This window comes from Pseudoalteromonas sp. NSLLW24, from assembly GCF_015864725.1.
GTDB lineage: Bacteria > Pseudomonadota > Gammaproteobacteria > Enterobacterales > Alteromonadaceae > Pseudoalteromonas > Pseudoalteromonas arctica.
In genome coordinates, this window is the sequence record NZ_JADYWQ010000004.1 from 115,343 (window position 1) to 346,028 (window position 230,686).

Consider the following 230,686-nt stretch of genomic DNA (forward strand, 5'->3'; position numbering starts at 1 on the left):
GGTACTTAAACATAACGATGACATTATTAACGATTCAAACGCTATTTTAATGTACTTAGCACAAAAGTTTGATGCTAATAGAACCTGGTACCCTGAAGATGTAACTGTTCAAGCACACATTCAGCGCTGGTTGAGCGTTGCTGCAGGGCTTGTAGCTTCAGGTCCGTGTTCGGCGCGTTTGGTCACTGTATTTGGCGCAAAGCTTGATCATCAAAACGCGATAAACATTGCCCACACATTATTTAAAACAATGGATGCGTACTTACAAAATCGCGAGTACTTAGTAAGCACTCAGCCAACTATTGCCGACATTGCCAACTTTTCGTACATAGCACACGCACCAGAGGGCGGCGTATCGCTTGAACAATACCCAAATATTTTAAGATGGCTAAACAACATTCGTAAACTTGATGGTTTTATAGCAATGCCTGAAACAAAAGCGGGTTTACTCGCTTAGTTTTAAGTTTTTAATACTGTTTTAAAAGAGGCTATTAAGCCTCTTTTTTTGTGTTCGTTTAAGTGGTACTTGAGATTCAGTGATAATATTTATAATTGGCAATAGGTTACGCTATTTGCTATTAATACATCTTCACAATATAGGGACATTTTCAGGTGGAAATTAAAGAAATGTCCTCTGATAAATAGTTAAGCTTTATGATGGGTAACATAATGGTTGGTAAAATTTACGAAGGTGACTTTAAGTATAAGTACATGGAATATGGCGATGGGGCAAAGTTTCTTATCAAAGATGCCACCATGAAGTTTACAAACCCAAACGAATTTAATGACCCATTTGACTGTTTGCCATCATATGCATTAGAAAATGTAGAAGCTTTAATATTAAAGGATAAAGAAACGTTTAAGAAAGCAGGTGATGCCTTAGGCTACTCGCCATCAAAAAGAATCATGAATAAAGGAAAGATGATTGCAAATTTAAAACAATCAGTTACTAAAGGGGCTTGGCAAAATTCGATTAAAAATGATATTGGCGTATGTTCGTTAACGTCTAAAGCATGTAATTTATTAATGTGGGCACATTATGGTAATAATCACAAAGGAATTGTTGCAGAGTTTAAAAATGAGATGCCTGAAAACCCAGATCATAGTGAAGAATTATTATGTTCTTTTCATGTTGAATATCATAAAGATAAACCAATAAAAGAACTAAAAGACACTGATTTTGTTCACGATTTACTTGTTAAAGGTATTGACTGGAAATATGAAGATGAAATCAGGTGCTTAGATATGCACAGGCGTGCTGGTGTACATAGATATCGTAGAGATTTACTTGAATCAATAATACTTGGTGTTAAATTTGATGAAAAAAAGATTAATGAAATTAAGATTTTAATTGATAATGTTAACAAGCAGTATAATTTAGATATAAAACTATACAAAGCTCAAATAGTTAAAGATACATTCAAAATTTATATTCCCGAACATCCTATATATGGTGATCCTTCATGGGTATAGATCATACAGGCAGCTTAGACAGAACAATACTGTTGACTACATTTTTCACTATACAATTTATAGTCAAAAAAATTTCCGTTAATGTACTCTATTATTAAGGGTAGTTGTAATGAATAAAAAAGTTGAAGCTTACGGCGTTTCAGCGGTTGATAGACCTAAGATAAAAGCAACTAAAATTTTAGATTTATCTGGTGAAGCAGGTAAGAAAATTGTAATATCTGAAGCTAAATTAGCTTTAAAAACACATAAAAAAACATTTACTAAATTAGCTCATATGTAATGGAAATAAGAAGCTAATGTATCAGTTAATAATGTGCTGAAAACTAAAATACCTAATGGGTATATTGCAGCAAGCAAATTACAGTTAAGCAATTCATATAAAAAACAAGTCGTAAAGAATTTCTAATAACTTGTAACTTTGACCACGGTATTTCTATCTATTAACCAAAATCTTCTCAAGCTTTACAGCTCTAAATCAAGCTCCTCGATGCCTTTAGCAGGTACGGCGCAGCAAATAAGCGCCTGCCCCGGCTCTATCGGGTAACTTACGTTATTGCGATAAACCACAGCGCCTGCGTTTATTTTTACGGCGCAACTGCCGCAGCTGCCGTTTCGACAGCTAAATTCAGGCTCTAAACCATGGGATTCGGCTACATTTAGTAATGTATTGTCACCTTTGTTCCACCGCTGTTCAAAGCCCGATTTACTAAATTTAATTACGGTGTTGTCGGCTTCTTCTACGCTCATTTCTTTGCTTTTATTAGGCGCTTCGCTTGTGTTAAGCACTTTTCGCTTAATAATGGAGGGCCCAAATGCTTCAGCAAATATGTTTTTGTCCTGCACACCTAGCAATAACAGCTCGTTATATACGTGTTGCATAAATGCTTTAGGTCCGCATAAAAAGAACTCGTAATCATCAAGTGGTAAATAATACCTAAACACATCCGCATTTATGCGACCTTTTAAATCAAAGCTCTTATCTTTTACGTTAAAGCCATTGTCTTGCTTTTCATCAAGCTCAGGTTGAGATAAAAGTGAGTAGTAATCAATTGCGCCGCCACTCGTATCTGCAAGTGTTTTTAGCTCGTTATAAAACGCTTGCTGTTGGGTGTTTTTAGCACTGTGAAAAATATGCAAAGGGCGTGTATAGCGGGTTCTTAGCCCTTCATTGGCAATGTGTTTAGCCATTGAGATCATAGGTGTAATACCTATTCCGCCACCAATTAGCACCGCTGGTTTGGCGCTAGTTGGGTCAATAAAAAACTGCCCTTGTGGGTATTTAGCTAAAATAACGTCGCCTACTTTCACGTTATTATGAAAGTAGTTAGACACCTCGCCACCGAGCTCTTTTTTAATCGATAACCGATAAAATAGTTCATGAGGACTCGATGAAACCGTGTAGGTTCTAATAACAGGTTTGCTATTACTGTTATTGCTATTACCACGACTTTTACTTGGTATTTGCACAGTTAAATGCTGCCCTGCTTTAAACGGTAACAAGGTTGTATTGTTATGCCCTTCTAAATAAAAGGAGGTAATTATATTACTTTCTTTTATTATTTTAGTTACTTTTAAAGGCTGCCAAGTATGTTTGAGCTTTTCGGCTTGTTTGTTTTTATCAGCCTCAAGCCACGTGCCCGTCATTTTAGTGTTAGGGGAATAAGCATCAAATTTAGCACTAAACGGGAGTAAGTTTTTAAGCCACATTCCTTTAGTGAGGGTAAATTTCCAGCCTCGGTCTGCGCCAATAAAGCCTTCAAGTTCTGGGTGCCCATCCCATAAAATTTCAACGCTGCCGGTAAGCATTAATACATTGCCGGTGTCAAAATCAGGAAATAACAAACCTGCTTTTGGGTTTAATAAAAAGTTACCCAAGGTATTAAAAAAATTGTTACCTGCGTAATCAGGAATCGTTAATGTGTTGCCTTCGCGCTTTACAAAGCCCGGCAACCCACCACGGTGAGAAACATCAACACCTTCAATTTTTGGATTGTTCTTAGCGGTTATAAAGCTTGAAACAAAAAACGTATCGGTGGTGTCAATTAACGTACTGGCTGCGTTATCAAGTGTATTAAATTCAACTTTTTGTACTGCACTACTTTTAACTAAAGGATCTCTATTAAACGTTAAGTCGCGCGTTTGAATATACTGCGGGCAATTACCAAAGGATTGATCAACATTAAAACTCACTTTATTATTACTAATTGCCTCACCTACGCGCACATTTAAACGGTTACGCCTACGCGTGCCTAGCTCAATGCCTAATAAACCAATTGGCGAGCCGACAATATTTAACGTGCCATGTAAGGGATCGTTTTTATCAACCGCGTGGGTCATTAATAACGACGTGGGTGTGGGGGAGTTTAAAAAACCTGGCTGCCCTGAAACAATAGATACCCACACATCGGCGTTTTCATCAACACTGCCTGCAACCACAAATGGTAACTGCTCAAAAAAGGCTTGATGCTGCTTTGGCATAAATGAGCGCACGGCACGTTTGCCAAATGTTGCCATTATTTCTCGTTTACCGAGTTTGTCTTGTATTGCCAGCTCGCCTTCGTGAAAAGGTGAAGCATCTATTGAGTTTGTGTTAGTCATTTTGCTCGTAATTCGTGTGCGTATTTCATGGGGTAAATTTAACTCAATACACACTCAATGATAATGGGTGTTTTATTGACTGATAATGCACAAAACAATGACAATACTTGCACCCTCTTAGTGCCATGCGCGCACCAACATATAACAAAATAGGTTTTATTCTCACTCTATAAATACATTAAATACTATTTAAACAATAACTTAAAAAATTGGCTGTATTTTTGCAAACATTCTATTAACAAGCCCGTTTTACTTACGGCAAAAATTTAGGTTGTGAGCACAATAGCTATTAGCAACCATCGGCAAAGAAGCCCGCACACAGTTATGCATATTGCGTATTTGTGGCGGGCTTTTTTGTTAATTGTATTTAAACCGTCACTTTAAGGAATGCCCTATGCAAACCTCGCAAAAAATACTCATTATTGGTAATGGTATGGTCGGACACCACTTTGTTGAGCAAATGCGCCAAAGCGATGCCAACGCAGACATTACTGTACTTTGCGGAGAAGCAAATCTTGCATACGATCGCGTGTACTTATCAAGTGTATTTGATGGCAAAACAGCCGCCGATTTAGCACTTACAACTCACGACAACTATAAACAACTCAATATTAATGTGCATACCAGCCAGTGGGTTGAAGGCATTGATAGATCAGCAAAAATAGTGACCACATTAACCGGTGAGCAATACCCGTACGACAAACTGATACTCGCTACAGGTTCGTTTCCGTTTGTGCCGCCTATAAAAGGTAACGACCAACCCCATTGTTTGGTGTATCGCACATTAGAAGATTTAGAACAAATAAAAGCCAGTGCCGCTGTAAGTAAAAGCGGTGTTGTTATTGGCGGAGGTTTGTTGGGGCTTGAAGCCGCAAATGCCATCAAGCAACTAGGGCTTGATACCCACGTAGTTGAATTTGCACCACAACTTATGGCTGTTCAACTTGATGGACAAGGCGGTACGCTACTAAAAAATAAAATAGAAGAACTTGGCGTAACAGTACACACATCAAAAGCAACCAGCGAAATAGTAAAAGGCGAAACGAGTCGCTTTAGATTAAATTTTTCGGATGAGTCATTTTTAGAAACAGATCTGATTTTGTTCTCTGCTGGTATTCGCCCGTACGATCAGCTTGGCAAAATTGCTGATTTAGAGCTCGGTGAGCGCGGCGGTATTATTATTAATAACCAATGCCAAACATCAGATCCGGATATTTTAGCCATCGGCGAATGTGCTTTGTGGGACAAAAAACTATTTGGTTTAGTTGCACCGGGTTACAACATGGCGCGCGTTGCAGCGAGCCAATTAAGTGGCGGCGAGCTTGAGTTTTTAGGTGCTGATATGAGCACAAAACTTAAGCTGTTAGGCGTAGAAGTAGGCTCAATTGGCGACGCTCATGCAAAAACGCCAGACTGTAAAGAACTTATATACCAAGACGCTATTCGCGGCTGTTATAAAAAAATCATACTAAGTGAAAAAGGCGACAAATTACTGGGCGCTGTACTTGTTGGCGATACCAGCGACTACGATACTTTATTACAGTACATGCTTAACGACATGGACTTACCAGAAAACCCTGAGTGTTTAATTTTACCAGATAGCGGCGGCGCGCCGTCGTTATCGGGCAGTGCCCTACCCGACACAGCCACTATTTGTTCGTGTCACAATGTGAGTAAAGGCGACATTGTAGGTGCGATTGATGGCGGCTCATGCGATTTAGCATCGGTGAAATCATGCACTAAAGCAGCAAGCGGCTGTGGTGGTTGTGCCGCGTTATTAAAATCAGTTGTCGATAACGAATTAGCAAGCCGCGGTGTTGAAGTTAACAACCATGTATGTGAGCACTTTGCGTATTCACGCCAAGAACTACTGCACATGGTAAAAGTAGAAAGCATTAAAAGCTTTGATGGCTTACTAGCTAAACACGGCAGCGGTCATGGCTGTGAAATATGTAAACCTGCCATTGGCTCTATTTTAGCCTCAACATGGAACGACTTTATTTTAGAACCCGCTCATGTTGGCTTACAAGACACTAACGATACGTACCTAGCAAACATGCAAAAAGATGGTTCGTACTCTGTGGTACCGCGTATTGCTGGCGGCGAAATAACCCCCGACAAACTCATTGTAATTGGACAAGTAGCAAAAGACTTTAACCTGTACTGCAAAGTCACTGGCGGTCAGCGTATTGATTTATTTGGTGCACGCTTAGAAGAGCTTCCTGTTATTTGGGAGCGACTTATCGAAGCTGGATTTGAGACAGGTCATGCCTATGGTAAGTCTCTTAGAACAGTTAAATCGTGTGTAGGTAGTACGTGGTGTCGTTATGGTGTGCAAGACAGCGTTGGACACGCAATAGAAATAGAAAACCGCTATAAAGGACTGCGTGCACCGCATAAATTTAAAATGGCGGTATCGGGCTGTACCCGCGAATGCGCCGAAGCACAAAGTAAAGATATTGGCATTATAGCTACCGAAAACGGCTGGAACTTATACGTGTGTGGTAATGGCGGTATGCGCCCTCGCCATGCTGATTTATTTGCGACCGATTTAGACACGCCAACACTGATTAAATACATTGACCGCGTGATTATGTTTTACATTAAAACAGCTGACAAATTACAACGTACGTCGGTATGGATGGAAAATCTTGAAGGCGGTTTAGACTACCTTAAAAGTGTCGTAATTGACGACAGCTTAGGCATTTGCGACGAACTAGAAGCGCAAATGGAATTAATTACGCAAACCTATGCGTGTGAGTGGAAAAAAGCGATTGAAAGCCCAGATGCTGCCAAACGATTCCGCCAGTTTGTTAATAGCCCCGAAACCGACGACAACATTTTGTTTGTGCAAGAGCGTAACCAAATTCGCCCTGCTACAGAAGCCGAAAAACGTGAGCAACGTAATACACAAAACCGTATTCCAGTAATGGAAGTTGAAGAGGAGCAAGCTGATGTCTTGGCATAATATTGGAACAATCGACAACCTAGTGGCTAATAGCGGCGTATGCGCATTAGTTAATAATCAGCAAGTGGCTATTTTTTACATTCCACAAAATCCAACGGCTGTGTTTGCCATTAGCAACTACGACCCGATTGGCAAAGCCAATGTATTATCGCGTGGCATTATTGGCTCAATCGACAATAAATTAGTTGTCGCATCGCCTTTATATAAGCAACACTTTTGCCTAGAAACAGGCGAATGTTTAGAAGCAGAAGCAATACACTTACCGGTTTTTAATGCAAAAATTGAAGACGGCAGTGTATTTATAAGCTCTGAACCAAAAGTTACAACAGCTGTGGCTTAGGGGAATAGTATGAGTGTACTGTCTTATTTTTCGGGTATTGAAAACGTGTGGCTAAATAAGCTTGTTACTAAGCTAACAAGCTCAAATGATCGCAGTGCTAAAAGCGGCAACGTTTATATAATTGGTGCGGGCCCAGGAGACGCAGAGCTAATTACGGTAAAAGCGCAGCGTTTAATTAATACCGCCGATGTTGTTTTATACGATTGGTTAGTAAGCGATGATTTATTAAAAACGCTTCCTAAAAAAGCACAGCGAGTATTTGTAGGTAAACGTGCGGGTAAGCACTCAATGACCCAAGCTAACATTTGCGAACTACTGGTTAAATACGCGCAACAAGGCTTAAACGTAGTGCGTTTAAAAGGCGGTGATCCGAGTATCTTTGCACGTATTAACGAAGAAGCCGATGCACTTACCAAGCATAATATTAATTTTGCTATTATTCCGGGTGTCACAACGGCTTGTGCTACTTCTGCTTATACGGGTATTCCGCTCACTGCACGCGATGTAGCGCGTAGTGTTACATTTTTAACGGCGCAGTTTGCCGACCCTAACAAGCAACCTCATTGGCAAAATTACGCGTTTATGCCTGCAAACAACAACCCCACTTTAGTGGTTTATATGGGGCTTTCTCGCTTACAAACGCTAAGCAACGGTTTGCAATCAGTGGGCTGGCCAAGTAATACACCCATTGCACTAATAGAGAATGCCACTACCACTAAGCAAAAAGTAATTACTAGTACGCTTGAACTGATAGTAAATGAGCATGCTAAACACAACCTTCAAGGTCCTACCCTTATTATGATTGGTGAAGTAATAAATCATAAAATGGCAATTAGCCCTGAGTTATTAAACAGTATAAATGTTAACGCATGATACAAAATGAATAATGCACTTTTCGCGCTTACTACCTCCCCAGGAGTAGGCGCTTTTTTTGTTTTTAATTTGGGTTCAAGTTGTGTGCAATAACATGTTTAAATGCACCAAATAAGTTAAAAGTAATGGTAATTTAAATTATAGAAAAACAGTGACAAACAAAAACAACACTTTAAGCAATTGTATTAGCTTGATTTTAAATTCAATGATGAAATTTATTAATGATTGGAACAGTGGTTGCACTTTAAAAACAAAAAAGTGTGGAATAATACCAATGGCGACAAGCAATCCTCTCACAAAACAGTTTTTATTAGCAGCAAAGTATCAAGAAATACACGCGCTAAAGCAATTACAAAACAGTTGTGCCTCGCTTACTAAATTAGGCGATTTTGTACATCAGTTACAAAAAGAACGCGCAATGAGTAATATATTTTTGGCCTCAAATCGAGAGCGATTTAAAACCCAATTACAAGAACAAATCCCTTTAAGCGACAGCGCACAAACTGCATTTTATGATTCTCTTAAACAAACATTTATAAACGACAACGCCGATACTGGCCATACTCGGTTATTTAATTTAATTACCTACAGCTTACAAGCACTCGATGCATTACCGGTATTGCGCAAGCAAATAGCACAACAAAACATTAGTGCGGTACATGCTACGCAGTCATTCACTCAGTTAATTGCTAGTTTGCTCAATATTATTTTAGAGGCAGCTGATGGCGCAAGCGATCCCAAAATAACGCGCTTATTAGTCGCATTTTTTAATTTTATGCAAGGTAAAGAATACGCAGGACAAGAGCGAGCATGTGGTGCTCAAGCATTTGCAGCGAGTAAATTTACCACAGAGCAAAAACAACAACTCGCGCATTTTGTACAAGAGCAAAACCACAGTTTTGACTTTTTTAATGAATACGCCGATGCGCACCTTTTAAAATGTTTTGGCACACTAACAACACATCAGGTTAATAATCAGGTAGAGCAACTGAGAAGTTTACTGCAAAAGCTCGATGACGAGAACGCTCAACCGCTCTCACAACTGAGCGAAGTATGGTACGAGGTAACCACTACGCGCATAGATATAATGCATAAAATTGAACAAAATATAGCAGATCAGTTAATTGATACCGCAGCAATGCAAATAGCCTGTGCTCAACGTAGCTTAAATACAAATAAGCAGGTACTTAACAATATGGCAGAGCAACACATAGCCCCTACTTTTGGGCAATTAGCTATTAAGCAACCAGAGCCAGAAGTAAGCCAAAACATTGCGGCCGATAAGCTCAATAGTAATAAAAGTATGTACGATTTAATTATCGAGCAAAGCCAACATATTAAACAAATAAACCAAGCGTTACTTGATGCCAAAAAAGTTATTAGTGAGCAAAAAGTTATTCATCAAGCCAAGTACATACTTATTGAGCAATTAAAACTCACTGAAGAGCAAGCCCATAAACAGCTACAAAAACAAGCGATGGATACGCATAAAACCTTATTTAGCGTAGCGCAAACAATTATACAAATGAGCGATTAAATATGCTCTTTTTATTAGGGCGTGTTGATCTTTAGTAAGAACACTATCCTACAGAATACTTATTTGTCCAGTTACAGACTCCACGCCCAGACTGAGTTTTGCCTTATTTAAATATAGATTTATAACCTACTAACTATAATAAGGTAAGGCTTTAATTTGGCGTTAATTTTTAAAGTATAATTATTCAACACATTCAAAATAATCAACTACAATAAGTTAATCATTTGTTGCATCTCATTTTAATGAGGCATATTTATTTAATACTGTTGTAGGAGTTTGAATGCCCAATGTAGAGAGTTATATAGAAGGTGTATCATTAATAGATGAGCAGCAATTAACTACCTCTCTTGATAATGACATTCAAACAAGCTTAGAAAGTATTGCTGAGCTTGTTTTAAACATTTTTGATACTACCGCACTCTCTATTGTTGCTAACCTGCCTCAACGTATCATTGAGCTATATAAATTCGGTTCAAAAATAACAGTAGCTAAAGAACAACTACCTAATGACGTTTTTAGTGAATCGATTATCGAGTCTAACCCTAAAATATTCAGAGTTATATCGCCTATCATTTTGCCCTCAGGCCTTAAGTTTGGATGGTTTATATTTGACCGAGCAAGTGATTCACTACTTACAGAAAAAGAGCAATCAATCTTAAATAGTTTACAAAAAAGCTTTGTAAACCAGTTAGTCCAACGTAAAAAACAATTAGAAAAAATAAACAGTTCTAAGTTTCACTTAACAATTTTTGAGCAAAACAAAGAAGACGAAATTGAAAAAGATCACCTACTCAAAAAATTACAAAAAGTGAGTGATGAACTTGATGAATTTACCAGTATTGCTTCTCACGATCTAAAGTCACCATTAAATGCTATAAAGCGTTTATTAGAGTGGATTTATGATGACTGTAAAGATTTACTCCCTCAAGAGCACCTCGAAAACTTTCAGCTTGTGCTCAGCCGGGCTAATAGAATGCAAGTACTACTAGAGGATTTACTAAGCTACTCAAGAATAAATAGCTGTGATTCAACGCGTGCAAACATATCTTTAGAAAGTATTTACCAAGATGTAGAACAAACTTTAGAAGTTCCACAGACTGTCACTGTTGATATACATGCCAACAACGAAGTACTCGATATACCGCTAATCCCTTTTAAAACTGTTTTTCAAAATCTTATTAGTAATGCAATAAAGCATAACAATAAAGAGCACCCGGTTATCGACATTTCACTTATCCCCTCTAATCAATATTACATTATTGAAATAAAAGATAATGGCCCTGGAATTGACCCTAAATATTTTTCACTCATATTTAAGTTATTTCAAACATTACAATCTCGAGATGACGTTGAAGGGAGCGGCATTGGACTCTGCATTGCCAATAAGCTCATTATTAATTACAGGGGAAAAATTGAAGTAGCCTCCGATGGGAAACTTGGCAGTACATTCACTATTTTTTGGCCCAAAGTTTAACTATGAAATTATCAATTATAAACGAGCATCATGTAGATGCTGCTCTTAGAAGGAACTTATGAATATTTTAATTGTTGATGATGACTTAGTTGATCGCAAATTAATTAAAAAAATGCTTATTTCTGATGGCTCTCATCATCATGACATTACCGAAGTAACGTGCGTATCCGAGGGCTTGAAAGCCATTGAAGACACGCACTTTGATATAATACTACTCGATTATAATATGCCTAAAGAAGATGGCATTGAAATGCTAATTGAAATGCGTGCAAAGCCTAAACTCGGTAACACCGCAATTATCATGATTAGCTCCTCAGAGAACTCAGCTTTGGCTATTGAGTGTATAGAAGCCGGCGCTCAAGACTTTTTACCAAAAGGTGATATAACGAGGGATAGTTTAAATAAAGCGCTTATATATGCCAAAAAACGCTTCGAAGCAGAACAACGTATGCACAACAGTTATCTTGCTGTAAAGCATATGGCAGAACGGGATCAGCTTACTGGTTTGTCTAATCGATATCATTTTGAAGAAATACTAAAAGTAATGATAGCTAACAATAAACGTGCTAAAAACTGCGTGGCGTTACTTGCTTTAGATTTAGATAACTTCAAAAATATTAATGATACGCTTGGGCATAGTGTCGGTGACGAAATTTTAATACAAACAGTAGAAAGGATTCATAGTTGCCTGAGGCAAAATGAAGGATTTGCACGCTTAGGAGGCGATGAATTTGCAGTTATAATAGGTGGAATTTGCAATATTAATCAAATAGGTATGATAGCAAATAGAATTTTAGCTGAAGTTTCTAAACCCTTTTTGCATGAAGGCAGAACTTTAAATTGCAGTGTTAGCATTGGAAGCGCCATATACCCAAATGATGCTACTGAATCTCATGAACTGCTTAAATGTGCTGATATTGCAATGTATCGCTCAAAGCAAAGTGGTAAAAGTAGAATAAGCTTTTACAAAGAGCAATATCAATATGAATTTAGTCGTCGGGTAGATATTCAAAATAGTATAAAAGAGCATATAGAGGAAAAAAACTTTAGGCTATTTTATCAACCTGTTTATTGTTCAAAAACACAAATAATGACAGGTGTCGAAGCCCTGATCCGTTGGCCAGATATAACCGTTAATTATACCCCCGATGAGTTTATTCCTATTGCTGAAGAGTGTCGATTAATAGCCCCCCTTGGAAAATGGATAATTGCGAGCGCTTTAAAGCAGTTATCTTTGTGGCAGAAAGACTATCAAACGCCGTTAACTCTATCTATTAATATTTCACCGATACAGCTGCAAAGAGAAGTTTTACAAACGTATCTATTAGAGATGGTCGAAAAATACAATTTAAAAACCAGTAGTATTATTCTGGAAATAACAGAAACAGCTTTTATGGAAAATAGTAAAGAAGTGATTGAGATATTAACTTCTTTGTCTAATAAAGGATTTAGGATTGCTTTGGACGATTTTGGTATGGGTTATTCATCCATATCTCACCTTATTTCCTACCCTATTGATATAGTAAAATTAGACAAAAGCATGCAATCGTTAGGTGGAGAAAATAATAAGCGATTAAAAATAATCGAGAGCTTATCTTTAATGCTGAAGAAACTAGATTTTTCTGTGGTAGCTGAAGGAATCGAAACTGAAACCCAGCATCAGCTGTGTAAAAAATTAAATATAGACTACTTGCAAGGTTTTCTCTTTTCAAAGCCTATGCCTGTAAACGAAATTAATTTGCTGCTCGATGACTATTGTAAAAAAATAAGCCTTTAATAAATAGGTTATTTTGAGCCTTTGTAAAATTGAAGCTTAAATCAAACACCTGTGTAACCTTAAGCTAAAAACCTTTGGTTTGTGCCACATACTCAAACTAAAGGCTCTCCAATTGGCACAGCCTAGCGGGTTAAAACCTAAAACACATGCAAATCAGCTGTGTTTTTCCAAATGCTGACCGATGACAGCCAATACTTTTTCTTTTAACTCTGCTGCCTGAAAACTTCCTTTTACAAGGTAACCTTTAACAAAATCGTGTGACATTATAATCTTTTTTTCTTCTTCTCTTTCTGATGAGCTAAACATCATAACCACACACGAGCTGATTTCTATCATCTTCCTCAGTTTAGAAAACTCTTCTAAAAACTGAATACCATTGACTCTTGGCATATTGATGTCCAAAAATATGAGTATTGGAGGAAATCCATCAGGGTACTCTTTTCTGTTAGCTTCATAATTTTCTAGAAATTCTAATGCTTCCTGGCCATCTTTTTTTTCAAAAATTGTAAGATCTAATTCAGCCTCTTTAATTAATCTTTTAAGAATATACCGGTCAACTTCATTGTCATCGACAATTAATATAGGGGGTTTAATTTTTGTCATGTTAGCTTATCCATTGGTATTATTATTTTAAACGTCGTACCTTCATCAGAGCTTTGCAGTGATACTTCACCATTTAAATACTCAATATGTTTTTTAACCAGCGCCATCCCTAAACCAGAGCCTGTGCTCGTCTGTGCATGAAATCGCTTAAACATATCAAACACTTCACTTTGATGCTTTTGTGGTATTCCCATTCCGTTATCTGTAACAGTAATAAAAAACGTCTCTTGCTCATTAAAAATGTCACAGCGGACATAAGGCGAGTCTTTATTTCTGTCGTAATACTTCAACCCATTTGATATCAAATTTTCAATAATTTGAGCAAAACGCGCTTTTTCCGACCTTATAGGTACTGATAGATTAATTGTTGTTTCGAGCGTACAAGGATTATCTTTCATGAGCCAAGACAGTCGTTCTTTCATATCAATAATTAACTGATTAAAGTCAATTAAATCTTTATCCTCATTACCAATTTCAGCTTTGGCTAACAATAAAATATCAACAACAAGTGTTTCTAACTTTTCCATTTGTTGATAAATAACCAGTGCATTTCGGCTTGCCTCCTCTGTGTCTCCCGCTTTTATATCTTCGATAACAAAATGCGCTAGGGATTTAGCCCCTGACAGCGGTGACTTCAGGTCATGGGAAGCCCGATAAGCAAACTGGGCAAGCTCATCATTTGCTTGCTGCAGGGAAGCTGTCTGGCTGTTTATAATCTCTTTGAGTTCAATACTGTTTTCAATATTTAAAAGATCATTTTTAATTCGCTGTCTGGCCGCGATAACGAGTGCTTTTAATTCACCCGACGTTTTTATATCAAGTTCATCGTCTAGATTAATATTGCTTTCGGGCTTACTTGATAAAAGTAGAGTTAGATTTCGAATAGAGCTCGATATTGTGCGAGAAAGATAACTTATAAAAAGAATATTAAAAAAAGATATGATTATAACAAGTGGAATTAACGTCATTAGTATAAACGATACTGTTTTTCTAATTGGTTCCTCAAACAGCTCCGTGTTTTTATTAAAGCCACTTAGCGAAGTATTAAGATTTAGTAAAAAAGCGTCTCTACTAAGTTCCCCCTTTTTATACTGATTAACTGACAATAAGGCTTTATCAGCAATTTCAATATCGTTTTCACAGATTGTTAATGTATGATCTGTGTTAATAACTTTCATAACAGCATAATTTAACGGGTTTATTTGTTCAACACATTCAATAGGTTGCTGCCTAATTAACAATATATCCGACTCAATGGCATTTATATCTATGGGGATATCATTTTCTATTTTTTTAACTGACTTGGTAAGTTGATGTGTATACTTTAAATGAAGAAAGTTAAGTTGATGAAACTTAGCCCCTTTAGCTATTTCAAAAGCTGAGTAGACAGTAATACTTATCTCTGCTGCAGTTAATATTACAATAAGCATCAGTTTTCTTGAGATATTCATATACGACACCTATTTTAGCTACTAACCCAAAAATCTTTAAATAACACTATAATAATTATAGTATTTATAACCTTAGGTATAGCAGATTTTATCTTTTTTACTAGCTCCTCTATGAATAACAGTTGATATTTAGCTTTATTCACTTTTAATAAAAAGATCCTTTATTAGTTTTTTGCCACTATAAAGCAAACTTGGGTAATATTACGCCTCTAAAAGTGCTGGTGCATTGGCAAATACACCAGTAGCTAAATACAAAACTTTGTTAAGTCATCCCATATTTAAAAAGTGTATTAACATGCAGCATTTTTTGAATGAAAAATATAGGCTCGTGTGTGGTCGTACACTAGGTTAAAAGTAAAAGCGTAAAGGGTTATAAAAAAAGTTACGCCGATATCCATTATTAATGCTTCCCATAAGCCTACGTTTAAAATGCTCGCCATTACGGGAATAGTAAAAACAAGTAACCCGCCTTGAAATAAAATCACGTGAAAAATACGGAATAATACAGAACGTTGCTCTTTTGCACCGGTAGCTACTTTGTCAAAAAACCAATTAAAAACAAAATTCCAACACATCGCAATCGTTGCAATTATAATCATAGTGCCTGATAAAGCCGATATTGCATGCTCTGTAAATACAGCCAAACCAATAATCGACAGCGTTACCGCTAATACTTCAAACAAAACAGCCTGAAACATCCTCTCTAGCGACCCCATTTTTGCATCCATAATTAACCCCTTTTACGCCAAATAATTAAAGAAAATAATAGTGACATAATTTAATTATTTGCAAAGTTAGTAGCCATCACCTTTAGTGATAAGATGAGCAAATAAGTACTCACCTTTAAGTTGAATGATATGTATAGTTTTGAGCAACTAAAAATTTTTGTAACCGTGGTAGAAACAGGATCTTTTTCGGCAACAGCCCGAAAGCTTAACCGTGCACAATCGGGAATTAGCCAAGCTATTTCTAATCTTGAAATAGCGATTAATCAAACATTGTTTACGCGTAATAAAAATATACCCAGCTTAACGATCAGTGGTAAGGCATTGTTACCTGTCGCATACTCTATACTTCATCAGCAAAAGTATTTTGACCAAAAAGTGGATGCATTAGCAAAAAATTATGAGCATGAGGTAATTATAGCTATTGATGAAAGCCTAAATAATCAAGATATTTTAAAAGTGATTGCCCCACTTGCTGATCAGTTCCCGATTACTAATTTCGAAATAATATCGACAACAACTGACGATGTAGAAAACTTAGTAAAAATAGGAAAAGCACAAGTAGGTATCATTTATAGTGATGGGGAACTAAAAGTTGATATGGATTTTTTTCTATTAGGTCAAGCTCGATTTTTAACGATTTCATCACCAGAACACCCGCTTGCAAAGCTAAAGGCTGTAACAAGCAATGATTTAAAAGCCCATAGGCAATGTGTTCATCGCAGCCTTAGCCAAAAAGAGTTATGGTTTAGCTACGCAATTAGCTCTAGAATTTGGTACGCAAATACACATCAAACCCTTATCGACTTAGTAGTTCAGGGTATTGGTTGGGCGCTTGTACCCGAGTTTGCTATTAAGCGGTATATAAACCAAGCTGAAGTGGTAACGCTACCCGTTACTCATGAACAAGGCGGTTGGCTTACTCCTGTGGGATGCGTTGTTTCAAGAAGCCAATCAACAGGACCTGTTCTTCAAAGTTTAATAAATAGGTTGCAGCAACACTTTTTAAAGAGTGATAGCGCGGGAATAAAACAGTTTTAAACTGCTTTATTCACTTTTAATAGCAAGCTTCTTCTTTAGCTTTTCTTGCCACTCTACAGCAAGCTCTGGCAAAGTTAATGCTTCTAAAAGTATGTCTTCATAACCTACGTATTTTTTATCAAAAAATGCCTGAAACAGTTTTTTAACTGATATGTCGTGCGAGGCTTTATTCTCGATAACAACACTATCACCCGTTTTTGCAACGCCTTGCTCTAGTACCCTAAAATACACGCCAGTGCAGTAATGCTGCGTAAACAGTTTAAGGCTGTTTGTATTATTAAGCGCGATAGCGAGTTTAAAACAGGGTACACGAGGCTGGCTTACTTCAAGCAGTGCAGTACCAATTCGAATATGGTCACCTATGTGTATATTCGCTTCATTAAGGTCAGAAATCGTGAAGTTTTCGCCAAAGGCACCTACTGCTAAATCATCATTCTCGAGGGTTTGTTTCCAATACTCATAATGATTGTGCGAAAAAGCATATACCGCTTTATCTACCCCGCCGTGATTAACTAAATCAGCTTGCTCGTCACCTATAATGTTTAGCTTTTCAATCACTACAGGCTCGTTAGTTGGTATTTTGAATATTCCTGTTTTCACCTCTTTACCATTATGAATAAGAGTTTTAATTTTAGAAATATTAGTCGAGATGATTTTCATTGCGATACCAACGGATGAGGAAGTAAAAATTAATTATGCAGGTTTTAAAATTATTAGAAATAAATTTAAGCAAAAAAATGACCGCTCAAGACTAGGGCGTGTTTATCTTTGTGGATTGAAATTTATTCAATCTAGGGGCGATTAAATCGCGGCGCGAGGTTTGTAACCTAGTGGGCTAAGTAAAAACCGAGCAACAAAGAGTTAATCGTCCCTAGAAAGAACCCAGAGGGCAGCGCATGTTTGGTATTTATGCTGCGTTATCGCCCATTAATGGGGAATAACCACACTACATAGGCTCTGCCTTGCCTAAAAACCAAACATACTGCTGTAAATTCAACCACCAAAGTTCAACACGCCCTAAGCAGTCATTTCACAATATACAGCTTTTATTATTCTGCTTGCTTTAAAAAATACGTCTCGGCTAGTCCGTTATGTATTCCAGCTAAGTCTATTTGTATTTCATCGATAAAGTCATGCAACAGACCATTTTTAAGTACTCGTACGTCTTTATTTTCTAACTCAACAATTGCATTATCAATTGATTTAATAATTTCTGTTGAGTTTGGCAAAGGTAAAACCAATGCTTTTAATTCATTCATACAAAATAAAATAGATCGTGGGAATACTTTGCTGTGCATCACAAATTCTATTACATCTGCACGCTGTACTCTAACGCCCATTTCTTGGCGATACATTTGATAAGCACTTAATGAGCGCAATAAGCTGATCCACTGAATATTATCAAACGGCTTCACTTCTTCTTCATTAGTAATTAACGTAGCAGAGCGAATATCTAAAATTCGCGATGTCATGTCTGCGCGCTCTATAATCGAACCAAAGCGGATAAAAACATAGCCCTGATCATGATTAATTGTGGCATCTAACGCCCCAAATATTTGATGGGCTGAATCTATAATCTTTTTTAAATAATCAAAACGTCCGCGCTTTGTTATCCCTTCTTTTTGATTATCTTTTACATAATAATAAAGAGAGTTAATTTCTTCCCATACATCTCGAGGTATTACATCGCGGATTGTACGCGCGCTTTCTCGTGCCGAAGTAATAGAGTTTAAAATTGACGAGCTGTTATCACTACCAACAAGTAAATACCTTAATGCTTTTTGTTCAGTAAAATCAGTATGGTTTTCTGAATACGCTTTACGCACACCAATAATATCAATTAATGGCTCCCAGCCGGTACATACGCCTTTGGGTAAGTCCATCATCAGTAAATTGTTAACGTTGATTAAACGAGCTACATTTTCCGCACGCTCAATGTATCGAGATACCCAATATAAAGTTTCGCCTACTCTTGATAACATATTATTTAGCCTCTTCGTCAACAATCCAAGTATCTTTACTGCCACCACCTTGTGATGAATTAACCACCAAAGAGCCTTTAACCATAGCAACACGCGTTAATCCGCCAGTGGTAACTTGCGTATCTTTACCTGATGATAAAATAAACGGTCTTAAATCGGTATGTCGACCATCTGGTTTATTACCATCAAATGTTGGTACTGTTGATAAATCTAATGTTGGTTGAGCTACCCAGTTTCGTGGGTCCGCTTTAATTTGAGCAATACACGCTTCTTGTTCTTTTTTAGTCGATTTAGGTCCAATTAATAATCCATATCCACCAGATTCATTTGCTGGTTTAACAACAAGCTTATCGATATTTTTAATCACATGGTCGCATTCTTTCGGGTCTAAACATTTGAACGTTGGGACATTAGCAAGCTTAGCTTCCTCGCCTAAGTAGTACTTAATCATCTCAGGTACGTAAGCGTAAACTACTTTGTCATCAGCAACGCCTGCGCCTGGTGCATTAACCAAAGCAACATTACCTTTAGACCAAGCACGCATTAATCCAGGAACGCCAAGTTGGGATTCTGGTAAAAAGGCTTCTGGGTCTAAAAACAAATCATCTATACGACGATAAATAACATCAACTCGTTGTAGCCCTGTGATTGTTCTCATGTATACACAGTCATCTTTTTCAACAACTAAATCGCGCCCTTCTACCAGTTCGCAACCCATTTCTTGGGCAAGGTAACAATGCTCAAAATAAGCGGAGTTAAACACACCAGGAGTAAGTACCACGACTTCTGGTTTATCTTGTGGACGAGGCGACATTGCCGCTAGCATATCAAATAATTGTGAAGGGTAATCATCAACAGGTAAAATCGACACTTGCTCAAATAATTCAGGGAATACACGCTTCATTACAGAGCGATTTTCAAGCATATAAGATACACCAGAAGGAACACGCAGGTTATCCTCAAGCACATACATTGTACCGCTACCATCGCGTACTAAATCTGAGCCACAAATATGCGCCCATATCTTATTTGGCGGGTTTATTCCCACGCATTGCTGGCGAAAGTTAACTGATTTTTCTAGTAACCCTTTTGGAAAAACACCATCTTTTATTATTTTTTGGTCGTGGTATAAATCATCTATAAAAAGGTTAAGCGCTTCAACACGTTGCTTTAAACCAACCTCTACGCTTTGCCATTCTTTTTTACCAATTGTACGAGGAATAATATCAAACGGCCAGGCTCTATCTATCATATTACCTTCGTTGTAAACCGTGAAAGTAATACCCATTTCTTTAATTGCTAAATCAGCAACCGCTCTGGCTTTTACTAATTCTTCTGCTGATAAATTAGCAAAAAATTGTGCTAATTGTGTTCCATGCGATCTAACGTTTCCTTGTGCATCAATTAATTCATCAAAGAAACCTTTTGTTTGGTACGCTTTCCAATCAATTTTCATACACTCTTTCACCTTATCCATCATCATATATGACGTAGTTAAACTGCTATTCCATTCGAATCATATCAACCGCTACATCAAGCAATTGACTACCGCCACCAAATACCACTCCTTTTAAAGGAGTTACGTCAGAAAAGTCTCGCCCTACGGCTAGAGTAATATGCTGATCGCGTGGTAAAACATTATTTGTTGGATCAAAATCAACCCAACCAAAGTTTGGCACAAATACCGCAAACCATGCATGAGTTGCATCTGCACCTTCTAGCTTTTCTTCGCCTTCTGGCGGCATGGTTTCTATGTACCCACTTACGTATCGACCTGCTAACCCCACGCTGCGTAAGCATGCAAGCGCAAAGTGTGCAAAGTCTTGGCAAACGCCCCTTTTTTGTGCAAAAACAGTACTCAAAGGCGTACTAATTGTTGTAAAACCAGGATCATAATGAAATTCATGAAAAATCCGTGCCATTAAATCTTTGCATGCAGAAATTATATTTTTGTGTGCATCAAACGAAATTAATGCGTATTCCTTAATTCCTTTATCTATTGGAATAAGCTGTGAAGGTAGTACAAATTCAGACGTTTTTAATAATTCCGCTGTATTTGGTTTAACCAATAAATCACGTACTTTTCGCCAAGCAATATCAACGCTCTCTAAATTACTATTAGCGCCGACTAACAGTTCTACCTCGCTGATCATCGTTACTTTAAGTTTTTTATGCTGTATTGCTATTTCAAACGCTGTTACCTGATTATTAAAATAATCAGTAAATGTTTGTAAGTAAGTCGGTGTAGGTTCAATTTCTACACGACTACTGTGGCATATTTGCCCGCGATTCGTTTTTGGCGTTAATCGCGCTTGGTTTTGACACAAACTAACAAAGTCTGAATAGTTGTATGTAGTCGAGTGCTTTATTTTATATTTCACGATTGAGCTTGCTCAATATTAGTCCAGTTCAATTTATTTGCCGTTTGAGTATGAGAAAAATACTGTAGTAATAATACATCACAAAATGTATCTAAGTTCATACGCGTATTATGGTTAAATTCGATTAACTGGTTACGTTGTCCATTTTCACTTTTTTGTAGGTAATCTTTCTCAGTTACATAACAACTTGTTTTAGACAGTAAAATTGCTTTTTCGTGTGCCGCAATTACGCCTTGTCTGCGTTTTGTGGGTAAATGCTTACACAACTTATTAATTTCCTCTAACTGAAATAATAAAGAACGTGGGTATTCAGCATCTAAAAGTAATAACTCAAGCCCTGTACCAATGGTTTGATACATTCTGTATCGGCGCTTATGCGTAACTAAACTAACTTGGCAACTTAGCACGGCTTCAAGTAAGCCAAGCTCTTCGGGCTCGTCTAACTCTTTGGTTAATAAAGCCGCACTTAGTGATGTAATTTGTAAGCTACGCTCTACTCTTCTACCCATTTCGAGTAAAAACCAGCCGTTACTATTTGGCATACAATCTGTAATCGAGCCATTAAAAGCCATAATTGAGCCTATAACTCTATCTAGGCTGCTTTGCATTGCACGCGTTGGAATATTAATATTTACATTTTTAAATATCTTAATTTGCTCACTAATATCATCAATTATTCGGCGACTATCATAGGACAGTAATTCTTGAATTTGCACCGACGCATTCGCAATATATTTTAATGTATTAATAATACTGCCAGCGCATTGCTCGTCTGCAAGCAGTTGAAAAGCGGTTTCTTTCGACAGGTTTACATCAATGCCATCTAGTTTTAAATCAGGTTCTACATATGGATAAACAATATATTGCGACTTAATAGCATTTGAAAGCCGTGCAACTATACTTTTTCGTATTGAATCTGGGTAAACAGAAAACTCGGTGTACTTGTCTATAAAAATACGCAAAATACGTATGGTGTTTTCGCAGCGCTCTAAGTATCGACCTAACCAAAAAAGGTGCTCAGCCGTGCGGCTCGAAATAACCCCTTCGAGTAGCGTCACATCCATTCTTTTTCTAATGGGTACTGGTGGATTATGCTCGCCTAAATCAACTCTATCGGCTGTATTTATCCATGTATCTTTGATCCAACCAGATACTCTTGGGTTGTTACTTTTTTCGTTTGAAAAACACAGTGCTGAAGGAAGTACTTCTACACCATTTTCTGTGGTTAATGCATAACACCTAAACACCACTGGCTTGGAGATTAATTGCCCGTCATGCCAAAATGGTGCACTGCTAAAAGAAGGCTTTTCTTGGAAAAAGTAATTATCGGGTTCTTTGCTAATAAGTAGCTTTATTTCTTGCTCGTCCAACACTCCATCTAACTTGAGTGTAGGGTCTATAGCTGATAGTAGTTCGAGGTTATTCCAATCAACGGCTTGCGCTTCTTTTACATTTAAGTAATTTGGCTCACCCAACAACAGCGGCTGTTTTAAAATTTGCTGCGATAACTTTTCTAAGTTGCACTTTATTGAAGGTGACGAGAGCACACCACTACCAAACGGGTTTAAAACCTTAACAGACCCTTGTCGTACCGATTGTAATAAGCCCGGAATACCATGAAGTGAATATTCAGTTTGCTCTAAAGAATCAATACAACGATCAGAAACCCAGCGTAAAATGACATTAATCTTACCCAAGCCTTGTAACGATTTTAAACAAACGTCACCACCACGTACGGTTAAGTCGGCGCTTTGTACTAATGTATAGCCAAAGTAGGTAGATAGAAATGCATGCTCGTTGTAGTTAGGATCATCAATTCCTTGGGTTAGAATTACAATTCGTGGGTCATCCATATAATGGGTATATTCATTAATACCCTCTTGGAATAGATTTAGAAATTCTTTAATTTGCTGAACATTACATTCTGCAAATTCTTCAGCCATTACACGCCTTGCAATAATACGGCTTTTAATTAATAGCCCTAAGCCTAAAGGGCACTGACAATGATCGCTTAATACTTTAAATTCGCCTGTAGGCGTGCGGTAAACATCTAATGCAGTAAAAAAAAGTGTTAATTCGTTACTAGGTAAACTAAAACCTTCGCGTAAGTAATTAGGGTCTTGAAAAAGCTGCTTTGCAGGAATGTGACCATCAACTAAAAGAGTTTGATCACCGTAAATATCTTGCTGAATTTTATTTAATAAAAGGGTTCTTTGCTTTATTCCCTCTTCAAGCAACGTCCAATCAGCTTTTGATAACATAAAAGGCAACGGGTCGAAGTGCCATTGCTTATTACTTTCATTTTTAATATTGCCATTTTGTAGTAATTGGCTAATTTCTGTAGCGCGGCTACTAACATCGTCTGCTGTTAGGCTAGCTAAACGCTTAAATAAAGTATCCCAATGTTCTGGGTTTAAACCACTGTGGTTTGCTAATTCATCATGTCCATGTGATTTATCAAGGTATAAAGACAACCACTCAGGCAATTCCGGCATCGCGTTATTGTTAATATACAAGCTGAAAGTGCTCCAATTTATAGTAAATAGCCGTGTTCATAATGATGCTTTAAAAATATTTAGTCATTCCACTTTAAATAATTTCAAAGTGGAATGACACAACTATCAATTATTATTTAAAGTTAGGCTGCCTGCGTAAATCCAAGGTATTTGGATAATCAGGATTACTACTTTCTTCATCAGGTACCACGTATTCACTTGCACTTTGCGCCGATTGAAAACTATGCGTAACCGCCGATGGGCTCCAGCTTGGTTCTGCTGATGCAAGTAACGATGGTGTATGCCCATGCTCCCAAAATCTTGCAACTCTGCGCCCTTCAGCTTCAAATGCATTAACCGGTAGCGTTTCAGGATTACGACCCCCAGCATGGCTCACATGATATACAAAGCCTCCAACTGAACGACCTTCCCACGTATCGATTAAATCAAAAACTAATGGAGCATGTACGCCAATAGTTGGGTGAAGCGCTGTAGGTGGTTGCCAAGCTCTGTATCGTATACCCGCGACCATTTCATCTTTTGCTTTACCTTTAACCGGTTTAAGCGGCACTCTTCGACCATTACACGTTACAACATAGCGATCGCTCATTGTTCCTTGTACTTTTATTTGCACTCTTTCTAATGACGAATCTACATAGCGCGCCGTACCCGACGCACTTGCCTCTTCGCCTAGTACATGCCAAGGCTCGATTGCGGTTCTAAGCTCAAGTGTAACGTTATCAAGTTCTCGCGTTCCACATACCGGAAACCTAAATTCAAAAAATGGATTTAACCAACTTAACTGAAATTGAAAACCTGCTTGTTGTAAATCGCGGCTTACTTCAGCTAAATCGTTTTCTACATATTGTGGTAATAAAAACTTGTCGTGTAACTCTGTACCCCAACGTATTAATGGCTTGTGGTAAGGTTTTTTCCAAAACCAAGCAAGTAAAGTACGCAACAGTAGCATTTGCACTAAGCTCATTTGTGAATGTGGAGGCATTTCAAAGCCTCTAAATTCTACAATCCCTAAACGACCTGTGGCTGAGTCGGGTGAATAGAGCTTATCTATACAAAATTCTGCTCTGTGTGTATTACCCGTTAAATCCACCAATAAATTACGAAGTAACCTATCAACTAACCAAGGTTCAGGCACCTCACCTTCGGGCATATGCGAAAAGGCAATTTCTAACTCGTATAAAACTTCATCACGGGCTTCATCCACTCGCGGCGCTTGGCTTGTAGGACCAATAAAAAGCCCCGAAAATAAATACGACAAACCAGGATGATGCTGCCAATAGGTAATAAAACTTCTTAAAATATCAGGTCTGCGTAAAAATGGGCTTTGCTCAGGTGTTTCGCCACCAAGCGTTACGTGGTTACCACCACCAGTACCAGTATGGCGACCATCTGCCATAAACTTATCAGTACCTAATCGGCATTCTTTTGCTAAACCGTATAACGTTGTAGTTCGACTGACTAATTGATCCCACGATGTTGAAGGATGAATGTTTACTTCAATAACACCTGGATCTGGCGTTACAGCGTATTTTTCTACGCGGCTATCTTTAGGTGGGCTATAGCCTTCAATAACAAGCGGCATTTTAAGTTCTTTTGCTACACTCTCTATACTACTTATTAAACCCATGTAATGTTCAAAATGACTTGTTGGTGGCATAAATATATATAAACGCCCCTCTCTCACTTCCATTACAAGCGCAGTTTTAACCATTTCTTTACCAATAAAGCCCTTTTTAAGCTTTTTAGCTTTGGTAAAATTTTCTGGAATATCAAACGGGTCGCGGTCAATAATATTGCCGCTCCACTCAAGGCTGTCTAAAGGTAGGCGATAACCAAGTGGTGATTCACCCGGTAATAAAAAACAATGACCCCGTTTAAACTCCCACGTACACGACTGCCAACAGTTTTTACTATCGTTCCATTTTAAAGGTAGAACATAGCCAACAGGCTTTTCTATGCCTTTATCCATTTTAGCTAAAAAGCCTTTTCGGCTCATTGCATGAAGAAGTTCTGGTTGATCAGGCTTTATTTCGGTAGGTAATGAAGCTTCTTGCCACATGTGATATAAAATATCTTCATAAGCCGTAGTAAGTGCCTTGGTTTCAAGACCAAGTGAGTCACACAGTTTATCAGCAAACTTTTTAGTATCGGTATGATCAAATTTATAATCTTTATTAGGATCGGCTAATAGTGCAGCATCTTGCCATAAAGGCTCACCATCTTTGCGCCAATAGCACGCATATTGCCAACGTGGTAATGGCTCACCCGGATACCATTTACCTTGTCCGTAATGAGTAAAGCCACCTTTTGTGTATACTTTATTCATTTCTACAAATAAATTTTGAGCTAATATTCTTTTTTCTTTACCATCGGCATCAGTGTTCCACTGAGGATGTTCCATATCGTCAATAGAAATAAACGTAGGTTCGCCGCCCATGGTTAAATGGATGTTTTCTTCATTGTAAACATTATCAACGTGCTGACCTAAGCGGTTAATTGCCGCCCACTGCGCCTCAGAATACGGCTTAGTAACACGTGGGTCTTCGTGTACACGCGTTACTTTATTATAAAAGCTAAACTCAGATTTACAGTCGTCTATACCGCCTGTTACCGGCGCTGCCGAGCTTGGCTCTGGCGTACACGCCAATGGAATATGACCTTCACCAGCAAATAAACCCGAGGTAGGATCAAGCCCTATCCAACCTGCACCCGGAATATACACCTCGGTCCATGCATGCAAATCGGTAAAGTCTTCTTCTGGACCGCTTGGGCCATCTAGTGATTTTTGATCTGAGGTTAGCTGTACTAGGTAACCCGATACAAATCGAGATGCCAACCCTAAATGACGAAACAATTGTACTAACAACCAAGCAGAATCACGACACGAACCTGTTTTTTTACTTATTGTTTCGTTTGCCGTTTGCACACCGGGTTCTAAACGAATGCCATAACCTACTAATTCATAAATAGCTTGATTAACAGCCACTAAAAAATCAACGCTTCTAAGCGGCTCTTTAGGATTTAAAGATTCAATTAATTCTTTAAATTTTGGACTGGCTTTACGTTTTTTTAAATAAGGAGTGAGTTCTGATTTTGAAATAGCATCGTAAACAAACGGGAAGTTTTCGGCGTAATCTTCTAAAAAGAAATCAAAAGGATTAATAACCGTTAGTTCGGCGACCAAATCAACTGTAAAACTAAATTCGGTAGTTGGCTTGTTAAACACCACCCTCGCTTGGTAATTACCAAAAGGGTCTTGTTGCCAATTTATATAATGATCTTCTGGAACTATTTTTAAAGAATAACTTTTAATTTTTGTACGGCTATGTGGCGCTGGACGTAATCGGAATATATGCGGCCCCATATTAACTGACCGATCGTATTTATACTGAGTATGGTGCGAAATCCCAACTGTAATTGTCATCTATTAATTCCCCTTTAATAATGTATGGCCACAATATAACGCTGAAAATATTATTTGGACTAATTCACTTGTGCAATTTTTATACCAAAAGACTTGCTTAAGTAGTACTGTTCATCCACTCGCGGCTCTTGCACAAAGCAACGTTATGCATAAAGGTTTTGACCTAATTAATAGGAAAAACACACCAATTCAATAAATAGTAAACTTAGTGTAATTTAAACCATCAATTTTAGATTTTTAATGGTGCAGAAAATGCACCAAAATAGTGCTTTAAAATAACTTACAATTAAAGCTAATTAATTTAAAATATTGAAATAAAACAAATAAAGTTAATTTTTCAAAATACTTACTCCGTTATTTATAACGCTAAACGGTTATAATTAAAAGTATTTATTTAGAGTTTAAAAATCATTAAAAATAATCATTAAATAGTAAGAAATAGTTCACAATAAAGCTGCTGTTAAAGTAAGTAACGGTGCTATACTAGATCGATTTTTAACCGCTTACGTTACAGTAAAACTAACAATCTCGATGAGATAAAACAAGCAACTTTTAATACATAGATGCTTACTTTAAAGATTAGTTTTGCAGTGGTGTGTTTTAATTTCAAACAAAACAGAACACGTCCAATTTGAAAAACCAGCACACCTCACTAACCTGTTAATTTTTCATTATCATCAATGCTAAAGGTAATGCAGCACTAGGGCGTGTTGTTCTTTGGTGGTTGAATTTGCAGCAGTGTGTTTGGTATTTAAGCAAGGCAGAGTCTATGATGTGTGGTTGTTCCCCATACATAGGCGATAACGCAGCATAAATGCCAAACATGCGCTGCCCCTGGGTTCTTTCTAGGGACGATTGACTCTTTGTTGCTCGGTTTTTACTTAGCCCACTAGGTTACAAACCTCGCGCCGCGATTAAATCGCCCCTAGATTGAACAAATTTCAATCCCAAAAATCAACACGGCCTAGCATATTTTCAGATTTTTTAAATCAACCCAATCTACCTAATAGGATATTTTCTTATGCAAAAGCTAACAGATGTCGGTGAAAACTTAGTTAATGGTATAGCATCTCGTTATAACCTCAGTCACGATGCAGTAATTCACATGTTAGTTAGCGTTAATAACGGCGGTTGCTCAATGGCACAGTTTAATTGCCCAGAACTTGGTGGTTCTGGTCAATGGATGCGTGGCGGAATGACAATGGTTGGCGACATGTTTAACAACGGCTTAAAATCAACCGTTGATAACTTGTGCAACGAACTTGCTAATATATTGAGCAATAACCAAATATTCCCGGTTATTCCTGCAGGAACGCCTGGCAGCAATCAATGGTGGCCAGGTAATCTAGGCAGCCCATTTAGCAGTGGTGCGCAAAATAATATTCGCTACGCTATATTCCCTAATCGCTTAGCCGTTGAATTAAATGGACAAGTGAGCGTATACGACACGTTAGATCATAATATTGGTGGTGTAAGCCAACAGCAAGGCAATAATACCTCTCTTACATTTAACAGTCAGTGGGGGACAATTAATGTAAATACCCTGCCATTAATTTCAGGGCAAACGCCAACGCCTCCAGAACCACAAAAAGACTTTACGCAGCAAGTAACGCAGCCGAATTTTGCATCGTTAACACCAAACCAAGTTGAAGCACCGGCTAATAATACTGTGGGGCAATACTCGGTAGACGAAACGCTTCAAATAATTGAAAAGTTAGCACAACTTCGCGACTCTAATGCGTTGAGTGATGATGAATTTAATATTAAAAAGTCTGAACTTTTAAAAAGGATTTAACCACTATCCTCCAATAGCATAGCGCTAAGTAAAAGTGGTTTATACGGTCTCTTTTTTATTCGGTAACATATGAAAACATTTAAATGTAATTGCACAGATCAACTTATTTTATTTTTTGAAAGCAGCCATTGTTTGGCTTGCGGTAGAACCGTGGGTATTGATGATGAGTTCGACCAAGTTGAACCCTATGAAATTGATGAGCAATCGGGGTTATTTTACAAAGCAGAAGCGCCTGACGTTTTTTATAAAAAATGTGATAACAACGCTCAGTATCACGTATGCAATGGTATGGTTAATTTAGACACATTTATACCTGTTGCCGATAAAGACGAAGTGCTGTGTTTTTCGTGCCGCTTTAATGAAACGGTGCCCGATTTAAGTATTGTTGAACATATTCCATTATGGAAAAAAATGGAGACAGCAAAACGTCGCGCTTTGTATACATTAAAATCATTATCACTCCCTTTAAATACAACGATTCAAGAACCTGAAAGCGGATTAAGCTTCGATTTTATAGCAGACCGTAACGTAAGCGATCACTTTGTAAGCCCTATTATAGGTCAGGACGTTGTATTTACAGGACACGATTGCGGGCATATCACTATAAACCTAGCTGAAGCAGACGACGTAGCACGCTCTCAAGCTAAAATAGCAATGGGTGAGCGTTATCGGACTTTACTTGGTCATTTTCGCCATGAACTTGGTCATTATTATTTTGATCAACTAATCGCAAATTCACCAAAAAAACATACTTTATGTAAGCAATATTTTGGTGATGACGAATTAGATTACCAGCAAGCGCTCGATACTCATTACAAGCAAGGTGCGCCAGCTAACTGGCATGAAACCTTTATTAGTGAATACGCTACTATGCACCCTTATGAAGACTGGGCAGAAACATGGGCGCATTACATGCATATTATCGATACTTTAGAAACAGCCAAAAACTTTTCAATTACAGGCTCAACAACGGGTAATGAGTTTGAATTAGATGAAGCAGACGAGCTTCGATTGCCACAAAGTGCTTATTACTTTAATTCACAAACATCGATTGATGCTATTTTAGATACTTGGATGGAATTTTCGATCATTCTAAATTCACTAAATCGCAGCATGGGACTTGCCGATGCCTACCCATTTGTACTTACTCAAGCGGTGCGAACTAAGTTATCTTTCATCCATCATGCTATCCATAACAGGCTCAATTTAATGCCTGATTTGAGCATTGGAAAAGTGTAATAAAATAAGCTCAGTCCAAAAAACATTTTAATAAAGAGCCATTTATTCTTGCTATGACTTTTCATGCATAGGTAGGTGGCTTTTTTATGATGAGCAAAAGCCGTAAAAATAGTATATCCCCTACTTTCTCGCTGAAGCTTTGTTAGTTTGTCACAGCGAGGTTATTCTTAAGTCGACTTATGATTTTTTCTTGGTAAATACTAACTGTAGAAAACTTTTGTATTGAAACAAATAAGTCAGTTAGTTTTTCGTTTGATATATCAGAGATATTAATCCCTTTATATATAATAGGTGCATTATTTTGTCTGGTTAGCTTATTCGACAGTAAAATATTCAATTTTACTGTACGTGCTAACTCTTCTTGATACAGAAAAAATTCTCTTAAATGTGTGCTAACAATATTGGCTGGTTTTGATCTGTCTATCATTAAAATTTCGTCAATTAGTCGATTTAACCTGCTGCGAGACTCTATTGCTTCGTCGAGAATATCTAACCAATTAAGTTCGCTATTTGATAGTAAAGCTAAAAAATATACCGTACGTGCTTTATTGTAATTAATAAAACCAGGCCACATAACATCTTCGCTAGATACTCTAAGTGCTTTATCAAACTGCTCAGCGGCAGATTTAAGATACATACTTACTTCTTCAAGTATTGATGGCTCTATAGTATTAATATTTTTTTGAGCCAGCTCTAAACCATCAATCGACAAAATATCTACAGAGTTCATATTTAGCGACTCTCGTAACAAATGCATGCCTTTTTTGTTGTAATACAAACCTAGGTAATTATGGTAAATGGTTTTTGTCACTGGGTTACGAAGAATTGGACCTCTCACATGAAGTAAGTCTGCATGAATATTAAAATTATCATCAGCTACAAAACTTTGGTAAGACACAACAGCTTTAAATAGCTTTATTGTTTCCGTTATTTGAATTGAATTACCTTTACTCACCGAGTGCAATATTTCACAGCGCCTATCAACTTCTGACAAAATTGTATCCATACGCTTTTTATAAAGCACTTTGTTAGTTTCTGATGCATTAAAAACAGCTGGAAATAAAACAATTAGGTCAATTATATACTGAAGGGTATCGGCAAAAAGAACGGCGGTTTCTGACTCTTTTTTTAGTTTATGCTCAATAGAGTCAAAAATTTCTTTCTCTAGTGTATTTTCATCTTGGGATTTAAACTGATTAATTAACTCTGGAAGTGAGGTTACGTAATTTTCATTATCTAAAATGTTACCTTCCATTTTGCTAATATTATTTACACTATCAATTGATGTATATGTTCTAACAGTAATAAATAAAGCTAATACGGCTATACAAAAGCTTACTGTTGATATGGTAAAGCTTAGTAAATCTTTACCTTCTTTTAAATCATATACCCATACAGCAAGAAAAGCTGAAAGTAGAACAAGTAATAATATTGTAAAATATAACATTTTTGATGTGCGCATATGTCTTCCAGACTTGGGTCGAGCTAACAATCTAACATTGCTGATTTATAACACGAAAAACGCAGACTTCACACGCAAACTGAGAGCTATATAACCTCTGTAGAGCACAAGTAATGAAATATCTGCATCACTCTTCCCATTTACCCAGCGCTTGTTTGTCACTTTGTTTAAACTCAACCCAATTTGATGAGTCTTTAAAGTGCTCTTTCTTCCAAAACGTGGCGTGGTTTTTTAAATAATCCATTATAAATTGTGCGCCTTCGAACGCGGCTTGGCGATGGCGGGAAGTGACGCCAACAAACACAATTTGCTCGCCAAGGGCTAAGTAACCAACGCGGTGAATAATACATATTCGCGCTAGTTGCCAGCGCGTTTGTGCTTGCTCTGCAATAGATTGAAGAAGTTGCTCGGTCATACCAGGGTAGTGTTCAAGCTCAAGTGCAATAACGTTGTCACCACTGCTGAACTCTCTTACCAAACCTGTAAAGGTGACAACAGCGCCATCGCTTTTATTATTACTACAAAGCGTATTGTGCTCGTCACCTACATTAAAATCATCGGTTTGTACTTGAATATGTATGCTCATTAGCCACCTGTAACCGGCGGAAAAAAGGCAAGCTCATCCCCTGCTTTCACTATTTCGTCGCTTGATGACATAGTTTGGTTAAGCGCTGCAAGTAGCTCACGCTCTTCCAGCCACGGTTGCCAATGCGGATATTGGCTCACTAATCTTAATTTAAGTTCTGAAATAGTAAGCGGCCGCGTAATCTCAAGGCTTAATTTACTGCACTTCAAGCGCTCTTTTAGTTGCCCAAAAAAAAATATCTCTACATTTTGGGCACTAGATATAGCATCGTTTGGATTAATCTCGCTGCCAACTGCCATTTTTGCCCCCTGCTTTTTGAGTAACCCGCATGCCGCTAATTTCCATTAGTGGATCGGCTGCTTTACACATATCAAACAAAGTAAGGCTAGCAACAGATACCGCTGTTAACGCTTCCATTTCTACGCCAGTTTTACCGGCAAGCTTGCAGTAGCTGGTTATTTTAATTTGGCTGTTTGCTTCATCAAGTTCAAAATCAACTGCTACTTTACTAAGTGCAAGCGGATGACAAAGCGGGATTAAATCGGCGCACTTTTTAGCGCCTTGAATACCCGCAATACGTGCCACGCCTAACACATCGCCCTTTTTGTTTTGATTAAGCATTACTTGCTCAAAGGCAAGCTTACTCATGCTAATAAATGCTTCAGCTGAGGCGTCGCGCAGGGTTACGTCCTTGAGCGATACATCAACCATATTCGCTTGGCCGTTTTCGTCAACGTGGCTTAACATACTATTGCTCACGCGATTCACACTTTTTACCAATGGTAATGTGCGGTACAAAGTTACACGGTTTATGCATTGAGTTAAGTTGATCTTTTATAATGCCTGTCCATGCTGTTTTGCATGCGCCTGTCGAGCCTGGCATACAAAAAATAACGGTGTTGTTAGCAAGTCCCGCAAGTGCACGAGATTGAATAGTAGAGTTACCAATTTCACCGTACGATATATGTCTAAATAGCTCACCAAAGCCGTCTACGCTTTTATCAAACAGCGGCGCAAATGCCTCAGGTGTTGAATCACGTTCGGTAAATCCTGTACCACCAGTCACTAAAATAGCGTGAATGGTGTCATCGGCTATCCACTGCGATGCAATAGCGCGCATTTGGTAAACATCATCTTTTACAATGTCTTTATCCGCTAAGTGATGACCGGCCTCGGTTAGCGCTTTAATTAAATAATGACCAGAAGTATCGGTAATCGCATCGCGCGTGTCGCTTACTGTAAGTACGGCAATGTTTAAAGGTATTTGTGACTCGCTTGTGTGGCTCATAATGTTTTTCTCAATTGGTTAATGCTTTGGTCAAAATGCTCATTTACAGCTTTAAATTGCGCCGGTGTATTGGTGTTTATTAATGCATGCGCTTTATTACATAAAAGCGTTTGCACACCAATGCTTTGGGTAAACTGTTTTATTGATTTATGACTGCTTGCGTTTGTGAGTATGTGTTTTAAATGATTTTTTACACTGCTTGTATTACGAATATACAGCGGTAGAGGTTCATTTTCAAAGTGCCAAGCATGTATTTGTGACTGATTTAATTGATTGCTCACACTTTGTACGTTATTTGACTGAGAAGCCAGCACTATTGTGCTTAACAAACTACTCGTAAGTAGAGGCATATCTACCGCAGTAATAAGTAAATCGTGCTCGGTGGCTATTAATGTTGAGTAAATACCGCCAAGGGGTCCACTATTTGGGTATATATCTTTAACGTACTTTTCTGAGGGATAATCGCTCGGTGAATAATGGCTCGATGACTTGAGCGGATTTATAACATTGCGGCTTATTAGTATGTTTTTAGCACCTGCGTCTTTTAATAAATCACACGCATTGTGTAATAGCGTTTTATTTTTTAAAACTAAATCGGCTTTGTCTGTGCCCATTCTTGATGACTTACCACCAGCAAGCACAACGCCTGTAAAATCTCGCTTTGCTTTTACTTCCATATTAGCCGCCTAACATCGCTAAGTGAGTTGTCGAGCCTGTTAAGCGTTTATCTAGCTCATGGCTTATTTCTTTATTGCCCATAGCAGCTCGAATAGCCTTTACTGTCGCTGCAGTATCGTCCTCGTTTAGTAGCTCGCGTAAATCGATTCCTTGCTCGGAAAATAAACATAGGTGTAATTTACCCAGCGCCGATACCCTTAAGCGATTACAGCTTTTACAAAAATCTTTGCTGTAAGGCATTATTAAACCAATACGACCATCGTAATCAGGATGACAAAATTCCTCAGCGGGTCCGTTTAGTTTCCCCCTAACGACTTGTAACCAACCTTGGTCGAGTAATTGGGCTTTAACCGTTTGCCCACTTAAGTGGTTTTCTTCAAAAAAGGTTGCGCCGTCACCTGTTTCCATTAATTCTATAAAGCGAACCGTAACTTTGTGGTGTTTTACCCACGCTAAAAAATCCTTCAATTGGTTTTTATTAAACTGCTTGGCAAGCACTGCATTTATTTTTATGTCTTTTATGCCCAGCTCTACCGCGCGCTCAATCCCTTTTAAAATAAGGGTAAGTTTATCGTGCCCTGTTATGAGTTTAAACATACTCGGATTTAAACTATCAATGCTGACATTAAGCGCATCAAGCCCTGCTTCTGCAAATTCATCAATTTTATTTAATAAATTAAACCCGTTGGTAGTAATAGCTACTTTTTCTATGCCTGGCGTATTTTTACAGAGCTTTATAATATCGGTTACGTCGTTTCGTAAGCATGGTTCGCCACCTGTAATACGCACTTTTTTAGTACCTAGTTCTGCAAACGCATTTACAAGCGTGCTAATTTCGTTTTTATTTAAAAAATTACGCGGCGTATCGCACTGATACCCGTTTGGTAAACAATAACTACAACTAAAATTACATACATCGGTTATTGAGAGACGCAAATAGTTAAACTGCCGACCAAATTGATCATTAAGCATATGCTTCCTTTTTTCTTTACATTACAACCGCAACATCAATGCTGCTAGAACCTGCTTTGTAATGTTGTTTTATTAATTGGCTTAATTGTGTTTTACACGAACCGCAATTCGTTCCACATTTAAGTTCAGACCCCAATTGCTCGACTGTGTTTGCACCGTTTTTAATGGCGTTTATAATTGGCTGCTCTCTTACTTTAAAGCAGCTACACACTTGCACACCTTGGGTAAATTCTTCATCGGGGGTTGCATAAAGCAAAGACTGTAACTGTGTAAAAGTCAGTAATGGCTCTGCAAACAAATGGTTTATCCACTCAAGTGATATTTCTTTTTGTTCATTAGAAATAACACCAACAAACGCTAATTGATCGTTTTGAATACACTGCACATGCATGGCTTTTGCCGTATTCATAGCCGACCACTGCCCTTGTAAACCAGTTAAGGTTTGGCAGTAATACAGTAAATCACTTTGTGGCTCATTAAGCGCCAATTGGTAATTAAAGCAATTACTTGCATTAACTTTGAGCCAAAAATCACTGTTTATAACAAGTTCGTTTTTAGCAAACAGCTGCATATATTGCACAAAGGGTGCTTTAACTATATTAACAGCACCGTGTTTGCACTCAGCCTGACCAGATAGAGGGTCAACTACCGATTGATACAACCCACTTACTGTTGCTGATGACGCAAATTGCTTATTCCAATGAATAGGCATAAAGCATTCACCTTTGCGCACGGCATCGGTTACTTTTGCATGCGCGGTAACCTGCCCAGTTATGGCAATTGCACTTATTAAATCGTTTTGTTTAATTGCTAATTTACTGGCATCAAGCGGATTAATTTCAATATACGGGCGTGTAATATGCGATGAAAGCGCAGTGCTTTTACCCGTGCGGCTCATGGTATGCCATTGGTCGCGTATACGCCCTGAGTTCATTACAAACGGATAATCATTTGATGTTTTTTGCACCGGTAATTGCGGCGTTATAGGTATAAAACGCGCTTTTTTATCAGCGGTGCTAAATTGGTTATTTGTAAAAACCTGACCATTTTTATAAGGCTCGTTTTTAACAACAGGCCACATAATGGGTTTTAAATTATCATACTGATTTTGTGTGAGCCCAACTAAACCAGAGAGATTTAATAATCGGCTGCCGTTATTTTCAAAGTCGGTTAATTGTGCCCATTCTTCAAAAATGCCACTTGGGTCTGTAAAATCAAACCCTTCAAAGCCCATTTTTTTAGCGACTTCGCACATAATTTGCCAATCGTTTTTAGCTCCCGAATAAGGCGCTACCAACGGGCGCTGCCTTGATATTCTTCGCTCTGAGTTAGTTACTGTGCCGTTTTTTTCGCCCCATCCGGTTGATGGAAAAGCAACATCGGCAAATTTTAACGTATCACTTTTTGCAATACAGTCAGATACAACCACCAGCTCGCAGGTCTCTAATGCCTTTTTAATAGCGGCGTTATTAGGCAAACTTACCATTGGGTTTGTTGCCATTATCCACACTGCCTTTATTTTGCCTGCGGCTATTTCATCAAACATATCGATAGCATTGCTGCCTGCTTTTTTAGCAATAGTTGGCGAGAGCCAAAAACGTTGCACAAGTGATTGATGCTCTGCGTTTTCAATATCTAAATGTGCCACTAACTGATTAGCCAAACCACCTACTTCGCGCCCGCCCATCGCATTGGGTTGCCCAGTAATCGAAAACGGACCACTGCCTGGCTTAAGTAATTTACCTGAGGCTAAATGTGCATTAATAATGGCGTTGCATTTATCTACACCCGAACTTGATTGATTTATACCCATTGAATAAAAGCTAATCGCACTTGGGCTGTTAGCAAATAGCGCGTAAAACTCAGTGACTTGCTCAATTGCTATATCGCAAAAGTCGCTAACTGCCTCACAGCTCCACTTTTGTGCCTCCTGCAGTGCGCTTTCAAAACCGTTTGTGTGCTGAGCAATAAATTGCGTGTCGAGGTAGTTATGCTCATTTAAATAATTAAGTAAGCCGTTATAAAGCGCAGCGTCACTGCCTGGTTTTATATTTAAAAATGTGTCGGCAAGCTCAGCGGTGTCGGTTTTACGCGGATCAATAACCACTACTTTCATATTTGGGTTAAGCTGCTTTGCACGCTCCATTCGCTGATACAAAACCGGATGAGTCCACGCTGCATTAGAGCCAATTAAAATAAGCAGCTCAGTTTGCTCTAAATCCTCGTAAGTACACGGCACTACGTCTTCACCAAAAGCCCGTTTATAACCTGCCACAGCAGATGACATACACAGGCGCGAATTTGTATCAATATTGCCTGAGCCTATGTAGCCTTTCATTAATTTATTAGCGATGTAGTAATCTTCAGTAAGTAACTGCCCTGACACATAAAAAGCCACCGCATCGGGTCCGTGCTTTTGTATTATGTCGTTAAATTTATTGGCAACGTGGTCGGTGGCTTCATCCCACGTAACGGATTGGTTATTAATAAGGGGTGACGTTAAGCGATTATCACTGCCTGTTGTGTCGAGTAAATGCGTGCCTTTTACACATAAACGACCAAAGTTTGCGGGATGCTCTCGCATGCCTTCAAGCTTGGTTGGCACATTATTAAAAAGTGAAATATCAACACCACACCCTACACCACAGTAAGCACATGTTGTTTGTTTTAAACTCGTTTTATTTATAGTTGGTGACGTATTTGCGGTTGCCATACTGCTCTCTTTTAGTGTGCTTTAATTTATGCGGGCTGTTTAACAGGCTCATTAAGAGTAACTACGTTAATAGTGTTACTTGCTTTAGCGAGTGCGCTGTTTATTACGTTTTGAACGAGCTTTTCACAACCTCCACAGCCTGTACTGGCTTTGGTGCTTTGCTGCACACTTGCTAGGTCTATAAAGCCTTTAGCGACTGTTTGTTCAATGGTGTGTTTAGTTACTTTATGACAAGCGCAAATAATGGCGTAATCAGGCAAGTCGTCGGCGCTTAGCTCTGCTATGTCGCCAGCAAGGGGCATAATGAGCGCTTCGGGCGCAGTGATAAGTTCAATGTCGTTTAAATGATATTGCAGTAAATTATCGTAATCGCTGGTATCGCCAACAAGTACCGCGCCAATCAGCTTATTACTTTGTGAATTAGTGACTACTTTTTTATAAATACCATTGGATTGATCCTCAAAATAATAGCTTATTGCGCCTTCGCTGCGTGCATGCGCATCGCCAATAGAGCCCACTTCAACACCCATTAATTTAAGCTTAGTGCTCATATCGGCACCGCTAAATTCATCGGCTTTATTGTCTAAGCCAGTACTTTGCAAAGTACCTTGCTGGGTCTGTTGTAAAATATGCCCAACTGCAATTTTAGCCATGGCGTAACCGGGTGCCACTAAGCCAAAAATAAAATTATTCCATAGTGCACATTCACCAATTGCGTATATGTTTTTGTCGCTCGTTTGACAGTGGTTATTAATTACAATACCGCCGCGCTCACCTAACTCTAAATTAAACTCGCGGGCTAAATTATCATAAGGGCGAATACCCGCCGAAAATACAATCATGTCGGTTTCAAGGGTTTTGCCGCCTTTAAAACACATTTTGTAACGGCAACTTTCACCTTCTACTATTTCCTCAGTTGCGACCGATGTATGCACAGTAACGCCTAAATCTGTAATTTTGTTTTTTAGTAGCCGACCGCCACCCGCATCAACTTGTACGCCCATAAGTTGCGGTGCAAATTCTATTACGTGAGTCTGTAAACCCAGTTGCTTTAATGCGTTTGCAGCCTCAAGCCCCAATAAACCGCCACCAATTACCACGCCTACTTTACTACCGTGGGCTGAGTTTTTTATTGCGTGTAAATCGTTAATGGTGCGATAGACAAGGCAATGTTCACGATCTTTACCCGGTATAGGAGGTACAAATGGAAATGAACCTGTAGCAAGCACAAGCTTGTCGTATTCAAACAACTCCCCTTTAGCGGTCGTTACAGTTTGTGCATCACGATTTATATCAACCACTTTAGAATGAGTATGAAAGCATACTTGCCAATCGTCATAGGTTTTATTGCATGTAAGTGCGAGGTCGTCTGCGGTTTTGCCTTTAAAAAAAGAGGATAGTTGCACGCGGTCATACGCTAAACGGTCTTCACCGCTAAGTACCGTAATCTCAAATTGCTCATCAGCCTGATTTTGAGAAACCAGCTGCTGCACAAAATGATGCCCCACCATTCCGTTTCCTACTACTACAACACGCTGCTTGCTTAGCATTTACTCACCTTAAAATGATATCTACTTTAGTAATTGACTAAAATTGAAATCGAATGATTTGTTATAGGTTTGTTATAGCAATATGTAAGCCAAATATATAAGCATTTAAAATCAGCAAGTTGCCTACATTGGTGCAGAGGTGAAAAGCGTAAAGCCCCACAAGATGGTGCAACTGCACCATCTTGTGTCGCTATAAATTACAAGAGGATTTTAGAAGATAGTGAGGGTTAAAATTTAGCGCTCATCCATACCCATAATTTTTGAGTATCGACTTTATTAGCAGCGGTATCGCCCGCTGAGTAATCAGCGTATTTAACACCCACTGCGTACTGTTTATTAATAGGTTTAACGTATTGTACGTTTAGCTCATTGCCTAAATCGTCAATCCCATTTGATTGCTCATTAGCATCAAAACGGTGATAAGCCACCAGCCATTTTCCGTCAAACGCTTTACCATTTAAGCTAATGTAAGTGTCGTCCAAGCCTTGTGTGGGTGTATTTAAAAACGTATCTGTCCAACCATTAAATTTATGTAACGTGGCAAGTGGTGTTGCAAACCCGTAATCGCCATTGTCAGAGCCAAGTGACTCTATGCCAACTTTTAATGTTACTGTCTTATTGCCCAAACCATTTAAACCCACAGCACCTTCAAGTGCATAGTAATCGGCATCAAAATCACTCACGCTTGTTGAGGCAGACTGCGTTGCATACTCCGCTTTGTAATAAAATTTTATGTCGTTTAGAGCTTTATTACCGTTAAAAGAAACGCCATAAGTGTCTAAACTGTCGTCTTGTAGTACATCGTCACTTAATAAGTAACTGTATAAAACCACTTTACCGTAGTCTGTTTTAAAGCTTGCATTAATAAGATGATCGGACGATTTAATGTCTTTATCGTCAGCAAATATGCGGTTACGCTTATTTAAATAACTGTATTGTAAATCTATGTTATTAAATGCGTAATTAATGGTTGCTGCATCAAAGGTTTGCCTGTCTTGGCGCCAACCTACGTGCCCAACAAAACGCTGCCCATCAAGGGCTATTACTTGGCGCCCTACTTTTAGCGATAGACCATCGCGGGCATATTTAACAAAACCTTGGTCAATCTCAGTGTTTTCTGGGTCTGCAATAACAGAGTAATTAGTGTTTTTTCCCACCGTATTGTTGTAATCGTCTACGCCTAATAGGCTGCGAGTATCTTCTACTTCAATAAGGGCTGAAAAACCATTCACCTCGTCTGTTTGATGCGTTAAGCGGGTTCTAAGTGTTAAGCCGCTTGCATCTTTTAAAGCATTGTTTTGATCAACGCTTTCAAAACGCAGTCTAAAATCAAGATCAGTTTGCGCGGCAAAGCTTATTGAAGGCGCAGTGAAGCAACCCAGTATAAAAATAATAGGTAAGTTGTTCTTATAGTTAAGCATTTTGGTTCTCTACGTTTTAATTATTAATACACATACCAAAGCAATAAATAAACACAGCGAAATACATTTCCACACCATAACTGGATCGCGTTTCATTATTGAGCTTTTATTAGCGGTACTTTCTAAATAAGGATTAGGTTTGTTGATATCGTTTATAAACTCAGAAAAAGCTTGGTATCTGAGCTCTGGTTTAGGGGCAAGCGCCTTCATAAGGGCTTGATCTAACCAAAACGGAATATCGGCTCTGTATTTACGAATACTTGTGTAGTGCCAATGGCTGTAATCTTTTGGCGCTACGTGGTTAAGTGGCAGTGGTTTGTAAGGCAATTTTGAGCACAATAACTCGTATGCAATAACGCCAAGTGAAAACAAATCACTTTTAAAATCGGCGTGCATAGTAATAAGTGTTTCGGGTGCGGTGTAGTCGGCAGTGCCTTGCGGGCAATCATCCGCAATTTGTTTAACCGACTCATCCATAGCCGCAACACTTACTGTGCCGTAATCAATGAGCGTTACTTTTCCGTGTGCATCTATCATTACGTTATCGAGTTTTAAATCGCGATGTACCATATCGAGTCGTTGAAACGCCCTTAATGCATGTACTATTTGTTCAATAATACTACGTACTTGGGTTATTTCTGGGTGCGGCACGTCGTGCTTCCAATCACTAAGTGTTTGCCCGTCCATGTACTCACAAATATGATACAAAAAACGACTTTGCGATTGCGTACTCAGTACTTTCATCACGTTTAAATGGTTTATGCGTTGACCTACCCAGCCTTCTCTTATAAAGCCTTGAAGGTAGTGCACATCGTCTTCAAAATTAACCGAAGGTGCTTTTAAAACCACTGGCGGTATATCGGGCGCTTGTTGCACTAAATAAATATGCGAGCGACTACTGGCATGCAATTTACGGATAACCGTGTAGTCATCAATTTTTTGTCCAACATTAAGCGCAGGTGGAATTTTTCGTCGTGTTAGCGAATGATAAAGCTCATCTAACTTTTGCTCGGCAATATTTTCTACTTTTACAAGCAAACAACTTACGTTGTCGTCACTACCTCGCGCTAATGCAAGTTCGGTAATTGCTTTAGCTGCATTTTCTAAATTAGTGTGATCTAAATTAACGTGTTCATTAATTAGTTTAGCTATATCGCTGTTTGGGAGCACATCGTGTACGCCATCGCAGGTTAATATATAAATATCGTCTGCTTTGAGGTCAACTTCGTAAACATCTATTTCTTGATGAAGTTGTGCGCCAAGTGCACGCGTTAGCGTATCGTTTACTTTGTGATCCCGTGTTATCGCCTCTATTTTATTTCCTCGCAAGCGGGTAATACGCGTATCACCTAAGTGAAATATATAACCCGTTGCTGACTTTAAAATAAGCGCTGTAAAAGTGGTCATCCAATCGGCTTGGCGCTGACCAAGGTGATTGTAATTAACTGATTGCGAATAAAGCCACTGATTTAAACTTGCTAACACCTTCGACACTGACTTTTTAACCGCCCAACTTTCGGGGGTATTTAAATACTCATTTATAAAATGAGTAACCGAAAGTTGAGACGCTTGTTTCGCATTTTTTGCTGATGAACACCCATCGGCTAAGCAGGCAATAACGCCTTTAGACTCTTTTTCTTGCGCTTTGGTATTAAGAGCAGCAAACGCATCTTGGTTTTCTGCTTTTAACCCTTTAGCGCTGTGGCCGCCAAATGAAACATTGAGTTCATTTTCAAGCGCTTTAGCGTGGTGTGTTTCATCAAACATAGTCAATAATGCCTTAAGTCACTGAAATAAGTTCAACGGTGCCGTCTTCATTTACTTCGGTAATGTGTCCGTCTGGTTCTTTCATAAAAAACAGTGCGCCTAAGCCAAGTAATGCACTACCCGCAATAATGAAAAAGAAGGTTTGATAATCAACAAGTGATAATGCCGTTAAGTAAACTACTGCACCAACATTACCGTATGCGCCTGTCATACCTGCAATTTGCCCTGTTAAACGACGCTTAATTAGTGGTACTGCGGCAAATACAGCGCCTTCACCAGCTTGCACAAAGAACGAACATGCCATAGCAGCTACTACAGCAAGCCATAAAGGCCACGATGCATCAACCAAGCCCATTACAAAATAACCAACAGCAAGACCCATCGTAAGTACAATAAGTGTTATACGACGACCTAATTTATCTGAAATCCAACCGCCACCAGGGCGAGATGCTAAGTTCATAAATGCATAAGCAGAGGCTAAAATACCGGCATACACCATATCAAGCGCAAACACATCCATAAAAAACAGCGGCAACATAGATACAACCGCAAGCTCAGAACCAAAAGTTGTAAAATATAAAATATTTAAAACAGCCACTTGCTTAAACTCATAACGATGCGACTCAGGTACAGGCTCTTTAAAAATATGACCATTTACGTCAAAGGTTTTATACACTTCGTAAATATAAAGTAGGACTAAAAAAGCATACACAGCAAGTACAAAATTAGCAGAAATTAGGTTAGCTCCGGTTGGCGAAAGCTTCCAAGTAAGTAATGCTAATGCGCCGTACATAGGGATTTTCATAATAAGCAGTAATACAAAGTCGCCTTTACTGGTAACTTCCATTGCGCCTACTTTTTTAGGTTTAAAGTATGTACCGCCTTTTGGCGTATCGGTTACATTTAAATACCAAATAACACCAAATATAACGCTTAATACACCGGTTAAACCTACTGCATAACGCCAACCGTCTTCGCCACCAAACATTAGTGCAATAATTGGCAATAACATAGCCGCTGCTGCTGAACCAAAGTTACCCCAACCGCCATAAATACCTTCCGCTATACCCAACTCATTAGCAGGAAACCATTCACTCACCATACGAATGCCCACAACAAAGCCAGCACCAATAAAGCCTAAAGCAAAACGCGCTATTGCGGCTTGCTCAAATGTGGTTGCCATAGCAAACATAAAACATGGAATACTACAGCTAATAAGTAGTGCCGCATAAACAATACGGGGACCAAATTTATCGGTTAGCATACCCACCACAACACGCGCTGGAATAGTTAACGCTACATTTAAAATTAGTAATGTTTTAACTTGTGCCATGGTGATCCCAAGTGAACCCGCTATGGCACCTAATAAAGGAGCATGGTTAAACCATACAAAAAATGACACAAAAAAGACCATCCAACTCAGATGCAATACTTTCATTTTTCCGCTAAACGATATTAGGTTAAACCCAGAACTCGGTTGCATGTTTATTTTCCTCGTAAACGTATTATTGTTTTATTAATGCCCCACCCTTTTATATGAGTAGCAGCCCAATGTTTGTTAAATTTAAGTTAACCCGATATAGCAATTACTGAGCCACTAATTAAAAACCATAAATTTCATATGGTTACATGCAACAGTTGTTTTTATACGTTATAGTTGCACTATATGAGTGAAGGGCTCTGGGTTGTTAGAGTGCAAATAAAAAGCGTTACTACTTGCTCTTGGATTTAACAACTTGGTATTGTTCAAAAAAAGGTTGAGATTTTAAAAATGCAAAAACCACCATTAACTTACCAGCAGCAACTGCGCTATTCTCGGCACATTATGCTCCCGCAGCTTGATATAGACGGACAAGAGCGACTATGGCAATCGCATGCTTTAATTATTGGTGTGGGTGGGCTTGGGTGTGCGGTAGGTCAATACTTAGCGGCATCTGGCGTTGGGACGCTTACCTTAGTTGATAACGATGAAATAGACGTGACCAACCTGCAAAGGCAAATACTGTATAAAGAAAGTGATATTGGTAGCTCAAAATGCAGTGCTGCTAAAAAACAGCTTAACGCGCTTAATAGTGAAATAGACATAAACACCATTGAGGCATTTTTTGATGCAAGTACCTCTACAGAACAATTATTTAATAACATTGATATAGTGATTGATTGCTCAGATAACCTAGCAACGCGCAATGCACTTAATAGCGCCTGTTTTAAAGCTAAAGTTCCGCTAGTGTCAGGCTCTGCAATACGTATGGAAGGACAAGTCGCGTGTTTTACTATGAATGAAAACAGCCATTGTTATGGTTGTTTATCGCAATTTTTTAGTGAACAAACACAAAGCTGCTCTGAATCCGGCGTGCTTTCCCCTATTGTGGGGCTAATAGGCAGTATTCAAGCTACTGAAGCGCTAAAAATGCTTGCTGGTTTGCCCAGCGGCTTAGACAAACATTTATTGCTGGTGGATGGTTTAAGCATGGAGTTTAATCGTTTTAAAATAGCTAAAAACAGTCAATGTGCGGTGTGCAGCATTTAGTTATTCTAGATTACTGATTGTTGTATAAAGCACATCGCCCACTTTAAAGTCGTTTTTGTCCCACACTCGCCTTGAAGCCAAGCAATACAAAGTTTGCCCGTCTACATTAAGCGTTAACTGCCACTTATTATTAATAAGCTCAGCCTGAGTTAATACCGACCTTAAAACATTACTGTGCGTTGTTTGCTCAGGTTTTAACGCACTAAACGACATTTGCTCACTTTCTATAATTAGCTTATTACTGCTATCTACAAGTGCCGGAAGCACAAAAAGCGGCTGCTCACTTTGCTGTAATTGTAGTTGATATAGCCCATAGTCTTCATCAAATTTAACCACATTGTAATTAATTAAGCTCAGCGGTGTTTGCCTGTCGTTTGCATAAATAGCTTTTGCAACGTGTGCACTTGCACCTTGGTTTATCACCTTACCTTTATCAAGCTGAATAAGGGTATCGCAGCAAAATAGCAGCTCTTTTAATGAGTGACTTACTATTATAAATTTAATATTAAACTTAACTGCAAACTCGCTAAGTTTAGTGAGCGTTTTAAAACGCAATGACCAATCAAGCGCACTAAAAGGCTCATCAAGCATTATAAATTTTTGACCTGCTAACAGCGTACGCGCAAATACTACACGTTGGCGTTCGCCACCCGATAAGCTTTGTACATCACGGTTTAGTAAGTCTTGTAATTCAAGTGTTTTAACAACGTATTCTAGCGTTAAGCTGGTTTGCTTATTCCCGCAGTGTTTTTGTGTAAACGCTAAATTACCTGCCACATCTAAATGAGGAAACAACGGGCACGATTGCAACTGAAGCGTAATACCGCGTTTATCGCTTGGCAACTCATGCACTGGCTGATTGTTTACATAAACATTTTTTGCCGGCTCTAAACCGCTAATACAACGCAGTAATGTTGACTTACCCGAGCCAGAAGGCCCGTAAACACCGAGTACATTAAACGACTCAAGCTTAAGGTTTATATCTAAATCAAAATTATTGAGTGCTTTAAAAAGGCTTAACTTAATCATGTTATTGCTTAACCCCTACAATGCTTTTATTAAACTTAAATAACAGCACTAAACAGGCAAACGAAATAGCCAGTAAAATAAGTGAAAGCTGATGCGCCGCCGTATAATTTAACGATTCAACATGGTCATAAAGTGCAATAGACACCACCTGTGTTTGCCCCTGAATATTACCGCCAATCATTAATACCAAACCAAACTCACCCAATGTATGCGCAAAGCCTAAAGCAAATGCGCTACCAATACTGGGTTTTAAAAGCGGAATAATTAAATGTACAAAGCGTTTAAACGGGCTTAACCCAAGCGCAATGGCAGCTTCGTTATAGGTTTGATTAATATGCTTAAACCCAGCCACAAGTGGCTGCATTACAAAAGGCAGTGAGTAAAAAAGCGAGCCAATAACCACGCCCTGAAAACTAAACGCCAGCTGCGTACCCGTTAGCCAAAACCAAAACTGCCCAAAAGCGTGATCAGGCGAAAATAAAACAAGTAAGTAAAACCCTAATAACGTAGGCGGCAGCACTAAAGGCATTGCAATTAATGCCTCTAAAAATGGTTTGAATTTACCGTTATAGCCAGCGAGCTTGTAAGCCAGTGGAATACAAAAAACAAGAAGGAGTACTGCGGTTATAAAGGCAAGTTTAATAGTTAACCACAGCGCGGTTAAATCACTTTGAAGCATTGTTGTCCTTTATTCTGTAACCTAATTCAATTAACTGCTGCTGCGTAGCCTGCGTCATTAAAAATTGCATGAGTTGCTTAGCGCTAGCACGCTTTTTAGTCGAGCTAATAATAACGCCTTGTTGAATTATATCGGGATATTGATTGGTAGGCAGCACGGTGTAATCTAAATATTTTTGATCTTGCGTGTTACTGTAAGCCGCCTTTAGTGATGAAACAGCCACCAGCCCTACTCCTACATTACCGCTTTCAACAAACTGAAACGCATGCGTAATGTTATTACCGTACACATAATTTACTGGCTTTTTAAAATGGTTATTCGCGTAGTGCTCTGAGGCACGCCCGTATGGTGAAAAACGCGGATTAGCAATGGCTACTTTATCATTTACTTTTTCAGCTTTGGGTTGCCACAAGGCAAGTTCGCCTAACGCGTAAGTGATTAAGCTGCTTTGCTCGGCATAACCTTCTTTAATAAGCGATTGCGGTCGGAAATCGTCAGCCGATAAAAACACATCAAATGGCGCACCATGAACTATTTGCGAATATAAAACACCGCTAGAAGCGGCTGATATTTTCACGTCAACATTAGGTAATGGGGATTTTTTAAGCAAGGTTTGCAATACAGTTTTAAAATTACTCGCCACGGCTACGTGCAGCGTTTCTTTTGCGTTTACGCCGCACGAAAGCATGCATGCTATAAGCAAAAAATAACCCAACCATGTATTGTAAAGCTTTGACATTATAAGTATTGTTTCAAAATAAAATGATTTAAGTAAGCAATATATATGAACGATGTTTGCAATGCACCCGGTTTATTGCCAATTGAAACTGCAATACAAAATATACTTGGCTCGATAACGCCTGTTAAAGACGTTGAAACCATCACTATAATGCAAAGCGTTGATCGCGTTTTAGCAAGCGATGTTAAATCAACTATAAACGTACCAGCTCATAACAACTCTGCAATGGATGGCTATGCGCTATGTATTTCAGATAAAAGCTTAACCTATACACAAGTAGGTAGCGTGTTTGCGGGGCAAGTTTTTGAAGAAACGCTTACCCCAGGGCAATGCGTAAGAATAATGACCGGCGCCGCCATTGCACCAGGCGCTAACGGCGTTGTAATGCAAGAAAACGCCTCGGTTGATGGCGATAAAATTACGTTTACTGCGCAACCTGAGCTAAATGAAAACGTGCGTTTTGCTGGTGAAGATATTGCAATTGACGATGTTATTTTAAAAGCAGGCGATAAATTAAAAGCCGTTGATGTGGGGTTACTTGCATCTTTGGGAATTGCCAATATAGACGTAGTAAGAAACTTAAAAATAGCCGTACTTTCTACAGGCGATGAGCTAATAGAACCTGGTCAGCCGCTTAAGCAAGGCGCTATTTTTGAAAGCAACCGCGCTGTTATTATTAGTGCGCTGCAACAAAAAAATATAGACGTGCTTGATTTAGGAATTATCCCTGATGACAAAGAACTCATCACTAATGCATTTTTGAAAGCGAACGAACTTGCCGATGCCGTAATAAGCTCAGGCGGTGTATCGGTTGGTGAAGCCGACTTTACTAAAGAAGTGCTCAACGAAATTGGCGAAATACACTTTTGGAAAATAGCCATGAAACCAGGCAAACCTTTTGCCTTTGGTAAACTAGCTAACAGTTACTTTTTTGGCTTGCCAGGTAACCCTGTGTCGGCTGCTGTTACGTTTAATCAGTTAGTAGAGCCTGCACTGCAAAAGCTGTCGGGGCTTGGTGAAGTAAACCCTAAAATGCGATTTAACGCGGTTACTACATCCGTTATTAAAAAGCGCCCTGGCAGAGCTGACTTTCAACGCGGTACTGCAACAATTAACGAGCAAGGTGACTTAGTGGTTGCCCCGTTTAATAAACAGGGCTCGGGTGTACTTTCGTCGCTTAGTAAAGCTAACTGCTTAATTGTAGTGCCAGCACAAAGCGGCAATATCGAAAAAGGCGCAACAGTAAGTATTGAGTTGCTATAAAGCCTAAAATGCTACAGCTAACTGTATAATTTAGCTGTAGCGCTATGTAGGTCTTAAAATATTTTTATATTTAATGTTTGAATTAAACAATTTAACTTTTCGCTATGTCCTACAAACTCTTCTTTGCTTAATCTATTAACACACTTTAGCGCATTTTTAGTCGCAAAGTATCTATCATAACTTAGGCTTCTTTCGCATTTAACACTATACGTTGAGGGCCAAGAGCCACCGGCACCCGTTGCTATGCCAACAACGTTACATGTAGCATCTATATACTGCTCCCATGCTTTTATTTGTGCTTTAACTGCATCTACTTGGTAATCGTCATTTAGTTGTGGGTAGATTTCATCCATCATTTTACTGATTTTAGTTTTGTATCTATTGCCCTCTAAATTATAAGTATTGCCCGTGTGCATTGCACCGCCTTCTGGCCAACCATCAGCGCTTTGTGCAAATGCGCCAAATGATGAAATAGCAAAAGCAAACCCAATAATAATTTTATTCATTTTAAATCTCTTTAATACCAATCTGCTTATATATGGGGTCTATTTAACGTTAAGAAAATTACGCTAGAACTAGGCAAAAATTTTTGTATCTAGTTGTTCTAAATAAAAAATTTTTAACGACGTTATAGTGAAATTTAATTCGTTAAATTGATCAAAGATTTATGCAGGTTGGTATAATAGTTAGACCAGATACCTGTAAAAAAACGCCTATAAAAAATGCCGCTAAGCTTAACTGAGCGGCATTTTATTATTCAATAAGCTTTTAAAGAGGTCTATTTAAAAACCAAATATTTTTAAATCAAAAAACTTAGTCGCCACTGTATTTATAAATATCACAGCTAGAATGACAGGAATAAACGTTGAAAGTGAAAAGTTAACGTACTTTTCCATCAAGCTTCCCGCATAATTAGGCGAACCTAAGCTTAGCTCTTGTGTTAAGCGTGCTTTTTTCCAGCGGTACATTACAAACAAACACACCATTAAGCCATTAAGCGGTAAAATTGTGTCGTAAAATACATCAACAATAATATCAAAAAAGCTCTTATTAACGCCGCCATAACTGGTGAACGAAGTAAGGCTGTCAATCATACCAAACGACATTGTACATAAAATAGTAAGTACACCGGTTGAAAGTGTAAGGATGCCCAATGCTTTTTTACGGCTAATACCTTTACGGTCACTTAGTGTTGCTGTCGGTACTTCTACTATTGAAACAAGTGAAGTAATCGCTGCAAAAAATACTAATAAAAAGAATGAGAACGCAACAATAGACGCACCTACATAACCAATATCATTTTGCAGTGCTAATAATATTTTAGGTAGGTATACAAAAATCATTGATACAGACGAGTCAGAAAGTGCTGATGGGTCTGTGTTTGGATCAAAGCTAAATATAGCGGGCAACACCATTAGGCCCGCTACAAACGCAACGAGTGAGTCTGTAATAGCGACCATTTTAGCGCTACTTACAATGTCATCCTTTTTAGAAATGTACGACGCGTAAGTCATTAATATACCCATACCCAGCGATAGCGAGAAAAACGCTTGGCTTAATGCGCCATTAAGTACACTTGCACTCATCTTAGAAAAATCAGGAATAATGTAGTATTTAACACCGGCCATTGCGTTATCAAGCGTTAATACATAAGTAACTAAAGCAAGTAGCATGAAAAGTAAGGCTGGCATTAAAAATTTAGCGGCTTTTTCTATGCCTTGTTTAACACCCCCTAACAAAATTAAGTTAACAATAATAACCACAACGGCCATATAGCCAAACACAGTGTAACTATTAATAAAAACACCAAAGTGGCCAGGATCTGCAAGTAAATCTAAATTACCGAGGCCTGTTTGCGTTAAGTAACCAAAAATCCAAACCGTAATTACCATATAAAACACAGCAATCATAAATGGTGTAAGCACCGCTAAAAAACCTGCTAGCTTCCATTTTTTATCGTTATTAGATAATAGCTTGTACGAACCAAGTGGATCTTTTTGAGCATTACGACCCATTGCCATTTCAGCCATCATGACTGGTAAACAAATAAATACGACAAATAAAGCGTAAATTAATAAGAATGCGCCACCACCATTTTTGGTAGCAGAAACCGGAAAACCAACTAAATTGCCAATACCAACAGCCGAACCTGCCGCTGCCATTATGAATCCGAGACGGGAACTAAATCGTTCTCTATTTTCGCTCATGCATAAAACCTTTTTATTATTTTGTATATTTCAGCGACTCTACCAGTGTTACACAGAGATTTTCAAGCAATTACAGCTTAAAAATAAAATCGAAGTGTAAACCTGTGTAAATACGCTTTTAATTCACCAATTTTCAACGCTGTGGTAGTATTGCGTTAATCAAATTTAACAATTTTTATGAGATTCCTTATGTTGTACATGATTCACTCAACAGACGTTGAAAACAGCTTAGAGCTTAGAAAAGCAGCACGCCCTGCACATTTAGCACGCCTTAGTGAGCTTGATTCACAAAACCGTTTATTAACTGCGGGTCCGTTTCCGGCAGTCGATAGTGAAGATCCTCAAGAAGCAGGTTTTACCGGTTCATTAGTTGTTGCTGAGTTTGAGTCAATAGAAGCAGCTCGAGAGTGGGCAGCAGCTGACCCTTACGTTGCCGCTGGCATCTATGAAAATACAATTGTTAAACCTTTCAAAAAAGTGTTCCCTGCTTAAAAGTGTATTAAACCCTAAGAGCGTGTGTTGCACTGTAATTCAGGGTTTGTTCACAAGATTTTAATTAAAATTACTGAGATAAAAGCGAATTTAGCGTTTTTACTTGAATTTTAGTAACTTAGTTAATTAAACTAAGTGGGTCTGGTCTAGGAGTTTTCCATTATGCGCGTATTATTAAGCCTCGGTTTTATTGCTTGTGTTAGCTTAGCTAACTTTGCTCAAGCAGCGACGGCCACCCAAGCATCTCATGCTGAGGTGGACAAAAAGAAAGCCGTAATACTTGCAAAGAAAACAATAGGCGGTAAGACCTTAAAAATTACCGAAAAAACAGATTTTTATACCGTACGAATACTCAAATCTGACGGCCACGTCGTTGATTTACATATAAATAAAAAAACCGGCGAAGTGAAAAAGGATTAACAAATGCGAATTTTAGTTATTGAAGACGATTTACATTTAGCAGATAACCTACGTAATGCTTTAGAAAAAGAACGTTACAGCGTGGATTTATGTCACGATGGTGAAGCAGGTCTTTTCCACATTACAGAATACCCGCTTGATATGGCCGTAGTTGATTTAGGTTTACCTAAAATAGACGGTATTGAGCTAATCAATAAAGCACGAGCACAAGGCATTACTATCCCTATTTTAATCTTAACAGCGCGCGATCGCTGGCAGGATAAAGTAGAAGGTTTAGATGCAGGTGCAGATGACTACCTTACTAAACCATTTCATGTTGAAGAACTTATTGCACGTTGTAATGCATTAATTCGTCGCAGTGCTGGTAAAGCAAATCCAGAAATGACTGCGGGTCCAATTAAAATTCATACACGTTCACAACAGGTATGGGTTGATGATAAAGAGCTTAGCCTTACAGCTTACGAATATAAAGTACTTGAATACTTAATGGTAAATCCGCAAAAAGTAATTTCTAAATCAGAACTTACTGAGCATATTTACGACCAAGACTTCGACCTTGATTCAAACGTAATTGAAGTATTTGTACTACGTTTGCGTAAAAAGCTTGACCCTGAAGGCGTACTAAACCCAGTAGAAACACTACGTGGGCGTGGTTACAGGCTTAAAAGCCAGTGGTAATACCGCAAATATCGTTAAAAATAAGGCAAGGATTTATCCTTGTCTTTGTTTTATTAGTCGCACTCCCTATCTTATTTTATTCAATTGGCAAAGCGTATTACGCTTCGCTTGTTGATGCGACAGAAAAAACCCTCGAGGCGCAGCTCTACTCGCTAATATCTGAAGTCGACTTTACTGAGCATGGTATTATTATGCCCAGCACTATTTTAGCGCCTGAGTTAAACAGATTAAATTCAGATACCTACGCAATGATTTACCGCGATGATGACCCTGTTTGGAACTCAGAATCGGCTGTAAATTTAAACTATGTACCAGAGCAAATAGAAACCAAAGCAGGTGCCGCCGACTTCAGGCGTGTGGAGTATAATAATACCGCGTACTGGCAACTTAGCCTGACTGTAATTTTAAACAACATAGATCAATCAGAACAAGCTCGCTTTATATTAGTCAAACGTAACGACGCTCTACTTCGTATAATGGATGGCTTTAAGCAAACCCTTGTAGATTGGATGTTTATCATGGGGATTGCAATTGCAGGCCTAATGGCTATTGGTTTCATTTGGAGCGCTCGCCCACTCCAACGACTCGATAAAGAAATAAAAGCGATTGAATCGGGTGATATTCAAGAAATTAAAGGCCTCTACCCTGTAGAGCTGCAAACAATAAAAGCAGACCTAAACTTACTACTTGAGTCGCAACAGCGCCAAAAAGAGCGCTACAGAGCCTCATTAAGCGACCTTGCTCATGCACTTAAAACACCGCTTGCAGTACTAAAATCAAGTCCATTGGCAAACGATGCCGATGCACAAGAACAACTCGACCGAATTAATGTGATGATCGAGCACCAATTAAAGCGTGCTGCAACCGGTGCATCAGACACGTGGAAAAAGCAAACACCTATTAAGCCAGTACTTGATTCAATACTCAGTGCTATGGCAAAAGTATACCGTGATAAAGATATTATTTTTACCTGCACCGTAACCGAAAAAGATTACTTTTTAGGTGACCAAACAGATTTAATGGAATTACTCGGTAACTTAATTGATAACGCCTGTAAAGCGTGTCGCTCGCAAGTAGAAATACAAGTAATCCAAAGTAAAACTCTGTGTATTGGAATTAGCGATGATGGCCCTGGTGTGCCAGAGGATAAACGTGAATCTTTACTTACACGTGGTACTCGCCTCGATACATACGAAAGTGGACACGGCGTAGGCATGGCGATTGTATCTGATTTAGTTAAGTCGTATAACGGGACGCTTACCATTACCGATGCTGATAACTTAGCCGGCGCTCAATTTATCTTAGAGTTTAATTACAATGACAAAAAGTAACTATTTATTAAAACTAACTGCCATTGTGCTATTAACTACAAGCCAGTACAGCTTTGCAGATGAAGCATGTACTTTAGCCGCTAAAGCAACAACCGATGAAGCTAAGCGGTATATTCAATGCCTAGATAGCCAGATCGATAAAGCAAAGCAAGCACAAGGCAGTTGGATACAAAAGCGCAAATATGAGCTAACTAAATCACAAGAAAGCACAGGCAATACGCAAGTATTGCCGTTATTTATGCGCAGCATTAAAAATAACGAAAAGTACCTTGAGAGCGCCTGCCAATGGCGTTACTTAATAAAACTTCCTAATGCGACAACAGCGGCCATTAGCTATAAACTCTGTGAAATTGAGCTTATAAATCAATTTACAGAATCACTAAAACACCCATTTTAACGTAACTTAAGCACACTAAACTAGTTACGTTTATCTACTCGTTCCCTTTAGCCTACTTGACAATTTATTCATATCAAAACAAACTATCTACTAGTAGATTGCTAAATAGCTAATAGGTAAACAAATGACTAAACCAGTAATAATTATAGGTGGCGGACTGGCCGGCTTATACAGTGCGTATAAATTACAACTGCTTAATATTGAGTACTTATTACTGGAAGCTAAATCGCAATTAGGCGGCCGAATTTTTGCTGCGCAATCACCAATAAATAACGATGTTAGTTTTGATTTGGGTCCTACGTGGATATTTCCTCACCAACCAAAAATCCAAGCTTTAGTAAAGTCACTCCACTTAAGTATATTTGAGCAATACAACAAAGGTGATGTGTTATATCAAGCACCTAACTCCAAGCAGCCTCAACAAATTGCAGGTGCTGGAGATATGCAGTTATTTAGGCTTAAGCACGGCATGAATACCCTAATAACTGCCTTATACGAGCAACTTAATCCTGATTCAGTGTTATTAGAACACAATGTCACTGAGCTTAAAAAAGGTGATAATAACTGGCAAATTACAGTTAATCACTTAGGTAATATAAAGCACTTTACTACTGAAAAACTAATTTCAGCTATTCCTGCTCGTATGGTTACAACACACTTAACACCTGAACTATGGGCTACTCCAACGCTCATAAACCGCCTTAGTAGTGTACCTACATGGATGGCAGGACAAGCCAAATTTATAGCTACTTTTGAACATGCATTTTGGCGTGATAAAAACTTATCAGGGCAATGCTTTAGTCGCGTAGGCCCAATGGTCGAAATTCACGATGCCAGTGCTGAAGATGGCAATTACGCCGCATTATTTGGCTTTATAGGTGTGCCCTACTTATCACGAAACCAAGTAACTAAAGAGCAATTAATTCAAGCCTGTGCCCAGCAGCTTAGCTACTTTTATGGTAAAGATGCTGAAAAGGCAACGGGGTATTTTATTAAAGACTGGGCAGACGATAAGTTTGTAGCTAATAGAGACGATCAAACTCAGCCTTCGCAGCACCCAGAATTTGATTTTTCAGGCTTAGATGGGCAATTAAATAACTTGAACATTCATTTTGTAGCGAGTGAGTTTGCAAAACAAGAAGCAGGATATTTAGAAGGCGCAATAAACGCGGTGGATGACGCTATTAAATTGTTTGTTAATTAATAGCCCTGTATTTACTGATAACTTAACCATCAAGGGCTTTAATTTTACAGCCCTTGATAGTTATAGATGTTAGTTATTTTTAGCAACGTCTTCGCCACTGCCTAGTAGAGTGGCAACCCACTTACCTTCAGCACTGGCTTCTAAGCCTATTTTTACAATCATAGTTAAGGGCACAGATAAAAGCATACCCACAGTACCTAATAACCAGCCCCAAAATATTAATGATAAAAATACCACTAGCGTTGAAAGACCCAGCCCTTTGCCCAAAAACTTAGGCTCTACAATATTGCCCATCACCGTATTTATTGTTAAATAACCTGCAGCAACCAATCCCGCAATTAACGGACCTTGAGTAATAAGCGCAAGTAATACAGCCGGTACAGCCGCAATAATTGACCCAATATTAGGAATGTAATTGAACATAAATGCCAATACCCCCCACAGCACAAAGTAGTCAACGTCTAAAATCCATAAGTAAAACGCAGCAATAATACCCGTACCTAAACTTACTAGTGTTTTAATTGCCAGATATGAATTAATAGACTCTAAAAAGCGGTCAATTTGCTTCATTTTGCTATCGGGATCTTCAAGTGCCATGTGTATTTTTTTGCTCAGCATTGGCCCTTCAAACAACATAAAAACAACGGTTAAAATAATTAAAAACATGTTTGCCATTACGCCACCTAAACCGGTGAGCATATTAGTGGCTACATCAACCATTTTACCTGGGTCGAACATATTGATTAACTGTTCTTTATTAATCAGTATGTTGTATTGAGATGCTAAATCTACAAGCCATACAAATTCTTCTTTGAGTTGTGTTTTATACTCAGGAAGTTGCTGCGAAAAATCGTTTATTGATTGCCCTACAAGCCCGCCAAGGCTTACACCTAAGCCAACTATAATAAGCACTACCAACATAACAGCAATCCCTTTAGGAATTCGGTAGCGCGCAAAAAACTTGATAAGCGGATTACAAATAATGGCAATAAACGCCGCCAAAATAAACGGAATAATAATTACACTTGCCGCTTTTATCCCCGCGAGTACGACCACTAAGGAAGCAAAAACTATTAAGCTTTTATTTACTCCAGTTAAACTTGCCAATTTATTAATCCTTTTATTAATGATATGGCTTTAGTGTAAGGCAAAAGGTAATTAAATGAAATAATTACGAAGTGATCATAAAAGCCTGTTTTACGTATAAATTTGCAAAGCTGTTTGCTAGCGAGTATGTTTTTTAATCACTTGCTACTATTTTATTGTAAGGATTAATAATGCATATATTTATTACTGGCGCGACGGGATTAATTGGTAAGCACTTATGCCCTTTTTTACTTCATCATAATACTGTTACTGTGCTTAGCCGAAACCCGACTAAAGCAAACGTATTATTGGGCCATAAAGTTAAAGCCGTAAGCAATGTCAATGCAGTAGATTTTAACACTGTTGATATTGTTATTAATCTAGCTGGCGAACCTATTGTAAATAAACGCTGGAGCGACAAACAAAAGCAAATAATACGCGACAGCCGTATTGGTGTTACACAACAAATTAGTGAAGCTATTAAAGCTTGTAGCACTGCCCCGCATACTTATATATCTGGAAGCGCCGTTGGGTTTTATGGTCGACAAAATAGTAACCCTATTGATGAAACTTTTGAAAACCCACATGATGAATTTAGCCACCAGCTTTGTAAAGACTGGGAAAACGCAGCGCTACTCGCGCAATCAGAACACACCAGAGTGTGCCTTTTACGCACGGGTATTGTTTTAGCTAAAAAAGGTGGAGCATTAAGTAAAATGCTCCCTGCCTTTAAATTGTGTTTAGGCGGCCCAATTGGTAATGGCGAGCAAGGAATGTCGTGGATACACATCGACGATATGATTCAGCTAATACTTTTTATTATTAAGCATCCAGAAATATCTGGCCCTGTTAACGCAACAGCACCAAACCCTGTAAGCAATGCTCAATTTAGTAAAAGCTTAGGCGAAGCGCTCTCTCGACCTGCATTTATTCCTATGCCTACTGCAGCACTTAAACTATTAATGGGTGAAATGTCAGACTTACTAACAACGGGGCAATTTGTAGTCCCTAAAAAAGCACTCGTTCATAATTATCGTTTTCATCATCCTGATATTAAATCGGCTTTAGAGAGTTTGGTTTAGCGGGCGTTAATAATTCTTGAGGTAAAATATGAAAATTGAAAAAGCAATCCTTTTAACTGAATTGACCTTTTCTTATTAATACATAATAATTACAACAGTTAGTTAAATATATATTTCATCATTTTATAATAAAGAGAATAAATCATGTTTCATTTGCCTACTGTGATCTTCCTCTCTTTTATTCTTAACTTACTCATAAGCTTATTTTTTCTCTCAATTTATAAATATAAAAAACAAACATCTTTTTTATTATTTGGTTTAGCCTGTGCCACATTTGCATTAGCCGAAATACTGGCATGTTTGCGCTTATTCATAGACTTTCCTTTAATAACCCACTATTTAGCTAGTGTTTCAATGATTACTAGCCCACTTTTAATTATTGTTGGACTATATAAATACAAAAACGTAAAAAATATTAGCTTAATGCCTCTTTACTGCATATTTGGTTTTTCTAGCTTATTGTTATTGGCAATTTATCCTTTCGGTGCAGCAAAAATGCTAACGAGTTTAGTAATTGCCGGATTATTTATTTACACAGCGTATTTAATCAAAAGCATGAGCTTTGTTGCTAAAGCCCAGAAAAAGGCGTTAATTACCTGCTTTTTAGTGCACAGTGGAGTTATGTTTTTAAATGCTATATTTCTATCAATACCGGTACTTAGTTCGAGTATTCAAGATGTAGCAACCCCTTTGCAAATTGTGCTTATTAGTCATTTACTATTAGCCACACTGAGTGCTCTTATACTGCCATTTTTGTTATTTTCCAATAGTGAATATACGCTATCGAACCTTGCCAATACCGACTCTCTTACACAGTTATTTAATCGCAGAGGTTTCTTTAATAACGCTAAAGCAGTCCTTAAACAACCTAATAACAATGATATAAATGTATCTATAATTATTCTAGATATCGACTTTTTTAAGCATGTAAACGATAAGTACGGCCACGACACGGGCGATCAAGCAATTAAATGGATTGCGCAGCACATAAAAGAGCAATTTATTGATGAGGGTATTTGCGCCAGAATAGGCGGTGAAGAATTTGCAATATTACTACCAGACTATTCCCTACGAGCAGCTAAAGAATATGCAGAGCACTTACGTGAAAATATTTCTAAGCATCCGTTTTATTATCAAAACGCGCATATAAAACTATCTGTGAGCGCGGGAGTGAGTCACTCTGTAAATGGTAAAATGAGTGTAAAAGACTTACTGTCGTTGGCTGATAAACGCCTTTATCTTGCTAAAGAAACCGGCAGAGATAAAGTAGTTAGCTTTGACGAAAAAAACCTCTTAATGCAGTGCTAATTATTTTACAAGCTATTATAAAAAAGGTTCCTCCTATAAAAACGTGGTAACCCTTTGTATTTATAGCGACTTGTTCCTATTTAGTTATATCAATTAGCTCAAGTATTTATGCAGGTTAGTATTAATCCTCTACATAAAAAAAGCCCTTCATTCGAAGGGCTTTGGTATACACACAATAGAGTTAATAAACTACTTACAAGACAGTGTAGCTTCGCCTGCCTTATTTGGCACAAACTGAATATTAGCCACAGAAATTGATGCTTTACCATTGCTGCGTAAGCTAAATGGGCTTGTTAGGTTTGCAAAATTAACACCCTTATCAGCAAAGCAACCTAAATCGATTGATACTGACTGCCATTTATTCTCAATGGTTTTATCCACTACGTTTGCTAAATCAATGCTTGCACCACATTCGTCCGAGCAAGTCATAGCAAGTGCTATATCGCTCGTTAGTGCTTCGTTTAATTTAATATCAAAGCTAATCACACTATCGGCTTCAACGTAGGCAATGGTATCTTCTGCAAAGCTTGTTACTATTTCCGCACTGGCTTTTTCTGTACCGCTGAAGTTAAATTGGCGAGCGTCTTCTTGTACTGTTTTATCCTCAGTACGGTATTTAATTGCACCAAATTCATGGGTACTACTCGATACATCTAAAAGCTCATCGCCCGATTTTAACAATAAGCGCCATGGTGCTACAGGCGCACCAACAAGTATATCCATACTCGTAAGCCCAGAGTTATCAAGTTTAGAGTCTTCATCAAGGTCGTCAGCTAAAACGTTTTTATCGCCGTACGATAAGCCAAAACCATAAGGGAGTAATGGGTCGTAATTTTCATCACCTTTATTTACCGCAGTTTGTACCGCTGATTTAGGCCAAGAAAACGATAATTTACCTTTAAAGTTATTTTGAATGGTGCCGTCTGCCGCTTTTAATAAAACATCAGCAATACCTGCGCCTTCTGTACCTGGCAACCATGCAGCTACAAACGCGTCAGATGCGTTAAGTTCGCTGTTAACCCACATAGGTCGACCTGATATAAACACCGATACAACAGGGATACCTTGCTCTTTTAGTGAGTTTAAAAGTGCTAATGACTTTTTATTTCCGCGCTCAAACTCAAGGTTATCTTTATCGCCGTGCCCTTCTGCGTAAGGTTCTTCACCAAATACAACAATGGCAACATCAGGACGTTGTAAAAACGTGCCATCAGCACTTAAAGTAACACTTCCACCTGCTGCTGATACTTGTTCTTCAAGCCCTTTGTAAATTGACGTTGCTCCAGGGAAATCAGCATTTTTATTATTAGTCCCCTGCCACGTAATACTCCAACCACCCGACTGTTTACCTATATTATCAGCACCATCACCTGCAACAAGTACACGTTGATTAGCTGCGATAGGTAATAGGTTATTTTTATTTTTAAGTAATACAAGCGATTCGCGCACAGCTTGGCGTGCGACTTCACGATGCTCTTGCGCGCCAATAAGCTCTGTTTTTCCAGAGTAAAGACGCTTAGCCGGGCTTGGTTTATCAAATAAACCAGCGCGAAGTTTTACGCGTAATATTCTGCTCACTGCGTCATCAATACGCGACATACTAATTTCGCCTGACTTAACTTGCGCAATTGTATTGTCATAAAGAGGCTTCCATGCACCTGTTGGCACCATGAAAATATCAAGGCCAGCATTAACGGCTTGTGCACAACTTTCGTTAGTACAGCCTTCAATTTGCCCATGGCCATTCCAATCGCCTACTACGAATCCATCAAAACCCATTCGTGTTTTTAATACATCAGTAAGTAAATATTTATTGCCGTGATTTTTAACGCCATTCCAGCTATTGAACGATGCCATAACCGATTGGCTACCTGCAGACAAGCCACCTACATAACCTTGGGCATGAATATCAAATAGCGACTGTTCGCTATCTATATTATTTCCCTGATCATCCCCATCAACCGTGCCACCGTCGCCAATAAAGTGTTTAACGGTACTAATTACACGCTTATCACTTAAAAAGTCGCCATCGGCTTTACCTTGCAATCCATTTACAATCGCTGCTGAGTAATCGTGAACAATCTTTGGATCTTCAGAGTAACCTTCATACGTTCTGCCCCATCGGTCGTCTCGTACTACTGCAACGGTGGGTGCAAATACCCAATCTATTCCCGTAGCCATTACTTCTACTGCGGTAATAGACGCTATTTGCTCTATTAAATCTGGGTTATTAGCCGCGCCTAAACCAATGTTATGTGGAAAAAGCGTCGCGCCAATTACGTTATTATGACCATGTACTGCATCGGTACCCCACATAGTTGGGATACTACTACCATCAAGTGAGTCATCAACAGAAGCTTGATAAAAGCTCTCAGCTAAGGCTACCCAGTCCATTGGTGTTGCGTGTTTGTCGCCATTAGGGAATGCTCCACCGCCATTAAGATATGAACCGAAGCCATATTTACGCATGTCTTCAACGGTAATATCACGAATTTCTGGCTGAATCATTTGAGCAACCTTTTGCTCAAGTGTCATGGCTTTTAAATAGTTAACTATTTTAGCTTCAATATCGGCGTCTTTTTTAACAGCAATATTAAGTTTTGGCCAAATTTGCGCTGTTTTAGATAACGTTTCATTACTTTCAACCGATGTTATTGCGTCGTTTGAACAAGCCGATAAAGTACCTACTGATGCAATTAATGTTGCTAAGGCTATTTTATTAAGTGTAAAAGGGGTTTTCATTATAGAGTCTCCTGCGCTTGAACTGGTTTGCTACCGCTTAAACCATAGAACACGATAAATATGTAACATAAAATAGGTAAAACATACGAAAGTTGAACACCCACACTATCAGCAAGTGCACCTTGTAAAAGTGGCACTATTGCACCACCCACAATCGCCAAACACAAAATACCAGAGCCTTGAGCTGTATGTTTGCCAAGTCCATTTAACGCTAAACTAAAAATAGTGGGGAACATAATAGAATTGAATAAACCAACCAATAGTATTGACCACATTGCTAATTGACCCGACGTGCTCATGGCAATAACGACTAAAATAATAGCCATGGTTGCGTTAAAGCCAAGTACTTTACCAGCAGGTAATTTTTGCATTACAGCAGCACCAATAAAACGCCCAACCATAGCACCACCAAAATAATAAGTGATGTAATGAGCTGCAGCATGCTCTTTTAGCCCTGCTATATTTTCTTGTGCTAAAAAGCTTACTAAAAAGCTACCAATTGCCACTTCGGCGCCTACATACATAAATATACCCACAGCACCTAATACAAGATGGCGATACTGCCAAGCACTGCCTTCAATTGCCTCTGATTTTTCGGCTTCTGCTTTTTGCTCGCTCATAATGTCTGGTAATTTAAGCCATGCAAAAATACCGGCTAGTAAAATAAGCATTGCAGCTAAAAGGAGGTAAGGAAGTTGAACTGACTCTGCATTTTGTGCAGGTGTTAAAAAGGCTTCTGACGCTGAGTCCAGAATTAACAGAGCACCAAATGATGGCGCAACCGTAGTACCTAACGCGTTAAAAGCTTGAGTAAGTGTTAAACGAGACGACGCAGTTTTTGCAGAACCCAACAAGCTTACATAAGGATTTGCAGATACTTGTAATAACGTTATGCCACTGGCAAGTACAAATAAAGCAAATAAAAATACAGGATAACTATGTAAAGACGCTGCTGGGTAAAATAAGACACACCCTACTGCCGCAATTAAAAGCCCAACCACGATTCCTTTTTTATAACCAAGCTTTTTAACAATGTGTCCACTAGGGAGTGACATTAAAAAGTAAGCGCCAAAAAAGCAAAACTGCACAAGCATTGCTTGTACATACGTTAAATCGAAAACCGCTTTTAAATGCGGAATCAAAATATCATTTAAGCAGGTAATAAAACCCCACATAAAAAATAGTGAAGTTAAAGATGTAAGTGCAAAACCATAGTTTTTATCTTGGTGGTTTTGCGACTGTGTGTGTGATGTCAGTGGTGCTGAACTAGCCATGTGCTCTCCGCAATTTATTATTATAAATTGATCTTCAGTAAGTAATTAATACAAACCCCGCTAAGGCGCAGTATTTAAGAGTTGACCTGAAGATTAATTAACATTAATCTAAAAATGTAAGCGCTTTCACGGCTAATTAAATACGAACATGTTACATATTTCAACAACTTTTATTTTTAATAATGTTTTGTACCCGCTGAAAGTCAGTAAAAATAAGCGCTAAGCGTGCAATTAAGTTCTCAAAAAGGTTTGTAACCAATGACAAAAATATCATTACCATTTAATTCACCTCTATTAACAAAAGACTTTGTTTATGGTGTAGCTACAGCATCATTTCAGATAGAGGGCGGATATGAGCATCGCTTACCGTGTATTTGGGATACCTTTTGTAGTACTGCAGGTAAAATTGCTGACAATTCACATGGTCATATTGCCTGCGATCATTACAACAATTGGCAACAAGACATAGATTTAATAGAGTCTCTAGGTGTTGATGCTTACAGGCTTTCTATTTCATGGCCTCGCGTGATGACTCAAGACGGAAAGTTAAATCCCGTAGGCGTTAAGTTTTATACTGATATTTTAGATGAACTAAAACGAAAAAATATAAAAGCCTTTGTTACTTTGTACCACTGGGATTTACCGCAACACCTTGAAGATGAAGGCGGCTGGCTCAACAGAAAAACTGCTTACGCATTTGAGAAATACGTAGAACTAATTACTAACGCATTTGGAACACGAGTGTATTCTTACGCTACATTAAACGAACCCTTTTGCAGCGCGTTTTTGGGTTACGAAATTGGCATACATGCCCCGGGCTTAGTCGGCAAGCAGTATGGTAAAAAAGCAGCTCATCACTTATTACTCGCTCATGGTCTGGCCATGAACGTGCTAAATAAAACATCGCCTAATACTCAAAACGGCATTGTGCTTAACTTTACACCCGCATATCCACTTACCGATAATCAACAAGACATAGACAGTGCCAAATACGCTGATGACTACTTAAATCAGTGGTACATGAAACCAATAATGGATGGTAAATACCCCGATATAATAAACCAATTACCAAGCAATCATTTACCAGACATACACCCTGGTGATATGGAATTAATTTCTCAGCCAATTGATTACTTAGGCATCAACTTTTATACCCGCCAAGTTTATAAGGCGCATCCTACTGACATTTATGAACCCATTGCACCAACGGGTCCGTTGACTGATATGGGATGGGAAATTTATCCGCAATCGTTCACCGACTTGCTCGTATCGCTAAATAAAACATACACCCTACCGCCTATTTATATAACAGAAAATGGCGCAGCCATGCCCGATACATATAATAATGGTGAAGTTAACGACTTAGATCGTTTAAATTACTATAATGATCACTTAAATGCGGTTCATAATGCAATTGAACAAGGTGTTGTTATAGATGGCTACTTTGCTTGGAGCTTAATGGATAACTTTGAGTGGGCAGAAGGTTATTTAAAACGTTTTGGTATTGTGTATGTAGATTATAAGACGCAGCAACGCACCATTAAAAATAGTGGCTTAGCTTATAAAGAACTCATCTCTAAAAGATAAGAGTATACCCACAACTAAAAACAAGTATAAAGCGGGATAAACAATCATGGTCAGTGTAAAAGAAAAAATAGCGTATGGCTTAGGCGACACCGCCAGTAATATTATTTTTCAAACAGTTATGATGTTTTTAATGCTGTACTACACAGACGTAGTGGGTTTATCGCCTGCTGTTGTAGGTACTATGTTTTTAGCAGTGCGTATTTTTGATGCCGTAACCGACCCGTTAATGGGCAACCTTGCTGACAAAACACATACGCGCTGGGGGCACTTTCGCCCCTATTTACTGTGGCTTGCCCTTCCCTTTGCCATTATTAGTATTTTAGCGTTCACTACGCCCGATTTAGAAGGCACCGATAAAATAATTTATGCCTTTACTACTTACACTCTGCTTATGGTTGTCTACACCGCTATTAATATTCCTTATTGTGCATTAGGCGGCGTACTTACGGCTGATGTAAAAGAGCGCGTTACTATTCAGTCTTACCGATTTGTATTTGGTATGCTAGGCGGTGTAATAGTAGCGGGTTGTACTATGCCAATGGTTGAGTACTTTGGCCAAGGCGATGCTGCCAAGGGCTATCAATACACAATGACTGCAATGAGTATTTTAGGTTTTGTACTGTTTTTACTTTGTTTTTTAGGCACAAAAGAGCGTATACAACAGCCTAAAGAGCAAAACATTCCTTTTGCCCAAAGTGTTAAAGCATTAATTAAAAACGATCAATGGCGAACACTTTGCTTAGCTGCATTCTTTTTACTTACCGGGCAAGTATTAAGGCTTACGCTTGCTGTTTACTACGTAAAATACTATTTAGGTCGAGACGATTTAATCACTTTATTTATGACGCTAGGTGTTGTAGCCAGCATGGTAGGTTGTGCTTTAGCTCAACCACTTGCAAAGCGCTTTTGTAAAATAAAGGCCTATATAAGCTTACAAGTTATTGCCGCCGCTATTTGTGGTTTTAGTTACTTTATTAGTAAAGATCAATTAGTACTCGCATTTACTGCCTTTATTTTATGGAAATTCTTTTTAGATATGGCAACCCCGTTGTTGTGGGCAAAAATGGCCGACACCATAGATTACGGGCATGAAAAAACAGGTGTACGCATTACGGGTTTGGTTTATTCAGGCGTTATATTTTTTATTAAAATGGGCGTGGCTGTAGGCGGCGCAATTGCAGGCTGGTTGTTATCTTTTTACAGTTATCAGGCCGATGCAGTACAAACTCTTGATACCCAACACGGTATTTTACTGTCATTCACTGTACTACCTGCTTTTGGCTCATTATTTGTTGCCTACATAATGAAAAAATATACACTGACTAATCAGGTTGTTGAAAATATTCAATCTAAACTAACAGCTAGTTAAGATATATACTCTAAGGTATTATTTAGCCGAAGTAGTTAAGGATAAGCGAGTGAACAAATAACATGGCAACAATTTATCAAGTCTCAGAGCTTGCGGGCGTATCGTTAGCCACCGTTTCTCGCGTGATGAACAAAAATACCCGTGTAAGCGATAAAACTAAACAAAAAGTGCTTGATGCTATGGCGCAGCTTGGCTACAAGCCTAATTCAATAGCGCAATCTTTAGCCTCTAACTGTACTAACAGTGTCGGTATTTTAGTGTCTGAGTTACATGGTCCTTTCTTTGCCCAAATGATGGCAGGTATTGAATCAGAGCTTCGTGCTGCGGGTAAACACGTTATTATTACCACCGGACACAGTGAAGAAGACAAAGAACAAGAAGGCATTGAGTTTTTAATTAGCAGACGCTGCGATGCCATTATTTTGCACGTAGAAGCCGTCTCAGACGACTACCTAATAAAATTAAGCCAAGGCTCTACACCCGTTTATTTAATGAGCCGTTACGTAGAGCAACTAAAAGACAACTGTATCAGCCTAGATAATCAATTAGGTGGTTACCTAGCCACTAAATCGATATTAAATCAAGGCCATACACAAATAGCGTATATTGCAGGCCCGCAGTTTAAAGCCGATGCTTTTAACCGCTTAGAAGGTCACAAACAAGCGCTTACAGAGGCTGGTGTTAAATTTGATCCTACGCTTTATTATATTGGCGACTTTAACGAAACTGGCGGTAGTAAAGGCTTAAAACATTTTATTGATGAAAAACTTAGCTTTACTGCACTGGTATGCGCCAATGACGAAATGGCCTCCGGTGCCATGAAGTATGCACGAGAGCACGGTTATAACTTACCAATTGATTTATCGATTGTTGGATTTGATAACGTTATTTTTGCAAACTACCTATACCCTACACTCACGACCATAGATAATCCGGTCGGGAAAATGGGCGAAATGGCAGCTAAATTAGTGCTTAAAGACGTATATCAAAATAAAAACCTCGTTATAAATCGCTTTTTTGAACCTACTTTAATGCAGCGCGATTCATCAGCACCACTTATTAAATAAAAACCAAAGACTAAAAAAGAGTACTGATTTTGGTACAAAAAAAGCGGCTAAATGCCGCTTTTTGTATGTGAGCTACTTAACAATCCAAGGCGTTACTTTAATAACGTTCGATATATCGCCAAGCACTGCGCTATCATCTTCCCAGCTATCTTCAACTGCAAAATAACACACTGACTTTTCACACGTTATGCTCTTATCATCAAATTGCATTGGGCTTTTAAATGTAACTGCTACGCCCTTTTGCTCTGGTAATAAAAACCACATTAATTTACTTACAAAAAAGCCCGACAAATCAGTTAACAGCTCATCAAGTTCTTCGTTAATGGTATATAACGACTGCTTTGAAAATGCTAAACCTTCAAGTTCGTTTGCTTCTATTTGTAGCTTTAATTGGCAATCGTGTACAGGATTGAGCGGCTCTACTACAATAACCGCTTTATCGGTATCAAGCTGCTTATCGAACGGCAATAGTAATTGTGCTTTATCGGTAAAGTTAAGTGGATACTCGTTTCTTTCGGTTAAAATAGTACCGCTTTTAATTGCACATGTTTCATTAGTACCAATATCACTAATGTAAAAGTTAACTCGCGCATATTGAAAATCGCCTTTGTTAACAATTTTTAAGCGGTCGTAAAAACCGTCATACGACATCACAAATTCTCTCGCATTTACATTAAACGCACTAATGCTCAGCAGCACTAACACAATAGCGTTGGTACAATTAAAAATGTATTTATTCATCAAAGTAGGCTCTATTTTGGCTAATCATCGTGTTTAACTCTTCTATATACGCTTCACCGCGCTCAGAGTAAGACATTAAACCATGTGTAAGTTCAGTCGCTAAAATTGGTTTTTGCTCAAGACGTAAGTTTTCACGTATTGCGCGCAAATCTTTATAAGCAGGATGCGTATTTATGTTTTTAAAGTAAGAGTTTATAGCAGCTCTTACCGATTTAAACGCAGCAACTTCGTGCGCAGCCCCGGTATTACGGCGTTTTGGCACCATGCCACAACCTTTTGTGTAACACCACTGACCAAAAAAGTTAAGGCCAATACGTGCAAAACGCGAAGTGCCCCATGCAGATTCGTTTGCAGCTTGCATAAGCGCTAATTCTTTAGGAATTACATCAACACGGCGCAATGCTTGCGTAAGTATTAGCGTATCAACCGTGGTTGGTAAGTCATACGACTTTAAAATTTTAGCAATATCTTTGTTTTGCTTTTTTTCTAAAGGTAATTCGTTTTGTAACATCATGCGTGCTATTTCGAGCTTAGCGCGTTGCTGTAATATTTTTTTATTTTCGGCTTCAACGTGCGGACGAATAAAGCTAAAAAATGCATGTTTTTTTTCTTTAACATCACTAAATTCTGAAAATTTTGGCAGTTTTACATTATGTAATGGTTTTTCTTTTTTCTTCACTTTTTTTGGTTGTTCTGACGTTTGCTCGTCTAGTTCAACATCGTCACTTTGTATAAACGGGTATGCAAGCGCCCAAACAAAAAATACAGTTAGTAAAAGCTTAAAAATCGTTTTTAACATCTATTCTCTCTATTAAACTTAGTTATGCATGGTTTATACACAAGCATACGAAGGCGCATTATACCTAAGCCACTTTATAAACGCGAATAACTGGGGTTTGATGACCTTTTACGGTTGAATTTTCAGCAGTGTATTTGAATTTTAGATAAAACAGAGCCTATGTAGTGCATTTGTTCATTCGCAATTTATAAGTCCATGGGTATACTGGGCAAAGTTTAATAATATTAACTATGTGTGAGTAAGCAGTATGGATAAACAATGGCAAAGCCGAATAATAGAGCAATATAAACATCGTCCTAACGATAACCGCTCGCCGTGGCAGGTCGATCGTTCGCGTATTATTCATGCAGCTGCATTTAGGCGTTTGCAAGCTAAAACCCAAATTATGGGCATTGGCCTAAACGACTTTTACCGCACTCGCCTTACCCACTCTTTAGAAGTATCGCAAATTGGTACTGGCATATTGCGCCACTTAAAAGCGCAACATAGCGACTTTACGCACTTTCCATCAACCGGACTGCTAGAAACACTGTGTTTGGCGCACGATATTGGCCATCCGCCTTTTGGTCATGGTGGTGAAATAGCGCTAAATTACATGATGCGCGATCACGGTGGTTTTGAAGGTAACGCACAAACACTGCGCATAGTTGCAAAACTTGAGCCCTACAGTAATGGGCACGGGATGAACCTAACTCGTCGTACTTTATTAGGTTTTATAAAATACCCCGCGTTTATTAATACGCTTTGGCATACCATTCCCGACGATACAACCGGTCGTGCATTTATAAAAGCAGATGATTGGCGACCTGCCAAAGGGTTATACAACGACGATGCAGCCATATTCAATTGGATAGTAGAGCCACTGAGTCAAAACGATAAAACGTTGCTGGGTAACCATGGCGCTATTGATAAGTACCGCGCTAAAACAACATATAAATCGCTCGACAGCGCCATAATGGAACATGCCGACGATATAGCATACGCCGTACACGACTTAGAAGATGCCATTGCAACCCATGTACTTACGTTAGACGATTGGCAAACTCATGCTCTACCTCATTTAAAAGCATTAAACTTTGACTGGTTAAACACCATGCTTGAGTCACTCACCCAGCGTTTGTTTTCAAAAAATGATTATGAGCGGAAAGATGCCATAGGTGAGCTGGTTAATACCTTTATTATTCATATACATTTAGATATTCAAAACGATGCCTTTGAATGCCCTATTTTAAAGTACACCGCTAAATTAGATGCCCAATACGACAGTGTTTTGCAAATACTTAAGCATTTTGTGTTTCAACGTTTAATACGTGACCCCGAAATGCAGCAAATAGAATTCAAAGGTCAAAACTTACTAATAGAGTTATTTACCGCGTTTGCTAGCGATCCGCTGCGTTTATTGCCCGAAACAACACAAGCACAATACATAGAAGCACAAAAGCAAAACCAAGGTATGCGTATAATTTGCGATTATTTGAGCGGAATGACCGACGAATACGCTTATAAAACGTATCAACGATTGTTTTCACCTATGCAGTAGCAATACCAATAGACGTAAGTAATATAAAACTGAGCATTATTAAAAAGGCCGAGTAAATTTAATTTACTCGGCCTTTTTAGTTTTTATATTTAGTTGGAACGTTTTATAAAGATTCTACGCCCATGTTGTATAACGTAAAACCAAATATATCAGCGTACTGCTCAATTGTTTTACTCGTTGGTGTACCTGCGCCATGCCCCGCATTAGTTTCTATGCGAATAAGCGTTGGATTATTACCTGTTTGCTTTGCTTGAAGCTCAGCTGCAAACTTAAACGAATGCGAAGGGACAACACGATCATCATGATCGCCCGTTGTGATCATAGTCGCTGGATATTCAACACCTGCTTTTACATTATGAAGTGGTGAATAACCTTTAATGTATTCAAACATTTCTTTGCTTTGCTCACTGGTGCCGTAGTCGTATGCCCAGCCAGCGCCCGCAGTAAATGTATGGTAGCGCAGCATATCAAGTACACCTACAGCAGGTAGAGCCACTTGAAATAAGTCTGGGCGCTGCGTCATTACGGCGCCAACCAATAAGCCACCGTTAGAGCCACCGCGAAGTGCTAAGCGTTTTTTAGAGGTGTACTTTTTATCTTTTAAGTACTCAGCTGCGGCAATAAAGTCGTCAAACACATTTTGCTTTTGCAATTTAGTGCCTGCATTGTGCCAATCTTTACCGTATTCACCGCCACCACGAATATTAGCAACGGCGTACACACCACCTTGCTCAAGCCATACTGCATTAACTGGGCTAAAGCTTGGCGTTAAACTAATATTAAAACCACCGTAACCGTATAAAATAGTAGGGTTTGAACCATCAAGCTTAATGCCTGTTTTATAGGTAATTACCATCGGTATTTTAGTACCGTCTTTTGATGTGTAAAACACTTGCTCAGACGTGTAATCATCACTATTAAAGTCAATAGCCGACTTACGATAAACACCCGATTCACCGGTTGTTACATCAAACGTATAAGTAGTGCCTGGTGTTTTGTAGTTAGTGAATGAGTAATAAAGCGTTGTTTGATCTTTTTTACCACCAAAACCACGTGCAGTACCCACGCCTGGTAATGTAATTTCGCGAATTAGCTCGCCTTTTTTGTTGTACTGTTTTACCTGCGAAATCGCATCAACCATGTAGTTGGCAAAAAAGGTATCGCCACCTTTTGTAAGATTTAGTACGTTTTTGGTTTCAGGAATTAAATCAACCCAATTTTCAGGGCTTGGGTTACTTGCATCAACCGTCACTACTTTTTTGTTTGGCGCATTTAAATTAGTTACTAAAAACAGTTTACTGCCTTCGTTATCAATAACCGATGTATCTGAATCAGTATTTCCAACAACCGTTACAAACTCACTGTTTTGCTTTGTTAAGTCCTTTATAAACAGCTTATTGCCTGAAGTAGACGTACTTGCTGAAATAAGTAAGTAGCGGCCGTCATGGGTTACATCAGCGCCTACATAGCGATGTTTTTGCTCATCAGTTTCACCAAATACAACACGGTCAGCAGACTGAGCAGTACCTAGCTTATGGTAATACGCTTTATGCTGATCTGTTTTAGCCGAAAGCTCACTGCCTTTAGGTTTTTCGTAACTCGAATAATAAAAACCTTCGTTAGCTAACCAATCTATACCACTAAATTTAACGTCAACAAGCGCTTCTTCAACAGGTTCTTTAGTGTGTGCATCAATCACTATAATTTTGCGCCAATCGCTGCCGCCTTCAGATATTTGATACGCGAGTAATGACCCATCTTTTGAAAACGATAAACCCGACATAGACGTCGTACCATCTTCACTAAACTTGTTTGGATCTAAAAATACTTCAACGTCGCCACCATCTTTACTGCGGTACAAAACATATTGATTTTGCAGGCCATCGTTTTTATAAAAATAGGTGTAATCGCCTTCAGTAAAAGGAGCGCCTATTTTTTCGTAGTTCATTAGTTTTTCAAGGCGCTGCTTTAACTTATCGCGATAAGGTATTTGTTCTAAATAAGAAAACGTTAAATTGTTTTGCGTTTTAACCCAATCGGCAGTTTCGTCGCTCATATCATCTTCAAGCCAACGATATGGGTCGCTAACGGCTTCTTCAAAGTAGGTATCTACTACATCGCCTTTTTTTGTTTCTGGGTATATAACTGCGTTAACTTGCTTCATAGGTGCTTTTACTTCTTCTTGAGTTACCGTATTAGTTGGCTCTGAACAGCCGCTAAGCGCTACAATTACAGCACACGCTAGAGTATGTTTAAACATCCTGAGTTCCATTCTTATTTATTAATAGTGCGCCTAAGTTATTAACTTTTAGCCCTTTTGTCTATTTAGATGCGTTAAGCGCCATTTATCGCTGTAAACAAATGTAAACTTACGCTTTAATAGCACGACCCTCATTAAAATAAAAAACAATAAAAGAGCACACTATGCAAAGTACAAACCCCACGTTTAAAAGCTTTAAAGCCTTCTACCCTTATTATTTAAAAGAGCACCGCAACGTGATTTGCCGCCGCTTACATTTTATAGGAAGTACACTTGTTCTTGCTGTAATCGCAATAGCATTATTAAAACAACAATACAGTTTATTGTGGCTATTACCTGTTATTGGATATGGGTTTGCGTGGGTCGGACATTTCTTTTTTGAAAAAAACCGCCCAGCTACTTTTAAACACCCTTTTTACAGTTTGTGGGGAGATTGGGTAATGTTTAAAGATATGCTTGTTGGAAAAATTAAATTTTAACACTATTTTTAGTACTATTTTTTATACCAATTACTTATAAAAACAAAATTGCTTCATGCTTTAAAGTATAGGTTCTAATAAGTAGTACATAATTTATAGTACACCCATTAAATGTTAATTTAGTTAACATCTAATGGGTTTATTTGTATTTTAAATTTTAAAAAATATTTATAGCTCAACAGCTATTTATTACCAGCCCAATAAAAATGGTTCCCTACCCATAATTAATTTAAATCATCCACCTCATCTTACCAGTTAATTAAACGTTAAATTTAACTTTTAAATATAATTCATTATCCATCAATTACTTAGCAATTACCTTCGCTATATAACTAAAACAATGATCATTATAAAAAACAACTAAATGTAATTATAAAAACCCTTAAATTAATTGAATGTTATTCAATTGACTGACTTTGTTAATTAAGTATATGTTCAAGGTAACAAAGAGGTTTGAGCTTTTTGTACAAAACTAAAATAATTCAATGGGTATGGGGAAATACAGCATGAATAGAAAACCGTTATTTAAATTACAGCAATCGGTACCACAAATATTACTCGCAATGAGCGCGTCTGCTGCACTACTTGGTTCGCTCTCAGTAAATGCTGCAGAGCAAGACACTAAAGCAGAAGAAAACATCGAACAAATAAGCGTAATTGGCTCTCGCCGATTAGGCCGTACAGTAGAAGACAGCGCAGTACCCATCGATATAATTGGTGCAGATGCACTTAAAAATTCAGGCTTTACTGAAACGAATGCCCTGCTTAGCAGTTTATTACCCAGCTTTAACTTCCCACAAGCATCACTTACTGATGGCAGCGACCATGTACGTCCCGCTCAGCTTCGTGGCTTAGCACCCGATCACACCTTAGTGCTTGTTAATGGTAAGCGCCGCCACAGCAACGCATTACTTAACTTAAATGGCTCAACGGGTCGTGGTTCATCATCGGTTGACTTAAATGCGATACCTGCAAATGCTATTGCCCGTATTGAAGTATTACGCGATGGTGCAGCAGCGCAATATGGCTCTGATGCGATAGCTGGTGTTATTAATATTGTACTTAAAAGTGCCAGCAGCGGTGGTTCAGTTGCGGCTATATATGGTGCTAACGTAACCGAAATGGACGGTGTACCACAGCTAAAATCTGTATCTGAAGGCAGTGATGGTAATTTAGCCTTCACCGAAGGAGGCGATCGCTCTTTAACCGATGGTCAAACATTAACGCTGCAAGGTAATATGGGTTTTGAGCTTGGCGATAATGGCTTTTTAAACATTTCAACAGAATACCGCGACCGCCATTCAACTAACCGCTCAGACTACGATAACCGTGAAAACTACGCACGCATAGATGACGGTTCAGTAGATGGCGCGCTTGACCCACGTGAACTTACCGTAAATCGATATAACCATAACTTTGGTAATGGCGATGTTGAAGATTTTTCAATGTTTTATAACGCAGGTTACCAGTTAACAAACGAAGTCGACTTATATTCGTTTGGCTCTTACAGCAAACGTGAAGGCGAAGGCGGCGGGTTTTATCGCCGTGCAAGCGATAGCCGTAATATAGAAGAAGTATACCCTGATGGCTTTTTACCTGTTATTACCTCAGACATAAATGACTTTTCACTGGCACTTGGCGCTAAAGGTTTTGTAAGTGAATGGAATTACGATGTATCGGCCGTATATGGTCAAGATGCATTTGAGTTTGGTGTTATAAATAGCTTAAATACCTCATATGGCCCTACTAGCCAAACAAGCTTTGATGCAGGAACACTTACCTACGATCAACTTACTTTAAACGTTGATTTTAGCCGCGAGGTAGACGTCAGCTTTTTAGAAAGCTCTGTAAACGTAGCTGTAGGTGCTGAGTATCGCCGCGAAGGATACCAAATAGATGCAGGCGAAGAAGCATCATATGCACAAGGCACATTTGGCCCAGGAGGCGCAGTAACCGACCCAGTTGATGGCCCATTTGGCGCAGCGGGCGCACAAGTATTCCCGGGGTTTACACCCGAATCAGAGGGCGATAACAGCCGCCACAACGTGAGCTTATATATAGACCTTGAAACCTACCTAACCGACGATTGGAATTTAGCGGTTGCCGCCCGTTATGAAGATTACTCAGACTTTGGCGATACACTTAACGGTAAAATTGCGACTCGTTATTCATTAACTGAAGACTTAGCACTACGCGCCTCAGTATCTACTGGTTTTAGAGCACCTTCATTGCAGCAACAATACTTTACCTCAGTGGCCACTGTATTTGTTGATGGCGAACCAACCGAAACCGGTACCTTTGCACCAAGCAGCGATGTAGCAAAAGCACTGGGCTCACCGGGTCTTGATGCTGAAGAAGCAACAAACTACGGCGTTGGTTTTACATGGTCTACCGACTTTAATTTCAGCTTATCGGTTGATTACTACCAAATATTAATTGATGACCGCATTGTGCTATCAAACAACTTATCGGGCGATGCTATTGCCGATTTACTTCAAGGCACAGGCGCTAACCAAGGTCGTTTCTTCTTAAATGCAATTGACAGTAAAACCCGTGGTGTTGATGTAGTTGCCTCTTATAATGTAGCAACTGATGGCTATGGCGATTTAGCCTTTAACTTAGGTTATAACTACGGTAAAAATGAAGTTACCGATATAATTGACCCACCAGCAGAGCTGCAAGGTGCAGGGTTTGATCAAGACAACTTATTCTCTGGTAATGAGCTGCGTCGCTTTGAAGTAAGCACACCGCGTAATAAGTACAACTTAAGCGCAACATGGACTAACGACGACATACGTACAACGCTTAGAGCCACACGTTACGGCGAAACTCAAGACCCTTCAGATATCCCAGAACGTAACGAAGTGCTTAAGCCTAAATGGATAACCGACTTAGATATCGCCTACTCGCTTAGTGAAAACGTATCACTGAGCTTAGGTGCTAATAACATTTTTGATGTTTACCCAGATGCAACCCGCGAAAATGTTGACGATGTAACCACCTTCTCACGTTTATTTGCTTACTCTAGCTTCTCGCCGTACGGATTTAACGGACGCTACGTGTACGGTAAAATAGAAATGAAGTTCTAATAAGCACAGCTTAAAGTAACCAAACACACAAAAGCCACCGATTAGGTGGCTTTTTAATGCGAGTTGCTATTAAATCTATAATTAGATTTTAGTTAACCAGCCGTGCTTGTCTTCACTTTTACCCCATTGAATATCGTTCAATGCTTGGCGAAGGCGTGCTGTAGTAGGGCCCGGCTCGCCAGTACCTACTTTGTATTCTTTATCGTTATGAATAAACGTACCCACAGCAGTTAGTACAGCTGCAGTGCCCGAAAGCGCAGCTTCAGTGCCAGGTTTAGCCGCACGCTCTAGTAGCTCAGTAACGCTAAAGTTACGCTCGCTTACCGTCATACCTAAATCTTTTGCAATGGTTAAAATACTGTTGCGTGTAACACCGTGTAAAAAGGTGCTATCAAGCGCTTTAGTAATAATCTCGTTGCCATCAATAAGTATAAAGTTAGCAGCACCAGTTTCTTGTACGTCGCCACCTGGGCAAAACAAAATTTGATCAGCTTGATACTTTATACGTGCAGCGCTAATAGGTGCTAGTGCACTGGCGTAGTTACCACCACTTTTTACCATACCCATGTGCGGAGCGCAGCGCATGCCATCTTCTTCAAGCAGTACACGTAGTGCAGTTGCACCACCGGCAAAGTAGTCACCTACTGGCGATAGTAATGTATATAAAAGCGAGCTCATTGATGGCGCTGCGGCTTTACCAATTGCAGCCTCTGTACCAATGTGCGTTGGGCGAATATACATAGAGCCCGGCGGTAATGGCGTTTCATCTGCGTATTCACGCATAATATCGATAATCATCGTTTTTAGCATATCGCTGTCAAAACTCGGTAAGCTTAATAGCGCTGAGCTTTGTTGCATACGTGCAATGTTTGCATCCATTCTAAAAAGATAAACAGAACCATCTTCATGGCGAAAGGCTTTTAAGCCTTCAAAACATGTACTTGAATAATGAAGAACGTGCGCACCAGCATGAAGTTCAAGTTTATCGGAAGGGACAATTGAGCTTTCGCTCCATTTATTATCAGAAAAACGAGCTTGAATCATCTGCGGCATAAACACGGTACCAAATGCGGCCATTTTAATCTCTCTTGTGTGGTCTATTTTCCTCCATTGTATGACAATCACACGCTATTTAACCATAGCTAAAGTAAGGCTTTTTTAATTAACTATGAGAATTTTTTGCAAGTGCTGTTTACTAATCAACCGCATTGGGTGCTATAAACAAAAAAATCGACCTATGCTGTTACATAGATCGATTTTTTAAAACAAATAATTTATTTAAACGAGTATTTAATAATACGTTTTAATACCGACGTATACTGTCTAAAAAAGCCACCAGTGTGATAATCAATACCGTGTTTTTGCAATACAGCTTGTACTTGCGGTGCAACTTCTTGATAGCGCGAAGACGGCATATCAGGAAATAAGTGATGCTCTATTTGGCAGCTCAAATGCCCTGTTAAAACATGAAACCAATGCGACCCTTTAATATTAGACGAGCCCAGTACTTGGCGGTAATACCACTGCCCTTGGGTTTCGTTTACGCAGTCTTCTTGTTTAAAAGTTTCGGTTTCTTCAGTAAAGTGACCACAAAATATTATGGTCGACGTCCATAAATTACGGATTAAGTTTGCCATTAAATTCCCCGCCAATACCCATAAAAATAAAGGCCCTGCAAGTAACGGAAATATCACATAATCTTTAATTAACTGGCGAGCGCCTTTACTAAAAAAGCGCTGCTTTAGTGTAGAGTGTGATACAAGCCCTTCGCGGTTTTCTTTCTTTTTACCAATAAAAACACGCTCTGCAGCTAACTCGTGATACGACACGCCCCACTGAAATAGCACACTTAAATTAATATACGTAAAAAACTGCCATACATTTTTAAAACGCCACTTAAAATCATCGCTCAGGCGTAATAATCCATAACCAAAGTCTCTGTCTTTACCAATAATATTAGTATACGTATGGTGTTCAAAGTTATGAACGCGGTGCCAACTTTGCCCGTCGCACGCTATGTCCCATTCATAATGTTGTGAGTTAAGTTGCTTGTCGTTCATCCAATCGTATTGACCATGCATTACATTGTGGCCAATTTCCATATTGTCTAAAATTTTAGCAAGTGCCAATAATAAAACGCCTGCAACCCACAATAATGGCTGAATAAAACCAAGCATTAGCAAAATTCGCCCGCTCCATTCACACACTCGCTGTTTGCGTACAACAGAGCGAATATAGTCAGCATCTTGTTGGCCTACTTTACCAAGTGTATCCATTTTAATGGCATCTAGCTCGCTTGCGAGCATGTCATAGTTAATGTTTTTCATAATTGTAACTCCAAATCACTAACAGGTTGGCTTACGCAAAGTTGGATTAACTGCTCGCCGTTGTCACTCAATTCACCTGTTTTTAAATTACGTACCACGCCTGACTTTTTAATACATTGGCATTGATGGCAAATACCAATACCGCAACCGCGTTTAACGGGTAGCTTTTTTTCTTCAAACTGAGGTAGTAAAACATCGTTGCCCGATACAACATGGGCACTGGCGTTAATTTTTACATTAAATTGGCTGTCGTCGTTTAAGCTAGGCAGCGCCAAACCAAAGGCTTCTTGGTAGTAATTTAGCTTATGCGTTTTAGCAAAATCGCTCACCGTCTGCATAAATGCAGCAGGGCCACAGCAGTATATGTCTGGATTTTCCCACGGCTTAATATTGCTGGTTATATCGCTTGATTGCTCACGCGTTAATAATAAAAACGAAAAATGCTCAAACTGCGCCGCCAACTCACTTAGCTCATCAACACATTGATGCTCAGTGGCTTTTGCGTAATACACTAACGACACTTTTTGCGTAGTTTGGCTTAAGTAATCATCAAGCATAGCCAGCATAGGTGTTATACCCGACCCACCGGCAACAAAAGTAGCCGGTGTATGTGTATTTTTAAATACAAAGTCGCCGCTTGGCGCAGAAATATTGCACCACAACCCCGCTTTTAATGCACTGCTGAGTAAGCCTGTAAAGCGCCCTTGCGTATTTGTTTTGATTAGTAAACGCACCAAACCTGTATTTTTAAATTGCTTAGCGCTTGAAGCCACGGTAAAAACGCGTGTTAATAATCGCCCATTAATTTCAAGCGTTAAACTTATATGCTGCCCTGACGTATGCGCCTGCCATTGTTTGCTTGGCTTAAGCTGCACACTTAAAAAACCGCCATCAAGCACAGCGGTACTAACTACTTGCGCTCTAAACTGCCCTGCACGCCACGCAGGTTTAAACACCTGCATTATTGGCTCTATGTAGCCTGCAAAACTTTGATGGTGTAAAAACCATTTTGAAAATTGGTTTAATACTTGAGTCATCATGGTTAAATCTCTATCAAATCTTAATTATTTTGAACTTACACGTGTACGCCCAAACTTCAGCGCACAAGTGTACGCTCAAATTTTAAGTTTTCAACCCCAATAGAGTAATTATTCAATTTTTTATTAGCACTAATTGCTAAAACAATTTCCTGTGAAGAGGTAATTTTATAAATAGAAGTGTGTATTTTTCATTCAACTCAACGCTTAACAAATTTATTTATGCCATGTTAAGGTTATGTAAGATTGGATTAATTTTGGAAGCCATAATGATAAATTTAATGTCACATAACACACTCCCTAAAATAATAAGTGCAGGCTTAACCGTTGCTATGTTTGCTATTAATGCACCCGCAAATGCAAAAAGCGATTACGTAAAAAACTATAAACAGCTCGATACTTTACCGCTTAACGTTAACGCAGTAACAGCGGCAGAAGGTGTGGTTATACCTTGGGCTATTGAGCCTTTAGCTAATGGTGATTTGTTAATATCTGAGCGCAGTGGAACATTATTCTTATTCCCTAAAAATACAACTAAATTAACTAAGGTCTCTGGGCTTCCCGACATTGATGCTAATGGCCAAGGTGGATTGCTTGATTTATCACTACACACCGATAGTAAGCAAAACCAATGGCTGTACTTTAGTTACTCAAGTAGTGAGGGAAAAGGAAGCGGAAGTAACACCGCCTTAATGCGCGCCAAGCTAAGTAGCGATCATACGCAGCTATCTGATCAGCAATTGCTATACAAAGGCGAGCATAATAGTACCAAAGGCCAGCACTACGGCAGCCGTATTGTGTTTGATGATGAAGGTTATGTTTATTTTTCAATTGGCGATCGCGGCTCGCGCGACATAAACCCACAAGATCTCACGCGGGACAGCGGTAAAATTTATCGCTTACACGAAAATGGTAATATCCCAAGTGATAATCCGTTTGTTGAACAAAAAAATGCAAAACATGCAGTATGGTCTTATGGGCACCGTAACCCACAAGGCATGTGGTTTGATAATCAAAACAATATTATTTGGTCTCACGAACATGGGCCACGCGGCGGCGATGAACTTAATATTATAAAAAAAGGCGCTAACTACGGATGGCCTTTGGTCAGTTATGGCGTTAACTACAGCGGCACCAAGTTTACCGACCTTAAAGAAAAAGACGGCATGCAATCGCCCGTATTACACTGGACCCCTTCAATTGCCCCTTCCGATATGTTGTATGTAACGAGTGACAAATACCCAAAGCTTAAAGGTAAACTATTACTAGCCTCCATGAAGTTTGCTTTTATTAGCGCGCTGGAACTCTCAAAGGGTAAGGTTGTTAAGCAATATAAAATACTCGATGGAATAGGCAGAGTACGCAGCTTAGCTCAAGGCAGTGATGGTTTTATTTATTTAGGTATTGATGGCCAAGGTATTAAACGCCTAGAGCCAGAAACGTAAGCACTAGAACCAGAACTAGCACACAGTACGTTAATAACTACACCGTGTTTACTTTGCGCTTTTAAAGCGCAAAGTAAACATTTTCACCAAACAAAGAACTATTAAGCCCATTAATGCGTACACTAACTACATATAATTTAATAAATTAAGAGTATACTAATGTTTTCATTTTTAAAGCCTGACCCAATAAAAAAACTGCGTAAAGAATACGATGTAAAACTAGAGCAAGGCATGCAGGCACAAAGAAAAGGCGACATTAAAAGCTTCGCAATGTTAAGCGCCGAAGCCGAAAAGATCTGGAGTGAAATAGAAACTCTAGAGGCAAAAAAAGCTAAATAATACCAATCGTGTTAAGTTATTAGACATTTATAGCGACGGATAAATAGAGTGATAACAAGGCATAAATTTCGACATGTAGTTGTTCTACATGAGAAATTTATAACGCCGCTAACGCTTTATTTAGCACGCTAGAAAGGCTAAATATTTAAGTCGATTGGTATCAGTATATTTAACGTGTCACCCCTGTTTCAAAAGCAGGAAGACGCGTTTAGTAAATAATTCATGACCTCCTTATACAACTTCCACCATTCCTAAACCCCCTTTTATAATATGCATACACAAACAAGTGTACTTAAAGCGGCTACTTGCATTATCACCACCGTTTTTTAGTGGCTGTTAAATGATTTACAAGGTTGACATCTTACGATTTATTGGTATATCAGCGTCGGAAACAGCAATTCTTACAACAGAGCGAACGAGTTAGCGGGCGAGCCTGCTGAATAGAATCAATGAGTTAACTTGCTTAATTGCTCAGGCTAGTAGCGACTGTGCGTGATGAAAATATCATTGCTTAACAGTTAAATATTAGGTTTAATAGGAACATAATAAACGCTGAGTAACGCAGGGATAGCTTAGATACGATATACACGTCAATGAAATTGACTAGATATCGGTTAGACCATAAAAAGCCTTTCTTTATAAGTAAAGTCCATAGCATAAACAATACCAACGCGAACACACCGAGCAGGTAGTGCCTCAGTCCAACAAGCGATTATGCAACACACACTGCGTGTTGCATAAATACTAAAGTGTTATGTGTAGTATGTAGTATGTAATATGGAGTTCTGAGTGAGTAAATGTGTTGTAGAGTATGACATTAATTTAGAAAGTGATATTCAACTATCGTTTTCAATGGATAAATGTACGGTTGAAACAACTGTTGGATCGGATGATAACACCTCTCTACTAAAGGTTACTATTGTATACGACAGCAAGGCATATGAGACTTTAGCTGATGCCCCCATTTTTACTCGATCTCGTTATTTAAGCATTTTAGGAATCATTTCCTTTATTGTTGATGAACCATTTGATGTGTTTGGTTCATCTACTAGAAAAATGGTAGTAGCTGACGACTGGGAATTGTCAATAAATAATACTTTATTTAAGGGTGGAGTTGATTACTCATTTAATTTGCAAGAGCTTTTAAATAAGCTCGGCAGTTTAAGACAACACGATAAAGAACTTATGTTTTCTCTTTTAGATCGTTGGCGAAAAGCTAGGTTCTTAGAAAAAGAAACAGAAGAAAGTCTTCTATATAATGACGAAGCGACATTATCTTACTTTCATGTATTAGAACTTCTTGGAGATCTTTCATCCAAAAAATTAATAAATGAATCGAAAGCACTAATGGAAGATTTTTGTCGAAAATATAACGAAGAAATCCTTTCATTGTCAGGTGTCGCGTTAGATAGTGAAACATCTGCCAAAGCAAAATTAATGTCCTCAGTCTTGGAAAAAGATATTTCAGTGTTTGCAAAAATATCCTATTCGCTGAAAAAGTATAACCTTTTCGATGAAAAAACGTCTTATTGGACGAAAAGTTTAATCGAAGCAAGAAACTCTGTAGCTCACGGAAGACGAGTATTTTATGACAAAGCTATTTTCCCAGTACAACCATTTTTTCCTCTAGCTTCACATGATCTGTATCCACTGGAATTTTTGCGAATTTTTACTGCAAAAGTTATTTCAGCTCATTTTGGAGTTTCACTATACGACAGTGAGTGGATGCATGTGCACATGCACCTGAACTATGGAGAACAGGCTACGAAATTACTCTTAAACTCTGGAGAGTTTGAAGCTCCAGAGCAAATGTCAAATCTGAGTTCATCTATTGTGTTTGGTGGGCTTAACGATCTTATACTCTCTAAAAAAATAAAAGTAGTAACCTGCATTGACTTATACACGTTCTATTTGAATTCTGACATTGAGTGGAGTGAATTCATGCTTTCAAATGTATGTGCTCTACTGGTGTTATTAGAATCAACTCAAGAGCAAAGCTTGATTGATAGCATTACAACTGCCTTGGGTTTAATGAATGCAAATAAGGATACATCACATGTAAAGTTTAGGGACTTAATTTACTACCTTGACTTTCGTGGCTTTCAAACAGAAAAACTAGAAAACTTAGTAAGCTTAAAACTATTGCGATAGTCACATATAACAAGCGATTTAAACTTAACAAAAACAGTTGGTTAGATTCCGCTTCGCTACACATTATAACCAACAACTTTTGTCCGCTTAAGCGGGCGTTGAGGGTGTAGAATTACTCATTCTCAGGTAGTGTTCAAAAATCTTACTATCTAAATAAAGTCTTGTTCCCCTTCAGTTATAACCAATTTTAACAACCAAGTACTAAATTTACCCCAACTAGAATTTGTCTCTAGCCATTTTTCAGGGTTATCTTCATGTGAAAACACCGAAAAGCCATTACAGTCTCTTCCTCCTTTAAGATCATAAGTTAAGATAGTTAAGATGACACCCATTCTAACTTTTACGTAAATTATCAATAATAGCAGTGAGTTAAGTTTAATTCATGAAAATGAAACTACATTGACAAGATGAAAGTAGAAATAGATAGCTCGATAGAGGACAACAATTTTTATTAAGCAATGCTAAACAACTTGGCTTTACTGAGCCTGCTTTACTTTAAATAAAAAGCGGAATATTACAGTGAATAAAGGAATGAATAAATTGACCTTACGGTTACGGAGTCAAGCGAAAGTGAATGCCTTTACTTTATTGTGTGGCAACTGTATTGCCTTTCATAATATAGAAAAGCCGCAAAACACGATGCATTGATGAGGGAAAGCCCTTTTAACTTAAAATAAAGCCACTCAAACACCTATAATCCCGTCCAAAACGCCAATTGAAACAACACCAAACCAGCTTTTTATATTCTATGAAAAACACAGTAATCAATTGAACCAAAATAGGAACTCAGCTATGGTTTGTTTATCAATAAAAATAAATAAAAAACGAGTTAATCTACAGGCTCGTTATATCAATATTCAAGGAGTATTATGAACTATCAAGAAAAGCTTAAAATTAATCGGTTTAGAAAGTCATCTATTGAGGGAAGATCTTTCAATGACGAGATGGAAAGCGATCGAGGTAGATCTATAAACTCCGCTGCGGTTAGGCGTTTACAGCAAAAAACTCAAGTATTTCCACTAGAAGCAAATGCTGCGGTTAGAAGCCGATTAACACATTCATTAGAAGTGCAACAAGTCGGTCGTTATATAAGTAAACTCATTCTAAAAAAGCTTAATGAGCAAGGTATAGAAACTAATGAATATGCAGAAGGCTTTGTAAGCGCAGTTGAAGTAGCCTGTTTATTGCATGACATTGGAAACCCTCCCTTTGGGCACTTTGGTGAGGAGGCAATCAATTTATGGACAGAATCATTCCTATCTGAGGTTATTCATGATTTATATAGCGATGAAAACGACTGTGAAAAGTTAATTAAAGATCTGTGTAACTTTGAAGGTAATGCTCAGGGAATAAGGTTGCTACACCATATTCAAGAATTGAACTTGACGTATACACAGTTGGCTTGCTTAATAAAATATACGCGCTCTGCTTATGAGGATAAACCAAACGAAGATAGTCCTGAAGGTAAACTATACAAATATAGAAAAAAGAAACCTGGTTATTATTTCTCTGAAGAATGTTTATACAAAGAAATACAAGATAAATTATCTATTAGCAGTGGTTGTCGCTTCCCATTAACATATATTATGGAAGCCGCTGATGATATTTCTTACTGTATCGCAGATGTTGAGGATGCTGTTGATAAAGGTATACTGTCGATTGAAAAATTACACTCTGAAATCACAAGAATATGGAAATCTTTTCGAGGGAATGAGGGGGTCAAGGATTCCGTAGTCGATGAAGGGTACTTGCTCAAAATAGCAGATACAGCAATGGAGAAAGCTGTTAAAGAGAAATTTAATACTAATCATGTATATACATTAACTTTAAGAACAATCTTAGTTAATGATTTATCAAAATATGCGGCAGAACGCTATGTGGAAAATCATGAATCAGCTTTTAATGGAACATTAGATGAATCCCTACTAGATGGTTGTGATAAATATAACTTAGCTACGGAAACACTGAGGTACCTTTCTGTAGATAACGTTTTTAACCATAGTGAAGTAGAGAACTTAGAGCTTAAGGGTTATGCCGTTATATCTGGTTTATTAAAGATATACTCACCATTAATGAAGCTGACATATGAAAATTTTAAAGGTTTGATTGAAAAAAATAGATTGAAGAATAAGCCAATTGAAACTCGACTCTTTCATAAACTATCGAGTAAACATAAAGCAACTTACTTAGCGTCTGTTTTCACTTTGCATGATCAAAGTGAACTAACGAATACGGATAAACTTCATGAAATTTATTACCGTTCAAGACTTCTTATAGATTACATAAGTGGAATGACAGATGGTTTTGCTCTTGAAGAGTATCAAAATCTTAGTGCATCTATGTAAATTGATATAACAACACGCCCTGAGGTGGACAGCAAGCGCTAAAGCTCACTTTCCACAGCAAATTTTAACAGCGGTGATCCCTTACTTTTCAATGCAGTTAAGTAAGTTGATTCATCGTAGGGCGTATGTGTTTTCCAGCACCTAAATAGGATTAGTATCCACTTAAATGCGGACAATTAGGATGACACCCATCCTAATTATTATGAAAAAGCCAACAAAAACAGTATGAAGAGTGCATTATTATAAATAATGAATCACGCAAACTGCTCGGCTGTATTGAACCGACTTTCCTTTAAATAAAAAGCGGAACATTACAGTGAACAAAGGTATGAATAAATTGACCTTACGGGGTCAAATGAAAGTGAATGCCTTACTTCACGCTGCGGCAACTGTATTGCCTTGTTCATAATATAGAAAAGCTGCAAAACACGATGCATTAAGGAAGCGAAGCCCTTTCCTCCCCGGTAACCCCCCCTAAATAAAAGCCACTCAAACACCCGTAATGCCTTCCAAAACGCCAATTAAAACAATATCAAACACTTCTATATTCTGCGTAAAAATACAGTAATCAATTGAACCAAAATAGGAACTCAGCTATGGTTTGTTTATCAATAAAAACAAATTTAAAAACGAGTTAATCTACAGGCTCGTTATGTGTAAATGGAAGTTAAGTGTATGAATTCTAATTTTGATGAATATATTTCTAATTTAAAATCAAATAAAGAAAATTATCCAAATGAGTTATTTGAATTTGCTATTAATACTGAAAGATACGAATTAAACCATCCTCAATCTCTCCATGATTCCTGGGTTTCATCTATTACAATTGCAGAAAATAGAAATAAGGTTCGCCCATTTGAACCTTTATTATCAATTGTTTTAAACTTACTTGGGCAGCAACACGATCGTGATATTGTACTTAGCTACTCCAGTGTAAAATCATATGAAATTTTAGGCTCAGAAAATCCTTATAATTATGGTGATACTTTTCATGGTGATGTTTTAACGCATGAAATATCTACTATTGATGGTTCGTTTCATCATATTATAGAGCTTCGTTCAGGCTCTGTTTTTAAAGTGACTTTTAATAAATTCAGCTGCTTGGAGCAAGTTTACACATAACAAGAACATTATACGGAATTTGCTCTTCCCCCATTTAATAGGTATCACGATTATTTTTACCATATACATTTTCAGGGTTTATTTGCATTAGCAGCCCTGAGTTATCTATCGGTTTAAACCCGTATTGTGCATAAAGCCCGTGTGCATCAGAAGTCGCTAATAAAAAGCGCCTGAGCCCTTGCAGCTCAGGGTGCTCCACTATCGTTTTAATAAGTAACTTACTCAGCCCATTACCTTGCAAGTGCGGGGCAATAAATACATCTGCTAAATAGGCAAAGGTTGCTTTATCGGTCACTACTCGGGCAAATCCAACTTGTTCGTTATGAGCGCTGTAAACACCAAAGCACATTGAGTTATCAATAGCCGATTGCATCACGCTTTTAGGAATGCCTTTGGCCCAATAGCTATTAGCAATAAAGTTATAAATAACGTTAAAGTTAAGTTTGCTTTTGTCTGTGCTAATTGAGTAGTTACTAATGTTTGCTGTCATACGTTAGTAGTCTTTTTTATCAATGTTTTTATAAGCGTTTATATAACTTTTTCTATAAATAATCTTTAACGTTTTTTAGCTGTTTGTCGTGTACTTTTGAAAGTACTAATAGCGAGCAAATAGCCCCAAATAACGCCAGTCCCATATCTGATTGGGTATCCCACACGTAACCTTGCGTGCCTAAAAACGCTTCTGCGTTTTCGCCGCTTAACACTGCAACCCACCACTCTATTAATTCGTAAAAGGCGCTAAATGCTAAACATACCGAAATAACAAAGGTGATTAACCAGCCTCGACCATTTACTACTTTTTTGCGCAGTAAAATTTCGCGTGCTAGTAGTGCAGGTACAAAGCCTTGAAAAAAGTGTCCTACTTTATCGTAGTTATTACGCTCACTACCAAATAGGTTATCGAACAAAGGGACTTCGGCGTAGGTGTAATGCCCGCCAATCATCAGCACAATGCAATGCGCTAAAATAAATGTATATAAAATAGGAGTAAGTTTAAAGTGGCTATAGGTACTTGCTAGCAGCACTAAACCAATAATTGCGGGGATAACTTCAAGCAGCCATGTAAATTGATCTTTTGGGTTAATACCAGACCAAATTAATACAATAAAAAACAGGCTCAGCCATAAATACTTCATTTAGAATCCTTTACTAAATTGATCAAATTTACGGCATTTTACGCCTTTGAAATAAACGACGCTACCTATAGTTTGTTTTTGCGGTAATGCGATTAAACAAAGTAGGAAAAAAGCGCTTAATTGTAGGTGCCCAACCACTTAAGCCTTTACCAACAATCACTTCGTGTTTTTTATCGCTAATGGCGCGAATCATTTTTGTGGCAGCTACGCTTACATCCATCCCATTTTCTATCGACTCTTCTGGTATATTTTGCGCTATGCCTTGCTCGTTTAGTGAGTTATGCGCAATTGCTGTTTTAATAGAGCCTGGGCAAATTGTTAAACAATGAATATTATGTTGTGCTACTTCTGCACGTAGGCAATCCATAAAACCAACAACCGCATATTTAGAACCCGAATAACCTGTTCTAAATTTTGAACCTACTTTACCCGCCACACTACTAATAGACACAATTGAACCACTGCGCCTTGCCACCATAGTAGGTAATACAGCTTTAGTAAGTGCAATTAAGCCAAAGTAATTAACCTCCATTAATTGGCGATACACGTTAAAATCGTTTTCTAAAAATAAACTGCGCTGCGATACGCCGCCGTTATTAATTAAAATATCTATTGCAGGAAGATCGTTCATTTTTGCTGTTACTGTACTCAGTACATGCTCTGGCTGAGCTAAGTCCAGCGGCATAACTAAGTGCCCTTCGCCTTTAAGCGTTGCTTTTAAATCGTTTAGTTTATCTACATTGCGCGCCGATAAAATAACGCGCGCTCCAAGCTCGGCAAATTGTATAGCAAGCTCTTTACCAATACCTGACGATGCCCCGGTGATCCACACGGTTTTATTATTATATTGCATGCGTTATCTGCCCTTTTATTGTTATTTATTAGGTTTTATAAAGGTACTTAGTAAAGTATTTTACGCCTTTGTAGGACCTGCTATCGCGTTTACTTCATCTTCTAGTGTTTTGTAAAAGCCCATTAAAAATAGTAGTTCAACAGTTACGTACAAAGGGCCAATAATTAAACCAATTAGGTCATCTACAAATGCAGGTTTTTTACCTTCGTAATAGTGCCCAATAAACTGTAATATCCAGCCAAATACAAACACACCTACGCCAATACTCAACCAAGGCCAAAACGCCATTGCCGCAATAGGCTGAGCACCAACAAGGAGTAAAGTGAATATCACGGCCATAATAAAGCCAAGCGAAAAGCTCAGCATAAAATAATAAACAACCGACGCTAATACAAAAAGTTGTGCACCATCAATTACTACACTACCAAGGGGTATTTGAATGCGCGCTAGTAAACACAACGCCGCAAATACAATGAGCGGAATACCAATAAAGTGCGTTAGCACATTACGCTTAGAACGATGATATAAACCATATTTACCAAGTTGCTGTTGAAGTGTTTTCATTGTTTTGCCTTTATTTTTATATATAAAACTTACTTTAGCAAAAGTAAGCACAGCAACAATGTCAGGTATCCGACATTTTGTAAATTAAACAAATGCAGAAATTATTTTACCCGGCTCATGCTCACCTTTCATATCCGTTCGCTCGCGCCCTTTTTGATACTCTTGCTCAAGCATTTTTTGAAGTTTCTCTATTTTATCAGCAATTGCGCTAGGGTCTGCGCCCTCACTTTGCTGTTCTTTAATGAGCTCTTCTATTGTCGCTTTTAGCTCGTCTATTTTGTTTTTGTTTACACCTAAGCGCTGATAAACCAGCGCTTCTTGGGCACTTTCTAAAAATGTTGGTTCTTTAGGGGCTGAGGTAATGCCTTTAGTATCACTTGTTTTTACGTTAGGGAGGGTATTAGTTGCCGCAACTTCGCTTGGACCTGCCGCTTTATTTACTGTAGGAGAGTTATAATTACTATATTGATTTTTAAAGGTTATTGTAGTCATTAGCTCAAATCCATTGTTGCGTTACATTATCTGTAGCAATTTTGGTTCCAACTAAATAAAGCAGCCTCTATTTAAGCTTGTGTAGCACGCGCCTGTAACTTTTGTTTATCTAAAACAGTTATGCGTTGATACCCCAAACTAATAGCTTGTAAGCTAACAAGCTGTTGCAGTATTTGATTAATAGTTTGGCGCGTTAGGTAGGTCATATCAGCAAGTTGCTGCTGAGATAAAACAAGTGGTGTTAAGTGCTCTGTATGCTCGCTGAGCATTAAAAGTCGATTGCATACTTTTTGCTCAGCGCTTAGTAATGCGTGATCTTCCATTGAGGTAAACATTAGGCGTAACTTTTGTGCCAACAATAAACCAAACTCTTGCCAATATTGTGGCTGTTCGTTTAATAGCTGTTCAAGCTCGCGTTGGGGAACGTAAAAAAGCACAACATCAGTTTGTGCATATACGTCATGAGTACGCAGGCCACCATCAAACAAGGTAACTTCGCCAAACCACAGTGATGAATCAATAAAGCTCAATACGGCTTCTTTGCCTTCGTTACTTACGCCACTAATACGCACCACGCCGCTAAGCACTGCATAAATTCCATCGTGCTTATCACCTCGCAAAAATAATGATTGCTGAGCTTTTAGCGAGAGCGTTTTGCCCTGCGTTAATAAAAAGCTTTTTAAATAAGCGCTACGGTTTTTAAACCAATGCCCTTGCTCTATTACGTTTTGCTGCTGTGGAGTCATTATTTACTGCATTTGCTTATTAAATGGCTGTTTTTCGATAACCAATTTTTTAGGGAAATTTAAATCGGTTGCTATAACAAAATCATCGTAAGGATCATTACCCGAAAACAGCTCAGTTATTAATGTATCGTTTTTATAAACATTAACGGTTACACCGCTGCCCATACCGCCTGAGTTAATAATATAATAATGATATTCGCCGTTACTAAAAAATAAAATACTCTCGCCAATACGCCCTACTTGCCTGTAGTAACTACCAAATGGTGCATCTGGTGTAGCTTCTTTTTCAAGCCCTATGTCATTAACTCTACCAAATCGATAACTAAGCGATGAGTCATCTTTTGCAACACAAATAGAAAGCACTTTATCGGTAGGCTCTAACTTGTAGGCTGTACTTTCATCTGGGTTACGCACAACTTTATGCATTTTTGCGTTAATGTAGGCTGCTTCATTACTTTTACAATGTGTTGCAAGCATACCGACCACTAAAGCGGGTTCGTTTGTTTGAGCTGCTGGAGGTGTGTTTACTTTGAGATCAGTGGGTAAGTTACTTGCATTACTATTTAGCTGAGGGCTATCTTGCATTGCCATGCTTTGGTCGTCACAACCAAACAGTGCAAACAAGAAGAAAGAATAAAAGCTCGCTAAAAATTTAATGCGCATAATAAAATCCATCTATGAGAGAGCCTTTAAAATAGCGATAAAACTAGCGACCCGCAACACTCTTATGCGCAATACTTTATAAGTTTATTTTTAAACCATCTTCTGCAAAAACTACGTTACTTTTTAGTGATTTAATTAACGATTTCTTAAACAATTGCTGATTTTTTAATGACCGATTCATAAAGTGAGATAGAACCGCCGTTTTAGGTGCAGCCTCAATTAATACCTTAGTGATTTGACTTGGGGTAATGTGTAAATTTTTAGCCCCGCCTGATGCGTTTTCATCAATTGCGTTGTGCATAACCACTACATCGGCATTTTTAGCAAAGCCAGTAAATGTGCCTAACTTGTTGGTCATGTCGCCTGCAAACACAAGTTCGCATCCTGCTATACTCACTTTCCACGCTAAAGCCGGAATAGGTCCATGGTTAACTGTCATTGCATTAACAGCCAAATCACTTTGTAGTGATTGTTTAAATTCATTTTGTTTTGTTGGTGCAACAGAACGAATATCTAATTTGTAGTTTTCATTACCTTCTACGTAATCACTTAAGTATCTAAATGCGCCCTGCTTACCTAGTAACGCTTGTGCATATTCGTTAGTAGAAGCCATTACACGGTTGCCCTGGGGGCCAAATATCGCAAGTATTTTATCGCGTGATGTAAAGTAACTGCCTTTTATAAAACTAGGTAAATCGCCAGCATGATCAGTGTGTAAATGGCTTAATAATATGGCATCAACATCACTAAATTTTGCACCAGCTTTATCAAACCCAATACTGGCACCAGAGCCTACGTCAACTAACACTCTGGCTTTATTTTCGTGCCATATAAGGTAACTTGTTGATGCGCGACCATCGTCAAGCTCAGGGCCGCCCGAGCCTAAAATTTGCAAACTTACATCACTACATTGCTGCGCGCCAATACTACTAAACGACGCCATAATTAAAGCGGTTGCAGCTAACCCTTGTTTTACATTGCTCATAATTATTAATACCTATAAATAGTGTTTTCAGTTGAGTCTATGGCTGAGTGTAATAACTAATTTAAGTTTTGTCCTAGTTGAGTGACCAACGGCCTACTTATTAATTTTAGCCCTTACTAAAAGCTGATTTAAACACCTTATAAAAGTGTTTAAATAACTAAATGAATCAATAACCGGTTTTCTTATAATAAAATGTTGTTACACAACTATTTAAAACGGTTTTTTATAACCGACTGTAATTTATAATTTAAATAAAATTAAATCTAAAAAAATACATTTTAAAAACAATTTAGTCTCATTTTATTAAAACAATAGTTGACCCTATTTAAAATTTAAACTAGCATTTCTGGAAGCGCTTCCACAAAACTCAGTTGAATAAACTTTTCTGGAAGCGCTTCCATACATTTGACAATGTTTATAATTACACAATAACAGCCCCATACAGCTGTTAATAATAATGATAAAAGTGCGAGGGAAACCGAATGTCCAACCATATTGTAAGAAAAACAAAGATAGCGACCAGCCTATCTCTGATTTTAGGCGCATCAATCTCTTTACCTGTATATGCACAAGAAGCAAATACAGATGTTGAAGTAATTCAAGTTACTGGTTTTAAAAGCAGTATTAAAGAGTCGACTCGTTTAAAACGCGACGCCGCAGGTGTTGTAGATGCTATATCAGCTGAAGATATTGGTAAATTTCCTGATACCAACTTAGCCGAGTCGCTACAGCGTATTACAGGTGTGTCGATTGATCGTTCAAATGGTGAAGGCTCTAAAGTAACGGTTCGTGGTTTTGGTCCCGACTACAACATGGTAACCCTAAACGGCCGTACAATGCCGGCGGCATCTTTGCCTGCAGGCGGTGGTACACCCAGCTCTCGTGCTTTTGACTTTGCAAACTTAGCATCTGATAGCGTTAAATCGGTTGAAGTATACAAAACAGGTAAAGCAAGCATTGCATCTGGTGGTATTGGCGCAACAATTAATATTAATACGGCTCGCCCGCTCGACAATCCAGGCTTTGTTTCAAGCATTGGCGTAAAAGCATTACACGACTCAACAAACCGTGTTGGTGATGACATAACACCAGAGCTTTCAGGCTTAATTAGCTGGACCGACAGTGAAGCTAAATTTGGTGCCTCGTTAACTGCAAGCATGCAACAGCGCGATAGCTCATCAACAGGTGCGTTTGTAAATCAATGGAATACATCTGCTTTTGACGGCACAATCCCACAAGCTGCAGACGATATTGTTTTAACTAATGCACCCGCCGTTGGCCAGCTTTATTCAATGCCATCAGATTTGCGCTACACCATTGCCGACAGAGAACGCACTCGTACAAACGCGCAATTAACGCTGCAATACAGCCCAATTGACGATTTAACAGCCACGCTTGATTACACGTATTCTAAGCAAGATTTGTTCGAAGCCCGTGCTGAGCAATCAATATGGATGGATAACTACAAAAGCGCGCTAACGTTTGACGATAACACGGTAAAAACCCCTATTTACTACCGAGAAGAACGTCGCGATCAGCAAACACGCGATTTAGGTTTAGCGTTTCAAGAGCTAAACCAAGTTAACCAAAACGACTCTATTGGTTTAAACGTTGAGTACTATTTCAACTCAGAATTGAGCTTTATGTTTGATGCGCACAATTCAAAAGCCACTAGCAAACCAGATGCACCTTACGGCAGCTGGGTAAACGCAGGCTTGGGCGCAAACGTAGTTAACGCACAAGAAGTTGATTTTAGCCGCGAACTTCCATCAATGAGTATCGATTTTGATGATTGCCGCCGAGACAACCTAAATTGTAATAACACGTTAGATGCCTCTGATGTGGGTACGTCTATTTTAGATTCTAACTTTGCTCGCCAAGAGTCTGAAATTACAGAATTTAGAATCCATGGTAAATACGAAATTGAAAACGGCGCAATTGACTTTGGTATAGAGTCTCGCTCTATGGAAAGCCATTCACTGCAATCACTTACACGTAATACAATGGGTAACTGGGGTATCGAAAACCCAGGCGAACTACCTGATGGCTACCTAAACCCAACAAACTTTTTAGCTGAGTTTGACGACTACGATACATCGGGCTCGTTCAACCAAGGTTATACCGGCAGCGCATCGCAAATTGGTTACTGGGCAGGTGAAGAGTACGGCTTTAACTTTGCAGCCGATGGCGCATTTGCAACTAACCGCACCATTGAAGAAGACATAACCGCAGCGTTTGTGCAATTTACTTACAATGGTTACATTGGCGATATGCCATATAACATTGTGATTGGCGCGCGCCAAGAGTCTACTGACATTACCTCAACGGCTAATATCGATTTACCTAACGCAGTAGCATGGGAAGGTAATAACGACTTTAATGTTCGCTTTGGCTCAGATAAAGAAGATTTCACGCTTAAATCTAGCTACGATCACTTTTTACCAAGCTTTGACTTTGACATAGAAGTAATCGAAAACGTAAAAGCGCGTTTTTCTTATAGCACAACAATTGCTCGCCCAACTTACGACAACTTAAGTTCAGCAGCGACGGTTGGTGTACCAGGTGCCCCTACTCTTTTAGCGGGTTCCTCACCGGCTACTGCTTCAACGGGTAACCCTGGTTTAGTGCCGCTTGAATCAGATAATATTGATGTATCGGCTGAGTGGTACTTTGCAGAAACAAGTTATGTGTCGGTAGGTTATTACACTAAAGACATCGAAAACTTTATTGGTTTAACACCCATGACGCAAAACTACTACGGATTACGCGATGCAACAGCGGGCCCTCGCGCTCAAGCTGCCATTGCTGAGCTAGAATCTCGCGGACTTGCTCTAACCGATTCAAACTTATTTCAAATGGTTGCCGCAACAGAAAATGGCGTTGATTTTGACTCTATGACCTACGAAGAGTTTGAAGCCGCTTACGATGTAATTGCTAACAGCGATGACCCATTACTAGAATTTACAGCGCAAGTACCTACCAACAATAAAAATGCCACCATTGATGGTTTTGAAGTTGCCTTTCAGCACTTTTTTGGTGAAAGCGGTTTTGGTGTGCAAGCAAACTACACCACTGTTAATGGCGACATAGACTTTGATGTAAACGCTGACCCTACTACTACACAATTTGCACTAGTGGGTTTAAGCGATACAGCTAACTTTATTGCAATGTACGAAAACGATGATTTTCAAGCACGTATTGCTTACAACTGGCGTGATAAGTTTTTAAATAGCGCAGCTCGATACGTAAATGAGCCAGGCTTTACTGAAGAATATTATCAAATCGACTTTAATGTTGCGTACAACTACAGCGAGCAACTATCGTTTTTTGTTGAAGGCCTTAATATTACTGAACAAAACAGCCGCGAACATGGCCGTACGTCAGTTCAATTGTGGAACCTACAACAGCTAGGTGCACGTTACAATATTGGTATGCGTTACAACTTCTAAAGGTAATACAAAGTAAAGCCGTTAGTTTTTACTAGCGGCTTTTTTGTATTTAAAACAGTATTAATGCTAGTTTAATTGTTATCAACTTTAGGGTGTTAACTCATGACCAAACCAATAACAAAAATAGTCGTTTTAGGTGGTGGCACTGCCGGTTGGCTAAGCGCAGGCTTATTAGCCGCTGAACACCCGCACCTTAGTGTTACGTTAGTGGAGTCGGCAAATGTGCCTATATTGGGCGTGGGCGAAGGCACGTGGCCGTCAATGCGTAACACGCTACAACGCATTGGCATTAAAGAAATTGATTTTATAACCCAGTGCGACGCGTCATTTAAGCAAGGTTCTAAATTTATAAATTGGCGCAACCTCAGCGAGGGAGAAAACTACTACCACCCTTTTATGAATCCACAAGGCTACGAGCACACTAATTTACACGCCAGCTGGCAACGTGTTGCACCTAACCAAAAATTTGCCGACGTTGTTAATATGCAAAGCTTTGTATGCCAAGCAGCACTTGCACCAAAGCAATTACAAACACCTGAATATGCAGCGGTCACCAACTATGGTTATCATTTAGATGCGGGTAAATTTGCTGAATTTTTAAAAAATCACTGCGTTAAAAACCTAAACGTTACACATATTATTGACGATGTAACCGAGGTTATTAACGACGAGCATGGCTACATTGCCTCATTAAAAACAAATAATAATGGCGATATAACAGGTGATTTATTTATAGATTGCTCAGGCTCTCGCGCTCGTTTAATTGGCGAGCATTTTAATAGTGAGTTTATAGCGCAAGATCATATTTTATTTAATAACAGCGCTGTTGCGGCGCAAATACCTAATGCACACGCCGATCAACCAATTGCCTCTGCAACACAATCTACAGCGCAAAGTAACGGTTGGATTTGGGATATAGCCCTGCCAACGCGCCGTGGTACAGGTTATGTATTTAGTAGTAAATATCAAAGCGATAAAAGCGCAACAAGTACACTAAAAAGCTACATAGCCAAAAGCACCAGTGAGCAACAAGCTGAGCAACTTAACTACCGCGTATTAAAATTCAGCCCTGGTTACAGGCAAAAATTTTGGATTAAAAACTGTGTTGCCGTTGGTATGTCTGCTGGCTTTTTAGAGCCTCTTGAAGCGTCAGCACTTGCCATGGTTGAGCTTTCAATTAGCATGATAAGCGAGCAGCTACCGCAAAACCGCACCCACATGAGCCAGCTTGAAACGCGTTTTAATGACCGTTTTAGTACTCGTTGGCAGCGCGTTATTGAGTTTTTAAAACTTCATTATGTGCTAAGCGAGCGCGACGACACTCCCTATTGGCAAGATATTAGTAATTTAAATACCGCACCCGAGCGCCTGCAAAACTTACTTAAACTTTGGCAATTTCAACCCCCTAGCCGCTTTGATTTTATTGAAAACGAAGAAGTGTTTTCATCAAGCAGTTACCAATACGTTTTATATGGCATGGGCTTTAATACACAAACAGTATCTGCACAAAATACATTTAACGACCCACGTGCTGGGGATTACTATTATCAGCAAAATCGCGAAAAAATAGCGCAGTGTTTAAATGGACTGCCAAGTAATCGCGCGCTTTTAAATCACCTTTTATCAAATAATGGGCAGCCACATAATGACTAAAACAAACGCTGTTAAAAACGTAGTAATTGCTGGAGGCGGCACTGCAGGTTGGATGACCGCAGCGGCACTTGCTAAACTAGTTGGTAACAATATAAACATAACCCTTGTTGAATCTGACGATATTGGCACTGTAGGTGTTGGCGAAGCAACAATTCCGCCTATTCGGACATTTCATAAATTGCTGGGTATAAACGAGCAAGCATTTATGAAAGCCACTCAAGCAAGCTTTAAATTAGGTATTAGCTTTGAAAACTGGGGCGATGAAAACACGCATTATATTCACTCATTTGGCGCAACGGGCAAAGAATGTTGGGCGGGTGAATTTCATCACTTTTGGCTACAAGGTAAAACTTTAGGAATAAACAACCCATTTGGCGATTACTGCTACGAGTTGCAAGCGGCTAAAAGCGGTAAATTTGCGTTCAATCAGCAAAACCCCATTAACTATGCTTACCATATGGATGCCACACGTTACGCGCAGTTTTTACGTGAATTTTCAGAGCCATTAGGTGTAAAACGCATTGAAGGTAAAATACAAAAGGTAGTAAAAAACACTAAAACGGGCCATATAGAATCATTGATTTTAAATAATGGCGAGCACATAAACGGCGACTTTTTTATTGATTGCACCGGCTTTAGAGGCTTATTAATAGAGCAAGCATTGCATACTGGCTACGAAGACTGGTCGCATTTACTACCGTGTAACAGCGCCATTGCGGTGCAAACAAAATCAACCAGCGATACCGTATTGCCACTTACCCGCTCTATTGCCCATAAAAGCGGCTGGCAATGGCGTATACCGCTGCAAAACCGTGTAGGCAACGGATTAGTTTATTGCAGCCAATATATGGATGACGCACAAGCCAAAGCGCTATTATTAAATAACATTGAGGGCGAGGCGCTTACAGAGCCACGTATTATTAAATTTAAAACAGGGCGTCGCTTAAAAGGCTGGAACAAAAACTGTCTGGCGCTTGGCCTTGCTAGCGGTTTTGTAGAGCCACTTGAGTCCACCAGCATTCACTTAATTATGTCGGGTATTATTCGCTTTATGCGTTTATTTCCGTTTAATGGCATTACCAATCACGCCATTGACGAATACAACAAACAGCTTAAAAGCGAAATTGAAAATATTCGCGACTTTATTGTGCTGCACTACAAAGTAACTAATCGCGATGACAGTGAGTTTTGGCAGCATTGTAGTGCCATGGAAGTGCCAAAAACACTTCAGCACAAAATTGATTTGTTTAAGCAAACTGGCCGTGTATTTTTAGACGATGGCGACATTTTTAGAGTCGATTCGTGGGTGCAAGTTATGCTTGGTCAAGGTATTGAGCCTAATCAACATCATTTAATAGCCAGCATGATGAGCGATGAAGAACTCACCCGTTTTTTACACGGTATTAAGCAACAAATAGAGCAACGCGTAAGCCAATTACCACCTCATCATGAGTTTTTAAAGCAGTATTGCCCAGCATAAAAAAAGCCCTTACTAGGGCGTGTTGTCCTTTGGTGGTTGAATTTGCAGCAGCATATTTGGTTTTTAGGCAAGGCAGAGTCTATGTAGTGTGGTTATTCCCCATAAATAGGCGATAACGTAGCATAAATGCCAAACATGCGCTGCCCGTAGGGTTCTGCCTAGGGGCAATTTACTTTTTGTTGCTCGGTTTTTACTTAGCCCACTAGGTTACAAACCTCTCGCCGCGATTAAATTGCCCCTAGATTGAACAAATTTCAATCCACAAAGATCAACACGCCCTTAGGGCTTTGAGACAACACACAATAAACTTAACTTATAAGCACTCTACTACTCACACTTTATTTTTGCTGTTTCAGCGCTTTGTGGTTCAAAGCTAATATCTGCAATTGAAACGCTAAGTTCTCCTACCGTTTTAATAATAAAAGGGCTGGTTACTCTAGCAAAATCAACGCCCTTTTTAGTAAAACACGTTAAATCTATACTCATGGTTTGCCATGTATTTAAATCAGCATTTTTAAGAACATTGGTAATATCAAGCTCGCCGCCACAGCCTTGTTCGCATTTCATTGCAAGGTATGTCTGTGAGCTAGGTATTTGGTTTACTTTATAGCTAAAGCTAAGGGCCGAATTTGCTTCAATGTAGGCCACTTTGTCTTCGGTAAAGTTACTATTAATTTCGATGTAGCTGGCTGCAGTGCCATCAAAATTAAATTGCATCGCATCTTCTTGAATCGCTTTGTCTTCAGTGCGATAAGTAATGCCGCCGAGCTTTACACTGTTACTTGCTACTTGGTGCTGCTCGCTGTTTGAATTTAAAAACAAACGCCACGGCGTTTTAAAGCTGCCATTAAATATAGATAGCGGCGCAAGGTTACTAATATCAACACCTGAGTCTTCATTTAGATTATTGCTAAGCGTACTTTCATCTTTATACGTTAAGCCAAAGCCATAGGGTAATAATGGCGAGTAATCAGCATCGCCCTTATTTACTGCGGTTTGAAGTGGCGATTTAGGCCACGAGAACGACAACTTACCTTTAAAGTCGTATTGTACCTCCCCACTTGCATCCGCTAGTAAAACATCTGCAATGCCTTGTCCTTCAGTGCCAGGAAGCCATGCTGCTACAAATGCATCTGACGCGTTTAGCTCGCTGTTAACCCACATTGGTCTGCCCGATATAAACACAGATACCACCGCAATACCTTGCTGCTTTAATGTTTTTAATATTTTAAGAGAACGTTTATTGTTACGTTCAAACTCAAGGTTGTCTTTATCGCCATGCCCCTCTGCGTATGGTTCTTCACCAAATACAACAATGGCTACATCGGGTTTGGTATTAAATTCACCCGTTGGGCTTAAAATAGCGTTACCGCCAGCAGCCTCTATTTGCGTTTTTAGCCCCGCATAAATAGACGTTGCTCCGGGAAAATCTGCATTTTGATTATTAGTTCCCTGCCACGTAATACTCCAACCGCCCGATTGCTTGCCTATGTTATCGGCCGCATCGCCTGCAATCAGTATATTGCTTGATGGGTTAAGCGGTAATAAATGATTGTTGTTTTTAAGCAGTACTAACGACTCTTGTACGGCTTGGCGGGCAATATCGCGATGTGCTGGCGCACCTATTAGTTCTAATTTACCTGAATATTTTCGATTTGCGGGGCTTGGTTTATCAAATAAACCCGCGCGTAATTTAACGCGTAAAATACGTGCCACGGCGTCATCTATTCGCGCCATTGTTATTGTGCCCGCTTTTACTTGTTTAATTGTATTTTCATAAAGTGGCTTCCAAGCACCCGTTGGCACCATAAAAATATCAAGCCCGGCATTAACAGCTTGCGGGCAGCTTTCATTTGTACAGCCGGCAACTTGTCCGTGCCCGTTCCAATCTCCTACAACAAAGCCATCAAAACCCATTTTTGTTTTTAACACATCAGTAAGTAAGTATTTATTGCCGTGGTTTTTTTTACCATTCCAGCTATTAAACGATGCCATAACCGACTGACTACCTGCTGTTAAGCCACCTATATAACCTTGCGCATGAATGTTATATAACGTCTCTTCGCTATCAATGTTATCGCCTTGATCGTCGCCATCTACAGTGCCGCCATCGCCTAAAAAGTGCTTAACAGTGCTAATTACGCGTTTGTCACTTAAAAAGTCATCACCTGCTCTGCCTTGTAATCCGTTTACAATTGCGGCTGAATATTCACGTACAATTGCAGGGTCTTCTGAGTAGCCTTCGTACGTTCTGCCCCATCGGTCGTCGCGCACTACAGCAACTGTTGGTGCAAATACCCAATCTATGCCTGTTGCCATTACTTCTATTGCCGTAGCTGCTGCAATTTGCTCAATTAATACAGGATTATTTGCTGCACCTAAACCAATATTGTGCGGAAATAACGTCGCACCAATCACATTATTATGACCATGTACCGCATCAGTGCCCCACATAGTTGGAATTTTACTGCCATCAATTGAGTCATCAACCGATGCTTGATACATACTTTCAGCAAGTGTTATCCAATCGGCTGGCGTTGCATGTTTATTAGCATTCGGGAACGAGCCACCGCCATTTAAATACGAACCAAAGCCATATTTGCGCATGTCTGCAGCGGTTATATCGCGGATTTCAGGTTGGATCATCTGCGCTACTTTTTGCTCAAGCGTCATTGTTTTTAAATATTGTTCAATCGTATTTTCAATTTCAGGCGTTTTCACTACCTTACTTTTAAGCGTTGGCCAAAGTGATAAATCACCTTGCTCATGCTCAGCCTTTTTGGCTAAGGCGCCTTGGCTATTATTAGCGGTAACCTCTTGTTTATTACACGCACTTAAAACGCATAATCCTCCTATTAAGATAGGGAGCATGCGTAACCTGTTAGTGTTTAAGCTTTTTTTCATTTTTATAGCCCTGTGTTGTGTCAGTGTGTTTTTGTGAAACGCCTATTTGTTATTTAAATTTAACTATTGACCTGCTTAACAATAGCCACTAACCTAAATATGGAAGCGCTTCCTTAAAGTTATTAAATACCATCCTTAGTGATTAATCAAATTAAATATGGAAGCGCTTCCATCTATGCAATTTATAAACTATAAATAAAAGCAAAATTTACTACAAAGAAGCAGAGGTTTTCTCTTAATGAAACAATTATCTTTACCTAGTGGCTCACCACTTTTAGCCAAAAATTTTACTTATGGTGTAGCTACGGCCTCATTTCAAATTGAAGGCGGCGCAGCTGATCGCTTGCCATGTATTTGGGATACCTTTTGCAGTAAAGAAGGCAAAATAGTCGATAATTCAAATGGCGATGTAGCCTGCGAGCACTACACTCGCTGGAAAGACGATATAAACTTAATTGAGTCATTAGGTGTAGACGCTTACAGACTCTCAATTTCGTGGCCACGCGTAATGACTAAAAGCGGTCACTTAAACCCGACAGGCGTTAAGTTTTATACCGACATTTTAGATGAATTAAAACGCCGTAACATTAAAGCTTTTGTAACGCTATACCACTGGGATTTACCACAACACATTGAAGACGAAGGTGGCTGGCTAAACCGTAACACCGCTTACGAATTTGCCCATTACGCAGATTTAATTACCAAAGCATTTGGGGAACGTGTGCACTCTTACGCCACCTTAAACGAACCGTTTTGTAGCTCTTACTTAGGTTACGAAATTGGCGTACATGCGCCTGGCATTGTAGGTCGTGAATTTGGTCGTAAAGCCGCGCACCACTTATTACTAGGTCACGGTTTAGCTATGCAAGTACTTGCTAAAAATAGCCCAAATACGCTAAACGGTATTGTACTTAACTTTACGCCTTGTTACTCAGTTACCCAAAGTGAAGACGATTTAAAAGCCACTGCATTTGCTGATGACTATATAAATCAATGGTACATTCAGCCTGTAATGCAAGGTAAATACCCTGATATTATTAAGCAATTACCAAAAGCTCACCGCCCAGATATTTTAGATGGCGACATGGAAATAATGGCTCAACCGCTAGATTACCTAGGGGTTAACTTTTATACCCGCATGCATTATCAAGCAAGCGAAACCGACTTTTACCATGAGCTGCCACATAAAGCGCCAATGACCGATATTGGCTGGGAAATTTACCCTAAAGCGCTTACAGAATTACTTGTATCGTTAAACGAAAAATACACCCTACCACCTATTTATATTACCGAAAACGGTGCAGCCATGGCTGACGAATTTAAAGACGGTGAAGTGAACGATAACGACCGTATTGAATATTACCACGAACATTTAAATGCTCTACATAACGCAGCAGAGCAAGGCGTTAAAGTAGATGGTTACTTTGCGTGGAGCCTAATGGATAACTTTGAATGGGCTGAAGGATATTTAAAACGTTTTGGAATAGTACACGTAGACTACAACACACAAAAACGAACTGTTAAAGCCAGCGGTAAAGCGTACACTAAACTCATAACAAGCCGATAAATTATCGGCTTATAACAATAAGAACACACACTGTGAACAAACTCCCTTTATACGAAAAAGTCGGTTACGCCATGGGCGATGCCGGCGCTAACTTAGTGTGGCGCGGCGCGCTTGCTTATTTAGCGGTGTTTTACACCGATACATTTGGCATATCGGCGGCTGCCGCTGCCATGTTGTTTTTAGTGGTAAGGCTATCTGATGGCGTAACCGATATTATTATGGGTATGATTGCCGACAGAACGCAGTCGCGCTTTGGTAAATTTCGCCCATGGATACTCTACTCGGCACCATTTTTGGGCTTGTTTATGGTGTTGTGTTTTACTACACCCGACTTTAGCACCACCAACAAACTTATTTATGCCTACGTAACCTACATAGGTTTAACGCTTGCCTACACCGTAAGTAACGTGCCCTATTCGGCACTTATGGGCGTTATGACACCAGACGACACAGAGCGCACAAAGCTCTCTGGTTTTAGGTTTGCAGGTGCGTTTACTGGTGGTTTATTGGTTATGGGTTTTTTACCTGAGCTAGTGGCATTTTTTGGTGGCGGCGACAACGCTAAAGGCTATCAGCTTACTATGTACTTATTTGCCAGCTTACTTATTATTTTAATGATTATAACGTTTGCGACCACTAAAGAGCGTGTAACACCGCACGCCTCAAATGAAGGGAATTTAAAATCAGAGTTATTTGATTTAACCAAAAGCTTGCCATTTATAATCCTACCTTTGCTTGCTACTACCTTGTTTTTTTATTACCGCGATTTATACAGCGGCGTATTTTTTGCCCTTGTTATGGCTGCAATGACATTCGTTATTAAAAAATTACTCAATAAAGATAAGCAAAGCTTAACGGGATCACAGCGCGACATGGTTGATCTTCTGACCAACAAACCCTGGCTGGTATTACTCGGTATTGGTTTTTTAACCATGATGTTTAATGGCATAAAATACGGCGTAATTGCATATTACTTTAAATACCACGTAGCTAATGAACTCATGGCTGGGCAATACTTTATTGCCTTATTGATTGTATCTATATTAGGCGCACTTGCCACAGGTAAACTGGCCGAAATAATGGGTAAACGAAACCTCTTTATTGCATCATTAATGCTAAGCGGGTTACTCACTACTGCATTTTACTGGGTACCTAGCGATAACCTAGTTGCAGTATTTACCTTTGGTTGCGCTGCTGAATTTTTTGCCGCCATGATGCCGACATTGTTCTTTAGTATGCTTGGCGATTCAGCCGATTATTCAGAGTGGAAAAATAAACGCCGCGCAACAGGGCTTATTTATTCTGCGGGTACGTTTGTGCAAAAAACCGGTGGTGGTTTTGCAGGTGCATTAGTATTAGTGGTACTTGCAGGCTACGGTTATAACGGCATGGATGAGCTAACAATTACCCAAGCTCTACCTGGCATGCAGTTACTTATGAGTTGGATACCTGCCGCATTTGCTTTTTTAGGCGCCGCATTGATGCTTATTTATCCGCTTACCTCAGCAATGACGCAAAAAATAACAGAAGACTTAGCAATTAGACGCAGTAATGTGTAAATTAACTTTTAATGACCCTTCGCGCTTTATATTTTTATAAAGCGCGAGTAAAAACACATATAAGCTAGGACATCAATGGCGACAATTTATCAAGTATCAGAAATGGCAGGTGTGTCTTTATCAACTGTTTCAAGGGTACTTAACGACAACGACTACGTAAGCAAAAAAACTAAAAAAAAGGTATTAGAAGCAATGAAAGAGCTAGGCTATCAGCCAAGTTCTATTGCACGCTCTTTGGCATCTAGCACTACAAACAGCGTCGGTATTTTAGTTTCGGAGTTGGATGGTCCGTTTTTTGGTCAAATGATGTCAGCCATTGAAGAGCACCTTCGTATTGCGGGTAAACACGTTATTATTACCCCTGGGCACAGTGACGAAAAAAAAGAAAAAAGCGGCTTTGAGTTTTTAATAGGCCGCAATTGCGACGCTATTATTGCCCACGTAGAAGCGGTATCAAACGAGTACCTAATTGAGTTAAGTAAAGGTAAAACCCCTATTTACCTAATGAGCCGCTACGTTAAAGAAATTGAAGAAAACTGCATTAGCCTCGACAACGTAATGGGCGGCTACTTAGCCACTAAAGCCATGATCAATAAAGGCCATAAAAACATTGCGTACATAGCAGGCCCGCAGTTTAAAGAAGACGCGTCAAACCGTTTAAAAGGTCACAAACAAGCCCTAGCAGAGTACAACCTAACCTTTGACGAAAACCTATTTTACATAGGCGACTTTAAAGAAACCGGCGGCAGCGACGGCTTAAGGCATTTTATTCAAAATAAAGCGCAAATAACCGCCCTTGTATGTGCCAATGACGAAATGGCATCGGGTGCTATGAAATACGCCCGCGAACACGGTTTTAACCTACCAAAAGATTTAGCCATTATTGGGTTCGATAACGTAATTTTTACCAATTACCTCTACCCAACACTGACTACAATAGATAACCCAGTACCCGAAATGGGCCGAGCTGCGGCTAACTTAGTGCTTAAAGACATTTATAAAAAAAGCGGCATAACAGTAAAGCACGTGTTTCAGCCAAAGCTTATTTTAAGAGACTCAACACCGGATATTAATTAACTTTAAACCTAATTTAAATCTAGTTTAAATCTAAGTTATGTAATTCATTACGCACCCACTGCGTATCTAAATATTGCTCTACGTGCTGCTGCGCAAACTTTAAAAAGTTACGTGCAGCATGCGATATGTGCCTATCTGTTCGCATTACAAAATACCAATGACTCGCTAAATGAGCATCGGTTACGTTTAAAATTTTAAAACTAGTATCGTCTGTTGCAAGTACATGGCGTGATAAAACCGCAATGCCCATCCCCGATGCAACTGCAACGCGTATTGCTTCATTACTTGCCATTTGCACGCTATCGCTCAGTACTAAGCCTCGGCTTTGCAACTCGCTTTCAAATAACATACGTGTTGCTGAGCCATTTTCTCGAAGTAAAAAGCGATACTGCATTAAATCAGTTAATTTAACGGCTTTTACATGAGCTAACGGGTGGTTTAACGGCACTATAAATTCAAGTGGATTATGCAAAAAGCGCGCAGCTTGTGCGTGTTCAAGCGACGGCGGGTGGCTAAATACATAAATATCGTCCTCCCCTCGCTCAAACCTATCAAGCACCTCTGCCCTGTTACCAATCTCAAGCGGGAGCTCAACATGGGGATGTAAATTACTATAAGGGCCAAGCAGTTTCGGTAGAATATATTGCGCGGTATTAACCATGGCAATTTTACAACGGCCGCGCGATCCACCATTAAGTTCGGTTAAAAAATCTTGGTAATCTTCAAAATGCCCAAATACCTGTTGGCATGTTTTAAATAGTTCAAGCCCCGCATCGGTCACGTGTAGCTTTTGCTGTTGTATAAGGAGTAATGGCTCGCCTACTGCTTCTTGCAGCCGCTTTATTTGTAGCGATACCGTTGGCTGCGTTAGGTATAATCGCCTTGCGGTTTCGCTGATTGAACCCGTTTTAACCACGCTCATAAATACTTCAAGCAACCTAAACGATATATGTCGTAAATCCATACCTACCTCATAATTTTTATCTAATAATAGCTATTTAACAAGCAACCTATAGATAGTTATCTATAACTAACTTGTATTTATTTTATTATTTACTATACAAAGTTTTATCTACAATAACGCCACTTAATTTACCACCTAGTAAGGAAAGCCAGTGCCAGATATTGTTGTTATGTTTTTTATTTTAGGATTAGTAGCGGGTATTTTACGCTCGGACTTAGCCATTCCAAAAGCCACCTACGACACATTAAGTTTATTACTCATGTTAACCATAGGCTTAAAAGGCGGGATGGTACTGCACGGTAACTTAAGCTGGCAACTACTGCCCGAAATGGGGTCGGTAATGCTGCTTGGTGCATTTATACCCCTCATGCTTTACCCTATTTTAAAATACGTGATTAAACTCTCTGTTGCTGATAGCGCCAGTATTGCCGCGCATTACGGCTCAGTGAGTGCAGGTACATTTGCTGTTGCACTCGCCTATGCCGAGTCAGCTAAGTTGGTAGTAGGCGCAGAAGTCACCTTGTATTTAGTGATGCTAGAACTTCCTGCAATCATTGTTGGTTTATTGCTTTACCGAAAGCTTGATAAAGAAAACAGCCAAAGCAGTGAGCTATCATTAAAAGCGCTTTGGCACGAGACTCTCACGAACAAAAGTGTGATTTTACTCGTTGGCGGTGTGGTTATCGGTATGATGTACGGCACGGTGCAAGGTAGCCAAGTAACGAGTCTTTTAACAAGTAGCTTTAAGGTTGTGTTGGCATTATTTTTACTAGAAATGGGTTTAGTAGCCGCGCAAACTCTTCGCCCTATCCCTTGGAAACATTGGAAACTAGCGGTATTTGCTATTGTGACCCCGCTATTTTTAGGCACGATAGGCGTAACAGTAGGCACACTTTTAAATTTAGAATTAGGCTCAGTAGTTATATTGGGCAGTTTAGTGGCCAGCGCCTCTTACATAGCCGCGCCCGCTGCAATAAAAGCGGCAATTCCTAAAGCCGATATTGGTCTTGCTATGCTGAGCTCTCTCGGTGTAACTTTTCCATTTAATGTGATTGTTGGTATTGGTTTATATCACCACCTTGCACTAGTAATACAATAAACAAATAAGTGCTAATTTTATCACTTTAAAAAACGGTTAAACCCTATTTTACATAGGGTTTAACACTAATAAATGCTCACAAATATAAAACAATATCTACATAAAAACACTACAATAAAAAGCATAATAGATCCGATAATTTACCAAAACGATCGTTTTAAAGTTTATTTATATTGTTTAATAAAATATCACTTTACTTATTTTTAATTTGGCTCTAAATTCGCGCAAATTTTATTATTAAAGTAACCTCTCAAACTTTAAAACAGTGGTTATTTACCTTGATGAGTCGATAAACACAAATGGCCGAATCAGCCGCCACAAGCACCTCTAACAACCCTTTAGCGCCTGTTATAGGGCTGTCATTTTTTGCTATCGCATCCGGCTTTTTAATGAGCCTTATTCCGCTGTCGTTACCCGCATTTAAACTTGATGAAAACCTAGCACCTTGGCTTGCGAGCATTTTTTACTTTGGCTTACTTATTGGTGCAACCACAATAGAGCGCATTGTGGTAAAAATTGGTCATCGCTTCGCATTTATATTATTTTTAAGTTTATTAATAGTAAGTGTGCTTGCACAACTTGCACTGCCAAATACCGTTAACTGGTTAATTGCTCGGTTTGTAGCGGGCATTGCTGTTGCCGGTGTGTTTGTAGTTGTTGAGTCTTGGTTATTAATGACCAACACAGCAAAGTCGCGTGCTAAACGTTTGGGCTTATACATGACCTCACTTTATGGGGGCAGCGCCGTAGGCCAGCTTGCTATAGGGCCGCTTGGCACCGAAGGTTCAACGCCTTATTTATTTGTAGCCTCGCTATTATTTTTAGCTATTTTAGCCCCTTTATTAATAACCAAAGGTCAGCCCGAAAAACAGCACCTTGAAAAACTACCACTAAAAGAAATAAAAACACTAAGCCACCCTGCAATGCTCGGATGCTTAGCATCGGGCTTATTACTGGGCCCTATTTACGGCTTAATGCCGGTTTATATTTCAGCGCAGACTGATCAAGCTCAGTACACAGGGACACTTATGGCGGTTATTATTTTAGGCGGCATGGTCGTGCAGCCGCTTGTAAGTTACTTATCTACTCGGCTTGAAAAAAGCTTATTGATGGGTATGTTTTGTTTAGTAGGCGCAGCCGGTGCTGTGGGTATATTACAAGCAAACACTTTAGCAGGATTAATAGTGAGCTACTTAATACTAGGCGCGTGCAGCTTTGCACTTTACCCGATTGCTATAACACTTGCGTGCGACTCATTGCCAATGGCAAAAATAGTATCGGCAACTGAGGTTATGCTGCTCAGTTATAGTATTGGTTCGGTATTTGGCCCTATGCTCGCCGCAAATTTATCTGATGCACCAAACGGTATTGTGTTTTATTTAGCAGGCTGTTTAATCACTACCTGTATTTATATGTTTATTAAAAGCATTAAAAATATTCGCGCAGGTAAAACACCTGTTGCAGGCTAACCTCTAGCTTAAATACACGCTTACTTATTAACTAATTCTAGCTGTTAAATACCTTGCTTTAACAGCTAAAACTATTATTTACACAAAGGTCATTTATAAATAATGAAGTAATTATTTAGCAGTGAGTTTTTTATGTGGGCTCAAAAAAAACATCTTTTTCCACCCTTGGTTTTGCGTTGTAAAAAGCCACGGCATGGGCACTAACGATAAAATAGAATAATGTACATGAGGCTGCTTCCCTGCGGCATTTCCGGTATCGCCTAGTAACCCAATTTGACTGTTTATGCTTACAACATCACCTGCACTTACCGAGTAGTCATTTAAATGTGCAAAATAATGTATACGCCATTTAGGCCCAAGCACCGCAACCACTTTACCACCACGAGTTAATTCACCTGCAAATATAACAATCCCGTTTGTTGAGGCAACTACAGGAGTGTTCTTTATGCCAAAAATATCAATTCCTTTGTGCACACCCGATCTGCCCCAAGGCTCATACCAAAATGTATTATGGTTCCAATCTTTAGGTGTAGCACCTTGTACCGGAATCATTATTTTTTCGGGAATTAGTAAGCCTATAATTAATAAAGTAGCTATTCCAATTGCAATCCACTTAAGTACTTTCACTGCTCTATCCTTGATATTTAAATAACTTGTACTGGTAAATTATTAGCCATAGTAACTGAACTCATCATGAGTCGTATTTATGGTTTTATTTATGGAGTTTTATTTGAATGAAATACCCGACTAACATGTACTAAGCTGATCAACTTCAAAACAGGCTTTATAAGTAATTGGGCACTGCCCGCTATAAACAACCATGTGCCACTCTCTACTAAAGAGTCATTTAAAAAGAAAAAACTACCAATTAAAAACCACACGGCAATCAAAAAATCGTTAAATGCACCCAGCGCTTCATATCGACGCTGGATGGTAATATGCTCTTGCCCTAAATCTAAAATAAACTGGTTACTGCTGGAGTCCATAAGTACTGCTCACTCTTTTATTTCATAATTTTAAAAGCCGGTTTTACAAGCTAAGCCTGCCATACAATAACAAAATTTACGCAATAAAAAACGTTGGCCAATGCGATTCAGCCAACGTTTTTTATTGTTTGTACAATACTTAACTATTGTTTATTTTTTATCTTTTTCTAAACGTTTTTTAAGACTTAATGCTGCATCAGCGGCTAATAATCGCATAAATTCAGAGCCATTACTTTGCTCGCCTTGGCTCCCGCCTATTACAATTTCAGGCACTAAACGGCTATTACCTAAGCTTGTAAATAAAGCAGTTTGAATTTTAACTTCTGCTTTTAACGTTTCATCAAATACATACTTAGGATCAAGTGCCGCAGACTTAGCTCTTAAACGAGCCTCAGCTAAAACGTCCATACCTAATGCTTCTAAGCGTTGTTGCTTTAAAATCTCTTCTTGTTCTTTTGCAAGCTCGGCTTTTACAGCCACTCGTTGCTGCGCAGAAATAATGGCATTTGCCTTAATTCGTTCAGCATCAATTTGCTCTTTTATTTTTAGCTTTTCAGATTCAGCACGTTGCTTAGCAATTGCTTGTTCACCTAAAGCCACTTCAGTACGTGCTTGTTGCTCAGCTTTTTTAAGGTTTTGACGCGCTAGTGCTTCATCAGCAGCAGCTTGCTTTTGCGCTTCAAGGCGAGCATTTACTTTGCTTTCGTAGTCAATATCAATAATGCTGGCATCAACTACTGTAATACCGTAAGCGCCTAAAATAGGTGCGTTACGCAGTGTATTACCCTCATCATCCATTTTAATATTAATAGTGACGCGCTGCTGTTTACTTAAATTACCTAAGTCGTCAGATTTATCGCGTTCACCCGTACTAATAATTTGTTCAGTAACAAAAATACCGTTGGTTAATTGATCAGCAAAATCTTGACTTAATTGACCATTACCACCAGAGTAATGTTGCTCTACCGACATCATACGCGCCGACGCTTTTACATTTTCAGTGGTTGCACGCATTAATAAATTAGATATTAATGTTTCTTGTGAACCAAACTCTTCGTGTATTTTAAGTAAACCACGTAGAGCACCCGACTCTGCTGCTGGTACATTGCCTGGCAATCTAAAACGAGAAACACCGCGTGCGCCACCCGTTGTAGTATCTAAAAATCGAATTGGTATTAGCGGTACAATTGCGCTTGCTGTTGCACCGGCATCGCCCGTAAAGTTAATCGAAATTACTTTTTTATAAGCCGATGTAGTACCAAACGCTTTTAAATAAGGGCCGGCTTGATTTATTACGGTTAAGTTACCTGTAAAAGCTGATTGATGTACTAAACGCTCATCTGCTTCATTCCACGAAACAACTTGCGATGTAAGCGTTGCAATTACGGCTAATACAACAACAATTGATGAAACAACAATTACATTACGACGACCAAATCGACTCATAAATGAGTCACTTTTTACTGCTGGGACTGCTTTTTCGCTATCCATTTTTACTACTCTCCATGTTTAATTTCTTTTTAACAAAGTAAATAATTTCCTGTTCACTCAAGTGTGCGCAAAAGCTACCAGAGCGATGTAACTCAACAAATATTGCAAGGATTTCTTCTTTACCTTTAGCTGTTTTATCTTGGTTTTCTTGTGTTTGATTTTTTTCTGTTAGTTGAGTGATTAAATCATCCACTATCGTGTCTTTATCAAACAGTACGTTGTATTCCTTGGATTTTCTTACCCGACTTTTATGTACATTGCTGTAAATTACATAAAGCGCAACGCATAAAATAATAACAAGTAAACTTAACCCTATAATATAAAAAATCATAAGCTCTACTTAAATTAGTTTAAATACTTAATGAGCAATAACAATTGTAAGTATTACTTAACAAATGTTAACCCAGTAATTTTACAGTAAACCCAAGTAAAAAACAGATTAAAAATAGTGTTCATCAGGTATATAGTTATAACCGCACATAAAAGTAAGCTTTTTCAAACAAAAAAATACCAGTCAGTTATTAACTGACTGGCATTAAGTTAATATTTATTAAAGTGCTTTTTAAATTATTCGCATTGCACCCAGTCAACACCATTTTCACCGCACTCATGCAGCATTGTTCCATCTTCTCGGCGGGTATCTCTAAACCATTTCCCTTCAATCGTTTTTGTAATACGTACATTATCTGTGGTTTTATATTTACGCCAAAAGCTAGCATCAATAGATGTTTCGTCATCAAACTTATGAGGCATAGCAGGGAGTACAGTAACTAAATCTTGAGTTTCTAAATCAGCAGCTTTGTCTTTAACATTTACCCAATCAGATAATGTTTGAAAGTCGGCATTTTCCTCTCTAAAGGCAAAGTCAGTTTGGTAAAACGATCCCGACTCAGTATAGCTAATGCTAAAACCTCGCTCGAACGGTGTATCTAAATTAGCACTAACGCATTCATCTGCTGTTGGGAAGTTAACCGATGGACTTGTATTATCAACGCCATAAAGCACATTGCTTTGCTCAAAACTAACGTTCTCAATGCTAGAGCATCGGTAAGTACGATCGGCGTTAATGGAAACATCGTCTCTAACTGTTAGTTTCCCATTTAACGATTCTTCGCCCCAAGGCGTATCTGTTGAATCCAATCGAGACAAAATAACGTCAATTTTGTCGAGTTCGTCTGTATTTTGAAGCTTTACTTGCTCATAAATAAGTTCAGCGCCTGCAAAAATAACTTTATCGCGGTACCATGCATTTTCAAATCCATACTCTGCATCTTTTGCTGTGTCCTGGTAAATCACTGCTCTTACTTCTTCTGCATCAGGATACTGAGCATCTAGCTCTTGCTTGAATTTATAGGCCGCTTTTAGTCCCTTAACAATTGCTTGTGCTCTGTCGTAAGCGTCGCTGTCGTTAGTAGCGATAAAATCTGAGTAAATTTGCTCTGTCGACAAATTATAATGCGCAACCAAGTTTTGCATAACATTTGTTATTTCGCTTTGAAGGTTTGCAAGTAGCTCAGTATTTTCTTTAAGTACATCACAACTTAAATTATTGTTACCACTTTTTTGTAATTGAAGGCTCAACTGCTCCCAAATAACGGTTGTTAAAGGTGATATATTTCGAATATCTTCATCAGTCAAAGCCTCAATTGAAGGTGGAAATGACATTTGATACGCTTGTGTTACCTCTCCTAAGTCCTCGTCAATTGCACCAACCGGTACATCAACATACATAGTTGAATACGGCACACACAGCGCCTGCTCTTCGGTAAAATTAAAACTATAATTACCCGATTCTTCAGAGACTACAGAAGGTTCTGATTGCTCATCAAAAATACCATCGCCATCAATATCTAGCCATACTATTGCACCAGATACATAACCATCAATGACCTTTCCAGTGAGTGAGATAGTGTTAACTTCTACGGGGTCTACTTTTATAGGGTCAGGCTTAGCTACAACTGGCTCTACAACGACTACTTTATCATCGCCACCGCCGCCACATCCAACAAGGCCTAGCGTAAACGCTAATGAAATAGCTAACTGACTTTTTTTAAAAAACATACAAAGACTTCCTTTTTTGCACTTTAATTATTATTAAAAATCATATTGTTATAAATTAAATAAGTTACTTTAATACAAAATAAGTAATACCAATCTGCTTATATATGGGGTCTATTTAACGTTAAGAAAATTACGCTAGAACTAGGCAAAAATTTTTGTATCTAGTTGTTCTAAATAAAAAATTTTTAACGACGTTATAGTGCAATTTAATTCGTTAATTACTCAAAGATTTATGCAGCTTGGTATAAATTTAAACAACAGAAATTTATTGAATTTTTATGGGGGGATGGCAACAAGTTAACATGCTCTGTACCTATATAGTGACACGTCATGTTAAATTTTGCTCTTACATTTGTTAATTAAATATAACTAAGACCAGCTATTGTTGACTAATATGGACTACAGGTACCTAAAATAAAGGGCTTGAGTGATAGGCAGTATTTTGTAAACGAATGTGTATCATACATGGGTTGGTTTAGAGCGCTTCGATAACTATAAAACAATTATATAAGCAAACCATCAGCATTTTTGATTCGCTCTTAAAATTAAAAAGCCACCTAATTAAGGTGGCTTATGTCTATAACATCGTGTTTTTAATGTGCCTGACTATCGTTTTCTTCGCGTTTATAAATATATGTTTGTTGGGTTTTAAAGCCAAAACCAATTGGTTCAGCGCCATTTACTAGCTTAACTTTTCCACCTTCAACATTTAAATTTGGCCCAAGTATTTCAATAGCTTTTATCGGCTTATCAGAACCTTTAACCCCAGGGCCTATTAAATAAAACTGACTAACTTGCGTTACATCCGTTGCATCATCCCAATCGCACTTACCATCCGCATCATTATCTGCACACGACGGGCCTTCCCCAAAAAATAGTTTCGGTGTATCTGGTACATCATTACTTGTTGCAAATTTCACATCGTCATAAACCTTCGTTCCATAATGCAAATGAAAGGCATAAAGCGAACCACCGCCACCCGTTAACGAACATTGGTTTTGTGTTGATGATGAAGATGCAGGCGTAAAGGAAGTAAAGTAAGCAACCCCACCAACGACCGTTGCTGCAGCAAGGGACTTTTCGCCCGTCCCTAATTCATATCGCCATCCTTTAAATTCGGCTAACTTAACTTCAAGGTTAACAAATTTATCAACGTCATCAAGTGCGTTACCAAATGGGTCTTCATTCATTTTCATTAAATCATCTGGCACTATTGGGGCTGGAAATTCAGTAAATATTTTTGTTAGGGTGTTTTCATCACGGATCATATACAGCTGATCTTGCTCATTAGTAGCAAGTGGGTTTGAACGATTTCCGCTACCTATAACTATTGCGTCGTACGGGGTATCTAAACGGGTCGTAATCATTTCACCATCATAATTGGTCTTAGTGACTTTACTAAACAGCGTTCTCGCAACTAACGGTTTATAAAAAAAACGTCTGTCTTGCGACGCTAATGTACTGCCAAGCTCCGCAAGCTTAAAATGAGTAATATCACTTTCATCGTCACTAGGAATATCTACACGCCAAATATTACCGCCAGTATCGGTTGCATAAATTCGGTCAATATACCCATCGTAATCTGAGTCAAGCGTAGTTACATCCGCTGCAATACTGTGCTCACCGGTAAAACCATGTTCATCTGGAGTGAGCGCCCATACCTTTTCGCCAGTTTTAGCATTAACAATGTAAATACCTAGCCCGGTTTCATCTGTTGTTCTAATCGCATTATCTTTGTTTGTATCGTAGCCTGCGCCAAATATCAGCAATGGATCCTCACCAAACGCTTTAATATACGCAATTTGGGGCTTAGACCATGTTTGTGCTAAATATTTAAATTCTTCAGAGCCACCAACAATTGGCTTATTCCATAATTTTTTAGGTTTATCTGGGTCACTTATATCCAGGCCGTAGTAATTTTTACCGCCTCGGCGCATGCCTGTAAATGCCCAAACTTCATCGCCCTCACTTGCTTTAACAACGCCATCATTTAAACCATCAGTGTTTAAACTTTTATTATTAAAGAACACACTTATAGGCCCATCCATGCCATACACTTTTGTATTTGCGAGATTACTTCGCAAAGCCGGAATGTTTTTTAATAAGGCAGCAGGTGTAAAAGCCCACTTTTCTTCAACAGTATCGCCTTTGTCTTCAAACATATGTAAAAAGCCGGCATTGGTACCAACAAGTATATGAATACTTCCATCGCCGTAATCTATAGATACCGGTTTTGAATGCAAAGGGTCGCCAAAAATATTGATTCTCTGATCTACTGATGAGTCATCACCATCTTCATTATCAACATCAACCCCTCGTGCCCAGTTAATATCACTCTCCTGTAAAGTTAACCCGATATTAGGAATCAAATCAGGGGCAAGATCGGTAACTGTACTTGTCGCTAAATTTAAAATGGTTTGTACTTTATCAAAAGTAAAATCAATAATACTGCCCGTTTTATCTATGTAAATTTTACGGCTATCAGGGTCTAAAGTTGATAAAAGTAAATTTACGCCACCCTGAGCTACTAAATTCCCATCTGCAGGCTTATTAGTTGGCAGCCAAAAAGTTCGCGCTTTCTCATCAATTAACCCATTTTCATCAAGAGCTATTTTATCAGTTGAATCTACAATATTTGCACCAGATACTTTAAGCTTTTTTAAATTTCCGCTCCAACGTGCGCCTGTTTCAGGGTAAAACATCGCAAAGTAAATTGACTCTCGGCTACGTGTTTGGTCAACATTATTACTTGCTACCGTAGGAGATGAAAAACTATCGTTAACTTCGCGTATTTTCGATATTGTATTATTAAGCGCTTCAGAAAGTTCAGTCGATGTATCTGCATGTAAGTACTCGCCTCCTCCCAATAAAGCGGTTTTTTCTAATAGCTTTTTACCATTTGTACTCATGCCACTACCAAAACCGATAGTAAAAACGCGTCCGGTATCAGCAACCTCTGGCGTGGTCTCGTACAAGTCAACTTCAACATCTCTTGTGCCATGTATTATCTGAGCTAAAGCGGCTAAATAACTATTACTTGTAGTACTAGGATATGAACCAAAAGTAGATTTGTATAAAGCTCTTATATCATCATTTCGGGTAATATCTTGTGTCGGATCACCATCAGTCATTAATATTAAGCTAATTGAGTTATCACAACGCTCATCTGCACCAACAGCCTGTTGAAAAGGAGAAACATAACGAGGTATATCACTACCACTTTGCTCTCTCTCAATCGTAGTATCGCGTTTGTCCGTATTTTGCCCATACCAAACCGTCTGCCCCGTCATATATAGGTAAGCTTCCCATAAGGTCTCAGTGATAGGTGTATTCCCGCTAGCTGGCAGCTTTTTTATTTGACCCAATATTTTATCATGTGAGGAGCCTAGGCCAGCCATAACATAACCACCATCATTGCCATTAAAACGCATTAAACCAAAATCAATCGAGCTGTTATCATTTACTAATTGGGTCATAGCGCTTATACCAGCATCGATTTTTCTAGGTCCCCCATTAGGCAACTTAGTCTTCATACTTCCTGAAGTATCAAACACAATAAGCACGCGAGGGTTTTCATCGGTTTTAACATTATGGTTTACGTATAGCTCTATATCTTCGGCAAATACAGAAAGGCTAATACCCACCCCGAATAACAAGGCAGCTATTTTTTTTAGTTTGAATTGCATTTTTAAATCCCTTTATTTGCGCTTTTTATTTTTATTGCGCAAGTTAATAACTACTCTATTCCGTGTTTAATTATTAGTAATATTGAGGTGGGACTAAAAATTAAAACAAAGGTAATATCTAGCTATTTATCACAAAGCAGTGATTAGCATTCACGTGTAGTTAATGCTATAAAATATATATCATTTCGATTTTTAAATAAAAACAGACTAAAGTCAAAGATATTAGGCTTTATTATCAATCAAAAACAACCACTTAAATAAAACAATCCCGTTTTACTGAATAGTTAAGTCACGTTAAAAAATAATATTTTTACCTGTGCTTTTATATTTATAGATCTATGTTTTAGGTAACAAGTACTTACTACTATAAATTAGTAAAACAAAGCTTTAAAAATCACTCTTAAAAGCACTATTATTCAGTAAAGCTGCTTTATTAAAAAGAGTGTATTTAATAGGTAACTACGGTTATGCAAACATACAAAAAAGCCCATATTAGGTGCTACCTAATATGGGCTTTTATACTCTCGCTAAATTATAAGCGCTTTATGCAAGCATTCTTATAAAGATAACTCTTTTTTAGCGCGAGTTAAGTTATGTGTTACAAGTGAGTTTTTAGAAATTTGAACCGCTTCATATAAATCAGAAATACCAGCTGTATCTTTTTGAGCCTTAATACGCGCTACACCACGGTTACTTAATGCAAACGATGTAAGTTCACGTACTTTTAAACGCGGACCATGGCTTTGCTTAAGTAATGCAATTGCTTGTGTACAAATAGCTTCTGCTTCTTCGTAGTTTCTTGATTCAACATTTAAAGCACAGCTATTGAATGATTTTTCAAATGCGGGTGCTGCAGTTACAGAGTCTTCAATAACCATTAATTTATAGTCACCTTGTTTAGCCATTGCAGCAGCTGAGCAAGTTAATAATGAGCCAAGAGCGATGGTTTTTAAAAGTGTAAATTTCATGATTATATTCCTGTTATGGCAATTGTTTAAACTAGTGATCTTTTTTAGCGTCAAGTAAATAGCTTAATAACAAGGCAAAAATTATGAAATATAGTCGTTCTATATAAGTAATTTTTTAACGCCGTTAGTGAGTTATTTAATTCGCTAAAATAATCATGTTTTAATAAAATTGGTATTTGTTAGTCGTACTTGTTGCCGACAACTAAACTTTAGAGTGTTAGCGCAATTACCACAAACGATAAAAACAAACCTAATACGTGAATAAATCTAACCTATAGACTTTAGTCTAACACCCATAAAAATACTTAGTAATTACAGTTGGTTAAAATCCATAAAAACAACTAAACAATAAATAACTAAATACAGTTTTATTATTTTTCTAATAACACAATACAAAGCTAATAAGCACGAAAAAGCCGATGTTGGGGGTTTAACCCAACATCGGCTTTTTTTACTCTCGCTATTTTATATCATGCTTTAGTAAGCGCTTTATAAAACACGTTATAAAGGTTTTTTATAACGATAATTCTTCTTTAGCGCGAGTTAAGTTGTGCGATACCATCGTGCTGTTAGACAATTTTGATGCTTCGTATAAATCAGCAAGTGCAGCAGTGTCGTTATGCGCTTTTAAACGTGCAACACCACGGTTGCTTAATGCGAATGACGTAAGTTGGCGTACTTTAAATTTAGGGCCATCTGCGTCTTTTAAAAGTGCGATTGCTTTAGTACAAATTTCTTCAGCTTGCGCATAATTTTTTGACTTAACATTCAGTGCGCAGCTATTAAATGATTGCTCAAGTGGCTGTGGCGCTGTTGCAGTTTCAATAACCATTAATTTGTAATCACTTGCATCAGCTACTGCAGCAGCTGAACATGTTAATAGTGAGCTAAGAGCGATAGTTTTGATAAGTGTTTTCATGGTTATATTCCTGATTAGTTAAGCCGTGCTTGTTGCCGACAACTGAACTTTAGAGAATTAACACAAGCCCGACAAACGATTAAAACAAACCTAATAAGTGAAGAAAATTAACCTATAGACCTTAGTCTAATACGTTTAAACTTTTTCTATATATTTAAATAGCTTACGCATCATCGCACGTGCCTAAAATCGCTACTTTACGTTTTAAAATGTATATAATTATTTATGCTTTTATTTAGTCGATTTTATTTTGAGCAACTTACTTAAGCATAGCTGAGTAACATTCAAACAAATTTATACATTTAATTACATGCAATACTAAGTTATGTATTTATAATTGTAGCTCTACTAACTTCTCATCATTAACGGGTTAACTTTTTTGAAACACACACTTTCTCTTTTTATTTTATTAAGCACGCTTTTATCATTTAGCCAAAATGCAAACGCAAGGCTTTTGCTCGGTAACAACATGCCTAACACCGGTATGTTTATAAAATCAGAATTTAATGGCGATAGCAGCATTACATCTGCGGGTGTAGAAATGATGGTTAAGCAAAATTACAGTAACTTTGGTGTTGTTTTTACAAGCGCAATTGGCGCGGCAGTAATCGATAATAAACAAGGCGAGCAAGAAGAATTTATAACGTGGGACAACGGAATGAAACTTGGTTATTTCAATGACTTTTTTATATACGCCGAGCTTGGCTTAGATCTGTTCGAACTCGCCTTTAAAAACGATAGAGGCGATAACACCTACCAAATAGAAAAATCGAACAACGACATTGACGGTTACGCAGGTATAGGTGCGGGTTATCACTTTAAGCCATTTAAAATAGAAGTATTTACCCGAGCACGCCAAATAGATGGCGACTACTGGGAAGCACAAGAACATATTTACAGCGGTGTGCAGCTCAGCTTTACGTTTTAACTCCCCTTTTGTTTTATAAAAAAATAAAAAGCGTGTGAAATACAGCTATTTCACACGCTTTTTTAAAAATTACATTTAACAGGTTTAGTCTAACCAATTTATATTTAACGGATAGTTTTGGCTACTTTACCAATACTCAAACCCTGAATTAAAATAGAAAACACCACAACCGCATAAGTCAGAGCCAACAAAATATCGCGCTCGTTCCCATCAGGTAATTGCAATACCAGAGCAACCGAAATACCACCACGCAAGCCACCCCAGGTTAAAACTTTCCATGCGCCAGATGGCAACTCTAATTGCTTATTAAATGTAGTGGTTGTTATACCCACAACAATTAAACGTGCCATTAACACTATAAAAATAGTTAAGCCACCAGCAATAAATAAATTACTCGAAAATGCAATCATGACGACTTCAAGCCCTATGAGTACAAATAAAATGGCATTTAAAATTTCGTCAATTAGCTCCCAAAACAAATCAACGTAATGACGTGTTTTGTCGCTCATAGCCATACTGCGACCATGATTACCCACCATTAACCCCATCATTACCATTGCAAGTGGGCCCGACAAATGCCAATGGCTTGCAAGTGCATAACCACCAATAACGCCCGCTAAAGTAAGGAGTACTTCTTCTTGGTAACTATCAATACTTTTAAGTAAGTAATATAAAATACCACCTAATACCAAACCAAAAACAATACCGCCACCGGCTTCTACCGCCAGCGTGTGCGCTACATAATAAGTTGTAGGAATATCACCACTTGATAAAACACCCAATAAAAGCACAAAAATAACCACGCCTATACCATCGTTAAACAACGATTCACCCGCAATCACGGTTTCAATACTTTTAGGCGCACCCGCAGATTGTAAAATTCCCATTACCGCAATCGGATCGGTTGGCGAAATTAATGCGCCAAACAGTAAACACCAAATAAACGCTAAATCAAAACCAAGCAATGGAAGTACTAAATAAAGCGCGCCAGCAATAATAACCGTAGATAGCAACGTACCAACACAGGCCAAAATACCGATTGGCAATTTATAGCGCCTTAAATCGCTAACATTTACGTGCAGCGCCCCAGCAAACAGCAGCATAGAGAGCATGCCATCAAGCAAAACTTCAGTAAAATCTAACTGATCGAGCAAGCTCACTTCGTAATCTATAAGATCATCAAACCCTAAAAAGCCCAAAAATATAGCGCCGATAGATAAAAGCATCGAAATAACCATAACGCCAATGGTTGTTGGCAAGCCAATAAAGCGATGGTTTACATAGGTGAGTAACGCGGTAATTGATAAAAATATCGCACTTATTTCAAGTACGCTTAGGCTGGTTCCTGGTGCCATGGTTTAAATCTCAATATTTATTTAATGATGCCTTGCTCAAAATAAGCAAAGCAGAAGGGGTATTATTTTTTATACGGTTATCTCGCATTATATTCGCGTAGCCTAAACAAGCATACCCAAAATATTAATTATAAATACACACCCTACTCTATTAACGTATTTAAGGTATTAACTTACGCATTAAATAAAACAAAAAAGCCCATGTTAGGAATTAACCTAACATGGGCTTTTTTACTCTCGCTATTTTATAACATGCTTTTGGTAAGCACTTTATAAAGAAAGCTCTTCTTTAGCGCGAGTTAAGTTGTGCGATACCATTGTACTTGTAGACATTTGGTTTGCTTCGTATAAATCAGCAAGGCCAGCAGTGTCGTTGTTCGCTTTTAAACGTGCAACACCACGGTTACTTAATGCAAACGATGTAAGTTGGCGTACTTTAAATTTAGGGCCATCTGCGTCTTTTAAAAGCGCAATTGCTTTAGTACAAATTGCTTCAGCCTCAGCGTAATTTTTTGACTTAACATTCAGTGCACAGCTATTAAATGATTGCTCAAGTGGCTGTGGCGCTGTTGCAGTTTCAATAACCATTAATTTGTAATCACTTTGCTCAGCCATTGCAGCAGCTGAACATGTAAGTAGTGAGCTAAGAGCGATAGTTTTGATAAGAGTAAGTTTCATGGTCGTAGTCCTGTTGGTTAAGCCGTGCTTGTTGCCGACAACTGAATTTTAGAGAATTAACACAAAACCGACAAACGATTAAAACAAACCTAATAAGTGAATAAATCTAACCTATAGACTTTAGTCTAATGCCAAATTACTAATTTACGACAATTGATATTTATAAAAACAACCAACGAAACTTAAACTTATCGATTTCGTTTCAGTGACTTAACTACTTGACTTACAACTTTAGACTTAAAGCCTTTGACTACAACCTCATTTATCCACCAAACCAGCTGTTAAGGCACCAAGCGTTTAGCAAAGACTCTAAAAGCTTTCTTAAATTTATACGAGGGATTAAATAATAGGATGGTTAAAAACACTGGTTTCATTTATTGCTGACCCAATAGCCGATTCAACCGGCAGCTATGTTGAGCGTAAACGCATAGCGGCAGAAATGGCCGCTGATGTAGCACGCGCTGAAAACAGCTTTAAAATTTCCCAGTTTGAAGCCAAAGCAAGGCGCTGTATGCAAGCCGAGCAAAACGACGCCGATTACGACTTGCTGGTTTTAAAAAAAACGCGACAAAGCCATTATGGATGAAGTGATTACTTTATTCTTCTTGGGGTTGTTTGTGTGTCACTTTATCCCCGCTATGCAACCGTATATGCACAAAGGTTGGCAAGCAATGTGCTATAAAGGCGCGCCCTGGTACTTTGAATTTGTGATTCTGGGTATTGCGGTTTCAACACTTGGATTAATGCGATTGTTTAGAGCTTTTTGGGGGTCGGGAAAGGAAGTAAAGCGCTAGTTAGGAGCTAGCGCCTCAAGCTTTAATTTTGCGATTTATCAATTTTAGAAATTAATGTATCAAGCACCATTAAATCATTAGCCTTTTCCATATATTCATCGCTATCTTCATCAAGCTGTTTAAGCTCTACTGTTTCTTTTTCAACCCTGCTTTTAAGAGTACTTTTAATTAATCTAAGCTCTAATTGTGAAAACATAATTATCCTACATCTTTATTTGGTATACCGATAAAACAAGGGATAGCCATTGAGTCTAACTGATTTAATTTATCTAAGTACAGAGTCACAGGCATATCGTATAGAGGGCGAATAGTAAAATGGTTTTTACCTAGCGATCCCCCATCATCTAGTGAAACATGTAGGCCTTGCGGCATTTTAGACTTAGCTGGTAACTTCCACCACAGCGTACCGAATTTAGGGTTTCTGTAATTAAATAGTGATAAGCCACCCGATTTACTGTCAACAAAGTCAATATCATTCTTTTTGTAAACTCTTACATCCCAAGTTTGTTCTTCCTCTCTTGGTGGTGTAGTTCGGATATAGTCAAACTTAGCTTTTGTTTTACGGCCAAGTCGAAAAAGGTCAAATGGTAAAGTGACATAAAATTGAATTGGAGTATGCATAATCAAGTTCCTTATGATTTTATTTAAATAGTCGATAGCAAATTACATCAAATTAACGAGAATATCTAGGCAATAGTGTTCAGCCAAATTACCTACTCACCTCAAATGTTATTGTTTACCAACCTAGCTCTTTAATCTTCTCAATTTTTCCAGCCACAACTTCAACGCGCTTAAGCGCTCTTGTTAAATTTGGTGCTGGTAAAAAATTAAGTGTTGCTGCATTGGTTTTGATAATGTCACGAACCAACTAATCACTGAGTGCCGCTTTTATATCTCCACTGGTACTTTTACCAAACGATAAAAGTGCATCTAACCGCTCTTGGCTTTGTGAACCTTTATGTAAATATTTCATAATTTGTTTATCACTTAACTGATAATAAATTAAGGACATTTAAATATTAGGTAAATCACCAGCAATTTTATCTTTTTGCTGTCACTTCAAGTCAAACATTGTCACTTTTTGACAGTTCGATCTTTTTAAAACCTACGACAGATCCTTTTACTGGGCTAGCTGACGATTAATGGCGTGTCACTAGGGTTGTCAATTTGACACGTTTCTTGCTAGGAAGGCGAGGAGGAGTGAATTTTTCGGCTTTTTAGTTCTCAGCTATACTTAATCGCAGGCGTTCGCATCTCGACTAAATACGATGCCATGTATTTTAAAAACGAAACTAAACCGCCAATTAAGTTAATGAGTGATGAAGTAGCAAGGGATTCAGAAATTGGCAGTAAGTTACAGCTAAATTTTGATTTAGAGCCAAGTGCTTAAAGATAAAAGGCGCAAGAATTTGCGCCTTGAAGTTAAACTCAATCTAATTCTTTATGTTTACATATTTCTGAGTACAGGCTTATTATTTCCTCAATAGCAGCTTTTCTTTCCATTCCTGTAAACGAATTTATTGTTGCCCTGAACAGACCTTCATCCTCTAAAGGCTGAACTGTTCTAAATGATTCCATTAAATCATCAAACCGTTGCTTTAAAGCTTCAGGTAAATCATTTTCTGATGTTATTTGTGCTAAGTTAAATGAAACAGCATCAACCAATCTGCTAATCTGATCTCCCTCGCTCGTAAGACAATCAATTGCTAAATACAGCTTCTCCCAACCATAACTGATACTCATACTAACTCCATTTATCTAATTTTTATTACATTGAATGTTTACTTATTAAATAGTAAAACTCTTTTTGGAAAGCTTATCAACACTTTATATAATTACAGTTTATTTTATTAACGATTGGTGAATATTATGGCGCGAGTTACTTGCCCAAATTGCGAAGCTAAAGCAACAATTACATCACGCGAAAAGCTAAGCACCCATGTTGTTAATTTATATTGCTCATGTACTAACACAAAAGAATGCGGGGCTACGTTCCGTATTACCCAATCGTTTGATCACTTCTTAAATCCACCGTGTAAAACCACTGCGCAATTAGCAGCGTCACTTATTAAAAACCTACCACGTGGAGAACAATTAGAGTTAATTGGGATTTAGTACGGAGGAAATAAGTCACGTATTTATTTAAATTTTTCAGAGTAAATATCGTAACAATCTAAAAACATTAATAGTAGTACACATGAAATCATACAATGTATAACTAAACTATTAATGTTATTAGATAATAAAATACCTATTGGCATAAAAGCAAAATAAACTAAGCATACAATTTTTTTATATTAGGCATTTCATGAAAAAAATTTAATTTTAAAAATTTATTTATTTCATTTTTATTTAACGAAAGACGAAACTCTAGCGCTAATAGTAAAGGTATGAAATATATAGCTGCAGTAAACTCTTCGACATCAAGATATATGCCAAGATATATAATAAGCACACATGTAAATAATACTGTATAAACTAATTTGTGATGTAAAATGTTTTTCTTAAGATTAAAGTGTATATTTTTATCTTGAATGAAACTTTCAAAGTCTATGCAGATAAACAAAGTTATCATTAAATATATAGTGAAAGTAATAAAGTAGGATTTGCTAAATGGACTTATACATAGAAGTAAAAAAAGAAAAAAAACCTTTATAGATTTGATATTTAGCACAAGGTAAGTAGCTTTGCTGAAAGTCATGATATCAGTAACCTTTCATCATATATAGAAAAGGCCCCTAATTAAAGGAGCCTAAATAATTAGGTTAATTAACAGCCTACAACTGCCATCTCAGTCCAACTATTACATCCTCCCGATGTGCAGACAGAATACACTGTTGTACTTGTACAAAAACCGCCGCTGCCGCCGCTGCCGCCGCTGCCGCCGCCTGTGCCACCGCTGCCACCGCTGCCACTGCCGCCGCCAGTACTACCGCCAGCATCTGGGTTAGCCTCTTCACATGCTTCTAAAGCTCTACGAGAGTCAACATAACTAGCATTACAAGCTAACTTATTATCTTCATATAAAACTATTGATCCTACATACGCACTAGCAGCAGCTGCACAAATGAGTTTTGATGGATCTATAATGCACGAAGCGATAGTACCTATACCTGTGCTAACAAGAATCACACCCGAGCCTAAACTACATCTGAACAATGAGCTATGGCCGTTATATGGTGTGTTAGTATAGCGAGCTCTTTCATAACTACATGCTGAAGATGAAGAGTTAGTTTGCACATTATTTAAAAGTTCTGAAATATCAAATTTACTACTCTGATTCATTCCCAAGCCACAAGGTACTTGAATTTGACCATCAAAACATACTCCAGGAGTCAATGGCATATCAGGAGTGTTATTAAAGTTTTCAAAATAAACTCCAATATTTTTTACTTGATTAGTAACTTGCCATACAGAGCTATACAAATCTTTCAACAAAGCAGTCTCTGATCGGCCAGTCATTGCACTAAAGCGTGTCACACTGCTCTGTTTTGGTTTGATAAAAATATAGCTACCGTCTGGGTATGTTAGCTTTTGACCCTCTGTATCAATTTTTATTTCTATACTTCCTGCTGCACTATTAAATTTAAGTATTTCGCTGTTACTATCACTCGATAATGTTCCATATGTATTTTCCTTAACTATCCCTCCATAACTAGAAAAAGATAGAAGTGATACCATTAAAAATATTAGAGCTCTCATTTTATTCCTTAATTTAGTTTCCATTTAAGGTATTGATGTTGGCAAAGTATTAATAAAAAGTAAAGGGATGGTAATTATTTTTTTCATACTATTAAATCCAGTGCCCACCAATCGTTATCGCTGATTGCTGATGCGCTGCCTTGTTTTACTAAAGTAACTAGGTCCCAATCGCAAATAGTGACTAGATCGTTTTGTATATGGGTGTTATTTGGTGTGTTGCGCCCGTCAAGCTGCGCGTATTTATAAGCAAGCTCTACATACTCGCGGGCTTGTTACCAATGGGCTTCAGTTATGTGCCAGCTACCTGCTTTTTGTGAATATGTTTTAGCCAATGACTCAATAGCTAAGCGCTGATCATGCTTTATTTGCTCATCAATATTTAAAACTTGAAGTTGGCCGTCTCGTATTTGATAAATTTGGCAGTTTCGGGCGATCCTTTTTCCGCTATTTAGATCCTTTATTACTTCATCAACGTCATTTTTTGAGTATCGAGTAACAACTCAGCCCTAGACCCTGCGGCTATGGGCGTACAGTTATTACCACTAGTCCAAGATACGTCGGCTGCGCCGACGTTGGTGTTATCCTTAGTATTGAGTTTTCGGCTGTGCCTTTGGGTTGCCTTGTACATTCTACTAGGCGAGTTTTAAGACTCGTTTCGGTTGTAACGTTATAAACATTGTTAATCATCCGGTGAAGCTTTGATTCGATACTTACATTGGTAACAATGCCTTTTATGCGGCGACCTACTTCGGCGTAGTCTTTCCAATTGGCGGTGTCTGCAGCGTGACGAATAGGTTCTATGGTTTTGTCACTTATTGCTTTGCCCTTCGGTATACTGCGCAATTCACGATACACGGTAACGCTTGGTGAACCATGTAACAAAAGCGGTATTGCCAAGTGATAGTCCCCTTAGCTGATACCCTTACACTTAAACTATCTCTATGCGATAATACACAAGGTGTTTGATTTTTACCTAGCAGCTTTCTTAATTTGGCATCCCTTATCGCCATTTAATTTTTTATACACAGTTAGCAAAAAATTTATACACGAAACTATACACACAACGCGCCAATTACAAGAAACTCGAAAATACAAAAATAAACTGAGTAGCGCTAATAACCCGTAAATATAAAGGGCTAAGACATAGAATGAATAATGAAAGTTATCAAGGAAATCAAGCAACAATCTATTGGCACGACTACGAGACTTGGGGGGCGAGCCCTCAAAAGGATAAGCCGAGCCAATTTGCGGGTATTCGTACCGATCTTGATTTAAATATTATTGGCGAGCCGCTTATTGAATATTGTAAGCCGCAAGCGGATTACTTACCTCACCCTGAGGCGTGTTTAATTACGGGTATTACGCCACAAGTAGCGATGAAAAAAGGCTTAGTTGAAGCTGAGTTTATAGCAAAAATTCATGCCGAATTTAGCGTGCCAAATACCTGTGTTGCCGGTTATAACAGTATTCGGTTTGATGACGAAGTGAGTCGTTATAGCTTTTACCGTAATTTTTACGACCCATACGAGCGCGAATACAAAAATAATAATAGTCGCTGGGATATTATTGATTTAGTACGCGCTTGTTACGCGCTGCGCCCTGAAGGCATTGAATGGCCGTTAAAAGAAGACGGCAGCCCAAGCTTTAAGCTAGAACATTTAACGGTAGCTAATGGTATTGAACACGCCGCTGCGCACGATGCGCTAAGCGATGTAACCGCCACTATTGCACTGGCTAAACTAATAAAAGAAAAACAGCCAAAGCTGTATAACTTCTTTTTTGGTTTGCGTGGCAAAAAAGCACTCGCTGAATTGGTTGATGTATTTAACATGACGCCGCTGGTGCATACCACGTCGCGCATACCTGCAACACAAGGCTGCACAAGCTGGGTTGCACCAATGAGCTTTCATCCGGTAAATAAAAATGCGGTTATTTGTTTTGATTTAACTCAAAACCCGCAAGTACTCATTGATTTAAACGTAGAAGAGTTACGCAAACGTTTATACACCAAACGTGTAGATTTAGCCGAAGACGATTTACCTGTTGGCTTAAAACTAGTGCATTTAAACAAGTGCCCTATTTTAGCCCCAGCTAAAACATTATTGCCTGAAAACGCCGCCCGCCTTGGGATTGATCGCGAGCAGTGCTTAGCTAACTTAGCTATTTTAAAAGCCAATACCGACCTTCGCGATAAAGTAACGGAGGTGTTTAACGAGCAAGGCGATTACAGCGCAACCACTAACGTTGACTACTTACTTTACGATGGGTTTACAAGCCATGCTGATAAAGCTAAGTTTGCGATTATTCGTGATGCAAAACCAGATGAATTAGCAGGGTTGAAATTAGACTTTGAAGATAAAAAGTTTAATACCTTGTTGTTTAGATACCGCGCCCGTAACTGGCCTGAAACGCTAAACCAGCAAGAGCTTGACCAATGGCGCCAGTATTGCCAAAACAAGTTAATGCACGGGGAAGATCAACCATCGATTAACGCGCAAGATTTTATGATCACCCTTGAGAACCTAGCGCATGAGCATGACGACAGCGAAAAAAATCTTACAATTTTAAAGGCGCTATATAACTACGCTCAAAGCATGTAATTTTGTTTGTATAACGCATTAAAAACGCGACGCTTTAGCAATAAAGCGTCGCGTTTTTGTTTATTAATATCTGTATCACTACAAAGAAAGCAAAATTTATTTCACAAAGAGAAGCGAATGAGGAGTAAATGAGAAACATAAAAACAATAGTTTTTTAGATCTATTACTTCCTCTAAAAGCGCAGCGCCTCATAACCTCTTTGTGAATAAATTACTTTACGGGCTTTGCCCGTCACGCCAGCAAGCTTCGCGTCTACATCGACATACTCAACGTAAACGTTACTTTTTATGCAGCGCTTCAATGCGTGCTAGTAAGCTTGAGGTGTCGTATCTGCCACCGCCAAGTGCTTGTACGTCGGCGTAGTATTGATCGACCGTTGCGGTCATTGGCAGTGTTGCACCGTTGTTTTTAGCTTCATCGAGTGCAATACCTAAATCTTTACGCATCCAATCTACGGCAAAACCAAACTCATATTCACCCGCCCACATTGTTTTGTAGCGGTTTTCCATTTGCCACGAACCGGCTGCACCTTTAGAAATGGTTTCTATAACTTTTTCACCATCAAGCCCAGCTTGCTTGGCAAAATGTAAGCCTTCGGCTAAACCCTGCACTACACCAGCAATACAAATTTGATTAACCATTTTACAAAGTTGTCCCGAGCCAACGCCGCCTAGTAATTGGCTAAAACGACTAAACGCCGCCATAACTGGCTGTACTTTAGCAAATACAGCTTCACTACCACCCGCCATAACCGTTAATACGCCGTTTTCGGCGCCAGCTTGTCCGCCAGATACAGGTGCATCTATAAAATCAACATTTTGCAGAGCCGCTTTTGCTGCAACTTCGCGGGCTACTTCGGCAGAGGTTGTGGTGTGATCAACCAAAACAGTGTGCGGCAGCATGCCCGCTAACACGCCCTCGTCGCCATACACTACTGAGCGTAAATCGTCATCATTACCAACACACATAAATACGATGTCGGCATTGCTGGCAGCTTCGCGCGGGGTTGGTGCAAAACTTCCTGAATGTTCTGCAGTCCACGCTTGTGCTTTAGCTTGAGTGCGGTTATAGACGCATACGCTGTGTCCTGCTTTTGCTAAATGCCTCGCCATTGGGTAACCCATTACGCCTAAACCTATAAATGCGACTTTCATTGACATAAAAATGACCTATTAAACTGATAACTTAGAAACTAGACCTCGATTATGTCAATCGGTCGATAAAAAAGCGAATGAAAGTCTTTATAAAATTTCCTTAGCGGGAAAGGTAAGTAGGTAACCTATGGACAGTATTTATCAATTTAATGCACCACTTTACAACAGCGAAAATTTTTCTCTTAGCCAGTTACAGGGCAAAACCGTCCTTATTGTTAATACAGCGAGTAAATGTAATTTTTCGGTGCAATTAAACGCGCTCGAAAAGCTCTATCAGCAATACAAAGGCAATGGTTTTACTGTGCTTGCGTTTCCGTGTAACCAGTTTGGCCAAAATGAGCCGCTTGATAATTTAGCCATTAAAGACTTTTACCAAGAGCAATTTAATGTCTCGTTTGAGGTGTTTGGTAAGGTAATGGTAAACGGGCCAGAAACACATCCGTTGTTTAATTATTTAAAATCGCATACGCGGGGTATTTCGCAAAATCGTGCAATTAAGTGGAATTTCACTAAGTTTTTAATTAACTCACAAGGTCAACTTGTTGCACGCTATGCACCGCGAACTAAGCCCGAAACACTTATACAAGTAATAGAAAGCAACCTACTGCAAGGCGCAAAGTTAAACGCTGCTAAAGGTGGTAAAAAAGTATCGTCAAAAATACCTTTGTTTATCCCAAGTAAGGCTCCGCTTAAGGCTTAATTTAAATCAATAAAATGCGTTTTACTAAAGCACAGGTTTATAAAGTAGTTTATTGTATTAGTAATAAATAATACTCCTTAAGCGTCAAGGCTATTACCATGAACATTGCTTTTTTTAGTACTCAAAAGTACGAACTGCCTTTTTTTGAACAAAGTACACGCGATCACCGTGATATAAAAATAACGTATTTTGAGCAAGCCTTGAGCGAACAAACTGCTATTCTAGCAAGCGGGTTTGATGCCATATGCGTATTTGTAAACGACACTGTAAACGACACTGTTATTGAACAACTGGCAAGCCAAGGCACAAATACTATTTTGCTGCGTTGTGCAGGATTTAATAACGTTGATTTACCTGCAGCAAAAGCACATAAAATTAAAGTATTACGCGTACCGGCTTACAGCCCTGAGGCCGTAGCCGAGCATTGTATTGCACTTATGCTAACGCTTAGCCGTAAAACCCATAAAGCGTATAACCGCGTACGCGAAGACAATTTTGATTTAAACGGATTGCTTGGTTTTAACTTGAACAATAAAACCGTGGGTATTGTAGGTTGCGGTAAAATTGGCCTTGCGCTGTGCAACATTTTAAATGGCTTTGGCGCTAAAGTATTAGTGTGCGACCCCTACGCACAACCTGGCAATTATACAATTACCGATATAGACACCTTACTTAGCCAAAGCGATGTGATTTCTTTACATTGCCCTCTAACGGAACAAACTCATCATTTAATAAATGACGAGGCATTTAGCAAAATGAAAACCGGCGTTATGCTTATTAACACCTCTCGTGGTGCATTACTTGATAGTAGCGCATGTATTAGTGCGCTAAAAACTAAAAAATTAGGCTACTTGGGGCTCGACGTTTACGAGCAAGAGTCGGAGCTGTTTTTTAAAAACCACAGTGACGAAATAAACCAAGACGATATATTCTCGCGCTTAGTGAGCTTTAAAAATGTATTAGTAACAGGCCATCAGGGCTTTTTTACCCAAGAAGCGCTCACCGAAATAGCAAACGTAACCCTGCTTAACGCGTTTGAAGTAAGTAAAGGTAAACCTCTAACTAATGAGGTTTTATAAATACCTTAGCTGTACCTAAATAATAGGCACAAAAAAGCGAATAAGGTGAGCCCTATTCGCTTTTTTGTTTAAAAATTTACTTTAAATAGAGCTTAGCCAAACGCGACGTTTGCAAATACCAAGGTCATTAATATTGGGCAAACAAAACGAATATACTGAGCAAACCAGTAATGTACGCCTGTTGTTGCTTGATGTAATTTATTACCACGCTGCCACATCCAACCTACCGTAATAAAGTAAAACAAGCCCATAAGCGGCAATTGGTATTGAGTAAATAGCATAATAACTAAGCCAAATAACCAATCAAAATTTAATATAATCGCGCTTGCACACACAAGAACAACGGCGCTCACTGCCCATGTTGCTTTGGTGCGGCTAACGTTGTAATTTTCGACTAAAAACGCTACCGGAATTTCGGTGGTCGATATAGTTGACGTAACCGATGCGATAGACATTAATACAAAAAACAATAAACCGACTAATAAGCCAATTTCGCCCATGGTGCTAAATAGCTCAGGTAAAATAGCAAAAATAAGTTGCCCTTCGCCAATCAGTTTACCACCACTAAATACCTCTACACCGTTGTGCTGCGCCACATAAATAGCAGGAATAATAAGTAAGCCCGCTAAAAACGCGACACTGGTATCGAGTAAGGCAACACCTACTGTAAGCTTTGGTAAATTAGCATCTGGTTGTAAATACGAGCCGTAAATCATCATACAGCCTACACCTAACGAGAGCGAAAAGAACGCTTGCCCCATTGCGGCAATAATTAAATTAGGATCGAGTATTTGGCTAAAATCAGGAATTAAATACGCAGCAAAGCCTTCGCTTGCGCCATCGAGTGTTGCAATGTAGGCAATTAAACCAACAAGCAGCACAAGTAACAGTGGCATTAAACGGCGCGACCAGGTTTCGATTCCCGATTTAACACCTTTTAAAATAATACTGGCAGTTAAAATAAGCATAAGCGGCGTAAATACAAAATTACGCAGCACTGAGTCGCTATGTAAAAACTCGCTTGCGCCTGTAAACCCAAAAAAGGTTGTTATGGGTTCAATAGCGTACGAGAGCATCCACCCTGCTACTATTGAATAAAAACTTAGCATAACAACTGCGCCCGCAAGGCCTATATAACCTGCCGCAGCACCAACCTTACGGTTAGTGTTTTGCCATGCATCGCCCAATGCTTTTACCGGATTAGCTTGTGCTTTGTGACCTAAATAAAGTTCGGTATACAGCGCAGGAAGCGCAAGTAAAAATATAACAATAAAGTAAACCAGTAAAAATGCACCGCCACCATGGTTGGCCGCTTGCGTAGGAAAACCCCAAATATTACCTAAACCCACTGCTGCGCCAGCAGCGGCTAAAACAAAACCAAGTCGGCTTTGAAACCCATCACGCACTTGTGCCATACATCTACAAATCTGTTATTATTTTAATTATTGTGAATTAAACCATATTTCATGCCAGCTGAGTAATAAAATTGTACCCAGCCTTTATTAGTGGCGTTAACCGCTCACAATATCAGCGACTTCTTTTGCTTTAGGGCTTTTATGACTGAACACTATTTTAAAAACGCCTTGAGTATTACTTCAACTCAATTGGCAAATTTGTCTTTAGCGAGTAACAGCATTTTATTATTTAATGCTAAAACACTTGAGCTTAGTGACTTTAATTTGCCCGATTGCTTAAGCCCGTTTGAGTTAAACATTATAAACCGCCGTAAAAGCCCACAAGCTAAGCAAGAGTATTTAGCTACGCGGTTATTGTTAAAACACCTTATTAAAGTAACGCAGCCGCAACATACGCATGTACCCCTTAATAAAATGAGTACCGAATTTGACGAAGCAAGCTCAAAGCTGCAAATACATGTGAGTGGTGATGTTATAAATAACTGTATTTCACACTCGCATGGTTTAGTTGGGGTCGCGCTAAATTTTGATAGAAGTGAGTTTGGTTTTGATATTGAAAAAGTAAGCCTAAAGCGCCCGTTTGAAAAGCTTGCTAAGCATTTTTATCATAATGATGAAATTACACTTATCACCAAGCCCACTAATACCCAAGCCCAAGCAGATACATTTTTTAGAATTTGGACATTAAAAGAGTCACTTGCTAAAGCCACCAGCCGCCCTATTGCAAAATTACTTAGCCCTAATGTGTTTGACGAATTAAATAGTGCAAAGCTGAGTGCTTGCAGTAATCGCGTTACTGTAGTTGATAGCAGTGACAGTAATGTTTGTTTTGATGTGAGTGTGGTGCATAAAAAAAGCACCGACTGGCGATGCTTTTTATTAAATGACTTTATTAATTAATTTTGTTAAGTGATTTTACTAGGTAATTCTCCTGAATAACCGTTATTTACGCAGCAAAATCATTTTCTAATAAACGGCTATGAATAGACTGTACTACGTTATCTGACTCAGTTTGCTCTACTAAAAAGCACAGGTTGTGCTTACTAGCACCGTGACAAATTAATCGAATGTTAAAGTCTTTTAGTACACTCATTAAGTTCATTTCGTGTTGGCGTAATTGAATCTCAGAGCCAATAAGTGCCACCAATGTTAGGTTGTTTTCTACCGAAACATGGCAAAACTCTGCAAGCTTATCTAGGCATTCTTGATCAAGCTCTGGGCGCGAGGCGTTTTGCGCGTTATCAAGCGTTATAGCCACACTGATTTCTGATGTAGTTACCAAATCTACCGATATATTGTATTCACTTAATAGTGTAAATACGCGTGCTAAAAAGCCGCTTGCTAGTAGCATTTCTGGGCTTTTAAGCGTAAGCAATATTTGGTTTTTACGTTGCGTTACTGCGCGTATACCTGGTTGCTGCGATTTTTCGCGCTCAATCCACGTACCGCCACGCTCAGGCTCTCGGCTAGAACCTACAAACACGTTAATGTGGCTACGGCTTGCTGGTAAAATAGTTGCTGGGTGTAATACTTTTGCGCCAAAGGTTGCCATTTCAGCGGCTTCGTCAAAACTTAAGCGTGCAATAGGCGTCGCTTTTGCGCACAAACGCGGGTCGGTGCTAAAAATGCCCACTACGTCGGTCCAAATATGCACACTTTTAGCGTTAATTGCTTCAGCTAATAATGCAGCGCTGTAGTCTGAACCACCACGTCCTAGCGTTGTGGTGTGACCGTATTCGTCACTACCAATAAATCCCTGAGTTACAATTACTTGAGCGTCTAATAACGGAATTAAATGCTCTTTAGCAGCTTGCGCTGTGGCTGCAACATTGGGCGTTGCTTTGCCAAATTGGCTGTCGGTTTTAAGCACCTTGCGCACATCAAAGCGATCGGCATTTAAACCTTGTAAACGAAGTACCTGTGCAAACAAATACGACGACAAACGCTCACCAAAGCTAAGTAGCTCGTCGTGTTGCTGATCGGTTGTTAGTGACTCTTGAGCCAATGTTTGAAATGCTTTTAGGGTTTCGTTAAAGCCAACCGCTAAATCGGCATCTAGCGATAATTCATCTAAAATAGTTTGTTGAATAGCAAGCACGCCGTTTATGTGTTCTTGGCGCTCACTTGAAGTAATGCTTGATTTACACAGTGCAACTAAGTGATTAGTTACGCCGGCACTGGCGCTCACGGCAACAATACGTACGCTTTTATCTGCAACAATAATTTCGCTACAGCGACTCATCGCTTCAAAATTTGCAACACTGGTTCCGCCAAATTTGGCAACGATGTAATCTGATTTTGCGCTTAACTCTGTTTGAAGCACTGTTTGGGTAGTCATTTAGTCTCCTTTCGCGGTATCCAAACCGCAATAAAACAAGAAGAACTTGGCAAAGGAATGCTTGAAGATAAGTCCACTGCCAGAAGCTCTCCACCTATATTGGTGACAGTTTTGAGGATTCAGCCCCATAAACCGAAAAACAATGACGACGTACCATTATTTTCCTCGGCGAGTACTTCCCTCCTTAATGATCATCGGCTTTCGTCGCCTAACATTAAGTACCTAAGTATCGCACCTCTTCTGAATGCTTTATTAACCAGTGGCTAATAAAACAAAACCCCACTAAGTAGCGGGGCTTTGAAAGTTATCGTTTAGACGTCTAGCTGTCAAGCATTTAATAATTTATGAGTTAAATAAAACTGCCCATGTAATACGAGCCCGCATATCCAACCGTGTAACAAATTAATAAATGCAGCGATAAACGCAAGTAGCTCATAAAGGTAAGTGCTTTAACTTTGCTCATGGCAATAATGCCCGCAGCCGAACCAATAATAAGCATTGAACCGCCCACGCCCGTTGCATACGTAAACGACAACCAGTGTTGTTGGCTCATTACTATATCGGCTTTTAATAAGGCAGCGGTAAGCGGTACGTTATCGACCCCTGCTGATAATATGCCCATTAAGTAGTTTGCGTATTCTGGTGCCATTACCGTGTATAGGTCGGTAAATTTACTCAACATACCAATTTCTTTAAGTGCGCCAACAAGTAAAAGTACACCTACAAAAAACAATAATGTGTCGTATTCTATATCGCGAACAAAATCGATTATGTCTTTGTTTATGTCTTTTTTGCGCATTAAAAATTGCGCCACTAAAAACATCACTGATAAGCCAAACAAGAAGGTGAGTAAAGGCGGTACGCTGTAAACTACACTCAGCATAAGTGTGCTCACTACGGTAGATAAAAATATAACAGCAATGGTTATGTCGGTTTTTTCAATGCGGGTTTTACCTGCACTAGCAAACTCAACACGCCCTTTCATACCGATAGACAGTAACGCGGCAAGCAGCATAACGCTTGCAAGTGCTGGCGCTATAAGTAGTAATAAATGAGCAATGGTTACTTTGCCATCTAAAAATATCATTAGCGTGGTTACGTCACCTGTTATTAGCGATACCCCACCTGAGTTAACCCCAAACACAATAAGCGTGGCATATTTAATAAGCTTTTTAGGTTCAAGTTTTAACGACATAACAACCGCAAGCGATATAAGCGTGGCTGTTACGTTGTCTGAAATCGACGAAAACAAAAATGCAAAACCACCCACCAAAAACATGAGCTTTTTTTCGCTAATACTTTTTGGCATAACGCGATGGACAATATTTTCTATAAACCCCTTTGAGTTTAAATACGCTACAAAGGTCATTGCAGCCATTAAAAATAACCATAACGAGGCAATTTCTAAAATATTTTCATTTAGGAGGTGTTGAATTGTATCGGGGCTTTGCCCGTGTAGAGGGTATATAAAAAGAAGAATCCAGCAAAGCGTACCAAAAAACAGCGTGGTTTTAGCTTTATTGACATGGATTATATCTTCTATAACGATCAGTAAAAATGCAATCGCTATCAGGGTTAGAATAATCGAGGAAACCATGGTAGTTAAACAACCTTTGATATAGTTTTAAAGAACACACAAATAACATTCCATTTCATGTGCCTATTTTCGGCGCGAATTTTAGCACTGCCTCTATGCAAAAACTATTATTAAATGGTCTTAAAAACGAATACTATATACAGACAAGGTTAATTAAAAATACGTAATAATGAGTCTTCTAAAAGAACTCAATAATAAAATACTAGGATGTTGTAACCCCTTATGATCCCAGCTAAAAAGCTGCTAAACACCATAACCGAACATTGGGGTGTATTAGCGCTATTATTTAAACGTTTTAAAATGGCTGACTTTAGCCTAAAAGACGTACAAAACGCTATTAAGCAAAAGCAGCCTACGTGGTCAAACGAACGCATTTATAAAGAAACAAATCGTTTGTTAAACCAAGATATTTTAATTCCACTGGCTAAATCCTCACAGCTTGAAATAAATCGTGCCATTGCCGACTTTGCTACTTTTTTATTGCAAGAAGAGCATTTAGGCTTAGCGCAAGAAATTAGCGTATTAGTAGACGACCTAGCTCGTTTAGGAAATCGCCTAGATAAAGCTGGCGAAATAGAAGACTTTGACGATTTACGCCGCTACAGCCGTATTATGGATGATCGGGTGCGTAAAATAATGAAGCTCTATACGCACAACGAAAACGCTATTTTAAATATTGTTGAGCAAGCTAAATCAAATAATGCGGTGCAATCGCTGCAAAAGCGTTACAAAGCAGTAATAGAAGCATTTGACGAATACATAGAGCCAATGCTTGAAATGGTTGATATTCGCGGTGAATTTCATGCGTGTTTTACCCTCATTGAAGAGCAAATAAGTAAGCAAATACTGCACATTGAGCGCTCAGGTAAAGCGTACAACGACAAACGTATGCTTGAGCAATTACGTACCCGTATACTCGAAATGCATTTAGTGGGTCGAGAAAGCTTACGTAAAAGTGCCGATATGCTTATGCCGCTGCGCGAAGAGTTACGCCGTAATAACTTAATTACTCGCCAAGCAGCCAAAGTACTTGGGCTTGTGCGCAAAAATGGCGTAGACAACATGCTAAGTGCGGTGCAGCCACATTTTGTGAGCGACGCACAGCGATATTCGCTTGGTCAGCAACGCCATATTGTGGCTTACATGGCAAGCTTGGTTGAGTTTGAACACGAAGAATACCAATTGCCAGATCAACAAGACGTGCCTGCATTTGTTACGCCTAACATTCCTGACTACAACGATGTTAAAACCAGCTTTGCTAAGCGCTTTAATAAAAAACGCAAAAAGCCGCAACCCTTGCTGCAATTTTTAGACGAAAGCTACCCAGATCTCGATGCCGACGAAATGCTATTTTTGTATCAAAAATTAGTTAGCGACAGCGATATTAAAATAATTCAAAGCGATGAAAAAGCCCGCGTAAAAATTGCCGGTCAGCACTTTTCTTTATATCCATTTAATTCAGAGCCTCAGCCAGATTCAAAGGCAGGTAAATAAACCATGACACACATAAACTTAGACGAGCTAACCCATCTACAAGCCATAAATAAAAAATTAGTAGCGGGTTATCACATTTGCGAGCAAGACAACGTAATGTGGCAAGAGCTTGACCAACACATAGAAGACTACACCGCCCTATTTACCGCCCTAGGTAACGATTTAAAACGCGACAGCCGTGGCTTTTATTATTTTGGTAGCGACGAGAGCACGCCAAATATGGGCAAAATATCTCGCGCTATCGCACTCACCATTTACATTTTAATTGAGCACTACGCCAATACGGGTAAAGACCCAATGCGCGCATTGTTTGACGACGTAAACGATTTAGAGCTTATGCAAACGCTGGTGCAAATTAACAAACATCTGTTTGATCAGCTTGAGATATTTTCGGGATCGGACCTGCGCAAAGACGTATACCTGCGCATGGTGCGCTTAGGGTTAGCCCGTGAAGTAGAAGGCGGCTTTATGCTACAAGCGCCAATTCACCGCTACATAGATGCATTAATGGAAGTAAACGAAGAAACCTACTTTACAGAGGACGAGGAATGAAAAATCTATACGGACTAAGTAAACTCGCCCTACTTAACACTGCAGGCTATGCAAAGTGTGTGATCCCGCTTGATAAAAGCAGCTCTATTTGCGCGCCCAATAACACAGGTAAAAGCTCGGTTATTAACGCACTGCAGTTTCCGCTTATTAACGATTTGCGCTTAACAGAATGGGACGGACACGATTTAGATGAAACCCGTAAGTTTTATTTTTCATCCGATCAGTCTTACATTTTACTCGAAGCTAACTTGCCTCATGGCTCGGTAGTGATTGGTGTTGCAGGACTTGGTAAAATTGCCGGTTATGCGCATCAGTACTTTTGTTATCAAGGAAAGCTTGATTTAGAGCAGTACACGCAAGGTAAAACTATTATTAAATTTACCAAGCTGTTTAACCATTTAAAATCGCTTAATTACAACCCTATTGAGCTTAAAGCACAAGAGCTAAACGCGCTACTGACTGGCGGTGCAACGCCTTTTGACGGCGACATTAACTTAAAAATGATCCCGCTTAATAATGTGCAAGACTCCTCTATTTATAAAGAAATATTTAGACGTATTCTTAACTTACACAAATTAGGCGCAAGCGACGTAAAACGCTTTATGCTACGCGTGTTTGAACGCCATATGTCAAACTCTAAGGTCGACTTTTATGAAGTATGGCGTCGCTCGTTTGATAAAGTAAATCGCTCAAAACGCGAATTAAAAGCCCTTGAGTCAATGCAAGAGCCAATAGCCGCGCTTGAATCAATGCTTGAAAACCAAACCGTGCTTAAAGGTAAATTAGCCGCGTATGCGCCTAAAATTGACCAAGCACTGATTGATTTTGATACCTATCAAGAATCGCAACTTAATGAGTTGGGCATTGCGCTTGAAGATATAGAGCACGAAAAACACGAGTTTGAGCAAAAGCAAAGCCTATACGTACAGCAATCGCGCGACATAGAGCGCCGACAAACTCAAATTGAGCAGTGGTTTTTAGATTACGATGCGCTTAAAAGCGAGTTTGAACTAGTAAATAAAGCCACGCTTAAAACCAGCCTGACTCAGTTAAAACAAGATTACGAGTCGCTTTCGCACTCTATAACCAGCGCACAAGGGCAAAGCCTACATACGCTTGACTACCGCATTAGCGAAACACAAAAACAAATTAAGAGCTTAAAGCTGCAACTTAAAAACCTTGAGTTTAATTTGTTTACCCGCATGCGCGAAGACCTCTCGTTAAAAGAAGTAGAAGAAATATCGCGGATTTTAAACCCAGATATTCTCTCGTTTGCAACCACCACTAATGGCGATATAACCATTGATGACGAAGACGCGTTTGGGGAGTTTTTATCGCTATTAAGTGAAAACGTTAAAGGCGGTGTATTAACGCTACCAGGTGCGAGCATTAATCTCAAAAAGCTCTCGCCTGTGCAAATGCAAAGCGGCGAAAACAAGGAGCAATTAACCGCTCAGCTAAATGCACTTGAGCATTCACTTAAAGAGTTTAAGCAACAACGCGATGTTGCAGCAAACGTTGCCGACAAGCAAAAAGAAAAAGACGCGCTATACGATGAGCTTATGAGCGCAGAGAGCGCCCTAAAACGCTTAGAGCAGTTTGATATAATGCAACAGTCGGTTGAAGCGCAAGCCATGCTAAAAGAGCAGTTATTAGCTGAGCGCGAACAAGTTGACGACTACCTGCAAGATATTCAAAAAAATAGTGGCTCAATTGCCGATCGTCGCTCGTTAATTAAATCGAAACAAGAGCAAATTAATCGCCAAACTGAGCGCTTACGCCAAGTTAAAAGCGAGCGAATTGACCACACGCTTGATTTGTACAGCGGCAAAGTGACCCCGTACATGATTGATATTACGGTCGACTTTGATAACTTAAGCGATCTTGTTCATCACTTTAATAAAGACTGCCAAGAGCTGCGTAATTTTGACATAAACGTACGCAACACTTATTTGCATGTATATAACGCGGGTATTACTAAATTCGACAACGAAAATGACGAATACACTAAATACCAAAAGCTAATAAGCGCCTTTCATAATATTGATAACGAACGCGACGCTGTTGAACGCCAAGCACGCGTTGCGCTTACCGAAGTGGCCGCAACTATTAAAGGCTTGCGAGAAGATTTAGACCGCCTTCGCCGCGAAATGAATAGCTTTAATAAAGGCATAAGCCAGCACCGTATTTCAAACCTGCAAGCGTTTAAAATTAACGTCATACCGCGTAAAATGCTGGTTGATAGTATAGATACCATTATCAGCACGTCGCATCAGTTTGAGCAAGGTGACACACTTGATTTACTGAGCCAAGAACCGTACAGCGAAAGTGCGGTAAACGAAGCGAAAGATCACTTAATTAAACTCGCCTCAGATAAAGCGGGTTTAACGCTTACCGATTTATTTGATATTCGATTTGAAGTAGTTAACCGCGCAGGTGAAACAGAGCACTTTGAAAAAATAGATTCGGCGGGTTCAAACGGCACACGTATTACGATTAAGTTATTGTGTGGCATGTTGTTTATTCGTTACTTATTGAGTGACCAGGAACAAAACCTATACCGTATACCTATTTACATAGATGAAGCGGCCGACATTGACCCACAAAATCAAAAAGCAATCATAGAAACCGCACTAAGCTTTGGTTTTGTGCCTATATTTGCCTCCGTTAAGCCACAAATAAGTTGTGACTACATTGTGCCTATTCGCTCGGTAAAAGACGGTGCACAAAACTGGGTAGATGAAAAAGATTGGATTGAAGTTGAACATTAGCTGATGAATCGAGACTAATTAACATAGGTTAATTAGTCGTTCAGCCCTGACAATTAGACTAATATTTAGGACGTTTAAATAATACACATTTAAACTATGTGTGTTATTTTAAATTAATGCATTTTATTGGAGCAAACGTAATGAAAAATATACTTATTGTTGCAGCGCTAGCACTTCTTACAGCCTGTACACAAACCCCAGATTGGGATTACGATAAATCAGCTAACTTTAGTAATTTTAAAACATTTGCTTGGGTAGAAAACGCCAGCCTAACTAAAGACACAAATAACTATCAAATTAATGGCCTAATGGAAAAGCGTGTTCGCACTGCCGTTAATGCAGAATTGAGCCAAACACTAGGTATGAGTTTAGTTGATGCAGCGCAAGCTGATGTACTTGTTAACTATCATGCATCGGTAGATAAAGAGCTTGAAGTAGACAACTTCAATATAAACTACCGCCCGCATTGGGGTTATTGGGGTACTGGTTTTCAACGCGATACAACTGCGCGTGAATACGAAGTGGGTACACTGATTATTGATATTGTGGATCGTGAATCTAACCAGCTAGTATGGCGCGGCGCAAAAGAAGGTCGATTAAAGAAAAATCAATCGCCAGAACAACGTGAAGCATCAATTAATAAAACAGTGAGCGAAATTTTAAGTAACTTCCCGCCGCAAAAGCAGCAGTAAGTTAAAATTAGCTATAATTAAGTTTTAAAAGAGCTCACAGTACGTGAGCTTTTTTGTGGGTGTGTATTTTTGGAACTTTTAAAATGAAGTAATTACGAGCTACGCCCGTCACGTCAGCAAGCTGCACCTCTACAAAATAAACACCGGATTAAACTTTACCTGTAGGCGCTAAGCTTGCTTGCGCGAGAAGCGATAGCTTCTAATCACTTACCTTTACCTAACGCTATATTCAACCTTAAATTACGAGCTGCGCTCGTCACGTCAGCAAGCTGCACGTCTACAAAAAAAACACCGGATTAAACTTTACCTGTAGGCGCTAAGCTTGCTTGCGCGAGAAGCGATAGCTTCTAATCACTTACCTTTACCTAACGCTATATTCAACCTTAAATTACGAGCTGCGCTCGTCACGTCAGCAAGCTGCACGTCTACAAAACAAACACCGGATTAAACTTTACCTGTAGGCGCTAAGCTTGCTTGCGCGAGAAGCGATAGCTTCTAATTACTTATCTTTGTGCGCTTACACTACTCAAATTTACGATTTATACTTATGCAGTAACTCAAGCGGTATATGACAGTAATCATCAGGGTGATTAGTTAAGCGGTCTTGATGCTCAGGATCGCTTGGCACGTAGTTAGTTAGCAGCTCTACCCCTACCACAATTTTATCAGCATCACTTCGCTGGCTTATATAATTGCTAGCAACCTTTAAATGATCTTGGCTTTTGCTATAAATGGCAGTGCGATATTTAGGGCCTACGTCATCCCCTTGTTTGTTAACGCTATACGGATCAATAATCTCAAAAAAGAAGCCAAACAGCTCGTTTAAGCTAACCTCTTTTGTACTAAATATTACTTTTACACACTCAGCATAACCGTCGTATTCGCCTTGTGTATTATCGTTTTTTCCATTAGCCCGCCCTGCTTCAGTACTTATTACACCAGGTAAGTGCTTTAAAAATTCTTGCACGCCCCACAGGCAGCCACCAGCAAAGTAAATAGTATCTTGTTGTTTTATACTCATAATAAATGTGACCAAGTTTGTTAGATGCATTAACGTTGCAAATGATTATCAAATGCAGTTTTTAATGAATTAATGTACAATCGCGCCAAAATCGCAGTTGTTTAATTGAATTATTTTATCACGCCTTAAAAGTGTGTTCTGAATTTAATTGTTACCGTAATTGCATATAAAAAATGAGACACACAACATGAAATGGTCACCGCACTTTATACTCCCTGCACTGCTATGCAGCGCGAGCAGTTTTGCCTACGGCGAAGCTGTAATTGATAAAACTGAAGCATCACCGGCAATCGAAAAAATAACAGTTGAGGCATCGCCCACTGCAAACACATTACCTGTAGGTACATTTGACTCTCCAGTATCTAATTTAGAGTATGACCCACGTGTTGATTTACAATCACGTAATATGGCTGAAGCGCAAGCCGATGTAACTATACGCGGTGGTATTTTTGAAAATACCGGCTTTAGAGTTGGTAGTGCTACTTTACTTGACCCACAGTCTGGTCATTACTTTGCTGAAATTCCTATTGCACCGCAAATGCTTACCGGCCCTTATATTTTAACAGGCGCAGACAATGCACTTAATGGTGCTAATAGCTCTGTAGGCACTGTATCGTTTGGCTGGAAACCAATTAGCACGGGCGGCAGTGTATCGGTAGGTACTGGCACAAACGATTTTAACTTACAAAGCTTACATGCAGCTGTAAGTATGCCCCTTGAAGGCGCAAAGGATTGGAAGCTTGGCTTTGAAGGCGAGATTTCTCACTCACAAAGCGATGGCACTATTGATAACGGCGATCACGACTTTACGCGTGCATCGGGTCGCGTTCAATTAGCTGGCGCTGATTCTCAAACAGATTTGTTTTTTGGCTCACAAGATAAGTTTTTTGGTTGGCCAAATTTGTACACTCCATTTGGCGTTAACGAAACAGAAGAGCTAGAAACCCGCTTATTAATGCTAAACCATAAGCAAAGTTATGCGCAGGATAGTAACTTTGAAGTGTCGGCTTATTACCGCACACACGACGATCATTATATTTACTCTCGCGAAAATCCAAGCGCTTTTGAAGCTTTTCACAAAAGTGAAGTTAAGTCGTTAGCGCTATCGGGGCATCATGCTCAAAGCGATGTATTTGCTGTAAATTATTCAGCACAGTTTATTGACGACTCAATTGAATCTACCACGCTTGAAAACAACTTTACCTCTCGTAAGTATTATAAATTAAGCGTATTGCCTGAATACAAAATGGCGCTTGAGGATAATAAACAACTTACATTTCGTTTAGGTGCTGCGTTTGACGATACAAATAGAGACGACTCTGAACTGTCACTTATTGGTGATATAACGCTTAATACACAAAACAGCAAAGGTTTTGAGCGCACGTTTTATTTATCGTACGCAGAGGCAAGCCAAGTAGCAGGCTATACCGCCATTGGCGGAAGTGATTCAGGCGGGTTATTTAGAAGTAATTACACCCTTGAGCGCGAAACGACTAAAAGCCTAGAGCTAGGTTTATTAGTTGATGAGCAAACTTGGCAACTTAATTCGGCTATTTTTTATCGTAAAGATGACAACTTAACCGATTGGACGTTTAATTTTGACTCAAGCTCTGCGCGCTTTGCAAACCCTGTAGATATAAATACAACGGGCATTGAGTTCTTAGCAACTAAACACTTTGAAACAACCGAAATTGTAGCGAGTTACACCTACCTTCATAAATCAGAAAATTACGGTGCGGCAGATATTGACGCTAGTTTTTACGCATTAAACTTTCCTGATCACCGCCTAACACTCGGCGCAGTGTGGAATCCTACTGATATATTGCAGTTTAGAATAGATAACGAGTGGCGCAAACAGCACGAAAATGCGCTGCGCGGTAGTGACGACGATGCTTTATTTACCCATTTAACGTTAAAAATTACGCCGCCAATGCTAAAAAACTTATTTATTACTTTAGCAGCAGATAACTTATGGGGTGAATCGTTTGAAGAGATACCTGGTACACCAGGGCGAGGTGAGCAATATACGTTAAGCGCAACGTATAGTTGGTAGAATTGAGCTATCACATTCAAAGACCTGTTTATTTAAGACAGGTCTTTGAATAAATATTCAGCAAAAAATAAACGGCATACTAAATATTAAGAGCTTTGATTACTCAGCTTATATTGAACCAGAACGACATTGTCTTTTTCTTAGCTCATTATCAATTTGTAAAGGGCGACTAAGCTCATCTGTAAGAACCTGCGAAACAACCGTACCGGTTTCAACTTCTTGTATCCAGATTGATATTTTATCCCCTTCCCTTTTTCTATTTAGCATGTAGCTTTTATCAGAATCTAAATTAACGTTAAAATTAACAAAAGCTTCTTTTTGACTATTTAAAACATCAGGGTTTGAAACACTCGCCTTTACCCATAAATCATGATCACCACTGATATACTGCTTTGGTTCAGCCCATTGTGTAGGTTTTTTGTTAAAGCACATCAAGTGGACATATTCTAGATCTACTCCCTGCTCTCTTTTAAAGTTTTCGAGTCTAAAGTGGCCTTCTTTAATATCGGTTTTAATGGGTAAGTTTGAACAACCTAATAAAGTCACACCTAATGTAAATGCTGTAAGTAAATTTTTCATTTTTCTTTCCTTTTAAAAATTAAGATTGAACGAAATCACCTATAAATGAGATTTATAAAAAGTATCTTACAATTTCCTATATTAGCAACAAAGTTAAATATGTCTAATATTTCGCCATTAAATAAATTAACGACTGCTTTTATTAACCTTATGAAGATTTTTATTAATAATATATTGTAAATAGATGTGTATTAAAAACGAGGATTAAGTTAGCTCTTCAAGCTCTGTAATAAGTGCTAAAGCTTGTGCATTTGTTGACCCGCACACATCAAATGTGGCGCTAAAATCACTACATACTTTAGGTCGGCTTGAATCACCAAATAACTTACATAAATTACGTTCGTCCAGCTGAATACAGCGCTCTCCGGCCTTTTTACCATTTGGCATACCTGGAATAGGCGAACTAATACTTGGCGCAATGCAACATGCGCCGCAGCCTAGCCTGCAACTCATCGATTCGGTTTTCATAATATCCTCTGAATAAAACACACTTACTTTAATTCCTTTTTAGGAACGTAATTAGCCGCATGTTGAGTTGTAATGTACATATGTAATGCTTTGTTACATCTTAAAACGCCTTGTAAACACTTTATTGCGTATTATTGCTCTGTCACCACCAATTATGAAGGAATGCCTTGTGGCTACTACAAAACAAATAATACTCCCAATTGCTGTTTTAGCAGGCGGTATTGCTTTAGCTTTCGCCTTTATGGCAATGAAAAAACCACCCGAAGAAAAGCCAGAGCAAGATTTACGCCCTTTAGTTGCAACACAAAGCATACTTTTAGATTCTATAACGCTCGATGTTAAATCGTACGGCATTGTTAAACCAAAGGACCGTACCGAGCTGATAGCACAAGTTAGTGGGCAAGTTATTTCGGTATCAGATCAATTTGTTGAAGGCGCGTTTGTAAAGCAAGGCGATATTTTAGCACGAATTGATGCAAATGATTACGAGGCAGACTTTATTGAAGCGCAAGCAGGTTTAGCACAAGCAAGCTCAGCACTTGAAATAGAACGCGCACAAGCACATGTAGCAAAAGCTGAATGGGAGCGTATTAAATCGGACTCAAGCGAAGCTATTGCCTCAGAACTTTATTTACGTAAACCACAACTGGCCGAAAAACTAGCGCGTTACCGCTCTGCTCAAGCAAGTGTTAAACGTGCTAGCCGCAATCTTGAACGTACTTATATTAAAGCCCCATACGATGCCATTATTAATGAACGCACAATTAGCTTGGGTTCAGTAGTAAACCCAGGTAATAGTTTTGGTGCATTGAGTGCAACCTCAGTTGCAGAGGTACGTTTACCCGTTGCCGATCAAGAACTGCAATATTTAAAAAATGGCGGCGTAGGCTCAAATGTTACATTTAACGCAGAATACGCGGGTAAGCAAACAATGTGGCAAGCCAAAGTAATTCGCACCGAAGGTGTGGTTGATCAAACAAGCCGTATGAGCTACTTGGTTGCACAACTTGCAACACCTTATGGCGATAAAACACGCCCCCTTCGTTTTGGTTCATACATTAACGCTACCATTGAAGGTCGCCCGCTTGATAACGCAATTATTGTTGCGCACCATTTAGTTAAAGATAATAAAATTGTAATTTTAAATGACGATTTAACATTATCGTTTAAAACTCTCAATATTATACGCGAACAAAACGGCATGATTATAGCCAGCCAAGGGCTAAAAAATGGCGAGCAAATTGTTACCTCAGCGCTTGAGTATCCAACTGAAGGTATGGCAGTAAAAGTTGAAGATATTGCGCCTGATAAAACTGATGTAACTCAACTTGCGCTGAAAGAGGAATAATCATGAACACTCGTGAAACAGGGTTAATAGCATGGTTTGCCCGAAATCCCGTTGCTGCCAACCTACTAATGATATTTATATTAGTGGGCGGTATTTTAATGGCGATGACCATTCGCAAACAAATGTTCCCACAGTTTGAAAGTAACTGGATAAGCGTACAAGCGGTTTACCCAGGTGCAGCCCCGCAAGAAGTTGAAGAAGGCATAACCATAAAAGTTGAGGAAAACCTCGAAGGTATTGAAGGCATTAAACGCCTAATTACTTACTCTAACCGTGGTTTTTCACAAGCGTGGATTGAAATAGAAGAACAATACAATCCACAAGAAGTACTTGATGAAATTAAAGTACAAGTTGATTCAATAAACACCTTTCCTGCGGGGATGGAGCGCCCTGTTGTTCGCCGCGATAAATTTGAGCAAGAAGTAATGATACTCGCGCTTTATGGCGACATGAGTAACTACCAGTTAAAAGAGCTTGGCAACGATATTAAAGACGAGTTACAAGCACTGCCTCACGTAAATCTTGTTAATTTTAACGGCGGTTTAGAATACGAAATTGGTATAGAAGTTAGCCCCGATAAACTACGCGAGTACGGCTTAACATTTAGAGATATTGCAGGCGCTGTACAAAACTTTTCGGCCAATATGTCGGCGGGGCAAATACGCTCTGAAAACGGTTATATTTCGATGCGTGTTGAAAAACAAGCCTACCGTGGCTTTGAGTTTGAAAAACTCCCCCTTATTACCCTTGCTGATGGCGCACAAATTTATTTAGGCGATGTAGCAACCATTAACGACGGCTTTGAAGAAGGCCTGCAGTATTCAAAATACAATGGTAAAAACTCATTATCGTTTGAAGTTAACGCATCAAAAGATCAAGACATTACCGATGTAGCAAAAGTACTTAAAAGCTACATGGCAACTAAAGAGCCACTTTTACCTGCAGGCGTTAAGCTATCTCCTATTGTTGATTTAACTTACTACCTTGAAGGTCGACTCGATATGATGGTCGATAACATGATTTGGGGTGGCTTGTTAGTAATGATAGTGCTGGCACTATTTTTACCGTTACGCTTGGCATTTTGGGTAATGATGGGCTTACCGGTGTCTTTTCTAGGTGCCTTTTTGTTTATGCCCATTGGCTTTTTAGACGTAACAATTAACCTAGCCTCTCTTTTTGCCTTTATACTTGTGCTCGGAATTGTTGTCGATGACGCCATAGTTGTGGGCGAATCAGCCAGTGCCGAAATAGAAAAATACGGCCATACACTTGATAACGTAGTACGCGGCGTAAAACGTGTTGCGATGCCAGCAACCTTTGGTGTACTAACAACTATTGCGGCATTTTTACCACAAACACTCGCAACCGGCCCTGGTGCTGCTTTTTCTAAGGCAATTGGTGGCGTGATTATTTTATGTTTGATTTTTTCACTCATTGAATCAAAACTTATTTTACCTGCGCATATTGCAGCAATGAACCCGCGTAAACCAAATCCTAAAAACCTATTACATCGCTTACGTATGGTGATTGATAGTGGTTTAAAAGGCTTTGTGAATAACTACTACCTTCCTTTTGTTAGCCGCTGTATTCACTACCGCTATACCGTAATTGTTGGCTTTATGTGTTTGCTTATTGTAAGCGCAGGTATGTTTGCAGGTGGTTTAGTTAAGTTTGTACCAAACCCTAAAATACCGCACGACTTTCCGCGTATTGATATAGAGATGAACCTTGCTTCATCTGAGCAAGCAACGCTTGAAACTGCACGTAAAATAGAAAGCGTGTTGTTAAAGGTCGATCAGCAACTACAAGAGCAATACGGTAAACCGATGATCCGCGATTTATCGGTAAGCCTGCGCGGACGAACGCAAGCAAATATTATGGCCATTTTGGTAGAGCCTGATTTACGCCCTATCGATACCTTTGCCCTAAGTGCGTTATGGCGCGAGCAAATGCCCGCCCTACCAGGCATTAAAACCATGACCATTCAAGACAGTATAATGAATGGCGGTCGAGATGATGGCGACGTTAGCTTTAAACTTGAAGGCAAAAATGCTGACGAGCTAAAAGAAGTGGCAGGTAAATTAAAAGCCAAATTACAAACAATGGAAGGCGTTGGCGACGTAAACGATTCAATGCAAAGCGCTACCGACGAAGTACAACTTGATTTAAAACCACTGGCTTATAGCATGGGATTAACGCTTGCTGATGTCGCATCGCAAGTAAGCTTTAGTTACTACGGCTTAGAAGCGCAGCGAATATTGCGTGAAGGCGAAGAAATTAAAGTCATGATCCGCTATCCAGAAGACGAACGTAACTCAATTAGTGACATCGCAAGTGTGCGTATTATTACACCTACTGGCGCTGAAGTACCGCTAAGTGAAGTAGCCGAAGTTAAGCTTGTTGACGGTGTTAACCGTATTCGCCGCGAAAACTCTAAACGTACTGTAAACGTATGGGCTGCGGTAAATACCGACCAAGCCGAACCATTTGCGATTGCAGAAGAAATTCGTGATGAATACTTACCAACATTACTTAAAAGCTACCCTGGCGTTACAAGTGATGTAGCTGGGCGCATTCAAGAAGAAATGGATAGCGCTTCAGAGCAGCTTCGTGATTTTGGTATATCAATGATGATTATATTTGCCTTGTTAGCCATTCCGCTTCGCTCTTACTCGCAGCCACTTATTATAATGTCGGTTATTCCGTTTGGTGTAGTGGGCGCGATGTTTGGGCATATGATTTTAGGTATGACCATGAGTAGCTTATCGATGTTTGGCATTATTGCTGTAGCGGGTGTGGTCGTAAATGATTCCCTCGTTATGGTTGATTTTGTAAACAAAGCACGCGCTGAAGGTGTTGCGATTAAGGATGCTGTAATGCAAGCCGGTGCTCGTCGCTTTAGAGCGATATTACTTACCTCAATCACTACCTTTATTGGTGTAATGCCAATTATTTTTGAAACGAGTTTACAAGCTAAAATTGTTATCCCAATGGCTGTATCACTTGCTTTTGGTGTGTTATTTGCCACAGTAATTACACTGATACTTATACCGTGCCAGTATGTTGCACTAGAAGATGCTAAACGATTAGTACGTAAAATGCGTGGCAAGCCACCACTAGTAGATGCCCAACCAGCGCCTACTCACAGCTAAATTAAGTAACATCCCAACCAAAAAAGCTCGGCATATTATGCCGAGCTTTTTATTTTTAGCTTAAAAATGATATTCACCTATTTGCTAATACTGCCTCTACTACCCATTGTTTAACAAGCAGGATTTATTAACCCCCCTAATAATTGAGAGAAATATTGTTCGTTTTTTATCCCTAATACGTTATGGTATTTAAATAATAAATAGACATAATAAAGTTAAGGAACAGCCATGAATACATCTCCCTCTGATCACATTCCTCAAGAAGCCTTTGATTGGTATGACGAATACGCCCACGGTTTAATGGACCGACGTACTTTTATGAAAAAACTCGGTGGCCTTGCTGCTCTTGGCTTTTCGATGGCTGTACTTACATCAGCATTATTACCTAACTATGCACTTGCTGAACAAGTATCGTTTAATGACGATGATATTAAAGCAACATACGAAGAATTCGATTCGCCAGACGGGCACGGTAAAGGCAAAGGTTACTTAGCAACCCCTAAAAACATAGAAGGTAAGCTTCCTGTTGTTCTTGTGATACACGAAAACCGTGGATTAAACCCATACGTAAAGGATGTAGCAAGACGCTTAGCGAAGGTAGGCTTTATTGCATTTGCACCCGATGCGCTATTTCCACTGGGTGGCTACCCTGGTAATGATGATGAAGGACGCGCTATGCAAAAAACCATGGATCGCGCTAAAATTCAAAACGATTTTGTTGCCGCAGCGCACTTTTTAAAATCGCATGCTAACAGTAACGGTAAGTTAGGCGCTGTCGGTTTTTGTTTTGGTGGCTACATTGTTAATTATTTAGCAGCAGTAGATAGCAACTTACTCAGTGCCGGCGTACCTTTTTACGGCACTCCTGCCAGTGAAAGTTTACGTAAAAATATTAAAGCACCGTTAATGATTCAATTAGGCGAGCTGGATAAACGTGTAAACGCGTCGTGGCCAGAGTACGAACAAGACTTAAAAGCTAATAATGTTGAATACACTATGCATATGTATAAAGGGGCAAATCATGGATTTCATAACGACTCTACAGGTCGATATGATAAAGACAATGCCGAGCTTGCATGGCAACGTACCGTTGAGTTTTTTAATAAAAAGCTAAGTTAGCGAATAAAAAATAATGCCACCAGCTCTAAGCCGGTGGCATTATTAAAAATACTTAGTTTTTTATCAACTTTAAATTTTTTTGCTACGCATAACTAATAACGACAACAAAACGAGTAAATAAATACTCAAAGAGCCACCGCTACTAGAGCCATCTTTATTTTCGACTTTTGCAATTTTTTCTTCTTTAACACGTGTTTTAAACCTTGCTAGTTCTGCATCTAAATTAGTACTCATATCACTAACCGCTAGATTAAAACCTTCAGCCGACTTTTCAGATAACGTTTCATCAATACCTATTGCTGTTGTTCTTTTTTCAAGTTTACTTATACCTGGTGCTCTAAATAGCATTTTTCTACTTTTAATATCAAAAACAGCTGTATCCACAAAGGTTTGAATTGTATTTTCATTACCTGGAATAACGTACATACCCACTATTGTCCAATAAAGTAAGGCTGCATTATTTTCATAAGATTGCGTAACTTGATCATATGAAACCAGTGCCATTACATCTACATCGTAAAGCCTCCCGACTTGCTCGAGTGTTGCGAAGCCTTCACCCCCTTTTAAATAGGTACTTGGTATAACTTCAATGCGGTCAATGTAATCATATTGTAGAAATGACTTTTTTACTTTTTCGAGTAACTCGACTTGGTTTTGGGTCTCTAACCCGTCTGACTGCCAGTTTTTAGACGGTACAAATGCAATTCCAACAGTAACAGGGAGTTTTAAAACAGGTATTTCAGGTTTATAGGTAGAGCGACTTTGTTGATCAGGATATAAGAAATCCATTAAGCTACTAGATTGCGTATTTTTACCTGTATTGTTACTCACAAACGAACTACAAGAAGCAAGTAAGGTCGCCATAAAAATGATTATATATTTATTAAATCTCACATTTATTCCTTTTTATTTTTAATTTAATTCAGTTACGTGCCAAAGCTCACCCGATGGTCCCCATAAGTAAATAACGCTACCCCAAGGGTCTAGGGCGTGTTGACCTTTGGTGGTTGAATTTGCAGCTGTGTGTTTGGTATTTAGGCAAGGCAGAGCCTATGATATGTGGTTGTTCCCCATACATAGGCGATAACGTAGCATAAAGACCAAACATACGCTGCCCTTTGGGTTCTTTCTAGGGGCGATTGACTCTTTGTTGCTCGGTTTTTACTTAGCCCACTAGGTTACAAACCCTGCGCCGCGATTAAATCGCCCCTAGATTGAACAAATTTCAATCCATAAAGTTCAACACGCCCTCGTTTTATACCCTCAAAGCGGATATCAAAACCGTTTAAATTACTAATGAGTTCGTATGCTTCATCTATATTTAACACACAAAGTTGCAGCATTAAGTTTTCAGCAAACGTTTTATTATAATAACGCTGTAAAAATAACGTACATTCGCCAAAAGTACACACGCATAAATCATTTGAGGCATCTTCAATCTTAAATCCAAGCGCTTTATAAAAGCGCTGAGATTGCTCATAATTTTTACAGGGAATAAAAATTCTAATATCATCAACTTGCATAACTCTTCCTTAATTAGCTCAGTACGCTTTTATCAATAATTCCTTTATTGACCAACTGCTGCAAAATAGCTTGGGATTTTGCTCTGCATACATCACGTAGTAAACGCACCGCAGGGGTTATTGACTGCCTACTTGGGCAAATAAGCCAAAGTTCACCATTAACATGTTGATAATTTGGCATTACAGTAACCACCCTGTCATTGAGTAAATCATCAGCCATATCAAGAGCCGACTTTACAGCTAAGCCCTTACCCGCAACGCACCAGCGCCTGACTAAATCGCCATCGTTTGAGGCGCGCCTGCCATCCATTTTAACTTTATATTTTGATTCACCATCGGTGAATTCCCACGTATTATTTATAATATCCTGCAACTGATAAAACAAACCTTGATGCGACGCTAAATCATCAGGATGCACGGGAGTCCCGTTTTGTAAGAGGTATTCGTGAGTTGCACATAATAAGCGCGGTACGTTACAAATTTTAAAACCATAAACGCTAGCATCATTAGGCGAGCCATAACGAAGTGCTATATCAACTGAGTCACGATAAAAGTCGATATTACTATCACTTATATGGGTTCTGAGGCTTAATTTAGGATAACTATCCATGAGTTCATCAATCCATGGGATCACTAAATTGCGCCCCAAGTCAGATGAAAGTGCAACACGTAACTCCCCTTCGATTTCGTCATGTTCACCTTTAAGGTTTTGCTTTGCAAGCTCAAGTACTGCTAAAGCCTGCTCACATTGTGGTATGTAGCGCTCCCCAGCAGCCGACAATCTCAAATGACGTGTGGTACGAACAAACAGCTCGCTACCAAGCGCTAACTCCACGCGTTTAATAGCGGCGCTTGCTGTGGCTGTACGCATATCTAACTTAGCAGCTGCTAGCGTAATACTTCTAAACTCAGCTACTTTTAAAATAAGTTTTAAATCTTCTATGTTCATATTATCTATTTATATTTGATAATGATTCAACGATTATGCGGTTTATCTACATTAAAGCAAGGTCTACTATATATCCATCAGCTAGCCAAAGCATGGCTTGCACCTTATACGTAAACAAATTAGGACATTTATTATGAAAGCCATTGGTTATAAAAAATCTCTTCCTGTTTCTAATCCTGAATCGTTAATTGATGTTGAATTACCACAGCCAGTTGCAACAGGTCGCGACTTATTAATTAAAGTTAAAGCAATTGCAGTTAACCCAGCAGATTACAAAGTGCGTGCATCTATGCCCCCTGCTGAGGGTGAAGTAAAAGTTATTGGTTGGGATGCAGTTGGTGAAGTTGTTGCAATCGGCGATGCTGTAACGGCATTTAAACTCGGTGATGCGGTTTATTACGCAGGTGACATTACTCGCCCAGGTAGTAATGCAGAATTTCAATTAGTGGATGAGCGCATTGTAGGATTTAAACCGCAGAGCTTAAACGATGCTGAAGCGGCTGCATTACCCCTTACTGCAATAACAGCGTACGAATTATTATTTGAGCATTTAAACATTGTAAAACAAGCTGCTGATGCAACAACAAAATCAGAAGAGGTTATTTTAGTAACAGGTGCCGCAGGCGGCGTTGGCTCTATTTTTATTCAACTTGCTAAAGCGATTACTGGCGCAACGGTGATTGCCACTGCATCGCGCGAAAGCTCTCAAGCATGGGTTAAAAAACTAGGCGCAGATTATGTCGTTGACCATACAAAACCATTACCTGCTCAAATTGACGCGTTAAACATTGGCTCGGTAACACATGTAGCAAGCCTGCATAGTACTGATACTTACTTTGAAGCGTATACAGAGGTACTTGCACCATTTGGTAAAATTGCAATGATTGACGATCCTGAGTCATTAGATGTTAGCAAATTAAAAATGAAGAGTTTATCTCTACATTGGGAATTTATGTTTGCCCGTTCAATGTTTAATGCCAAAGATTTAATTGAGCAAAGTAAGTTATTAAATCATGTTGCCGATTTGATTGACCAAGGCTACATTCAAACCACAATTGGTAAAAACTTAGGCACTATAAATGCGGCTAACCTGCGTATTGCACACACAGAACTTGAAGAAGGTCGCTCTATTGGCAAAATAGTGTTGGAAGGTTTTTAATTCTATAAATATTACACGCCTTATTTATACCTGAATTGATTAAAGGCGCCAATGCAATTGGCGTCTCCAGCCAATATTTCGGGGTGGCTTTTGCTGTATTTATATTTATTAAAGAAACTATTACCTAATAATATTTGATAATGATTCAACCATATACCTGTTTATCATATTGTAATAATCCTCTACTATCCGCACATAGCTATATTGATAAGCCTTACGTTACGTAGATATATCGATTGTATAAAGTAAGTAGAGTGATTTAAAAGCACGATATTATTTTTGTAATAAATTTTTAAAAGGGTTTGTTTTTACTAAAACTGACTCAACATAGTAAATACTGGTAAAACACCTACTCAATGGAAAAACTAATGACTCACCCTATTATTAATGACTTAGAAAAGCGCTACACAGCAAAACGTTATGATGCAACGAAACGTGTATCTCAAGACGATTTAGCCGTTATTTACGAAGCTATGCGCCTGTCTCCTTCATCTATTAACTCGCAGCCTTGGAAATTCATCGTAATTGAATCAGATGAGGCTAAAGAGCGTATGCATAGTACATTTGCTAATAAATTTGCGTTTAACCAGCCACACATTAAAACAGCTTCGCATATAATATTATTTGCTCACAACCCTAAATATACCCGCGATGATTACGCACAAATCATTGATGCAGATATTAAAAATGGTCGTACTAAAGCAGAAAATCGCGAACAAGCTTTTGGTGCTTACGCGTTTGTTGATATGAATACTGATGAGCAAGGCAATAATGAAGAGTGGACTAAAGCACAAACTTACATTGCACTGGGTAACACTATGCATGCAGCTGCACGCTTAGGTATTGACTCTACTCCAATGGAAGGCGTAGATGCCGAGCTGATTGGCGAAGTTTTTGAAAAAGAACTTGATGGTTACGTGTGCGACGTAGCATTAGTACTTGGCTATCACGATAGCGCAGAAGACTATAATGCTAAATTACCTAAATCTCGCTTGGCAAAAGAGCAAGTTATTCAGGTTTTATAAGTAATACGTTATAAACTTAAATGATAACAATATTAAAAAACCACTTATTTAAATAAGTGGTTTTTTGCTTTAAAGCAGTTTAACTTACTTGAAGCTGCGCAGCCTGAATGTATTGCACTAAATCCTCAATAGAAACCACAGTCATATTGTGTTTATTAGCATAATCACTCACCTCAGGTAAGCGCGCCATTGAACCATCTGGATTTGTTAGTTCGCAAATTACGCCAAATGGTTTTAAGCCGGCAAGCTGCATTAAATCAACGGATGCTTCGGTATGACCACGACGAACTAATACTCCACCCGTTTGTGCTTTTAAACCAAATACATGCCCTGGGCGCGATAAATCACTTGGTTTAGCGTTATCGCCTGTCGCTGCTTTTATAGTAGTTACTCTATCAGCAGCAGACACGCCTGTTGTAACGCCATGCTTAGCTTCAATAGTGACTGTATAAGCGGTGTTATTTTGACTTGTGTTGTGGGTTACCATTTGCGGTAAGTCGAGCTGTTTAATGCGCTCCTCCCCCATGCATAAGCAAACAATACCGCTGCCTTCGCGGATCATTTCGGCCATTTGAGAAGTAGTTAAATGCTCAGCTGAAAATACAAAGTCGCCTTCATTTTCACGGTTTTCATCATCAACAACAAGTACGCCTTGCCCTTGCTGTAGTGCAGCAATTGCGCTTTGTACGCGGATATGGCTTTCGCCGAATTGAGTAAGTAGAGACTGAATCATCATTATATTCCAAATAAAAAATAATAGATTCAGGACTGTGAAAGGATCAGTAATATATCGCTTTAAATTTAAAACGATCACTACCAAAATAGCTTAAATAAAATAACAAAAAGCACGCAGCAAAAAGCAGCGCACACTGTTATACCAACGGCATTAAATTAGTGACCTATTATAACGCTAGAAAAATAGCTCACTTAACGCGATACAATGATCGTATCTTTAATAAAATTGATATTAGTATAATAAGCCATATTCTCTTTCATCCGGACTGTAACCGTCGGCTCTGGCATCTCACCAGATCTGCTTGACCTTTACTGAACCTAGTTAAAAAATAAGTTAAATAAAGCGCTCGCGGGCTCGTCTAAGTTATAAATAACATTAGACATACCGCCGGTGGGGAATTTCGCCCCGCCCTGAGAATGTACTTTTATAACTAAAGCGCTATAAAAGCGGGCTTATTATACCCTTTAACTTAATTACTTATCAAAGGTAAGTGAATAAACTTCTAACAAAGCTCGGTATTTAATGAGGCTTTGACTACTTTACCTTCATTTATGTCAGCGGTGATTGTACAAGTAGCGCCGTTTACTAAATTTAAGTTAGGTGGAGCATGACCAATATCGGCATCAATAATCACAGGAAATAAACACCCACCTAGTGCAACATCAAGCGCGTGGCGGTAATCAAAAGAAGCATCTTGACCTTGAGTGATCACGCTGCGACCAATAATAATACCGTTTATATCGTCAAATATACCTGCCAATTTTAATGAAAGTAAAAACCGTGCAACGGTTGTTGGCGTCAGCTCTGAGTTTTCTAGGTATAAAATAAGCCCTTCGGGTGCACTGTGTTTTTTAAATTCATGTAGTGCCAAAAATGGAGAGTCGAGTAATAAGCCAACTGTATCTAAACAGCCACCAAATAAGCGACCCGACATTTCAATAGTGCGTGCATCAAAGTAATTTAAACACTGCCACTGAGTAACTTCTGTGTGTTCAAACAATGCATTTGGGTTTTGTACGTAATCAGGTCTATTTTTTTGATAATGCGATGACGGTGCTTGCTCAAATTTGCTACCTGCTTCATAACTTAGTGTTTCAAATATTTGCAGGCAATAAGGACTTTTTTCGTCAGGATGTAACTGCATAAGATTAGCGCTGTGTAGTGTTGCCCATTGGCATTTTGCCGTGAGTGCGCATGCAATGGTGCTTACATCAGAGAACCCAACTAACCATTTAGGCTTTGCTTCTTTAATTGCATTAAAATCAAGTAGGGGCAGTATTTCCATTGCAAGCTCGCCACCAAATGGTGGCATAATTGCATCTATCTGGTCATCTAATAAAAAACCCATTAACTGCTGAGCATGCGCTTTAGCGTTAAGCTGTCCATGCGGTTTGCTTTGACGTAAAAACTCTCCTTCAACAACATCATACCCTCGATGTTTTAATCCATTAATAACAATGTCTAACCGTGCATGGTACTTTTCTTTAAGGCCTGATGAAAGTGAACAAATTGCTATTTTTGATCCTACTTTTAAAGGCGCTGGGTAAAGTATATTAGGCATATATTTTCCTTTTTAGAGAATACGTTAATACCAATTACATTAAATCAGCGAGTTATTTGATGCGCTAAATGCTCATGTTTTTAGTAAATTGATATAAGTACCTACTATACCAACATAGACCATATTTATAGAACATGAATACTGTACAAACGCGCCTACCATTAAAGGTTAAATTACAGACATAAAAAAACCGATGTAATTACATCGGTTTTTATTTAAAAACGTTAAAGTGAGTTATGCGTTAAAGATACTCAACTTCAATGATTTCGAACTCAACAATACCTTTTGGCGTTTGAATAGACACTGCGTCGTCCATTTGTTTACCAATTAAGCCACGTGCAATCGGTGAGTTAACAGATATTAAGTTGTTTTTAATATTTGCTTCGTCATCGCCCACAATACGGTATTTTACTTCAGCATCGGTTTCTATATTTACAATAGTTACCGTAGTGCCAAAAATAACTCTACCGGTATTTGGCATTTTAGTTACGTCGATAATTTGAACATTTGAAAGTTTAGCTTCAATTTCTTGAATACGCCCTTCACAAAAACCCTGTTGCTCACGCGCAGCGTGGTATTCAGCGTTTTCTTTTAAGTCACCATGTTCACGTGCAACCGCAATATCACTTACGATTTTAGGACGGGTAACTGTTTTTAATTCGTTAAGCTCTTTACGCAGTAAATCTGCGCCACGAACTGTCATCGGAATTGATTGCATACTTTTCTCACTTAACACCAAGGCCCTAGTTGGCCTTGGCACATTTCCTTAGTTCAATCGCAGATGTAGCTCTTGAACTGACGTCACTTTGCTGCGGTCATCTGCTTTATTAGCAGTACAGTTAGCGAATGCCGCGTTCAAGGTTGTCGTATAGTTGGTTTTATTTTGCAATGCACCACGACGTAACACCTTCGAATCTTCGATCGCTTGGCGACCTTCGGTGGTATTAACGATATAGCTGTACTCTTTATTCTTGATATAATCAAGAATATGCGGGCGGCCTTCATATACTTTGTTTACACGTCGTACTTCAATGCCAGCTTCTTCAAGAGCTTGTGCCGTGCCACCAGTTGCGTCAAGTTCAAAACCTAAGTCGGTCATGATTTTGGCTAATTCAACAATACGTGGCTTATCGCTATTACGAACAGATAATAGCGCGCGACCACCGCGTGGTAAAGTGTTGCTTGCACCTAATTGTGCTTTTGCGAATGCTTCGGCGAAAGTATCACCAACACCCATCACTTCACCTGTTGAACGCATCTCAGGACCACGGATTGGATCCACACCCTGAAACTTAGCAAATGGTAAAACAACTTCTTTAACGCTGTAGTAAGGAGGGATCACTTCTTTAGTAATACCTTGGCTCGCTAAAGACTGCCCAGCCATACAACGTGCAGCTACTTTTGCAAGCGCCACACCGGTTGCTTTTGATACAAACGGTACAGTACGTGCAGCACGCGGGTTAACTTCGATTAAGTACACTTTGTCTTCTTTTACTGCAAACTGTGTATTCATCAAGCCAACAACACCAAGTTCAAGCGCCATGTCGGTTACTTGCTTGCGCATTACATCTTGCACTTCTTGTGATAAAGAATGTGCTGGTAATGAACAGGCTGAGTCACCCGAGTGAACACCCGCTTGCTCAATGTGCTCCATGATACCGCCGATAATTACTTGCTCGCCGTCGCAAATTGCGTCAACGTCAACTTCAATCGCGTTATCTAAAAAACGGTCCAGTAATACAGGTGCTTCGTTTGATGCTTGTACAGCTTCGGTCATGTAGCGACGTAAATCATCTTCGTCGTATACAATTTCCATTGCACGACCACCTAGTACGTACGACGGGCGTACAACTAATGGGAAGCCAATTTCAACTGACTTAAGTAAGGCTTCTTCGGTTGAAGTTACTGTTGCATTTTCTGGCTGAAGTAAGTTTAAACGCTCAACAAGTTGTTGGAAACGTTCGCGGTCTTCTGCACGGTCAATCGCATCAGGTGAAGTACCAATCACTGGTACGCCATTGGCTTCAAGCTCACGCGCTAGCTTAAGTGGTGTTTGACCACCGTACTGTACGATAACGCCTTTTGGCTTTTCAACACGTACGATTTCGAGTACGTCTTCAAGCGTAATTGGTTCAAAGTATAACCTGTCAGATGTATCGTAATCGGTAGATACCGTTTCAGGGTTACAGTTAACCATAATAGTTTCGTAACCGTCTTCGCGAAGTGCAAGCGAGGCATGTACACAACAGTAATCAAACTCAATACCTTGACCGATACGGTTTGGACCACCACCAATAACCATGATTTTATCACGATCGGTTGGGTTAGCTTCACACTCTTCATCGTAGGTTGAGTACATGTAAGCAGTGTCTGAGCTAAATTCTGCAGCACACGTATCAACACGTTTGTATACTGGCACGATGTTTAATAAATGACGTTTTTTACGAATTTCAGCTTCAGATACACCTGCAATTTCTGCTATACGCGGATCTGCAAAGCCTTTGCGTTTTAGTTTACGTAGGAAGTCAGCATTTAAACCCGCCATGCCTACTTTCGCTATTTTTGCTTCGTCTTTTAAAATGTCTTCTATTTGTACTAAGAACCAGCGGTTAACTTTAGTCAGTTCGTAAACATCATCAACGCTCATACCATGGCGCATTGCATCAGCAATGTACCAAATACGCTCAGCGCCTGGCTCGCGTAGTTCACGAATTATTTTTTCTTTTGCTTTAGGATCATCAAGCGCAACTATCGGGTTAAATCCCGTTGCACCCACTTCAAGACCACGTAATGCTTTGTGTAATGATTCTTGTTGGTTACGACCAATTGCCATTACTTCGCCAACTGATTTCATTTGCGTAGTTAAACGGTCGTTTGCACCGGCAAATTTTTCAAAGTTAAAGCGAGGAATTTTTGTAACAACGTAATCGATTGAAGGCTCAAAAGACGCGGGAGTTTTGCCACCAGTAATGTCGTTTTGAAGCTCGTCAAGCGTATAACCTACTGCTAGTTTTGCTGCAATTTTAGCAATTGGGAAACCCGTTGCTTTTGATGCTAATGCAGATGAACGTGATACACGTGGGTTCATCTCAATGATAACCATACGGCCATCTTCAGGATTAATACCAAACTGCACGTTAGATCCGCCAGTTTCTACACCAATTTCACGTAATACTGCCATAGAGGCGTTACGCATAATTTGGTATTCTTTGTCGGTTAGCGTTTGCGCTGGTGCAACGGTGATTGAATCGCCAGTGTGAACACCCATAGGGTCAAAGTTTTCAATGGTACAAACAATAATACAGTTGTCGTTTTTATCACGTACAACTTCTGTTTCGTACTCTTTCCAACCAATCAGTGATTCATCAATTAGTAATTCGTTCGTTGGCGATAAATCTAAGCCTCGTTCACAAATTTCTTCAAACTCTTCTAAATTATACGCCACACCGCCGCCGGTGCCGCCCATAGTAAAAGAAGGCCTGATAATACATGGTAAACCAATGCGCGTTATGATGTCTTTGGCTTCATCCATAGAGTGAGCAATCTCAGCACGAGGACATTCAAGACCAATATTTTTCATTGCTACGTCAAAGCGTTCACGGTTTTCTGCTTTGTCGATTGCATCAGCGGTTGCACCAATGAGTTCAACGCCGTGCTTAGCCAATACGCCGTGCTTGTCTAGTTCAAGCGCACAGTTTAATGCCGTTTGACCACCCATTGTAGGCAGTACTGCATCTGGCTTTTCTTTTTCAATAATTTTTTCTACCACTTCCCAGTGAATTGGTTCGATGTATGTTGCATCAGCCATATCAGGGTCGGTCATGATAGTTGCAGGGTTTGAGTTAACTAATATAACTCTGTAGCCTTCTTCTCTAAGTGCTTTACACGCTTGAGCACCAGAGTAGTCAAATTCACAAGCTTGACCAATTACAATTGGGCCTGCGCCTAAGATAAGAATGCTTTTTATGTCGGTACGTTTTGGCATTATTACTCCAGTTAAATTAGTGTTTACGCGCTTGCATCAAATCGATGAAGTGGTCAAATAATGGGGCTGCATCGTGCGGACCAGGGCTTGCTTCAGGGTGACCCTGGAAGCTAAACGCAGGTTTATCTGTACGATGAATACCTTGAAGCGTTCCGTCAAATAACGATTTGTGCGTAGCGCGAAGCGTACTTGGCAGGCTTGACTCTTGAGCTGCAAAACCATGGTTTTGAGCTGTGATCATAACTACATCGCGGTCTAGGTCTTTAACTGGGTGGTTAGCGCCGTGGTGGCCAAATTTCATTTTTTCTGTTTTAGCACCTGAGGCAAGGGCTAATAACTGATGACCTAAACAGATACCAAAAATAGGTGTGTCGGTTTCTAAAAAGGTTTTAATTGCATCAATAGCGTAAGTACATGGCTCAGGATCGCCAGGGCCATTAGATAGGAAGATACCATCAGGGTTTAAAGCCAGTACGTCAGCGGCAGAGGTTTGCGCTGGTACTACTGTAAGTTTACAGCCACGGTCTACAAGCATACGTAAAATATTACGCTTTACACCGAAGTCGTAGGCAACAACATGAAACTTTTCATCAGCAGCATCAAGGGTTTTAAATCCTTCGCCTAATGTCCAGCTTGATTCGCGCCACTCAAAATTTTCCTTGGTTGAGACAACTTTTGCTAAATCCATACCTTTTAAACCTGGGAAGGCTTGCGCGGCTTGTAGCGCTTTATTTTCGTCTAGCTCGTCGCCAGCAATAATACACCCGTTTTGTGCGCCTTTATCACGCAAAATTCGAGTTAACTTTCTGGTGTCGATGTCCGCAATACCTAAAATATTACGTTCTTTTAAGTAATCATCTAACGATTGCTCGTTACGAAAATTACTCGCTAGCAGTGGCAAATCACGGATCACTAGGCCTTTAGCCCAAATTTGATTCGCTTCTTCGTCTTCGCTGTTGGTACCCGTATTACCGATATGTGGGTACGTCAAAGTTACGATTTGTTCCGCGTATGATGGATCAGTCAAAATTTCTTGATAACCAGTCATAGACGTATTGAATACTACTTCACCGACTGACATGCCGTCAGCGCCGATTGCAGTACCGCGAAACACTGTGCCGTCTTCTAGGACTAACAGAGCGGATTTAGTCAAGTTAAACCTCCTAACAGTAAAAAACGGGAGTAAGCAATTGCTTAACACCCCGCCAATACCCAGAGGGATCGTCAAAACCAGATTTCTGTGAGCTTAAATTGTTTTACGCAGTCTTAAATGATGCAGATGTAAAGCATTCAACCTTCAATCATTTTTTCTTGCCTAAAACTATTTTTATTCCCACTGAAACCCCGGATTTACTAGCCACTTGGGTATAATTGGAAACACGCATTTAGTAATTTTTGGCAAATTGGCTGCATATTACATTAAGTTAGCTTTTAGGTCTAATATTATTTAGTAAATTGTTACAAACAAGTCACTGTAGGCAAAATTAGACCCAAACAGTTAAAAAAGTAACTAAACTACTTCAGATCTAGTACATCTTGCATATCATAAAGTCCTACAGGTTTGTTTTTCAACCAGCTTGCAGCCCTTACAGCACCTAGAGCGAATGTCATTCTTGAACTTGCTTTATGGGTTAATTCGAGCCTTTCGCCCATTGTAGCGAAGTATGCGGTGTGTTCACCTACTATATCGCCCCCTCTTAGTACCGAATAACCAATTTCATTTTGCGATTTAGCTGTCTCCACTTGGCTGCGGTCGTATACAGCAACCTCGTCGTGGTCCCAGCCTTTAGCCTGTGCAATTGATTCGCCAATGGCTAATGCTGTGCCCGATGGCGCATCGATTTTATGACGATGATGCGCTTCAAATATTTCAATATCTAAATCGTCACCAAATTTGGTCGCTGCGGTTTGCACAAGGTTCAGTAGTACATTGACTCCTACACTGTAGTTTCGCGCAAATACAATAGGAATATGCTTAGCGGCATCGTGTAAAAGTGCCATATCGTCGCTTGTTAAGCCCGTTGTACCAATAACCATAGGAATTTTTTGTGCTACAGCGGTTTTTAAATGGTTTTTCATACCAGCGGGAAGCGTAAAGTCGATTAAAACATCTACATTATCTATTGTGGTTTCTTCGCTAAAGCTAACACTGTTATCGGCGGCGCTATTTACTTGATTTACATTAATACCTAATAACGATGAACTGCTACGAACGTATGCACCTGTAAGTTGTGTTTGCTCTTTAATTGTCGCGGCTTCTAATAAAGCTAAGCCCATTCTGCCATTAGCACCAAAAACGCCTATTCGATTTGTAGTCATTGTTTTTACCTAATTTAAATTTGGATCCGTTTTTTACTAATCTAAGTATATATCCGGTGCATTACAAATACGCGCTTAGGTATTTTTATGCAGTTGGACAAATATTAATCGCTGAAAATAGCATTACTTTGTAGATATTATCTAAAAGTCATGCAATAGTCAGGTGACCTTTTAATTTAATAATAATAACAATACCAGTTTACTTTAGCCATCTATACATTTAAACTTCTCTTTCGCGTCGATTTGGTCTTTGGCTTGCGGGCGCTGCACTCTCCTAATTTTGTTAATGATTAACATAGTAGGTAGATTTGCTAAATTCAGCTAAAAGAGGAATTTTTGGCTGTTGTAAATTAACTGGTTTCGAGGATTATGATGCAGCCATCATTTAACAAAAACAAAGCAATACTTTCTTTACTACCCCTTTTAACCTTTGTAGCACTATTTTTGGGCTCTGGTTTATATTTACAATCGCAAGGGGTTGATTACGCTTTTTATCAACTTCCTGCTCCAGTGGCTATATTACCCGCTATTATGCTTGCGTTTATATTAAATAAAGGCACAGTAAACGAATGTGTAGAGACCTTTATTAAAGGTGCCGGACACAACAATATTATTACCATGTGTTTAATCTACTTACTTGCAGGTGCGTTTTCTGCCGTTGCCAGTGCAACCGGTGGTGTAGATGCGGTAGTAAATGCTGGCTTATCACTTATTCCACCTTCGCTATTACTTCCTGGTTTATTTTTAATTGCAGCGGTTGTATCTACTGCAATGGGTACGTCTATGGGAACGATTGGTGCTATTGGGCCTATTGCCTATGCGGTATCAATTAAAACAGGTATCGATCCTGCTTTAATGGCAGGTACGATTGTATCTGGTGCTATGTTTGGCGATAACTTATCAATTATTTCAGACACGACTATTGCAGCCACACGTACACAGGGCTGTGAAATGAAAGACAAGTTTAAAGAGAATCTTAAAATTGCAGTCCCTGCTGCAATACTAACTATTGGCTTATTGTTTTATTTAACACCTGCGGCGCAAGTTGTTGAAACCAAAGATTACGATATTTGGTTAGTACTTCCTTATGCCTTTATTTTAGTGTTAGCCGTTGCTGGCTTGAACGTATTTGTAGTGTTGTTTAGCGGTATTATTTTTGCTGCATTAATGGGCTTTACAGGAAGTTATGAAGGCGCAAGCTTTGTAAAAGATATTTACAAAGGCTTTACCGATATGCAGGAAATATTTTTACTATCAATGTTTATAGGTGGCTTATCTGAATTTATTCGGATTAACGGTGGCCTTGATTACATTGCTCAAAAAATTCAAGCCATAACTAAAATCATCGCAAAATGGCACCGTAAAGTGGCCGATCAATTAGGTATTGCAGCATTGGTTATGACAAGTAATATGTGTATTGCCAATAACACCGTATCTATTATTGTTGCTGGCCCTATTGCTAAAAAGCTGGCAGATGATGGTGAAATAAGCGGTAAACGCTCTGCAAGTTTACTTGATATATTTGCTTGTGTAACGCAAGGCTCACTTCCTTATGGCGCACAAGCGCTACTGTTAGGTGCTACGTTTAAAATTAGCCCGTGGGAAGTATCAACGTCTTCTTATTACTGTTTTATTTTAGCATTTACGGCGATTACTATTATTTGTTTACGCCGTAATAAAGCGTAATACATTGAGTTATTACATGTTGCAGCTTATTAAGTAGGCTGCAACATGTGTTAAATTAGCGATCAACAAATCAATCTCTTCTGCTATAATTGCCGCTTCCGCGTGTCACTAAAATTATAGTTATTAAACAGTTATGAAATTTAAAAAATTACTCCCTTTTATTACCCTTACTTCTCTAGCTTTATCATCGTCGGCTTTTGCTGCCAATTGGAGCAGTACAGCACTACATATAAATAATGGCAGCCAAAAAAATCCATTCACTGAGCAAGAGTCAGACACTACAGTTTACTCGGTTCAACATGCATCGGGCTATGACTACGGCGATAACTTCTTTTTTATCGATTACAGTAAAGACGATATAGATGATGGTTACCAAGATGCTGATTTTTATGGTGAGTGGTATTCAACGGTAAGCTTATCTGCCATCACTGGTAAGCAAATTGGCTCTGGCGCATTATTAGATGTTGGCCTAACGGGCGGTATTAACGTTGCTGGTGATGCAAAAGTAATGAAGTATCTACCAGGTGTTAAATTAAGCTGGGATGTACCTGGGTTTAACTTTTTTCAAACGCTGTTCACAGCCTACATTGACGATAGTGAAGGTGTAGCAAAAGGCGGCGCACCTATTGAAACTAATAGCTGGATGCTTGATGTAGCTTTTGAATATCCTTTCACTATTGGCTCACAAAAGTTTAGCTTTAAAGGCCACGCTGAATACATAGCAGAGCGTGAAGATGAATTTGGTAACGATGTACAAGCTTGGATACTAGCACAGCCTATTTTAGTGTGGGATATGGGTCACGCCCTTCAAATGAAAGAAAACACACTACTGCTGGGAATGGAATTACAATACTGGCACAACAAATTAGGTACTGAAGTCACTGAATCGGTACCACAAATCCATATTGAGTGGACATTTTAAGCTTCAACAATCAGCTCTTTACTCAGTAATAATAAGCGAAGCACTATTTTAGCTTCGCTTTTTTTCGTCCACGTAAAACATTTAATTGAACAGGTTTAAATACTTAGTTATTGTTGTACTTCTTTTTAAGCCAAGCGCTCGCCTTTAATAGGAGTAACTGAATGTCGTCGATTAAAGTTATTTGTTTCTCTACTTTATTAGTACTAACAAACAATGCCTTAGCTGGCCCTTCTCAAGATACATCCGCCCTTTCTTATGATGCACTATTAAGCAATTACGAATACGATTTTAAGGTAAATTACTTTGCACTTGAGTCGCAAAAACAATCATTAAAAATGGCTTATATTTACTTAAAGCCAACTAAAGCCGATATGCCTACAGTTACACTTATGCATGGCAAAAATTTTAACGCTGACTACTGGACTACAACCGCTCAGTATCTGCAATCTTTAGGTTACGGCGTATTAATTCCTGATCAAATTGGTTTTGGCAAGTCGTCTAAGCCAACTAATTACCAGTATTCGTTTGCGACGCTTGCTCATCATACTCACGCGTTAATAGATTCACTTAATATTAAAGAGTCGATTGTACTTGGGCACTCTATGGGCGGGATGCTAGCGAGTCGTTTTGCTTTAATGTATCCAAACACTACTAAAAAGCTAATTTTAGTAAACCCTATTGGGCTTGAAAACTACTTGCAGTATGTTGATTACAAAGATACTAACTTTTTCTATAAAAATGAATTAGCAAAAACACCTGAAGGTGTAAGAAAGTATCAACAAAAAAATTACTACGATGGTAAGTGGAATACAACATATTCAGCCTTAACTGACTTTATAACAGGGCAAATACAAGGCCCAGATAAAGAAAAAATGGCGTGGGTAAATGCTAAAACATATGACATGATTTTCACTCAGCCTGTAATAACCGAATTTAAAGATTTAACTGTGCCGGTTAAATTAATTATTGGTACACGAGACAGGACCGGTCCAGGTCGCAACTGGAAAAAAGACGGTGTTGATTACGAGCTTGGTCGATACGATAAGTTAGGTAAGCATGCTGCATCACTTATCCCTAATGCTCAACTATTTGAACTGAATAATTTAGGTCATTTGCCGCAAATTGAAGATTTTGATCGTTTTAAAGACGTATTTAACAAGGCACTTAATACTAAATAACCTGAATACTAGATAATAAGTTTTTATAGTAAAAAAACAAAAACCCTGTAAGTAAACTATTTACAGGGTTTTTATTATATAAGCTAAATTACAGCTTACATTGTGGGTTTTTACCCTGCGCTTTAGCTGTACTTTGTTCGCCAAGAGCCTTGCTCATTTGCGCTTGTAAGTTTTTAATACGGTTAGTTGGCGCTGGGTGAGTTGATAAAAACTCAGGTGTTGTACCACTGCCTGCAGCACTCATATTTTGCCAAAGGGTTACTGATTCTTGTGGATTAAAGCCTGCTTCCGCCATTAAATCTAAGCCAATTTCATCAGCTTCTGACTCGTGCGAACGGCTAAATGGCAAAACAACACCATACTGTGCGCCTAAGCCTAGACCCTGCATAATTTCATTACGATATTGAATGTTACCCATTTCAAGTGCTGCACTACCAAGTTGCATACCGGTATCTAAAATAGAGCTTTGTGAAACACGTTCATTAGAATGCTCAGCAATTACGTGCCCTACTTCGTGCCCTAGCACTGTTGCTAGTTGGTCTTGATTGGTGGCTATTTTTAATAAGCCCGTATGAACCCCAATGTAACCACCAGGTAGTGCAAAAGCATTAGCAGATTCATCTTCAAATACAACTACTTCCCAATTTTGCGACGCGTATTCTTTTGGTAATACAGCCACTACTTTTTCAGCAATGCAATTTACATATGCATTTGTTTTTGCATCTTTATTAATTGGTTGGCTTTTTTTCATATCTGCAAAACTAGCAGTGCCCATTTCACTCATTTGTTGATCTGAGTAAAGCGCTATTTGAGTGCGTCCTGTTGGTGACGTTTTACAACCGACTAAAACGGCTGTCGCTAATACTGCAAGTACTAGTTTTTTCATGATAATTCTCTTAAGTAATGAATTTTTTATTGCTTGTAGAATAGCAAACACAGTACCAATTTAAAATATTTGCTTTATATACCTTTATATTAAAAAGATGCGATAAGACGATAAACTTAGCAGGCAAACTAAGTTTATCCAAATACAATGCCCTGTTACACTATAGCCCTTGTTTTTAGTGATTGTTGAGTTTACACATGGACGCCTCAGCCTCGTCTTTTAATACCCGTATTTTATTGCCTTTATTAGCCAGTATCGTGGCGATTACTCCTTTGGCTATTGATATGTATTTGCCTGCCATGCTGGTAATTGCAAGCGATTTACAAACTAATATGCCAAATGTACAAATATCGTTGAGTATTTACTTAGCGGGTTATTCATTGGGGATGTTATTTTTTGGCCCTATTGCCGATCAAATTGGCCGCCGTAAGCTCGCACGTATTGGCTTAACCCTATTTGGCGCAAGCTCACTTGCACTCGCATTTACAACCGAAATCCATGCGTTTTGGACTCTTAGAGCAGTGCAAGCATTTACGGGAGCTGCAGCTACCGTAGTCGTACCAGGTATTATTCGCCATATTTATCAGCAAAATACAGCTAAGGGAATGTCGTATGTGTCGATGATCATGATGGTAGCACCGTTAGTAGCCCCCTCTGTTGGTTCGTTTATTTTAGGATTTTCTGTTTGGTCAACCATATTTTTGGTTCTTGCTGGATATAGCTTTTTAATATTAGCGTTTGTACAAGTGTATTTAATAGATATACCTATTCATAAAAATGAGAAAAAAGGCCTCGCTCTATTTTTTGATAGCTATAAAACAGTACTGAGTAATAAAGACGCACGTGCGGATATACTCAGTTCTATGTTTGTATCGTTTGGATTTTTTTGCTTTTTGACCTCAGTACCATTTATTTATTTAGATTTATATGAAGTGTCAGAACAGTTATTTGGTGTGTTATTTGCGTTTAATGTAATGGCGCTTATGTTTGGTAACTTTTTAAATACGCGAATTGTACCAAGGCTGGGCTCTCGAAAAATGCTCTATATTGGACTTGTTTGTGGGTTTGTATCGGGGCTTGCGCTGTTAACATTTAGCTTATTGCACTTATCACTTTATTATATTGTGGCTGCTATTGCGCCATTAATGATGAGTTTAGGTGTCACTGCAAGTAATGCTGATTCGCTAATATTGGTGAAGTTTGAAAGAAACACAGGTACAGCAACGGCCGTAATTGGCACACTTCGTTTTGGTAGTGGTGCATTAGTTGGCCCGTTACTCGCCATTATGCATGCAAAAAGCGCAGTACCATTTTCAAGTTTAATGTTTAGTGCTGTGTTACTCACTATGCTCGTACAGCTAATTCACTATAAAAAAGACAAAAAAAATGCCTCAATATGAGGCATTTTATCAAAGCTAATAACCTTAAATTAATTAAGCGTCAGCAGCTTTAGAAACCATAACCATTGCAGGGCGTAATAAACGACCATTCAATGTGTAACCTTTTTGCATAACAGCAAGTACTGTATTAGGTGTTACATCGTTACTTGGTTGAATTGACATTGCTTGATGAAAATCTGGATTAAACTGCTCACCTTGTGGGTTTACAATTTCAACACCAAATTTAGAAACAGCGTCATTAAAGCTCTTAACCGTCATATCGATACCTTCAAGCAACGGCTTTAGTGTCTCATTTTCTTTATCAGAAAATTCAATAGCACGTTCAAGGTTATCAATTACAGGTAGTAATTCGTTAGCAAATTTTTCTAGTGCAAATTTATGCGCTTTTTCTACATCTTGTGCTGCACGACGACGAATATTATCTACATCTGCTGCGGCACGAACAACACCGTCTTTTTGATCAGCAATTGTTTGCTTTGCAGCTTCAAGCTCTGCATATAACATCGCAATTTCTGCTTCAGGGCTTTGTTCTTGTTCTGCATGCTGATCAGCGGCTTCTACTGCTGCTTCTACATCAGCCTGCATTTTAGAAATTTCTTCGTTTAATTCTACTTCTTGCTCAGGGTTTTGTGTCTGCTCAGACATAAAATACGTGCTCCAATTCTTTACAACTGCGGTAATTATGGGGATTGAATAAAAAGATTCAAGAGTTAGATGCCTCAATTAATTTAAATTCTTGAATTATTTCTTCAATCTGCGCTGATTTAGGACAAATGATACAAAAACGGCTTTGATATTCTTGATTTTTAAAGTACGGCACGCTTATTACAATTAATTCATCGCACTCAGTAAAAGGTAATTTTTCGCTATTAAGTACCGATACACCATTTTTAAAAGCAAGCTTATCTTCTACATAATTTAAAAACGAAACACCAATATTTAAACTTTGTTCGCAGTCTATTTGTTTGTAGAGGTAATTTTCACCAACAACAATACTATTATCTGAGCCTAATTTTTGGCTTAGTTGTCGCGTCCATTGATTAAGCGAATCATGACAATTTCGAGGCGCTGTATTTGCCATAGCTTGCATACGGTACAAACCTTCCATTAAGGTTTGTTGGCTAAATACAGTATTCAACCACGTGGCAAATTGATAACGAACAGAGTCTGACGAATCATGAGGTTTATCAATACAAATATTGTGACTCTGCCCTGCCCTATCTATTAATAAAATAAGCCAGTCGGTAGAATCAAAATCAAGCACTTCTACTCTAAACACTTGCTGTGAACTGGCTTGAGGTAAACCAACACAACAACATACTTGATATTTTTGGCTTAAACCATGCGCTAGCTCAACGAGTTGTGACTGCTGTGGTTGCCAATAATTAGCAATATCAGCAAGCACAAAAAATTCGTCAAACCAATAATCAAACCCTTCATTTGTCGGCACTCGCCCTGCGGATGTATGAGGTGAATACAATAAGCCCACTTTTTCTAAGCGAGCCATAGCATTACGAACCGTAGCCGAACACACTGCCATGCCTTTGAGCTTGGCAATTTTTGTTGATGGAACAGGCAAGCCTTCACCATTACAGTACATGTTCATAACAGCTGAAAAAATTTGCTGATCTCGTGGGTTTAGTTTCATGGTATCTACATCTTGTTGCATGAAAGAGATATCGGGGCGTTTAGTTCTTTTTCAAGTCGTGCAGCTAACTCACTACGAATAAAATTGAAGGTTTATAATATTGCTATAATCTGTATTTTCAAACACTTCTGTTTTGAGTTACTCTACTATTATTAAATCTCTTTGTGCGTACATTATGGACTCTCCTTTTAACACCATAGGCCTAATTGGCAAACCTAATCACCCGGGAGCCGCTGCTACCCTTCAGCGTTTACATACCTTTTTACTTGCGCTTGGCTTTGAGGTAATAGTAGAAAAACGCACAGGGAGTCAGTTAGACGATATTCCGCATGACAAACTTGTTAAGTTAGTCGACTTAGGTGAACAAGCCGATTTAGCCATTGTTGTAGGCGGTGACGGTAACATGCTTGGCGCAGCACGCGTACTTGCGCGCTTTAACATTGCTGTAATTGGTGTAAATAGAGGCAACCTTGGTTTTTTAACTGATTTAAACCCCGAAGGGTTTGAAGCGAGCTTGGAGCAAGTGCTCAGTGGTGAGTATCTTGAAGAAAAACGTTTTTTATTAGAAGTAGAAGTATATCGCCACAACGAATTAAAAAGTGCAAACTCAGCCGTTAACGAAGCGGTACTTCATGCCGATAAAGTAGCGCACATGATTGAATTTGAAGCTTTTATAAATAATGACTTTGTGTTTTCTCAGCGCTCCGATGGTTTAATAGTATCAACCCCGACAGGCTCTACGGCGTATTCACTTTCAGGTGGCGGTCCAATATTAACGCCAGAACTAAATGCTATATCGTTAGTACCTATGTTTCCTCATACCTTATCTAGCAGACCTTTAGTGGTAGATGCCGATAATGAAGTTCGTTTAAAGCTAAGCCTAGAGAATACAGATAGCCTACAGGTAAGCTGCGACAGCCACGTAGTGCTAGCCGTATTACCCGGCGATGAGGTAGTAATTAAAAAAGCCGATAAACAATTGCGCTTAATTCATCCAAAAAATTACTCTTACTACAACGTTTTACGTACAAAACTGAATTGGGGTAGTCGTTTGTACTAATTTTATTGCCAAATTTAGTACTATAAAGCAAAATGGCGACTTAAAATAATAACCAACTAATTTAGGAACGAGTAGCAATGACTTATGTAGTATTCTTTGCTTTACTGCTATTAATTACACTTTTATACAGTTACCTCAAAATTGAGAGTAACCGTAAAAAAGCGATAGAAGCTAGAAAAAAGCTATTTAATGAACGTGTTTCGCATGTAAATACGCGCCTTAAAGCAAAGCTTAATGATCTACTTGATGCTAAAATAATTCGCCCAAAATACGTTCCTCGCATTCAAGCTATTGTAAATAATTTTTTTGTTGTTCAATCACATACAGACGAGAACTTGCAACAGCTTGAAGATACTGCCGACCTACTAATTAATACGTTGTCCAACGAGTTAATTAAAATCAATCAAACAAATATAATTCAACCATTGATTGATAATATACAGTACTTTGTATCTGAGTTGCCCCAGCAAGGCATTTTATACAATAAGAGTTTTTATATTAATACATTACCTCCCCTCATTGCTCTGCTTAAAACCGAAGAGAGTATACAACCTACTGATATTGTTGATGATCAAATTGATGCATCTTCCCAAACTTCCGATACACAGTTTACTCAAGATGTAAGTGTTGCTTAAATAATAAAAAATTAATTTGCAAAAAACCAAAACACTGTATAAATTAACAGTTAATTGACTGGATGGATAAACAGTATGTTAATTGGTTTAGAAGTTAAAAATTTTGCAATCGTAAGTAATTTAAGCACAGAATGGCGCAGCGGTATGACTGCGATCACAGGTGAGACAGGTGCTGGTAAATCTATTGCTATTGATGCCCTATCGCTATGCTTAGGTGAGCGCGCTGAAGCATCAGCAGTTCGCCCAAGCTCTGATAAAGCAGAAGTATGTGCACAATTTGACTTAACAGATCTACCGCTTGCTCAAGCATTTTTAGAGCAACATATGCTAAGCACTTCTGACAACGAGTGCTTATTACGTCGTGTTGTTTGTAAAAATGGCCGTAGTAAGAGCTATATTAATGGTAGTGCAGTTACCGCATCACAATTAAAAGAACTTGGTCAATATTTAATATCTATTCATGGACAACATGCCCACCAATATTTATTAAAAGCTGAGCATCAGTTACAGCTTTTAGATGCCTATGCAGGGCATCACCACTTAGTAAACTCAGTAAATAAAAACTATAAACAGTTTGCTAACTTACAAAAAGAATTTAAACACTTAGAACAACAACAGCAGCAACAAGCAGCGCAAAAACAATTGTTAGAGTATCAAGTTGCTGAGCTTGATGAATTTGCATTACAAGAAAATGAGTTTGATTTAATTGAGGCTGAGCATTACAAACTAAGCAATAGCCAAACAATATTAGAATCGTGCCAACGTGAGTTACAACACTTATATGAAAGTGATGAGCAAAACGCTTGCTCATTACTACAGCACAGCGCTCAACAATTTACCGAACTGGCTCAATATGACGAAAGTTTAGCAAGCGTAGCTGCTATGCTTAGCGAAGCCGCTGTACAAGTTGAAGAAGCAAGCCGCGAAGTGCGCAATTACACTGAGCAAGCAGATTTAGACCCGGCCCGCTTAGTTGAAGTAGAAAATAGGCTAAGTGGTGCTATGGATTTAGCGCGTAAGCATCATATAAAACCACAGCAGTTAGTTGAGTTTCATCAATCGATTGCTCAAGAACTTGAGTCAATAAGTAATAATAGTAATCGTCTGGAGCAGCTTGAGTCAGAAATAGAAAGCGCGTTACTTAGTTACAAGCAAACTGCTGATGAATTAAGTAAAAGCCGCTGCGAGTATGCTAATACACTTAACACACTAATAAGTGAAAGCATGGCTAATTTATCAATGGAAAACGGTGTTTTTGAAATAGCCTTAACTCAAGAGAGTAATCGTACACCAAACAGCCTAGGCTTTGATAATGTCTCGTTTTTAGTATCAACTAATCCGGGGCAACCACTTCAGCCATTAGCTAAAGTAGCATCAGGTGGTGAGCTTTCTCGTATAAGTCTTGCTATACAGGTAATTATTGCCCAAAAAGTAACAACCCCAACGCTTATTTTTGATGAAGTTGATGTAGGTATTTCTGGCCCAACGGCATCTGCTGTAGGTAAGTTATTACGCCAATTAGGTAAATCAACTCAAGTAATTTGTGTTACTCATTTACCGCAAGTTGCCAGTAGTGCACATCAGCAATTTTTTGTAGCTAAAGAAATAGCACAAGGCGAAACGTTTACTCATATGCTGCCTTTAAATAAAGATGGCCGTATTAATGAAATAGCCCGTTTACTTGGCGGCGATAACATAAGCAAAACAGCTAAAGCAAATGCTAAAGAACTAATAATGGCTCACGCCTAATGTGTTAGTAAATAACGTCTTCAAGGATTAAATAATGCACAGTACTTTAGTTGATTTTTGTATAATTTTAAGTTGGTTGTTATTAGTACTAAGCACCTGTTTAATTATATTTAGTAAATATAAACATACTTGTTTTAAACAACGTTTATTTAAGTTTTTAAATAGCTTTTTAGTTTTTCAACTAATCGTTGTGGCCTATTACTTTACTAGCGAAAAAATAAATGGACTAAGTGATTTAGGTGTTAGTTATTGGGTTTTAATTACAATGCAGATTGCGTGTATTGTAATATGCTACATGAGCTTAAAACGCAGAAAGGCTAAAATAAGGCCATCCCTTGATTCGTTTTCAATGGATTAAAGTAAATAAACATTTAAAAAGAGCACGTTCTGTTTTTACCTTGCTCTTTTGCTTTATAAAGTAGTTCATCAGCATGCTTAATATCTAGGTCAATTGAGCGCTCAGCGTTTGCAGCTGTGATGCCAATACTTAGCGTTATATTTACACTATCTGAAAATAAGCTTACAGCTGAAGCTTTAAGGGCATTATGGATTTTTTCTGCAACGAGCTCGCCCTCATCAACGGTTACATTTGGAATCACAATTAAAAACTCCTCACCGCCCCAACGTGAAGCAATCGCATTTTGCGGAATATTATTTTCAAATGTTTTGGCTAAATGGATAAGAGCTTCATCGCCAAAATCATGGCCGAATTGATCATTAATTTTTTTAAAATTATCTACATCAGCTAATAATATTACAAACGGAATATTATTATTTTTAAGCTCATTTTTAAAAGCTATAAGCTTATTCATAGTGAAACGACGGTTTGGCAGATTAGTGAGTGGATCTATAGTTGCTAAAAATTCATTTTTTTGGCTTAAAGCAATTAATTTACTGCTGTATTTTTCTCTTGAAAATTCGTAATAACCACTCAGCGATGCAACAATTATAAAAGCGAGTATGATTCTGACTGGAAACTGCTCAGGATTGTAGTCATATATATTAAATGTATCAGCGCAATAGAAACCGAGAACAATCGCCGATAAAAATAAAACAATATCAAACGTCCCTCGTTTAAGCCCTCGAATTGAATAAGTAACAGGAGACACTATAAATATCCATATAGGCCCTGTACCTTGTGCTCCTCCTGTAAGTACAAGATAAAACATCAGTGCATACAGGTTATATAAAATTACAGTTGCAGACTTCTCTACACCTCTACCTATATTAAACGCCGATAAGTAAACAAACGAAGAAACAACCAAAGTAAATGCTAATAAATAGCTACTGTTAATAAATGCTAAGCTAGCCATCGAAAACGTTGCTATAAAGCCTATTGAGGAAAAGAACCGAACAATGAGCTTCCTTTCTAAATTGTTTGAATATTCGTACATAATTTCTATTTATTTATTAATGTATAAAAGCAAACTTATAGATATAAAGTAAGCAAACCGTAAACAGCGTGCAATAATGAACCTACTTTATATTTAAATCAACTATTAAGGTTAGTAATTAGCACTGACAATTGTGCACATATTTTTAGCCTCTTGCATTTATCTCAGGTAAGTACATTTTTACGATATTAAATTGCTTGGCACTAATACCATTTGCTAAATTATATAAGTACGCCCTTTTATTCCTGCAATAATCGAACTGACTGGTAGTCAAAAAATAATTTAAACCTGCATAGTTAAAGATGGTAGTAACTATTCTATGAATTGTGCCTGGACCGAGTAAACAACACATTAATCAATAAAAGTGCCGTTACAAAAAAATACACGCATTATACCAATCCGCGATAATACTCAATCAATTTCAAGGATTGAACTTGGCGCTAACTGCATTAAAACTTTCGAGATACGACTGCATGAATACAAAGCAATGTAGAGGTAATTGCCGAGAACACCTAAGTAGCGAAACTTTAGCCTCATTATCGACATAATTTTGTTATCTCAAAATAGATTACTTAATTAAGCGAATTGGTATTGGAGTATATAAACGACATAGAAGAAAGAAGTGTCGATAACGTTTATATATATGAAACGAGCCCTGAAAGCCGCTTAGTAGATACCCAAAGAAATCGCATTTGGCTTATAAAGAACAACCCATAATAACAAAGCAGTTTCTCTGAAAGTTACTATATAAGGTTTCTACATGAAGTTACTAACAAAAGGTGTTGTTCAAGAAAGCCATACAAAAGGTGGTATAAATATAGCCCCATTTGTCACTAATTACGTTGACATTACATTTGGATAAAACAAATAAAAAAGCAAGCCACTTGGCTTGCTTTAAATATCGTTATTTTAAAACGAAAAATTAAACTTTTAAGTAATCCATAATACCTTCTGCAGCGTTACGTCCTTCAAAAATAGCAGTTACCACTAAATCTGAACCACGTACAATGTCGCCACCAGCAAATATTTTAGGGTTAGTAGTTTGATGTGTAAACTCACCTTGTTCAGGTGCGTTAATACCGCCCCAGTTGTTTATTTCTACATCGTATTTTTCTAACCAATCCATTTTGTGAGGTTGGAAACCAAACGCCATAATAACTTGATCAGCTTCAATAACATGTTCTGAACCAGGTACTTCTTCAGCACGGCTTCTGCCTTTTGCGTCAGGTTCGCCTAATTTAGTTTTAACCATTTTAACGCCGGTCACTTTACCTTTATCGTTCAATACAATGCCTTTAGGCTGAACGTTATACGTAAATATAACGCCTTCTTCTTTCGCGTTTTTAACTTCACGTTTAGAGCCTGGCATATTTTCTTTATCACGACGATAAGCACACGTTACTTTTGCAGCATTTTGTCGAATAGACGTACGCACACAGTCCATCGCTGTATCACCACCGCCAAGTACAACTACTTTTTGATTAGCCATATCAATACACGGTTGTTTTGTCTCGTCGTAGCCCATTACACGGTTCGTGTTACCAATCAAAAACGGCAATGCATCGTGAACACCCGCTGCATCTTCATTTTCAAGACCTGCACGCATACTCTGATACGTACCAACCCCTAAAAACACAGCGTCGTAATCAGCTAAAATTTGATCAAGTGTAATATCAACACCTACTTCAACATTTAACTTAAATTCTACGCCCATTTCAGTGAAAATTTCACGGCGCTTTTGCATTACTGATTTTTCAAGTTTAAAAGAAGGAATACCAAATGTGAGTAGTCCACCTATTTCTGGGTGACGATCAAACACTACTGGTTTAACGCCATTTCGCACTAAAATATCAGCACACCCTAAACCTGCAGGGCCCGCACCAATAATGGCTACTTTTTTGTCAGTCCATGTTACATAAGACATATCAGGCTTCCAGCCCATTTTAAATGCCTCATCAGTAATGTATTTTTCAATATTACCAATTGTAACCGCACCAAACTCTTCATCGAGCGTACACGAGCCTTCACACAAGCGGTCTTGTGGGCAAACACGCCCACAAACCTCTGGTAAGCTATTTGTACGATGAGAAAGCTCAGCCGCCTCTATAATACGGCCCGTGCGTATTAACTTTAACCATTGTGGAATGTAGTTATGTACTGGACATTTCCACTCACAGTATGGGTTACCACAATCTAAACAACGGTCAGCTTGTGAGTTAACCTGATTCTCTGAAAAGGGTTCGTAAATTTCTACGAAAGATTTTTTACGTGACGAGATTGGTTTTTTGCGTGGATCTACACGCTGCACGTCTATAAATTGATATACATTTTCGCTCATACTGCCCCCTTATTGCGCCTGAACACGTAGTTCGGCACTACTGCGAGCGCGATGCCCGAGTAAACTTTTTACGTCACTTGATATTGGTTTTACTAATTTGAACATAGGTAAGTACAATTCAAAGTTAGCCAAAATACTTTCTGCTCTGCACGAACCCGTAAGCTCTAAATGCTCAGCAATTAAGCCGCGTAAATGTTCTTGATGCGACGTTAATTCGTCTAGTGTTACTATTTCGACAAGCTCTGGATTAATGCGTTTTTCAAAATCATTTCGCTCATCTAAAATATAAGCAAAACCACCTGTCATACCCGCGCCAAAGTTAACGCCTACATTGCCCAGTACACATACAACGCCGCCCGTCATGTATTCACAACAGTTGTCACCTACACCTTCAACAACCGCTTGCACACCTGAGTTACGTACTGCAAAGCGCTCGCCTGCACAACCTGCAGCAAACAGTTTGCCGCCTGTTGCACCGTATAAACATGTGTTGCCTGCAATTGTGGCTTTGTGACTTTCGAACGAAGAGCCAAGTGGTGGACGAATAACTAGCTTGCCACCCGCCATGCCTTTACCTACGTAATCGTTTGCATCGCCAACCAGTGTCATTTCAAGGCCGCCGGCATTCCACACACCAAATGATTGACCCGCAGTACCGTGTAGCTCAATTGCTACAGGATCTGCCGCCATACCTTGGTTGCCATATTTATCAGCAATATAGCCAGAAAGCATTGCACCTACCGATCTGTCCGTATTACAAATACGACTTACTAGTGAGATACCGCTTGAAGCATCAATTGCTTCTTGCGCCTTAGCAAGTAGGCTCTCATTAAGCTTTCCTAAATAATGTGAGCTATTAGGCGCACTACAATAAAGTGTTTCACCTGTTGGGTTATTAGGCTGAGCAATTACTGAAGATAAATCAATTTTCTTCTGTTTAGCTGTTTTGCCTTCAATGGCTTCAAGCAAATCTAAACGACCGATTAAATCAGTTAAGTTTACAACACCTAAGCTTGCCATGATTTCACGTGCTTCTTGCGCTATAAACTTAAAGTAGTTCATCGCCATTTCTGGTAAGCCGTGGTAATGCTTTTGACGAAGTGTTTCGTCTTGTGTTGCAACACCGGTCGCACAGTTGTTTAAATGGCAAATTCGTAAGTATTTACAACCAAGCGCAACCATTGGGCCGGTACCAAAGCCAAAGCTTTCTGCACCTAAAATTGCCGCTTTAATTATATCTAAACCTGTTTTTAAGCCACCATCAGTTTGCAAACGAATGCGATGACGCAGTCCATTTTCAACAAGGGCTTGCTGCGTTTCAGCAAGTCCTAGCTCCCATGGGCTACCTGCATATTTAACTGAAGTAAGTGGGCTTGCGCCTGTACCGCCATCGTAGCCAGAAATAGTAATTAAATCGGCATACGCTTTAGCAACACCTGTCGCAATGGTTCCTACGCCTGGTTCTGAAACCAGTTTTACAGAAATAAGTGCTTTAGGGTTTACTTGTTTTAAATCGAAAATTAGCTGCGCTAAATCTTCAATTGAGTAAATATCGTGATGTGGTGGTGGCGAAATTAACGTAACACCTGGAACAGAATAACGAAGCTTAGCAATATATGGGGTTACTTTTTCACCCGGTAATTGACCGCCTTCGCCTGGTTTTGCACCTTGCGCTACTTTAATTTGAATAACGTCAGCACTGCGTAAGTAATGCGGCGTTACGCCAAATCGACCTGAAGCGACTTGCTTAATACGCGAGTTTTTCTCGGTACCATAACGCAGCTTATCTTCACCGCCTTCACCAGAGTTTGAACAACCACCTAAGCGGTTCATTGCAATTGCTAGAGCCTCATGCGCTTCTGGCGATAATGCACCAATACTCATTGCTGCTGAATCGAAACGCTTGTATAGGTTTTCTGCAGGCTCTACATCATCGATGCTAATGCCTTGCTCTGGAATTTTAAGCGCAAGCATGTCACGTAAAGTGGCAATAGGACGCGTATTAACAAGTTTTGCATATTCACTGTAATCACTGTATTCACCAGAACGAACTGCTTTTTGCAGGGTTTGGATTACATCAGGATTATAAGCATGATACTCGCCGCCATGTACGTACTTAAACAAGCCGCCGTGGCTTAATAATTTACGCTTACTTAGAGCGAGTTTGTGTAAGCTTTGCTGATCGTCATCAAAGTCGGTAAAGCATGCGCCCTGTATGCGACTCGCCACACCTTTAAAGCACATTTGTACAATAGCGTCAGATAAACCAACCGCTTCAAACAACATTGAGCAGCGATATGACGCAACCGTACTTATGCCCATTTTAGACATGATTTTGTATAAGCCCTTGTTAATGGCTTTACGGTAAGCAAGAGTTACTTCGCAATACGACTTATTAATAATTTTGCTGTCGCTCATTGCAACTAACGATTCATACGCAAGGTATGGATAAATTGCCGTAGCACCAAAGCCTAATAACACAGCAAACTGATGCGCATCACGCACGCTACCGGTTTCAATGATAATGTTTGATTCACAGCGAAGATTGTTATCAACTAATCGTTTTTGTACCGCACCTACAGCCATAGCTGCTGGAATCGGCAAATTTGCTTCATTAAAGTTACGGTCAGTTAAAATAAGCATGATACAACCAGCGGCTGCTTTTTCTTGTGCTTGGTCACAAATACGCGTTACCGCATTTTCTAAACCTTCTTCAACTGTGTAGGTAATATCAATTTTACAGTAGCTGTAATGCGCTTCATCAGCATTTAATAGCTGCTGCATGTCTGCGTACATTAAAATTGGCGTATCAAACTGTAGGCGCTTAGCATGGCCTGTTGTTTCGTTAAATACGTTTTGCTCACTACCAATACATGTCGCAAGCGACATTACATGATTTTCACGCAGTGGATCAATAGGTGGGTTTGTTACTTGCGCAAATTTTTGGCGGAAGTAATCATACAGCGAACGATGCCCTTCACTAAGCACTGCAAATGGCGTGTCATCACCCATTGAGCCGGTTGCTTCTTGGCCGTTTTCACCCATTACACGAATAACGCTATCAAGCTCTTCGTTGGTATAACCAAACATTTTTTGATATTTAGCTAGCGTTTCGTCATCAAATGAGCGATTACCGGCGTCTTGTTCAGTAAGCTCTTCAAATGGAACTAAACGCTTAACGTTCTCCTCAAGCCATGACTTGTAAGGATGGCGAGACTTTAAATCTTGATCGATTTCATCTGAGTGCCAAATTTTACCAAGCTTAGTATCAATTACTAACAGCTCACCTGGTCCTACACGGCCTTTTTCGACTACTTCATCGGCAGTGTAATCCCAAATACCCACTTCTGATGCGAGTGTAATAAAACCATCTTGCGTAATTACATAACGCGCAGGACGAAGTCCATTACGGTCTAAGTTACATGCCGCAAAACGACCATCCGACATAACAATACCGGCGGGGCCATCCCATGGTTCCATATGCATAGAGTTAAAGTCGTAAAATGCACGTAAATCGTCGTCCATTGCACGGTTTTTCTGCCATGCAGGTGGCACGAGCATACGCATAGCGCGGAATAAATCCATGCCACCAGCTAAAAATAGCTCAAGCATATTATCTAGGCTTGATGAATCAGAACCGGTTTCGTTTACAAACGGCGCTGCGCTTTGTAAATCAGGAATAAGCGGTGACGCAAACTTGTATGAACGTGCGCGTGCCCACTGGCGGTTACCTTCAATAGTATTAATTTCACCATTGTGTGCTAAATAGCGGAAAGGTTGAGCTAAAGGCCAACGCGGCTGAGTATTAGTAGAAAAGCGCTGATGGAAAACACAAATCGCACTCGTCATACGAATATCAGCTAAATCCAGGTAAAAATTTGGTAAATCTGCAGGCATCATTAAGCCTTTATAGATAGTTACCAAACCAGATAAACTTGCGATATAGAAAGCTTCGTCATCAACAATGCGCTTTTCAGCGCGGCGGCGTGCTACATATAAGCGACGCTCTAAGTCTTTAGAACGCCAACCTTCTGGCGCGCTAACAAAAATTTGTTCAAAACCTGGTAATTGCTGTACAGCAATAGGACCCAACATAGATGGGTCAGTTGGCACAACGCGCCAACCTAAAATATTTAACGTTTCTTTTTCTAATTCTTCGCTAAGTATTTGTTTTGCAGCTTGCGCTAAAACAGGGTCTGAATTTAAAAATATCATACCCACTGCGTAGTTTTTGCCTAAGTGCCAGTTATGTTCACTAGCAATAGCACGGAAAAAGCTATCTGGTTTTTGTAATAATAAACCACAGCCATCACCTGTTTTACCATCGGCAGATATACCACCACGGTGCTGCATGCGATCAAGCCCCGTAATAGCAGTACGAATAAGCCTATGACTAGCTTGACCATTAACTTGGGCTATTAAGCCAAAGCCACAATTTTCTTTTTCTAACTTTGAGTCGTATAACATAGACCCCTCCCCTTGCTGCACTGTTAGCGTGGATGAACTGCTCGACGATTTGCTAACAGACGGACAAAACTAGCCTCTATCGTAAATAGAGTCAATAGCACTTTGAATACATATTCACATTCTTGAATATTTCTCACTTCATAGCAAGATTTCTTTTTATCATTATTTTTAACATTTAGCGTTATTTTAACCACTATTTTTTCATGACACTGGTGTCAAATTTAACATATTGTAAAAAACACGAGCCTCCAGCGCGTCAGCTTACGTAAACGTAAAGTCAACCGAAAGTGAATAAGTATTCATCAACCAAGGGGTTATTCAGTTAACATTTAGATAGTTTTATGCTATTTCATTACTTTAATGGCTTAACATCCCCGATTATTGCTGCTCATTAGTATAGTTATGAAAGTTCATGTCATTTTTTGTACGTTAATAGTGAATTTTTATTTAAAACTATGTCCGATGCGGACACATAAACTGTCCGCGGACATAAATTTCAATAACAAAAAAATAAAATCACTTAAATATCAAGGCCATAATAGTTGGCATATTAATCGTATAGCTTTATATATAATCGCTAATTGGAATTACTATGTTTACTCTAAGCTTATTTTTACTCTCTCCTATTGCCGCTATTTGCACAGCAGCTTTATTACTGCTGTGCGAAAAATACATAAAAGCAATTTAGGGGAAATTAAATGATTAAAGATACCAGCGCACAAGACGTACAAGTAAAGGCACCTATAAGCTATAAAAAATACGCGATAATCACTGCGATTGTTTTCATTGTGGTCTCTGCAATTGCTTATATTTTTTTAACGAGCCATAGCGCTAAAAGCTCTATTAGCCGCTCAAAAGTACAGATTGCAAAAGTACATGTTAAAGCGCTCATTCGAGACATTGCCGCCAGTGGTAAAATTGTTGCTGCTAATGCTCCTAAAATCTACAGTCCAGAACGTGGATTTATAGATTTAAAAGTAAAGGCCGGCGATACAGTAAAGCAAGGCAACACACTTGCCCTGCTGCAAAGCCCTGAGTTAACTAATGAATTAAAGCAACAGGAGTCTGTACTTAAAAGACTTGAAGGCGAACAGCAAAGGCAACATTTGCAAGCAAGACGCCAAACACTCACCTTAAATAAAACACTCGATATGGCACAAGTCGAGCTTAACGCCGCTGAGCGCGAAAATCGTCGCGCACAGTTATCAATACAAAAGCACTTAATTAGCCAAATTGATCTAGAAAAAGCAGTTGATGATTTATCCCGAGCTAAGCTCTCCTATAAGCATGCGCAGCAAGAGGTATTGCTTGCCAAAGACACGCTCGCTTTTGAACTACAAGCTGCTAAAAGTGATGTGACCCGCCAACAACTTATTGTTGATGACTTAATCCGAAAAGTAAGCAACCTATCTATTAAGGCTACCGTTACAGGGATCGTGGGTAACCTATTAGTGCAACAAAAAGCCGCTGTGACGCAAAGCCAACCTCTTATGACTCTCGTCGACTTAAGTAATTTTGAAGCCGAACTCCAAGTTCCTGAAAGTTACGCAAACGAATTAGGGCTCGGTATGGAAGTAGAGCTTAAGTTAGGCAATGAAACAGTGATGGGGAATTTATCCGCCATATCACCAGAAGTTAATAATCGTGAAGTAACAGCACGCGTCCGATTTAAAGCTGTTACTAACAACATCCGTCAAAACCAACGCTTAACTGCACGTATTTTACTCGACAACCGAGAAGGTGTAATGCAGGTAAAACGCGGCGCTTTTATGCAGCAAGGCGGAATTTTTGCTTACAAGGTAGAAGGCAATATTGCAAAGCGCATTCCTATTACAATAGGCGCCACCAGCATTAATGCGGTTGAGCTTTTAAGCGGTGTTAAAGAAAACGATGAAATTATTATTTCAAGCTACAGCGACTTTAAGCAAGCCAACACGATTTTATTAAATTAAACAGACGCTCTCAACCAACGCTAAAAATAATTAGGAACAACCATGTTACAAATGAACAATGTAAGTAAAGTATACCAAACAGAAATGGTACAGACCCATGCGCTTCGAGACTTTAACCTGCAAGTAAACGAAGGCGAATTTATTGCTGTTACCGGTCCTAGCGGCTCAGGAAAAACAACCTTTTTAAATATTGCAGGTATGCTCGAGCCTTTTAACGAAGGTGAGTACCTGTTAGATGGCGTTAATGTTGGCAGCCTAAACGATAACCAACGTGCTGATTTACGTAATCAAAAAATTGGCTTTATATTCCAAGGCTTTAATTTGATCCCCGATTTAAATTTATATGAAAACATAGAAGTTCCTCTTCGCTACAGAGGGATTAAAGCAAATGAGCGAAAACGTCGAATTGAACAATGCCTTGAACAAGTTGGTTTAGCATCTCGCGCTAAACACTTACCTCAACAACTCTCTGGTGGCCAGCAACAACGTGTGGCAATAGCCCGTGCGCTTGCCGGTGAACCTCGTTTTTTACTTGCCGATGAGCCAACAGGTAACCTTGACAGCTTAATGGCTCGCCAAGTTATGGAGTTACTTGAGCAAATAAATCGCGACGGTGCCACTATTGTAATGGTAACGCATGATAGCGAATTAGCCCGCCGTGCTCCGCGTAATATTCAAGTAGTTGATGGGCAACTTGCCGACTTTACACTTTATCAAGGCGCGCAAACTATAAAAACAGCATCGGGGGTTTAACTAATGTTTATTCATTATTTAGATTTAAGTTGGCGCAGCTTCAAGCGCACCCCACTGGTTAGCTTTTTAATGGTACTTGCCATTGCGATAGGTATAGGCATAACAATGACCAGCCTTAGTGTTTATCACATGATGTCGGCCGATCCTATCCCAGAAAAAAGCAGCCAACTTTACAGTGTGCAATTACAAACAATGGACGATGGTAGTACGTGGTGGACAGAAGATAACATGCCACTGCAACTGACCTATCAAGATGCTGAGAACTTATTAAACGCACCCACGTCAGAGAAAAAAGTGGCTATGATGCGTACCGGCTTTTCAGTTTATCTAGACTCCGACAAAATAAAACCTTTTATAGGTAATGCTCGCATGACAACGCCTGACTTTTTTAGCATGTTTAATTTGTCATTTTTATACGGAGGGGCTTGGAGCAAAGAGCAAGAAAACTCAGCCGCACCTGTGGTTGTTATTACCCAAGAGATAAACGATAAACTATTTGCAGGAAAAAACTCTGTCGGAGAACTGATTTACTTAGATGATGCAAGCTATCAAGTAGTTGGTGTTATTAACCATTGGCCTCTCAATATTAAATATTATGATTTAAATAACGGTGCATTTAATCAAGTAGAAGAGTTATTTATGCCCTTTAGCTTAATAAAGACAAAAGAGCTAGTAAGTTGGGGCAATAGCAATGGATGGAAACACGAAAACACACCAACCTTTGCAGATAAACTGCAATCTGAACAAGTATGGATCCAGTTTTGGGCAGAGCTAAATACGCTTGAACAAAAACAAGCCTATCAAAATTACTTATTAGCCTATATGCAAGAACAACAAAAACGTGGTCGATTTAATCGTAAAGAACTTGAGTATAAACTTCGCGATGTAAACCAATGGATGCAATACAACAACGTCGTCACCGAAGACAATAAAATTTTAGTGGGCCTGAGCTTTATGTTTTTAGGTGTCTGCTTAGCCAATATTTTAGGTTTACTTTTAGCTAAGTTTTTACGCAGAGCGCCAGAAGTAGGTGTAAGACGCGCATTAGGTGCTAGTAAAAGGCAAATATTTTTACAGCACTTAGTTGAGGTCGCCATGCTTGGCTTTATAGGTGGCATGCTAGGAATTGTACTAGCACAACTTGGCTTAATGGGCGTAGGGCAAAGCTACGACTACTATGAAAACTTAGCGACAATGGATTTAACCATGCTATTGAGCGCCCCATTGATTGCAATTACAACCTGCATTTTAGCTGGTTTGTACCCAGCTTGGTTAGTATGTAAAACCAATCCTGCTATTTATCTTAAGAGCCAATAAGGAATGTCACAATGTTAGAAATAAAACCTATATTTAACGCCTTATGCCGCTCAAAGGTGGGGGCTGTATTACTGCTAATTCAAATTGCAATCACAACGGCAATAGTCAGTAATGCTGCATTTATCATTCAAGATAGAATTAGTTATTTAAACCAAGAAACGGGCTACCCTGAGCAAGATATATTTAAGTTTAATGTAATGACCTTTGGTACTGATATTAACTTAAGCCAGCAGTTTGAGCTTGATGAAAGCATGCTTAGAAAAATGCCAGGCGTAGTTGATGCCGCATTAAGCAGTAGTATTCCGCTATCAGGGGGTGGCAGCGCTTCGAGCTTTAATTTAAAACCTGCTCCACAAGAAGGCCTAAGTGTCAGGACCGCTTATATTTTTATAGATGACCACGCAATTAATACCTACGGCGTTAACTTAATTGCAGGGCGAAACTTTACCGAAGATGAAGTGCTCGTTACAAACGAAATTACACAAAAGCGTACCAACGTCACTATAGTCACTAAAGCCTTACTTGATGAGCTCTACCCTGATGGAGATGGTTTAGGGAAAATAGTTTATTTTGGTGACCTACCACTTAAAGTTATTGGCGTGATCGGAAAAATGAAAGGCCCGTGGCTCAAAGACAGTAAACCCGATAATCTTGCGTTTATTCCTTATATTAAAGCAGCAAGTTATGCACAAGTTGCCGTTCGTACTAAGCCTGGTCAGCGAGCAGCTGTAATGAAAGAAATAGAAAATGCTATGCTCGAAAATTACAGCAAACGCGTTATTAACAACATTAAAGGGCTTGATGAATTAAAAAATGAGTATACCGCTCAAGATCGCCTTATGATGCGCATGCTCATAGTATTAATCACTATTTTAGTGCTTATAACCGCTCTCGGTATTTTTGGCTTAACCTTATTTAATATTAGCAAACGTACTAAGCAAATTGGTACACGCAGAGCACTTGGCGCAAGAAAGTCAGCTATTGTTAGCTACTTTTTAGTAGAAAATGCATTAATTTGTAGCCTAGGTTTAGCCTTAGGTGTAGTAACAGCAATAATACTTGGGAAAATGTTAATGCAGTATTTTTCTGTAGCCGCACTACCGCCAAGTTATATAGCCGTTACCGCCATTGCTGTATTTTTAATGAGTTTACTTGCAGTATTAGCGCCGGCTAAACGCGCTGCCAATATTTCGCCCAGTATCGCAACTCGCACAATTTAACCTAGAATCCGCTTAAGGTAGATTTATTATCCAGAGTTTAGGTTACTAAATCATGTAAAAATCACTATGCTACACTGATTAGTAAGGCAGTGTAGCCATCAAAAAATTATAAAAATAACCTATGACTCATAAAATACTCATTGTTGATGATAACCAAGCAGTACTCGACGCACTTTCATTGTTGCTCGAGATCCACGATTTTTCGGTTGTTACTGCAACAAATCCATTTGATGCTTTGCAAATAGTTCGCTATCAACGAATTGAGCTTGTAATTCAAGACATGAACTTTACCAGCGACACCACCTCTGGCGAAGAAGGTAAAGCGTTGTTTTATGAACTACGAGAAATAAACCCACACCTACCTATTATACTTATTACAGCCTGGACCGAACTTGCCACCGCCATTGAGCTTGTAAAAGCAGGTGCTGCTGATTACTTACCAAAACCCTGGGATGATGCAAAACTACTAGTTTGTATCGCTAACTTAATAGAGCTAGGCAGTGCTAAAAAAATAGTTGCTGCACATAATCGCCATCAACAAGAGCGTGAAGGTACATTTAAAAGCGCAGACCTTGCTGGGCTAATATTTAAAAGTACTGCGATGGAACGACTGGTCACTATGGCGCTTCAAGTGGCTAAATCTGATATATCTGCATTAATTACAGGCCCTAATGGGAGTGGTAAAGAGTGTATTGCGCATATTATTCAAAAAAACTCCCCGCTTGTATCGCAGCCTTTTATTAAGGTAAACGCAGGCGCACTACCACAAGAACTTATAGAAGCCGAACTTTTTGGCGCTGAAGCTGGCGCATACACGGGGATAACTAAACAACGTATTGGTCGATTTGAAGCAGCTGATGGCGGTACGTTATTTTTAGATGAAATTGGTAATTTACCACTTTCAGGACAAATAAAATTACTACGCGTAGTACAAACCGGCGAGTTTGAACGTTTAGGCTCAACACAAACACAAAAAGTAAATGTGCGAGTAATATCGGCTACTAACGAAAACTTACTACAAGCAATTGAACAAGGTCGATTTAGGGAAGACTTATATTATCGCCTTAATGTAATTGAACTCAATGTGCCTGCCCTTAGCGAAAGGCAAGATGATGTTTTAGCACTCATTAGCCACTTCTTACCTCACCGAGAGCTGACTATAAACACAGAGCAAGCACTTCAACATTATAAATGGCCAGGTAACGTTCGAGAGCTAGAAAATGCTTGTAAACGCGTAGCGGTACTAAAACCAACAGGTGCGCTTACAGTCGATGACTTTGCACTTTCGTCATCGGTTACTGCTCAACAAGAAGCAAAAGCAGAACCGACCAAACAGGAAATAGAACACGCAATGCGCGCTCATCAAGGTGTTATAGCCAAAGTGGCCCGTGAATTTGGTTTAAGCCGACAAGCTCTTTATCGTCGATTACAAAAAATGGGTATTGATTATTAATGCCAAACATTATTAGCCACTTTACCCTAAGCCAAAAGGTTGTGTTAATTTGCGCACTTTGTAGCGCGCTGCCTGTTTTTATTATTGCCGCACTTAGTGGTTTTGATATGTACTACACTCTGTTTTTAATATTACTAACGCTTGCATTTAGCACCTTGCTTTCAAGAGCTCTCACCAAGCCAATAAAGCTTGGCATGCAATCGCTCGAAACCGGGTTGCTTAATTTTAAAGATGGTGAGCTCTCCAGCTTACTAGCGTATAAAAGTAATGATGAACTTGGAAAACTATGCCGACTTTATAATCAAACCGCTAAACAGCTTCGCCAAGAAAAACAATGGATTTACCAGCGCGAGTTAATGCTTGATAAAGTATTGCAAAGCTCGCCGCAAGCGTTATTACTGGTCAATGATAATAATACGGTGGTATTTAGTAATTTAATTAGCCGTAGTTTATTTAATAGCGCAACCCGCCTTGAAGGTATGCAGCTAAGTAAATTGCTCGAAAATTCGCCCCTGCAATTAATAGCAGCTATAGAGCACGGTGTTGATGGCCTCTTTAATATAGAAATAGAGAATCAAGACTCGCAAACTTGGCATTTAGCCACCGGGGAGTTTTTACTCAATAACCAAAAGCATCATTTATATATATTTAAACAATTAACCCGTGAGCTTAGTCGCCAAGAAGTTGCCGTGTGGAAAAAGGTAATACGCATTATCAGCCACGAATTGAATAATTCACTCGGCCCTATGTCGTCCATGTTACACAGCGCACAATTGCTCGCAAATAAAGTTGATGAGCCCCGCCTTGCCCGTGTATTTGCAACTATTGATGAGCGAATTAGTCATTTAACTGAATTTGTACAAGGCTATGGCAAGTTTGCTAAATTACCTCAGCCACAAAAAACACGGATTAACTGGCAAAACACACTCAATAATTTAAAAAATCACTGGCAATTTAGCTACGAAATAAAAAATTCACACAATGAATTACAAGCTGATCAAGCCCAACTCGAGCAGCTGCTCATAAACTTATTAAAAAATTCACACGAGTCAGGCTCCAACGCCAATGAAATACATATTCAGGTCGAATTTGTACCCCAAGCTTGTGTTATAAATGTGAGCGACTGCGGCAAAGGAATGAGCGAGCAAGTAATGGCAAATGCTTTAGTGCCCTTTTATTCTACAAAAAGTACGGGGAGTGGTTTAGGGCTAGCCTTATGCAGAGAAATAGCAGAAGCGCACCAGGGGCATATAAGTTTACACAACAAAATAGAGGGCGGCTTAAACGTACAAGTGAGCCTTCCTTATTCGTAAATTCACAAAAATTAAAAACAACAAAGCCACTTAAAAAGTGGCTTTGTGTTTAAAGAGCTTAATAACCTGAGTTCAGGTTGAGTAATAAATTACTCTGCGTCAGCTTCTTTATATTTAGCAGCAGTTTCTGTAATTAACGGCTGTAATTCACCGCGTTGAAACATTTCGATAATAATGTCACAACCACCAACTAACTCGCCATCTACCCATAATTGCGGGAATGTTGGCCAATTTGCGTATGCTGGAAGCTCAGCACGAATGTCTGGATTAAGTAAAATATCAACGTATGCAAATGGTTCACCACATGACATTAACGCTTGCGATGCTTGTGAAGAAAAACCACAATTTGGTAATTTTGGTGACCCTTTCATGAAAAGGATTATTGGGTTTTCTGAAATTTGCTGTTTAATTTTATCAATGGTTTCCATCTACAACCTCAAAGTAACGATAGCTAAATATATTTAGGTCTTGAAAATAACTCATCGTGACCACAAATATATAACTTAAAATGGGCAAATAAAGCCGCAATTGAAATAGTCTTTCGCAATAGCATTGCTGTTTGCTTAAACTTGAGTAAAATACTCAACAATTATAGTAACACTATATTACCGCTTGGTATAGGTAACTGCTCTGTTTCAACAGGCATTACGTATTACCAAATGGACTATCAACCAAAGAAGATGGAGATAAAAAAATGGCATTTGAACTACCGTCACTACCATATGCAATCGACGCACTTGAGCCACATATTTCAAAAGAAACACTAGAGTTTCACCATGGCAAACACCACAACACTTACGTGGTTAAGCTTAATGGTTTAATCCCTGGTACTGAGTTTGAAAACAAATCTCTAGAAGAGATCGTATGTTCGTCAGAAGGCGGCGTATTTAACAACGCAGCACAAATCTGGAACCATACTTTTTACTGGAACAGCTTATCTCCAAACGGCGGCGGCGAGCCTACTGGCGCAGTTGCTGATGCAATCAACGCTAAATGGGGTTCTTTTGATGCGTTTAAAGCTGCATTAAATGACAAAGCAGTAAATAACTTTGGTTCAAGCTGGACGTGGTTAGTTAAGCTTGCTGATGGTTCACTAGACATCGTTAATACATCTAACGCTGCTACACCATTAACTGATGATGGCGTTACTCCAATCCTTACAGTGGATTTATGGGAACACGCTTACTACATTGATTACCGTAACGTTCGTCCAGATTACCTTAAAGGTTTTTGGTCGCTTGTTAACTGGGAATTCGCGAACGCTAACTTCGCTTAATTAGCCTTTAAACGCTAATGTAAAAAAGACGCTTAGGCGTCTTTTTTTGTTTCTTGTTTATCACACCTAAGTGCCTCATCATTTAATAAAGCGCTTTTAGTAACATGATCTTTTTTCACTTAAATTTTTAATTTTATTGCACAAAAATACACATTCGTGACTAGACTTTAAAAGGTAAGCACCTTTTTACAGCGGGTTTCGGAGGTTATTATGACGATTTTTGAGCATTACCAAGCACGATACGAAGCGGCACAGGAAGAAGAATACAGTATCGCTGAATTTCTTGAGATTTGTAAAACCGATAAGTCTGCCTACGCCAGCGCACCAGAACGCCTACTCATGGCAATTGGCGAACCAAACATGGTAGATACCGCAACGAATGCACGACTAAGTCGATTATTTTCAAATAGAGTAGTTGCGCGCTACCCTGCCTTTGCTGATTTTTATGGTATGGAAGACGCCATTGAGCAAATAGTCTCTTATTTAAAACACGCCGCCCAAGGGCTTGAAGAATGCAAACAAGTGCTTTATTTACTTGGACCTGTTGGTGGGGGTAAATCATCCATTGCTGAAAAACTCAAATATTTAATGCAACAAGTACCTATTTATTCAATTAAAGGCTCTCCGGTAAACGACCATCCTCTTGCATTATTTGACCCAATAGAGGACGCCGACGTACTTAAGCAGGAATATGGTATTAAACCGCGCTACATAAAAACCATTATGTCGCCTTGGGCTGGCAAACGCTTAAAAGAATTCAATGGTGATATTAGCCAGTTTAGAGTGGTTAAGCGCTACCCCTCAATTTTAAACCAAATAGGCATTGCCAAAACCGAACCTGGAGATGAAAACAACCAAGATATTTCGGCGCTAGTGGGTAAGGTCGATATTCGCCAGCTTGAGCACTTTGCTCAAAACGATCCTGATGCATACGCCTACTCGGGCTCTTTATGTTTAGCTAACCAAGGGCTGATGGAATTTGTAGAAATGTTTAAAGCGCCTATTAAAGTGCTGCATCCTTTACTTACCGCAACCCAAGAAGGTAACTATAACGGCACAGAAGGCATTAGTGCTCTGCCTTTTAATGGCATGATCCTCGCTCACTCTAATGAGTCTGAGTGGCAAACCTTTAAAAACAATAAAAACAACGAAGCATTTTTAGACCGTGTTTATATTGTAAAAGTACCTTACTGCTTACGTGTAACTGAAGAAATTAAAATTTACGACAAATTACTTGAGCACAGCGAGCTATACAACGCGCCATGCGCACCGGGTACACTTAAAACATTGGCGCAATTTACAACGCTATCACGTTTAAAAGAGCCAGAAAATTCAAGTATTTATTCTAAAATGCGGGTATACGATGGCGAAACTCTAAAAGACACCGACCCTAAAGCAAAATCGTATCAAGAGTATCGTGATTACGCAGGTGTTGATGAAGGTATGACGGGGCTCTCTACTCGCTTTGCGTTTAAAATTTTATCCCGCGTGTTTAACTTTGATACCACAGAGGTTGCTGCAAATCCGGTGCACTTATTTTATGTACTTGAGCAACAAATAGAGCGCGAACAATTTTCAAGCGAAATAGAAGAGCGTTATTTAAGCTTTTTAAAAGGCTATTTAATTCCGCAATATGTAGAGTTTATAGGTAAAGAACTGCAAACTGCCTATTTAGAATCGTATTCAGAATACGGACAAAACATTTTTGACCGTTATGTTATTTATGCAGACTTTTGGATACAAGACCAAGAATATCGCGACCCTGATACGGGACAACTATTTGACCGCGAGGCACTTAATGCCGAACTTGAAAAAATAGAAAAGCCAGCAGGTATTTCTAACCCTAAAGATTTTCGTAATGAAATAGTGAACTTTGTATTGCGTGCCCGTGCGCATAACAACGGTAAAAACCCACTATGGACAAGCTACGAAAAACTACGCACGGTTATTGAGAAAAAAATGTTCTCTAATACCGAAGATTTACTCCCTGTTATTTCGTTTAATACTAAAACGTCTGCAGAGGATCAGCAAAAGCACGAAGACTTTGTGAACCGTATGGTCGAAAAAGGCTATACACAAAAACAAGTTCGCTTGCTTTCTGAGTGGTATTTACGGGTTAGAAAATCGCAATAACCTTCATAGTCGTAGTATATAGGAGGTCAATATGGCGCATTTTATAGATAGGCGTTTAAACGGTAAAAACAAAAGTACGCTTAATCGCCAGCGCTTTATTAGGCGCTATAAAAAGCAAATTAAAGAAGCGGTTTCAGATGCGATTAACAAACGCAGCGTTACAGATTCAAGCTCTGGTGAGAGTATTTCTATTCCACAGCGCGATATCAGCGAACCCACGTTTCATCAAGGGCAAGGCGGGAATAGAGAACAAATTCACCCTGGTAACGATCAGTTTTCTACAGGTGATAAAATTGAGCGCCCTACAGGCGGACAAAACGGCGGTGCCGGTGAAGGTGACGCCAGCGATTCGGGCGAAGGGCAAGATGAGTTTGTATTTTCAATATCAAAAGATGAATACCTTGATTTACTGTTTGAAGATTTAGAACTTCCTAACTTACAAGAGAACCAGCTTGATAAGTTAGTGCAAATGAAAACCCATCGCGCAGGGTTTTGTAGTGATGGTATGCCAAGTAATATTGATATTGTCCGCTCATTACAAGGCTCGCTTGCACGGCGTGTTGCCATGAGTGCAGGTAAAAAACGCCGTTTAAAAGAGTTCAAAGAACAACTTGCTCTGCTGCTTGCTGGTCCACATAACGATAAAGCAGCAATTGCTTTATTACAAAAAGAAATTGCAGCATTAAAAGTGCAAATTAAGTCGGTTCCATTTATTGATAACTACGATTTACGTTTTCGTAATTACGAAAAGCGCCCTCACCCCACCAGCAAAGCGGTAATGTTTTGTATCATGGATGTGTCAGGCTCAATGGATCAGCCAACAAAAGACATGGCAAAACGGTTTTATATTTTGCTCTATCAATTTTTAACACGCAGCTATAAAGACATAGAAGTTGTTTATATTCGCCACCACACACAAGCAAAAGAAGTAGACGAGCAAGAGTTTTTTTATTCTCAAGAAACTGGCGGCACTATTGTTTCAAGCGCTCTTAAATTAATGAACGAAATAATAAAAGAGCGTTACCACGCAAACGAGTGGAATGTATACGCCGCACAAGCCTCTGATGGCGATAACTGGGCGGACGACACCCCGCAGTGTGGTGAAATTTTACGTAATAAGCTCTTAAGCGCAGTACGCTATTTTGCTTATATTGAAATAACCACTCGTGCTCATCAAAGCCTATGGCGCGAATATGAATCAATAACACACAGCCATAATAATTTCGCCATACAGCATATTCAAAGCGTTGAAGATATTTACCCAATTTTTAGGGAGCTATTTAAAAAAGGTCGTCAACAGCAAAACTCTGCATAGCCAAAAGCGAGGTAGCATTATGAATGATAAACGATTGAGTGATGGCCCAGATTGGACCTTTGATTTATTAGATGAGTATCAAGGTGAAATTGCCCGTGTTGCAGCTCACTACAGGTTAGACACATACCCTAATCAAATTGAAGTGATAACCGCAGAGCAAATGATGGATGCTTATTCAAGCGTTGGTATGCCTATTGGTTATAGTCATTGGTCGTACGGTAAAAAGTTCATTCAAACAGAGCAAAATTATAAGCGCGGACAAATGGGTCTCGCTTACGAAATAGTGATAAATTCAGACCCTTGTATTGCGTACTTAATGGAAGAAAATACCCTACCTATGCAAGCGCTTGTAATGGCACATGCATGTTACGGACATAACTCATTTTTTAAAGGTAACTACTTATTTAAAACCTGGACCGATGCTGGCTCAATTATTGATTACTTGGTATTTGCTAAAAACTACATAAGTCGCTGTGAAGAAAAGCACGGTATTACACAAGTAGAAGCCCTACTCGACTCATGTCATGCCTTAATGAATTACGGAGTGGATCGCTACAAACGTCCACAACAAATATCGCTATTTGAAGAGCAAAAACGCCAACAAGAGCGTGAAGACTACCTTCAATCGCAAGTAAACGAATTATGGCGAACTATTCCTGAGCAACAGCAAGAAACCAAAAAGAAAGTACGCCATTTTCCTTCTGAACCCCAAGAAAATATTTTGTATTTTATTGAAAAAAATGCCCCATTACTCGATTCTTGGCAACGTGAAGTGATACGTATTGTTCGTAAAATTTCGCAATACTTTTACCCACAAAAACAAACTCAAGTAATGAATGAAGGTTGGGCAACTTTTTGGCATTACACCATCCTTAATCACTTATATGATGAGGGAAAACTCACCGACTCGTTTATGTTAGAATTTTTACAAAGCCACACCAACGTAGTTTATCAGCCACCTTATAACAGTAAGTATTATTCAGGCATTAACCCATATGCTTTAGGCTTTAATATGATGGTTGATATTCGCAGAATATGTGAGCACCCAACTGAAGAAGATAAACGCTGGTTTCCTGAATATGCAGGCAGTAATTGGCTAGATACACTGCATTTTGCAATGGAAAACTTTAAAGATGAGAGTTTTATTAGCCAGTTTTTATCGCCTAAGTTAATTCGTGATTTTAAATTATTTACTATTATTGACCATACTAATAATCCCCATTTAGAAATTGGCGCAATACATAACGACAACGGCTATAAAGCAGTGAGAGAAGCACTCTCAGCGCAGTACAACTTGAGTAATCATGAGCCTAACATTCAAGTATATGACGTTGATATTAGAGGTGACCGTTCACTAACCCTACGCTATGTACCCCATAACAATATTCCTTTAGCAAACTCGCATGAAGAAGTGCTTAAGCATCTTTACAGATTATGGGGCTTTAAAGTAAAACTAGAGCAAGAGTCAAATTCTGGTGAGGTTTCAATGATTGGTCAATGCCCAATAGATGACTCTCGACACACAACACAATAATGAAGGGCAATAAAATTTTTATACTGATTGGGTTTGCTCAGCAGATTGTAAAAAAAACCTATTATTTAACCCTAAATTCTGAACATAAAAAATGACGCTTAAGCGTCATTTTTTATATCTTCGTAGGCTATTACTTTATTTCGCCCTGTATTTTTAGATTGGTACAGTGCTTTATCTGCAGCCTCTATCCAGCGCTCATGATTTTTAAAATCATTACTGCTACCAGCCAGCCCTATACTTACCGTCATTGTTATTTCAAAGTGTTTATACTTAACAGGGTTAGTTTCAATCAATACCCTTAAACGCTCAGCAAATACAAAAGCGCCTTCTTTATCTGTATCAAGTAATGTTACTGCAAACTCTTCACCGCCATAACGCCCTGCAACATCAGTTTCACGCAGCGTCGTACGTAGTAAGTTAGATAAATGACGAAGCGATTCATCACCACAGCTATGGCCATATTCATCATTTATTTTTTTAAAGTGGTCAATATCAAACATTAATAATGTACTACAGCCACCACTTCGCTTAACTCTTAAAAACTCTTGGCGTAGCGTACCTTCCCAGTGTCCACGATTTGCAAGCTGCGTTAAGCTATCTGTTTGACTTACTTGTTCTAATTTTTTGTTTAACTCTTCAAGCTCTTTTTTATTTACCGCGACATCTGTTACATCATACAAAATAATACAAATATGGCTAACTTCGCCCATCGTATTTGTAAGAGGGATAAATGTTGCATTTTGATACATGTAATCAGCTTTACCAGTAATAGGTCGATAATTTTTAAACCTAAAAATGTATGGCTGCTGCTCCCAAATCGTAAAAGAGCGGTTTTTTAAAACAAAAACCGATTCTGATTTACTTCTAAACCATTTTTCGTCTATTGCTGGAAATAAATCAAATAGGTCTTTATCTTTTACTGCGCTTGGTAGAAGCCCTGAATGGTTTTCCATAAAACCATTCCATACACACACCTTATAATCTCTATCAAGTACTACAAGGCCTACATCAACGGTATTAAACATATCCATAAGCCAATGGATCTCATTCATTTCTAAATCTGCAGCCATAACTTAATCTTCTAATAGGTAAGCAACTTTATACTTCAAAGTTTTAAGTGAATCTTCAGTAAATAACAGCATGAGGTCGCAATTTATATCATGGTTTTCAATACCGTAACTAATCTCTATAGCAAGGGTGCGTTGCCAACGTGACTTGTTTGATTTAACCAGCTCAGACACATCTCTGTGTTGGCCAAGTACTATTGGGTGCCCTTGGCTAAATGACATATCGAGCTGTTTTGAAAGACCCGTTAAAATAGCGCCTATCAAAATATTACTAATATCCATAAGCAGCTCAAGTTCAATTTTATCGTTTAACTCGCCGTCATAATTCATCAAAGAAGCTATTTCTTTAAAGCTTGAATCATTTAAAAGTAATAGCGCCTCGCCCGAAATGCCACCGCCAATAAAGCCCTGGCACACACCCGATGTAGCTGCATTATTATCTATAGACTGCAGCGCCATATCGAGTTCATTAACTTCCAAAATATTCACATTAGGAATTGGTAGCTCTACAAACACATTAAGAAGACGTGCAAGTAAATCCCCAGCCTGTCCCATAGCAACGTTAGTGAGTTCTTGGTATATATCCCGAACATCAGGGTCGACTTGCTCTCCAAGCGAATGAGAGAGACGCTCACGCATGGCTTTATCTTTAATCCCATGGTGTTCAATTATGCTGGCTAGTTTTTCGGGGGAACATGGTTTTTGAATGAAATCGATAGCACCAAGTTCAAGCACTCTTTGATGTGCACTTGGCTGTATATCACCAGAGACAACAACAGTGAGTATGTTTAGCCCCTGTTCTTTCATAGCGATTAATACTTCATACCCATCCATTTCAGGCATGTTTAAATCGAGAAAAAGTATTTCTGGTTCAATTAACTTTATTTGCTTTATGCAATCAACGCCGTCGAGTGCAAATTCAACTTTAATATCCCAATCTTCAGGTAATGAACGAGCTAGCTGACGCCTAGCTAATTTTGAGTCATCACATATTAGTACCGATGTTGACATATTATCTCTCTGTTTCTAAACCAGTAATGAGCATTAAAATCATTTTATGATGGTTTTTATTTTTATTATCGAAGATATATTTTGTAACTTCATGTTAATCAAAGTTTAGCACAGTTACAATTTTTATATTGCAGAACTAATCCCAACTTCATCAGAGCGGTATAATCTCTTGGTTACTATAGCGCAGTATAATACACTGACGCCCATTGCGTTAATTTAAAAGGAAATACCTTATGTTACGTTCACTTACCTTTGCTTTGAGCGCATTTTGCTCTGTGGCTATTGCAGCCGATTACCCAGAAAACACGCTAGACATAGGAAAAGTATCTGCACAAGGCAAACCAGTCACTTTATTAGGCAAAGGGATCTCTGTTGGAGATAGCGCGCCAAATTTCAAAGTAGTTGATGACAACTTCATCCCTGTAACGCTTGAGGATTACAAAGGCCAAGCTGTATTGATAAGTGTAGTGCCAAGTCTTGATACAGGTATTTGTAGCCTGCAAACTAAGCATTTTAATGAAAAAGTAGCCTCGCAATTTCCAAGTGTTGTAATGCTAACAATTAGTGCTGATTTACCATTTGCTCAAAAGCGTTTTTGCAAAGCCGAAAATATCGATAAAATCACTACGTTATCAGATTCTGTTTGGCGCGATTTTGGCCAAAAATACGGATTGATTATTAAAGATATGGGCTTATTAACGCGAACTGTATTTATTTTAGATGAAAGGCATAACGTCATTTATAAACAATTAGTTAGTAGCCTTTCAACTGAACCAGAATACAACAGCGTAATTGAGAAACTAAAAACGCTATAAAGCCGATTAAATAGCACTGATTAAGCAATGCTAAACTGCCTTAAAACAAAAAACCGCCAATTGGCGGTTTTTTAATGTGCTTTTATAATTAACCTAAAAGCTCACCAAGTTGTGAACTAACAGCTTCAACAGCTTGTGTACCATCTAGTTTGTGGTATTGAGTATTACCAGCAGCAGCTTCTGCTTGGTAGTAATCAACTAATGGCATAGTTTGCTCGTGATAAATACCTAAACGTTTACGTACTGTTTCTTCAGTATCATCAGCGCGAACAATTAAGTCTTCCCCTGTTTCGTTGTCTTTACCTTCCACTTTTGGTGGATTATAAACAACGTGGTAAACACGACCAGAACCAGGATGAACGCGACGTCCGCCCATACGTTCAACAATCACTTCGTCAGCCACGTCAAATTCAATAACGTGATCAACCACTACGCCATTTTCTTTCATCGCATCAGCTTGAGGAATTGTGCGTGGGAAGCCATCAAGTAAAAAACCTTTCTCACAATCAGCTTTAGTAATACGCTCTTTTACTAAACCAATAATAATATCGTCAGAAATTAGTTGACCAGCATCCATTACTTTTTTTGCTTCTAAGCCTAATGGCGTGCCCTCTTTAATTGCTGCACGTAACATGTCGCCAGTAGAAATTTGTGGAATACCGTATTTGTCCATTAAAAACTGAGCTTGAGTACCTTTACCTGCACCCGGCGCGCCCAAAAGAATAATGCGCATATTATTGTCCCCTAGTATGGATATTTATTTTAAAGCCTGAATTCTTCCACAAGCGCCGCCGATACTCAAGCAACTTATACTAATTGATGAGTCGTTGATGCATTTACAGCGCATTAAAAAAGGGAACATACGTTCCCTTTTATTTAAAGTATATAATTTATACTTTTATTAACTAAATAGTTAACTGACTACTTGCTTAGTTCAAGCATAAGTTTGTTTAGGCGAGTAACAAATCCTGTTGGATCTTTAAGTGTACCGCGCTCTGCAAGTAATGCTTGGTCTAATAAAACATGTGACCACTGTGAAAATTTATCTTCATCTTGTTCGTCATTCAAATGCTTAACAAGTTGATGCTCTGGGTTTAGCTCAAACACAGGTTTTGCTTCTGGTGCTGCTTGACCAACAGATTCCATTAGCTTTTGCATTTGTGAGCTCATGTCGTTGTCGTCGCTTACAACACATGCTGGAGAATCTGTTAAGCGGTGCGTAAAGCGCACTTCTTTAACGTCATCACCTAGTGCTGTTTTAATACGTTCAACAAGGCCAGCCATCTCTTTTTCAGACTCTTCTTGTGCTTTTTTAGTTTCTTCGTCGTCCAGCTTACCTAAATCTAAATCACCACGTGTGATTGACTGTAGTTGCTTATCAGCAAATTCAGTTAAGTGGCTCATCATCCACTCGTCAACACGGTCACTTAGTAACAATACTTCAATCCCTTTTTTGCGGAAAATCTCTAAATGAGGAGAATTTTTCGCAGAAGTAAATGTATCAGCTACTACATAGTAAATTTTGTCTTGGCCTTCGTTCATACGCTCAACATATTGCTCAAGCGACACATCTTGCGTTTCTGAATCAGTATGAGTAGACGAAAAACGTAGTAGCTTACATACAGCTTCTTTATTTGCCGCATCTTCAGCTGGGCCTTCTTTCATTACTTGGCCAAACTCGTTCCAAAATACTTGGTAATCGTCAGCTTTGTTTTTAGCCATACGCTCAAGCATTTTAATAATGCGCGATGTACACCCTTTACGAATAGCTTGCGTTACTTTGTTGTCTTGTAGAATTTCACGAGATACGTTTAGAGGTAAATCGTTTGAATCTAGTAAACCTTTCACAAAACGAAGGTAGCTTGGCATGAACTGCTCAGCATCATCCATTACAAATACACGTTGTACGTAAAGCTTTAAGCCACTTTGACGTTCACGGTTCCATAAATCGAAAGGTGCTTTTTTAGGGATGTATAAAAGGCTCGTGTATTCAGTTTTACCTTCAACCTTATTATGTGCCCAGCTAAGTGGATCTTCCCAGTCGTGGCTTACGTGCTTGTAAAACTCTTTGTATTCTTCATCAGAAAGCTCTGACTTATCACGCGTCCACAATGCAGTTGCACGGTTAATGCTTTCCCACTCACCTGGTACTGCTGGAATTTTTTCGCCGTCTTCGCTTTCAGACTCTGGTACTTCTGCTTTAAACATTTGTACAGGTGTTGAAATATGGTCTGAGTATTTTGTAACAATGCCACGTAAGCGGTAATCGTCAGCAAATTCTTTTTCTTCATCACGAAGATGTAAAATAATGTCGGTCCCACGGCCTTCTTTTTCAATTTCTTGAAGCGTGTATTCGCCTTCACCTTGAGATTCCCACTCGTAAGCGGTTGTTTCACCGGCTTTACGTGTACGAACAGTTACTAAATCAGCAACAATAAATGCTGAGTAAAAACCAACACCAAATTGACCAATTAATTGTGAATCTTTACTTTGATCACCCGTTAAGTTTTTGAAAAACTCAGCAGTACCCGACTTTGCAATAGTACCCAATGAGCTTATTACTTCATCACGTGTCATACCAATACCATTATCAGAAATGGTAATTGTATTTGCTTCTTTATCTGCGCTAATACGAACACGTAAATCGGCATCACCTTGGTAAAGGTCGCCTTGAGATAGCGCTAAAAAGCGTAACTTGTCTGCCGCATCTGATGCGTTTGACACAAGTTCGCGTAAAAATATTTCTTTATTAGAATAAAGAGAATGAATCATTAAGTTTAATAATTGTTTTACTTCTGTTTGAAAGCCTAATGTTTCTTTTTGTGCTGCAGTCATTTATATATCTCCAATTTGCAAAGTGTCTGCGTTATGCACTTAATATGGGGTGAGGTGTTAGAACTTCAAGGGAAAAATCAAAAAAAGGTGAAACGAAAAAATAGAATATCTCGTTTATCTAAAATGGGTGCGGACAATTAATATGAATCTTTTCACCTGTTGTTGGATGTTCAAAATATAAATCGCTGGCATGTAATTGTAAGCGTCCCGCCATGTACTCACTTTGCGCACTTTTATATAAATCACAGCCTAAAATTGGGTGCCCTATAAACTGGCTGTGTATTCGTAATTGATGGGTACGTCCGGTAACGGGCGTAAATTGCACTAAGGTTCTGCACGGTTGTTTAAGCCGCTCAAGCACACTATATTCACTCACCGCTACTTTGCCCGTCGTTTGGCAAATTTTAACTCGCGGAAAAAGCAGTTTATCTTTTGCTATTGGTGCAGTAATTTCCCCCTCATCAACAGCTAAGCTACCCTCTAACATGGCTACATAACGCTTTTGGATAGTACGCGCCTGAAACTGTTTATTAAGATGCTTTGATGCTTTGGCGTTTAATCCAACAATCATAATGCCCGATGTACCCAAATCTAACCGATGCGGTAACTTTGCCTCAGCAAATGCGGCTGTTAACTCTTTTTGACCATGTACTAAACGGTAATGTACTGAGTCCCAGTTAAGCGGATTCTTACCAGACAAACTTAATAACCCACTGGGTTTATTGATCAGTAAAATATCATCATCTTGATATAATATTTCAATAAACCCGTCGCACTTAGGCGCTACAAAGTCATCAACAATCATTTGTGACTCTACTGGTGTATCCAATATTGAGTTAGCCATTAAATTAATCAATATCTTTTGAATGAAGCGCTTTTAAAGCCAATACTTGCTCACGTAAATCGTCTGCTACTACTTTGTCAGCAGCAATCGGGGTGCCTACTGCAACCGACACCAAAGACCATTTTAATCGTGGTAGTTGCCACTTAGCTTTTCGGCTAAACATACTTCCCCACAAGCCCCCTAAATGCACAGGAATAACGGGCACAGGTGAGCGCTCAATAATGCGCTCGATTCCACGGCGAAAAATATCGATAGAGCCGTCACTGGTTAGTTTTCCTTCAGGGATAATACCAACAAGTTCGCCTTTATTAAGCGCAGCAGCCACTTCGTCAAACGCTTTTTTAAACGCTTCTGGATTGGTTTTTTCACTGTTAATGGGAATAGCTTTGGCCATTTTAAATAACCAATGTAGGGCTGGCGAATAATAAATAGGGGCAAATACCATAAATCGGATAGGCCTTGGTGATGCTGCTAAAATAAACATCCAATCGACAAAGCTCACGTGATTACACACGACAACCGCAGCGCCTGCATCAGGTATATTACTTTCACCTTTTGTACGCACTCTGTACATACAAATAGCTAAAATATATATAATAAATCGTAAAAAGAACTCTGGTACTTTGGTATAAATATAAACAGATATAAGCAAGTTTAGCCCAGCAAGTAACAGTAGCAACTCTGAAATACTCCACTGAAAAACAGACAGCGTTACAATACTTAAAACAGCACTGCCCACCATAAACAGTGCATTTAATACATTGTTAGCCGCTATAACTCGTGAGCGACTCGACTCTTCAGTACGCTGTTGAATAAGCGCATACAGCGGTACAGTATAAAAACCAGAGCCAATACCAATGCCTGCCATCCATACAAAATGCCACAACATGTCGCCTGTTTTTAATAACTGATCAAGCGTCAATAATTCAAGGTTTTGAGGTAAATAAGAGCTAATGGCTGGCTCTTGGCTCAGTAAATATAAAAACAAGGTAATTAAAATAGCGCCAAAGGGCACAATGCCCAGCTCAATACGAGAACGAGATAACTTTTCACACAATAACGAACCAATAGCAATACTTAGTGAAAACACAACAAGCGCGCTAGTTACAACCAGTTCATCGCCGCCCATTGTGTGTTTTACATAATTTGGTAGGGACGTTAAAATAATTGCGCCAATTAACCAAAACCAACTGATCCCGAGGACTGATTTACCAACCGATTCTGTTTGCGAATTAAGTGCTGAAAATACGTTTTTCGTGGATGAAAATATATTATAGGTAAATTTTAAGTTAGGCTCGTTTGCCTCACTAATGGGTATAAAGCGACTGCTCACATAACCCATAACAGCCAGTACTAATACGGCAATACTTATAAGCGTAGGCCCTACTGATTGAGTAATATAATAGGTGCCAAAAATTGTACCAATTAATATTGCTACAAACGTGCCTGATTCAACCAAGCCATTCGCTTTTGTTAATTCGTTAGGGGCTACGTGCTGCGGTAAAATAGAGTACTTTAATGGACCAAAAAACGTACTTTGTACGCCCATTAAAAATACGGTGGCTAACATCAGCCAAACATACTGCGTTAAAATAGAGACAGCCCCTACAACCATAATAGGGATTTCACATAGCTTTACGATTCTGATTAGTTTGGATTTTTCTGTTTTTTCAGCTAACTGCCCCGCTATCCCTGAAAATAAAAAGAAAGGTAGGATAAATAACCCAGCAGCAATATTTGAATAAAGTGCGCCATCAGCAAGCGTTGCAGCCTGAAATATCAATAGAATAAGCACTGATTGCTTATACACGTTATCGTTTATCGCTGAGAAAAACTGCGTAATAAAAAGCGGTAAAAAACGCTTACTACCCAGTAATGTACCTTGGTAGGGTTGATTATCTTTCATTGTATTCCTTACTAATTAGAGACATAGCCCAAAAATATATTATACCAATTCGTTTAATTAAATGATCTATTTTGAGGGCGGAAAAACGTGTTGATAGCTAGGCAAAAAATTCGCTATTTAGTTGTTCTAAATGAGAATTTTTTAACGCAGGTAGCGACACGTTTAGCCCCGCAAAATGATTAAGTATTATTGCGGATTGGTATTAGATTGCTTCTAAGCTTACCTTAAAAACAAAAAAGCCTACATAATTTAATCATGTAGGCTTTTATAATATCTTTTCAAATAGTGACTTAAAGTTAGTCTTGTGTAACTAAACGCCTGCCGCTAAAAGCATGCATAAGCGTTCTACCATCTACTAAATCAAGCTCGCCTCCCACAGGAATACCGTGAGCAATCCGCGAAGCACCTACTTTATATTTATGACAAAGCTGAGCAATATAATGAGCTGTAGTATCGCCTTCAACGGTAGGGTTAGTCGCTAAAATAACCTCATTAATACCGCCTTGAGCAAGTTTTCGCTCTAAAACGTCTAAGCCAATTTCTTTAGGGCCGATACCGTCAATTGGCGATAAATGACCCATTAAAACAAAGTATAGCCCTAAGTACTGACCCGTTTGCTCAATGGCAAGCACATCAGTAGGCGATTCAACAACACATAATATGCCGCTGTCTTGGCGTTTTGTACTTAAACAAATATCGCACTGAGCTTGTTCGCAAAAAGTACGACAAGACTGACAATGCCCTATGGCTGTCATTGCTTTAGTCAATGCATTGCCCAGCTGAGTGCCTCCCTTTCGGTCGCGCTCAAGCAAGTGAAAAGCAATACGTTGCGCTGACTTTGGACCAATGCCCGGTTGACAGCGCAGTGCTTCTATAAGCTGATTTAAACTATCTGAAAGTTGCATTATTTACTTAAAACGGCATTTTCATACCTGGTGGTAATTGCATACCGCCAGTCACTTTACCCATGCGCTCTTGTGTTTCTTCTGCAACACGGCGTACAGCATCGTTACATGCTGCTGCAAGTAAGTCTTCAATCATGTCTTTGTCGTCTTCCATCAAGCTTTCATCAAGCTGAACACGACGTACATTGTGGTTACCAAGCATGGTTACTTTAACTAAACCGGCACCGGCTTCGCCAACAACCTCTAATGTTGCTATTTCGTCTTGGGCTTTTTGCATGCGATCTTGCATTTGCTGCGCTTGCTTCATCATGTTGCCCATTCCACCTTTAAACATAACTTTCTCTCTTTCTTTTAATACATTAATTAACATGAACATAAGGGCGATTGTAAGTAATTACAATGCCTGAATACTGTTTTCGTCAATTTCGGCGCTAAATACTTGCTGAAATTGTACTATGTTTTCATCAGATGTGATCACATCGATTGCTTGTTGATGACGACCTGCATCAATTTTTTGCTGAATAAGATAAGGAGAGTCAATAACTCCCTTAGCAAAATTAATACTTAACGACACGTTATGCTCATAAATACTCGACAATGCGGCATCTAATCTTTGGCGAAGCATCGGTGTATCCAAATGCTTTTGTGATTCATCAACGTCTATATGTAAACTGTTGCCTTGCTTGGTAAATATTGAATGCAATGCAAATTGGCGCATACGACCACCCAGTCCCATACGTTTAATTAAATAAGCCCATTCATCTTGTTGATGTGCAAATCTAATTTCACTAATTGGGCTTTGAAAATCATCAGGGGCAGGAATACTTACTTCCTCTGGCACTATTTCAGGCGCTTTTTGAGGGTTTATTTGCTCAAGTAATTCTGGCGCAAGATTTTCAGTAATTGTTTGGTGCTTTGCTTTAAAATCAATCTTACTAGCTGGCTTTATGTTGGAGTGATTATGTGCCTGGGTTTGGCCCCCTGTTACTGGGAGCTCATGCTTTTTTTCACTCTCACCTTCGCTATCAGTTGCCCAAGGAGGGATATCGCCAGACGCAGTACTTGAAGGGCTATTAAGCTCACTTGCACTTGTATCTGCACTACCTTGATGAACACTTTGGGCTTGAGGCATTCTTGGATGCTGTTCTGGCTTTTTAGCAGGCGCTTGGCTTGGCTGCACTGCTACATTATTTGCAGATGTACTTGTACTCTTGCCTGATAACCTACCCGCACCCGATATATTTCTGTCACGTAAAATACGAGCAATGGCAGATTGCGCCTGCGCTTCTTGTTCAGCTATTGGCGTACTTGAATTGTGATTTGCTAAGGGCTCTGGTGAAGACTCTGAGTTTGCAGTAGGTGCAGGTTTAAAACCCTGATCTACAGCGCTACTCATTATATCATCAAACTGCGAAGCTAACGTTTGCTCAGCATCACTATGTTGCATGTAAGCTTCATCTTCACTTTGGCGCTGGGCTTGAGCATCCGAAACAACATTGGTTTGTGGTTGCTCATTAGCTGAAGCCTGTTGTTCAATAACGTTTTCACTTTGTTGAACCGGTTGCTCTACTGCAACTTGGGCAGGCTCATTATTACTTTGTACGACGTCATTATTCGATGTCTGAGCGGCAACATTTGGTAAAGGCCCTATCTCAAGGGATTTAGGCTGCTCTGTATTGCTAACTGGCTTAGTATTATTTACAGGGGCACTACTTTGGCTAGCTACAGTGTTTTGCGATGTTTTATTTTTATTTAATATATCTCGCAGTGCATTTGCGCGGCCTTGTTTATTTGGGGCCGGCTCTTCGTTTACTGTGTGTACAGTTTGTTGAGTGTCTGTAGGCTTAAATGCTAATAATCTTAGCATTATCATTTCAAAACCTAAGCGAGGTTCTGGTGCCCATTGTAAATCTTTTTTACCATTTAACAGTAACTGATAATAAATTTGAATTTGTTGTGGGCTCGTATGTTGTGCAACATGAGCAATATAATCTACATTTTTTTCATCTAGCCCTGCCGCTTCTGGCACTAACTGGGTTAGTTGGGTCAAATGCGTAAGTGCAATTAAATCATCAAGCAATGCCACATAATTAGGATTACGACTTGCCACCTGCGCAATCTCATCCATTAGCGCAGCGCCATCTTGTGCAAGTAATGCTGCAAGCAAGCTTTGGCTATAATGAGTATCCATTAAACCAAGCATTGTTTGTACTGCTTGATTATTAATATCACCATTTGTTTGTGCGATAGCTTGGTCGGTTAAGCTAAGCGCATCACGCATACTGCCATCAGCTGCTTTTGAAATAATGCTAAGTGCATCGGTATCAAAGCTAAGCTGCTCTTGAGTAAGTACGTGTTCAAGCTGTGTTTTAATCTCACTTTGCGATAACGCATTTAAGTTAAATTGTAAACAACGAGATAAAATAGTAACGGGTAGTTTTTGAGGATCGGTCGTCGCCAATAAAAATTTCACATGCTCTGGTGGCTCTTCAAGCGTTTTTAAAAGCGCATTAAAGCTGTGCTTAGAAAGCATGTGAACTTCATCGATTAGGTATACTTTATAACGTCCACGTGTTGGTGCATATTGAACGTTATCGAGTATTTCGCGGGTGTCTTCTACTTTTGTACGAGAAGCCGCATCTATTTCGAGTAAGTCAATGTAGCGCCCTGCTTCTATATCTAAACAGCTGCTACATTGGCCACACGGATTTGCAGATATACCTTCGTCGCAATTTAAGCTTTTAGCAAAAATACGCGCAATAGTCGTTTTACCTACACCGCGGGTTCCAGTGAATAAATAAGCGTGATGTAGTCTATTTTGTGTAAGCGCATTTACAAGCGCTTGCTTAACATGAGACTGCCCAACCAATTCATGAAAGGTTTGAGGACGCCATTTTCTCGCTAGAACCTGATAACTCATCGATTACTCGCCTTCGAATTCAACCAATTTTAGGATTTTAATACCCATTTTTTTGATGCGCTGCTCGCCACCAAGTTCTGGTAGTGATACAACAAATGCAGCATCTGTGGCTTCGCCACCTAGTTTTTGAACTAATTTAGCTGTGGCTTCAATTGTGCCGCCAGTTGCTAATAAGTCATCAACTAATAATACTTTATCGCCAGGTACAATTGCATCAACATGCAGCTCTAGCGTGTCTTCACCGTACTCAAGTAAGTAATCTTGACGAATAACTTCGCGTGGTAACTTACCTGGTTTACGAACTGGAATAAACGGGATGCCTAATGCGTAAGACAGTGGTGCACCAAAAATAAAGCCACGTGATTCTGTGCCAATTATTTTAGTAAAACCCTGATCTTTATATTCTGCGATAAACGCGTCAATAGTTGCTTTAAAGGCTTCTGGATTTGCCATTAAAGTGGTTACATCGCGAAACATGATGCCCGGCTTTGGATAATCAGCAATTGTAGTTATGCTGTTTTTGATAATTGCTGGTGTTACTTGAGTCATAATTTTAACTGCTCAATTGTTTATATTACAAAGCAGGTGATTATAACCTTAACTAACCTTTAATTGCGAGTTTGGCGTTACTATAAAAGAAGTATTAACTATGGGGGGTAATTAAAATAAAGTGGTTCAAGGCTGAAGTAAGCAACAGCCTTAATAAACGCTATGCATTTTAAGTTAAGCTAGTGATCCAGCCTAATATTGCATTTAAACAACCAATTCCTGCAAATACAGCTAAGAAAGCAAGAAAATAAGTAGCGTTGAACGGATCTTTAAAGTCTTTATCATCTGACATTGGTACAACCTTTTATTAAGCACGACAAATAAGGCTGCCATAATAGACGATGTAAAATCATCAATAAAGACCTTAATCTTGATTTTTTGTCACAATTACACCGCGTTCAACCATTGCATTGAGGGTAACCAATGCGCCTTGAGCAATTTGCTCTGCATTAAATTGTGGTGCATGAGCAAATACCTGTTGGCAAACGTCGTCAAATGTCGCTCCATCACTTGCCTCAATAATTGATAGTAATAAAGCAGTCATCGCATTCGTAGCCAGAAATTGAACGTCATCATCTTCATCTCTATATACAACAAAATAATTAGGCTGAGGTGATGGCTCTTTTGGTTTAAAGCGATTGCTAATATTTTGAACCGGAAATTGATAACTTAAATTTCTTGCCGTTTTCGATAAATACAAAGCAGAACTAGTAAGCGCTGTTGTTTGTAATTTTTGCTCTTGCTCATCTTCGTGTGCAATCGATACATCTAGCTCTACCCATTCATAATGTGCAAGTTCTAGCATAAACACGGGATCGTATCTTTTCATTTTATAATCACTTGATAAGTAATTAATAAACTCCCCTGCTATATCTAAAAAGTACGGCGAATGACAATCATATTCGCTAAAAAATTTGCGTACAAGGACCACCCATTGCTTGTCTGTATATAAGGTTTTTAATACCGGAAAACCTGATGATATAAAACCTTCAATGTTATTAAAAAATAGGTCGCGATAAATGGCCATACGTCTGTCTTCGATACCGCTGGGCTTTTTATTTTTTTTAGGCTCGCGAATATGCGCCATAAATTCGTTTTGTATTTCAATAAAGCTCATAACCAGGCACTCTTTTAATATTTATAAAGGCTTATATTAAGCTCGTTGTTTTGAAACCGTTGAAGTAATGTGTTTAGCTTGTAGCTCATGAATTATATCTAACTCTTTGGTTAAAATATTCATGGTAGGAATATTAAAATCGCGCTCAAGCAAGGTTGGAAATACGCCATGCACTTCATATGCTTTATCCAGTAGCTCCCACACAGGATCAATGACATCAGCACCATGTGTATCAACTATTAAGTCATCAGCCTCATTATAATGGCCAGCAACGTGCCCATAGGCAATACGATTAGAAGGCAGCCCAGTTAAAAACGATTGTGCGTTATAGCCATGATTAATCGAATTCACATAAATGTTATTCACATCCAGTAAAAGCTTGCAGTCTGATTGCTCTAAAATGGTATTTGTAAATTCCAGCTCTGACAATTGCTGTCCAGGAGCGCCATAATAGGAAACATTTTCTATCGCAATTTGCTGCTCAAGTATGTCTTGTACTTGTTTAATACGAGGGACAACATGTGCTATAGCATCTTGTGTAAACGGAATAGGCATTAAGTCATACATATGGCCTGTACCGGAGCAGTAACTTAAGTGCTCACTGTAAATTTTTATATTGTGCTCTTCAAAAAAAACTTTTAAAGACTTAACAAATTCAACATCCAGTGGTTCGGGTGAACCGATAGACAGTGATAATCCATGACACACAAAATTGTTTGCATCTGTTAATGTTCTAAATTGCTTTTTAAAGCGCCCACCTAGTTTTAACCAGTTCTCTGGCGCAACTTCCAAAAAATCTACTTGATTAGGTACGTGTTCAAGCAGTTCATCAAGCATTTCTCGTCGTAGGCCAAGGCCCACCATCCCGAAATCTGTACTCTGGATTTGTGTCATAACTACCTCTAACTTATCAAAAAAGGGCCTTAAGGCCCTTTTAGCATAACTTATTTAGAATAAGATATTAACGACCGCCACATTTACCTTCGCCGCACTTACCTTCTTTTTTAGTTTTTTTAGCATCGCCGCCGCATTTACCTTCACCACATTTACCTTCTGTTTTAGCTTTTGCATCGCCACCACATTTACCTTCACCACACTTGCCTTCTGTTTTAGCTTTTGCATCTTTTGCGTCGCCGCCACATTTACCTTCACCACACTTGCCTTCTGTTTTAGCTTTTGCATCTTTTGCATCGCCGCCACATTTACCTTCACCACATTTGCCTTCTGTTTTAGCTTTTGCATCTTTTGCATCGCCGCCACATTTACCTTCGCCGCACTTACCTTCTGTTTTAGCTTTTGCATCTTTAGCATCGCCGCCACATTTACCTTCACCACACTTACCTTCTTTAGCGTCTAGTTGGTAACCTGTTACTAATTGTTGAAACTCAAATGGGTTGGCTTGTACATCTGCAGATACAAAGCTTGCAGAGCCAACAACTACTGCACCTAAAGTTAACGCGATTGTATTTTTTTTAACTGTATTCATTTTGTGACTCTCTTTAATCAAGTATTGTAAATCTCAGCAATAAAAATGTATTTTAAATTGCTTGTATGCTTAAGTAGACCTGTACAAGAATAAAAACTTTCATTTATTTTCATAATATTTACTTTTGCGGTTTCTACATTAAATATGGTTGGTAATTACAGATTTATCAATGTGTGATTTACAGGTAAACTATGCGTCCAGTTTTTTATCAAAATTAATCACTTTATGAAACTTGTTTTAGCACCTATGGAAGGTGTCGTTGATTTTAAAATGCGCCAATTACTCACAGACATTGGTGGGTTCGATTTGTGCGTTACCGAGTTTGTAAGAGTGGTTGAAACATGCTTACCTGATAAAGTTTTTCATCGATTTTGCCCTGAACTACATAATAATGGATTTACGCGAGCAGGTACTCCTGTGCGTGTTCAATTACTCGGCCAAGAAGCAAATCCGTTAGCCGAAAATGCAGTAAGAGCAATTGCTTTAGGATCTCATGGGGTCGACCTTAACTTTGGTTGCCCAGCAAAAACCGTTAATCGTAGTCGAGGGGGTGCTGTGCTGCTTAAAGATCCTGACCACATGTATACGATTATTAAAGCAGTCCGAGATGCTGTAGATGATAAACATGAAGTAAGTGCAAAAATTCGCTTAGGCTTTGATGACGACAGTAACAGCCAAGAAATTGTTGATGCTGTGGTAAGCGCAGGCGCAAATAGTGTAGCTATACACGCCAGAACCAAACGTGATGGTTATAACCCGCCAGCTTATTGGGAAAAAATTCCACCAATAATAAAAGATAAAAATATTGCCGTTGTTGCCAATGGTGAAATTTGGCAAGTTGAGGACGCAATGCTTTGCCAAAAACGAAGTGGATGTACTGATTTGATGCTTGGTCGTGGCGCCCTTTCGCACCCTGATTTAGCAAAAAAAATTAAAGCTCATGTAAATAATGAACAATATGATGGCCTTCAATGGGAGCATATTATTTATCACTTAATCCACTCTGCTATTCATCAAGACCCTGCAAAAGATGAAAAGTATTTTGCTTCTCGTACAAAGCAATGGCTAGGTTACCTTAAACGCCAATACCCGCAAGCGATCGATTTATTTGATGAAATCAGGCGTTTAAAAAGTAAAGAAGATGTGGCAAGCGTATTAAATAAATACGCCAAAGCACCGCAACTTGATTCAAATCATAACGGCTAACCTAAAGCCTCTAGATAATATCAGTATAACGTGAAGCCAATTTAATAAGGTTGTACTGATAATGCATCATCAAAAAAGACTAAACGATGAAATAGCACAAATTAAATTAAATATATTAACTATGCTTTCTAAATCAGCCTACCCTACACATCAGCATTTAATACAAATTTTAGATAATACAGCAAACAATGAATGGTTAGACTGTGCAGCAGAGAAGCTAGGTCCTGAGTATGCGTTTTTGATCAGTCGCATGACTAAATTAGAAGCGGCGGTCAGCCAAATAGAAATTGGGCAATATGGCTACTGCTGCGACTGTGAAGAAAAAATACCAGCCAAATCACTTGAACTAGACCCCGCAACTCAACGGTGTACAAAGTGCGCACAATAAGCGCACTTTCAAATCATTATATAATTTGTTGTATAAAGCTAAATGATTGCCCTGGGTAGAGTATTATATCTTCAACTAAATATTGAGCCTCTTCTTGGGTGATTTCTAAGCGTTTCATAAGGTTTACCTTTGCCTGTGGCAAAGTCCACGCATGGTAATGAATGCCAATATCTGATTCCATCATTGCAAGCATCAATGTTTTATCTTTATCAGACATGTTCATATTGCTCGCCATTGCAGGTAAGTCTTGATAATCAGCCTGCCAATCAAGCCCTTCAATTAATTTTTCATCCGATAGATACTGCACTAAAAACGATTTTTTATGAGAAATAGACAATTTACTGTCGAATGCAACACGATCTAATACTTTTATATTTTCATTTAAAATAGTAACCCACTCTAGCGGTGAATGTACTTCGCCACTAAAGTAATTTAGTTTGCTCTGATACCACTGTGACCCATTTGGCAGGCCTCTCAGACCAACACTACCTCTAGGCTTGTAACTAGCTAAATAATCGCTAAAAGCTCTTATATGACTCTTAAGCGCTGGTTGAACGTCATTACTACCTATCGCACTCAATACATAGCTTTGTAGTAGTGTGAGCTCAATTTTATTCAGCTTTAAATTGCTTTGTTTAGCACTGTCTAGCGTATCTTGGGTTAACTTAAGCCAAGTAATAATATTATCCGGCGTACTTTTTGAACCCTCAAAAGCAAGCATGTTTTTTAATACGTCTACTTGAGCCGGCCAATTAAAATAGCGCTCAGGAAAGCGCTCTGCAATAACCAAGTAGTTTACTTGTGCAATTTGATTGAGATTAAGCTCCATACCCATTAGGTTCTGATAAATAGTATGACGTTTAACTAAATACGCATCAGAAAAGACCAATTGCTCTTTAGTAATCCTATCGATTTTTTTAGCGTCTGGTTGTACAAGTGCCATGTTTAAAGTTTTTAAAGCAACTTGTGCGTCTTCAAATGACTCATAAGGTTGAGGCTGCTTTGAACATGCAGCTAAAAATAAGCACAGTAGTAATGAAAAAGAGAGCTTTTTATACATAGTAGTTCCAATAAAAAAAGCCCCAGAGGGGCTTTTTATAAGTTGCTTTAGCTAATTAAAATTAAATTTTAACACCGTTGCGAGCGGCTTTATCTTTAATATATGTAGACCAACCTTTTGCAAACTTACGTGTGCGAGGGTCATCCATAGCTTTAGTAATTGCAGCATATGCTTGCTTATACTTACCTTGATAGTAATACGCTTCAGCTAAATCTGAATAAATAGTACCTTTTTTGTCAGAGCCAAGCTCTAATGCTTTGTTCAAACGAACAACAGCAGCACTGAATTTCTCAGATTGTAAAAGTAATGAACCAGCTTTACGGTAAAGTTCAGCGTCGTCATCAAATTTAGCAGCTTCTTCATAGTACTTAGCAGCTTTTTCTAGATCTTTAGAGCGATGATAGTTACTAGCAATCGCGTTAATATTCTGCTTTGTACGTTTTACTTTTTCACTCTTAACGGCCTTTTCTAGCGTTACAGCTGCTCTAAAAGGGATCTCGTTTAGAGAGTAAAAGTTAGATAAGACTTTATAATCAACTTCATTTTCAAAGTAACCGTTCTTGTAAGCAACTTCCATCGTTGCTAAACCTTTAGAATAATCCTCAGTTTGTAGGTAATATTTACCTAAACCAATCCAAGCTTTTTTATCATCAGGCCATACACGAACAATCTCTTCGCCAACTTTAACCATACTTGCATAATCTTTAAGTTCAAAGTATGCAGCTAGTTTTAGTTGGAAAGGGCCTTTATTTGGCTCTTTTTGAAGTTTAATTGCCTTATCTGCTGGTTCAAAAACATCACGAAACTGCTCTAACTGGAAATTAGCTTGGGCAATACGTGTGTAAACCGTAGGGTCTTCTTGGCCAGTGAAGTCCATCCAAGCTACATAAGCTTTTTTGGCTTCTTGATACTTTTCAGTACCGGCGTATAAATCGCCTAACAGTTTTAGAGTTTGTTCTTGATCAGCAAAGTTTAAAACATCAGGGGCAACTGCTTGTTTAGAGTACTTAATCGCTTCGTCATACTTTTCTTTTTGCGCGTACATGCTACCTAAGTAACGATTTACAGTCGCTTTATCAAAGTCATTCGAAGCATCAATCTCTCTAAGCAACACAATTGCTTCATCAACTTTTTCTTCATTGTACAAGTCAAATGCTTTAATTACCTTTTTACCAGTACGCTCGCCCATGATTTTAGTTTTTGCTTTTTTACGCTCTTCAATTTTTGCGTAATCTGGCGCTGCTAAAACAGATGCACTTAAAGTAGCACCAGTCACAGACATAAGAATCGCAAGAGCAGTTACTTTAGAAAAATTTCTCATTACTCGCCTCCTTAGTTGCCTTGGTTAAGTTTAAAGTCTAATTGAACTTGTAAACCTGGTTGTTTCTGTGGTTTTCCGTCAATGATCTTAGGACGGTACTTCCATTTACGCAATGCTCGTTTAGCTTCACGGTCAAAAATACGTTTCGGATCTGCGTCAATTACTTCAACGTCAATCACTCCACCTAACTCATCAATTGTGAATGAAAGTTGTACCCAACCTTCTTTGCCATCACGTGCTGCTTGCGTTGGATATTTTGGTTCTATACGAACGATAGGTGTCGCATCACCATCTCGTCCAAATGCACCAGGACCACTTAATCCACCAGCTGAACTACCTATATCGATACTACCCATATTAAATGACATAGCACCAGGATTAGGGTTATTATTTTCCGGCTGTGGCGGCTGCGGTTTAGGCGGCTGCTTTGGCGGTGGTGGAGGAGGAGGCGGTACACGCTTCCTCTCCTGCACCTTAGATTCAGGCGGATTCGTCATTATTTCGACTATGATCTGCTCTTTTTGTTCCGTATTACGGTCAGCCCCACCAGAGATGAGGAAGGCCATGAAGTAGAACAAGCCGAAAGTAACTGCCCCACCTGCAATCAGTGAAAACAGAAAACGAATCATTACTGATCTCCAGCTATTGAAATTCTAAGGTTGTCACCCGTCGCTTTAATCTGGTCCATAACTTTAACCACTGTGCCGTGTTTAGCTTCTTTATCAGCTTGTATAATCACAACTTCAGTAGGTTGTTCTGCTAATAAACTTTCGATTTTTGCTGAAATACGTTCAACATCAATTTGTTGTTTATCAACCCAGATTTCGCCGTTACTACGAATAGCAATAAAAATGTTAGCATTTTTTTGCTTAGTAGCTTGGGCAGCTTTTGGTTTATTGACCTCGATACCAGCCTCTTTAACGAACGATGTAGTTACGATAAAGAAAATAAGCATGATAAATACGATGTCAAGCATTGGCGTCATATCAACCGCTGCTTCTTCTTCTTCACGAAAACGTTGTTTACGTGCCATATTTAATTCTCTCTCTAGTGATGAGGCATACTATCAATAAGTTTGGCTTTCACCATTTTAGCTTTTGTCTCAAGACGTGAGCTAAAAAATACTCCAGATAGTGCCGCAACCATTCCAGCCATTGTTGGGATTGTTGCCATTGAAATACCTGATGCCATTAAGCGTGCATTACCCGTACCCTGGTTGGCCATGGTTTCAAAAACCGAGATCATACCAGTAACAGTACCAAGTAAGCCTATTAAAGGACAAACAGCTACTAATGTCTTAATCAACAACATACGCTGATCTAATTTTTCAGACGCTTCAGAAATCCATGCTTCACGGATTCTGTGTGCGTACCAAGACGTAGTGTCTTGGCGGGCATCCCACTTTGCTACAATTTCTTTCGCTGTGCGAGGAAACTCTGCAAGTAGAAACCAATAGCGCTCAATCATTAAAACCCACATCAGAAAGAGTGCTATCGCGACCACGTATAAAACCTGGCCGCCTGTGCCAACAAAATCCCTGATAGATTCCCATATCTCCATCAGGACTAGCATTAGGCTTTCTCCTTCTCCGCGTGAGTAGCAACGATACCCGCGCTTTGCTCATCAAGGATGTGTAATACCGACTTACTACGACCAGCTACAAGAGCATGAAGTAGAATTAGTGGTAATGCAGCAATTAGACCTAGCGCTGTAGTTACAAGTGCTAGAGAGATGTTACCTGCCATGATCTTCGGATCACCCGTACCGAACAATGTGATTGTTTGGAACGTTAAGATCATACCGATTACTGTACCTAGTAGACCTAGTAATGGTGCGATTGCAGCAAGAATCTTAATTATGTTGATACCAGCTTCGATGCGTGGCGTTTCACGTAGAATCGCTTCATCAAGTTTAAGCTCAAGGTTTTCAACATCTTGGTTCTTGTTGTCATGGTACACTTTAAGAATACGACCCAGTGGGTTATTTGTATTCGGTGTAGCAACATTTTTAAGCTGGCTCTTAATCTTACTAGTAGTAAGTGTAAGGTCAACAAAGCGAATTAGAGTAATTAGCATACCTAAAGCTAGTAAAGCTGTAATGATATAACCAACTACGCCACCTTGATGGAAGTATTCCATAAGTGTCGCTTTTTGAGTGTTGATACGTAAGATAGCACCACGAGTCGGATCGATATAAACACCAGCGTAGTTATCTGGTGATGTATTTTCAAGATCAGTGATACCGTCTAAAATATAGCTATCAGGCTGTTTACCTAGAGGCTGAATAGACTTAGTTTCTGGTGAATAAATTAAGTAACCATCGTCTGTAACTAAGTTAAAGTTACCGATACGCGTTACTTTCTTCATTGACGGGTTACCGTCAAGACCAGCAACTTCAGTTTCAAAAGTTGAAACTTTAGCTGATTCAGTCATTTCTGTTTGAAGTGAAATCCAAAGTTCTTCAAGTTCGCGAACTGTAGGAAGTTCTTTAGCAGCAGCTAATGAACGTAAGATTTCAGCACGGCCAGGTTTCTCAGCACTAACTAGTGATGCTTCGATAGAACCGATAGCGTCTTGAGCTGCACGACGTACAACACCAAACATCTCACCCAAAGTACCTTGAGCACTTTGAAGAGCCGCTTCTTTTTCAGCTAACGTGTTTTCATTTTGTGCATATTGCTTAGTTAAGCTTTCACCACGAGACTTCTCAGAAGCAAGTTGGCTTTTAGCTTTATTAAGTAAAGATTGCTTGTCAGCACGATCTGATAAGAACTCTTGTTCACGTTTCTTATCGATTTTACCTTCAGAGATACGCTCTTGCTTTACTTGCTCAAGTATTTTATCTAGAGCTCCAGTATTTGCATGTGCATTTAACGCGGTACCTGCAGAAACAGTTAGTACTGCGGCAACAGCAAAACCTTTAAATAGTTTCTTCATTATTGATTACTCCGCGCCAAAGATAGGTAGTTTAACAAGTTCTAATGTCGCTTGCTTACGCGCCATACGAATAACTTCTTTAACAGGTTTTAGGTATTCTTCACCTAATTTTTTCCACTGTTTAGTGTTGTTATCCCACACCCAAGCATGTTTCAAGTCAAAAGACTGAGCAACGTAAGTAATACGACCTAACTGACCGATATCAACGTTAATACTTTTGCCATCAACTTCTAGTGTACCTTGTGAAGCAGATACAAGTGAGCTGTATGCTGTTTCAATAGTGTAAGCTTCAAGTACTTGACGGAATTTTTCAGACGTCGTTACAGACGCAGAAACCATGATTTCACGTAGTCTTTCAACACGTCCTAAACGCGTCTCTAGATTAAATGGAACGTCCGCTTTGATGAATTGCTCAAGCGTATCGATCATGCGATACATCAAAGGCACAACGTTTTGTTTCGTGTTATCAATCGTAGCGATTTGACGATCAAACGATTCAATAGACGCGTTTTGGCTATCAACCAAGCGCGACACGTGATCGTTATACACTTTCATAAGTTCAGTCTCATCAACAACGCTACGGTACTCAGCGATTAGCTCCTGAGTTTGACCATATACATTGTCAATTTTAGTTTGAGACTTAACCGCAGCCTTTTGAATTTGTTGACCTGCTTTTTGCACGTCATTCAAAGGATCTGCAATCACATTGCTGCTTGCAAATGCAAATGCGCCAACCAACGCAGTTGCTACAAGACTCTTTCTGATTTTAACAGACATAGTTCCCAACCAATTAAGTAATGTTACTTTTATAATTTAATTATCCTCCGAAGAGAACAACCCTGATATCTTTTAATAGATATCAACCTTCCAATAATGCTAAATGCAATTAGCGCTGTCAACTTGATGTTTACTAATCTCTGCAAATAAATAGCTAAGTTAATGCTTAAACAAAAGTACTAGCACACAACTGTTAACATTATTGCAACTAAGCTTTTGCTTAATATTTCGATTAAAGCCTTTTGAGGGGTGTATTTATTCGCATTGTACTGACATAAAACAACATTATTGCAACATTTAGCCGAAGCTGAATTCGCACTGAAAAAAAACAAAAAAAAATATAGATAGATATAACAAAAGTTATTTTTTAAACGATTTCAGCACATTTTATCTCCCCAATAACACTTCATCTGAAAAAACAAACCATTTGTCGCACAAAAAAACAACACTGGATAATCTACAATACCGCCCACCTTGCTTTATGCACGCAATGCCTAAAGCCATTTATAAAACGTGTTTCCCATAAATAGTAATAATAAGTTTCTTTTAGCAAGGCCTGAAATAGCCAAATAGCTTTCGATAATTAGACGAGTTACATTTACCGCTTTAGAGTGCTCATTAATACTATTTGACAGTTAAATTTATTTAGTAACAAAGTTAATCACAAAAAGCTGCTCAACTTTAATAATAATGGACTATAAATGATGCCTAACGCTTCCGTAATAAGCTATCAGAGGCCTATAGAGGTTCCCTTGCCCATTTATAGTTAAAGTACAAAACTTCAACCTGATTGCACTAGCAAGACTTACACTAAAATTTACACAGATTGTTATTTGGCATCATTTTTATGTATATAAGTATCAGATCAGTTGGATAAATTGTAAGGGATGTTTTAAATGCGATAGAAAGTGGTTCGATTGTATAAGTTATTCAGATAATTGAATTTTGGGTTTGTATTAAAATAGAGGATTTAAGAATATATGAAATTTGTGTTCAAGGATTTAAAAAGAAGGATTTTATTAATTATGTACATAGAGAGGAATTATGGTGAAACAGAGACCTGCTTCACCAAGATGAACTAGAGTTCACATAATAAATTATGCTGCTTCTACGTTCTCAGCTTCAGGGCCTTTTTGACCTTGTTTGATGCTGAATGTCACTGCTTGACCTTCGCTAAGAGTGCGAAAACCAGAACCAGTGATTGCGCTGAAATGTACAAACACGTCAGGACCATTTTCTTGTTCAATGAAACCAAAGCCTTTAGCTTCGTTGAAAAACTTTACTTTACCAGTAACCGACATACTAAATTTTCCTGTAAGTCAATAATTAAAATTCAGCCATATTATTATGGCAATATCCTCCCTGAGTCAATGCTCAAAAATATGGAGGTACAGTACAGGAACAAGTAATAACCTAACCGGTAACCTTAAACGCAGCACAATATCCGTAAATTCAATACATAAAAACTCAAAGCAAGGTAAGATTAACACATTATATTTTTTTTCGCTCTATTAATTGGGAATTATTTATTAAAAATATAAATTTGTTTCAAATCGCCTTTAACTGACTAATTTCCAAGCGAAAACTATAAAGTATTATTGTAATATATATTGCTATAAACGCGTATAAAAGCCCTCTACAACAGCAATACTGTCAAATAACGCTTCAATAACATCAAAAATACAAACAAAAAAGCCGCTTTAAAAATTAAGCGGCTTTTGGTTTAAATATAAAATATTAACTATTTAACAGACCAATCAATAGTATCTTCTGCTTTTATAGGCACAACTTCAGAGTCGCCTAGGGTATAACTTGCAGGTACGTCCCATGGTTTTCTTTGTAATGTTATTGTATCGGCATTACGCGGCAACTCATAAAAGTCAGGACCAAAGTGGCTTGCAAATCCTTCAAGCATGTCCAAAGCTCCCGCTTCTTCGAATGCTTCAGCGTATAACTCAATAGCGGCATGCGCCGTATATGCACCAGCACAACCACAAGCAGCTTCTTTTTTATCTTTATAATGTGGTGCCGAATCAGTTCCTAAGAAAAACTTTTTATTTCCACTTATAGCTGCGGCCATTAATGCTTGCTGGTGAATGTTACGTTTGAGGATTGGCAAACAGTAATAATGTGGGCGAATTCCACCCGCTAACATATGATTACGATTATAAAGTAAATGATGTGCTGTAATTGTTGCTGCTACATTGCTAGGTGCATTAACTACAAACTCTACTGCATCTTTAGTTGTAATATGCTCTAGTACAATTTTAAGTTCAGGAAAGCCATTTACCACATCCCCTAAAATCGTATCTAAAAATACTTTTTCACGGTCAAAAATATCAATTGATGAATCAGTAACTTCTCCGTGTACTAACAGCAACATACCTACTTCTTGCATTGCTTTTAAAACCGGGTAAATATTTTTGACTGATGTAACACCCGAATCAGAATTGGTTGTAGCGCCCGCAGGATACAGCTTTGCAGCTACTATTTTGCCCGTTACTTTTGCTTTCTTTATTTCATCTGGTGTCGTTTTATCAGTAAGGTAAAGTACCATTAAAGGCTCAAAGGCACCTTGTGGGCCTGCTGCCATAATACGTTCTCGATAAGAAAGAGCGGTATCAGTACATGTTGCCGGCGGAACAAGGTTTGGCATAATAATAGCGCGACCCATGTATCTGCTAATGTCTCGTACAGTATCCTTTAGCTGGTCGCCATCACGTAAATGTACATGCCAGTCATCTGGGCGAGTGATAGTAAGGGTTGTTACAGAGTTTGTATTATTGCTTGTCATTACTTTGTTCCAAGGCTGAATTTATCCGATCATAGGCATATGATGTTTTCGAGTAAAGATTTTATTAAAAATAATGCATATGTTGATGACATTACCGAGTTGTGTGATTAAAGCTTAATACTCCAATTCAATTGGGGTTAGCCATTGTTATTACTTACAATTAATTAAAGTCATTCGTCACAATAATTTACAGCCAATTAAAACCACTCATCGCTTTATTTTGTACAAAATCTAAGATTAGGTTAACTTAGCTACGTATTTAAAAATAAAAAGAATAATATAAATTGCCTATGTCTTACAAAAACAATGCCTCAAGAGCACTTGAGATAAAAACTGATCAACTGAGTATTATTAATCAATTTTCATCAAGCTTATTGCAACTAGACACACTAGACGAGCTATTTGAGTATGTTACAACGCACGTTGTTAACCGTTTAGGATTTGTTGATTGCGTTATTTACCTTGCCGATAACAATGCTTATACATTAAATCAAGTTGCATCGATGGGTATTGCTCACGCCCGTGATAAATATCAAGCCGAACGTAAAGTAATACGTTTTAGTGAAGGAATTACTGGGGCTGTAGCCACAACTGGTAAAGCCGTAGTTATCGATGATGTAACAAAAGATAGCCGTTATATCGCAGATGAGCGCCCTGCCCAATCAGAACTATGCGTCCCTCTTATATATAAAGAACAAGTTTTAGGTGTTATTGATTGTGAGCACCCTATTAAAGGCTACTTTACAAACGCACATCTTGAAATTCTTACAACAGTTGCCCACTTACTCAGTGCTAAAATCAACCAGGTAAATACGGTAAATAACTTACAAAAAACAGTTGAGCAACTTAACAACGCACAAAAATTAGAAAATAGCTTATTACAAATAGCTAACCTAACCTACAAAGCTAACGACTTAGATACCTTCTTTGAAGCCTTGCATTCAATTATCAATAACTTACTTCGTGCTGATAACTTTTTTATCGCTTTATATGACAAAAAAGTAGATATACTTGACCTTGTTTATATAGTCGAAGAAGGCATAAACACTAAAACACATCAAAAAATATCTAAAGAACAGCTAAAAGACACTGCTTCATATTACCTACTGCAAACAGAGCAAACCTTATTACTCAATAAAGATGCCTTTCAAAGTCATATTGATAACGGTGATTTTAAAATGGTAGGTAGACAATCAGAGTCTTGGTTGGGTGTTCCATTTAAAACAAGTGATCGTATAAGCGGTGTTATTGTTGTACAAAGCTACGATAAAACACTGCAATACAACGAACACGACAGCGCTCTTCTAACTTACGTAAGTCGCCAAATAAGTATGGCAATTGATAGGCAACTAGCCCGACAAGAGCTCGAGCATAAAGCATTGCATGACGAGCTTACCGGCCTTGCTAACCGCTCATTACTCATTGAGAGAATAAAGCATGCTATTTTACGTTTAACGCGTGCTAAAAAAAGTACTAGCCATGCCCTGCTGTATCTAGATTTTGACCGTTTTAAAAGTATTAATGATTCGCTGGGGCATGAGGTCGGAGACCATTTTCTTATAAAAATATGCGACTTAATTAAAAGTACAGTACGAAGCACCGATACATTTGCTCGTTTAGGCGGTGATGAATTTGCTATATTTATGGAAAATATCACACATAAAAACCAAGTTAATGAAGCTTTAAACAGAATTAAAAGCGCATTATCAAAACCTCTAAATGTAGATAGCCACTTACTTCAAGCCTCTACTAGTATTGGTATTGCCTATACCGACAACATAAATGATAAAGCTTATATATTACTGCAACAAGCTGATGCTGCTATGTATGAAGCAAAATCCACCGGGCGTGGACAAGTTAAGTTTTTTAATAACACGATGCGTAAAAAACTTAAAACCCATGCGGATATCGAAAACGACTTGCAACACGGTATAGAACACAACGAATTTGAACTCTATTTTCAGCCAATTTTTACAATTACCACAAGTGAGGTTATTGGTTTTGAAGCACTTGTGCGCTGGCATCATCCTAAAAAAGGATTTGTACCACCTAATGACTTTATACCGATAGCTGAAACTACAGGGCAAATTATAAATCTTGATTTACATTTACTTGATTTAGCCGCTCAGCAGATTTCTAATTGGCACCAGCAAGGTCATCGCTTTTTGAAAGTAACGGTTAATGTATCGTCACGACATTTTGCAAGCCTCGATTTTGTAGCGCAAATACACTCTATTTATAATAAATACCAATTACCTCTGGGTTCTTTATGTTTAGAAATTACCGAATCAGGCTTAATAGAAAATCTAGAACTCGCCACTCAAATAATAGAAGGTCTTTCACCTTTAAAAGTAAAATTATGCCTTGACGATTTTGGAACGGGTTATTCAGCACTGGGCTACTTGCACCAACTGCCTATTCATATTTTAAAAATAGATAAAAGTTTTATTGACCACCTACAAGATTCCACCAACCCACTTGTTGAAGCCATTTTATCACTTGCGCAATCATTAAAACTTGAAGTTGTTGCTGAAGGGATAGAAACACTTGAACAATTAGCCATTTTACAATCCACCGCGTGCGACTATGGCCAAGGTTTTTTAAAGTCAAAACCGGTCATAGCCAAAGAAGCCATATTACTTATTAATAAGCCTTTATAAAAAGAGCCAGCGAGTTGGTCGCTGGCTTAGGTATTACGTATATACTCATCCATTAACCTAAACTAAAGCTAAAAAGCAAAATGACTTTAGTTTTTAAACCACAACCTAAAGTAACCATTCCCCACCCCACACAGTTATTTATATAGTCAAAATTCACACTGAGGTGAAGCACACCGCAATCGATATACTTAAAATACAACATGAAGCAAACTCATCTAAAACTCATCAAACCAGTTTTTGAATGACTTTTATCGTTACTAATTCTAATATTTTCGCGATTCATAACAACAAACTGCAATAAACCACAATAAATCGCAAACTTTTAGCCATCTAGACGTTGAAACGTTTTTTGTATAGGCGTAGTATGTGGTTAATCTGAGCTGAACTCACTTTTCCCATGAGAATTTTTAAAGATGATTGGTATTAAACATTTAAAAACCATAGCAACCCTAAAAGAAACAGGATCTTTGGTTAATACAGCACGAGAGTTATTTTTGACACAGTCTGCTTTATCTCATCAAATCAAAGATTTAGAGAATAAATTAGATTGCCAATTATTTGAGCGTAAAACTCAACCAGTCCGCTTTACCCCTCAGGGAATGCTATTACTTGAGTTGGCTCACGAAATATTACCAAAAATGGAAGCGACAAAATGCCGTTTGAAAGAAAGCTTAAATCAGCCTATTTCTCAACTGCGTTTAAGTGTGGAATGCCATGCATGTTTTCATTGGTTATTGCCTACTATTAAAGAATTTAATAACTTTTGGCCTGATATAAAAATTGATTACGAGCGCGGCTTTAGTTACGACGCTATTCCTGACTTACTAAGCGATGAGCTAGATTTAGTTTTAACATCTGACATACGTGAACCCGACACATTAGAGTACGCGCACTTATTTGATTTTAAATTGAAGCTTATTGTGGCACCGGATCATGAACTTGCTAAAAAAGCGTATGTAACAGCGCTTGATTTAAAAAACGAAACTATTATTTCATACCCTATCCCGCGTGAACGCCAAGATATATTTAAGCATTTCATTCAAAATGCACGTTTTGACGGTACGTTAAAAACGGTTGACCAAGGATTACTTATTTTTCAACTAGTAAGTGCCGGCATGGGCGTTGCCGCTTTACCTGATTGGCTAGTTACACCTTATGAAAGCCAAGGCTTAATTAAATCAATTCCTTTGGGCGCTCTTGGCCTTACTCGTCCTATGTATTTAGCGATGAAAAAAGACATGAAAGATAACCCTGTTTATCGTCACTTTTTAAATACGTGTAAGCTAAATAACGGTCGATAATCATCAATATAATGAGTAATATCGCTGTAATTAACTCTACAGCGTTTAACTCTTATGTTTGTTATTAAAAAAATGATTGGTGGCTTACTTATGCCACTGCCTCTATTTGGTTTATTTGCGTGCCTGATGCTCCTACTCGCATTTAAAGGCCGCAAATCAGCTCTCTTCTTATCTACTTTAAGCTTAATTGTATTACTTGCATTGAGCACACCCTTTATCGCCAATTTAATTATCCAAAATAATGAACCTGCGTCGCTTGCATTTAATACCCTAAAGCATCCAAAAATAGACAAAATAGTTGTACTAGGTTGCGATATAAACCCAAACCCTGCACTCAGTGCTAATAATCAATTAGGTAATTGTGCACTAACGCGCTTAGTAGAAGGTGTAAAGCTAGCAAAGCACTACCCTAATGCAGAGCTTATAGTGTCAGGCGGGGGTTATCAAAATATCACTAATAGCGGGCTTATGTATCAAACGGCAATTAGTTTAGGCGTTAATAAGAGTCGTATATCCCAAAACCCAAAAGCAATGGATACAGGTGAAGAAGCTAAGTTACTGGCATCAAAATTAGTCGACTTTAAAGTTGCACTAGTAACATCTGTGCTGCACATGCCACGCGCAAAAGACTTATTTAATGCTCAAGGTATTGAAGTCATAACCGCAGCCACTGATTATCATAATTTTGCTGCACTTCCATGGAGCAAACAGTTTATTCCCAATGCTCATGCCTTACTTGTGGTTACGCAA

188 protein-coding genes, 2 pseudogenes and 2 riboswitches (2 of these 192 cut by a window edge) are annotated in these 230,686 nt (G+C 38.9%); of the genes and pseudogenes, 82 read left to right on the forward strand and 108 right to left on the reverse strand.

Translation table 11 applies throughout. From position 1 onward, the window contains the following. The 3 genes from I6E72_RS05380 to I6E72_RS05390 all read left to right on the forward strand — a co-directional run. Positions 1-457, forward strand: the 3' portion of a protein-coding gene (locus I6E72_RS05380; RefSeq protein ID WP_197111358.1) for a glutathione S-transferase. It extends 167 nt beyond the left edge of the window; only the last 457 of its 624 coding nucleotides appear in the window; its start codon lies off the left edge, out of view; the stop codon is at positions 455-457. Between the two features lie 212 nt (positions 458-669). After that, on the forward strand, positions 670-1,473 hold the full coding sequence (locus I6E72_RS05385) for a DUF2971 domain-containing protein (RefSeq protein ID WP_197111360.1): 804 nt from the start codon (positions 670-672) through the stop codon (positions 1,471-1,473). 109 nt (positions 1,474-1,582) lie between these two features. Next, on the forward strand, positions 1,583-1,753 hold the full coding sequence (locus I6E72_RS05390) for an acetyltransferase (protein ID WP_197111362.1): 171 nt from the start codon (positions 1,583-1,585) through the stop codon (positions 1,751-1,753). A gap of 182 nt (positions 1,754-1,935) precedes the next feature. Here I6E72_RS05390 and I6E72_RS05395 read toward each other — a convergent pair whose 3' ends face one another. Continuing rightward, positions 1,936-4,071, reverse strand: coding sequence for a 2Fe-2S iron-sulfur cluster-binding protein (locus I6E72_RS05395; protein ID WP_197111364.1), 2,136 nt, complete (start codon positions 4,069-4,071; stop codon positions 1,936-1,938). Between the two features lie 394 nt (positions 4,072-4,465). On the opposite strand from I6E72_RS05395, the gene nirB reads away from it, so the two are divergent. The 6 genes from nirB to I6E72_RS05425 all read left to right on the forward strand — a co-directional run bounded on the left by nirB (position 4,466) and on the right by I6E72_RS05425 (position 13,040). Further along, positions 4,466-7,039, forward strand: coding sequence for a nitrite reductase large subunit NirB (gene nirB, locus I6E72_RS05400; protein ID WP_197111366.1), 2,574 nt, complete (start codon positions 4,466-4,468; stop codon positions 7,037-7,039). Further along, positions 7,026-7,379 (forward strand): nitrite reductase small subunit NirD, encoded by a 354-nt coding sequence (gene nirD, locus I6E72_RS05405; protein WP_002959861.1) that lies wholly within the window; start codon positions 7,026-7,028, stop codon positions 7,377-7,379. Before nirB ends, nirD begins: the two co-directional genes overlap by 14 nt. 9 nt (positions 7,380-7,388) lie before the next feature. Next, positions 7,389-8,252, forward strand: a complete 864-nt coding sequence (gene cobA, locus I6E72_RS05410) for a uroporphyrinogen-III C-methyltransferase (protein WP_010552560.1) — start codon at positions 7,389-7,391, stop codon at positions 8,250-8,252. A gap of 274 nt (positions 8,253-8,526) precedes the next feature. After that, a complete protein-coding gene (locus tag I6E72_RS05415) occupies positions 8,527-9,789 on the forward strand; it encodes a nitrate regulatory protein (RefSeq protein WP_197111368.1) in 1,263 nt (420 codons plus the stop codon). A gap of 280 nt (positions 9,790-10,069) precedes the next feature. Further along, positions 10,070-11,263 carry a sensor histidine kinase gene (locus tag I6E72_RS05420; RefSeq protein WP_197111370.1) on the forward strand — a complete coding sequence of 398 codons (1,194 nt, stop codon included), beginning with the start codon at positions 10,070-10,072 and terminating at the stop codon, positions 11,261-11,263. A 58-nt stretch (positions 11,264-11,321) separates the two neighbouring features. Next, positions 11,322-13,040 (forward strand): two-component system response regulator, encoded by a 1,719-nt coding sequence (locus tag I6E72_RS05425; RefSeq protein WP_197111372.1) that lies wholly within the window; start codon positions 11,322-11,324, stop codon positions 13,038-13,040. A gap of 153 nt (positions 13,041-13,193) precedes the next feature. Here the strand turns inward: I6E72_RS05425 and I6E72_RS05430 are convergent, their stop codons facing one another. The 3 genes from I6E72_RS05430 to I6E72_RS05440 form a co-directional block, all read right to left on the reverse strand. Then, complete coding sequence (locus I6E72_RS05430; protein WP_010552557.1) at positions 13,194-13,643, reverse strand: response regulator; 450 nt, start codon at positions 13,641-13,643, stop codon at positions 13,194-13,196. After that, positions 13,640-15,094 (reverse strand): sensor histidine kinase, encoded by a 1,455-nt coding sequence (locus I6E72_RS05435; RefSeq protein ID WP_197111374.1) that lies wholly within the window; start codon positions 15,092-15,094, stop codon positions 13,640-13,642. The genes I6E72_RS05430 and I6E72_RS05435 overlap by 4 nt, the downstream gene beginning before the upstream one ends. 290 nt (positions 15,095-15,384) lie before the next feature. Beyond that, a complete protein-coding gene (locus tag I6E72_RS05440; RefSeq protein WP_007585216.1) occupies positions 15,385-15,822 on the reverse strand; it encodes a PACE efflux transporter in 438 nt (145 codons plus the stop codon). A 129-nt stretch (positions 15,823-15,951) separates the two neighbouring features. Here I6E72_RS05440 and I6E72_RS05445 point away from each other — a divergent pair, with 129 nt between their 5' ends. Further along, complete coding sequence (locus tag I6E72_RS05445; RefSeq protein ID WP_024593784.1) at positions 15,952-16,860, forward strand: LysR family transcriptional regulator; 909 nt, start codon at positions 15,952-15,954, stop codon at positions 16,858-16,860. Positions 16,861-16,866: 6 nt separating this feature from the next. Here the strand turns inward: I6E72_RS05445 and I6E72_RS05450 are convergent, their stop codons facing one another. The 6 genes from I6E72_RS05450 to I6E72_RS05475 all read right to left on the reverse strand — a co-directional run bounded on the left by I6E72_RS05450 (position 16,867) and on the right by I6E72_RS05475 (position 27,163). Further along, complete coding sequence (locus I6E72_RS05450; protein ID WP_197111376.1) at positions 16,867-17,520, reverse strand: MOSC domain-containing protein; 654 nt, start codon at positions 17,518-17,520, stop codon at positions 16,867-16,869. Positions 17,521-17,909: 389 nt separating this feature from the next. Then, a complete protein-coding gene (locus I6E72_RS05455; RefSeq protein ID WP_165721829.1) occupies positions 17,910-18,842 on the reverse strand; it encodes an alpha-E domain-containing protein in 933 nt (310 codons plus the stop codon). 1 nt (position 18,843) lies between these two features. After that, a complete protein-coding gene (locus I6E72_RS05460) occupies positions 18,844-20,298 on the reverse strand; it encodes a circularly permuted type 2 ATP-grasp protein (RefSeq protein WP_007585223.1) in 1,455 nt (484 codons plus the stop codon). Between the two features lie 46 nt (positions 20,299-20,344). Then, on the reverse strand, positions 20,345-21,223 hold the full coding sequence (locus I6E72_RS05465) for a transglutaminase family protein (protein WP_024590933.1): 879 nt from the start codon (positions 21,221-21,223) through the stop codon (positions 20,345-20,347). Beyond that, on the reverse strand, positions 21,220-23,739 hold the full coding sequence (locus I6E72_RS05470; protein WP_197111378.1) for a circularly permuted type 2 ATP-grasp protein: 2,520 nt from the start codon (positions 23,737-23,739) through the stop codon (positions 21,220-21,222). The genes I6E72_RS05465 and I6E72_RS05470 overlap by 4 nt, the downstream gene beginning before the upstream one ends. A gap of 112 nt (positions 23,740-23,851) precedes the next feature. Further along, positions 23,852-27,163 (reverse strand): transglutaminase family protein, encoded by a 3,312-nt coding sequence (locus I6E72_RS05475; protein ID WP_024611322.1) that lies wholly within the window; start codon positions 27,161-27,163, stop codon positions 23,852-23,854. A gap of 1,021 nt (positions 27,164-28,184) precedes the next feature. Here I6E72_RS05475 and I6E72_RS05480 point away from each other — a divergent pair. Both I6E72_RS05480 and I6E72_RS05485 read left to right on the forward strand, forming a co-directional pair. Next, on the forward strand, positions 28,185-28,958 hold the full coding sequence (locus I6E72_RS05480) for an SHOCT domain-containing protein (protein ID WP_007585227.1): 774 nt from the start codon (positions 28,185-28,187) through the stop codon (positions 28,956-28,958). A gap of 69 nt (positions 28,959-29,027) precedes the next feature. After that, positions 29,028-30,197 (forward strand): zinc-binding metallopeptidase family protein, encoded by a 1,170-nt coding sequence (locus tag I6E72_RS05485; RefSeq protein ID WP_197111380.1) that lies wholly within the window; start codon positions 29,028-29,030, stop codon positions 30,195-30,197. Between the two features lie 142 nt (positions 30,198-30,339). On the opposite strand, the gene I6E72_RS05490 is transcribed toward I6E72_RS05485, so the two are convergent. The 12 genes from I6E72_RS05490 to I6E72_RS05545 all read right to left on the reverse strand — a co-directional run bounded on the left by I6E72_RS05490 (position 30,340) and on the right by I6E72_RS05545 (position 44,117). Next, complete coding sequence (locus tag I6E72_RS05490) at positions 30,340-31,659, reverse strand: hypothetical protein (protein ID WP_165721834.1); 1,320 nt, start codon at positions 31,657-31,659, stop codon at positions 30,340-30,342. A gap of 127 nt (positions 31,660-31,786) precedes the next feature. Then, on the reverse strand, positions 31,787-32,245 hold the full coding sequence (gene moaE / locus I6E72_RS05495; RefSeq protein ID WP_170070751.1) for a molybdopterin synthase catalytic subunit MoaE: 459 nt from the start codon (positions 32,243-32,245) through the stop codon (positions 31,787-31,789). Continuing rightward, the gene (locus I6E72_RS05500) at positions 32,245-32,544 is read right to left on the reverse strand and encodes a MoaD/ThiS family protein (protein ID WP_197111381.1); all 300 of its coding nucleotides are present in this window, start codon (positions 32,542-32,544) and stop codon (positions 32,245-32,247) included. The genes moaE and I6E72_RS05500 overlap by 1 nt, the downstream gene beginning before the upstream one ends. After that, the gene (moaC, locus tag I6E72_RS05505; protein ID WP_007375236.1) at positions 32,522-32,992 is read right to left on the reverse strand and encodes a cyclic pyranopterin monophosphate synthase MoaC; all 471 of its coding nucleotides are present in this window, start codon (positions 32,990-32,992) and stop codon (positions 32,522-32,524) included. The genes I6E72_RS05500 and moaC overlap by 23 nt, the downstream gene beginning before the upstream one ends. Position 32,993: 1 nt before the next feature. Further along, complete coding sequence (gene moaB / locus I6E72_RS05510; RefSeq protein WP_197111382.1) at positions 32,994-33,533, reverse strand: molybdenum cofactor biosynthesis protein B; 540 nt, start codon at positions 33,531-33,533, stop codon at positions 32,994-32,996. Continuing rightward, positions 33,530-34,210: a molybdenum cofactor guanylyltransferase gene (locus tag I6E72_RS05515; protein WP_197111383.1), complete on the reverse strand. Its 681-nt coding sequence runs from the start codon at positions 34,208-34,210 to the stop codon at positions 33,530-33,532. Before I6E72_RS05515 ends, moaB begins: the two co-directional genes overlap by 4 nt. 1 nt (position 34,211) lies before the next feature. After that, a complete protein-coding gene (gene moaA / locus I6E72_RS05520; protein WP_197111384.1) occupies positions 34,212-35,183 on the reverse strand; it encodes a GTP 3',8-cyclase MoaA in 972 nt (323 codons plus the stop codon). Positions 35,184-35,199: 16 nt separating this feature from the next. Further along, positions 35,200-37,896, reverse strand: a complete 2,697-nt coding sequence (locus I6E72_RS05525) for a nitrate reductase (protein ID WP_197111385.1) — start codon at positions 37,894-37,896, stop codon at positions 35,200-35,202. Positions 37,897-37,922: 26 nt separating this feature from the next. Next, complete coding sequence (locus I6E72_RS05530) at positions 37,923-39,446, reverse strand: FAD-dependent oxidoreductase (protein WP_197111386.1); 1,524 nt, start codon at positions 39,444-39,446, stop codon at positions 37,923-37,925. A gap of 227 nt (positions 39,447-39,673) precedes the next feature. Continuing rightward, the gene (locus tag I6E72_RS05535) at positions 39,674-40,867 is read right to left on the reverse strand and encodes an alginate export family protein (RefSeq protein ID WP_197111387.1); all 1,194 of its coding nucleotides are present in this window, start codon (positions 40,865-40,867) and stop codon (positions 39,674-39,676) included. 9 nt (positions 40,868-40,876) lie between these two features. Further along, complete coding sequence (locus I6E72_RS05540; protein WP_197111388.1) at positions 40,877-42,634, reverse strand: bifunctional protein-serine/threonine kinase/phosphatase; 1,758 nt, start codon at positions 42,632-42,634, stop codon at positions 40,877-40,879. A gap of 13 nt (positions 42,635-42,647) precedes the next feature. Then, positions 42,648-44,117 carry a NarK family nitrate/nitrite MFS transporter gene (locus tag I6E72_RS05545; RefSeq protein WP_007585259.1) on the reverse strand — a complete coding sequence of 490 codons (1,470 nt, stop codon included), beginning with the start codon at positions 44,115-44,117 and terminating at the stop codon, positions 42,648-42,650. Positions 44,118-44,405: 288 nt separating this feature from the next. On the opposite strand from I6E72_RS05545, the gene moeB reads away from it, so the two are divergent. Then, positions 44,406-45,164, forward strand: coding sequence for a molybdopterin-synthase adenylyltransferase MoeB (gene moeB, locus I6E72_RS05550; protein WP_197111390.1), 759 nt, complete (start codon positions 44,406-44,408; stop codon positions 45,162-45,164). Here moeB and I6E72_RS05555 read toward each other — a convergent pair whose 3' ends face one another. Genes I6E72_RS05555 through modA form a run of 3 tightly spaced genes read right to left on the reverse strand, consistent with a single transcriptional unit; the run spans position 45,165 to position 47,611 of the window. Beyond that, positions 45,165-46,193 carry an ATP-binding cassette domain-containing protein gene (locus I6E72_RS05555; RefSeq protein WP_197111391.1) on the reverse strand — a complete coding sequence of 343 codons (1,029 nt, stop codon included), beginning with the start codon at positions 46,191-46,193 and terminating at the stop codon, positions 45,165-45,167. A gap of 1 nt (position 46,194) precedes the next feature. Then, the gene (gene modB, locus I6E72_RS05560; RefSeq protein WP_002959821.1) at positions 46,195-46,872 is read right to left on the reverse strand and encodes a molybdate ABC transporter permease subunit; all 678 of its coding nucleotides are present in this window, start codon (positions 46,870-46,872) and stop codon (positions 46,195-46,197) included. Continuing rightward, positions 46,859-47,611 (reverse strand): molybdate ABC transporter substrate-binding protein, encoded by a 753-nt coding sequence (modA, locus tag I6E72_RS05565; protein WP_197111392.1) that lies wholly within the window; start codon positions 47,609-47,611, stop codon positions 46,859-46,861. Before modA ends, modB begins: the two co-directional genes overlap by 14 nt. A gap of 45 nt (positions 47,612-47,656) precedes the next feature. Here modA and moeA point away from each other — a divergent pair, with 45 nt between their 5' ends. Beyond that, entirely contained in the window at positions 47,657-48,874 is a 1,218-nt protein-coding gene (gene moeA, locus I6E72_RS05570; RefSeq protein WP_197111393.1) for a molybdopterin molybdotransferase MoeA, read from the forward strand. A gap of 53 nt (positions 48,875-48,927) precedes the next feature. Here the strand turns inward: moeA and I6E72_RS05575 are convergent, their stop codons facing one another. Further along, positions 48,928-49,380: a DUF1311 domain-containing protein gene (locus tag I6E72_RS05575; RefSeq protein WP_165726361.1), complete on the reverse strand. Its 453-nt coding sequence runs from the start codon at positions 49,378-49,380 to the stop codon at positions 48,928-48,930. A 276-nt stretch (positions 49,381-49,656) separates the two neighbouring features. Continuing rightward, on the reverse strand, positions 49,657-51,081 hold the full coding sequence (locus I6E72_RS05580; RefSeq protein ID WP_010552537.1) for a sodium-dependent transporter: 1,425 nt from the start codon (positions 51,079-51,081) through the stop codon (positions 49,657-49,659). Between the two features lie 189 nt (positions 51,082-51,270). Between I6E72_RS05580 and I6E72_RS05585 the strand changes: the two genes are divergently transcribed. The 6 genes from I6E72_RS05585 to I6E72_RS05610 all read left to right on the forward strand — a co-directional run bounded on the left by I6E72_RS05585 (position 51,271) and on the right by I6E72_RS05610 (position 55,603). After that, positions 51,271-51,573 (forward strand): YciI family protein, encoded by a 303-nt coding sequence (locus I6E72_RS05585; protein ID WP_010552536.1) that lies wholly within the window; start codon positions 51,271-51,273, stop codon positions 51,571-51,573. Positions 51,574-51,735: 162 nt separating this feature from the next. After that, positions 51,736-51,993, forward strand: a complete 258-nt coding sequence (locus tag I6E72_RS05590; RefSeq protein WP_002959808.1) for a PepSY domain-containing protein — start codon at positions 51,736-51,738, stop codon at positions 51,991-51,993. A 3-nt stretch (positions 51,994-51,996) separates the two neighbouring features. Further along, positions 51,997-52,671 carry a response regulator transcription factor gene (locus tag I6E72_RS05595; protein WP_007375447.1) on the forward strand — a complete coding sequence of 225 codons (675 nt, stop codon included), beginning with the start codon at positions 51,997-51,999 and terminating at the stop codon, positions 52,669-52,671. Continuing rightward, a complete protein-coding gene (locus I6E72_RS05600) occupies positions 52,665-54,002 on the forward strand; it encodes an ATP-binding protein (protein WP_007585276.1) in 1,338 nt (445 codons plus the stop codon). Before I6E72_RS05595 ends, I6E72_RS05600 begins: the two co-directional genes overlap by 7 nt. Then, the gene (locus I6E72_RS05605; protein ID WP_007585278.1) at positions 53,989-54,399 is read left to right on the forward strand and encodes a hypothetical protein; all 411 of its coding nucleotides are present in this window, start codon (positions 53,989-53,991) and stop codon (positions 54,397-54,399) included. Before I6E72_RS05600 ends, I6E72_RS05605 begins: the two co-directional genes overlap by 14 nt. Before the next feature lie 124 nt (positions 54,400-54,523). After that, positions 54,524-55,603 carry a flavin monoamine oxidase family protein gene (locus I6E72_RS05610; RefSeq protein ID WP_197111394.1) on the forward strand — a complete coding sequence of 360 codons (1,080 nt, stop codon included), beginning with the start codon at positions 54,524-54,526 and terminating at the stop codon, positions 55,601-55,603. 69 nt (positions 55,604-55,672) lie between these two features. On the opposite strand, the gene I6E72_RS05615 is transcribed toward I6E72_RS05610, so the two are convergent. Beyond that, the gene (locus I6E72_RS05615; protein WP_007585280.1) at positions 55,673-56,710 is read right to left on the reverse strand and encodes an AI-2E family transporter; all 1,038 of its coding nucleotides are present in this window, start codon (positions 56,708-56,710) and stop codon (positions 55,673-55,675) included. Positions 56,711-56,880: 170 nt separating this feature from the next. Here I6E72_RS05615 and I6E72_RS05620 point away from each other — a divergent pair, with 170 nt between their 5' ends. Continuing rightward, positions 56,881-57,771 (forward strand): TIGR01777 family oxidoreductase, encoded by an 891-nt coding sequence (locus tag I6E72_RS05620; RefSeq protein WP_197111395.1) that lies wholly within the window; start codon positions 56,881-56,883, stop codon positions 57,769-57,771. A 354-nt stretch (positions 57,772-58,125) separates the two neighbouring features. Continuing rightward, the gene (locus I6E72_RS05625; RefSeq protein WP_197111396.1) at positions 58,126-59,079 is read left to right on the forward strand and encodes a GGDEF domain-containing protein; all 954 of its coding nucleotides are present in this window, start codon (positions 58,126-58,128) and stop codon (positions 59,077-59,079) included. Between the two features lie 189 nt (positions 59,080-59,268). Here the strand turns inward: I6E72_RS05625 and I6E72_RS05630 are convergent, their stop codons facing one another. After that, on the reverse strand, positions 59,269-61,821 hold the full coding sequence (locus I6E72_RS05630) for a glycoside hydrolase family 3 protein (protein ID WP_197111397.1): 2,553 nt from the start codon (positions 61,819-61,821) through the stop codon (positions 59,269-59,271). Then, positions 61,821-63,095: a sugar MFS transporter gene (locus I6E72_RS05635; RefSeq protein ID WP_101162852.1), complete on the reverse strand. Its 1,275-nt coding sequence runs from the start codon at positions 63,093-63,095 to the stop codon at positions 61,821-61,823. Before I6E72_RS05635 ends, I6E72_RS05630 begins: the two co-directional genes overlap by 1 nt. A gap of 258 nt (positions 63,096-63,353) precedes the next feature. Between I6E72_RS05635 and I6E72_RS05640 the strand changes: the two genes are divergently transcribed. The 3 genes from I6E72_RS05640 to I6E72_RS05650 all read left to right on the forward strand — a co-directional run bounded on the left by I6E72_RS05640 (position 63,354) and on the right by I6E72_RS05650 (position 67,118). Then, positions 63,354-64,682, forward strand: coding sequence for a GH1 family beta-glucosidase (locus I6E72_RS05640; protein WP_197111399.1), 1,329 nt, complete (start codon positions 63,354-63,356; stop codon positions 64,680-64,682). Positions 64,683-64,728: 46 nt separating this feature from the next. Further along, positions 64,729-66,051 carry a glycoside-pentoside-hexuronide (GPH):cation symporter gene (locus I6E72_RS05645; protein WP_197111401.1) on the forward strand — a complete coding sequence of 441 codons (1,323 nt, stop codon included), beginning with the start codon at positions 64,729-64,731 and terminating at the stop codon, positions 66,049-66,051. A gap of 62 nt (positions 66,052-66,113) precedes the next feature. Beyond that, positions 66,114-67,118 (forward strand): LacI family DNA-binding transcriptional regulator, encoded by a 1,005-nt coding sequence (locus I6E72_RS05650; protein WP_010552528.1) that lies wholly within the window; start codon positions 66,114-66,116, stop codon positions 67,116-67,118. 72 nt (positions 67,119-67,190) lie between these two features. Here I6E72_RS05650 and I6E72_RS05655 read toward each other — a convergent pair whose 3' ends face one another. Both I6E72_RS05655 and I6E72_RS05660 read right to left on the reverse strand, forming a co-directional pair. After that, entirely contained in the window at positions 67,191-67,859 is a 669-nt protein-coding gene (locus tag I6E72_RS05655) for a DUF2987 domain-containing protein (RefSeq protein ID WP_101162854.1), read from the reverse strand. Further along, a complete protein-coding gene (locus I6E72_RS05660) occupies positions 67,852-68,658 on the reverse strand; it encodes a glucosaminidase domain-containing protein (protein ID WP_165727731.1) in 807 nt (268 codons plus the stop codon). Before I6E72_RS05660 ends, I6E72_RS05655 begins: the two co-directional genes overlap by 8 nt. Before the next feature lie 247 nt (positions 68,659-68,905). On the opposite strand from I6E72_RS05660, the gene I6E72_RS05665 reads away from it, so the two are divergent. Next, entirely contained in the window at positions 68,906-70,198 is a 1,293-nt protein-coding gene (locus I6E72_RS05665; RefSeq protein WP_197111403.1) for an anti-phage deoxyguanosine triphosphatase, read from the forward strand. A 103-nt stretch (positions 70,199-70,301) separates the two neighbouring features. Here I6E72_RS05665 and I6E72_RS05670 read toward each other — a convergent pair whose 3' ends face one another. Beyond that, on the reverse strand, positions 70,302-72,458 hold the full coding sequence (locus tag I6E72_RS05670) for a prolyl oligopeptidase family serine peptidase (protein ID WP_197111405.1): 2,157 nt from the start codon (positions 72,456-72,458) through the stop codon (positions 70,302-70,304). 164 nt (positions 72,459-72,622) lie between these two features. On the opposite strand from I6E72_RS05670, the gene I6E72_RS05675 reads away from it, so the two are divergent. Further along, positions 72,623-72,937, forward strand: coding sequence for a DUF962 domain-containing protein (locus I6E72_RS05675; protein WP_096792913.1), 315 nt, complete (start codon positions 72,623-72,625; stop codon positions 72,935-72,937). Positions 72,938-73,443: 506 nt separating this feature from the next. Next, complete coding sequence (locus I6E72_RS05680; protein WP_197111407.1) at positions 73,444-76,026, forward strand: TonB-dependent receptor plug domain-containing protein; 2,583 nt, start codon at positions 73,444-73,446, stop codon at positions 76,024-76,026. An 81-nt stretch (positions 76,027-76,107) separates the two neighbouring features. Here the strand turns inward: I6E72_RS05680 and I6E72_RS05685 are convergent, their stop codons facing one another. The 3 genes from I6E72_RS05685 to I6E72_RS05695 form a co-directional block, all read right to left on the reverse strand. After that, on the reverse strand, positions 76,108-77,109 hold the full coding sequence (locus I6E72_RS05685; protein ID WP_272941825.1) for a branched-chain amino acid aminotransferase: 1,002 nt from the start codon (positions 77,107-77,109) through the stop codon (positions 76,108-76,110). 191 nt (positions 77,110-77,300) lie between these two features. Further along, entirely contained in the window at positions 77,301-78,353 is a 1,053-nt protein-coding gene (locus I6E72_RS05690; protein WP_197111409.1) for a fatty acid desaturase family protein, read from the reverse strand. Beyond that, positions 78,350-79,393, reverse strand: coding sequence for a flavin reductase family protein (locus tag I6E72_RS05695; protein ID WP_197111411.1), 1,044 nt, complete (start codon positions 79,391-79,393; stop codon positions 78,350-78,352). Before I6E72_RS05695 ends, I6E72_RS05690 begins: the two co-directional genes overlap by 4 nt. 266 nt (positions 79,394-79,659) lie before the next feature. Here I6E72_RS05695 and I6E72_RS05700 point away from each other — a divergent pair, with 266 nt between their 5' ends. The 4 genes from I6E72_RS05700 to dgt all read left to right on the forward strand — a co-directional run bounded on the left by I6E72_RS05700 (position 79,660) and on the right by dgt (position 85,670). After that, positions 79,660-80,835: a PQQ-dependent sugar dehydrogenase gene (locus tag I6E72_RS05700; protein WP_197111413.1), complete on the forward strand. Its 1,176-nt coding sequence runs from the start codon at positions 79,660-79,662 to the stop codon at positions 80,833-80,835. 159 nt (positions 80,836-80,994) lie between these two features. Next, the gene (locus I6E72_RS05705; protein WP_002959772.1) at positions 80,995-81,174 is read left to right on the forward strand and encodes a DUF6435 family protein; all 180 of its coding nucleotides are present in this window, start codon (positions 80,995-80,997) and stop codon (positions 81,172-81,174) included. 789 nt (positions 81,175-81,963) lie between these two features. Continuing rightward, complete coding sequence (locus tag I6E72_RS05710) at positions 81,964-83,325, forward strand: hypothetical protein (protein WP_165734913.1); 1,362 nt, start codon at positions 81,964-81,966, stop codon at positions 83,323-83,325. Positions 83,326-84,194: 869 nt separating this feature from the next. Next, positions 84,195-85,670, forward strand: a complete 1,476-nt coding sequence (gene dgt / locus I6E72_RS05715; RefSeq protein ID WP_165734914.1) for a dGTPase — start codon at positions 84,195-84,197, stop codon at positions 85,668-85,670. 38 nt (positions 85,671-85,708) lie between these two features. Here dgt and I6E72_RS19715 read toward each other — a convergent pair. Further along, positions 85,709-85,840 (reverse strand): annotated as a pseudogene (locus I6E72_RS19715) (IS110 family transposase); the annotation flags it as partial. A gap of 90 nt (positions 85,841-85,930) precedes the next feature. Here I6E72_RS19715 and I6E72_RS19925 point away from each other — a divergent pair. Both I6E72_RS19925 and I6E72_RS05720 read left to right on the forward strand, forming a co-directional pair. Next, positions 85,931-86,110: pseudogene (locus I6E72_RS19925) on the forward strand (hypothetical protein); the annotation flags it as partial. 235 nt (positions 86,111-86,345) lie between these two features. Continuing rightward, positions 86,346-86,792 carry a hypothetical protein gene (locus I6E72_RS05720; RefSeq protein WP_165734915.1) on the forward strand — a complete coding sequence of 149 codons (447 nt, stop codon included), beginning with the start codon at positions 86,346-86,348 and terminating at the stop codon, positions 86,790-86,792. A gap of 34 nt (positions 86,793-86,826) precedes the next feature. Here I6E72_RS05720 and I6E72_RS05725 read toward each other — a convergent pair whose 3' ends face one another. The 8 genes from I6E72_RS05725 to I6E72_RS05760 form a co-directional block, all read right to left on the reverse strand. Further along, positions 86,827-87,282, reverse strand: coding sequence for a GNAT family N-acetyltransferase (locus I6E72_RS05725; RefSeq protein ID WP_197111415.1), 456 nt, complete (start codon positions 87,280-87,282; stop codon positions 86,827-86,829). Between the two features lie 52 nt (positions 87,283-87,334). Further along, positions 87,335-87,928 carry a DUF2238 domain-containing protein gene (locus I6E72_RS05730; protein ID WP_149604942.1) on the reverse strand — a complete coding sequence of 198 codons (594 nt, stop codon included), beginning with the start codon at positions 87,926-87,928 and terminating at the stop codon, positions 87,335-87,337. 61 nt (positions 87,929-87,989) lie between these two features. After that, on the reverse strand, positions 87,990-88,781 hold the full coding sequence (locus I6E72_RS05735; protein ID WP_197111417.1) for an SDR family oxidoreductase: 792 nt from the start codon (positions 88,779-88,781) through the stop codon (positions 87,990-87,992). A gap of 60 nt (positions 88,782-88,841) precedes the next feature. After that, a complete protein-coding gene (locus I6E72_RS05740; protein ID WP_197111419.1) occupies positions 88,842-89,345 on the reverse strand; it encodes an Mpo1 family 2-hydroxy fatty acid dioxygenase in 504 nt (167 codons plus the stop codon). Positions 89,346-89,429: 84 nt separating this feature from the next. Beyond that, positions 89,430-89,837: a hypothetical protein gene (locus I6E72_RS05745; protein WP_182753993.1), complete on the reverse strand. Its 408-nt coding sequence runs from the start codon at positions 89,835-89,837 to the stop codon at positions 89,430-89,432. A 71-nt stretch (positions 89,838-89,908) separates the two neighbouring features. After that, positions 89,909-90,583 carry a Crp/Fnr family transcriptional regulator gene (locus tag I6E72_RS05750; RefSeq protein WP_010553509.1) on the reverse strand — a complete coding sequence of 225 codons (675 nt, stop codon included), beginning with the start codon at positions 90,581-90,583 and terminating at the stop codon, positions 89,909-89,911. 3 nt (positions 90,584-90,586) lie between these two features. Continuing rightward, positions 90,587-91,258, reverse strand: a complete 672-nt coding sequence (locus I6E72_RS05755) for a hypothetical protein (protein WP_024608381.1) — start codon at positions 91,256-91,258, stop codon at positions 90,587-90,589. Positions 91,259-91,322: 64 nt separating this feature from the next. Beyond that, the gene (locus tag I6E72_RS05760; protein WP_197111421.1) at positions 91,323-92,231 is read right to left on the reverse strand and encodes an MBL fold metallo-hydrolase; all 909 of its coding nucleotides are present in this window, start codon (positions 92,229-92,231) and stop codon (positions 91,323-91,325) included. A 482-nt stretch (positions 92,232-92,713) separates the two neighbouring features. Between I6E72_RS05760 and I6E72_RS05765 the strand changes: the two genes are divergently transcribed. The 3 genes from I6E72_RS05765 to I6E72_RS05775 all read left to right on the forward strand — a co-directional run bounded on the left by I6E72_RS05765 (position 92,714) and on the right by I6E72_RS05775 (position 98,813). After that, positions 92,714-95,680 carry a TonB-dependent receptor gene (locus I6E72_RS05765; protein WP_165722998.1) on the forward strand — a complete coding sequence of 989 codons (2,967 nt, stop codon included), beginning with the start codon at positions 92,714-92,716 and terminating at the stop codon, positions 95,678-95,680. A gap of 102 nt (positions 95,681-95,782) precedes the next feature. Further along, positions 95,783-97,333, forward strand: a complete 1,551-nt coding sequence (locus I6E72_RS05770) for a tryptophan halogenase family protein (RefSeq protein ID WP_197111423.1) — start codon at positions 95,783-95,785, stop codon at positions 97,331-97,333. Beyond that, complete coding sequence (locus I6E72_RS05775; protein WP_197111425.1) at positions 97,326-98,813, forward strand: tryptophan halogenase family protein; 1,488 nt, start codon at positions 97,326-97,328, stop codon at positions 98,811-98,813. The genes I6E72_RS05770 and I6E72_RS05775 overlap by 8 nt, the downstream gene beginning before the upstream one ends. A 327-nt stretch (positions 98,814-99,140) precedes the next feature. On the opposite strand, the gene I6E72_RS05780 is transcribed toward I6E72_RS05775, so the two are convergent. Then, a complete protein-coding gene (locus I6E72_RS05780; protein ID WP_197111427.1) occupies positions 99,141-101,717 on the reverse strand; it encodes a glycoside hydrolase family 3 protein in 2,577 nt (858 codons plus the stop codon). Positions 101,718-101,955: 238 nt separating this feature from the next. Here I6E72_RS05780 and I6E72_RS05785 point away from each other — a divergent pair, with 238 nt between their 5' ends. From I6E72_RS05785 to I6E72_RS05795, 3 genes are all read left to right on the forward strand, one after another. Beyond that, entirely contained in the window at positions 101,956-103,284 is a 1,329-nt protein-coding gene (locus I6E72_RS05785) for a GH1 family beta-glucosidase (protein WP_197111429.1), read from the forward strand. 32 nt (positions 103,285-103,316) lie between these two features. Next, entirely contained in the window at positions 103,317-104,843 is a 1,527-nt protein-coding gene (locus I6E72_RS05790; protein ID WP_197111431.1) for an MFS transporter, read from the forward strand. 75 nt (positions 104,844-104,918) lie between these two features. Beyond that, entirely contained in the window at positions 104,919-105,920 is a 1,002-nt protein-coding gene (locus I6E72_RS05795) for a LacI family DNA-binding transcriptional regulator (RefSeq protein WP_007583313.1), read from the forward strand. A 19-nt stretch (positions 105,921-105,939) separates the two neighbouring features. Here I6E72_RS05795 and I6E72_RS05800 read toward each other — a convergent pair whose 3' ends face one another. Then, on the reverse strand, positions 105,940-106,884 hold the full coding sequence (locus tag I6E72_RS05800) for a LysR family transcriptional regulator (RefSeq protein ID WP_197111433.1): 945 nt from the start codon (positions 106,882-106,884) through the stop codon (positions 105,940-105,942). A gap of 151 nt (positions 106,885-107,035) precedes the next feature. Between I6E72_RS05800 and I6E72_RS05805 the strand changes: the two genes are divergently transcribed. Further along, positions 107,036-107,983, forward strand: a complete 948-nt coding sequence (locus tag I6E72_RS05805; RefSeq protein WP_197111435.1) for a sodium-dependent bicarbonate transport family permease — start codon at positions 107,036-107,038, stop codon at positions 107,981-107,983. A 299-nt stretch (positions 107,984-108,282) separates the two neighbouring features. Continuing rightward, positions 108,283-109,452, forward strand: a complete 1,170-nt coding sequence (locus I6E72_RS05810; protein WP_197111437.1) for an MFS transporter — start codon at positions 108,283-108,285, stop codon at positions 109,450-109,452. 111 nt (positions 109,453-109,563) lie between these two features. Here I6E72_RS05810 and I6E72_RS05815 read toward each other — a convergent pair whose 3' ends face one another. The 8 genes from I6E72_RS05815 to I6E72_RS05850 all read right to left on the reverse strand — a co-directional run bounded on the left by I6E72_RS05815 (position 109,564) and on the right by I6E72_RS05850 (position 119,563). Further along, the gene (locus I6E72_RS05815) at positions 109,564-110,079 is read right to left on the reverse strand and encodes a M23 family metallopeptidase (protein WP_197111439.1); all 516 of its coding nucleotides are present in this window, start codon (positions 110,077-110,079) and stop codon (positions 109,564-109,566) included. Positions 110,080-110,168: 89 nt separating this feature from the next. Further along, positions 110,169-110,438 carry a YrhK family protein gene (locus tag I6E72_RS05820; protein ID WP_076925961.1) on the reverse strand — a complete coding sequence of 90 codons (270 nt, stop codon included), beginning with the start codon at positions 110,436-110,438 and terminating at the stop codon, positions 110,169-110,171. A gap of 150 nt (positions 110,439-110,588) precedes the next feature. Beyond that, the gene (locus I6E72_RS05825; protein WP_024600641.1) at positions 110,589-111,929 is read right to left on the reverse strand and encodes an SPFH domain-containing protein; all 1,341 of its coding nucleotides are present in this window, start codon (positions 111,927-111,929) and stop codon (positions 110,589-110,591) included. Further along, on the reverse strand, positions 111,922-112,260 hold the full coding sequence (locus I6E72_RS05830; protein WP_007583302.1) for a hypothetical protein: 339 nt from the start codon (positions 112,258-112,260) through the stop codon (positions 111,922-111,924). Before I6E72_RS05830 ends, I6E72_RS05825 begins: the two co-directional genes overlap by 8 nt. A gap of 236 nt (positions 112,261-112,496) precedes the next feature. Beyond that, positions 112,497-113,990: a hypothetical protein gene (locus tag I6E72_RS05835; protein ID WP_197111441.1), complete on the reverse strand. Its 1,494-nt coding sequence runs from the start codon at positions 113,988-113,990 to the stop codon at positions 112,497-112,499. A 593-nt stretch (positions 113,991-114,583) separates the two neighbouring features. Next, a complete protein-coding gene (locus I6E72_RS05840) occupies positions 114,584-117,676 on the reverse strand; it encodes a pilus assembly protein (protein ID WP_197111443.1) in 3,093 nt (1,030 codons plus the stop codon). A gap of 557 nt (positions 117,677-118,233) precedes the next feature. Continuing rightward, positions 118,234-118,644, reverse strand: coding sequence for a hypothetical protein (locus I6E72_RS05845; RefSeq protein ID WP_024600637.1), 411 nt, complete (start codon positions 118,642-118,644; stop codon positions 118,234-118,236). A gap of 514 nt (positions 118,645-119,158) precedes the next feature. Beyond that, on the reverse strand, positions 119,159-119,563 hold the full coding sequence (locus I6E72_RS05850; RefSeq protein ID WP_024600636.1) for a hypothetical protein: 405 nt from the start codon (positions 119,561-119,563) through the stop codon (positions 119,159-119,161). 379 nt (positions 119,564-119,942) lie between these two features. Here I6E72_RS05850 and I6E72_RS05855 point away from each other — a divergent pair, with 379 nt between their 5' ends. Beyond that, a complete protein-coding gene (locus I6E72_RS05855) occupies positions 119,943-120,491 on the forward strand; it encodes a hypothetical protein (protein ID WP_197111445.1) in 549 nt (182 codons plus the stop codon). 104 nt (positions 120,492-120,595) lie between these two features. Here the strand turns inward: I6E72_RS05855 and I6E72_RS05860 are convergent, their stop codons facing one another. Then, positions 120,596-121,846 carry a cation:proton antiporter gene (locus I6E72_RS05860; RefSeq protein WP_197111447.1) on the reverse strand — a complete coding sequence of 417 codons (1,251 nt, stop codon included), beginning with the start codon at positions 121,844-121,846 and terminating at the stop codon, positions 120,596-120,598. A 270-nt stretch (positions 121,847-122,116) separates the two neighbouring features. Further along, complete coding sequence (locus tag I6E72_RS05865; protein ID WP_101162764.1) at positions 122,117-122,524, reverse strand: hypothetical protein; 408 nt, start codon at positions 122,522-122,524, stop codon at positions 122,117-122,119. 439 nt (positions 122,525-122,963) lie between these two features. On the opposite strand from I6E72_RS05865, the gene I6E72_RS19720 reads away from it, so the two are divergent. Further along, the gene (locus tag I6E72_RS19720) at positions 122,964-123,110 is read left to right on the forward strand and encodes a hypothetical protein (RefSeq protein ID WP_231616905.1); all 147 of its coding nucleotides are present in this window, start codon (positions 122,964-122,966) and stop codon (positions 123,108-123,110) included. 230 nt (positions 123,111-123,340) lie between these two features. On the opposite strand, the gene I6E72_RS05875 is transcribed toward I6E72_RS19720, so the two are convergent. The 3 genes from I6E72_RS05875 to I6E72_RS05890 all read right to left on the reverse strand — a co-directional run bounded on the left by I6E72_RS05875 (position 123,341) and on the right by I6E72_RS05890 (position 125,061). After that, the gene (locus I6E72_RS05875) at positions 123,341-123,514 is read right to left on the reverse strand and encodes a hypothetical protein (RefSeq protein WP_008135644.1); all 174 of its coding nucleotides are present in this window, start codon (positions 123,512-123,514) and stop codon (positions 123,341-123,343) included. Positions 123,515-123,516: 2 nt separating this feature from the next. After that, complete coding sequence (locus I6E72_RS05880; protein WP_149614061.1) at positions 123,517-123,939, reverse strand: hypothetical protein; 423 nt, start codon at positions 123,937-123,939, stop codon at positions 123,517-123,519. A gap of 807 nt (positions 123,940-124,746) precedes the next feature. Next, positions 124,747-125,061 (reverse strand): hypothetical protein, encoded by a 315-nt coding sequence (locus tag I6E72_RS05890; RefSeq protein WP_197111450.1) that lies wholly within the window; start codon positions 125,059-125,061, stop codon positions 124,747-124,749. A gap of 126 nt (positions 125,062-125,187) precedes the next feature. Between I6E72_RS05890 and I6E72_RS05895 the strand changes: the two genes are divergently transcribed. Beyond that, positions 125,188-125,433 (forward strand): ogr/Delta-like zinc finger family protein, encoded by a 246-nt coding sequence (locus I6E72_RS05895; protein WP_197111452.1) that lies wholly within the window; start codon positions 125,188-125,190, stop codon positions 125,431-125,433. A gap of 654 nt (positions 125,434-126,087) precedes the next feature. Here the strand turns inward: I6E72_RS05895 and I6E72_RS05900 are convergent. Further along, on the reverse strand, positions 126,088-127,020 hold the full coding sequence (locus I6E72_RS05900) for a hypothetical protein (protein WP_197111454.1): 933 nt from the start codon (positions 127,018-127,020) through the stop codon (positions 126,088-126,090). 519 nt (positions 127,021-127,539) lie between these two features. Then, positions 127,540-127,917, reverse strand: coding sequence for a hypothetical protein (locus I6E72_RS19725; protein WP_231616903.1), 378 nt, complete (start codon positions 127,915-127,917; stop codon positions 127,540-127,542). 251 nt (positions 127,918-128,168) lie between these two features. On the opposite strand from I6E72_RS19725, the gene sbcB reads away from it, so the two are divergent. Next, the gene (sbcB, locus tag I6E72_RS05910) at positions 128,169-129,620 is read left to right on the forward strand and encodes an exodeoxyribonuclease I (RefSeq protein WP_197111456.1); all 1,452 of its coding nucleotides are present in this window, start codon (positions 128,169-128,171) and stop codon (positions 129,618-129,620) included. A gap of 278 nt (positions 129,621-129,898) precedes the next feature. On the opposite strand, the gene I6E72_RS05915 is transcribed toward sbcB, so the two are convergent. Next, a complete protein-coding gene (locus I6E72_RS05915) occupies positions 129,899-130,780 on the reverse strand; it encodes an NAD(P)-dependent oxidoreductase (protein ID WP_197111458.1) in 882 nt (293 codons plus the stop codon). Positions 130,781-130,901: 121 nt separating this feature from the next. Between I6E72_RS05915 and I6E72_RS05920 the strand changes: the two genes are divergently transcribed. After that, a complete protein-coding gene (locus tag I6E72_RS05920) occupies positions 130,902-131,474 on the forward strand; it encodes a glutathione peroxidase (protein ID WP_197111459.1) in 573 nt (190 codons plus the stop codon). 98 nt (positions 131,475-131,572) lie between these two features. Beyond that, a complete protein-coding gene (locus I6E72_RS05925; RefSeq protein ID WP_197111460.1) occupies positions 131,573-132,553 on the forward strand; it encodes a 2-hydroxyacid dehydrogenase in 981 nt (326 codons plus the stop codon). A 92-nt stretch (positions 132,554-132,645) separates the two neighbouring features. Here I6E72_RS05925 and I6E72_RS05930 read toward each other — a convergent pair whose 3' ends face one another. After that, positions 132,646-133,968, reverse strand: a complete 1,323-nt coding sequence (locus tag I6E72_RS05930) for a sodium-dependent transporter (protein WP_197111461.1) — start codon at positions 133,966-133,968, stop codon at positions 132,646-132,648. Between the two features lie 141 nt (positions 133,969-134,109). Between I6E72_RS05930 and I6E72_RS05935 the strand changes: the two genes are divergently transcribed. Continuing rightward, a complete protein-coding gene (locus tag I6E72_RS05935) occupies positions 134,110-134,868 on the forward strand; it encodes a 4'-phosphopantetheinyl transferase family protein (RefSeq protein ID WP_197111462.1) in 759 nt (252 codons plus the stop codon). 46 nt (positions 134,869-134,914) lie between these two features. Here I6E72_RS05935 and lysC read toward each other — a convergent pair whose 3' ends face one another. After that, positions 134,915-136,306: a lysine-sensitive aspartokinase 3 gene (lysC, locus tag I6E72_RS05940; RefSeq protein WP_197111463.1), complete on the reverse strand. Its 1,392-nt coding sequence runs from the start codon at positions 136,304-136,306 to the stop codon at positions 134,915-134,917. A 75-nt stretch (positions 136,307-136,381) separates the two neighbouring features. Further along, positions 136,382-136,554, reverse strand: a riboswitch (Lysine riboswitch). A 101-nt stretch (positions 136,555-136,655) separates the two neighbouring features. Next, positions 136,656-137,903, reverse strand: a complete 1,248-nt coding sequence (nhaD, locus tag I6E72_RS05945) for a sodium:proton antiporter NhaD (RefSeq protein ID WP_033026509.1) — start codon at positions 137,901-137,903, stop codon at positions 136,656-136,658. A 222-nt stretch (positions 137,904-138,125) separates the two neighbouring features. On the opposite strand from nhaD, the gene I6E72_RS05950 reads away from it, so the two are divergent. The 4 genes from I6E72_RS05950 (at position 138,126) to I6E72_RS05965 (ending at position 143,412) form a co-directional block, all read left to right on the forward strand. Then, entirely contained in the window at positions 138,126-139,397 is a 1,272-nt protein-coding gene (locus I6E72_RS05950; protein WP_197111464.1) for a hypothetical protein, read from the forward strand. 3 nt (positions 139,398-139,400) lie between these two features. Then, positions 139,401-139,949 (forward strand): condensin complex protein MksE, encoded by a 549-nt coding sequence (locus I6E72_RS05955; protein ID WP_197111465.1) that lies wholly within the window; start codon positions 139,401-139,403, stop codon positions 139,947-139,949. After that, a complete protein-coding gene (locus I6E72_RS05960) occupies positions 139,946-142,720 on the forward strand; it encodes an ATPase (RefSeq protein ID WP_165734940.1) in 2,775 nt (924 codons plus the stop codon). The genes I6E72_RS05955 and I6E72_RS05960 overlap by 4 nt, the downstream gene beginning before the upstream one ends. Positions 142,721-142,860: 140 nt before the next feature. Continuing rightward, a complete protein-coding gene (locus I6E72_RS05965) occupies positions 142,861-143,412 on the forward strand; it encodes a DUF4136 domain-containing protein (RefSeq protein ID WP_008134542.1) in 552 nt (183 codons plus the stop codon). A 532-nt stretch (positions 143,413-143,944) separates the two neighbouring features. On the opposite strand, the gene I6E72_RS05970 is transcribed toward I6E72_RS05965, so the two are convergent. Next, positions 143,945-144,433: a peptide-methionine (S)-S-oxide reductase gene (locus I6E72_RS05970; RefSeq protein ID WP_169060336.1), complete on the reverse strand. Its 489-nt coding sequence runs from the start codon at positions 144,431-144,433 to the stop codon at positions 143,945-143,947. 187 nt (positions 144,434-144,620) lie between these two features. Between I6E72_RS05970 and I6E72_RS05975 the strand changes: the two genes are divergently transcribed. After that, positions 144,621-146,486, forward strand: a complete 1,866-nt coding sequence (locus tag I6E72_RS05975) for a TonB-dependent receptor plug domain-containing protein (protein ID WP_197111466.1) — start codon at positions 144,621-144,623, stop codon at positions 146,484-146,486. Between the two features lie 108 nt (positions 146,487-146,594). On the opposite strand, the gene I6E72_RS05980 is transcribed toward I6E72_RS05975, so the two are convergent. After that, complete coding sequence (locus tag I6E72_RS05980; RefSeq protein ID WP_197103238.1) at positions 146,595-147,065, reverse strand: hypothetical protein; 471 nt, start codon at positions 147,063-147,065, stop codon at positions 146,595-146,597. A 204-nt stretch (positions 147,066-147,269) separates the two neighbouring features. Next, complete coding sequence (locus I6E72_RS05985; RefSeq protein ID WP_024612699.1) at positions 147,270-147,533, reverse strand: YkgJ family cysteine cluster protein; 264 nt, start codon at positions 147,531-147,533, stop codon at positions 147,270-147,272. Between the two features lie 169 nt (positions 147,534-147,702). Here I6E72_RS05985 and I6E72_RS05990 point away from each other — a divergent pair, with 169 nt between their 5' ends. From I6E72_RS05990 to I6E72_RS06000, 3 genes are all read left to right on the forward strand, one after another. Next, positions 147,703-148,881: an efflux RND transporter periplasmic adaptor subunit gene (locus I6E72_RS05990; RefSeq protein ID WP_007581894.1), complete on the forward strand. Its 1,179-nt coding sequence runs from the start codon at positions 147,703-147,705 to the stop codon at positions 148,879-148,881. A 2-nt stretch (positions 148,882-148,883) separates the two neighbouring features. Beyond that, entirely contained in the window at positions 148,884-152,033 is a 3,150-nt protein-coding gene (locus tag I6E72_RS05995; protein ID WP_197111468.1) for an efflux RND transporter permease subunit, read from the forward strand. A 228-nt stretch (positions 152,034-152,261) separates the two neighbouring features. Continuing rightward, on the forward strand, positions 152,262-153,152 hold the full coding sequence (locus tag I6E72_RS06000) for a dienelactone hydrolase family protein (protein WP_197111470.1): 891 nt from the start codon (positions 152,262-152,264) through the stop codon (positions 153,150-153,152). A gap of 69 nt (positions 153,153-153,221) precedes the next feature. Here I6E72_RS06000 and rhlP read toward each other — a convergent pair whose 3' ends face one another. From rhlP to I6E72_RS06015, 3 genes are all read right to left on the reverse strand, one after another. Beyond that, entirely contained in the window at positions 153,222-154,016 is a 795-nt protein-coding gene (rhlP, locus tag I6E72_RS06005; RefSeq protein WP_197111522.1) for a rhombotarget lipoprotein, read from the reverse strand. Positions 154,017-154,330: 314 nt separating this feature from the next. Then, on the reverse strand, positions 154,331-154,675 hold the full coding sequence (locus I6E72_RS06010) for a lactoylglutathione lyase (RefSeq protein WP_231620504.1): 345 nt from the start codon (positions 154,673-154,675) through the stop codon (positions 154,331-154,333). A 13-nt stretch (positions 154,676-154,688) separates the two neighbouring features. After that, the gene (locus I6E72_RS06015; protein ID WP_197111472.1) at positions 154,689-155,624 is read right to left on the reverse strand and encodes a LysR family transcriptional regulator; all 936 of its coding nucleotides are present in this window, start codon (positions 155,622-155,624) and stop codon (positions 154,689-154,691) included. Between the two features lie 133 nt (positions 155,625-155,757). Here I6E72_RS06015 and I6E72_RS06020 point away from each other — a divergent pair, with 133 nt between their 5' ends. Both I6E72_RS06020 and I6E72_RS06025 read left to right on the forward strand, forming a co-directional pair. Beyond that, the gene (locus I6E72_RS06020; RefSeq protein ID WP_024607548.1) at positions 155,758-156,783 is read left to right on the forward strand and encodes a zinc-binding alcohol dehydrogenase family protein; all 1,026 of its coding nucleotides are present in this window, start codon (positions 155,758-155,760) and stop codon (positions 156,781-156,783) included. Between the two features lie 368 nt (positions 156,784-157,151). Further along, positions 157,152-157,808 carry a nitroreductase family protein gene (locus I6E72_RS06025; RefSeq protein ID WP_024592671.1) on the forward strand — a complete coding sequence of 219 codons (657 nt, stop codon included), beginning with the start codon at positions 157,152-157,154 and terminating at the stop codon, positions 157,806-157,808. A 79-nt stretch (positions 157,809-157,887) separates the two neighbouring features. Here the strand turns inward: I6E72_RS06025 and ribB are convergent, their stop codons facing one another. From ribB to dapB, 6 genes are all read right to left on the reverse strand, one after another. Further along, a complete protein-coding gene (gene ribB, locus I6E72_RS06030; protein WP_024592672.1) occupies positions 157,888-158,541 on the reverse strand; it encodes a 3,4-dihydroxy-2-butanone-4-phosphate synthase in 654 nt (217 codons plus the stop codon). Positions 158,542-158,788: 247 nt separating this feature from the next. After that, positions 158,789-158,966: riboswitch (FMN riboswitch) on the reverse strand. An 80-nt stretch (positions 158,967-159,046) separates the two neighbouring features. After that, complete coding sequence (locus I6E72_RS06035) at positions 159,047-160,105, reverse strand: S66 family peptidase (protein ID WP_024607546.1); 1,059 nt, start codon at positions 160,103-160,105, stop codon at positions 159,047-159,049. Positions 160,106-160,346: 241 nt separating this feature from the next. Further along, positions 160,347-160,823, reverse strand: coding sequence for a transcription elongation factor GreA (gene greA / locus I6E72_RS06040; protein ID WP_010553419.1), 477 nt, complete (start codon positions 160,821-160,823; stop codon positions 160,347-160,349). Between the two features lie 48 nt (positions 160,824-160,871). Continuing rightward, the gene (gene carB / locus I6E72_RS06045) at positions 160,872-164,090 is read right to left on the reverse strand and encodes a carbamoyl-phosphate synthase large subunit (protein ID WP_121955296.1); all 3,219 of its coding nucleotides are present in this window, start codon (positions 164,088-164,090) and stop codon (positions 160,872-160,874) included. Positions 164,091-164,106: 16 nt separating this feature from the next. Then, entirely contained in the window at positions 164,107-165,243 is a 1,137-nt protein-coding gene (carA, locus tag I6E72_RS06050; RefSeq protein WP_007375827.1) for a glutamine-hydrolyzing carbamoyl-phosphate synthase small subunit, read from the reverse strand. 362 nt (positions 165,244-165,605) lie between these two features. After that, positions 165,606-166,409, reverse strand: coding sequence for a 4-hydroxy-tetrahydrodipicolinate reductase (gene dapB, locus I6E72_RS06055; RefSeq protein ID WP_024592675.1), 804 nt, complete (start codon positions 166,407-166,409; stop codon positions 165,606-165,608). Positions 166,410-166,781: 372 nt separating this feature from the next. Here dapB and I6E72_RS06060 point away from each other — a divergent pair, with 372 nt between their 5' ends. From I6E72_RS06060 to I6E72_RS06070, 3 genes are all read left to right on the forward strand, one after another. After that, positions 166,782-168,095: a Na+/H+ antiporter NhaC family protein gene (locus I6E72_RS06060; protein ID WP_010553416.1), complete on the forward strand. Its 1,314-nt coding sequence runs from the start codon at positions 166,782-166,784 to the stop codon at positions 168,093-168,095. A 133-nt stretch (positions 168,096-168,228) separates the two neighbouring features. After that, the gene (locus I6E72_RS06065; protein ID WP_197111473.1) at positions 168,229-169,017 is read left to right on the forward strand and encodes a nucleoside-binding protein; all 789 of its coding nucleotides are present in this window, start codon (positions 168,229-168,231) and stop codon (positions 169,015-169,017) included. A gap of 161 nt (positions 169,018-169,178) precedes the next feature. Next, on the forward strand, positions 169,179-170,195 hold the full coding sequence (locus I6E72_RS06070) for an alpha/beta fold hydrolase (RefSeq protein ID WP_197111474.1): 1,017 nt from the start codon (positions 169,179-169,181) through the stop codon (positions 170,193-170,195). An 88-nt stretch (positions 170,196-170,283) separates the two neighbouring features. On the opposite strand, the gene I6E72_RS06075 is transcribed toward I6E72_RS06070, so the two are convergent. Beyond that, entirely contained in the window at positions 170,284-171,081 is a 798-nt protein-coding gene (locus I6E72_RS06075) for a M48 family metallopeptidase (protein WP_197111475.1), read from the reverse strand. A 197-nt stretch (positions 171,082-171,278) separates the two neighbouring features. Here I6E72_RS06075 and I6E72_RS06080 point away from each other — a divergent pair, with 197 nt between their 5' ends. Beyond that, the gene (locus I6E72_RS06080) at positions 171,279-172,481 is read left to right on the forward strand and encodes a Bcr/CflA family efflux MFS transporter (protein WP_197111476.1); all 1,203 of its coding nucleotides are present in this window, start codon (positions 171,279-171,281) and stop codon (positions 172,479-172,481) included. A 33-nt stretch (positions 172,482-172,514) separates the two neighbouring features. On the opposite strand, the gene grpE is transcribed toward I6E72_RS06080, so the two are convergent. Both grpE and I6E72_RS06090 read right to left on the reverse strand, forming a co-directional pair. Further along, positions 172,515-173,126 (reverse strand): nucleotide exchange factor GrpE, encoded by a 612-nt coding sequence (gene grpE / locus I6E72_RS06085; RefSeq protein ID WP_007375833.1) that lies wholly within the window; start codon positions 173,124-173,126, stop codon positions 172,515-172,517. A gap of 58 nt (positions 173,127-173,184) precedes the next feature. Further along, a complete protein-coding gene (locus tag I6E72_RS06090; protein ID WP_024590838.1) occupies positions 173,185-174,150 on the reverse strand; it encodes an HrcA family transcriptional regulator in 966 nt (321 codons plus the stop codon). 154 nt (positions 174,151-174,304) lie between these two features. On the opposite strand from I6E72_RS06090, the gene nadK reads away from it, so the two are divergent. From nadK to recN, 3 genes are all read left to right on the forward strand, one after another. Further along, complete coding sequence (gene nadK / locus I6E72_RS06095) at positions 174,305-175,189, forward strand: NAD(+) kinase (RefSeq protein ID WP_004335384.1); 885 nt, start codon at positions 174,305-174,307, stop codon at positions 175,187-175,189. A 77-nt stretch (positions 175,190-175,266) separates the two neighbouring features. After that, positions 175,267-175,824, forward strand: coding sequence for a hypothetical protein (locus tag I6E72_RS06100; RefSeq protein ID WP_007584558.1), 558 nt, complete (start codon positions 175,267-175,269; stop codon positions 175,822-175,824). Positions 175,825-175,899: 75 nt separating this feature from the next. Continuing rightward, positions 175,900-177,573, forward strand: a complete 1,674-nt coding sequence (gene recN, locus I6E72_RS06105; protein WP_007584560.1) for a DNA repair protein RecN — start codon at positions 175,900-175,902, stop codon at positions 177,571-177,573. Positions 177,574-177,944: 371 nt separating this feature from the next. Here recN and I6E72_RS06110 read toward each other — a convergent pair whose 3' ends face one another. The 3 genes from I6E72_RS06110 to gltB all read right to left on the reverse strand — a co-directional run bounded on the left by I6E72_RS06110 (position 177,945) and on the right by gltB (position 185,772). Next, positions 177,945-178,967, reverse strand: a complete 1,023-nt coding sequence (locus I6E72_RS06110) for a GGDEF domain-containing protein (RefSeq protein ID WP_331459070.1) — start codon at positions 178,965-178,967, stop codon at positions 177,945-177,947. A 922-nt stretch (positions 178,968-179,889) separates the two neighbouring features. Further along, positions 179,890-181,305, reverse strand: a complete 1,416-nt coding sequence (locus tag I6E72_RS06115) for an FAD-dependent oxidoreductase (protein WP_007584567.1) — start codon at positions 181,303-181,305, stop codon at positions 179,890-179,892. Positions 181,306-181,314: 9 nt separating this feature from the next. After that, positions 181,315-185,772: a glutamate synthase large subunit gene (gene gltB / locus I6E72_RS06120; RefSeq protein ID WP_101216462.1), complete on the reverse strand. Its 4,458-nt coding sequence runs from the start codon at positions 185,770-185,772 to the stop codon at positions 181,315-181,317. 698 nt (positions 185,773-186,470) lie between these two features. Between gltB and I6E72_RS06125 the strand changes: the two genes are divergently transcribed. The 6 genes from I6E72_RS06125 to I6E72_RS06150 all read left to right on the forward strand — a co-directional run bounded on the left by I6E72_RS06125 (position 186,471) and on the right by I6E72_RS06150 (position 193,780). After that, entirely contained in the window at positions 186,471-187,724 is a 1,254-nt protein-coding gene (locus I6E72_RS06125; RefSeq protein WP_197111477.1) for an efflux RND transporter periplasmic adaptor subunit, read from the forward strand. A gap of 42 nt (positions 187,725-187,766) precedes the next feature. Beyond that, entirely contained in the window at positions 187,767-188,477 is a 711-nt protein-coding gene (locus I6E72_RS06130) for an ABC transporter ATP-binding protein (protein WP_004335374.1), read from the forward strand. Between the two features lie 3 nt (positions 188,478-188,480). Further along, positions 188,481-189,794 (forward strand): ABC transporter permease, encoded by a 1,314-nt coding sequence (locus tag I6E72_RS06135; protein ID WP_197111478.1) that lies wholly within the window; start codon positions 188,481-188,483, stop codon positions 189,792-189,794. Between the two features lie 11 nt (positions 189,795-189,805). After that, positions 189,806-191,014: an ABC transporter permease gene (locus I6E72_RS06140; protein WP_197111479.1), complete on the forward strand. Its 1,209-nt coding sequence runs from the start codon at positions 189,806-189,808 to the stop codon at positions 191,012-191,014. A gap of 121 nt (positions 191,015-191,135) precedes the next feature. Beyond that, entirely contained in the window at positions 191,136-192,467 is a 1,332-nt protein-coding gene (locus I6E72_RS06145) for a sigma-54-dependent transcriptional regulator (RefSeq protein ID WP_197111480.1), read from the forward strand. Continuing rightward, positions 192,467-193,780 (forward strand): sensor histidine kinase, encoded by a 1,314-nt coding sequence (locus I6E72_RS06150; RefSeq protein WP_007584583.1) that lies wholly within the window; start codon positions 192,467-192,469, stop codon positions 193,778-193,780. The genes I6E72_RS06145 and I6E72_RS06150 overlap by 1 nt, the downstream gene beginning before the upstream one ends. Positions 193,781-193,869: 89 nt before the next feature. Here the strand turns inward: I6E72_RS06150 and I6E72_RS06155 are convergent, their stop codons facing one another. After that, the gene (locus I6E72_RS06155) at positions 193,870-194,208 is read right to left on the reverse strand and encodes a Grx4 family monothiol glutaredoxin (protein WP_004335359.1); all 339 of its coding nucleotides are present in this window, start codon (positions 194,206-194,208) and stop codon (positions 193,870-193,872) included. Positions 194,209-194,474: 266 nt separating this feature from the next. Between I6E72_RS06155 and I6E72_RS06160 the strand changes: the two genes are divergently transcribed. The 4 genes from I6E72_RS06160 to I6E72_RS06175 all read left to right on the forward strand — a co-directional run bounded on the left by I6E72_RS06160 (position 194,475) and on the right by I6E72_RS06175 (position 200,038). Continuing rightward, positions 194,475-195,056 carry a superoxide dismutase gene (locus I6E72_RS06160; protein WP_024611616.1) on the forward strand — a complete coding sequence of 194 codons (582 nt, stop codon included), beginning with the start codon at positions 194,475-194,477 and terminating at the stop codon, positions 195,054-195,056. A gap of 210 nt (positions 195,057-195,266) precedes the next feature. Continuing rightward, positions 195,267-197,189: a PrkA family serine protein kinase gene (locus tag I6E72_RS06165; protein WP_197111482.1), complete on the forward strand. Its 1,923-nt coding sequence runs from the start codon at positions 195,267-195,269 to the stop codon at positions 197,187-197,189. A 31-nt stretch (positions 197,190-197,220) separates the two neighbouring features. Then, a complete protein-coding gene (locus I6E72_RS06170) occupies positions 197,221-198,504 on the forward strand; it encodes a YeaH/YhbH family protein (RefSeq protein WP_197111484.1) in 1,284 nt (427 codons plus the stop codon). Between the two features lie 19 nt (positions 198,505-198,523). Continuing rightward, positions 198,524-200,038, forward strand: coding sequence for a SpoVR family protein (locus tag I6E72_RS06175; protein ID WP_182671670.1), 1,515 nt, complete (start codon positions 198,524-198,526; stop codon positions 200,036-200,038). A gap of 98 nt (positions 200,039-200,136) precedes the next feature. Here the strand turns inward: I6E72_RS06175 and I6E72_RS06180 are convergent, their stop codons facing one another. After that, on the reverse strand, positions 200,137-201,108 hold the full coding sequence (locus I6E72_RS06180; protein ID WP_024592692.1) for a sensor domain-containing diguanylate cyclase: 972 nt from the start codon (positions 201,106-201,108) through the stop codon (positions 200,137-200,139). 3 nt (positions 201,109-201,111) lie between these two features. Then, positions 201,112-202,116 (reverse strand): response regulator, encoded by a 1,005-nt coding sequence (locus tag I6E72_RS06185; RefSeq protein ID WP_007584074.1) that lies wholly within the window; start codon positions 202,114-202,116, stop codon positions 201,112-201,114. Positions 202,117-202,349: 233 nt separating this feature from the next. Here I6E72_RS06185 and tpx point away from each other — a divergent pair, with 233 nt between their 5' ends. Next, the gene (gene tpx / locus I6E72_RS06190; RefSeq protein WP_007584075.1) at positions 202,350-202,931 is read left to right on the forward strand and encodes a thiol peroxidase; all 582 of its coding nucleotides are present in this window, start codon (positions 202,350-202,352) and stop codon (positions 202,929-202,931) included. Positions 202,932-203,019: 88 nt separating this feature from the next. Here the strand turns inward: tpx and adk are convergent, their stop codons facing one another. The 12 genes from adk to I6E72_RS06245 all read right to left on the reverse strand — a co-directional run bounded on the left by adk (position 203,020) and on the right by I6E72_RS06245 (position 215,493). After that, on the reverse strand, positions 203,020-203,664 hold the full coding sequence (adk, locus tag I6E72_RS06195) for an adenylate kinase (RefSeq protein WP_076924125.1): 645 nt from the start codon (positions 203,662-203,664) through the stop codon (positions 203,020-203,022). 188 nt (positions 203,665-203,852) lie between these two features. After that, entirely contained in the window at positions 203,853-205,766 is a 1,914-nt protein-coding gene (htpG, locus tag I6E72_RS06200) for a molecular chaperone HtpG (protein ID WP_197111486.1), read from the reverse strand. 118 nt (positions 205,767-205,884) lie between these two features. Next, a complete protein-coding gene (locus I6E72_RS06205) occupies positions 205,885-206,610 on the reverse strand; it encodes an RluA family pseudouridine synthase (RefSeq protein ID WP_165734961.1) in 726 nt (241 codons plus the stop codon). Between the two features lie 4 nt (positions 206,611-206,614). Beyond that, complete coding sequence (locus I6E72_RS06210; protein WP_197111488.1) at positions 206,615-208,516, reverse strand: MFS transporter; 1,902 nt, start codon at positions 208,514-208,516, stop codon at positions 206,615-206,617. Positions 208,517-208,812: 296 nt separating this feature from the next. Next, positions 208,813-209,421, reverse strand: a complete 609-nt coding sequence (gene recR / locus I6E72_RS06215) for a recombination mediator RecR (RefSeq protein WP_165734963.1) — start codon at positions 209,419-209,421, stop codon at positions 208,813-208,815. A 7-nt stretch (positions 209,422-209,428) separates the two neighbouring features. Beyond that, on the reverse strand, positions 209,429-209,755 hold the full coding sequence (locus tag I6E72_RS06220) for a YbaB/EbfC family nucleoid-associated protein (protein ID WP_002962306.1): 327 nt from the start codon (positions 209,753-209,755) through the stop codon (positions 209,429-209,431). Between the two features lie 60 nt (positions 209,756-209,815). Then, positions 209,816-212,341, reverse strand: coding sequence for a DNA polymerase III subunit gamma/tau (gene dnaX / locus I6E72_RS06225; RefSeq protein WP_197111490.1), 2,526 nt, complete (start codon positions 212,339-212,341; stop codon positions 209,816-209,818). A gap of 3 nt (positions 212,342-212,344) precedes the next feature. Continuing rightward, a complete protein-coding gene (gene apt / locus I6E72_RS06230; protein ID WP_165722481.1) occupies positions 212,345-212,890 on the reverse strand; it encodes an adenine phosphoribosyltransferase in 546 nt (181 codons plus the stop codon). A gap of 169 nt (positions 212,891-213,059) precedes the next feature. Next, the gene (locus I6E72_RS19845; protein WP_002962301.1) at positions 213,060-213,182 is read right to left on the reverse strand and encodes a hypothetical protein; all 123 of its coding nucleotides are present in this window, start codon (positions 213,180-213,182) and stop codon (positions 213,060-213,062) included. Positions 213,183-213,254: 72 nt separating this feature from the next. Further along, complete coding sequence (locus I6E72_RS06235; protein WP_197111501.1) at positions 213,255-214,007, reverse strand: HvfC family RiPP maturation protein; 753 nt, start codon at positions 214,005-214,007, stop codon at positions 213,255-213,257. Between the two features lie 36 nt (positions 214,008-214,043). Beyond that, positions 214,044-214,901: an HvfB family MNIO-type RiPP peptide maturase gene (locus I6E72_RS06240; RefSeq protein WP_197111503.1), complete on the reverse strand. Its 858-nt coding sequence runs from the start codon at positions 214,899-214,901 to the stop codon at positions 214,044-214,046. A 67-nt stretch (positions 214,902-214,968) separates the two neighbouring features. Continuing rightward, positions 214,969-215,493: an HvfA family oxazolone/thioamide-modified RiPP metallophore gene (locus tag I6E72_RS06245; RefSeq protein WP_197111505.1), complete on the reverse strand. Its 525-nt coding sequence runs from the start codon at positions 215,491-215,493 to the stop codon at positions 214,969-214,971. 225 nt (positions 215,494-215,718) lie between these two features. On the opposite strand from I6E72_RS06245, the gene I6E72_RS06250 reads away from it, so the two are divergent. Together I6E72_RS06250 and I6E72_RS06255 are read left to right on the forward strand one after the other, a co-directional pair. Further along, the gene (locus tag I6E72_RS06250; protein WP_007583877.1) at positions 215,719-216,699 is read left to right on the forward strand and encodes a tRNA-dihydrouridine synthase; all 981 of its coding nucleotides are present in this window, start codon (positions 215,719-215,721) and stop codon (positions 216,697-216,699) included. A 61-nt stretch (positions 216,700-216,760) separates the two neighbouring features. Beyond that, positions 216,761-217,087 (forward strand): TraR/DksA C4-type zinc finger protein, encoded by a 327-nt coding sequence (locus tag I6E72_RS06255; RefSeq protein ID WP_024590816.1) that lies wholly within the window; start codon positions 216,761-216,763, stop codon positions 217,085-217,087. Positions 217,088-217,103: 16 nt separating this feature from the next. Here I6E72_RS06255 and I6E72_RS06260 read toward each other — a convergent pair whose 3' ends face one another. The 9 genes from I6E72_RS06260 to pyrC all read right to left on the reverse strand — a co-directional run bounded on the left by I6E72_RS06260 (position 217,104) and on the right by pyrC (position 225,975). Next, complete coding sequence (locus tag I6E72_RS06260) at positions 217,104-218,147, reverse strand: hypothetical protein (RefSeq protein WP_197111507.1); 1,044 nt, start codon at positions 218,145-218,147, stop codon at positions 217,104-217,106. Between the two features lie 61 nt (positions 218,148-218,208). After that, on the reverse strand, positions 218,209-219,468 hold the full coding sequence (locus I6E72_RS06265) for a tetratricopeptide repeat protein (RefSeq protein WP_197111510.1): 1,260 nt from the start codon (positions 219,466-219,468) through the stop codon (positions 218,209-218,211). 11 nt (positions 219,469-219,479) lie between these two features. After that, on the reverse strand, positions 219,480-220,097 hold the full coding sequence (locus I6E72_RS06270) for an energy transducer TonB (RefSeq protein ID WP_197111512.1): 618 nt from the start codon (positions 220,095-220,097) through the stop codon (positions 219,480-219,482). Further along, positions 220,097-220,501, reverse strand: a complete 405-nt coding sequence (locus I6E72_RS06275) for an ExbD/TolR family protein (protein ID WP_007583867.1) — start codon at positions 220,499-220,501, stop codon at positions 220,097-220,099. The genes I6E72_RS06270 and I6E72_RS06275 overlap by 1 nt, the downstream gene beginning before the upstream one ends. A gap of 14 nt (positions 220,502-220,515) precedes the next feature. Beyond that, positions 220,516-221,040 carry a MotA/TolQ/ExbB proton channel family protein gene (locus I6E72_RS06280; protein ID WP_002961709.1) on the reverse strand — a complete coding sequence of 175 codons (525 nt, stop codon included), beginning with the start codon at positions 221,038-221,040 and terminating at the stop codon, positions 220,516-220,518. Beyond that, on the reverse strand, positions 221,040-222,404 hold the full coding sequence (locus I6E72_RS06285) for a MotA/TolQ/ExbB proton channel family protein (protein ID WP_007583865.1): 1,365 nt from the start codon (positions 222,402-222,404) through the stop codon (positions 221,040-221,042). The genes I6E72_RS06280 and I6E72_RS06285 overlap by 1 nt, the downstream gene beginning before the upstream one ends. 6 nt (positions 222,405-222,410) lie before the next feature. After that, entirely contained in the window at positions 222,411-223,181 is a 771-nt protein-coding gene (locus tag I6E72_RS06290; RefSeq protein WP_010553386.1) for a DUF3450 domain-containing protein, read from the reverse strand. Positions 223,182-224,278: 1,097 nt separating this feature from the next. Next, a complete protein-coding gene (locus tag I6E72_RS06295; protein ID WP_002961702.1) occupies positions 224,279-224,482 on the reverse strand; it encodes a cold-shock protein in 204 nt (67 codons plus the stop codon). Between the two features lie 440 nt (positions 224,483-224,922). Then, a complete protein-coding gene (gene pyrC / locus I6E72_RS06300) occupies positions 224,923-225,975 on the reverse strand; it encodes a dihydroorotase (protein WP_197111513.1) in 1,053 nt (350 codons plus the stop codon). 290 nt (positions 225,976-226,265) lie between these two features. Between pyrC and I6E72_RS06305 the strand changes: the two genes are divergently transcribed. The 3 genes from I6E72_RS06305 to I6E72_RS06315 form a co-directional block, all read left to right on the forward strand. Next, positions 226,266-228,635 carry a GGDEF domain-containing protein gene (locus tag I6E72_RS06305; protein WP_197111515.1) on the forward strand — a complete coding sequence of 790 codons (2,370 nt, stop codon included), beginning with the start codon at positions 226,266-226,268 and terminating at the stop codon, positions 228,633-228,635. Between the two features lie 413 nt (positions 228,636-229,048). Continuing rightward, positions 229,049-229,936 (forward strand): LysR family transcriptional regulator, encoded by an 888-nt coding sequence (locus tag I6E72_RS06310; RefSeq protein WP_002961689.1) that lies wholly within the window; start codon positions 229,049-229,051, stop codon positions 229,934-229,936. A 54-nt stretch (positions 229,937-229,990) separates the two neighbouring features. Beyond that, positions 229,991-230,686 carry the 5' portion of a YdcF family protein gene (locus I6E72_RS06315; RefSeq protein ID WP_197111518.1) on the forward strand. Its footprint extends 69 nt past the window's final position, so only the first 696 of its 765 coding nucleotides appear in the window; its start codon is at positions 229,991-229,993; its stop codon lies off the right edge, out of view.

What these genes read in the sequence shown, in the direction of transcription:
- I6E72_RS05385 (WP_197111360.1), top strand. Translation starts at nt 670, where the DNA reads ATGGTTGGTAAAATTTACGAAGGTGACTTTAAGTATAAGTACATGGAA.
- I6E72_RS05390 (WP_197111362.1), top strand. Translation starts at nt 1,583, where the DNA reads ATGAATAAAAAAGTTGAAGCTTACGGCGTTTCAGCGGTTGATAGACCT.
- I6E72_RS05395 (WP_197111364.1), bottom strand. Translation starts at nt 4,071, where the DNA reads ATGACTAACACAAACTCAATAGATGCTTCACCTTTTCACGAAGGCGAG.
- nirB (WP_197111366.1), top strand. Translation starts at nt 4,466, where the DNA reads ATGCAAACCTCGCAAAAAATACTCATTATTGGTAATGGTATGGTCGGA.
- nirD (WP_002959861.1), top strand. Translation starts at nt 7,026, where the DNA reads ATGTCTTGGCATAATATTGGAACAATCGACAACCTAGTGGCTAATAGC.
- cobA (WP_010552560.1), top strand. Translation starts at nt 7,389, where the DNA reads ATGAGTGTACTGTCTTATTTTTCGGGTATTGAAAACGTGTGGCTAAAT.
- I6E72_RS05415 (WP_197111368.1), top strand. Translation starts at nt 8,527, where the DNA reads ATGGCGACAAGCAATCCTCTCACAAAACAGTTTTTATTAGCAGCAAAG.
- I6E72_RS05420 (WP_197111370.1), top strand. Translation starts at nt 10,070, where the DNA reads ATGCCCAATGTAGAGAGTTATATAGAAGGTGTATCATTAATAGATGAG.
- I6E72_RS05425 (WP_197111372.1), top strand. Translation starts at nt 11,322, where the DNA reads ATGAATATTTTAATTGTTGATGATGACTTAGTTGATCGCAAATTAATT.
- I6E72_RS05430 (WP_010552557.1), bottom strand. Translation starts at nt 13,643, where the DNA reads ATGACAAAAATTAAACCCCCTATATTAATTGTCGATGACAATGAAGTT.
- I6E72_RS05435 (WP_197111374.1), bottom strand. Translation starts at nt 15,094, where the DNA reads ATGAATATCTCAAGAAAACTGATGCTTATTGTAATATTAACTGCAGCA.
- I6E72_RS05440 (WP_007585216.1), bottom strand. Translation starts at nt 15,822, where the DNA reads ATGGATGCAAAAATGGGGTCGCTAGAGAGGATGTTTCAGGCTGTTTTG.
- I6E72_RS05445 (WP_024593784.1), top strand. Translation starts at nt 15,952, where the DNA reads ATGTATAGTTTTGAGCAACTAAAAATTTTTGTAACCGTGGTAGAAACA.
- I6E72_RS05450 (WP_197111376.1), bottom strand. Translation starts at nt 17,520, where the DNA reads ATGAAAATCATCTCGACTAATATTTCTAAAATTAAAACTCTTATTCAT.
- I6E72_RS05455 (WP_165721829.1), bottom strand. Translation starts at nt 18,842, where the DNA reads ATGTTATCAAGAGTAGGCGAAACTTTATATTGGGTATCTCGATACATT.
- I6E72_RS05460 (WP_007585223.1), bottom strand. Translation starts at nt 20,298, where the DNA reads ATGAAAATTGATTGGAAAGCGTACCAAACAAAAGGTTTCTTTGATGAA.
- I6E72_RS05475 (WP_024611322.1), bottom strand. Translation starts at nt 27,163, where the DNA reads ATGACAATTACAGTTGGGATTTCGCACCATACTCAGTATAAATACGAT.
- I6E72_RS05480 (WP_007585227.1), top strand. Translation starts at nt 28,185, where the DNA reads ATGCAAAAGCTAACAGATGTCGGTGAAAACTTAGTTAATGGTATAGCA.
- I6E72_RS05485 (WP_197111380.1), top strand. Translation starts at nt 29,028, where the DNA reads ATGAAAACATTTAAATGTAATTGCACAGATCAACTTATTTTATTTTTT.
- I6E72_RS05490 (WP_165721834.1), bottom strand. Translation starts at nt 31,659, where the DNA reads ATGCGCACATCAAAAATGTTATATTTTACAATATTATTACTTGTTCTA.
- moaE (WP_170070751.1), bottom strand. Translation starts at nt 32,245, where the DNA reads ATGAGCATACATATTCAAGTACAAACCGATGATTTTAATGTAGGTGAC.
- I6E72_RS05500 (WP_197111381.1), bottom strand. Translation starts at nt 32,544, where the DNA reads ATGGCAGTTGGCAGCGAGATTAATCCAAACGATGCTATATCTAGTGCC.
- moaC (WP_007375236.1), bottom strand. Translation starts at nt 32,992, where the DNA reads ATGTTAAGCCACGTTGACGAAAACGGCCAAGCGAATATGGTTGATGTA.
- moaB (WP_197111382.1), bottom strand. Translation starts at nt 33,533, where the DNA reads ATGAGCCACACAAGCGAGTCACAAATACCTTTAAACATTGCCGTACTT.
- I6E72_RS05515 (WP_197111383.1), bottom strand. Translation starts at nt 34,210, where the DNA reads ATGGAAGTAAAAGCAAAGCGAGATTTTACAGGCGTTGTGCTTGCTGGT.
- moaA (WP_197111384.1), bottom strand. Translation starts at nt 35,183, where the DNA reads ATGCTTAATGATCAATTTGGTCGGCAGTTTAACTATTTGCGTCTCTCA.
- I6E72_RS05525 (WP_197111385.1), bottom strand. Translation starts at nt 37,896, where the DNA reads ATGGCAACCGCAAATACGTCACCAACTATAAATAAAACGAGTTTAAAA.
- I6E72_RS05530 (WP_197111386.1), bottom strand. Translation starts at nt 39,446, where the DNA reads ATGCTAAGCAAGCAGCGTGTTGTAGTAGTAGGAAACGGAATGGTGGGG.
- I6E72_RS05535 (WP_197111387.1), bottom strand. Translation starts at nt 40,867, where the DNA reads ATGCTTAACTATAAGAACAACTTACCTATTATTTTTATACTGGGTTGC.
- I6E72_RS05540 (WP_197111388.1), bottom strand. Translation starts at nt 42,634, where the DNA reads ATGTTTGATGAAACACACCACGCTAAAGCGCTTGAAAATGAACTCAAT.
- I6E72_RS05545 (WP_007585259.1), bottom strand. Translation starts at nt 44,117, where the DNA reads ATGCAACCGAGTTCTGGGTTTAACCTAATATCGTTTAGCGGAAAAATG.
- moeB (WP_197111390.1), top strand. Translation starts at nt 44,406, where the DNA reads ATGCAAAAACCACCATTAACTTACCAGCAGCAACTGCGCTATTCTCGG.
- I6E72_RS05555 (WP_197111391.1), bottom strand. Translation starts at nt 46,193, where the DNA reads ATGATTAAGTTAAGCCTTTTTAAAGCACTCAATAATTTTGATTTAGAT.
- modB (WP_002959821.1), bottom strand. Translation starts at nt 46,872, where the DNA reads ATGCTTCAAAGTGATTTAACCGCGCTGTGGTTAACTATTAAACTTGCC.
- modA (WP_197111392.1), bottom strand. Translation starts at nt 47,611, where the DNA reads ATGTCAAAGCTTTACAATACATGGTTGGGTTATTTTTTGCTTATAGCA.
- moeA (WP_197111393.1), top strand. Translation starts at nt 47,657, where the DNA reads ATGAACGATGTTTGCAATGCACCCGGTTTATTGCCAATTGAAACTGCA.
- I6E72_RS05575 (WP_165726361.1), bottom strand. Translation starts at nt 49,380, where the DNA reads ATGAATAAAATTATTATTGGGTTTGCTTTTGCTATTTCATCATTTGGC.
- I6E72_RS05580 (WP_010552537.1), bottom strand. Translation starts at nt 51,081, where the DNA reads ATGAGCGAAAATAGAGAACGATTTAGTTCCCGTCTCGGATTCATAATG.
- I6E72_RS05585 (WP_010552536.1), top strand. Translation starts at nt 51,271, where the DNA reads ATGTTGTACATGATTCACTCAACAGACGTTGAAAACAGCTTAGAGCTT.
- I6E72_RS05590 (WP_002959808.1), top strand. Translation starts at nt 51,736, where the DNA reads ATGCGCGTATTATTAAGCCTCGGTTTTATTGCTTGTGTTAGCTTAGCT.
- I6E72_RS05595 (WP_007375447.1), top strand. Translation starts at nt 51,997, where the DNA reads ATGCGAATTTTAGTTATTGAAGACGATTTACATTTAGCAGATAACCTA.
- I6E72_RS05605 (WP_007585278.1), top strand. Translation starts at nt 53,989, where the DNA reads ATGACAAAAAGTAACTATTTATTAAAACTAACTGCCATTGTGCTATTA.
- I6E72_RS05610 (WP_197111394.1), top strand. Translation starts at nt 54,524, where the DNA reads ATGACTAAACCAGTAATAATTATAGGTGGCGGACTGGCCGGCTTATAC.
- I6E72_RS05620 (WP_197111395.1), top strand. Translation starts at nt 56,881, where the DNA reads ATGCATATATTTATTACTGGCGCGACGGGATTAATTGGTAAGCACTTA.
- I6E72_RS05625 (WP_197111396.1), top strand. Translation starts at nt 58,126, where the DNA reads ATGATTACTAGCCCACTTTTAATTATTGTTGGACTATATAAATACAAA.
- I6E72_RS05630 (WP_197111397.1), bottom strand. Translation starts at nt 61,821, where the DNA reads ATGAAAACCCCTTTTACACTTAATAAAATAGCCTTAGCAACATTAATT.
- I6E72_RS05635 (WP_101162852.1), bottom strand. Translation starts at nt 63,095, where the DNA reads ATGGCTAGTTCAGCACCACTGACATCACACACACAGTCGCAAAACCAC.
- I6E72_RS05640 (WP_197111399.1), top strand. Translation starts at nt 63,354, where the DNA reads ATGACAAAAATATCATTACCATTTAATTCACCTCTATTAACAAAAGAC.
- I6E72_RS05645 (WP_197111401.1), top strand. Translation starts at nt 64,729, where the DNA reads ATGGTCAGTGTAAAAGAAAAAATAGCGTATGGCTTAGGCGACACCGCC.
- I6E72_RS05650 (WP_010552528.1), top strand. Translation starts at nt 66,114, where the DNA reads ATGGCAACAATTTATCAAGTCTCAGAGCTTGCGGGCGTATCGTTAGCC.
- I6E72_RS05655 (WP_101162854.1), bottom strand. Translation starts at nt 67,859, where the DNA reads ATGAATAAATACATTTTTAATTGTACCAACGCTATTGTGTTAGTGCTG.
- I6E72_RS05660 (WP_165727731.1), bottom strand. Translation starts at nt 68,658, where the DNA reads ATGTTAAAAACGATTTTTAAGCTTTTACTAACTGTATTTTTTGTTTGG.
- I6E72_RS05665 (WP_197111403.1), top strand. Translation starts at nt 68,906, where the DNA reads ATGGATAAACAATGGCAAAGCCGAATAATAGAGCAATATAAACATCGT.
- I6E72_RS05670 (WP_197111405.1), bottom strand. Translation starts at nt 72,458, where the DNA reads ATGTTTAAACATACTCTAGCGTGTGCTGTAATTGTAGCGCTTAGCGGC.
- I6E72_RS05675 (WP_096792913.1), top strand. Translation starts at nt 72,623, where the DNA reads ATGCAAAGTACAAACCCCACGTTTAAAAGCTTTAAAGCCTTCTACCCT.
- I6E72_RS05680 (WP_197111407.1), top strand. Translation starts at nt 73,444, where the DNA reads ATGAATAGAAAACCGTTATTTAAATTACAGCAATCGGTACCACAAATA.
- I6E72_RS05690 (WP_197111409.1), bottom strand. Translation starts at nt 78,353, where the DNA reads ATGAAAAACATTAACTATGACATGCTCGCAAGCGAGCTAGATGCCATT.
- I6E72_RS05695 (WP_197111411.1), bottom strand. Translation starts at nt 79,393, where the DNA reads ATGATGACTCAAGTATTAAACCAATTTTCAAAATGGTTTTTACACCAT.
- I6E72_RS05700 (WP_197111413.1), top strand. Translation starts at nt 79,660, where the DNA reads ATGATAAATTTAATGTCACATAACACACTCCCTAAAATAATAAGTGCA.
- I6E72_RS05705 (WP_002959772.1), top strand. Translation starts at nt 80,995, where the DNA reads ATGTTTTCATTTTTAAAGCCTGACCCAATAAAAAAACTGCGTAAAGAA.
- dgt (WP_165734914.1), top strand. Translation starts at nt 84,195, where the DNA reads ATGAACTATCAAGAAAAGCTTAAAATTAATCGGTTTAGAAAGTCATCT.
- I6E72_RS05720 (WP_165734915.1), top strand. Translation starts at nt 86,346, where the DNA reads ATGAATTCTAATTTTGATGAATATATTTCTAATTTAAAATCAAATAAA.
- I6E72_RS05725 (WP_197111415.1), bottom strand. Translation starts at nt 87,282, where the DNA reads ATGACAGCAAACATTAGTAACTACTCAATTAGCACAGACAAAAGCAAA.
- I6E72_RS05730 (WP_149604942.1), bottom strand. Translation starts at nt 87,928, where the DNA reads ATGAAGTATTTATGGCTGAGCCTGTTTTTTATTGTATTAATTTGGTCT.
- I6E72_RS05735 (WP_197111417.1), bottom strand. Translation starts at nt 88,781, where the DNA reads ATGCAATATAATAATAAAACCGTGTGGATCACCGGGGCATCGTCAGGT.
- I6E72_RS05740 (WP_197111419.1), bottom strand. Translation starts at nt 89,345, where the DNA reads ATGAAAACACTTCAACAGCAACTTGGTAAATATGGTTTATATCATCGT.
- I6E72_RS05745 (WP_182753993.1), bottom strand. Translation starts at nt 89,837, where the DNA reads ATGACTACAATAACCTTTAAAAATCAATATAGTAATTATAACTCTCCT.
- I6E72_RS05750 (WP_010553509.1), bottom strand. Translation starts at nt 90,583, where the DNA reads ATGACTCCACAGCAGCAAAACGTAATAGAGCAAGGGCATTGGTTTAAA.
- I6E72_RS05755 (WP_024608381.1), bottom strand. Translation starts at nt 91,258, where the DNA reads ATGGATTTTATTATGCGCATTAAATTTTTAGCGAGCTTTTATTCTTTC.
- I6E72_RS05760 (WP_197111421.1), bottom strand. Translation starts at nt 92,231, where the DNA reads ATGAGCAATGTAAAACAAGGGTTAGCTGCAACCGCTTTAATTATGGCG.
- I6E72_RS05765 (WP_165722998.1), top strand. Translation starts at nt 92,714, where the DNA reads ATGTCCAACCATATTGTAAGAAAAACAAAGATAGCGACCAGCCTATCT.
- I6E72_RS05770 (WP_197111423.1), top strand. Translation starts at nt 95,783, where the DNA reads ATGACCAAACCAATAACAAAAATAGTCGTTTTAGGTGGTGGCACTGCC.
- I6E72_RS05775 (WP_197111425.1), top strand. Translation starts at nt 97,326, where the DNA reads ATGACTAAAACAAACGCTGTTAAAAACGTAGTAATTGCTGGAGGCGGC.
- I6E72_RS05780 (WP_197111427.1), bottom strand. Translation starts at nt 101,717, where the DNA reads ATGAAAAAAAGCTTAAACACTAACAGGTTACGCATGCTCCCTATCTTA.
- I6E72_RS05785 (WP_197111429.1), top strand. Translation starts at nt 101,956, where the DNA reads ATGAAACAATTATCTTTACCTAGTGGCTCACCACTTTTAGCCAAAAAT.
- I6E72_RS05795 (WP_007583313.1), top strand. Translation starts at nt 104,919, where the DNA reads ATGGCGACAATTTATCAAGTATCAGAAATGGCAGGTGTGTCTTTATCA.
- I6E72_RS05800 (WP_197111433.1), bottom strand. Translation starts at nt 106,884, where the DNA reads ATGGATTTACGACATATATCGTTTAGGTTGCTTGAAGTATTTATGAGC.
- I6E72_RS05810 (WP_197111437.1), top strand. Translation starts at nt 108,283, where the DNA reads ATGGCCGAATCAGCCGCCACAAGCACCTCTAACAACCCTTTAGCGCCT.
- I6E72_RS05820 (WP_076925961.1), bottom strand. Translation starts at nt 110,438, where the DNA reads ATGGACTCCAGCAGTAACCAGTTTATTTTAGATTTAGGGCAAGAGCAT.
- I6E72_RS05825 (WP_024600641.1), bottom strand. Translation starts at nt 111,929, where the DNA reads ATGGATAGCGAAAAAGCAGTCCCAGCAGTAAAAAGTGACTCATTTATG.
- I6E72_RS05830 (WP_007583302.1), bottom strand. Translation starts at nt 112,260, where the DNA reads ATGATTTTTTATATTATAGGGTTAAGTTTACTTGTTATTATTTTATGC.
- I6E72_RS05835 (WP_197111441.1), bottom strand. Translation starts at nt 113,990, where the DNA reads ATGTTTTTTAAAAAAAGTCAGTTAGCTATTTCATTAGCGTTTACGCTA.
- I6E72_RS05840 (WP_197111443.1), bottom strand. Translation starts at nt 117,676, where the DNA reads ATGCAATTCAAACTAAAAAAAATAGCTGCCTTGTTATTCGGGGTGGGT.
- I6E72_RS05845 (WP_024600637.1), bottom strand. Translation starts at nt 118,644, where the DNA reads ATGAAATTTACACTTTTAAAAACCATCGCTCTTGGCTCATTATTAACT.
- I6E72_RS05850 (WP_024600636.1), bottom strand. Translation starts at nt 119,563, where the DNA reads ATGAAAACACTTATCAAAACTATCGCTCTTAGCTCACTATTAACATGT.
- I6E72_RS05860 (WP_197111447.1), bottom strand. Translation starts at nt 121,846, where the DNA reads ATGGCACCAGGAACCAGCCTAAGCGTACTTGAAATAAGTGCGATATTT.
- I6E72_RS05865 (WP_101162764.1), bottom strand. Translation starts at nt 122,524, where the DNA reads ATGAAACTTACTCTTATCAAAACTATCGCTCTTAGCTCACTACTTACA.
- I6E72_RS19720 (WP_231616905.1), top strand. Translation starts at nt 122,964, where the DNA reads ATGGCCGCTGATGTAGCACGCGCTGAAAACAGCTTTAAAATTTCCCAG.
- I6E72_RS05875 (WP_008135644.1), bottom strand. Translation starts at nt 123,514, where the DNA reads ATGTTTTCACAATTAGAGCTTAGATTAATTAAAAGTACTCTTAAAAGC.
- I6E72_RS05880 (WP_149614061.1), bottom strand. Translation starts at nt 123,939, where the DNA reads ATGCATACTCCAATTCAATTTTATGTCACTTTACCATTTGACCTTTTT.
- I6E72_RS05890 (WP_197111450.1), bottom strand. Translation starts at nt 125,061, where the DNA reads ATGAGTATCAGTTATGGTTGGGAGAAGCTGTATTTAGCAATTGATTGT.
- I6E72_RS05895 (WP_197111452.1), top strand. Translation starts at nt 125,188, where the DNA reads ATGGCGCGAGTTACTTGCCCAAATTGCGAAGCTAAAGCAACAATTACA.
- I6E72_RS05900 (WP_197111454.1), bottom strand. Translation starts at nt 127,020, where the DNA reads ATGAGAGCTCTAATATTTTTAATGGTATCACTTCTATCTTTTTCTAGT.
- sbcB (WP_197111456.1), top strand. Translation starts at nt 128,169, where the DNA reads ATGAATAATGAAAGTTATCAAGGAAATCAAGCAACAATCTATTGGCAC.
- I6E72_RS05915 (WP_197111458.1), bottom strand. Translation starts at nt 130,780, where the DNA reads ATGTCAATGAAAGTCGCATTTATAGGTTTAGGCGTAATGGGTTACCCA.
- I6E72_RS05920 (WP_197111459.1), top strand. Translation starts at nt 130,902, where the DNA reads ATGGACAGTATTTATCAATTTAATGCACCACTTTACAACAGCGAAAAT.
- I6E72_RS05925 (WP_197111460.1), top strand. Translation starts at nt 131,573, where the DNA reads ATGAACATTGCTTTTTTTAGTACTCAAAAGTACGAACTGCCTTTTTTT.
- I6E72_RS05930 (WP_197111461.1), bottom strand. Translation starts at nt 133,968, where the DNA reads ATGGCACAAGTGCGTGATGGGTTTCAAAGCCGACTTGGTTTTGTTTTA.
- I6E72_RS05935 (WP_197111462.1), top strand. Translation starts at nt 134,110, where the DNA reads ATGACTGAACACTATTTTAAAAACGCCTTGAGTATTACTTCAACTCAA.
- lysC (WP_197111463.1), bottom strand. Translation starts at nt 136,306, where the DNA reads ATGACTACCCAAACAGTGCTTCAAACAGAGTTAAGCGCAAAATCAGAT.
- nhaD (WP_033026509.1), bottom strand. Translation starts at nt 137,903, where the DNA reads ATGGTTTCCTCGATTATTCTAACCCTGATAGCGATTGCATTTTTACTG.
- I6E72_RS05950 (WP_197111464.1), top strand. Translation starts at nt 138,126, where the DNA reads ATGATCCCAGCTAAAAAGCTGCTAAACACCATAACCGAACATTGGGGT.
- I6E72_RS05955 (WP_197111465.1), top strand. Translation starts at nt 139,401, where the DNA reads ATGACACACATAAACTTAGACGAGCTAACCCATCTACAAGCCATAAAT.
- I6E72_RS05960 (WP_165734940.1), top strand. Translation starts at nt 139,946, where the DNA reads ATGAAAAATCTATACGGACTAAGTAAACTCGCCCTACTTAACACTGCA.
- I6E72_RS05965 (WP_008134542.1), top strand. Translation starts at nt 142,861, where the DNA reads ATGAAAAATATACTTATTGTTGCAGCGCTAGCACTTCTTACAGCCTGT.
- I6E72_RS05970 (WP_169060336.1), bottom strand. Translation starts at nt 144,433, where the DNA reads ATGAGTATAAAACAACAAGATACTATTTACTTTGCTGGTGGCTGCCTG.
- I6E72_RS05975 (WP_197111466.1), top strand. Translation starts at nt 144,621, where the DNA reads ATGAAATGGTCACCGCACTTTATACTCCCTGCACTGCTATGCAGCGCG.
- I6E72_RS05980 (WP_197103238.1), bottom strand. Translation starts at nt 147,065, where the DNA reads ATGAAAAATTTACTTACAGCATTTACATTAGGTGTGACTTTATTAGGT.
- I6E72_RS05985 (WP_024612699.1), bottom strand. Translation starts at nt 147,533, where the DNA reads ATGAAAACCGAATCGATGAGTTGCAGGCTAGGCTGCGGCGCATGTTGC.
- I6E72_RS05995 (WP_197111468.1), top strand. Translation starts at nt 148,884, where the DNA reads ATGAACACTCGTGAAACAGGGTTAATAGCATGGTTTGCCCGAAATCCC.
- I6E72_RS06000 (WP_197111470.1), top strand. Translation starts at nt 152,262, where the DNA reads ATGAATACATCTCCCTCTGATCACATTCCTCAAGAAGCCTTTGATTGG.
- rhlP (WP_197111522.1), bottom strand. Translation starts at nt 154,016, where the DNA reads ATGGCGACCTTACTTGCTTCTTGTAGTTCGTTTGTGAGTAACAATACA.
- I6E72_RS06010 (WP_231620504.1), bottom strand. Translation starts at nt 154,675, where the DNA reads ATGCAAGTTGATGATATTAGAATTTTTATTCCCTGTAAAAATTATGAG.
- I6E72_RS06015 (WP_197111472.1), bottom strand. Translation starts at nt 155,624, where the DNA reads ATGAACATAGAAGATTTAAAACTTATTTTAAAAGTAGCTGAGTTTAGA.
- I6E72_RS06020 (WP_024607548.1), top strand. Translation starts at nt 155,758, where the DNA reads ATGAAAGCCATTGGTTATAAAAAATCTCTTCCTGTTTCTAATCCTGAA.
- I6E72_RS06025 (WP_024592671.1), top strand. Translation starts at nt 157,152, where the DNA reads ATGACTCACCCTATTATTAATGACTTAGAAAAGCGCTACACAGCAAAA.
- ribB (WP_024592672.1), bottom strand. Translation starts at nt 158,541, where the DNA reads ATGATTCAGTCTCTACTTACTCAATTCGGCGAAAGCCATATCCGCGTA.
- I6E72_RS06035 (WP_024607546.1), bottom strand. Translation starts at nt 160,105, where the DNA reads ATGCCTAATATACTTTACCCAGCGCCTTTAAAAGTAGGATCAAAAATA.
- greA (WP_010553419.1), bottom strand. Translation starts at nt 160,823, where the DNA reads ATGCAATCAATTCCGATGACAGTTCGTGGCGCAGATTTACTGCGTAAA.
- carB (WP_121955296.1), bottom strand. Translation starts at nt 164,090, where the DNA reads ATGCCAAAACGTACCGACATAAAAAGCATTCTTATCTTAGGCGCAGGC.
- dapB (WP_024592675.1), bottom strand. Translation starts at nt 166,409, where the DNA reads ATGACTACAAATCGAATAGGCGTTTTTGGTGCTAATGGCAGAATGGGC.
- I6E72_RS06060 (WP_010553416.1), top strand. Translation starts at nt 166,782, where the DNA reads ATGCAGCCATCATTTAACAAAAACAAAGCAATACTTTCTTTACTACCC.
- I6E72_RS06065 (WP_197111473.1), top strand. Translation starts at nt 168,229, where the DNA reads ATGAAATTTAAAAAATTACTCCCTTTTATTACCCTTACTTCTCTAGCT.
- I6E72_RS06070 (WP_197111474.1), top strand. Translation starts at nt 169,179, where the DNA reads ATGTCGTCGATTAAAGTTATTTGTTTCTCTACTTTATTAGTACTAACA.
- I6E72_RS06075 (WP_197111475.1), bottom strand. Translation starts at nt 171,081, where the DNA reads ATGAAAAAACTAGTACTTGCAGTATTAGCGACAGCCGTTTTAGTCGGT.
- I6E72_RS06080 (WP_197111476.1), top strand. Translation starts at nt 171,279, where the DNA reads ATGGACGCCTCAGCCTCGTCTTTTAATACCCGTATTTTATTGCCTTTA.
- grpE (WP_007375833.1), bottom strand. Translation starts at nt 173,126, where the DNA reads ATGTCTGAGCAGACACAAAACCCTGAGCAAGAAGTAGAATTAAACGAA.
- I6E72_RS06090 (WP_024590838.1), bottom strand. Translation starts at nt 174,150, where the DNA reads ATGCAACAAGATGTAGATACCATGAAACTAAACCCACGAGATCAGCAA.
- nadK (WP_004335384.1), top strand. Translation starts at nt 174,305, where the DNA reads ATGGACTCTCCTTTTAACACCATAGGCCTAATTGGCAAACCTAATCAC.
- I6E72_RS06100 (WP_007584558.1), top strand. Translation starts at nt 175,267, where the DNA reads ATGACTTATGTAGTATTCTTTGCTTTACTGCTATTAATTACACTTTTA.
- recN (WP_007584560.1), top strand. Translation starts at nt 175,900, where the DNA reads ATGTTAATTGGTTTAGAAGTTAAAAATTTTGCAATCGTAAGTAATTTA.
- I6E72_RS06110 (WP_331459070.1), bottom strand. Translation starts at nt 178,967, where the DNA reads ATGTACGAATATTCAAACAATTTAGAAAGGAAGCTCATTGTTCGGTTC.
- I6E72_RS06115 (WP_007584567.1), bottom strand. Translation starts at nt 181,305, where the DNA reads ATGAGCGAAAATGTATATCAATTTATAGACGTGCAGCGTGTAGATCCA.
- gltB (WP_101216462.1), bottom strand. Translation starts at nt 185,772, where the DNA reads ATGTTATACGACTCAAAGTTAGAAAAAGAAAATTGTGGCTTTGGCTTA.
- I6E72_RS06125 (WP_197111477.1), top strand. Translation starts at nt 186,471, where the DNA reads ATGATTAAAGATACCAGCGCACAAGACGTACAAGTAAAGGCACCTATA.
- I6E72_RS06130 (WP_004335374.1), top strand. Translation starts at nt 187,767, where the DNA reads ATGTTACAAATGAACAATGTAAGTAAAGTATACCAAACAGAAATGGTA.
- I6E72_RS06135 (WP_197111478.1), top strand. Translation starts at nt 188,481, where the DNA reads ATGTTTATTCATTATTTAGATTTAAGTTGGCGCAGCTTCAAGCGCACC.
- I6E72_RS06140 (WP_197111479.1), top strand. Translation starts at nt 189,806, where the DNA reads ATGTTAGAAATAAAACCTATATTTAACGCCTTATGCCGCTCAAAGGTG.
- I6E72_RS06145 (WP_197111480.1), top strand. Translation starts at nt 191,136, where the DNA reads ATGACTCATAAAATACTCATTGTTGATGATAACCAAGCAGTACTCGAC.
- I6E72_RS06150 (WP_007584583.1), top strand. Translation starts at nt 192,467, where the DNA reads ATGCCAAACATTATTAGCCACTTTACCCTAAGCCAAAAGGTTGTGTTA.
- I6E72_RS06155 (WP_004335359.1), bottom strand. Translation starts at nt 194,208, where the DNA reads ATGGAAACCATTGATAAAATTAAACAGCAAATTTCAGAAAACCCAATA.
- I6E72_RS06160 (WP_024611616.1), top strand. Translation starts at nt 194,475, where the DNA reads ATGGCATTTGAACTACCGTCACTACCATATGCAATCGACGCACTTGAG.
- I6E72_RS06165 (WP_197111482.1), top strand. Translation starts at nt 195,267, where the DNA reads ATGACGATTTTTGAGCATTACCAAGCACGATACGAAGCGGCACAGGAA.
- I6E72_RS06170 (WP_197111484.1), top strand. Translation starts at nt 197,221, where the DNA reads ATGGCGCATTTTATAGATAGGCGTTTAAACGGTAAAAACAAAAGTACG.
- I6E72_RS06175 (WP_182671670.1), top strand. Translation starts at nt 198,524, where the DNA reads ATGAATGATAAACGATTGAGTGATGGCCCAGATTGGACCTTTGATTTA.
- I6E72_RS06180 (WP_024592692.1), bottom strand. Translation starts at nt 201,108, where the DNA reads ATGGCTGCAGATTTAGAAATGAATGAGATCCATTGGCTTATGGATATG.
- I6E72_RS06185 (WP_007584074.1), bottom strand. Translation starts at nt 202,116, where the DNA reads ATGTCAACATCGGTACTAATATGTGATGACTCAAAATTAGCTAGGCGT.
- tpx (WP_007584075.1), top strand. Translation starts at nt 202,350, where the DNA reads ATGTTACGTTCACTTACCTTTGCTTTGAGCGCATTTTGCTCTGTGGCT.
- adk (WP_076924125.1), bottom strand. Translation starts at nt 203,664, where the DNA reads ATGCGCATTATTCTTTTGGGCGCGCCGGGTGCAGGTAAAGGTACTCAA.
- htpG (WP_197111486.1), bottom strand. Translation starts at nt 205,766, where the DNA reads ATGACTGCAGCACAAAAAGAAACATTAGGCTTTCAAACAGAAGTAAAA.
- I6E72_RS06205 (WP_165734961.1), bottom strand. Translation starts at nt 206,610, where the DNA reads ATGGCTAACTCAATATTGGATACACCAGTAGAGTCACAAATGATTGTT.
- I6E72_RS06210 (WP_197111488.1), bottom strand. Translation starts at nt 208,516, where the DNA reads ATGAAAGATAATCAACCCTACCAAGGTACATTACTGGGTAGTAAGCGT.
- recR (WP_165734963.1), bottom strand. Translation starts at nt 209,421, where the DNA reads ATGCAACTTTCAGATAGTTTAAATCAGCTTATAGAAGCACTGCGCTGT.
- I6E72_RS06220 (WP_002962306.1), bottom strand. Translation starts at nt 209,755, where the DNA reads ATGTTTAAAGGTGGAATGGGCAACATGATGAAGCAAGCGCAGCAAATG.
- dnaX (WP_197111490.1), bottom strand. Translation starts at nt 212,341, where the DNA reads ATGAGTTATCAGGTTCTAGCGAGAAAATGGCGTCCTCAAACCTTTCAT.
- apt (WP_165722481.1), bottom strand. Translation starts at nt 212,890, where the DNA reads ATGACTCAAGTAACACCAGCAATTATCAAAAACAGCATAACTACAATT.
- I6E72_RS19845 (WP_002962301.1), bottom strand. Translation starts at nt 213,182, where the DNA reads ATGTCAGATGATAAAGACTTTAAAGATCCGTTCAACGCTACTTATTTT.
- I6E72_RS06235 (WP_197111501.1), bottom strand. Translation starts at nt 214,007, where the DNA reads ATGAGCTTTATTGAAATACAAAACGAATTTATGGCGCATATTCGCGAG.
- I6E72_RS06240 (WP_197111503.1), bottom strand. Translation starts at nt 214,901, where the DNA reads ATGACACAAATCCAGAGTACAGATTTCGGGATGGTGGGCCTTGGCCTA.
- I6E72_RS06245 (WP_197111505.1), bottom strand. Translation starts at nt 215,493, where the DNA reads ATGAATACAGTTAAAAAAAATACAATCGCGTTAACTTTAGGTGCAGTA.
- I6E72_RS06250 (WP_007583877.1), top strand. Translation starts at nt 215,719, where the DNA reads ATGAAACTTGTTTTAGCACCTATGGAAGGTGTCGTTGATTTTAAAATG.
- I6E72_RS06255 (WP_024590816.1), top strand. Translation starts at nt 216,761, where the DNA reads ATGCATCATCAAAAAAGACTAAACGATGAAATAGCACAAATTAAATTA.
- I6E72_RS06260 (WP_197111507.1), bottom strand. Translation starts at nt 218,147, where the DNA reads ATGTATAAAAAGCTCTCTTTTTCATTACTACTGTGCTTATTTTTAGCT.
- I6E72_RS06265 (WP_197111510.1), bottom strand. Translation starts at nt 219,468, where the DNA reads ATGAGAAATTTTTCTAAAGTAACTGCTCTTGCGATTCTTATGTCTGTG.
- I6E72_RS06270 (WP_197111512.1), bottom strand. Translation starts at nt 220,097, where the DNA reads ATGATTCGTTTTCTGTTTTCACTGATTGCAGGTGGGGCAGTTACTTTC.
- I6E72_RS06275 (WP_007583867.1), bottom strand. Translation starts at nt 220,501, where the DNA reads ATGGCACGTAAACAACGTTTTCGTGAAGAAGAAGAAGCAGCGGTTGAT.
- I6E72_RS06280 (WP_002961709.1), bottom strand. Translation starts at nt 221,040, where the DNA reads ATGCTAGTCCTGATGGAGATATGGGAATCTATCAGGGATTTTGTTGGC.
- I6E72_RS06285 (WP_007583865.1), bottom strand. Translation starts at nt 222,404, where the DNA reads ATGAAGAAACTATTTAAAGGTTTTGCTGTTGCCGCAGTACTAACTGTT.
- I6E72_RS06290 (WP_010553386.1), bottom strand. Translation starts at nt 223,181, where the DNA reads ATGTCTGTTAAAATCAGAAAGAGTCTTGTAGCAACTGCGTTGGTTGGC.
- I6E72_RS06295 (WP_002961702.1), bottom strand. Translation starts at nt 224,482, where the DNA reads ATGTCGGTTACTGGTAAAGTAAAGTTTTTCAACGAAGCTAAAGGCTTT.
- pyrC (WP_197111513.1), bottom strand. Translation starts at nt 225,975, where the DNA reads ATGACAAGCAATAATACAAACTCTGTAACAACCCTTACTATCACTCGC.
- I6E72_RS06305 (WP_197111515.1), top strand. Translation starts at nt 226,266, where the DNA reads ATGTCTTACAAAAACAATGCCTCAAGAGCACTTGAGATAAAAACTGAT.
- I6E72_RS06310 (WP_002961689.1), top strand. Translation starts at nt 229,049, where the DNA reads ATGATTGGTATTAAACATTTAAAAACCATAGCAACCCTAAAAGAAACA.